Genomic DNA, 230,686 nt, shown 5'->3' on the forward strand with positions numbered 1-230,686 from the left:
TGCCAACGCGTTCTACAGTGTCGAGCATGCGGGCGACGCCACCCTTGGTAGTGGCTGTTGTTGAACTCATATTTACCTCTAGGTTATATTCTAAACTCTTCGGTTCAGTTGATTTTGTTGTGATTGGACCCGATTGACTGGGCATAAAGAAAACTATTGCCGATAAATTAGTTTAATTCACTGTATTCTTCTTTGATTTGAGTTAATAAAACTGTATGTGGTTTAAGTGGTGGTTTAATGTGTCTTATTTAGTTGTTTTTATAATATGCTAAGGCGGTAATACCAATGCAACATTGGATGTTTGCTCTTTCGACCACCGGTCCGATTATTTTAATGCTGTGTTTGGGGTGGTTTTTGCGCCGTCGCGAAGTGTTGAATGAGAATTTCATCAAACAAGGCAATAGTCTGGTGTTTAACATCAGCTTGCCGAGTTTGCTATTTTTGAGCACCGCTTCTAATCCCCTGAGCCACTCTTTAGATTTCTCTCTGGTGATATTGGGGGTGCTATTTACCCTGGCTAGTGTGCTGCTGCTGTTTGTTGTCAGTCGACCCTGGCTGCGCGGTGGACGCCAAGGTGTGTTTATTCAGGGGGCTTTTCGCGGCAATATGGGGATTATTGGCATTGCCATGGTGCTCAACGCTTATGGCATGGATGTCTTACCCAAAGCAGCGTTATTCCTGGCTTTCATGACGATGACCTTTAATGTGGTGTCGGTTGCACTATTGGGTGCCAAGCGAAGCCGTATCATCAGTAGCTTGCTTAAGAATCCACTGATCATTGCTATTTTGGCGGGTCTGCTATGCTCGGCGTTGGGGCTGCAACTGCCAGATGTTGTAGCAAAAACGTGTCAGTATCTTGCCAACATGACCTTACCTTTGGCTTTGATCTGCATCGGTGCCAGTCTGCAATGGCAGAGTTTTAAAAGTAATTTGTCGCCAGTGCTCTGGGCCAGTGCCTGTAAGCTGATTATTATTCCATTGTTGGCGGTGACCCTTGCACTGTATATGCAGTTTAGTGGCAGTGATATTGGCCTGCTGTTCTTAATGATGGGCACCCCTACTGCGGCGGCTAGTTATGTGATGGCCAGCAAGATGACTGAACATGGCCAAGTGGCCGGCGAAATTGTGGCCTTCACCACGATGTTTAGTGCACTTAGTGTGAGCGTAGGTTTGGTGACTCTGGCCTCTTTACAGTTGATTTAAGCGTTCTCTCGGGTGGGCGGGTTCCACCCACCCGAGACCATGGCATGCGGTTTCTCATGTTGCTGTTTTGCACAGCCAAGGTGCCGCTGCCGGGCTTCAGATCTGGCGCTGTGTTATTGCTCAGTCGCAGCAATAAATTGTTGAATGCTGCCGAGCATTTGCTGGAAATAAGGGTTGTAACTCAGCCGTTGCAATTTGGGGTTACGGCTTAAGTTCTGTTCGCTTATTTCGCCCTTCACCACATCATTGTCTTGCTTGCACTGCGCGTAGCGCTTTAGGTCTTTGAGGTAGTGGCTACAGTTTCGATAGTCGCCGTTTTCCCCATAATGGGCATTGCTCGGCGCATTAATGGTTGCGGTATGGGCAATCCCTTGAATTGCTTCGCAAGAGGCGGTGGCACAACGCGGCGTGCTGATGCTTAAGTCCTTGGCCAGAGTAGCTGGAATGCTCGCCGGATCGCCATAATAAATCAGCATGTCCTGAGCGGTGGCACTGCGTTTGGCGGGCTGATGCCATTGCTCTAGAATGGCCAGGGTCGCGCGGGTATCGATGGTTTGATCCTGCTCGCTGGCAACCACCAACAGTGGCACATTGGGTAAGCGTTTATTGCTACGAAGCTGCTTGTTTAGATGGTTCATCAAGTCGTTCACCTGCGCCCCGGCGTTATAGGCAAAGGATTCGTATTTGGCGAAGTCCACATCGCCTTCTTTATCCAGCCAGCGACTAAACCAACTCACATATTTTGCCAGCCAGGCAAGGCCGCTGTGTGCTTTGGATGCAGGAGACCATAACATGACCCCCTGAACCTGTGCCGCGTTTTGTGGGTTGGCCAATAAATGGCTAAGAATTAAGGCTCCACCGGTAGAGAAACCGCCGAGGTAGACCTGTGAGTAGTCTTTGAGACTGCGCTCGATGGCGTAGTCTGCCGCTTGTTGCCACTGTTGATAAGTGACCTTTAGCAAATCGGACGGAGCGGTCGCGTGACCGGGCAATAGCAGCGTTCTTACATCAAAACCCTGCTGGTAAAACTGCCAGGCTAAGTCATGAAAATGAAAGGGCGAGTCGGTTAAGCCGTGGATCAATAACACCAGCTTTTGCTTATTGGGGTGAGTCAGCTGAAATGGTGCCAATAACTGCTGTACGCTGGCTTTACCTTGCCACTGTTGTTGTTTGGCCAGCCAACGATAGGTCGTGGTGCTAAGGGGGCATTGCATGTTGGCGCGTGGATTTCTCTCGGCGATAACCTGACGTGCATAATCCAGGTATTGTGGATAGCTTTGTTGCAGCTGGTAGCTAAAGTGAGCGCTGCCACCTTCTCGTGCCTGACGATAGGGTGCCTGCTCAATGTATTGCTCAATCAGCGCTTGCCGTTGATTAATATTAACGCAGTTTTCTGGCTCACTTTGAGCCAGACTAAGGCCTGAGAGCAACAGTGCGCTACTCAAAAAAAGTTTGCCGAGCCAAATTTGAACATACTTCATGCTGATCCTTCGCGAATGGGAGCGCTGATAGATAGTTAATAGCGCTCTATTGTAATGATAAAAAATTCAGTAGCCTAGTCGCAGTTGATTTTTTTGTAATCGGTGAGTTTGCAACTAAAGTCATTGAATCGCTAAGAGTTATGAAGCGCCTATCCCCTTAGCTTTTGTCGTCGCCACTTATTGGTGGTGGCAGGACAGGGAGTCGATGACTTGTTGGCTGCTTGCCGTTGGCAGTCCGGCGACCCGGTCTCTAAGCAGCGTCATTGTGGAAACAATTTTACTTTGATCCGGCGTACATTGCGCAACCAGCGCGACGATTTTTCGTTCAAGCCGCTGCTGTTCTAATGAATTCAGCTGATATCTTGATTCATTGTGGTTAGCCGGATCAAGCGAAAACCAGAGATTAAGAAAGCTGGCCAGTGCTGCATTATTACTATCAAGGGTATTGTCAGCAGAGCTTAATATTTCTAATTCACTGATAATTTGCTCTGATGTTCGAAGCTCAGATACGCCCTGAACTAAATTGCTCAGTAATGTCTCTGGTAAATCAGTACGGTAAAGTTCGGCCGAAGTGCTCGCCAGATTGCTGACTAAATCCTTATAAACCATTTGCTGAGTATCATTCTTGAGAGAGGAGCTTGCTTTATTAACTTCTATAACAATATAGGTGTTATCAGTATAAAAACATTCAGCAGGCGATTCTTTGCTTGGGTCATTACAATCGATGCTGATGATTTTATTGTCGGCGTCTTTTTTTTCTATGGTTTTATAGACGATTCGGCCATTTTTGGGGTTGATGCTTAGCTCTGCCCAATTTGTAATATTGTGCCGATCATCTTCTCTTATGAAGGCATAATTTCCGGTTAACAAGATACTGGTTTCTAAGTTTGGATCTCCGCCGACTGGTTTCAGCTCGTAAGTGTAATGAAAAACGCGATCTTCTTGTTGGTCGGTCACCAAACTTCCAGCTAACTGAGATAGTGCTCCAGATAAGGGGGATGCTGGTGGATAGAAAGTCGAACCTAACTCACTTAAGTTTTTAATGAGTTGCTTTAATTGTTCGCCAGGCTTATCAAATTCGACGATGTAAAGATCAATGACAAAATTATTACCGTTATATTTCAGTGGCCCGTAGATGGTGCTTAAGTTTGAAAAATTAAGCGTTTGCCCCTCTCTTACATCATCGGAAAAGAAAACGACTCGCGCATTCTCCAATCCCTTGGAGCCAAAGTTTAAGCTTTCAGTGCCTTGTTCAAAGGCATTCACTACGATCGCTATCTCGCCATTCGTAGGTTCTCCACGGAGCACACTGAGTGGCGAACGCCATTCGGTAAACTCTTGAATATACATTTGTTTGATTGAAACAACTAAGCCATCCCCGATGGCGAGCTGCGAGTTCTTGACATCTTTGGGTTTGATGTATTTTCCGGCAGTATTGTCGGTGGGGTTATAATACCGGTAGTCGGTGGCACCTTCATTAGAGATTGCACAACCAGACATTAGTGCCGCAAGCAAACATAGTTTGATTAGCTTCAGAATACTCATTATTTTCCGTCCTTGTGTATGACTTATTGAGCTCAGCTCAAAACCGTTGGCTAGATGTGTTTCACATCGCTTTGTCAGCTTCGATTGACAAACTTGGCGGCCAAGTTTGTGGTGAAGCTCGACAGCTCTTAAGCGAACATGCCTTCCTTCCATCCATGGAATTGCTTGCGGATAGCACTCATGGGCTTGACCGCTCAATTGATGAGCCTAGCCAGCATATATAAATAAACCTATCAAATAAAATGAAGACTTGGCTAGCCATTGTTATATGCTTTGTGAAGCGACGCTTGCTTGTGTTGCCTGGTTCCCCCTTTGGTTAATATGCCAGCTAAAACTGTTGCTGAGAAAGGGCATTTTGGCAGGCATCGCGCGAGCGTCGGTGAGGCCGATTCGACCGGATCTTTGGTTCGGGACCAAATAGCAGCCATGAGGGCACTCGACACAAGCATCGTTGTTGTGGAGCGATTATTTATGACTTCCTCTCCAGTTGATCAAATATCGAGATTTCCCAAGGGCGCATCGCCAGTAGCAGTCCGGTATGGCGTCGTTTATCTAAAGGCAGGCTGGCATCCTGTTGATTGAGCGCCGCTGCTTCCTTGGTGAGTTGATTGAGTTTACGGCGAATGATTTCTATTGAGCTTGGTGAATAGTGACCGCGCAGGTAGAAACGAAAGCTATCATCATCTTCAAACCGAGAATTCATAAATTCGTTCAGCACTTGCTGTTCCATGAAACGCTCCAACGGACCGTTACTGATCCATCTAAAGTCCTGAGCGATTAGCAGTTTATAGGCATTGTTCGGCAGCAGCTGGATCATCTTTAGCTTGTCGAGTCGGGCCATCAGGCGAATACATTGGTGTTGGTCGATCTGATAGCGGCTGATGATTTCGTCAAAGCTCCAACCATCGCGGACACACACCGCCACCAGCAATAATTTGTGGTCATCCATCAACTCTTGTTCTTGCTCTCTGGTGAGCTGACTTAGCTTATCTTTTTCTTGATCGGCCAATAGAAACAAATCGATCAGGTTGAGATCAACGATATGACACATTGCTTCCAGGCGCTCCAGAGAAAAACTATTGGTAGAAAACATGCGCTTAATATTGGCTTCGCTCATATGCAAACGCTGGGCGACATCTTTATAGGTGAACCCTTGCTGCTTAAATACTTGCTTGAGGGTATCGCGGATCTGCTGTAATTGGCTCATGGTATATAAATACTATACTAAATGGTCACTCATACTAAACATATTACGCCGAGGTTTACAGTAAATAGACTAATCCCTATTGTTAATTCGAACTTAACCAAGAGGGAAACATCATGAAATTATGGAAATCACTGCTCATCACCGGTATCGCTTTAAGTAGTTTCAATCTTGCCGCTGCCGACTCAGGACAGCACTTCACTCAATCGGCGAAACACTCCGCCCTTGCCGCTTCAAATGGTTTACAGGGCAGCGGGCAAGTGGTTGCCAGCGTAGTGGCAACCCCGATTGTAGTGGTGGGGGCTTCAACAGTGGTGGCTGGTAGCGCGGTACTGGCATCCGGTATGGCTTTAGCCGAGTCGGCGGATAGCTCGGTGCCTTTGGAGATTGGTAACGCCATCGTCGTGGGTTGTAACTAGTCTGCCGCTCTCAATAACAAGGATGCTCAAAATGAAAATATTAAAACAGTTCGTCATCGTCTCAATGTTGTTCTTTACCGGTTATTGTTTGGCCGGCAGTGCGCCGGCCGATGAAGCGAAGTTTGAACCGGCAGCTATTGCTCAATTCTCCAAGCAGGTCGAGAAATACGCTGCCGCCCATCATGCCAATGTGTTCATCATTGGTCGGGTTGGGCGGCCGCAAAAAGATTTGCCCAAGGGGATCCAGTTTACTCATACCGCTTTGGCCGTTTATTCACAGTTGAAGCTCACTTCGGGAGAAACCACCAAGGGTTATGCTATCTATAATCTCTACCAGAATCAGGGAGACTTGGGTCATAGCAGTTTAGTGACCGACTATCCGGTGGATTTTTTCTGGGGAGTGGATAGTTTAAAAGCTGGCATTGTGATCCCAAAGCCTGAAGTACAAGCGGGCTTGCTGGCCTTAATTGCCAATAATCGCTATCAAACTTTGCATAATCCCAACTACTCGGTACTGGCTAACCCTTATAATGCTCAGTTTCAAAATTGTACTGAATATACTTTGGATATGCTCAACGCGGCAATTTTTGATACCACCAACCGCCAGCAACTGAAAGCACACGCTCAAGCCGAATTTAAACCGCAGGTGCTTAAAATCAATCGCTTTAAGTTGTTGATGGGCGGTTTGTTTCTCGATGAGGTCACGACTAAAGATCATACTGGTAAGTTAAAGACCGCAACCTTTACTTCGATCGCTCGCTACTTACAGCAGAAAGATTTAATTCAGGATGCGGTGGTGCTCTACCCGCACGATGCTTATCAGCCTTTACTTTAGATATATTGATTAAATCTACAATTCGTATAATTTAGGGGACGTTATGACTCAATTCATCAACAGTGAACCGCAAATTCATCAGCCAGAGAGCAACCATGTTCCGGGCCCATTTAATTTCAGGAAGAAAAGCGACATGAAACATCATCACTTGCCAAAACCCAGCGCTGCTTTTATTGCAGCCTCTTGGGCCGCCTTATTACTTGGTGCTGCGGCTTACCTACTTGGCCTATGGAATGCCGAGATGCAGCTCAACGAAAAGGGTTATTACTTTACCCTCTTGTTATTCGGATTATTTTCTTCGGTATCTTTGCAAAAGTCGGTGCGTGATAAGTTAGAGGGTATCAAGGTCACTGCAATTTATTTCTCGCTCAGCTGGTTTTCCTTGGCTGCGGCTATCGCTCTATTGGCCATTGGCTTGTTTAATGCGTCTTTAGCGCTGAGTGAGAAAGGTTTTTATGGCATGGCCTTTTGTTTGAGTTTATTTGCTGCGGTATCGGTGCAAAAAAACACCCGCGACTTAGCTTATTTTAATCAAGAGGATGAGGGCAGCAGCTCAGAGTCGCAGCCTGATGAAGTGGCGTAGTGTGGAGAATTAAACTAGCCAAAGCGGGTGATGTCTGGTTAGCTTAGCAGCTAAGCTCAGATCCGAAGGGGAAGTTTCGGCTTGCCCCTTTGCTTTAAATGAAGGAATGAACATGGCAGTGCAAGTGATCATGGCAGATTTGGCGCAGCTTGAAGCGGTTGCCGAATTGTTTGACCAGTATCGAGTTTTCTATAAACAAAACAGTGATTTAAACTTGGCTCGCGATTTTATCGCCGAACGGATGCGGCTGCAGCAGTCGGTGATTTTTGTAGCTTTATCCGCTGAGGGGCGAGCCTTGGGGTTTACTCAGCTCTATCCTAGCTTTTCGTCGACTAACGCGGCGCGGATCTGGATCCTCAATGATTTGTTTGTCACCCCTGCGGCGCGTGGTCAGGGGATAGCGCCACAATTGATGAATGCGGCAAAACAGCATGCTTTAGCCACCCAGGCGGTGGCACTTGAATTAGCCACTGCCACCGATAACCATCGAGCACAGGCGCTGTATCAATCTTTAGCTTATCAGGTCGATCGTGAGTTTATTCACTACCACTTACCTTTGGAGCCAGTTCAGTGAAGGGCGAATTGTGATGCAGCAGGCCTTTGTTTTAATGGCGAACTACAATCGGCAGCTGAATCGGCAGTGTTATGCTTGCGCTGCTCAATTGAGCCAACACGACGTAAAGCAAGAGCGTGGTGCCTACTTTGGTTCGATCTTTGCCACGCTCAATCATATTTTGGTCGGGGACATCCTGTGGTTGCAGCGCTTTGCCCGACATCCCAGTGCTTTTCGTGCCTTGCAGCCAGTGTTGAGTCTGCCTGCGCCGACCGGTTTGCAGCAAATTCTGTATTCGAATTTGGGGGAATTGCAGCAGGCCCGAGAGTTGATGGATGAACTGATTATTGATTTTATCGGGCAAATTCGCCAGTCGGATTTGCAGCATCATCTGCTTTATCACAATAGCAAAGGACTGCCTTACAAAAAGAATTTTGCCAGTTTGCTCCTGCATTTTTTTAATCATCAAACCCATCATCGTGGTCAAATTAGCACCCTCTTGTCGCAATTTGGTATTGATGTGGGAGTGACCGATCTGCTGAGCTTGATTGTCAATGAAGACTAATGTTGGGAGCGCTGCAGCTCGCTTTCATCGAGTCTTAATATATCTTGCTGCCATTGTTCGGCAACAAAATCGATAAATTGTCGAACCAGTGGAGATTGATAGCTGCGCGACAAATACACCGCCCATAAGGCGTGCTGTGGCAGGTGGTACTCATTGAGTATCGGCTGCAACTTTCCAGCCCTGATCAAGGGATTCGCCTGATCGCAGGGCAGTAAAATTATCCCTCGACCTTTTAGCGCTGCATTCAGGAGCAGGCCCATTTCGTTGGCTTGCAGGGTACCGGAAACCTCCACTTTATAGCTTTGCTGGTGGCGAATAAACTCCCATTGCTTATGTCCGAGGTGGAGCAAACAATTATGCTGTTTCAAGGCATTTAAGTCGCTGGGGCGACCAAACTGTTTCAGATAGGCGGGGGCGGCACAAATGACCGAGTCCACTCGCATCAGGCGGCGCGCGATCAACTGTTCATCGGGGGCTTGGGTATAACGAAAAGCTATGTCTACCCGCTCATCCACCAGTTGGGTGAAGCGATCCGAAGCGACGATGTCGATATTGACTTCAGGGTGGCGCTGGCAGAACTGGGTGACTACATCCAGCAATATATTTTGTGAGAAGGCGACTGGGGCGGTGAGCCGAATGCTGCCCATCAAGCGGCCAATTTGTTGCTGAGCTTGTAGTTGCATCGCCACCGTTTGAGCGATGATCTGCTCACAGTGGCGCAGCGCTGTTTCACCAGCCGAGCTCAGGCTGACCTTGCGGGTGGTGCGGTGTAATAGCCGTTGTTTTAACCAGGCCTCTATCTCCTGCACGTGTCGTGAGACTTGTAAGCGGCTTAAGTTAAGCTGCTCTGCGGCCTTAGTGAAGCTTTGGGTATTGGCCACTTCAATGAAGCTGCGCATGGCATCGAGTTTGTCCATTAGCTTATTAGTGCTCTATTTGGATACAATATGCATCATTATTGGCTATTTATCACGAAAAACCTAGATATTAAACTGCAGCAGTTGTTAATCATTTAGAACAAAACAGAATAGGACTGATTGATATGAAAGTAGCAGTATTAGGTGCAAGTGGTTGGATCGGGAGTCATATTGCAGCAGAAGCCAAGCAGCGTGGTCATCAAGTGCTCGCCTTAGTGCGTGAGCCAGGTAAAATTACTGACCCGGCTTATGAAGTGCGTCAGTTTGACATTCAGCAGTCAGCAGATCAATTGAGCGAGCAGCTTGAAGGGGTGGATGTATTGCTGGCCTCAATTAGTGGCCGAGCCGCTGGCAACCATGAAATTGTTGCCGCTACCGCAGAGCAATTGTTGGCACAGTTACTAAACAGCAGCGTTGAGCGCTTGCTGTGGGTTGGCGGTGCTGGCAGTTTAGAAGTGGCTCCCGGCGTCACTCTCGCTTCGGTCCCTGAGTTTCCCGCCGAATATAAAGCAGAATCCACTGCGCAGGCCGAAGCGCTGCAAGTATTTAAACAAACCACCAGCTCCGTTAACTGGACCTACATCAGCCCTGCGGCTGAAATTTTTCCCGGCGATAAACAAGCGGACTATCGTATCGGTGGCGAGCAGCTGCTTAGTGATGAACAGGGCAATAGCCGGATTTCGGTGAGTGATTATGCGGTTGCAGTGATCGACGAGTTAGAAAGTGGCCGTCATCCCAAACAACGGATTGGTGTGGCTTACTAGACTAGAACTAAGTCTGAGCGCCAGCCAATGCTGGGCGCTCAGGATTGGCTTCAAGAATTAGTCAATGGCCAGTTGGTAAACCGTGGTGGTGCCGGAAACTTCGTTCCCTACCGCGATATAGTGCTGGCCGATCCGTGAGAAGTAAGTGATAGACTCCGGCCCTAAATCTCCCGCCTTCGGATTATAAGTGGCGTTGGCACAATCACCATCCTGATCAACTTGGCTACAAACTGGCTGGTTAAAGTCGCGATTATTCACAAAATCCAACAGCACTGGTGCCGCAGGTTTGGAAATGTCGTAAGCGGCGACGCCCCCTTGACGCTCTAGACCGATAAAGGCAATGGTTGCGCCGTTGATCTTGGCAACGGTGATGGCTTCGGGCTCAACGCCCTTGTCATCCGAGCGGTCATCGTTGCTTTGATTGTCATTGCTGGCGTTCCAGTGCTGTGGACTGTTGGCTAAGTCTGATAATTGGTTGCCACTATCGAAGATCCGGTTTGCGGCTAAGTCAAAAATCGAAAAAGAGCGGGCACCAAAGGTATAGATCAAGTCGTTCGGTCCGATGTTTTTATTGTCGGCGACCACCTTGATTCGACCAATGGATTTTTTGTTGGCGATGGTGCCTTTTTTGCCATATCTTGCCTGATCCATTAGCGGGTGCTTGGGATCGACGTTCAGTTTGTAGCCACGAGTTTCGTCGCTATAGGAAATACAATCATCGATATGATGCTGGTATTGCTCGGCATTCTGATGTTTGCCACCCTCTTTATAGTCATCGCCATCCCATTGGTGTCCCGCTTGTTCACATTGTTGCTGGGTGGTGGGGTAAATATACTCTCGGCCATCGCCTTCGTTGGCGGTAATCAGGTAATCCTGACCATCGATGTTAAAGCTGGCAATGGAGTCTGGCATATAATAGCCCACCAACTGCGGGTAGCTGGCTTGGCTAAATTGTTGGTCTTTGTTGCTGAGATCGAGTTTTGCGCCATCGCCCCCCGCTGCAACACTGGCCCAGCTTTTTACCCCTAGCCCCTTAATCGACTCGATCTGCGCACTGGCGATATCGATGATGGCAATGGCATTGTTCTCCTGCAAGGCCACAAGCGCTTTCCCATGTTCTGTTAAAGCGATGTATTCCGGCTCAAGATCTTGCGCGACACTGGCACCAAAGGGACTCGGCAAGCGGACATCTTTGAGTTCGCCATGCCGTGCCTGACCTTGGTTAAATGCGCTAAAGCGTACTTGATGGATTTGCGCTTGTTGGTCGCCAAACCCGTTCGCTAGATCAACGATGGTTACCGAACCTTCAGGATCTTGAGAATAATCTCCATTGGGCTCGCCTTCGTTGGCGCTAAGCAGATAACGGCTATCGACTGTCATGGTGACCATGTCTGGCAGAGCGCCAGCGGGGTAAGTATTTATCAGGCTTAAATCATCGGAGCGATAGAGCGCGATAATGCCGTTTTGCTGCTTGTTTTGGTTTTGAATGGCGACCGCCACAATGCCGTTTTTTGCCACCACGCTATTGGCATCGCCGATGGCGATCCCGGCTTTTTGGGCGGCGGCTTGTAAGTTAATTTTACCGTCTTTACTGGGCGCACTTTGTTCCGCAGATAAGCGCAATACATCAATACTCTGATCTTTGGCATTCACTACATAGAGCTTATCGCGACAGCTGTCATAGGAGACGATTTCTGCCGACGAGCTGGCAAACTCACTGCCGGAAAAGTGACTGCCGACGCGCTTCATTTTTAAGCTGTTTAGACCTTGTTTTTGGCTCAAAGCTGCTTCTGTGAGGCAGTTTATGTCTAGGTCTTGGATGCTTTGAATGGCACTTGCCTGAGCGGTTTGAATAGAAAAACTTGCACCGACCAGCAAGGCTAAGCTGCTGTAAATCCGTATCGTGTGGTTTGCTTCCATGTTGATCTCGAGTATTTATGAAAACCCTTAGCATAGGACAGCAATGTGGCAGTTTTGTGTCTCTGGCTCAGTGATGATACGGATACCGCTTTAAGCGGAACTCTGGGATCATCAATTTGACAGGCGTCGGGCGGGCTGGCCAGCCAAGGCAGACTCGTTGGCGATGAACTTAGCCACCGAGCGTCCCAGAGTTTGCGGATAGTAAGGCGATGGCATGGGCGTTAACTGGCCTTGAAGGTCGCTGCTATACCCGCGTTAACTTACTGAGATGGTGTTGTGATGCATCCTTCCTTGCTTGAATTACTTGACGCGGGTAATGCTGATTGAATGCTGTTGACAAAACACTTGCAGTATCGCGCCCGGCCTTAGTTGTTCGATTTGAGATTGATGCACAGCATCAAAACCGCGCTGTTGCCAGCTACGTTGCTTCAGTTCGGCTTCGCCCAGTGGATAAATATCTTGCTGGCTGAGGCTATCATGTCGCGAAATGATCCAGACACGTTGTTGCTCCACCATGACACTGGTGAAGGCTTGTTTGAGTTTCCAGCCAAGGCGTTTGAGCATTTGAGGCTCCTTAAAAATGAACGTCAGTTATACCATAGCCGGATCTTGAAAAACCAATGCCTTCTTTGAGTGCGGGTGCGAGCTCTTAGATCGAACACTCACTCGAGGATTGCCTCCACACCTCCGACCAGATACAATTGTTTTTAACAAAATATTAACAAGGCGTATGGTATGCATATTGATAGACTCTTGGCCGAAATTGCCGAGCGAGTCCCGCAGGGCAAGACACTGACGATATCGAGTTGCTGGACTCAAGGGCGAACCGTATTTGGTGGGCTTTCCGCCGCACTATTGTCTGATGCGATGCAAACTCTCGTGAGTGATTCGCAACGACTATTACGCTCTCTCAGCACCAGTTTTGTTGGCCCCTTATTGGCTGATATGCCTTTTTCGATAGAACTTGAATTACTTCGTACAGGAAACAACGCTAGCCACATCAATGCCAGAATCGTTCAAGCAGGGCAGGTGGCGGTGACTCAACAAGCTAGTTTCGCTCTGCCTCGCAACTCTCGACTGGTGGTAAACTCTCAAATGGGTCACCAGTTGTCGTTGCCTGAGCGTTTAGCGATTTTACCAGATGTAGAGGGGCTGAGCCCTCGTTATATGCAGCATATTGATTTGGCGCTTGCCGCGGGTGGCTTACCTTATAGCGCCAGTCAGGATTCCCATTTACATGGTTGGATGCGCTTTAAACAGCCGCCTCGAGCCTTCAGTGACGCCCATCTGATTTGTTTAGTCGATGCCTGGCCACCAGCCGTGATTCAGATGATGAAACAACGCGCTCCCGCCAGTTCCATGACTTGGAATCTGGAGTTTGTTCATCCACAGCGCACGGTTGCCGCAAGTGATTGGTTAGCTTATCAGGCCCAGACTCGCCAAGCTGCCGATGGGTATGCGCATTGTGAAGCCAATATTTGGGATCGAGATGGCGAACTGCTCGCCATTAGCCGCCAAATGGTGACGGTATTTGATTAGTCGACAGGGGCTGCAGGCTACCTCCGGCTACCCAACTATATTTATGCATGAAGGGCGTAAATGGCATGATCAACGATTCGCCCATTTAGATTTTCTGCATTAGAAATAACCCCTTCTAGTTTCAGACCTAAACGTTCACAGACGGCTCTACTCGCCAAATTCTCTGTAGCGGCGGATATTTCAACTTTATGCATTTGTAATTCATCAAATGCAATGTCTATCAGTTTTTTACAAACACGAGTCATAATTCCATTGCCTTGAGCGGATTCTATAAGCCAATAACCAATGTCGACTTTTTTAATTCGTGATTAATCGTGTTGAAGGAGACATTACCAACGAGTATTTCATTGTAAAATACGCCACAGACCATTGATTTCCCATCGGCGTAATCATGAAGAGATTTTTGGATAAACGAAGCAAAGTCCTGCTCCGTTTTACAGTGTGGAGGCCACACTAACCACTGCTCAAGATAGGGTAAATTTTCTTGGGCCAATTGAGCGTATATTGGAGCAAAAGACTTTTGAACCAATGACAACTTAATATCATTATCTACTTTTAAACTGAACAAGAGTCACTCCTTAAATATCAGAGACGGCCTTTTTGATGCGCTAGTGTATGTCTCGCAGCGGCATGAATGCAGTGAAAAACCTTTGCAGGAGGCTCACCGTGTAATGATTAAACGCTAAGAACTCGCGAATGGCAAGGGCATTACCGTGAGGGAATGCCTGAAGAAAGCCAAAGGTTTTTTATCTAAAGAGAGGGCTAGCTAATGAAAAACATCATATGCGGCATAGGCTGGAGGCGAGTTGGCACAAGACAACGAAGCCAAGTGATCTAATGGTCACCGTAAATGATGCAGCAGTGTGCGAGAAAAGAGAAAGTGCATGTTCTACTTCTTATAAACAAAGAGTGGGGAGGTCTGCTTAACCAGCGAACGTTTAACTCACTCGTTTTATATCCGACCGGACTTAGGAACGGTGGCGCCAAAACAGAAGCCATCACTGGGGTACAAAGGGGCTAATCGACCGTTGTATCTTAAACACTTTCAGGAAACGCCCTGTGCGGGGCCGCATACGAGGGCTTGAGGTTACCGGCTACCCGATGAGGCCTTTTTAAAACATTGACCATGCATCTAGGCCAAGACTCTCGATACAGGGAACAAGTACATCAGCTAAGAACTCTTTCTCTTCAGTATCTAAGTCATCCCAAGGTAAATCATCTACCAGATCGTTTACATCCGAAAACCTTTGCTCTGCATCTTCAACTAAAATGCCAACTGATTTCAACTTATCAAGGAAACAGATAGTAGTTTCATTTAATAGCTTAACGACTTCAGGAACTGAAATGTTTAACCCTCGTGATTTCCATGCTTCAAGGGAATAATTGTCAGTCGCTTTAGCTTTAGTAATAATTTGTTCAAAATTGCTCATTAAACATTCCCTTTAGAGCGCCTATACTTGTTAGCACTAAACTCTTTTCAGAGGCAAGTGCGGTGGTTCTGGGAGTTCAACAGTAATTTGGTCTTCAAGTTTGACTATCCCACCTTTTATCACCGTAGCCATAATGCCGGCTTTCCTTATCAAGTTTCCTTCAGCATCTTTATCCAAAACTGCTTTAGTTAATCCTTTTTGATAGTTATCGAGTTGTGCACAAGGGTTTCTTAAACCAGTGACTCGAAGAACAACATTTTCACCTAGCTTGAGTACTGTGTTCGTTGGGAGAGAAAGGAGTTCTAGGCCTTCGGTTAGAACATTTTCTCCAATGGTACCAGCTTCAATTTCAAAACCTTTATCTCTTAGTTCTACAAAAAGTTCAGAATGGAGCAAGTGAACTTGACGAAGGTTTGGTTGTGATGGGTCAGCTTTGACACGCGACCTATGTTTAACAGTCTTGCCGCAATGAGCATCCCCTTCTATTCCCATCCCTTTAAGAAAGCATAATGATTCATATGTTTTCTTGGAGAAATTATGTCCTTCATCTTTTGATAGTGATACTACTTTCATAACATCATCCTTTTGCTGGCACGTATCGTTAGAATTTTGATTACACAAATTTGCACATTCCCAAACCAAGTCGGTTACCATTCTTTACTGAATAACCATATTTTGCATAGAAATTCTTGAGCTGTAGGAGCACTTTCTTTCTTCATATAAATTCCAACATACCACCAAAATAGGTCTGTGAATTTCAATGGATTATTAATTTTTGAGGTTTTTTATTGATAAGCTTTATTTTTTCTAGTTTAATGGATTTTATTTTCAATAAGGTGGAATTTATGAGCGTAGACTCTCTAATCTCAACCAAACTCAAAAGGTTACGTAAGAGACAAAACTTAACGCTAGACTCCTTAGCGGAGCGAAGTGGCATTAGTCGATCAATGATTTCGTTGATTGAACGTGGTCAATCAAGTCCAACCGCAACGGTACTAAACAAATTGGCTGATGCCTTGGGGATCTCTCTTCCAGAACTGTTTTCTGATGACTCAGAAAAGGCCAGCAATGACTCTCTATCGGTGTCTAATTTGGAGACGCAAAAAACCTGGCGAGATCCAGAGTCTGGTTACATTCGCCGTCAACTTACGCCGAAAAATTCCTCTTCACCAGTTGAATTAACCGAAATTATTTTTCCTCCAAAGCAAAGCGTTACTTTCGAAAACATGCTCAGACATATCGAAATACATCAGCAGGTATGGGTGATCTCGGGCGAGATTGAAATATATGATGATGATTCAACATGGCATCTCAAAGAAGGCGATTGTTTAGCATTTCAACAAAAGGAACACACCACATACTTCAACCCTAATAACACAGAAGCCAGGTATTTAATTACACTTACCAGCCTCCCGCTTTCAAGGAGAACAAATGATGGAATATAAGGTTATAACCTGTACATATGAAAAGCATGCACGAAGCATCCTAGATATATTTAATGATGCTATTGAAACATCTACAGCTTTGTATGAGTACGAAAAACTCTCAATGGAAAGTATGATTGGATGGTTTGAAACCAAAATAAACGGTGCATATCCAGTCTTTGGATTGGAATCTCTAAATGGTGAATTGATGGCATTTGCTAGCTACGGTTCTTTTAGAATGCGGCCTGCTTATAAATACTCGATTGAACATTCTATTTATGTTCATAAGGATTTCCGCGGTAATGGCCTAGGCCGAATTCTACTTGAATTGCTCATCAAATCAGCAAAAGAAAATAATTATCACGCCATCATTGGCGGTATAGATGCTGATAACCTCGGCAGTATCGCTTTACATAAAAAACATGGGTTTCAGCATGTAGGAACTCTACCTGAAGTCGGATTCAAGTTTGGCCGTTGGCTGAATTTAGTTTTTTATCAACTCGTATTAGATACCCCAACATCACCAACTGAAAAATAGAGAGTAACTATTACATAGGAGATGCTCCATGCAATCTTATACCACTTTATTTATCTTGATCGCAGCAGGTATCTCTTTGGTGATTCAAAATATCATTATGGTTAGAATTACTGATAAGGTATCTACAGTAACCATTACGTTATTACTGAATTCAATCAGTGGTCTATTTATATTGCTGATTATTCTGTGTATAAAAAATGGAATGGCAGGTATTTATGAAGCAGTACGGCATATCAGCCCAATGTCTTTACTTCCTGGGGTTTTAGGCTCATTTTTCGTATTTTCAAGCATCTTTGGCTACAAACATGTCGGTGTGGCAACAACAATAGCAGTATTAGTTGGCAGTCAATTAATATTCGGCATCATCGCCGATAGCTTCTATACTTCTTTGCCATCAAAGCACAATATAAGCACTATTGTTGGTGCGCTGTTACTTATAGCTGGCGTAGTTTTGATTGTTCAATCCAAAAAATAATCCGCATATAAATTTAGATATATGCGCAATGAATAAAGCCAGCCACCGTAAAACGTTACTAACGGTTAGGCGGCTATTTTGATGCGCTGTGTACGCCCAGCATGGGCGTCAACGAGCTGAAAGTTACCTATAGGAAGTTTAGCGTTTTGTTATTAAACGTTAAGGGCTCGCGAATGACAGGCGCATTATCGAATACTTACCTAGCATCTCAATGTGCTTCGAGATGGATGGATTAAGTTTTGCTACTCGAAGTGAGACGCCTAGTGCGGAACCGTATGCAGGGTATAGTGGGGCTAGAGGCTCGTGAACTCTCGCTGCCCGATTATGCCTCTTCTGACGTGTCGATTAAATCTCTTAGTTCTGCACCCAAAGCTTTACAGCGTTCATTTGACCATCCCCTCGATAAATGACTTACTGGGTAAACTATTGATTGTACGCCGTGTATGATCACTTTATTCGGACGATTTTGCTCTAGAGTACTTTGCGTTAGATTTTCAAAATAAGTCTTCACTTCCTTTCCGTGAACTAGCAGATACTTAGGCTTAATTGTTGAAAGTAGAAAACTAAACGTAGATGGATCCATTGACTCTTTTTTCAACTCATTAGCTCGAGTCGTCGCTGTGATATATAAGTTTGTTTCTAAAGCCTGTTCAGGAAGTAGTGCACCCGTTATAAGCTCAATACAGCTCCTAGTCCGACTAACCTTCAGACGCCTAGTCTTACCTTCCTTCAAAGGTTTTTCTGCACGTTCCTTAACGTAAGTATCGAACCAGACCTTTTTATCAAACCCATAATCCTTACTCCAAAAATTCCAGAACTGGGCCTTCATCTCTGTGGCTGCATTAAACCCTACTATAAACACCTTACACTCCAGTGGATTGCCAGTGCATACAAACGGACGCGGATTCTGTATTTCAGCTAAGCGGACCTTAAGCTGACTATCAAAATCCAGAAGTTTCATAATTTCTCCTTGCTCCTGAGGCATAACGCCCAATTAAGGTGTGACCACGCTATAACATCAAACTAAACCATTGTACTGTAGAAAATTCAAATTGGAGTGAAATCGCCACGCGTTGCGAGTCACTCTCAAATCTTTACAAATATGAATGGCTTCGACATGTGCTGGCTTGTCAGCGAGCACATATTGCGGCGTTTATTAGCCTGAAAGGCAAGCCTTCGAGCTTGCTTGTCTTTATAATGCTGAGCTTGATACATAGATAAGGCCGATTTGCTTGATGCGAGATAACAAGAAAGCTCATCCAAGGGTGAAAAGCCAGCTTCATCCGCGCAATCAACACCGCCAGCGTTATGATTTTGTCGCATTAATTAAAACTTGCCCAGAGCTCAAGGCCTTTGTTGCGCGAAATGCCTACCAAGATCTGTCCATCGATTTCTTTAATCCTCAAGCGGTACGCTGTTTAAACAAGGCCTTGTTAAAGCATTTCTACCATATTGAGGGCTGGCAAATTCCCAAGCACAACCTTTGTCCGCCAATTCCCGGACGCGTTGATTATATCCATTATCTTGCTGATCTGCTCGGGCAGAGTCAGGGGGGAGATATTCCGCGAGGTGCCGGTGTGCGCTGTTTAGATGTTGGCGTGGGGGCGAATTGTGTTTACCCCTTGGTAGGTAGTGCGGAATATGGCTGGTCGTTTGTCGGGAGTGATATCGAAGCCGCCTCATTGCAATCGGCGCGGTTGATTGTGGATGCAAACCCGCATTTAGTGTCGCAAATAGAATTACGTTTGCAGCGCCAACCTGCTGCTATTTTTAAGGGGATGATTCAAGCCGATGAGCGTTTTGCTTTGACCTTATGTAACCCGCCTTTTCATCGTTCGGCGGCAGAGGCTCGCAGTGGTAGCCAGCGTAAGCAAAGCAACCTGAAGGCGCGTGGTAAATATCAACAAAGTTTGAATTTTGGTGGTCAAAGTAACGAGCTTTGGTGTGATGGCGGGGAGCTGAAATTTATTCAAAACATGCTGGTAGAGAGCCAACTTTTTGCAGAGCAATGCTTGTGGTTTACCAGCCTAGTCTCTAAAGAGTCCAACCTAAAAGGCATTTATCAAACGTTAGAACGATTAAAGCCGGCGCAAGTGAAGACCATCAAGATGGGTCAAGGTAATAAAATTAGTCGTTTTGTGGCTTGGAGCTTTATTTCACCCGCACAACACCGCCACTGGTTGAGCAACCCGCGCTGAGTCGATTATTTACTAGCGTAAAACGGTATGGATATTCCATCCTTCGACGAACTAAGGTATAAGGGCGCTATGAAAATACCCAAACGAATACAGCCTTTAGTTGATGATGGTCTGGTCGACGAAGTGCAAAGTCAGTTAATGAGCGGCAAAGAGGCCTCTGTGTACGTAGTACGCTGTGGGAATGAGATCCGCTGTGCCAAAGTTTATAAAGAAGCCAGCCAACGCAGCTTTAAGCAAGCGGTCGCTTATCGTGAAGGACGTAAGGTGCGCAATAGTCGACGTGCCCGGGCGATGGAAAAAGGCTCAGGATTTGGTCGTGAGCAGCAAGAAAAAGTCTGGCAAAGCGCCGAAGTGGATGCGCTTTACAAGCTTGCTGCGGCGGACGTTCGGGTGCCTGAACCCTATGGCTGCTTTGACGGGGTATTGCTGATGGAGTTGGTGACCGATGACGAGGGCTATGTTGCGCCGCGTTTGAATGATGTGATGATGTCGGCGGAGCAAGCCGTAGAAGATCACGAAATGATGATGCGCTATGTGGTGCGCATGTTATGTGTGGGTTTGATCCATGGTGATTTGTCGGAGTTTAATGTGCTGGTGGATCAGTATGGTCCGGTGATTATCGATCTCCCTCAAGCGGTGGATGCCGCCGCCAATAATAATGCAGAGTGGATGCTGGCGCGGGATATCAACAATATGCGTGATTATTATGGTCAATATGCGCCAGAGCTATTAAAGACCGAGTACGCGAAAGAAATCTGGGCACTTTTTGAAAAAGGTGAATTAGCTGCTGAAACCGAGTTGACTGGCCAGTTTACCCAAGAGGATACGGTGGCCGACCTTGCCGCAATTATGCAAGAAATTGACTCGGCTCGAGAAGAAGAGCTGCGTCGCCGCGAACGGATTAACGAAGCCAAGAATGGTGTAGACGAGAGTAAATATAACTGGGCCGACGACGATTAAAGAAGTGGTAATTCATCATCTTTTTAAATTGCTTAGATACTTTCGTGTTAGCTGGATGAAGTTCAGAAATCATCCGGTCACATTATGGGTAAAGCAAAAAGCAACATAGCTAACTGGAAATCATACAACAAAGCATTCACCCAGAGAGGTGCATTCTTATTTAGGCAATAACGCTTCGTCACTCAGCAGTTCGAAAAATAATATAATGAGAAACTGTTAAGTGTCTCGAAACTAGGGGCTTACCAGAGACTTCGGTTTCTTTTGTTAATGAGGTTCAAATGAAAAAATTAATCTTGGTTCTAGCGATGCTCGTCAATGTTGGCGGATGCCAAGCAGAGCAATCTGACTGAATTTGCAAGCAAACATGGTGTTCAAGTGGAGTTCTTGGAAGTTGAAACAAACATGGAGCAATTTAGAGAACTAGGTCTTCGAGCTACACCTTCAATCTTCATTGGAAACGAACTCATCGATTTAGGCAAGTTCAGTTCTTATGAAGAGTTGAACCACTACATTGTGGAAAATGTGAAATAAAAAAGCTTTAGAATAACTATGACATGACACTCAGGGCAATCCCGCTAATAGAAGGGGCTCGGACAGTTTTTTATTTGAATGCTTAAACCAGAAAGGCTTCCTCTTCCACAAATAAGACGAAATTCCTCCGATACTAAGGGACTGGCCGGCAGGGCTCGTGACAGACTCTGGTAAAGGATAATCCTTTTAAAACATACCCCTATAGTAAGAGCGCGATGAAAGATCCCTAACCGTCACTCTTTACTGCAAGCGACTGCCAGCGCTGGATTTCACGCGCTACAAAATCCGCAAAGCAAGTTGGTTTTCGCCCGGTCAGCGTCTCGACATTATCTGTTACTTTATCTTCCGAACCTCGTGCAATAGCCGCATCCATACTCGCCATTATTTGGGCGTAGTTTTGATCCATGCCTTGTTGTTGAAAGCGCTCTACCAGTTGAGCGCTCGTCAAATTAATATGGGACACGGGATAATCAAGCGCCTCATTCAAGGTATTCGCGACATCACCATAGGTCATGGCGTCGGGCCCTGTTAGAATAAAATCGTTGTTCCATGCGGTTTCCGCAACCAATGCCGCTACGGCCACTTCGGCAATGTCTTGTGCATCGATAAAGCCCACTCGTCCCATGCCCGTGGCCGAATAAATCGCCTGTTCATCACAAATGGTTGGCAAATGCTGTTGCTCAGAAAAATTCTGCATAAACCAAGTTGGTCGCAACACTGCCCATTCTGGCGCATGCTTAATCAACCAGGCATGAACCTCGCCCATCATTGGTCCTCCAGCTTGTAAAGACGACGCACTCAGTAATACAAACCGTTGCACGCCCTGCACAATGGCTTGCTCCAGAATAGGCAGCATCAAGGTGCCATGCTCACTGGAGTTGGTTGGCGCAACAATGTAAAGCGCTCGAGTGTCTTTAAAGGTGGCCGTTGCCAACTCAGCTTGCATCCAGTCAAATGCCACCTCATTCGGCTGTTGAGGAGAACGAGTCGCGATGCGATGCGATACACCAAGATTAGTCAGTTTTTCGACGACATAACGGCCTGTTTTTCCTTTACCGCCTAATACCAATACATTAGTTGCCATGGCCACCTCCGCTTAGCATTTTATTTATTTGTGCAGCGCCCCCAAAAGCATTCATCACAACCAGCGGGTTCCAATAATCTCGGTATCGACTAATGAGACCATCTTTAAGGTCAATCACCGACACATAATCTTGGTCATAACGAGCATTTTCATTATCAGCATGTCCTTTACAAGAGAATTCCAATACGGCATTTTGACCATCGGTCGACAGAATAGAACGATGCAGCGACATGGATTCAACAGTTAATAGCCCCGCTACTTTTTGTAGATAAGCCGTAAATGCCGTCTTTCCTTCAACACTGTGGATACCGTCAGGCAGAGCGTAAGGAAACTCAAATAAAATATCTTCGCTCAGCATATCAAGCAGTGTTTCGGCGTTTGGCGCTAACGCCTCCCCCAAGCCTTCTCTTAAAAGAGCTGACAAACTCGAAAAACCGTCGCTACTATTCGCCATATTACTTTACCTTTTTTGGTTGAAACGCTATCGTATCAACCAAAATTATGAGCGATTTAAGAATGGAACGCAAGCGTATCGACGAAAAAAGTGATACCCATAAAAACAATAAACGAAAGCCTTCTGGCGCTGCCGTAATGCGAACAGACTTAACCGAAGCTTTGTTTGTTTCCTTATTTGAAGAATGGGCTCTGAATGGCTACACCGGCACTAGTCTTGAAAAAGTAGCAAAGCGTATCGGTGCAGGTAAAGCGGCGATTTATAGGCGCTGGCCATCGAAGTTTGCCTTCGCTTCTGAGGCCATTAAAACCGCTACCGTTGCGCTGACCGATGTAAAAGATCACGGCTCTTTGGAAGCTGATGTACACGCCTATTTGCTGATGTTCCGTCGCAGTTTACGTCATCGCTTAGTACGAAGAATCTTGCCAGATCTATACGCCGAGCGGCTGCGCTCTGGTGAGCTAGCCCCATTGATTGAAGGGTTATCCGACTTTCGTCGGCAATTGGGTCATCAGTTATTAGACAGGGCCATTACCCGTGGTGAAATCACCGAAAGCATCGACAGGGAAATGGTATTAGACATGCTGCCAGCTGCGCTGTATTGGCGCATGATTATCAGCGGAAAAAACATGACTCGCAAAGACATAGATCGCCAAACTATCGCGTTAATGGCCAGTATAAAAGCGCTGAGCCAGCTCTAACGGTCATTCACTTAAAGAAGGGGCCGGAAACTTAGAACAGTGGCGCTTGGGCTTTCGGTATCGAAGCTAAGCAAGACTATGAGCCGCAAATTTCGATGGGGACAGTCCCGTGTGCTTGCTAAAAGCGGAACTAAAAGCACTGGCAGATTTGTAGCCTATTCGTTCCGCAATATCTGCCATCGTGTGAGAATGACTCCGCAACAGACCTTTGGCAATAGCCATTCGCCATGCAATAACGTATTCCATTGGTGTAAATCCTACCGCATTGTGAAACCGTTTGAAAAAAACCGAACGAGACAATGCGGCTTCTTTTGCTAGCTGAGCAACGGTCCATGATTGGCTCACATCTTGGTGTATTTTTCGGATCGAGACGGCTAGTCGCTCATCGGCCAATCCAACTAATAAACCGGGAACATTCGGCGTATCCATCTTGGTTCGAAATGTTTCAATTAAAAGGACTTCTAATAAACGAGCCAACACATATTCTCTGCCTGGGCGCTGTGCTCGAGATTCCTCTATAACTAGCTCAACCAGTGCCGTTAGTCTTGCTGCTTTACGAATATGGACAAGTTTTGGCAGAAGTGCGAGTAGAATTGTTGAGTCGCGCGTAGCAAACTTACAATGCCCCACTAATACATGTGCATTTAATGAACTGTCTTGTTCTCCAACCCAATACACGTTGGGAGAAATTTCGACTGGTACCGAGTGTTTTTCATTGTGCGGGGGAGAATCGAGACTGCTAAAAGTAAAACTATTCGATTCTGGAATGAGAACAAAATCTCCAGCGACTAAGTTAATCGGTGCTTCGCCATCAGGTGAGAACTCACAGCTTCCATCTAGGACCACACAGTAAAACGGGTCGCTAACATCTTCACGCCTAATTCGCCATAACCCTGCCGCCTGCACCACTTTAGAAAAGCTCGCCTGGGGTTGCAAAAGTGACACGATATTGGAGAGAGGGTCCATCATAAATACCATAGATAATGAATTGTGTACTTTACGTTATGTATCATGCCATCGCCAGCCTATAAAGTTAACAGATTCATCACCTGAGGAATCTTTATGAAAACGATCTTAATCACAGGGGCATCATCTGGCTTTGGCCTTGAAACTGCAAAATACTTTCTTGCAAAAGGTTGGAAAGTTATCGCTACCATGCGTAACCCTGCAGACAACAGTTTGCCAGAGTCTGGGCAACTAAGCATATTGCCGCTGGACGTTACTAACATGGAGAGCATCAAAAGTTTAGTGTATTCGGTAGATTATATTGATGTACTTGTTAACAATGCGGGTGTCGGTATGCTTGCAGCGTTGGAAGGCACCTCAGATGAAGTGATTCAAACTCTGTTTACAACCAATACACTTGGCTATATCAATATGGTTAAGGCCTTCTTGCCTCAGTTTCGGCAACAGAAATCGGGTGTGATTATTAATGTTTCTTCCGCTGTCACGCTAAAAGCGTTGCCTTTACTTTCGGTTTATACAGCGAGTAAAGCGGCGATAAATGCTTTTACTGAGTCCTTAGCTATTGAATTAGAGCCCTTTAATATTCGAATGAACTTGGTGATACCAGGCCAGGCTCCCGCTACACGGTTTGGCGCGAATGCAAAAGCTCGCATGGAAAATGCTTTCCCAGAACCCTACCTGGATTTAGCCAATAAAATGTTTTTGAATAGGCCAAAACAAGCAAAAGTGACCCGTTCACAAGATGTCGCTGAAGCAATCTGGCAAGCTGCCACCGATGACAAAAGTCCGATGTGGATTGTTGCTGGAGAGGATGCGAAAGCAATGGTATTAAGCGACTAATACGTATTTTCTACATGGTTTTGCAACGCATTTAGCTTAGTCACGTTATTTCTTCTAAATACGAATGGCTGAAGTGAGCATCGGCGCGGCTATTCGGGTGGGTGCTTATATCTTTGATGCTATTGGCGTTTGGCTGGCGGTCTAGTTATCTTAAACGTATTAGCTCATTTATCGATTAGGCGACTTAAGCCAGCTAAAAAGCAGACTTAAGTTTTGTCATCGCTACGTAGCAATGTGAACACTGCGTCTTATTTATATAGCCCCAACTTTGATTATGAATTGGGGATATTTTTTCATCTATAAACTATCGGGTTTATTAATCATAACTTAAACATAAATTTATAAGACTGGTAATTTTTGATGCGTAGTTGATTCTTCAAACGCAGCCGCCATACCTAAAAGTTTCCCATCCTTGAAACGCTTACCAAGGAAGCTTAAGCCAACAGGGAAATTATTTGAAAATCCGGCTGGTACACTTATCACGGGTCTTCCGGTAAAGTTCGCCCAACCACAATGAGTACCTAGCTGATTAGGGTCAATCAAAGTTTCTGGATCTTCAACTTCAGCAGGTGGCAAAGAGACGGTAGGGTAAATAAGCGCATCTAGACCATATTCTTTGTAAATTTTATCAACACCTTTCGAAAATTTCACTCGACTCTCGACAGCTTCATTAAAGGTTTTAGGATCAAGCGGTTTGTTATCACTGTAGCTTAACCAGTCTTTAGTAATCGCATTCATTTTCGGGCTTTTCGCAATAAGGTCACCGTAGTTCAATACGTCAAAAGGTTCTGTTTGCTCTTTAAGTCCTTTTGGTATTTTAGCTTCGGTTCTTACGAAATAATCTTCTTTGCCGGTGGCATCCCAGTAAGAACCGGAACCGTATTCTGTCCACCAATCAGATGAAATATGAATTGGTTGTATAATAGCGCCTCGAGCACGAAGTTCATCACGTGCTTTCTGCATTGTCGCAGAGATCTCGGGTGTGATAGCTATCTCTGCTGTCCATCCACCGAAAGGAGCAACAACATAGCCGAGTACTTTCCCTTTCAAAGATTTATTATCGTTTAGACTATGTACCAAAGTCTCTGTCAACGCATGACCGTGAGTTAGGGCATCTTTTTGATCTTCACCAGCCATAACATCAACAACAGTTGCAGCATCAATTACGTTTTTCGCTAGCGGGCCTATGGTATCGCCAAGAGTGTTATAGTCCATTCCTGTGGTAGGAACTATACCGGGAGATGGGCGATATCCAACGAGCGAAGTGAATGATGCTACATCTGTAATCGACCCACACGACTCAGTACCAAGAGCCACTGGTGCATAACCGGCAACAACAGAAGCAGCAGAACCACCGCTTGAACCATTAATATTTTTTGTACGATCTTGAGGATTATATGTTCTTCCACCCGCACTCGATAAGGTATCCCAAAACATAGCAAATTCAGCCATATTTGTTTTACCCATTATCAATGCACCTGCTTTGATAAGCCTATCAACCGCCACCGCGTTATGGGCAGGCTGATACTCTTTTAATGCTTCATTACCATGACTGGTTGGCATGTTAGATGTATTAATATTGTCTTTAACAAAAATTGGGACTCCAGCAAGTGAAAGACTCGATTTATCGTTTAGTTTATCTAGCGCCTTTGCTTCTGCAATCACATCGGGGTTTTGTGTGAGAATAGCATTGAAGCCTTTCTTGGAGCTTTCAATGTTGTCGATCCGAGCCATGTATGCTTGTACTAATTCAACAGCAGTAACTTTTTTATGTTTGATGTCATTAATGATTTCTGTCACGGTATAGTTTTCTACATTTTCGACGGCATAAACATTTCCTCCAAATAGAATTGCAGCTATCGCTATGCCAAGTGCTTGCTTCCTCATGTTCATTACTCCTTAAAATGAAATTGACAAGCTTTAAAGGCATCTTCTATGCCATACAAGACATTAGGATCAAAACAGATTAAATAGCATCCTAAATGATTGTGTTTTATGCAATCATTTGATCTTATTGGTGCATTCGGCCCTTTTTTAGTGCACTGAAAATATTTAATTGATCGATTTCTCATTATTTTTAAGGGCGTGAATAATTGGTGTTATTAAATAATTAGATTGTTGGAATACTATTAAAAATAGAGAGGATAAAATATACGTCAACGTGGTAAAAGCCATGCATACATATTCGATTAATTAAGTCTAAGAGTGGCTTTGGGAATGATTAAAAGTGAATATTATAAATTACTTCGAGGCATGTCCATATTAGCCCTGCGACCCGAATACGACATTGTTTAATGCAATACAGATAAACCCTACAAAATTAATGGCCCCAAATACAAGATCATATTTTAATATGCTTACTATCAGAATATTGCAGAAATAGATTCTTCATTACTGACATGTCGAATCGCTTCAGCGAGCATTGGCTGCGTCACTCAGGTGGCGCTTAATAATAACGGCAAATAACATTTGGACGAGTGAATCGATTTGGGCGGAAAAGGATTTAGCTCAAATCTAAGCTGCCAAAACACCCTAGAAATTGGGACGCTGTCAGCTCAGGTCTGAGCTACTACACCATAGCCTTGACTCGAATATAGGGCTATTTTAGTGAGCCAATTGCTTGAATTACAGCCCCAATCCCATGGTGATTAATCCCCTCATTTACCACTCGATCAAGTGCTTCAAGGTGGTGAAATGAAAAGTTAGGTAATTCTTTTATTAACGTTTCTTTTGAAATCATCATTGAAGCTACTGGAGGCCCCCCCGTTTTATATACTAGCTGCTCAGGTCTATAACCCTCTAGCAAAAAAACACCAGAAGGTTTAATTGCTAATTCTATTCGACTATATAAATCTTGCCTGAGTGTTGGTGGTAGGTGACAGTATATAGAGACAATACCGTCCCATTTACTCTCTCCAAGATCAAATATTGCTAAATCGGCACAAATAGTTTCAATCACTACGTTATTTTCTTTAGCTAGCCTTTCTAATTTTTCGATGGCCACATTAGATATGTCTACCGCTGTTACCGAATATCCTAATTTGGCAAGAAAAACTGCATTTCTTCCTTCACCTTCAGCGAGTAATAACACTTTTCCTTTGGGGATTGCATCGTAATGACTTTTAAGAAAGTCATTCGGCAATTTCCCATAAACATATTCTTCTGTATCGTATATTTTATCCCACATACTAAATTCTCTGTTTATGAAGCAAGTTTCGTTTACTTATATGCTAATAGCTTATCATAAGGAAAATTAAGCTTGTTAGAACAAGATAATCTCCCCCCTTTGTCCCATTGATTGTTCAACACCATATCACTCCTTTTTAGCCATTTCAGCACGATAGACACAACTTGATAATCGAGTCATAAACAAAGGATACGATGGCTGGTGGCAACAAGGAATGGCATGAACACAGTTTGCAATGATCGTTTTTTTAAGCCTTAAACGATGGAAAAACTAGGGGGTGAGTCCTGTTATTCGGCGCACTTTTGGATTTGTTTGATTAACCATTGCAGGCTGTCTTGGCTGTCATACAGTTGATGAGTGAAGATGCTCAGCGACAAATTGGGTAGGTCGGCGGGCAGTTGCACGATTCGAACTGGTAGCATTGTGGCAAGCTCCTGGGCGATTCGCAACGGTACACACATTAGGTAATGGGTGTTGGCAATCACCTTGGCGCCAGCGGCATAACTTTGGATGGTGGTGGCAATCTGGCGAGCCTGATGTTGTTTGAGTAACCAACGGTCGATGGGATCGGCACCGGAATTGATTAAGGGTAAGTGAACTTGAGGTGTTTGCACAAAAGTCTTTAGATTGAACTGTTCGGGGAAGCGGCTTTGCTGCGCCACCAAGCCAACATAGGGGTCGCTCAGCCAAGGGTAACGGCGATAATAACGCGGCATATCTTGCAGCTCGTCGACGCCTAAGATGAGATCGATACGGCCCTGCTCAATACGTTCCATCTGGGTGTTTTCCGAAAGAATATCAATCGCGATCCGGATGTTTGGTGCATTGCGCTCCAGCATTTGAGTGAGTCGTGGTAGCGCAAAAAATTCGAAGTAATCAATGGCACTGATATAAAAAGTTTTGGCATCCAGTTGCGGATCAAATGGCTTCATTTGATCGAAGGCCGTATCAATCGCCCTCAAGCCTTTTTGAATATTGGGCATTAGTGATAAGGCGAGTGGGGTGGGCTCCATGCCGCTTTGGGTTTTAATAAACAGTGGGTTGTTAAAGCGCTTGCGTAATTTTGCCAGCACGTGACTGGCGGCCGATTGGCTCATATACAGTTTCTGGGCGGCTTTGGATAAGTTGCGTTCTCGGTGTAGTACCACCAGTAGGCGAAGTTGATTAATGTCGATATCCATCGTTATCGAACTCTCTCATATAGAAATGAAAAAAATGCATTTTTATTATAACCAAATCAAGTAGACAATGTGTCTCTGTTTTAAGCACTGAGGTTGGATAGTTGATGAGAAAGGTAAGCGTCGCCGCAACACAAATGTCTTGTTCCTGGCAAGTGAACGATAATATTGATAAAGCCGAGCGTTTAGTTCGCCAGGCCGCCGCGCAGGGCGCACAAATTATCTTGTTACAAGAGCTGTTTGAAACCCCTTATTTTTGTATCGAGATCCAAGAATCACATTTGGGTCTGGCCTCCGAGCTTGAAGATAATCTGGCCTTTCAGCGTTTAACCGCGCTCGCTAAAGAGTTACAGGTGGTATTGCCTTTTAGTTGGTTTGAAAGCGCCGGCAACGTGCGTTTTAACTCGGTGGCCATGATCGATGCCGACGGCAGTTTGCTTGGTATTTATCGCAAAACCCATATTCCAGACAGTGATGGATATTTGGAAAAGTACTATTTTAGCCCGGGAGATACAGGCTTTAAGGTCTGGCACACTCGCTACGCAAAAATCGGGGTGGGGATTTGCTGGGATCAGTGGTTTCCAGAAACCGCGAGAAGTTTAGCGCTGCAAGGGGCTGAACTGCTCTTATTTCCTACCGCAATTGGCAGTGAACCCAGCCAACCAGAGATGGATTCGCAAAGCCATTGGCAACGGGTGATGCAGGGCCACGCTGCGGCCAACCAAGTTCCGGTGATTGCATCGAATCGAATTGGTCGCGAGCAAGCGACATCACGCGATTTAGCACTGACTTTCTATGGCTCTTCGTTTATTGCCGACGAGACTGGCGAAATTGTCGTTAAGGCCGATCGTGAAACTGAAACGGTGTTGGTGCATCAGTTTGATCTGGACGCTATTGCATTTCAGCGTAGCGCCTGGGGCTTGTTTAGAGATCGTCGTCCCGAGCAGTATCCACATCTACTTACCCTTGATGGTCGCTTAAACAAATAATTTTAAATGGTGATGCTCCCTTGATTGGCTGTTGGTCAATCTGTGGGGAGATGGCAAGCCAAGCAATTCGGGAGCTATATATGAGTCAACAGCGAAAAACGCTGCCAGCGGAAGATGGTTTTAGCATGCCCGGTGAACACCAGCCACATAGTGAGGTGTGGATGTCATGGCCAATGCGACCAGACAATTGGCGGATGGGCGCAAAGTATGCGCAGCAAGCTTTTGTTGCGGTGGCCAGCGCTATCGCCCGGCGAACGCCAGTGGTGATGTTGGTGAATCACGCCCAATATGCCAATGCGAGAATGCAACTACCAGCGCAGATTAAAGTGGTTGAAATGTCTTATAACGATTGCTGGATGCGTGACATGGGGGCAACCTATTTACTCAATCAAGCGCAGCAGCGTCGCGGAGTGAGTTGGCAATTTAATGCTTGGGGCGGCTTAGTCGATGGGCTGTACTTCCCTTGGGATCTCGACAATGCTGTGGCTGAGAAAATGTTGAACCTCACTGAGGATGATATCTATTGCGCACCTTTTATTTTGGAAGGTGGTTCGATCCACAGTGATGGCGAGGGCACCTTATATACGACCGAAGAGTGCCTACTTCATCCCAGCCGTAATCCGGGATTGTCTAAGCGACAAATCGAAACTCACTTACAGAATTATCTTGGGATTGACAAGGTGATTTGGCTGCCACAAGGTTTATATGACGATGAGACAAATGGCCATGTGGATAACATTATGCATGTGGTTAAGCCGGGAGAAGTGGTGCTTACCTGCTGTGATGACCCCAGTGACCCGCAATATGCCATCAGCAAGAAGGCCTATCAGGTTTTAAGCAGCCAAAGCGATGCCAAGGGACGAGCGATTAAGGTACATCAGCTGCCGATGCCCGGTCCCCTTTATATGAGTGAGCAAGAAGCTGAAGGGATCGAGCCAAGTGCCGGGATGAAACGTCAGGCGGGAGAGCGCTTGGGGGCGTCTTATGCAAACTTTCTGATTAGTAATGGTCAGGTGATCTTTCCGCTGTTGGATGAACGCACCGATGAGCAGGCTCGGGATGTATTGCAACAGGCCTTCCCTGAACATCAGCTGATTGGCGTCGAGGCCCGCGAAATAGTGTTGGGCGGCGGTAATATTCACTGCATTACTCAACAAATTCCGCGCTCAAAGTCGCTTGCAGGGTGAGCGCTTTACCAGGCCACTGTGCTAAGGCAGTGGCTCACGACTCTAACCTCTAGTTTTGCGCTAAAAAGAATTGATAGGCGGCATTGTCGGTTTCATCTTTGTAGTCAAAACCGAGTTGTGCCAGATGCTGGGTAAAGGCTGCGGTATCGCGGTCTTGTAATTCGAAGCCGGCCAATACCCGTCCGTAAGCGGAGCCGTGATTACGGTAGTGGAACAGGGTAATGTTCCAATGGTTGCCCAGCGTTTGTAAAAACTTGAGCAAGGCACCGGGTTGTTCGGGAAACTCAAAGCTAAATAGCCGCTCGTTTAATACCTTGCCGGGTTTGCCTCCCACCATATAACGCACATGCTGTTTAGCAAGTTCATCGTCGCTGAGATTGGTCACCGCATAGCCGCTGGCACTCAGGCTATCGAGCAGTGCCGGCAATTCCTGTTCGCTATTACTAACCCGAATACCAACAAAAATACTGGCTTGTTGCTCATTGGCATAGCGGTAGTTAAATTCGGTAATGGCTCGGCCCCCGAGGTGCTCCACAAACTCGAGGTAAGCGCCCTGGCGTTCGGGAATATTCACCGCCATTACCGCTTCTTTTTTCTCACCCAGCTCGGTGCGCTCCGAGACATAACGCAGGTTATGAAAATTAACGTTTGCCCCAGATAAAATCGCCGCCAAGCGCTGGCCTTGTAAATTGTGTTGCTGGGCATAGGCTTTTAAACCCGCCAGCGCCAGTGCGCCGGAAGGTTCTGAAATGGCCCGGGTATCTTCAAAGATGTCTTTGACTGCCGCACAAATTTCATCGGAATTGACGGTGATCACTTCATCCAGATAGCGCTGGCAGAGCCGGAAGGTTTCTGTGCCAATCAGCTTGACCGCGACCCCATCGGCAAATAGTCCCACGCGTTCCAGCGGGGTCGGTTTGCCTGCGGCCAGTGCGGCGCTTAAACAGGCCGAGTCTTGCGCTTCTACCCCAATAATCTTGATCTGTGGCATCAGCTGTTTGATATATACCGCCACCCCCGCGGCGATGCCGCCGCCGCCTACTGGCACAAATATCGCGTTGAGGTGCATGTCTTGTTCCAGTAGCTCTTTGCCAATAGTGCCTTGTCCGGCGATTACATCCACATCATCGAAGGGCGGGATCAGGGTATAGCCGCGTTCCGCGGCGAGCTGTTTACTGTAGTGGCTGGCTTCGTCGAAACTGTCCCCGATCAAACGTACATCGGCACCCATGGCGCGCACCGAGTCTATTTTGATTTCTGGGGTGGTGGTGGGCATCACGATGATCGCATTAATATTGAGCCGTTGCGCCGACATTGCTACGCCCTGAGCATGGTTACCGGCCGAGGCGGCAATCACCCCGCGCTGGCGCTGAGCCTCGCTTAATTGGGCGATTTTATTGTAGGCGCCGCGTAACTTAAAAGAGTGCACCGATTGGCGGTCTTCGCGTTTCAACAGAATTTGGTTGCCCAGTCGCTTGGATAATTTGGGGAGTTCTTGTAAGGGCGTTACCTGAGCGATTTCATAAACTGGGGAGAGTAAGATCCGGCGAAGGTAATCGTTGGCACTGGGTAAGGTTTGAGACATGGTAGTAACCTACAACTTGCATTAAATTAGCCCGGCGAACCGGGCTGAATATGATATCGAGAAAGGGCTTAGCCGAGTTTGCTCTTATCGCGTACTGCACCCTTGTCGGCGCTGGTGGCGAAGTGAGCGTACATCTTCAGTGAAGTGCTCACTTCACGCACCCGTCCCACTGGGCGCCAGGCGTCACTGCCTTTGGCTTGCATTGCGGCGCGGCGTGTGGCCAATTGCTCTTCGCTCACTTCCAGTACAATGCTGCGCTCAGGAATGTTGATATCGATGATATCACCCTGTTCAACTAAACCAACCACGCCACCACTGGCGGCTTCTGGCGAAATGTGGCCAATTGACAGACCCGAGGTACCACCAGAGAAGCGACCGTCGGTTAGCAGGGCACATTTTTTACCTAAGCCCATGGATTTAAGGTAAGAGGTTGGGTAAAGCATTTCTTGCATGCCGGGGCCACCTTTTGGGCCTTCGTAGCGAATTAACACCACGTCACCCGCTTTGACCGTACCATCCAAGATCCCGGCAACTGCATCATCCTGGCTTTCAAAAATACAAGCCGGGCCGCGGAATACCAAGTTGTCGTCATCGACGCCAGCAGTTTTCACAATACAGCCGTCCAGGGCAACGTTTCCTTTTAAGACTGCCAGGCCACCTTCCAGGCTGAAGGCATTCTCCAAGCTACGAATACAGCCTTCGGCACGGTCGGTATCGAGTTCATCCCAGCGGCAATCCTGGCTAAAGGCTTGGGTGGTGCGAATACCTGCAGGACCCGCGCGATAAAAATCTTTCACGGCCTGATCCTGAGTTTGCATTACATCCCATTTAGCCAGCGTTTCAGCGAGGGTTTCGCCCATGATGTTGGGCACCTCACGGTGAATGAGACCGGCGCGATCCAGTTCACCGAGGATGCCCATAATACCGCCGGCGCGATGCACGTCTTCCATATGGTATTTATTGGTTGAGGGAGCCACTTTACACAGTTGAGGTACTTTACGGGACAATTCGTCCATGTGCTGCATGGTGTAATCCACGCCAGCTTCCTGAGCAATCGCGAGCAGGTGCAATACAGTATTGGTGGAACCACCCATGGCCACATCAAGGGTCATGGCATTTTCGAAGGACTCGAAGGTTGCAATAGAACGGGGTAATACGCTGGCATCATCTTGTTGGTAGTAGCGAGTGCACAAGTCAACGATGCGTTTACCGGCATTTAAGAACAGTTGCTTGCGATCGGCGTGGGTGGCAAGCATTGAGCCGTTGCCCGGCTGGGCTAAACCGAGTGCTTCCGCCAGGCAGTTCATCGAGTTTGCGGTGAACATGCCAGAACAAGAACCACAGGTAGGGCAGGCGCTGCGTTCCACTGCTTCGCTGTCACTATCGGAAACATTTTTGTCGGCACCCATCACCATGGCGTCCACCAAATCGAGTTTAATGATTTGGTCGCTCAGTTTGGTTTTACCGGCTTCCATTGGTCCGCCCGAGACAAAAATCACCGGAATGTTGATCCGCATTGCGGCCATTAACATCCCCGGTGTGATTTTGTCACAGTTAGAAATACAGACCATGGCATCGGCGCAATGCGCATTCACCATGTATTCAACCGAGTCAGCAATCAGATCGCGCGAGGGTAAGCTGTATAACATGCCGCCGTGGCCCATGGCGATGCCATCATCCACCGCGATGGTATTAAACTCTTTGGCAACGCCGCCTGCTTCTTCAATTGCGCCAGCCACCATTTGACCAAGATCTTTTAGGTGAACGTGACCCGGGACAAACTGGGTGAATGAATTCACCACTGCGATAATCGGCTTACCGAAATCTTCTTCTTTGGTTCCCGTTGCACGCCATAGGGCACGGGCTCCGGCCATGTTACGGCCTTCGGTTGTGGTGGCACTTCGCAGTTTAGGCATTGCTGTTTACTCCGTTAATCTGGTTTGCGTTTGCATATTTGGGTTTAGGCCATGACCACTTTGGCAGCGGGCATCACCTGTAATTGTTGTATGGTGACTTGCTCAACGTCGAATAATTTAATCAATTGATTATACAGCTGAGCGACCGGACGCTCACTGCTTACTGTGAGTTCAATTGAGTAAATTTTCGCGTTGAGTTCAATATTCATCGATTGTACTAAAAAACCGCGGTGACGTGTCACCCGTAATACACGTTCCAGTACATCGGCTTGGTTACGGGTTTCGATTGTGAGTGCATGTTCCATTAGCATTCCTCCATCATTTTGTCGTTGGCGACCCCAGGTGGTACTAGCGGCCATACATTCTCTTCGGCATCGATTAAAACGTGCAGTAGGTAGGGCCCTTGACTGTTGAGCATTCTATCTAAGGCAGCTGGGATCTCTATTTTATTGCAAATGGTTTCACCGGGAATATCGAAGGCGGAAGCCAATTTTACAAAATCAGGGTTGTCATCGAGGATGGTTTCACTGAAGCGACCATTAAAAAACAAGTTTTGCCACTGGCGTACCATACCCAAACGATTGTTGTCGATAAGCAGCATCTTGACCGGTAACTGAGCACGTTTAATGGTGGTCAGCTCTTGTACGTTCATCATGAACGAACCATCACCGGAGACATTAATTACGGTATCGTTGGGGCGGGCAAACTGAGCGCCAATGGCTGCTGGCAGGCCAAAGCCCATGGTCCCCAAACCGGCGCTAGACAGGTGGTTTTCGGGGCCGTTAAATTGCATGTGCTGGGCGACCCACATCTGGTGCTGACCCACATCGCAGGCAACCACGGTGTCTTGGTCGATCATTTGGCTGAGTTGATGCAGCATGCTGGGCGCGAAGATATGCTCGCCCGGATGGTCATAGCGCCAGGCAAAATCATGTTTACGTTGGGTGACCAGCTCGCGCCATGGCTGAATATCACACAAGCAGTACAGTGCCGGCAAGGTGAGTTTTAAGTCGCTGCTTAAGGCTACATCGGGTTCTCGGCGTTTACCAAACTCACTAGCATCAATATCGAGGTGGATCACTTTGGCGTGAGGGGCAAATTCATCGAGTTTACCAGTGACCCGATCGTCGAAGCGAGCCCCAATGACTAATAAGACATCGCATTCCTGAACGCTGAGGTTGGCGGCTTTGGTGCCGTGCATGCCTAACATGCCGAGGTAACAAGCTTGCTGCTCGGTGATGGCTCCAATGCCTTTGAGGGTGCTGACACTCGGGATCTGAGTGTAATCTAAAAACGCGCGTAATTCGCTAACCGCGTTCGCCATGCCGACGCCGCCGCCGACATAGACGATGGGCTGTTTGGCTTGACTGAGTAGGCGTTTCGCCTGCTTGAGTGCATCCGTTTCTGGAGGATTGGTCTGCAGGGCTGGGGCGAGGTAGGGCTGGCTCTCTTCAATTTCGGCTAACTGAATGTCTTTAGGCACATCGATTAACACCGGACCCGGGCGACCACTGGTGGCGATGACAAAAGCTTGTTCAATGGTGCGTTTGAGCTCGCTGATGTCGGTAACCATGAAGCTATGTTTGGTCACGGCCAGGGACATGCCTAAAACGTCGACCTCTTGAAAGGCGTCGGTGCCGATCACTGGCTGGGCAACCTGTCCAGTAATGGCCACCAGCGGAATTGAATCGAGCTGAGCTTCGGCAAGGCCGGTGACCAGGTTGGTTGCGCCGGGGCCAGAAGTGGCTATACATACCCCGACTTTGATGCCGCGGTTAGCGCCCGCTCTGGCGTAGCCCACCGCCGCCATTGCTGCGCCCTGCTCATGGCGGGTCAGCATATGTTTAATGCCTCCGTCGTAGAGCGCATCGTAGAGCGGCATAATTGCGCCCCCCGGATAACCAAAGACTTGTTCTACGCCCTGTTCTTTTAGAGCCGCTACAATTTGTTGAGCACCATTCATTCCCATTTCCTTTCCGCCGTTAACAAAAAACCCCCGAGCTTTGCAGCGCGGGGGTTTGGTGTTGTTTGCTTATTTCAGTTACAACAGCGCATCCCCGCGCGGTGATAAAATAATCACCACAAGGACGACGCTAATGACTAGAGCAACTGAAAAAGACATATTTAATAATTTTCCTCGAACAATAGGCTACAAGTATCACAGGATAAAATATGATTCAAGCTTGCTTTTCTTCCGCAAAGTTCCGCTGGCTGTTGGATAAATAAACGAATTGTAGTTTGATTTGCTAATTAAGTGTGATTCATTAGTTCTATATTCCAATTTGTTGTTTTTTACTGGTTATTTATATTGCATTTACAGCATAAAATTAAGTCGATTTTTCTTGGTATTAATTCATTTTTTAGTGGGAGGGGTGGCTGCTGGGGCAATCAGTGAGGGTTTTGGGCATCGCTGATAAACATGCTAATGTGAGACATATCTGTATTGTATTTAAGGATATGCCATGACCGAAAAAGAAAAGATGTTAGCTGGTAAGCTGTATTTGGCCTTTGATGGCGAATTGGTTGAGGAGCGACACGAGGCGAAGTCTTTATGTTACGAGTTAAATCTACTGCATCCAGAAGAAGACCTGCGGTCGGAAGTGCTGGCAGAACTGCTGCCAAACAGCCTTGACCCATGGATTGAGCCCACATTTTTTTGTGATTATGGTTATAACATTACTACCGGAAAGAATTTCTACGCGAATCATGGTTGTGTGATCCTCGATGGCGCTCCGGTAACCATCGGTGATGACGTGATGTTTGCCCCAGCAGTACATATCTCTACGGCGACACATCCTTTAAATAGCCAACAACGCTTAGCGGGATTAGAGCGTGCTTTGCCAGTCATCATTGGAGACCGGGTATGGGTAGGCATGGGAGCGAATATTTTACCGGGGGTGAACATTGGCGACGATGCCGTGATCGCCGCCGGGGCGCTGGTAAATAAAGATGTTGTAGCCAGAACGGTGGTGGCTGGCGTACCTGCCCGGTACGTACGAGACGTTCCCGAGCAAGCAGAAGATTAGCTCGGTGTAGGTAGAGCCTTAGGATTCGCTTTGTTTCACCACATTAAAGTTGTTCCAGGCCTGCGAGCAGGGCATCACTTCTAAGCTGTTAATGTTGATGTGGGCGGGTTGGTTGACGATCCAATAAATAATATTGGCAATATCTTGCGGTTGCAGTGCATTGCTGTTGCCATACAGCTGGTCATATTTTTGTTGGTCGCCGGCAAACCGTACCAAGCTGAATTCACTTTCCGACAGACCCGGCTCGAGGCTGGTGACTCGCACGCCAGTTCCCACTAAATCGCAGCGTAAATTCCGCGAAAACTGCGCCACAAAAGCCTTCGACGCGCCGTAAACATGGCTGCCGGGATAGGGCCAGTTAGCAGCAATCGAGGCCAAGTTAATCACTGAGGCGACTGGTTGCTGGCTTAAGCTTGGCAGTAAGGCGTGAGTCACATTCACCAGCCCGGTGACATTGGTATCGATCATGGTGTGCCAGTCGCTCAATTTGGCCTGTTGGCTTGGGTCGGTGCCCAGAGCTAAACCTGCATTGTTGATCAGCACACTTACTTGCTTGAAGTTTTCTGGTAAGTCGGCGACTAAATCGGCCACTTGCTGGCTGTCGCGTACATCCAGGCTGGCGTAGTGAACCGGGCATTGCGAGCCCAACTCATCGGCTAGCTGGGCTAAGCGCTCCAGCCGTCGTCCGGTGAGGATCAGCGGCCAGCCATGCTGAGCAAATAACTTGGCGCAGGCCAGACCAAAGCCCGAAGTTGCACCGGTAATGAAGACGCAGTTGTTCATAGTTAATTCCTTGTTTTCATGCTGAGCTGCAGAGGGTCGCCCTCGTCACGCTAAAGGGCTTATTTGATGAAGCTCAGCTTAACGAAGTTAGTTCTGCTCGTTATAGAGCCAAAAGGTTGAACCGAAGGGACCAAGGCACCGACCGCATCGTGAGTGAGAAAAAGCTTGAAGATGTCGTACTTTCGCACTGCCAAGGGCGATTCGCGTTACACATTTACATCCCAGGATTCGGTGGGGCAATGGTGCGACGTTAAGCCCAGGGCTATGGCGTTTTGAATCCAGATTGGCAGAGGGGGTGATTCCCTTAGGTTAAACATTACCGAAGTAGACTATTTGGCTGCAGGGGCTCGCGTGCATTTTTACTTTATGCTTCGGATATCTTGGGCTTATCAAAATGCTGCAACACAAAATCTACGAGTAGTCTCACCCGGAGTGGTAAGTTATTTCGGTCACGATATAACATTGATAGGGTACGGGCTTGGCTGCGCCATTCTGGGAGCACTTGCTTTATTTCTCCTCGCTCAATCATCGGCAAAGCAAAATAATCTGGAATATAACCAATACCTAATCCAGCTTTCACGGCATTTGTCATTAGCAATATTTCATTCACCTCTAGGCGCACTGATTGAATCGGATGGTGATTAAACTCTTCCCCACTGGCCTTGTGAACGAGTTGCCAAGGAATCATAGGACGGCAGATCACCGTTGAATGGGCGCATAGTTGCTGGGGCTGGGTGATGTTGTAGCTTGGGTGCTCTGGATGACAGCATAAGATAAAGTGTATCTGTTTTAGGGGGCGGATGATCCAATGTTCAAGGGCCGGATTACCGACCCGAAAAGCCACGTCTACCGCTGCTGCTTCAATATCCGTTAAGGCATTTGAAAAACTTAAATCTAATTTGATATCAGGGTATTGCAATAAGAAATCATAGAAGATTGTTTGTAAAAACTGTGCGCCAGCATTGACGGGTGCGGTGATTCTAATTTTGCCTTTAGGTTGATGCTTTTCTTGATGTAGATCTTCATCGATATCATTCAGTTCCTCAAATAAAGAACTTGAACGTTGAAAATACTGCTCGCCAGTATGAGTTAAGGAGACACGATGTGCATCTCTATTCAATAGTCTTAATTGGAGATTTTGTTCCAATTGGCTAATTCTTCGGCTTAAGGTCGATAGGGGCATCCCTAAGTGGTTTGCGGCTTGTTTGAAGCTGCCAAGTTGAGCTACGGCACAAAAACAACGTAAATCGTCAAGAGAATAAGTAGGTTTCATAAATGGAATTTACCGTCTTAGTTTTGCTTCTTTATCCAGATAATAAAATCAATACACTATGCTTCATGTTTTGACAAGTCGCTAGGAGTGACCATGACTTTTTCTTCCACTACCAAAGCAGTTGTGTTGCTTGTTTTCTGTACCTTTTTTTGGGGGAGTTGCTTTCCTATTGGTAAACATGCATTAAATGAAGTGCATGCTTTAACCTTGGTTTTTTGGCGATTTGTAATTGCAGCAGGGTGTTTACTTATTTATTTGCTGTGGGCTGACATGCAGAAACTGAGTCTATCTTTAAACCAGTGGCTATGGGTGGTTACGGTCAGTGTAATCGGTGTGGGTGGGCTTAACTTAGGTTTATTTACTGGACTAACTTATACCAATGCAGCCAATGGCTCACTGATTATGGCTTTAAGCCCATTAATGACCTCGCTGATTGCTTGTATTGTGTTACGTAAATTACCATCTTTTGCGCAATGCCTTAGCTTGTTGGTTAGCTTATCGGGAGTCTTGTTGGTGGTCACCAATGGGCATCTTGAAACGCTCGTATCAATGAAAATTAACCATGGCGATAAACTGATATTTTTGGGGATGCTGGCTTGGAGCCTGTATACCTACTGTAGCCAAGGGATCAGCCGTTGGATGCCGGTTATTCCATATACCTTGCTTGGGATGCTGAGTGGTGCTTCTGTGATTGGTCTGATGTGCTTGCTTACTCCCAATGTTCATCCGCTCACTGAAGTGCTTGAAGGCTCTTTGCTGAGTGTTCTGGATCTAGTATATATTGGTGTTTTTGGCACCGTTGCCGGGTACTTGCTGTGGCTGAATGGGGTTCGTCATCTCGGTGCATCGAATGCCTCGCTGTTTTTCAACCTGGTTCCGATATTTGCTGTTTTCACTTCGTTCCTGATGGGGCAGGCGGTCACTCAGCTTCAATTACTAGGTATTTTAATTGTGATTGCGGGACTGTTGCTCCCACGCCTGATGTTGTTAAAACGAGCACCTGTCCAGCTATAATGCCGAATCACAAAAGGTGCTTTAAAGATAGTTGGAGGGTGCTCAGCAAAGAGACGTGAATTTTGGATAATCTTTGCAAGCACCCTTGCTGTGCTGTAATTGCTTGAGCACATTGCCGAGTTGCGCCAGGCCAGTTTCAATTTTGCTGTTTTCAATTGCTGAAAATCCTAAACGAATATAATTTTTGGGCGCATGCTCTTCGGCAAATAGGCTATCGCCAGATTCCACTAAAATCCCCTGTTTTGCTGCTTCGATGACCAGTTCTGTACTTGCGACATTGCTTGGTAATGCCAACCAAAAGCAGAAACTTCCTGGGGTGGCGTGCAGTTCGCATTGACCCAGGTGCTGTTGTAAGCCCTGATACATAAATTGCCATTTCTGTTCATAAACATGGCGCATTCGGCGCACATGACTATCGTAATAGCCTTGACCAATAAATAGCGCGGCGGTGCGCTGGTTATTGGCGGGCGGGTGGCGGTACATCAGCCGGCGCAGTGCACGCAATTCTGCGACCAGTTGTTTATTGGCAACAAGGTAGCCAAGCCGTAAGCCCGGAGAGAGTGATTTAGATAGGCTACCGATGTAGATGACTCGACCATGTTGGTCGATACTTTTGAGCGCTGGTAGAGGTTGTGCCTTAAAGTTTACTTCACTCTCATAATCATCTTCAATTAGTACAAAATCGTCCGCATTGGCCTGTGCTAAAAGCGCCTTGCGTCGTTCAATGGGCATGGTGACTGTTGTTGGGTATTGATGGCTGGGTGTAATACAGACATAGTCACACTGACTTAGTTGTGGACCTAATTGCAGGCCTTGTTCATCGAGAGTTAAAGGGATGGGGCGCGAACCACACTGATTAAAAATATGTCGTTGATCGGCATACCCAGGATTCTCGACCCCCACCTTAACGTCCTCTGTGACTAATAATGAGGCGAGCAGGTACAGTGAGTTTTGAGTGCCAAGGGTGATCAGAACTTCTTCGTTGCTGGCGGTAATGCCACGCTTGGATAAGATCTGTTGGCGTATTTGGGTGACTAATTCTTTATCGTCGACGTCTATGTAATCTTCGACCCAGTCTTGTACGCAATTACGGTTTTGCGCGATCCGCGAACATTCACGCCATTGATAGATTGGAAAGTGGCTTGGTTCTATTTGTCCATAAATGAAGGGATAGGGGTAGCGTAGCCAATTTTTATCTTTATTTAAGGTGCTAAAAGATGCTGGGGTGCTGCGTAGCCTTTGTTGCCAATTTACCTGAGTCTGGTCCAATGCTGGGCGAGATTGCACCAATTTGAGAGCGGGTTGTTGCGCTAATTCGGGGTTGACATAAAAGCCGCTCCGCTCATGTGCGATTAAGTAACCTTCATCCACCATGCTCTCGTACACCAAGACTACGGTGTTGCGCGATACCTTGAGTAGCTGAGCGAGCTTACGGCTTGAAGGAAGCGCCTTGGCGCCAAAGTAGTCATGTTGAATTAGCTCGACTAATCGCTCTCTGATTTGCTGTTGTAAACTTCTACCTGGGCGAAGTTCAATGTTCATCATCAAGTCATTCATGCCATACATCCTATGAAACTCGCTAGAGATATTATCGTTCTCTGCGCTTTACAGGTGATTGTCTGCAATTTATTGGCCAAATTGACGGATTATCGTTTGTGATTTCTTGGACCTGCAATTGAAAAAAATTGGCCCTATAGCTGGTTTTTTACAGGCAGTAACTTAAAACAACACGCATCGTGTCAGGTTCAACAAGGAGTTAACAATGAAACAGCTAAAGATAAAAACGGCGATAGCGGCTTTGGCCACTTTGATGCTGGCATCGACGGCAAGCGCTAAAGACGTCACCATTGGTTATCAGGGGATGTTTAATCCATGGAAACACGCGATTAACGAAAAATTGGTGGAAAAAGAGACTGGCTATACCATCAAATGGCGTCGCTTTGACTCGGGCGTGAAAGCAATGACGGCAATGGCTTCGGGTGCTTTGGATATTGCATCCGCGGGCTCCAGCCCCATCGCCAGTGCCGTGAGCCGAGGCGTTGATATAGAACTGATTTGGATTTTAGAAAATATCGCAGATGCGGAAGCCTTAGTGGTTCGCGATGGATCGGGAATTAATGCACCTTCAGATCTAAAAGGTAAACGGATTGCAGTGCCATTTGTATCTACGACTCACTTCCATGCCTTGTTTGCTCTAGAGCAATTTGGCTTAAGCGAAAAAGATGTTCGGCTGATTAATATGCAACCCAACTCGATTGCCGCAGCTTGGCAGCGAGGTGATATTGATGGTGCCTTTATTTGGGATCCAGCTCTGGGAAAAATTAAACAAAGCGGTAAGGTGTTGATTACTTCTGCAACTTTAAGCGCTTGGGGAAAACCGACCTTCGACGGCCTCGTGGCAAATAAAGAGTTCGCCGCGGCAAACCCTGATTTTGTCAGCAAAATGATTAAGGTTGTTGCAGATTTAGATGCCGATTATCGAGAGCATAAAACCAGCTTTGATGCCTCCAACCCAATCGCACAATCGATCGCTAAAATCAGTGGTGGCGATGTGAACACGGTGGCCGAAGTATTAGACCTATACGAGTTTCCAGACATGAAAACCCAGCTTTCTTGCAGTTGGTTAGGTTGTGGTGCCGAGGGTGGTGCCAGTAAGTCGCTCAAATCAACTTCTGAGTTTTTGAAAGAGCAAAAGAAAATTAATGACCTCATGCCAGACTATAGCAAGTTTGTGAATCCCTCATTTGCCGCTGCTGCCGCAAAAATGTAAGCCGAACAGGTGAGTGATACAGGAGACTTAAAATGAATACGCTGGAAATTCACGATGTATCGGTAGTCTATCCTGCAGCCCAAGGCGGTGATCCGGTTACCGCCTTATCTGAGGTGAACTTAAACATTGAGCAAGGTGATTTTGTGGTTGCGCTGGGTGCATCGGGGTGCGGCAAAACCACCTTACTCAATTTGATCGCTGGTTTTATTTCGCCGACAAAGGGCTACTTAACGCTGGGAGACAGTGTGATAGAGGGCTATCCCAGGGTGGCCTGTGGTTTGGATATTGGGGATGAAATTGTCGGGCCTGGGGCTGACCGCGGTGTGGTTTTTCAAAAACACGCACTGTTGCCGTGGTTGAATGTGATTGAAAACACCGAGTTTGGCTTAAAACTGCAAGGTGTAGACAAAAAACAGCGCCGCGAGCGCGCTGCCAGCTATTTAAAATTGGTGGGCCTGGAAGATTTTCATCAGCACAAGGTTTATCAGCTTTCCGGCGGGATGCAGCAACGGGTGGGGATCGCCCGAGCGCTGACCAATAACCCAGAAATGCTGTTACTCGATGAGCCCTTAGGTGCCTTGGACGCCTTAACGCGAGAGTCTTTGCAAGAACTGTTGTTAGACGTATGGCGCGAAACCAACAAAATGATGTTTTTTATTACCCATAGCGTAGATGAGGCCTTGCTGTTGGCGACGCGTTTAATTGTGATGTCGCCTCGTCCCGGGCGAATTACCCATGAGTTTAAAATCGATTTCAATCAACAATTTTTAGCTTGTCGGGATGCCCGCAAGGTGAAATCGAGCGCCGCCTTTATTGCCATGCGAGAACAGGTACTAGCGATTATTCATGGCGATGAAGCAGCCGTTGCCTAAGGAGCAGATTATGACCACAAATACCATTGACGCCAGCCATCTGAACCAAGCTGAGTCGGAACGCCCGTCGGCGGACTATATTGCGGTGCCTGCTCACCAGAAGCAGCTTACCCCGCTGGCCCAAAAAGTACTACATACCACACAGCAAATCGGAGCCAGCAAAGCGGTCCCGAGTGGTGAGTACTTTGGCACCCCTGGTGCTGGAGACAGTAAGCTCATCGCGCTGTGTTCTACTTTATTCTGTCTTAGCTTGTGGGCCTTGGTCACCGAAGCAGGCATGATCAAACCGATGTTTTTACCTTCCCCTTTCGACGTATTAGCGCGCTTATGGGATGTGTTAATTGACGGCTTTGCAGGGGCTACGCTGGCAGAGCATTTAGGGGCGAGCTTAAGTCGGATCTTCGGCGCGTTTTTGTTAGCCAGTTTGATTGGGATCCCACTTGGGGTGGCCATTGGCTGTAGTCGAGTGATTCGTGGCATGTTTGATCCCTTGATTGAGTTTTATCGACCGCTGCCTCCTTTAGCTTACTTACCACTGGTGATCATTTGGTTGGGGATTGATGAAGCGAGTAAAGTCACGCTGATCTTTCTGGCGATGTTGGCACCAATCGTTCTGAGTGCTCGTTCAGGGGTGAGTTCGGTGCGAATCGAACAAATTCAAGTGGCTTATTCAATGGGGGCAAGTCGCTGGCAGGTGGTGACGCAAGTGATCGCCAAAGGCGCTCTGCCAGATATTATGACCGGTATGCGGATCGCGATTGGTTTTGGATGGACGACGCTGGTGGCTGCAGAAATGGTTGCCGCCGAGCGAGGTATCGGCTTTATGGTGCTGAACGCATCTGAGTTTTTAGTGACCGACGTGGTGATTGCTGGCATCGTGGTGATTGGGATCATTGCCTATTGTTTTGATCTGATGATGCGCTTCCTCGAAAGCAAATTGATCCCATGGAAGGGTTATAACTAAATACTGATGTAGCGTAAAGATTTAGCTTTGACATGTTGTTTGCCCGGTTCGCCGGGCTTTTTTATATATGGGACCAATATAAGGGCAAATATTATCAGCCCCAACCAGAGGCTTTTTAGGCGTGATATATCGATTGAGCTGTGAGCGAAAGGCGGTTGCTTGATTAAATGTTCTTGAGTGGGTATTTGAAGTTTGACCATGGGCGTTGGGCGTTGCATCGTAATAAAGTTATATCCGGTTTGTGCTGCGGTGTTTATTCTGAACTCAAGTTAATTTTACAGTTTCATATTAACGACACATTTGTGAGTTAGTACTTTGTTTTTCAAAGAAAAGGTGCATACTGTGCAGCTTGAAAATAAATTGAAGAGGTTAAAAATCGTCATGTCTATCGACTCGACAATTCTAGGCTATTTCGCTGCATTTTGTACTACCTGTGCTTTCATTCCACAGGTGATCCATACTTGGAAGACCAGAGATACCAGTTCGATATCGCTCGGTATGTATGCGCTGTTCGTATTAGGCGTTTTCTTATGGTTGGTTTATGGCATTTTACTCGAAGATTTACCGATTATTATTGCTAATATCATCACTTTCACCCTCGCATCGGCAATTTTGTTGTTGAAAGTGAAAGATTCTTTCGGCAAATAAATCGCAAGTATTGCAGGAAGAGCTTGGTTGTCGATTATTTCCAGTTAAATTCACCATTAAGTGTATTGCATTCCAGCAACGAGTTCTCGGCATCGTCGATATATATTTGTTGCTCAGAGGAAACTGGGTAGCTTAAATAGGCCGAGCATTCGGCACTTTGGCCGTTACCGACCACCACTTTTGTCTGCGGCTTTAAAGTGCAGCGAACCAATTTGTCGAGCGGGGACCATTGGTAACAGATCTCATAGTCGGCGCGGTATTTTGCGATTTCCCCAGAGGGTTGCTGAAACGCCCACCATTGGCCAAATTAACTATTGGGGTTGGTGCTGTTCCATGCTCGATAAACGGTGACTTGAGTGGCAAGCTTACTTCGATAAACTTGTCCCTGACACAGTTTCCCTTGGTTTGGCTTGCCTAAAGCTTGATTTAACAGTTGCTGATCATCAATCACTTCGAATTGGTCTTGCATATCTGCGGGTAGCGCTACACTACCGAGGCATTTGGGCTCTGCTTTGCGAGGCTTGGTGATTTAATGGTTGTGCTGCTGCAGGCCATTAGCAAGCTGATTAGCAGACTGAAGAATAGGTTTTTCATAGGCGCTTCTGATAGAAAACATAACTTACAATGATTGTAGACCTTTAGTGAATATATTCTAAATATCTAAGTTGAATGCTTGAGACAGGCCACACAAGCTTTGCTTTGTCCGCGCACTAAGCGAAATATAGAGGCGAAGGCTTAGATTTTTGAGGGCGGATTAACCGCCATTTTAAGTTATATATTTCAATTAATTACTAAACCAATCAAAAACGGCTGGAAAAATGAAGTGAGAAGGTTTTAACTGGCGATAATGATCCTAGACAATAAACTAGAAGGAAGCACGATGGCAGAGCAGTATACCCCTCCAACAGTTTGGACGATGGACAATGAAAATGGTGGTAAGTGGGCGAGTGTGAATCGACCGGATTCGGGAGCCCGGCATCAACAGGACCTACCGGTAGGGGAGCATCCCTTGCAGTTGTATTCGATGGGAACGCCAAATGGGCAAAAAGTGACCATTATGCTCGAAGAACTATTGGCGCTGGGCGTGACGGAAGCTGAGTATGACGCTTACTTGATTAACATTGGTGAGGGCGATCAGTTCTCATCAGGTTTTGTCGAGGTGAATCCTAATTCGAAGATCCCGGCCTTGGTGGATCGCTCCGGTGAGACCCCCATTTCAGTATTTGAATCGGGCGCCATCTTACTTTATTTAGCCGAAAAATTTGGCTGCTTGCTGCCCAAACAGCCAGCGGCTAAAGCGGAAGTTTTAAACTGGTTATTCTGGCTGCAAGGTAGCGCACCGTATCTAGGTGGTGGATTTGGACACTTTTATGCATATGCGCCAGAGAAGTTTGAATACCCGATCAATCGCTTCTCGATGGAAGCGAAACGTCAGTTAGATGTGCTGGATAAGCGTTTGGCTCACAATAAATTTATAGCGGGTGAAGAATACACTATCGCAGATATCGCGATTTGGACTTGGTACGGCAACTTGGCACTGGGCAAACTTTATGATGCTGCTGAATTTTTAGATGTAGGCTCTTATCCCCATGTTGTTGCTTGGGCGCAAACCATCGCCGCTCGTGAAGCCGTTCAACGTGGACGTATTGTGAATCGTTCGTCTGGTGAAGCTGGTGAATTCCTTGCCGAGCGCCATAGTGCGGCAGACATCGATCAAGCCTTAAGCAAGCGCTAAATAGACGTTGCTGCTCCCTATTGAGGGGGCAGCCGTTGCCGTTTGTTTCGCGACACTTAAGCGACGGCGCGTTCCGGCCTTAATATATCTTCTCTACTGAAGCACCCATGCCGAGTAAGGCGACTAGCACCATCACCGGTAGGGCGATATGTTTAAAGCTGCGTGGCGGCCAACGATTAAACGCCGTTTGGCCGATCTTTACGGCCAGCATGGTCGGTAATAGCAATATGCCTATGTGGCTAAGTACCTGCCAATTAAACACTCCGCTCACGATTAAGCCCAGCACCGATAACAGCTCGCTCACGATAAAAAACAAAATCATGGTGGCGCGTTGTGTTTGTGGTTTGAGTGGACTCGACAGCATATAACACACCACCATTGGTCCCCCGACCGAAGCGCTGGCGGTGCCTGCACCGGATAGAAAACCAAATAGGACTGCAGTTAAGGGTTTATCCATGTGGGGGAAGCGAATGTTGCAGGCAAGGAATAACGAAAATAGCAAAATGAATACACAAATTGACAGTTTGAGCAATTCTGCTGGCAGTAAAATCAGTAGACCTAAGCCCAGCGGGATCCCCAGTAAAGAGCCGAACATTAGTTTTTTTAAACTCGAATAATCCGCCTGTCGTCGCGCCTGAGACCACAGGCTCAAACTGCACAATAAATCCAGCGACAAAATCACAGGTACACTCTGCTGAGGGGTAAAAAACAGATTCATACCAATGATGGCGATCGCAGCAAAACCAAACCCAGTGAAGCCTCGAACGAAGGCTGCCAGCATGACCACCGGTACCATTAAGCCAATACTGTCCATGCTCACTCCCTAGAGCAAAAGCTTGAGTTTGCCTGCTTTGAAGTTCTTACTATAGGGCCAATGAAACTAAGTGTTAGGCCAGTGTGCTCCCAATAATTTGTTCTTTTTGTCTGGCTCCATGGATTCGAATTGCTGGTCCTAAGCATTGCTGTGTTGCCGAGTTAAGGTCTGTTCATGTTTTATGTCAGTCATTCGTCTCAGGGAGTAGCGATATGTCATTAGTTAATGCCGCGGCCATCGAGCAAGATCGTCAACATGTTTGGCATCACCTTAGCCAGCACAGCGTGTTAGCAACTCAAGATCCAATGGTCATGGTGAAGGGGCAAGGTTCGCGCGTATGGGACGCCAAAGGGAATAGCTACTTAGATGCTTCTGCGGGGGGCGTATGGTGCGTGAACGTAGGTTATGGACGTAGTTCCATCGCTGAGGCGATTAGTCAACAGCTCACCCAACTTAATTTTTTTGCCAGCACCGCAGGCACGATCCCAGCAGCTGAATTTGCCGAAAAACTGTTAGCTAAAATGCCCGGTATGAGCCGCGTTTATTACGCCAGTTCAGGTTCTGAGGCTAACGAAAAAGCCTTTAAGATCGTGCGCCAGATAGCCCATCGAAAATATGGCGGTAAGAAGCATAAGATCCTTTATCGTGAACGCGATTACCATGGGTCAACCATTGCAACCTTAAGTGCCACCGGTCAGGAAGAGCGGCGCATGCAATATGGCCCCTTTGTACCTGGTTTTGTCGAATTTCCGCATTGCTGTGAATATCGGAGTCAGTTTGGCGAGGTGAAAGACTACGGGGTGTTGGCCGCCAAAGAGCTTGAAAAAGTTATACTGCGGGAGGGACCGGATACCGTGGGCGCGGTGATTTTAGAGCCGATTACTGCTGGTGGTGGGGTGATTACTCCGCCTGAAGGTTATTGGCCAAGCATCATGGAAATTTGTAAAAAATATGATGTATTACTGCACATTGATGAAGTGGTTTGCGGTTTAGGTCGTACTGGCGAGTGGTTTGGTTATCAGCATTATGGCATCAAACCTGACATCGTTACTCTGGCGAAGGGGGTTGCCTCGAGTTATGCCGCAATTTCCTGCACCGTGACTACCGAACAAGTTTTCAATGAGTTTATTGCCGACAGCAGCGATCGTGATGCTTATTTTCGCGATATTAGTACCTTTGCCGGTTGTACCGCAGGCCCTGCCGCGGCATTAGAAAATATGCGCATTCTTGAGCAAGAAGAATTGGTGCATAACAGTAAGGTGATGGGCGACTATTTGCTGGCTCAACTCAAGCACTTGCAGAGCAAACATGGGATCATTGGCGATGTGCGGGGTAAGGGTTTATTACTGGGTATTGAACTGGTCAGTGATCGCGATTCGAAAACTCCGGTCGACGAGAGCGTGGCGGTAAAAATTGCGGCGATGTGCATGGCAAAAGGTCTGATCATTGGTCGCACCAACCGTAGCTTCACAAGTTTTAATAATACCCTGTGTTTGTGTCCGGTGCTCACTTTGAGCCAACAAGAAGCAGACTTCATCGTGTCGACTCTCGATCAAGTGTTCGCTGAAATTGCCCGATAATTGGGTCGCAAGAACATTTTTGGCCAGAAACCTGTGACTTGATGGAGCCAAAGCACGCTGCTGTTTTATCAGCAGGGTGCTAGTTTGCTTTGTTTATCGCAGTGTGACTGCTCTTTACGCGAAAAACTTGTTTCGATCGCGGCTCTCATATCCTTGAACGACAAACGTTTAATTGCCTCGCACCTATCAATCTAATAGGTATTAGCCATTTCACAGCCTCCTCCCTGCCAACTATAGTTAGAACTAATCGGTCATTTAAATGGCCAAACAAGGAGGTCTTATGCAAAACCTAACTATTAAAAATTATATGAAAACTCAATTCTTGAGTTTAAAGCTGAAACAAAGCATTAGTGATGTGAGTGAAAAACTGATTGTGTCACAACAAATCGGTGCCCCAGTGGTAGATGAACAAAATCATTTATTGGGTTGGGTTTCCGAGCAGGATTGTGTGGCGCAAATGCTGCAAGCAGGCTACTACTGTGAGCAGAGTGCGTTGGTCGAAGACATCATGAATCGAGATGTGTTGAGCGTGAGCCCTGCTGAAAGTGTTTTAGATCTGGCCAAGCAAATGCTGGAGAACAAACCCAAAAATTATCCGGTGGTGGAAGCTGGCAAGTTAATTGGTTTAATCGATCGCAAAGCAGTGTTAGTGGCGCTGCAGCATCACCAACAGCAATGTTTTGTTGATCGGAAATAGTAGACGTGAATGTTATGTGGACATTGGTAAACTCGTTTTTAGCGCTGATTTGAATTGTCTAAACGAATGATTGAATGGCGATGATTGTTATCTATCTGCATGATAAATAGTTATAAAAATCATATAACAGCGAACTGAATAATCACCTTTATGTGGTATTTAGAGGATTGAATTTTACGGTTTGAACAGTGATTTTTGTGAACTTTTTCCGAAATAAAATTTGGATACACGGAGGTTTGAGTTCACTGAAAATTTTAGTTTCAGTGAATAAACAAGTTCAATAAATTGCACTCAAATACAAATGATAATTGATCTCATTTGTATTTGGGTGCAGAATACGGCCACTATTTATGGTTTGCCGTGATTTTGTTGTATGAAATGGATGTCTGTATTTTTGCTTTTGCTCGGTGTCGTAGTGGAGCACTCTAGTTATGCTGCTGATGATTTTTCCTGGTTAAAAGCTGAACCTCATAATGAAGCTTCGGTTAGAGCCTACCTTGAACAACAAAATCGCTCCGCTCAACTAACGCTAAACCCCTTAAAACCTTTGCAGCAATCCTTGATCGCGCAGTGGCAGAATGCTGCATCAGCTAAAGCTGAAAGTCCTTGGTTAATTCGAGGTGATGACGAACTCAATCAAATTTGGTTGAATGGTGAGCGGGTGATTGCTCGGCGTAAGCGAAACAGCCAGTCTCAAAGCATATTATTGAATATCGAACAGCGGGCTGCAAAACATGATTATTATCGCTTAGCCAATTGGTCACTCAGCCCCGATGGAAAACACCTTGCCTTGGCTGAAGACGTCGTGGGCGATGAAAACTACCGTATCGTTGTGATTAATCTAGCTCAATCGACGGCTCTGCAAGTGGCAACCAAGAGTGAAACCGCTTTGTTATGGGGACGCGATAGTCGTCGCTTATATACGATTGAACACCTGAGTACAGAGCCTGCTGGAGTGGCTCTCTACGAGCACTTTCTTGATACTGGACGGTCTCAACTAAAGTTGATGGAGTCCGATCCTCAGTGGATCTTGTCAGCCTATGTGGCAAGTGATCCGGAATATGCGGTCATCCAGCTAAATAATGAGGTGATGTCGGAGCAGCGACTACTCAACCTCGTTACAGGAGCGCTGTTAGAGCCTATTCGGCCACGCCAAAATGGTATTGAGTATTACGCTAATGTGGTGCATGGCAAGCTCTATATTAACAGCAACCATACCGGCAATTTTGGTTTATACCAAAGTGCCTTAGGTGCATCACAATGGCAAGTCGTATATATCCCCAAATCGTCAGCAGAACTGAAGCATTTCTATCTCTTTGCCGCAGGCATCCTGATCCACGAACACGAGCAGGGGCGGGATCAGTTAGTCATTATTGGCTATGACAAAGCGGAGCCTCTGCACTTAGCGATGGCTCCGGAGGGGGCCGTTGGTTGGATTAGTCGCATCGGTGATTTTAACAGCAATATTGTCCATATTCGAAGTATGTCAATGATTCAGCCCGCGAAGTGGGAGCGTCTTCATATTGGTAATGCTCAACGTTCGTTGATTAGTGAAGATGCCTATCCGGGGTTTCAGCAATCAGCCTACCGAACGGAGCAAATTAGTATTCAGTCGGGCTCGGTGCGCGTCCCAGTTACGCTGGCTTACAAAAGCAGCATGCTACATCGGCAATCACCGGTTTTGTTATATGGCTATGGTGCTTATGGTTTTACGATGCGGCCGTATTTTATGTCGCAAATCATCTCGTTATTGGATAAAGGCTTTATTTACGCGATTGCTCACGTACGGGGCGGTGGCTATTACGGAGAGGCATGGCATTCCGCAGGTAAAGGGGTCAATAAACCTGCTGGTATCGCCGACTTTGTTGCGGCGGCTAAGACTTTGCAGAGTTTTAAACAAGGACAACGGAAAATAGCAGCAATGGGATCCAGTGCCGGCGGAACGCTGATCGCGGCGGCAGTTAATCAACATCCTGAGTACTTTTCAGCGGTAAGCCTCAATGTGCCTTTTGTGGATGTGGTGGCGAGTATGTCTGACGCTTCACAGCCTTTGACGGCACAGCAATATCATGAATGGGGTAATCCCAGGCAGGCTAATGAACTGGCGGTTATGGCTGATTATGATCCGGTGAATAACGTTGGGGCGTTGGATTATCCTGCCACGATGGTGCGAGTGGGCTGGCATGACAGCCGAGTACCGTATTGGGAGGGGGCTAAATACCTTTCTTTGTTAGCTGCGCGCAGCCAAGGCCGCGGCCCCTATTTATTATTAACCGACTTTCAAAGCGGACATGCTATGGACCGGCGCCAGGCGTTGGCCCAGCAGGCCATGGACTACGCATTTTTGATCCACTACTTACTACCATCTGAGCAAACGGAGTTGTAAATGAAACCGTCTCGACTAAGCATGATTGTGTTAAGCGCAATTGTTGCTGGCTTTGTGCACGCCGAATCTGACATCGCCCCCTTAGAAACCATCGTTGTGGTTGCCAACAAGTACGAAGAAGATCTTTCAAAAACGGCTGGCAGCGTGGCGGTGATTAACAATGATGATATGCGTAAGGCGGGGGCGACAGAATTATATGATGTGCTAAATCAGGAGCCGGGGATTAGCGTCACGGGAGGCGCTGGTCGGCCCCAGAACATTGCTATCCGAGGCATGGTGGGGAATCGAGTTGCGATTGTGAAAGATGGTATTGCTACATCAGATGGATTTGGGGCAGATGACTTAAATGACAGCGCTGGACGAAATTCTTTCGATGTCGCCACGCTAAAACAAATTCAAGTGGTAAAAGGGGCGAGCTCAACCAGCTATGGTTCCGGTGCAATCGGAGGGGTGGTTATTCTCAAATCTTACAGTCCGGAAGACTATTTAGGAGATGAGGACTTTTATACTGATATAGCAACAACTTATAGTGGGATTAGTCATAAATATCGAGTGGCTTCTAATTTGGCTTTTCGGGTCGGTGATACCAGTAGTCTGATTTCGGGCGCTTATTGGACCGGTGAAGAAACACGAAACTATCAACAAGACTTATATCAGCGAGATCTTGAAGGCGTTAGTTTTGAATATAGCGTGCATCATGATGTAAGCGACCAGTTGTTGTTGAAAGCGAAAGCTGAGATTTACCGTGAGCAAATGAATACCCGCGAGGGCACTGCATCGGTGCAGGCCGATGGGGCTTGGGACATTGTTGATTATACCGAGCAAGATACTACGACCACTTATCTCGCATGGCTAGGTGCTGAGTACCAAGCCTCCAAGGCGTGGATGGATGACCTAGAGACCAAGCTTTATTATCGGGTCAGCGAATTTGATGAAGATACAAATCGCCTGATGGACCGCAACAATAACGGGATTAGAGAACTACGTCGTGAGTTGGATCAACGTGAGTTTAACGACCAATTGTTGGGATGGTCCATTGATCTGAATAAAGAACTGTACAGCGGTAGTCTCAGCCATGTGCTTGTCTACGGTGCCGTCGCAGAAACGGCGTATCATGATCGTCCTACTCATGATGCCCGTTCTGATTGGAATGGTTCGACTTCCACTGCATCGACTCCTTTTGCTCCTGCTCGTAGTTATTCTCTTGGTATGTACCTACAAGACTCTATCTCCTTGAATGCATGGACCAGCATGATTGGACTGCGTTTTGATGCGCATCAGTTGACGGCTGACGATAGTTCAGCGATCCAATTTGATGGCCTTCGAGATAATCGCAGTAGTGAGCTGTCGCCGAGTTTTTCGCTCGCCTATCAATTTACCCCTGAGTTAAATAGTTATATCAGTTATAAGCACGGTTATCGGGCGCCAGAATACGACAAAACCTACGGCTATATCAGTCATGAGTTCGTGCCGATTACACCTTTTGTTGTATTGCCTAACTTTGAGTTGAAAGCGGAAACCAGCGATAGCTTTGAACTTGGAAGTAAGTTCGACAATGGCGTATTACGCGTGTACGCGGCGGTGTTCTATAACCAATTCGAAAATTTCATCAGTGTTGTCGACGCAGGCTTTAATGCGTCTAGCGGATTGTTTGAGAAACGCTATGAAAACCTCAGTGGCGTGAATACATATGGTGCCGAGCTCTCTACTTTATATGCCTTGAATCAAGCTTGGAGCTTGTCAGGCGCAGTTGGATGGGTCAACGGGAAAAACGACGAGGGTGAATATGTTCGTGCCATTACCCCCCTGGAAGGAAATTTATCGCTGAGTTTTGAGCAGGGCATATTTGACGCTTACAGCCGGATTAACTGGGCTGACGCGATGGATCGGACTCCGAGCTGTTCCAATGCGTTCGGCCTCGTAAGCCAGTGTGCAGAAACAACGGCTTGGTATTCTTTGGATCTCGGGCTTGGGATCGCATTGAGTCAAGATCTTTCGCTGAATCTAAATGTGATTAATTTACTCGATCGAGAATATACCCGTTATCAGGATGTTGCTGGTGTAGGCGTTTCGCAGACCAAATATTCCACTCAGCCTGGGCGCTATTTTACCGTCAATGCGCGCTATGTATTTTAAGGAGAGAGTATGAAACGGTTAATATTTCTGGTGTTATTTGGAACGCCTCTTGGTGCTTTGGGCGGCCAGTGGGATTATCCAGCAAGCAATAACGTGGTGCTTGATCAGCAAGAAGCGAAACGTTATGTAGAGTCCCATTATCCAACGATTGGTAAGCTTAGCCTCCGTTATCAGAGCGAAAGTCGCTTGGGCCATCAGTATAATTTTAACATCACGCTGGATGGGGAATATAAACCCCAGCGAACTATCGTGGTGCATAGTGATCATTCAGGCTTAGTCCAGAGAGTTTTTAAAAGTTTAGATGATACGATTTTGCGTGATGGCGTTGCCTCAGTGGCGGGCGAACTGGAGCACGCTCGGCGTTTGAAAGCCGATGCGCCACCGGCTCTGGATTCTGGCGTTATTGTTGAGGCTAATATTGAGGTTGTCGATCCGGATCTACGAACCATGGATCGCTTGCCTGCCCCAGAGCAGGTTTGGCAGCAGGTCTCTGATTACCCTCTGGCACCACATTTGGTCACTCGACAAGTTGAGCTATTAAATAGTGGTGGCAAATATTACTTGTCTAATAGTCGAGTCTCAGAGGTTGATGCCGAGTACTTAGAAGCGCAGGATCCACAAACTTTAGAGTGGTCTCAAAGCGATAGCGCTTCGTTTTTCGCAAAAGAAGAGATCAGCCAATTTTCACAACTCGCTGATATACAGACGCTGCAGTTTGCTAGCCCTCAATTCACCCAGTTGATGGCTTTTTATCAACTTGATCAATCCATACAGTATCTCGAATCCTTGGGTTATAACCTTTTCTCTGGGCCCATTCGTTTTGATGCCAGAGGCTTAGGCGATAACAACTCTAGTTATTTTATGGGGCCCAAAGCGGTGATGTTTGGACTGGGGGGTGGCTCACCAGATGCACTCGATGCTGATGTTGTGGTGCATGAATTGGGTCATGCAATCCATTATCACATTGTTCCAGATTGGGGTTATGGGCACAGTGGTGCGATGGCGGAAGGCTTTGCGGACTATTGGGCGGGTTCTAATAGTTATCGCAAGCTTTACCAGCAAGGAAGTGATTTTGAAATAGATACACTGTTTAACTGGGATGGCTACTTTGGAAATAAAATTTCAACCCGTAGTTTGTGGAATCAACGCGCGCGTTATTTTGAGCAAAGCGAGTACCGTGCTCACGAGAGTGTAGCTGGCGAATTGGGGGATGAACTTTGGTCAAGCCCTTTGTTTCAAACCTTAAAACAAGGGGTGGAACTTTATGGTGAGGTGGCCTTTGAAGAAGTCGACCGTTTAGTTCTGGAATCCATGTATGGCATGGGCCGTGGCATGAAGATGCATGATCTTGTGGAAAGCATGTTGTATGTGGCCAAGCAACTTTATCCAGAACGTGTTTACCACACGCTGCTACAAGATAACTTTGTAGCGCATGGTTTAGTCAAAGAGCCATTTCGCATAGAAATGGATAGTCGCTACGTCACGCCTACTGCTCCTTTGGCGATACGTCTTTTTAGTCAGGGAAGAGAAGCAAGTGTCGCGGGTAGAATTGAAACGTCTACTGGGGTTTCTCAGCGGCTTCAATCAGATAAATTTACCCAACTTTCAACCGAGCTAAGTCTTACTGACTCCGCTACTTGTGGCGAGTCATTCAAACTTAACACTCAATTATCTTATCAGTATGACACGACGCTAAAATCACTTGATTGGTCTCACTCATCTGCTCTGGTTTTTGGGCTCCCCGAACTCAATCAGCCAACGAGGCTGCAACAATCATTGATTCCTGATGCAACGCTTTCTGACTCGGGTGCCTTGAATTACGGTTTTAAGAGTTTCAATTTCATCATTACCGATGACGACGCCTTGGCGGCTGATGAGCTGGGTATTTACCTTAAGTTGCAACACAGTCAGTTCTCTGACTTAGAAATTACACTGGTTGCACCTTCGGGGAAACGTCAAATTCTTATGCAGCCGACTCGTTACTCATCACCATCGCGAACTTTTTATTGGGTTGCGAAACACGATCCGATTATTCAGGCTTTTTCTGCAGAGCGCATGGCTGGCACTTGGCGCTTAGAGTTAACGGACTATGTGCCAGAAAATACAGGGTACTTGCTTGAGTGGGCCGTTGGACGTGTCAAACAATATAACTGTACCACCGAGACCGATTCAACAGGGGCTGGCGATAACGCGACGAATACTTCAAGTGCTGGGGGGGCCGTTTCATGGAGTTCTCTAGTGATTGGATTGGTTTTGCTGTGGCGTCGTCATTTTTTTCAATCTAAATCAAATAAAAGAACTTAAGTCTATGCAAACAAAATTATCTATAGCTGCTGCTGTTCTGCTCATAAGCGGATGTGGTGGCTCGGACGGAGGCTCCGATATCAGTGCTCCCACTTATCAGGTCTCAGGAACGATCACTGCGCTGGCTGCGCAGGGGGACGAAAAGGTCTGTGCCGATCTGAATGGCGATTTTCTTTGTGCCGCGAATGAACCCAGCGCAATCAGCAGTAATGGTAGCTTTTCCATTAGCAGTACTAATAAGGCCATTCTAGACGCGCCTTTGGTTGTTGAACTGGATACAGGGGTGACAGCAACATCACATTCGCTCAAGGTCAATGCACAAAGTGGTGGGGCAAATGCACTGCTGGTCGCGCCTGGACAAAGAAAAGCGAGTGGTAATCAGATTAATGCAATCACCACTCTCGTTGCTGCAAAGGTAGCGAGCGGAGCAGTCTTGTCTGATGCGATCGAGCATGTCAAGCAACAGCTTCATGCGATGGGACTCTCAGCAACGGATGAGTTGCTTAATGAAGGAAGTGATAGCGAGTATGCACAATTAGAGCAAAACTTATTGCTGGTGATTTCTGCCATGGATAAGTCGCAACCTGACACGCAGCTTGGGGTATTGAGTTCCAATTTGTCGGATTATCAAGCCCTGCTATTGGCGGGTGCTCCGTCAGATAATGCGGTATCTCAATTACTTGCAGAGTTGAGTTACGGCACCCGTCAGCAAGATCTTAATGATACCGGGCTGCAGACCTATTTCAGCGATGGTGGTGATACCACAAATGCTCCAGTTGATTATCCCGGTCAAGATGCTGATTTTGGTCATGATAGTCTCAATGACGGATTTCATTTTACTAAGTTAGATGAGAATGGTGCGGCTTTACCATCGACTGCAGTACATTGGTCTTGTGTGAGAGACGAACGCAGCGGCTTGATATGGGAGAACAAAACGGATGAGCCATCCTCACCTCAATTTAAGGATCGACTATTTGTTTACCAAGTGAGAGGTACCTTTGAACCTTACAGTGAAGATTTAGCGGCCATTAGCTGTGAGGATGGTATTTGCTCAACTGAAGATTATGTTGAGTATTTAAATGAGCAGAAGGTTTGTGGCTTAGAGCATTGGCGTTTACCCAAATTTGCTGAATTTTATGACTTAATTGATTTTGGCGAATCAGAGCAGGATGAATTGGGTGATGTTTATGGGCTGACGCGTGCTTACTTTCCGCGACAAAGTATTGCCAGTGACCTCGCTGCGGGGGAAGTTTGGACTTCTGATGAATTCTTTACCGAGTATGAAGATATCAAAATTCCGGGCAGTCGCTATATTTTAGCCGCAATGACTCGCGGTATTTATCGAGGAACGACCTATCCAGTTGCTATTTACAGTGATCAGACCGAACCCGATCTTTGGACGTCTTATCAATTACCTATTCGATTAGTATCAAAAGTGGAGTCAAACTAATGAGATGCTTGCAACTTGGTGTATTACTGCTGTTGGTGCCTATGCTTGGAATGGCGGCTCAAGAATGTTCTTCAACGATGTCGAAAACAGCGCCCAATGTCCGCTATCAATTTAATGCGAATGGAACTGTGAGTGATCGAAGTACCGGTTTAACTTGGATGCGCTGCCCGCTGGGAAAAACCTGGAGCAGCACCGAACAGCGCTGTGAGGGAGAAGGACAAGCAATGTTTTGGCAGGCTGCCTTGAATGATGTACAGGCGATTAATAACAGCCCAAATCATGCCCTATATCATTTCGCTGATAAAGCGAATTGGCGCATGCCCAATATTAAAGAATTGGTTACTTTGGCTGAACGTTCATGCCGGAACCCTGCTTTAAATGGAAAAGCCTTCGCCAACGCTTTTCCTTATTCAACCAATCAGGAAAGCTATGGTGCTGGTGATATTAGAGCCTATGTTTGGAGTAACACTCATGTTCAGCTTTCGAGTGAAATTTTCACATTTGATGTCCGTAATGCCGAGATTATTTCATTCGGCCCGACTGTGATTCAAGGCAGTGTATTGTTGGTGAGCGATAACTGATTTGATCAAGTGCGATGAATCAATCCTCGGCTTTTGCTGGGGATTTTTTATGTGGGAAAGCATATGGTAGCGGCTTTTATCCGCGGCGTATCGCTCCTTCTACGCCTTGTGACAATATCTTTCGAGGCTTAATCATTCAAAGTGGCTATGCCTGTTTTGAGGGCGCACTTTTATCAGGCCGACAACGTACCAAGATCCCCTTCGTTTTTTTAATTATGAGATGCCTCAGGATAGTCTTATCAGGCCGACAACGTACCAAGATCCCCTTCGTTTTTTTAATTATGAGATGCCTCAGGATAGTCTTATCAGGCCGACAACGTACCAAGATCTCCTTCGTTTTTTTAAATTATGAGATGCTTCAAGGACAGTCACCGATAAATACGTCTACTATGTAACTAGTTAATAGCGTTGGGATGTTTATGGGATTAGCGATTGTACGTACTTGTGCCTTATTGGGGATGGAGGCTCTAGATGTCACGGTAGAAGTGCATTTAGCCAACGGCTTACCGGCGTTTAATATTGTTGGTTTACCGGAAACTTCGGTCAAAGAAGCTAAAGATCGAGTGCGTAGTGCGATATTAAATAGCGGCTTTTCATTTCCTGCTAAGAGAATTACCGTTAACTTAGCGCCAGCTGATGTGCCGAAAAGTGGCGGTCGTTTCGACTTGCCGATTGCCATTGGTATTTTAGCCGCCGCGGCCGAAGTTCCTTTAGCCTGCCTCGACGAAATGGCCTTTTGTGGTGAGTTGGCGTTATCGGGGGCGATCCGCCCTGTGAGCGGAGCGATTGCCACCGCGCTATCGATGAGTGAGCAAGGGTTCACGTTGGTGACCGGAGAACAAGACGCGCAAGCGGCAGCGCGAGTGCCGGATTCCAAGGTACATGCCAGTGCCAGTTTGCAAGCCTTGAGTGCCACGCTGAATGGCCAACAGGCCTTTGTGCTGCAAATGGCCAGTTCTGAAGAACCGAGTCAAGCCAATAATTTATTAGACATGAGCGAGGTACAGGGCCAGCATCTGGCCAAGCGCGCACTCGAATTGGCCGCCGCGGGAGCACACAATTTGTTGATGCTGGGTCCCCCAGGGACCGGAAAAACCATGTTAGCCAGTCGCTTGCCGGGTATTTTGCCTCGCTTAACTGAGCAGCAGGCGATTGAAGTGGCGGCGATTGCTTCGGTAAGCTCTCAGCAGCGCGAATTGGGGCAATGGTATGTTCCGCCGTTTCGCAGCCCTCATCATAGTGCCTCGATGGTCGCCTTGGTGGGTGGCGGTTCCAATCCTCGTGACATCTCCATTGCTTTAGCGTAATAATTAATCCAATTAGGCTATATCTACATCTTTGATATGTAATGTAATATATCGCTATGATGTACTGGCTTTATCTCTACAACGTTAATGGCTATTGGATTTGATTATGTCGGTGAGGAATATCCCCAAGAACTATCGTAACCTTACTGGCCTTGCTAGTTCCGACAAAGCTGAGAAGCCTTTCTTTGAATCTACTCTTGAACGTGATTTGCTTACGCTGCTCGATTTTGATTCAAATGTGTTGTCTTACGATGTTCAGCCGGTGACTGTTAATTGGAATGATGCAGATGGCAAGGGCCGAAAGTATGTACCAGATGTTTTTGCTCAATATAGGCCAGGGGGGTGCATGTTTTCGCGTAAGGATGGAGTCTTATTCGAGGTTAAGTACCGAAACGACATAAAGACAAACTGGGTGGAGTATAAACCGAAGTTTTTGGCTGCGGTTGGTCATGCTAAGTCTATGGGGTGGCGCTTTAAGCTTATAACTGAAGTGGAAATCCGTACGATATATATGGAAAATGCACGTTTTCTTCTTCCTTATCTTAGGTCAAGTGCTAGCGAAGAGTATACGGAGCTTTTGTTGCACGGTCTCGTTAAGTTGCGGCAGTGCTCCATTGAGGCGTTGCTGAAGTCGATATTTAACGATCGCTGGGCTCAAGCGGAGTTAGTGCCAACTCTATGGGGCCTAATTGCTTCTCGGCGAATTTGTACAGATCTAAACGTTCCACTCACGATGTCTGCAGATATCTGGTTAAGGAGGTAGTCACGTGAAGCAGCGAAATCGTGGTTACACATACCAACAGGGAAGCTCGGTTTATCATGAGAATCGAGAGTTTATTATCCTACGAATTGTTGACTTGAATTATGTCTTGGGTGAGTGCCCTGCCACAGGTGAAGTGAAACGACTTAGAATTTCAGAATTGAGTTCCGCTCCTCAAAGTTCAACTCCAGTGAAGAATCATGCGGTTGATGCTTTGCCAGATAAAGACTGGCAGATTGCCCAAAAACGTATGGAAATCATTCGGCCACTTGTACACAAGTCACATAGGACTCGCGACGATGTTGAGGCTATAGCTTCAGCTCATAAGTTACATCGCAATACAATCTACAAGTGGCTTAAGCTTTATGAGTCAGAGGGGGTTCTTTCCAGTTTAGCTCCAAAAGCTCGAAGTGATATGGGATCAAAGAAGCTATCAAAAGAAGTTGAAGCAATCGTAATGGATTGTATTGAAAGTGACTACCTGTCAAAGCAGCGTAAATCTATCACGAATCTATATACTGAGATTCGTCGACAATGTAGAAATGCAAATCAGAGCTGTCCTCACGTAAATACCATTCGAAATAGGGTTAATCAACTCTCTGATGAGTTAAAAATCCGCAGGCGTTTTGGCTCTAAGAAAGCACATCAGTTACTGCACATAAATAAGGGAGAATTTCCTCATGCGGAATATCCTCTCTCTGTAATTCAGATAGATCACACCCTTTTGGACATTGTTCTTGTTGATGATGTTCATCGATTGCCACTCCTTCGCCCTTGGATCACCTTAGCAATTGATGTTTACAGCAGAATGGTTGTTGGTTTCTATGTGTCGTTTGATCCGCCTGGGGCAGCCAGTGTTGGTGCATGCCTATCGAATGCAATATTGCCTAAAGACACTTGGCTTGCTGAGAATGACGTTGATGCCACTTGGCCGTGTTGGGGTTTACCTAGAACGGTCCATGCTGACAATGCAAAGGAGTTTCGTGGGAGAATGCTACAACTAGCATGCGACCAGTATGGAGTTGTCTTGGAATGGAGGCCTGTAGCACGCCCGCATTTTGGTGCGCATGTAGAAAGATTGCTGGGTACGTTTGCGAAAAAGATTCATGCTCTTCCTGGTGCAACTTTCTCCAACATCTCTGACCGTGAAGGCTATGATTCTGACAAAGAATCAGCATTGACCTTGAAGGAATTTGAGCAATGGTTGGGGCTTCTTATTGTCCAAACCTACCATAATAGTTTTCATACAGGCATTAACTGTACTCCTTTGGCTAAATATGAAGAAGGAATTCTTGGGAGTAAGACAACTAAAGGTGTTGGCTTACCCGCTCGCATCACCGATGAAGAGACGCTTAGGCTGAACTTTCTCCCATTTGAAGAACGCACTATCCAATCGTACGGTGTTCAAATTGACCACGTATATTACAACCATGATGTGTTGCGTGTTTGGATAAATGCCACTGAAGAGGGAAACAGTAAACGAAAGCGGAAGTTTGTGTTCAGAAGAGATCCCCGCGATATCAGTCAGATCTGGTTTTTTGATCCTCAATTAGAGATGTACTACCCCATCCCATATAGAAATACATCTTTCCCAGTAGTTACTAAATGGGAGTTTAACGCTGCTCGGGAGCAGATAAAAGAAGAAGGCCTTAGTACCGTGGATGAAGATGCCATCTTTGATGCTATCGAGAAAATGCGAATAATAGAGTCTAATGCTGTAGCTACTACTAAAAAAGTACGTCGAGCGGTGCAAAAGCGGAAATCAGCAAAAGCAAAGGCAATTAGCTCGAAGTTAAAAGACAAGTTACCTGTCTCTGAACCCCTAGAAGCAGAACCCTATGAGTCAGATGACGATAAGCCTATTCTTCCTTTTGATGAAATGTTAGATGTGAGCCGATATGAGTAGTACTAATTGTAAACTTTATTTGCATTTAAACGAAGCTGCTCGGGCTTACATGGGGTGTAGTGATGAGGCGCGCATCGAGTACATCTTGTCGCCCAAATGGATTGGTTATCCTAAAGCAAAAAGTCTTATTGGTAAGCTCGAAGATCTGCAAACTTATCCGAAGAGGCATAGGATGCCAAACATGCTGATCGTCGGTGAAAGTAATACCGGAAAGACGATGATTGCAGAGCGCTTCGTAGACATGAACCCTGCGTATGAGCGAGAGGATGGGGAAGGTGTTGTGATTCCAGTTCTCTTTATCCAAGCTCCTCCTGTTCCCAGTGAGTCAAGGCTGTACAGCAATATTCTGGAGAAAATGTTTGCGCCTTATCGACCATCAGACTCAACAGAAAAAAAGCACTTTCAGGTAATTCAATTAATGCGTTACTGCAATGTAAGAATGTTGATGATTGATGAAATTCATTCTCTTTTAGCTGGTAGCTTGGAAAAGCAAAGGGTGTTCTTGAGTGTGATGAGAAACCTTGGAAACGAACTGAAAATCCCAATCGTTGGCCTAGGCACAAAGGATGCACTTAGAGCTATTAAAACAGATCCTCAATTGGATAACCGTTTCAAACCTTCTTTATTGCCACGCTGGGAATACGGTGATGATTATAGGCGATTATTAGCCAGCTTTGAGTGTATGTTTCCACTTAAATTCGCTTCAGGGTTATCGAGTCGACCAATTGCACAAAAACTACTTTTAATGAGCGAGGGATTGCTTGGGGAACTATCTGAACTATTGGCTGCTGCTTCGGTGCAAGCTATTAAGACAGGCAACGAGAAAATAGATCTAGAATTATTATCTTCTATAGATTGGGATGCAGCTTCTAAGAGACGTTTACAAAATGGATAGGAAGCCATGGCCTGCCCATCCCCAGCCACTTTCTGACGAAGTGTTTTCCTCGTGGATGACTAGGGCGGCAAGGTGTAATGGTCGAAAATTATCAGGATTCGTATTGCAGACTTGTCCTCAAATTAAGGCCTTCACTAAGCACATTGACAGTTCAATAAAAATGGAAGCTCTGAAGGATGTTGCTGGTTATATGCATACTCCGCTAGAGCTAGCTTGGAATACTACCCTAGGTAGCTATGCCGGTTGGTTGTTTGAAAGCGCTGAACACAAGTGTAACTTACTCCGGGCAGGAGAAACTCGGCATCACTTGCTTTTTCAACAATATTGTCCTGTCTGCTTAAGAGAAGGTATTCCTTATTATCGCAAGAGTTGGCGTATATCATTTGTGACTGTTTGTTATCAGCATCAATGTCGTTTACTTGATTGCTGCCATAAATGCGGGGCTCCAGTTATGGTTAACGCGAATGATTCTAAGGATAAGTTTAAGGTATACAACGGAGAATTTTCAGCTTGTCACAGTTGTGGAAACGATCTTCGAACAGCTCCTTGTTCTCGTGCAAAGAAGGGCGTCCTAAGTGCAACTAAAGTTTTCCTCGATACTTTAGACAAAGGTTACGTGTCGTTGGATGGCCGCCATTGGGTGTACTCGTTCTCATATTTCATTGTGATAAAGCACTTGATGCGTTTGCTGATTGAAAGACATCAAGAAACCCGAAATCACGGAGTACTAAACGATGTTGATTGCTTACCTATCGATGCGCGCTACTTGGCTCTTGCTGAGATTGGAAACGCTTTTTCATCTTGGCCTGACTTGTTCCTAGAATTTTGTAGGAACAAAGCGCTTAATTATTCGTCGATGACATCAATGGAGAAGACCAATAATGGCAATGTTCCTTACTGGTTTTCCAAGGCCGTAAAACCACAACTTTATAGACCTAATATTGAGCCGTCGAATCAAAGTGTAATTTGCGCGATTAAGGTGATGAGAGCTAGAAGAATCAAAATAAGCATATCTAGAGTGAATCGTTTTATGGGATACAAAGATTCTCAAGCCGTAAAGAAAATAACTAAGGAATATTGGAGCAGCTATGCGAAATGATGATGAAAAAGCACCTAAAGGGCTCGATGATATTCAACCTATTCGTTCGCTCCCAGATTATCTTGATGAATCCATGAATTCTGACTCTTCGGATTACTTCTAGTACTGGAGGCGTACAGCCACCCAAAACGTTCCTGGTTAAATTTTCTTATCAACTACAGGTTAGGGAAACCTGACTCCATATCCTAATGCACTCTGTTCTTTTGACCCACTTATTTGCCTATGTCACTAGACTCAACTAACTTTATTCATGTCCATGGTTAGGTCGAAGCAGGTCATGAGGTCGAAATCACCTGGGTATATAACTGCCGAAGCTCTGCTTGGGAGCGAAAACTAAAAGACAAAGACCTTGCTAAGTTGATAACGAAGAAGAAGCGATTGATTGGCAATCAGGAAGGGCTAGAAGATTTCCCTCACTACGGCACATTCTTTGAAAACCCTAGGGGAGTGGTAGAGCTCACTAAGGTGCAGACAAATCTTTTGACTAATCTTTCTTATTGGGTGGCAAAGAAAGCCCTAGATGAGGTTTAACAAAGAAAAATGAGGCATCTGTCTCCTTGTTTTTTTACTTATCTTCCTCTGGAATAGGAGCAACCAGAATATCAGTAGATGAATGGTCGTTAAGGCTGGTTTTTGGTGCGTAAATCAACATCACTCCTACCCAATTGTAGGAGAGGAATAAAGTTTCATACTAAAAAGATAAGCAACTCTGTTTATCCCGTTATTAGAATCGATGTGAACATAATTTAAGATTCATACTGACTGCTATTACCGAGCCGACATCACGCTAATGATGAGTATTAAAGTGTCATACTGCGTTTTCCCTCAAACTTAACAACACAAGTACTTAGATCACTGATTTCTAAACTATCCACTGTTAGCGTGTGTGTTTTTTCATGTAAAACAGGAAATTACACACATGGCGCTACCAATGCTCATCGAGGACAAAGACAAACTTGGATCTTTAAAGTCATTATACAGACACCAGAGCCAGAGCTTAACGCTTGTTTAATGGGGTTCTTTCTCGGTAGTGGTATGAGTACGCTAGAAATTTGTCGCGTACAGGTTAGAGATATTGTTAAGAAGAACGGACAACTGGCAAAGTGTTTTACTGTCAAAGGCGAAGTGAGCCGAGACTTTTACCTGTCCAACATTAAGTTGCAAAACCTAATCAAAAGCTACATCGAGAAGCGTAAAAAAGATGGTGATCATCCCGACCTATACAACGGTTTTGATGAAGATGAGCCGTTCTTCAAACGAAAAAATGGCGACCACTTTAAAATCAAGCGTAGAACTACAGAAAAAGGTAACACAACTTATCATTGCAATGCTTAAAATGAGCATATCAAACGACTACTATCCGATTCAGGCATTGAGCAGCCTAGTATTCTAAGTGGTAGACGTACGTTTGCTGTAAGGCTTAAACGTCATGGTGTGGATGTCCCTACTATCCATTTGATGCTTGGCAATAAAACTCTTGAAACAACCTTAAGACTAATCGAAACAGATACAGTAAGTATGTTAGCTATTGCGGATCTGGCATTTTGAAGTTGTTGTCAAAATTGAAACTATGGTATTCTCTACTACACTTTGGAGGTGGAAATAGTGAAGATTTATGTCACTGACGAATTTGAAAAACTGATGATTAAAGCCAGATTAGATAATGAAATTATCGTAAAGGTGGCAAATGAGCTTAACAATGGTTTGCATGATGGTGAGCTACAAAGCGGAAAATTATATAAAAAGCGAGTTCCGTCACCAGGTCAAGGTAAACGAGAGTCAAACCGAAGTGTTATAGCTATTCAAAAAGGTAATCGGGTATTCTTTATAGATGGTTGGCGAAAGAAAGACGTCCCAAAAAAAGGTAAAGAAATACCAGATAAGCTATTGGAAACCTACAAGTTACTTGGTGAAAGCTTCCGTAGCTTAACCGATGAACAGATTGAACAAAACATCTTAGATGGTCTGCTAAGAGAGGTTAGAAATGATGGATGATCGTTTAGAAAGAATGCAAGCAATGGCGAAGCGCTTTAATGCCAACGGCTCAATTGATCAGTTAACCATGCGTAAAATTGATGCCTTGGCTATGAGTGCTAAGCGTGAAGAGATGACCGCAGCCAGAATTCAGAAGTTGAGGAAGCGTGAGCATATAAGCCAAGCTGTTTTAGCCACTGTGCTTAATATGAGTAGCGAAAGCGTTCAAAAGTGGGAACAAGGTAAAACTAAACCTCAAGGGGCTGCATTGCGTCTTTTGAATATTATTGATGAGAAAGGTATAGCGGCAGTTATATAGTCGTTATTCACGTATGCCGATAGTTTAAAAACCACTTCACTACGAAGTGGTTTTTTATTAACGGTTGTGTTTATAAGCATGTTTGTTTATATTTAAGACTGGTTTAATTGTAAGTATATAGAGATGACATTAACTGAATACATTGAAACTCGATACGGGACGCACAGAGGCGCACTAGCCGAGTTTATTAAGGACAACCCTCACATACTGCCCCAAGAGCTTACACGCTGGAAGAAAACTCACAGTGTCCACTTAGAAACTGGTGAGATCTATAAAGCCACTTCAAAGAAAGTAATTTTAAAAAACACAAAATAAACATTTGTGCTTATAAGCGCATGTGCTTATAATTTACTTATCGGTTAGGCAAGCAACGGTAAGTAGCTATGACAGACGCAACTATCAACTCAATTACTAGTCAATTAAAAACGGAGGAAGAGCAACTTACTTCCTTGGGCTCTAAGTTAGAGAAAACAGCACAATGGATGATGGATGCATCAGGAACGCCAGAGTTCAGTAATAGACAAGACGTTTATTATCCGCAGCTAAATGAGTGGAGAGAGCAGAAAGCAAAAGTTAACGCTCTTTATGCGAAAAGAGCAAGCCTACCTTGTATTGGTGAACCTACTTTGCTTACAGCAGTGGCGAAAATGATGGAAGAGAAGCGTGCAATAAAAGAAGCCACTGTTACCAGTACCACTTATGAGAGAGCACAAAGACGCTTATTTAAACAGGTTAATGGCTTCCTTTGTGGTAGCTAACTAATTGACTAACATTGGGCGGTTCGCCGCCCTTCTACAGACAGAGGGAAAATTGTCACGATGAAAAACTGGTTTAAAAAACACTATGAAGCGCGGTTGTTATTGCTAGCTGCAAAGATACTGAACCGCAACTTGGAGCGCTCGCCAGTAATTAATCGTCGTGATAATAACTATCTTTTTGAAGTCGAGTTTGAGCTTAAAGCGATAGCTAAACGCATCAAATCTGAATACAACGAAATATAGAGGGAACATAGATGGCTGTATACGGAGAGTTATCACCTTGCTATATAGGTCGTCAATGGACTTCCCAGCATTCACTAGACAGTTTGCTGTTTCAATAAATACGCTTCCTCGAACGTAGCCGGTGAGACCCCTCCGGTATGTGAGTGGCGCTTTATTGGATTGTAAAACATTTCTATAAAGTTAAATATCTCGGCCTTCGCCTCATCTCTTGTTGTATATATCTTCTTGCGTGTCACTGGCTTTTTAAACGTTGCAAAAAAGCTTTCAGCTACAGCATTATCGTGGCAGTTCCCTCGACGGCTCATCGATGGCTTTAGACCATGCGACTTCATAAAGGCTAGGTAATCACTACTTCCGTATTGGCTTCCTTGGTCACTGTGGACTAAAACGGTTTGCTGAGGCCGTCGCGCATACACTGCCATCAATAGGGCTTTGATGACTAAGTGCTTGTCCATATTCTTATTCATCGACCAACCCACCACCCTGCGTGAGAATAAATCAATGACGACCGCCAAATAGAGAAACCCTTGTGCTGTACGAACGTAGGTTATATCGCTCACCCATGAGACATTGGGTGCGTCCGGTGAAAAATCCCGCTCTAACACGTTATCCGCGATTCGAGAGGGCTTACTGCCTTTGATATACCGCCGCATATAGCCGACCTGTGCTTTAAGGCGGTGAAGTCGCATAATTTTGGCAACACGATGCACACTACAGCGTTCACCCGACTCTCTTAGATCGCGATGGATCCAAGGGCTTCCATAGGTGCCACCGCTAGCGACATAGAATGCTTTGATCCGGACCAATAAACGATTGTCTTCAATCGCCCTGGCGCTTAGTGGTTGTTTAAGCCACGCGTAGAACCCGCTGCGGTTTATCTTGAGGACCCGGCACATCGCTAAGATTGAATACTCATGTTGATGATCACGAACAAAGGCGTACTTTACTCTGGGTGGCTTGCAAAGTACCTTGCGGCCTTTTTTAGAATGTCTCGTTCCTCCGTAACCCGTTTGAGTTCAGCTTCCAACTTAGCGATCCTAACGGATTCATCTGATCTTGGAAGGGCTTCTTTTTTACCATCAATTTGACTTCGCCAATGGTAAAGTGACTTCGCTGAGATCCCTAATCGATCGGCCACTTCGTGAACTGAATAGCCGCGCTCGGTGACCTGCTTTACAGCTTCGGATTTAAACTCTTGGGTATAACGTTTGCCTTTGCTCATAAACACCTCTAGTTGAAGTTACATTGTAACTGTTAAAAGTGTCTAGCAAAGTCTGGGAAGTCCAGAGTGCCGCGAACAAGGTATGGATTTCGCAGAATTTTTAGCCGCTTTCAATAAGGCTTATCATCCGAATCAACACGCTATTAATTCAGCAAAAGCTGGTTATTACGGAGAGTAGAGGGAAGTTCAACGTATGGCTACACTCACGAAGCAAGAAAAAGCTTGGTTTAACAAGCTACAAAAGGTGCTCAATGAATGCCCTTTTGATACCAGTGATTTTGATAGTTACACCTTCGGTGATAACGACATTACAGTTTTTAAAAAAGTGGATGAAGTACAAGAACACCACCTGAAAAACCAAACAGATTTGTGCGTTTCAGTAAGTGCATTAGACGCAGAAGTGTTTAATTTAAAATTTCCGTTTGGCGTAGCGTCTTCGTCAGGCTAAGCAACGAGGGAAAATGGTGGAAAATAAGTGATATGATACTAGGTAACGCTGTCAATTTAGTATGACACTTTAATACTTAGTATGAATCTTTATTACTCAGTATGAGACTTTATTCTAATCCCACACCAATCGATAAAATTCAAGACGGGGCATACACGTGTTGGTGATGATCGCGCAGACACGTCTTTGGACAAAAGCTTCTTAGGGCACTTAACCTAATGCAATTGAGTCTGATGAGAAAAAGTATCTTGAAACCTTAACCTTAAACGTTTGTTGAGTGGTTTTACTTTACTCGAACCAACTTGAATTATCGATTTCTATGTCATTAGCATCCAATCCGATGTCGCTTGGGTCTGAAACAGATGCGTCAAGTGTCACTGAGAAAGGGTAACCGTTTGACATAACAACGAAATCCCCTCCTTTTCCGTACTCTTGACTAACGTAAACCGTGCCTTCCACATCGATAACGACCTTAGATTCACTTATGCCAACAAGCTCTAGTTTTTCTGGGTGTACTTGCTCAATAATTACATTACTAGCTAATATTGACAGTTCATCTGGGAAATTATTGACAACTTTATCGAAAATCACCTCTTGAAGGTAATCCTCAACCCGACTAATCACATAGCTTTCTAGCAGAGCTATTTCTTCGATTACTTCTTGAGAAAGCTCAATAATATATTTCATGTCCGAGTAGAACTTCTTTGGACATGGTGTAAAGTGTTTTTCTGTTATGTGAGTATATTTATTAAAGAAATTAAATTTCTTTAGAAACTCTTTGATGCTTGCATTCACTTCATCAAGACCATCAGAATCAAGGTATGTATCAGCTAAATACCCTTGCGCACAAAACTTAAGTTTCTGTCTTCTCGTAACTTCAAACCTATCACTTTCGACTTCATACCAACTAGCTTTCAATGCTTTGTCATTCGGTGCTCGTCTGTCAATAACCAGCAATACTAACTCACGCATAGAAAAAGCAAAATTGTGAAACCGCAAAGGGTTTCCATGCGAGCAATAGTTCCTTAGACTTGCTCGAAATAACTCTTTTTCGAAGTCAGTAACTAAAACACCCTGAAATTCTTTAATAAAGTCATGTTGTAATAATTTTTTTAGTTTCATACCTACCTTATTTAGCCTTGCCACTTATCAGCTTTACATCAAAAAGCTGCGTAAAGCCATAAGGATGTATATGCTAGGGTTAAAAATTCTATTGAATCATTAGCTTAGTTAGGAATAGTTCAAGGCCACCGTTGTTGACGGTAGCCAATTTCACATTTACCCTTCAGCTTTTGGCATCAGGATTGTTTGCCATTTTATTGGCCTATTCTCTAGTTTAAAATCTTGTTCAAACTGTCTCAACGCTTCATTACCAGGATAGTTTTCAACTGCCATAGAAACTAAATCTACTGCTGTTGAAAATTCCTTATTAACACGATAGCTTTCAGCCAAACTCAATATCATTCCTGTTTCGAACAGTACAGGGGCACGGAAACTAAATCTGTTATCTCGTTTTTCGAAATAACGCTCCAGAGCACGGTGATACTCAGTGATGTCCCATAGAGGCGTTATGTTAAAGAGGGTGTGAACAAGTAATGATTCTGAGCTTGGTGACATAAATTCACTGTCAAAACGTTCTTGAAAGCTAGCTGCATTTTCTGTTTTTTGCTCTTCTGCCACATAGCCGTTAAAGATAAAGTAGAGTGCTATATAAGGTAATTTGTCTTCTTTTTTTATTTCAAAGACATTTTTCTCCACTATTGCTAATAACTCTCTTAAGTCCGTTACAACGCCATCCTTGGTTCCAGACATACGTGCGGCTATTTGCGACAGAAAACCTTCAAGTTTCCTGCTACCCGAACCATGATATAACCCAGTCCTTCCCACCCAATATTGTGGTGCCATTTTCATTTGTACGATGCCAGACCTTTCGAGCGAGTAGTCATAAACCTCCTTATCAATTGTTACTTGCCGTTGAACAAACTCAGTTATGATGTGCCTTGCCAGCCTAGACAAACCTTGAATGGTCAACCAAGCTTTATTGTCAATCTGAGTGGATTCCGAATACTCAATAGTATTAGTTAACTGACTTGGAAGTGTTCTCAAATTATGAATATATTGGGATCGAGCTTGATAAGCATTTGCTAATGCTTTGGGTAAATCGTTTTTTGAAATAGGATGAGCAACACCTACTGCTTCTTCTCGAAAGTACGAAGGCTTAAGGTGTTCTATCGAAAAATCCCTAAACCTTCTGCCTAATGATGTATGTTCGATATCAAGAATAGCTTTTCTTACGCTGTCTGAGACTTCATCGCTGGCTCCAGAGAGTGCTTTATCAATTAACCTTCTCTTTCTTTGATCATAACTATTCCAAGAAGACTTATGTCCATCAAAGTCTTGAGCAAGAGATTCTATCGATGCTACAAGTAATGTGTATGCTAGTTCAAAGTCATCAGCTATACGTTGCATACCAGTGACGTATGTTCTTATAGCTCGCATCACACCTAAATATGTTTTCCTTTCAAGTCCAATTAAGTGCTTTACAAACTGACGTAAATGTTCAGCGTCAGCCTTAGCACAATAAACATCTTTATCAAAAAACCTTTTTACAACTTTACTAGGTTCCGTATGTGTCGAAACTCCCTTTTGATTGCTTAACAGCCGATCTGTGAGAGTATAACTTGGTGAAGCAGTGCAATTCAGTGCGAAAGAAATAACTGTTGAGAAGTCTAATATATATGGATCAACAGCATGAGAAACAAGAATACCTTTCCCTTGTCCAGTAGATTCAATTAGCTCCTCTATTTCGTAAACTATGGCATTAGATTGACCCAAGTTTGACGTTGACAACAGAGAGCCAGCTTCGGTATCAAGCTTTTCCTCTCGCCCAAATCCGAACCGTAAGTTGGTATAAATGATCCCTCTTAATTGATTTCTATACTCAACAGTGTTTTGGAATAGTTTTCCTGAACAGATCTGTAACATGGTTCTCCTGAGTTGTAATCAACTGTTTATTGCCATCTTAACTTGGTTACATGTAGGTATCACTAGCATGCATGTGCAAATTAATGACTAGACAAGATGTGCTGTGAGTGGGGAGTTTTATGGTATCGTACCTGCGCATTTAACCATTAGATAAATTACTGTGCCTTCATCAGCAATGACTAAGCTATGAGCAATTATGTTAACCCGAAAAGGTGCAGTTCTTTGCTACAACCCACTCAAACAGCACGAAGCTAAACAGTCCACTTAGGTGTTTAGCTTTATAAGCCACCCTTAAAGCAAGTGGCGGAATTGCAAAATCATTCAGCCATCCACAGTGTTCGTAGTTAATTAGTCATTCTGCTGAAGTTTTCGAAAACGGCTTTTTCATCAGTAGCAAAATCCTCGAACTCTCCAATTTTTATGTGATTACAACCTTCTTTAGTTAATACCAAGGCTATAATCTCCCCCCCGATAAATACTTTCTCACTCTGTGGCTTTCCTGCTTCATTCTTTCTCTGTTCAGCCATCATAACTGGAATGAGATCTAGCAGATTACCTTCTAGCACTGTGCAAGCTGGCTTTACCCCAGTGCCAAATTGTAATGGTTCAGACTTAAAGTTATTTGTTGAGCGATAAGCAAATGAAACGACCTCACCACTTTCTTCACTAATACCAAATTGATAAACAGTAGTTGTACTTTCATCCGTTAGAGAATATTCCTTCTTATAAGTCTCCCAAAGATCCCTAAGCCCTTTTTGTGTGTGGAAATCTAAATTATGAATTCCACGCACAACCATGCGTGTAGAAGCATGCACCAGCCATTGACTTGAAAATCCACCTGCTCCTGTACCTGCAATGATTGTCTTTAAATGTGGAATATAACCCGCTTTTGTGCAGAAACTAAACGGTGAACCATCAGGGGAAACTGCAAGCGTATCTGTTGCTACAACAGCGGCATCAGGTTGGGTATAGAAGATTAACGATGACATAGGAGTTCCTTAGCTACCTCTTTAATAAGCACATTGTAGTGGATTGGTAAATTTGGCCACATAGTTAGATGAGGAAAAGTAAGTCAAATGACACTTTGGTGAAGTGTGTCTTGAATCAGTCGAAACAAACAATGGGGCAAAACCAAGCTACGCTAACTCGTCATTGGACAGAAATGCGTTAGCGCATGCGCTTATTCAAAGGTGATTAGGATTAGCAAAAGTATGGGAAAGTGCTAATTAGCAGTGTTATGAATATTCCTAAAAAGAAAGAGTCAGAAACTGTTTCCTGACTCTTTTATCTGCTTTAAAGCGTGCCAGCGGCATGGCGCTTAGCAATGTCTTTAAACAGCTCTAGCATTCCTTGGTTAAACAAAAAATCATCACTCATCTTAAAGCTTTGGCATAAGTCCATATCTGGGTGACCACAACGACTAAGGTTATCTAAACTGTATCCGGGAATATCTCTACCTATGGAGTTAATGAGCCTTGATATCCCTAAACCTTCGCCGCCACTGCCGGTACGGTCATAATGATGGAAGCCCTTTGATGTTTGTGGCTTAGTGGGGTCACCTGCATTAAAAAAGCGCGGTAGGTTTTCTACAAACCATGCAGCTGCGCCAATAGGGAATTCATATTGCCCTACATAACGAAATGGCTTCCCATTAAACTCATTGATGCTATCACTCCAGTGATGGAAAATTAGCATGGTGCCATCAAAATAAAGCTGCCAATCATCAGCGGTGTCTTTATCTTGAACATCAGTTATTTCAGCAATTTTTTTCCAAGCGCTAGGTAAGTTCTCGGGCTGGTATACCGACCATTCTGGCTTGCGAGGCACTGGCACAAAAGTAGATGCATCAAAGACAGGGGGGGAGTTGTCCATACTATGAATTAACAAGTGCCTCTACCGCCTGTTTAGCAGTAACTTCGTCTACCCAAGTTTCTGGTCTCACACCGTTAAACACGGCATTCTTAAATACTTTAAACAGATTCTTAGCTCTAGGTATGTCATCAATGGTATTCCCTCTAAAGCTTTTAACTTCAGTGTAACCAGGAAATCTAGGTAAGTGGCTTTGGAATGGCAATTCTTGCTTACCGCTATCGATGTCTAACTTGAGTGCTTCTAATTCAGCAAGAAACTTTGTTTCATCTTTCGTCAGTGCACGATGAGACTTTTTAAGGCAACTAATCAGCTGCCCAATCACGGTTGAAATATGTGGGTAATAGTCTGGTTTAATTAATAGATGCCCTTTTTTCAGAACGTTGATGAGCTGTACTAACGGAAGTTCAATTTCTTTAAATATAGAATTTATGTCGTCAGGGTTACTAGCACGAAAGCTTAAGGTTCCATCTGTATAAATATAGCGAAGGGTACTTAATTGCTCAGCAGGTAGGGGTAAACTAAAGTTAGGATCCTTTAGTTTATCCAATACCCAAAGTAACTGCGCTTGCAAACGTCCTTCTGGGCTTGCATCAACCACCGCATATTCTCTAAACCTGTCAAGCAAATAGTTAGAAATTGAGATAACGTCATTTTTTTGTTCTGGTGAAATAGTCACAATTAGATCCAAGTTTATTTAGATTTTATTAAAGTTGTAGGGTCTGCGGCAATCTGAGTGCCGCCACCTGGCATAATTTTACCTAGCAAGCCAGTGTCATACTTATTGGCTTCAGAATACTGAATAAGCTCCGTTGCTTTACCAATTGCAGATTCAACAATGCTCTGGTCTTTAGTCACCATAACTTCTTCAATAGTATTTGCTCGGTTAAAGCATGGCAATGCCATACTGTTTTTCACTCCTTCATGGTCCCAGTTAGTTCCATCATAGTGCTTCGACTTCATTTGTTGTAAACCAGCTTCATCCATCCAATAAGCAGAGGTTTTTAAGTCTTTCTCAAAGCCCTTAGTATTAAAGCCATAGAGCTTATCGCCTGCTCTTATTTCCTTAATTCGGAAATTATCGCCGGAACTAAGCACTTCCTCGATTTTATCTTCTGGCCAACCTTGTTTTTCTAACAGGTTAGCTGCATTAGCATCTGCATCCGATAAGTTATCTAAGTCGACTTGTCTCACAGTCTTAAAGTTTTTCACCTCAACTTGGCTTGACTCAATATTGTGATATTTAATTGAATCAGGTGGAGCTACTACGCTTTTTTGTTTCCCCGCATCAGTAGGCACCTCTGCCCCAGCTGGCTTAGCAATCTGTTGCTCTACTTTGCCACCAGTACGACCAGATTTAGTCTTAAACTGAGCTTTCTTTTTAAGCTGCTTGGCTAGTGTTTTGAATAAGCCGCCTAGCTTATCTAAATGGCGTACTTTGTTAGCGGCTACAGCAGCGGTTCCTGCGCCTCCGGTAAGCGCAACTAGAACTGCGCCCAACACAATATCAAATATGGCTGCGCCACCCATTTCGGTTAGTTCGGTATGATGTTGTGCGTCGGCGAAATCTTTTACAAATTGCAGTAAGGCCGTTTGGGTTTCATCGTCATCGCTAATAAAACTAGCGATTTCGTAGGCTTCGGTGAGGTTTTCTTTGGTAATAGAGGCTGGGTCAAAGCCTAGTGCTTTTACATACGCTTGGTGTTGCTCTGCGCTCCAATTACTGGCAAAGCTCTCTGCCCACCCTTTATCGTCATCTACATTGTAGGCATCCCAGCCCGCAGTAAGGGCCCGCTTAAGCTGCCCTTGCATAGAGCCAAGTTCTATAAGGTTGTAGGTAAATTCAGCTGCATCGCCAAGCGCACCGCCAACCCCGGTTAACAAAGAGCCAATGCTCGACACGCCCTTTTGAAGAGCATTTAACTCGCCATACTCGGCTGCAATTTTAGCTCCCTCTACTCTCTCCGCTGCAATAATGCTGTTAAGCACTCCTGCAATCTCCGCTCTAGTTGCGGCAATAGCGGCATCATCGGGCAGCTCGCCAAACTCTACATCAACGTTATTTGGTTTAAGGTTTGGTAAGTTAGCTTGGCCACTGGCATCTAGCTGTCCTTGTAATACTGTGCCATCCGCTAAGGTCGCTTTGTAAGGTAAGTTTGCAGCAGGTGAGCCATCTGGTAGTGCGCAATACAAATCCAAAGCTTCGCGAATGTCTTCTTTAGATTGACCGCCATGACCTAAGGGTGCTTGAGCGGGTGCTGCGCGAGTCACTTCTTTCTCTGGCAAAGTGGCTACCGGCATGCCTCCTTCCATATTAGAAGGGGGTGGCGGAGCAAAGTTTTTGCCTTTAAGAACCTTTACCTCACCGCTCACAATGCCATTACTAAGCCAAGCAATTTTCTGCTGCTCGCTTTTGTGGCTAGCCATGTAATCGCCAGAAACTTGAAAGTACAGTTTGTTAAGGTCGAATTGATAACCCCACATGGAACTATGGTTTTGAAGCAATGACTGAGCCCAGTAGATGTCTACACTGTGATTAATCAACTCGCCTAGGTTTTCAGCTTGGGTCACATGTCCTTGTAAAAACATATAAGACTGCCCAAAGGCGTCAACTAACAGTGTTTGGTTGAACTTTGATTGCTCGAAAGCGTTAGCGCTTGGATGCATTATTGCCTCCCAAATATGCCAACAATTTTACTGCCTTAAACATGCGATTCCTTGCTTGTTTACCTGATAAAAATTGACTTAAGAGTCAATAAGAACGTGATGCTATCAGGCTAGTAATAAGTGAGTCAATATAGGTGTTGAAATACTCATTAACGCTATCGCTAGAGATAAGAAGAATTTGGCTAAAATACGAAGATTTAGTTTGAGTTTTTTAGGCTTGAAACTTGATGTATGGGATCCACTCCCTCCTTTGCCAATCTAGACTTAGGAGAACGAGAAAATACGAGGATTCCAATATGCTGACCAATAATGTTATCGCTATCGACCTAGCCAAAAATGTTCTTCAAGCTTGCCATATTAGTACTCATGGCGAACTGCTTTCAAACAAGCCTTTAAGCCGACAAAAGATGAAAGAGTTTCTAGCAAAGGCCAAACCATCCATTGTCGCCATGGAAGGTTGCTGTGGTTGTCATTATTGGGGCCAATTAGCCGAAAAGTTTGGCCACGAAGTAAGGATCATTAACCCTAAGAAAGTAAAAGGGTATTTAGAGGGCCATAAAACTGACCATAATGATGCTCTTGCCATTGCTAATGCGGCAATTCAAATTGGAATAAAATACAGTCGGCCAAAATCACTAGAGCAACAATCTATGTATTCATTAGAAAGTAGTCGCCGATTTCTTTCACGCAGTGTGGTCTCTCTAGGACAGCATATTCGAGGGACAATTTTAGGCTATGGTATTGCAAACCCCAAAGGTGAAAAAGGTCTAAAAGCCTCAGTTCAAACGGTGCTGGATGGGGAAACATCAATGCCTGAAAATGTTGTTTCCGTAATGTCTATGCTGTGGGAACAATACAAACAGCTCAAAGCGAAGTTAATTGCATTCGAAAAAGAAAAGAACGCCTTAACTCGTCAAATTGAACCATGCCAACGATTAATGGAAATCGAAGGTGTTGGAGAAACAACGGCTGCGATGCTCTATACAATTCTTGGTGACGGTAAGCAGTTTAAAAATGGTAGGCAAGCTTCAGCTTTCATTGGTCTCACACCTAAACAGCATAGCTCTGGAGGTAAAGTCTTCATGATTGGAATAGATAAGTGCGGTGGAGTGAAAGAGCTGCGTTCCCTTCTTTACCTTGGTGCAATGTCTTATGTAGGCCGGCTGCCCGAAAAACCAAAAACACAAAAAGATGCTTGGTTACACCAAATAATAGAGAGGATTGGTTTTAAGAAAGCCTGTATTGCTCTGGCAAACAAAGTTGTTCGGACTGCATGGGCCATGCTTAGGTATGAAACAGAATACAAACCCATTTTACTGACGGCTTGAAACAAAAAATAATTCCTAGTTTTACAAAATGATGAAGCATAAAAGGTAAGACCAACCTACTGAAAACCTGGCCATTCTGTAATGCTTTTAAAGCTGTTAACTCGATGAGGACGGTAGGTGCGCAAACATCAAAGGCTAGAAGGTAGCGCCTTCAACAAGAAGCCGAATATACGTACGCATCTTAACTTTTATTGAAATTGTCACTTTGTAAAAACGTGGATCCCATATACGTAATGGGGCAAAAACGTTTCACAAACTTGATAGCCAAGACTGTGCTTTCAATCCCATCATCTTCGGCGAGTAGTGCAAATGAACAAGGGAGCAGAGTTGAAGTCTGTTTGAGCGTAGCGAGTTACTTCAACTCCCTTGTGAATGCGCAACGGAGGGCCTAAGAAGATGCAGGGCGAGTTTTCTTTTTGCTTCGTTTTTCTTTGCTCGTCAAAGAAAAATGACGTCGCCGCAGGCGAAAGCTTTTGCTCTATAGCTAACACATAAAAGGGGCATTTTCGAGTTAGGATTTTTGCTCTAATGACAGCATTTCAGATTACGAAAAGTGTGAAAAAGCTCTAAACCTGTGGCCAGTTTTACATGACCACTACAAAATAAGGCTATTTATCATTATATTTGTTTTGGAGGGAGTAGATCTCTTGAAAACCTTCATTTGTAACAATATTTTTAATAAAATTTACTGATTCAAATTTTACATTACCTTTCTGTAATTGATATAAGAATCAATAAAATACAAAAATGCAAGGATCAAAGTAACCTAATTTAGAGCCTTGAACAAATAGGAAATAAAATGAAATTTATTATTGGGTTATTTATAATTTATTTAGTTTATAGATTATTCAAAGGTAAGGGAAATAGTCGTCCTTCAGCACAAAATCCGCTCAAAAAAAGAACTCCCCAGCCTTTTACTGAAAAATCAAAAGTCCGAGAAAGTAGCACGTCATCGCCCAGTATTGCTGTAGGATCTTCCAACATTAGTGTATCCAATACGTCTAATCATGCTGATTTAGACGATGATGATGATTTTGCTACTTTTACTATTCATACAAGCTTTGGCCGAGAGCCAGAAAAAACAACGAACAAGCAAAAAGGTCGATGGATAAGTGAAGATGAACAACTTTCTATAAATGGAAGGCAGTTAACGAAAGGCTTTTTCTACTCTGGTGGAGTAATGAATTCACTAGATGGGTACGGTATAGAGCCGTCCCTAGTGGATGATAAACGCCCGGCTTTAAGTCCTTCGGTAGATTCAGAAATATACACGGATGAATCCTTAGGGTACTGGCCAACTTACGCATCCTTATCAAAAGGCTGTAGAGGCGCTTACCTAGATTGGCTCGCCTCTGATCGCTCAAACCCCAATACGCCAATTGGTTATGTCTTCATCTATTTCTACGGATTTGAGAGAAGAGTCATCGAAAACAAATCCAATAATCAAATATCTGATGAAGAGTATATAGCAATATTTGATGAAGTGCTGCGTCTCAATAGCGTTTTCAACGCAAATCGTTCGTTCAGAGGATACTCCGCTAATTTCCTCGAACTAATAGCACTTCAAAGACCCGCCTTATTTGAAGATAGACTGTCAGATATACCAGAAACTAATAATGCATTGTCATTCAAAGTTAAACTTGCAACAACTATAGCCAATGGAAACCCTGTAACAGCTCCCTTAGCTTTAGAGTGGCTAAAAAATACATTCGAATATTCCCTAAAAACTCCCGCCCGTAGATGTCAAGAAGAGTTTAGCCAGCTTTTCCAAATTAGATTTTCTGACAAGTTTGGCGAAGGAATTTCCATAAAACCCAATAAAACTAAACTGCGCCTTTCATATCATGCAGCAAGTAATGGTGTGCATGGGGTTGATTTGGAGTTGGGTGACTTACCAGATCCAAGTATTCTCAAAGGCCCAGTTAAAAAGCTCATTCCTATTGCCGAACAATGTACAGAAGAGTTGAACAGCTATAGCCGTTACTTAGGAAAAGCAGATACTTCAAGGAGTGATATTGCAGCGTTAATGTTATTACCTAAAGAACTGGCAAACGAAGCAAATTCGCCAGTTATAGAAACATTTAAGTCTTGGGCAAATCAGATAATTAGTTCAAATGATGGACTAACCACAGTCAAGGATTTCTGGACTCATACAGGTACACCTCTCCCTAAGGCGTTTAACAAAAAAGAAAATGAACTAGTCGCTAACTTGGCAGCTAAGGCTGAAATAGGTATTGCGCCAGACCAACGTTTTCACCATGCAAAATTGAAAATCGATGACAACATTGTGCTCTTCTCACCGGGCCATGGAGAGTTTTTTGAGCCAAGCTCGGCATTTAACCAAGTAAGTTTAGCAATTAGGCTAGGGGCAATGGTCGCAACGATAGATGGTACTGTAGATCATCATGAGAAAATCGCCTTAGAAACGTTGATAAACCACGATGACAAACTCTCACTTTCTGAAAAGAACTCGTTAAATGCATATTTAACTTGGCGTCTAAATTCGCCTATAAATAATACCGGCTTGAAAGCTAGGATTGAAAAACTCGGCGTTCCACAGGTAGAATTCTTGAAAAAATTCATGCTTTCCATCGCTCTTGCTGATGGAAAAATCGATGCTTCTGAAATTAAGCAAATTGAAAAGTTATATACCTCGTTAGGCTTAAATAAATCACTCGTTACAAGTGACATTCATGCGTTTGCCTCCAGTAAACAAGCTATCTCAGCCACATCTAAAGACGCTTCAATTGATAAAAGAACCTTTCAGTTGGATGAAGGTATTCTGGCTATGCATGAAAGTGACACCAACGATGCGAAGAGTATGCTGGAGAATATATTTGCCGTTGATGAAGAAGCTGAACTGGAAATGAGCTCCACCGCTGATGTCAATGAAGAAGGCTTAGATAGCCCTTACAAAGAACTTTTTGAAACTTTGATAGCTAAAGAGTCGTGGCCACGTAAAGAAGTTCATGAACTGTGCGGTAAACTAAGCATAATGGTTGATGGCGCATTAGAAATTATTAATGACTGGGCTTATGACAAAGTCGATGCGCCAGTTCTAGATGACGATGGTGATATCTATGTCGATCTAGAAATCGTTGAAGAATTGAAAGGATAAATAATGGTTGCAAAAAGAATACGAGCTAAAGAAAGGGATGCAATTATCCAATCTCTGAAGTCAGGTGTTACTCCTAAGATTGGAATCCAGCATATCCAAGTAGGTCGAGTAAATGAATTAAAAGCTCTGATCCAAGACATTGATCGTATCTCAGATGGAGGTTCAGCTTTCAGGCTCATTATCGGCGATTATGGTTCTGGTAAAACATTCTTTTTAAGTGTTGTACGCGCTATTGCTCTAGAGAATAAGCTTGTCACCGTCAATGCAGACTTATCTCCTGATAGACGTATTCATGCATCGGCTGGTCAAGCTAGAAACCTTTACTCTGAACTAATGCGTAACATGGCTACACGCAACAAACCTGATGGTAATGCTTTAACCAGTGTAGTTGAAAAGTTCATCACAGCAGCAATGAAAGAAGCTGATACTTCAGGAAAAAGTATAAATTCAATTATCCATGAAAAATTAGCATCACTTTCTGAACTCGTTGGCGGTTATGATTTTGCTAAAGTTATTGAGGCTTATTGGATAGGTCATGAGAAAGAAGATGAGATATTAAAAGCTAATGCAATAAAATGGTTACGAGCAGAGTATTCGACTAAAACCGATGCCCGAAATGACCTAGGAGTTCGAACAATTATTTCGGATACATCTTTTTATGATGCGCTGAAATTAATGAGTTTATTTGTCAGACAAGCTGGCTACCAAGGGCTTTTAGTTAACTTAGACGAGATGGTAAATCTGTATAAGTTGAACAACACCACAGCGAGAACGTCTAACTATGAACAAATACTCCGAATTCTAAACGATTGCTTGCAAGGAAGCGCTGAGCATTTGGGCTTCCTTCTCGGCGGAACCCCTGAGTTTCTGCTAGATCCACGTAAAGGCTTGTATAGCTATGAAGCACTGCAATCTAGATTGGCAGATAACAGCTTTGCTAAACAAGCGGGCGTGATTGATTATTCGTCACCGGCCCTTCACCTCGCTAGCCTAACCCCTGAAGAACTATATATTTTGCTTAAAAACTTGCGTCACGTTTATGCTGAAGGTGACGAAGCAAAGTACTTGGTTCCAGACGAATCTCTAAAAGCGTTCTTACAGCATTGCAGCCAAACTATAGGGGATTCGTATTTTAGAACGCCACGTAACACCATTAAAGCATTTTTAGACATGCTTGCGGTAATCGACCAAAACCCGCAAATTGCATGGCATAATCTAATCTCATCAGTAGCAATTAATGAAGATAAGCCTTCCGATGTTGCACTCGAAACAGAGGACAATGAAGACGGATTTGCTGACTTCAAACTATGATTGATGAACATGAAAAATTAGACCATCGGATTCAGCGCTGGATATTCAAACAAGGCTGGACTGGCTTACGAGAAATACAATGCCTTGCTATTGAACCTATATTGTCTGAAAAGACAGATGTGCTGATCAGCGCTTCAACCGCAGCTGGAAAGACAGAGGCATTTTTCTTGCCTGCGCTCAGCGCTATCGCACCACAAGAAACGGGTGTAGGGATCCTTTACGTTAGCCCTCTAAAAGCCCTTATAAATGACCAAGATAGGCGCTTAGAAAGTCTGTCTGACCTGTTAGAAATACCGGTTACTCCCTGGCATGGTGATAGCTCACAGGGCCGAAAGAAGAAATTAAAAGCATCGCCGTCTGGTGTCGTGTTAATAACACCTGAGTCATTGGAGTCATTACTCATCAGAGACTCAGGCTGGATCAAAGCTGCATTCTCTAATTTGAAATATATCGTTATTGACGAGTTTCATGCCTTTATTGGTTCTGAGCGCGGTCATCACTTACTCTCTTTACTTCATAGACTTGAACACCTTCTCGAAAGACTAGAAACACCAATCCCGAGAGTAGCTTTGAGTGCTACGCTTGGTGAGTTAGAGAAAGTACCTCTAACACTTCGCCCTAATAGCTCTTTACCTTGCAAGATCATAAAAGATACACATTCGACTTCCAACCTGAAGGTTCAGGTAAAAGGGTATGTAAACCCTGCTAACTTAGAAGCTGAGTCTTCCAATGATGCCGAATATACGATCTGCCAAGATTTATTTAAATTTTGTCGAGGCGGAAGTCACCTTGTGTTTGCAAATAGTAGGAGCCGAACAGAAAGCATTGCGGCTACATTATCTGACTTCTGTGAAGAAAAAATTGTGCCGAATGAATTTTTTCCTCACCATGGTTCGCTATCTAAAGATCTTCGAGAAAGCTTAGAAAAGCGATTGCAACAGGAGCATTATCCTACCACAGCGATTTGCACAATGACTCTTGAACTAGGCATTGATATCGGCAAGGTAAACTCAGTAATTCAAGTAACCCCCCCCCACTCTATTTCAAGTTTACGTCAAAGAATGGGACGCTCAGGAAGACGCGGTGGAGCCTCAATATTGCGAATGCTCATCGCTGAAGCTGAATTGACAAAGGACTCTAGCGTCATCGACAAGCTGAGACTGGAGGTTATTCAGTCTCTGGCCATGATCAGACTTCTTATCGGCAGTAAATGGTATGAACCAGCTGATACATCACTTTATCACTTCTCAACACTCCTTCATCAAGTACTTGCGGTTACTGCACAATGGGGAGGAATTAGAGCAGAGCAATTATTTAGTTTGCTCTGTAAAGATGGCCCTTTTCAAAACGTTAATGTTGAAAACTTCAAAGCACTACTTATCCACATGGGTAAAACAGAACTAATAACTCAGTTAGGAAGTGGTGAATTGGTGCTTGGCCTTTTGGGAGAGAAGCTGACAAGCCATTACTCGTTCTATGCTGTTTTTAAAACACCTGAAGAGTTCCGGATTGTATGTGGAACCAAATCACTCGGAACGCTGCCTGTAGATTCATTGGTATTAGAAGGGCAGCATATTGTTTTCGGTGGAAAACGTTGGAAAGTAAACGACATAGATAGCGAAAAGAAAGTCATTTATGTGGAGCATGCAAAAGGTGGCAAGCCGCCTAAATTTGGTGGTGCTGGCTTGAACATACATGATGTTGTTCGGCAAGAGATGTTCCAAATATTAAAAGACGGTGACTACAGAATTTCTGTGGGAGATAGGAAAGTCGACTTCGCTGATTCAGCTGCACGAGAACTGTTTGGTGAGAGCGTACGATATTTCGAAGATGCAAAGCTCTCTAGAGAACCACTGCTCCAGGTTGGCAATACTACTTATATATTCCCATGGCTTGGCGACAAAGTGGTAAATACAATTGTCGCCTTGTTAATCCAACATGGGTTTGAAGCAGGCGCATATGCAGGAGTCATAGAAGTAGAAAAAGCGTCATTAGAAAGTGTTCGCTCGATATTGCTCAAACTTGCGTCAACAGAACTCCCAACAGAAACAGAACTAGCACAACAAGTACAGGAAAAACGTATCGAGAAGTTCGATGAGTTCTTGCCGGAAAGTATTCTATCCGTAGGGTATGGAGCAAAAGCGTTTGACATCCAAACAACGGAGAAATGGTTGTTAAGAAAAAACTAGCCTAAATTGGAATGTTCAGACCTGTTACGAGTAACCTCTCTAAGTAACTTTGGGGCAAAAGTAAGCTTGTTCCGTTCGGTTCATGGCTGTACCTGTACACTAACAACTGAGTACCTCAGGTATCTCTGCTTTTTCATTGAACTGCTATCTGCCGTCTGGGCAGAAGCAATAGCATCAATCTGAACTCAGCGTAATTGCAAAGCAGCCCACCGAGGACATACGATAAGTCTAGGTGCTTTTCCCTCCCATATTTTTTGGTGATAAAACACTCGGCACTGCACACAGAATGCGCTCCCTCTTCAATTTGAATGACAAACATTCTGTAGCTGTTTACAAAGCCATAGGCATTGCCTGTGGCTTTGTCGTATCTGGGACTAAAAACAATTATGCAGCGACCTGCTGCTTAATTAGGAAATGAGTGCGAAACAGGTTGTTTCGTAATTTGGCAACAAGCTGTTGCCAAATTTATCGCATGAGTGGGATTAGTTTTTGGGACGGGTTACACATTAGCCCATTTTATCAAGCACTAGCTGGCTCTAAAAAGGTTTGGGGCAAAGGTGAGTTAGGTCACTAACGCAGAATGGTTCATTTAAAGTAAAAAATGATCAAACTATATTGTAAACGATCAAACTTTAATGTTATGAATCCCTAAATGTGTAACACCCATTATAACGCTTAATATCTAAGATTATGTGGGTGAACTGAAAGAAAGCGTGGTTCTTATAGGAACTGTGTTTTCTTTGCTGATTAGGAACGGATAGAGGCGATATTGGAAAACTCATTTCTGCCCCAAAGTTTGTTACGTTTCTAAATACGTTACAGATACTAAGCTAGTTTTGATGTACAAAAAGTAATGCGTGGCAAAACGCAAGACTTGTCCCATTGCTTTTTCACGCACTATTTGACCCCGCCCCAAAATTACCACTTACATAGCCAATCACGTTAGTAGCCTTTCAATCAACATGTGACTGACATCAAGCGTAGCTTTGTATGTTATGTGATAAATTTCATAAAATTCTTTGGGTTGTTGAAAATTAATGCGCTTGTACGAACACGGTTCAGAATGGAGACGATGGGATCTTCATGTACACACTCCCGATTCAGTATTAGAGACACAATTTAAAGGTGATTGGGATGGTTACATTGCAGCCATCGAGCAATCTGACTCTGGTGTTGCTGTAATTGGTATAACAGATTATTGCTCTATATCTGGTTATGAAAAGGTTGTTGAGTACCGCCTAAATGGGCGAATGAAAAACATCGAGACAGTTATCCCAAATATAGAGTTTAGGATTACCCCTAATACCGAAAAAAATAAAGGGATAAACATCCACATTCTCGTTAATCCCGATTCCACACATCATATAACAGAAATTAAAAATGCTCTCAGTCGTTTGGTAATTGATCATCAAGGTCAAAACTATGCCTGTTCTGAAGACCAGCTAATGAGCTACGGACGGGCATTGTATCCAAAGACAGCCCACTGCAATAGAACTTCATTAAGAGAAGGTATAAATAACTTCAAACCGTCTTACGATGTACTCAAGAAATGGTACACCGGGGAAAAGTGGTTAAAAGAAAACTCCATAGTTGTTGCGGCTAATGGCTCTAAAGATGGGATATCAGGTCTTAAAGACGGTGGTTTTACTGGCGTAAAAAAAGACATCTACCAGTTTATCGACATGGTGTTTTCAGCTACACCAAGCGACATCAATTATTTTACTGGTCAAGGAAGTAAGAGCAGAGAAGATATTGTAGGAGAGCTTGGTCGTCTAGTTCCTTGTGTTCATGGTTCAGATGCACATGCTATCGGCAAGCTGTTTGAACCAGACCATAAGAGATATTGCTGGATTAAAGCAGACCCTACATTCAATGGTCTAAAGCAGGTTGTCTTTGAACCTGACCGAGCATTCATTGATGAACTTTCTCCTGAAACTAAAGCTGAATATCAAACAATCAAACGGGTGAAATACATTGATAATTCAGGTACGAATATGTTTTCGAAAAAGTGGATACCACTCAACAAAGACCTAAACACAATCATTGGTGGTAAGTCTTCCGGTAAATCTATGCTTCTGTACCATATAGCGAAGACTATAAACCCTAACGAAGTAGCAACCAGAGTAGAGCTATCAAAGTCATCTACCTACGGCGATATACCTAATTTAGATTTCGAGGTTGAATGGTCAAATAATGAAGTGTCTAAGCTATCTGATGCTGACGACCAAGCAAAGGCGATCACCTATATACCTCAACTTTACATCAACCAATTGGCTGACATAGATGGTCGAGAAGATTTAAACGAGTTGGTATCTAAAACTCTTCTTCAAGATGAGCAATACAAAGACTTCGTTAATGCCCTTGAGAATAAAGTTCGTACAGTCAACTCATCTATTAATGACAAAATTGATACTCGATTCCTACTGATTAGTGAGTACCAAAAGCTACTCAATGAACTTAATGAAATTGGTAACGATAAGTCTGTTAAAAATGAAATTGCAGCACTTGAAGTAAGAGCAAAGGAGATTCGAGACAAATCTAAATGGACAGAAGAACAAGAGAAGCATTACGCCTACCTAGTTCATAAAAGACAGTGCGTTATCAGGGCAAAAGATAGGCTCACGTATATTCAATCTGGCTTACGAAAATTCATAGAGAGTATTGATAATCGACAAGAACAATGGATTGACACGTTTCGAGGTCAGCTACAACAAGACTCAGGGCTAATTGCACAATCAACGGTTCTCAAAGGCTTACTAGATTCGATGCAACAAGACTTGGCAGCAGGCTTTACTTCAACCAAGGACAAGGCGAATCGAAAACTAGACTCGATCCCCGATAGATTGACAGCATTAAGCGACAAGCTTGAGGGGATAGAGCAAGAACTGAAACCTCTTGCAGAAAGCGTGAAAGACAAAGCTGCCCTTGAACAACTGAATAAGCAACTCAAGGTTGAGCGAGAGAAACTTGCAAAAATCAATGTCAAACTAAAAGAGCTTGAGGCAATTACCAAGAAAGGTGAAGAATGTATCAAGGAACTAAATGAGCAGTTCAGTTCGTTGATAAATCTATACAAATCTCACTGTACCAAAGTCAGTGAGCACCAAATGGATGACGACATAAAGATTGAGGCAAAGGTTGTTGTCGATGCTAGCAAGTTTGATTCGTTTGTTAGTTGCTACCACAAGTCTGGGGCAATTCGTACGGTAGTCGATGATGTTCAGGATGAAAATGGTGACTACCATTTTGATATTGATACTCACGCTGCGTTTGTAGAGAAGACCGCCAATACAATCAGGGGCAGTCAATCCCCCACCTTGCGCAAGAACCAGAGCCTTAATGATGCTTACAAGCTCCTATACGCTGACTACTTCGGTATCGATTTCCTTGTTACCTATAAGAACGACAGCATTGTACATATGTCACCGGGCAAACGTGGCTTGGTCTTACTCAGTTTGATGCTTGAGCTTAGTAACTCAACGCACCCAATATTGATTGACCAGCCAGAGGATAACTTGGACAACAGAACGATTTACTCAGAACTAAAAGACTTCGTTCGTAAGTGTAAGAGTAATCGACAGATTATCATGGTGACACACAACGCAAACCTAGTGGTTGCAGCAGATGCAGAGTGTGTTGTTGTTGCAGACCAACGAGGGCAGTCAGGCACAGCAAGCACACACCAATTTGAATATCTTGGCGGCAGCTTAGAGCATAGCTTGAAGTCTGATAACAGCTACGACTACCAATCACTTGATGAGCTAGGCATTCGACAGCATGTTTGTCATATCCTTGAGGGAGGCATTAGTGCCTTCAAAGAACGGGAGCAGAAATATAATCTTCTTTGATTCGAAGGCGCTCCTGTTCACCTTCGAGTCAGCAACCACAGGATTGGTTTTGATATTTGCCACAAACAAAAATTGAGAACTTAATGATCAACTATATAAAGCAAAAGCGGAAGAGAATGGCAAAGGTACAAAGGCGTACTTATGCGGTTATACCTCAAAGTAAAAGAACGGCTATCTATAAGCATCTTAAGGCTAACCTCTGTTCCGATAAGATTTTATCCCACCTTGATGATGGATTTGAGAAGAGCCTTTTTTTGGCGTCTCTAAGAAACCTGTCTGATCACGGTAACCCGCTGAGGCTAAACAACTTTGCATACTGTATGCGGGAAGTCATAGGGTTAATACTTAGCAAGTACTCCAGTGACGAAGATATCAAAAGATGCCGTTGGTTTGTCCAAGATCCAAATACAGATGTAACTAGGGCTCAACGAGTTGTATATGCAATATGTGGAGGAATGTCTCCCGAATATGTTCGAGATACTATATTGGAGGAAGAAGAAGAGGAGGATGACCTATTAGCCGAAACCTTAAAAAGCTTCAGTAAAAAGTTTAACGCTCTAAGTAAGTACACTCATGTTAGGTCTGATAAATATTTTAATGCGAGTGAGAAAGACTGTGAAGAACAGTCAAAGAATATCTTAGTTCTGACCAGTGATATCTTGACTCTTATTGAAGATTGTAGACGCGAGATACTTTGGAAGATAGAAGAACACCTGAATGATGCGGTAATCAACGCCTCAATAGAAAGAACAATGGAAGGCTTAGACATATTGTCCTCACACGGAATGGTCAACTACATTGAGTTAGAAGACTACTCAGTTGAAAAAATTACTAGCCAATCAATTGAGATAAACGGCGGCGGCACTGCATATTGTACTCTAGAGTGGGGTTCCAGATCTGATTGGAGAAATGGTGATGGGTCTTCTTTAGATACTGACTTTCCCTTCTACTTCAAAGCATTCGCTTCCATTGCCAACTTTGAAGATGTTGATATACCAGAAAATCACATAGATATTGATAACCGATCTTGGTACGAGTAGCTGTTTTATTAGACTAATACTAATTACTATCAAATATTCTTATTATTGACTAATGCCCTGTTGAGTTACAGCTCATTTTTGTAGTGGTCACATACTTGGTGGTTTAGCTATACATAAACTAATCCGTATTTTTCTAATTCAGCAAAATCACAGACACGTTTCTGTCCCAGGGCGGGAGCATACTTTGATGGATTTATAACCCAAAGAAGACTCGTGCCCGATAATCGTCGCTCCATCCCGCTTTCTTCAACTTCACTTTGTGACTTGGCGCTCCACAATCGCATTGTTTGAGCATGTTCATCACAAAACGTCTAAATAGAGCTATGTTTTCCACCGCTCCGTCTAAAGTAATGCGAGAGTTATCCTCTTTAAAAACAACATCTAATACGTAATGCTGGCTGTTTTCAATTCGCCAATGCTGACGAATATAGTGGCCTAACAATTTGTGATTCGGTGACATTGAGCTTATGTAATACGAGGTATCTACAGTGCCTTTCCCATTTATCACGCGGTGGCGTTCCACTGCTATGATGCTTCTTACCGTTGGCCATTTCTTTGCTAACTCTTCGGGCAACTTGGCCTTTAGTTGAAAGACGTATCGCTCTTCGCTACGACCATGGTGTTTTTCTTTAATTTCAGTGACGACCTTCTCTTTACCAGCATCAAAGACGGCTTGAAACTGCTCAACAACAGCCGCTCTCAACTTTGGTTGGTTGTTTTTTACTTGAACGACAACATGAGCCTTCTTTTCTGCGATTTTCTCTAGTGTATCGCGCTGACAATGTAGAGCATCAACGGTGACAACACTGCCTTTTACGTTAATAACATCAAGCATTTGGCGCACAACGCTAATCTCGCCGTTCTTGTTCGCTGTCGGTTTCTGACTCAGAACGAGACCTCGTTCAGTATCATAGGCTGTAACCAATTGTAATGCTGTTTTCTTGTTATTTCGGTACGAGCCACGCAGTACTTTTCCGTCAAATGCGATGATGGCTCTGTTTTGACTCGTTCGCTGCTCGTTAATCCACAGAGCTAATGCCTCAAGCAAAGACTCCGCGACAACAGAACGCAAAATGCGTGCTATCGTGTGTCGTCGTGGGATCCCGTGTTCAAATGGTCTATATTTCCTCAGCCAACCCAACTTCTCTTCTCCATAATATTCAATGTCTTGCCAGCCTTCACATCCTGATGCGATAGCACTGATAACAAGGAAAATCACGTCAATAAGGTCATGCTTTTGATTGATGTCAGATCGAGTATCCTCGACGACTGATAAATGTTCAATTATGTTCAAAATAACTATGTATCTTAGGGTTTAGAGGTATTAGATCATATCTGTTAACAAAGTGCGATCCCGCCCTGGTTTCTGTCCAGAGGCGTTTCAGCGAATGTCGTAACTCGCCTTTTGCACCAAAGTAAGTTTAGTGTATTCATTTAATGATGGCAGGAGTGGGAGGCATTTTTCTGTCTGATAGCTGGAATGGAGGGTTTTGTTTCTTATTGCCTCATTAAGTCCAGTATTTGGCAACTTCTCCAAATCAGCATAACTGCGTACATATACAGTTATCATTCAACTTCCTAAATTGCCGTCGGTTACCATAGCCGTAAACGACAGTTGTAGGCACAGATAAATTTGAAACTAGTATTTAATTTCATGTATATCAGCTATTTATAGTTTCTGGAAAAACTATCGATGGGAATCGATAAATGTTCCCGCTCAATTTTGCGCGACGCTAGAGCGGATAAAATGTGTATCAAGTGAATTTTGTTTACATCAATAGCTTACGTTGATAACTTTAATGATTATGAATTTTAGGCAGGGATTTATCTGAGAGTCTGGATAAGAAGTTGTTATAACTCAATCGGAAGTCGAAATGGATTTGAAAAGACAATATGAGCAGTTGATGCGGACCAAGTTGAAGTTACTTGGTTGTAATAAGCAGTTTACTGATGAGCAGCTTAAAAAAAAGATAGGAGAGATAATTCCATTACCTCAAATATCCAGAATTATGAGCTGTCACTTCTATCCAATCTATTTTATTCCATTGTTCATCGCCTTTTTGTTCAAAAACCTAGGCAAGTAGTTAAGTATCAAGGTTTTGATGAGAAAGGAAATTCGACAGGTATAGCCAATCTAGAAAGAAAAATCACCAACGGTGATTCTTTAATTCCACACTTGAGTAAGTTAATTTTCGATGCTGATCAAGCCAGAAATAATGATCCAATGCTAAATGAGTGGTCTATTTATCATTTTCATATCCCACCAAGTGATGGTATTGGATCATTTGTGATTAGAAGCAATGATTTGCTTTTCGCAATCTTAACAGAAGATCACTTTATATTTTTAGATATTCAGCCTCATAGTGATAAAACAGGCACCTATGAACCCTGGGTTGATGTTGGGATTATCGAAAAGATTGAAGAACATTACCCTGAATTACTAGAGCAGTATTATGTTGGGGATGGAAGGACTCCGCTTACACCTGAGCAACGAAAGAACTTAAGATCTAGAAATGCCAATACCAACATTATTACAACTAATGGCAAAGAGTATCGTATTCCTGGTTGCGGAACTGTTGCAGCCGGACTTCCAGTAAATGCAATCATTAAGGGTGATATGGCTAGAAAATTTATAGAAAGCCTTTCTGGAGACTCTTCTTTGAAGCTTGCTTTCGATGCAGATTTCAATTTAGTGATAGAGAGTTAATTGTTATAAAAAGGCGCTGCTACGGAACATTTACTCGCTGGAGCTCCCAAATTTCCGCAGAGTGCGGCGTTAAATGTAAAGGATAGTATGAGTAATAAAGCCAAAAACCCATGGTAATCCTCCCATTATTAACCGCATTTATTCGTAGAATTCATGCTGCCATTTTTAGTGGTGGGAACCCTCCATTTGCAAGGTGTGGTCGTTGATGATTGTAGAACCATAACCATTGGGTCGCCCGATCTTGAACATCTTCAAGTGTGTCAAACAAATACTTACTCACTAAGCCAAACCTCATAGTACGGTTGAACCTTTCTATATACGCGTTTTGTTGTGGGTTTCCTGGCTGAATATAATCGATTCGAATGTCGTGGTTGTTGGCCCATTTAATAAACGCATGGCTAATGAACTCAGGACCATTGTCGCAGCGGATCGCAACAGGTTTGGTTCGTTGTTCGATGAGCTGCTCTAAGATCCGAGTGACTCGTACTGTGGGCATTGAAAAATCAGGTTCTGACGCCAGACCTTCACGTTTGTAATCATCTATCACATTGAATAAACGGTACTTCCGGCCATCAGATAGCTGATCATGCATAAAGTCCACGGACCAAACTTGGTTTGTTTTAATCGGCTCTTTAAGAGGCTCTGGCGTATGGCGATTCAGGCGTCGTTTTGGCCTAATACGTAAGTTTAGAGCCAATTCGCAGTAGATCCGATAAACCCGCTTATGGTTCCATGTATACCCTTTAACGTTCCGCAAATGGTGAAAACACAGGCCAAAGCCCCAGTCAGAGCAGTCTTCACTGTTGCACAGCGTTACTAACTCCTGAGCTATCAACTCATTCTCAGGTTGAAGCTTCGATTTATAGCGATAGCAGGTCTCGCTGATCCCAAACCAATAGCATGCACTTTTAATGCTGATGTGATAGTTCGCCACCGAACGCTGAGCCATCAATCGACGCTCACAGGGCTTCACCACTTTTTTGCCATCGCCTCTGAGATCACCTCTGCTTTAAGGCGTTCTTCCGCATACATCTTTTTAAGCCGTCGATTTTCATCTTCGAGTTCTTTCATCCGCGCCATAAGGGATGCGTCCATACCGCCGTATTTCGAACGCCACTTGTAAAAGGTTGCGTTGCTCATTCCATGCTCACGACAGAGCTCAGGAACAGGTGTACCAGCCTCAGCCTGCTTGAGAATAGATAAGATCTGACTGTCCGTGTAACGTGACTTTTTCATGTTGAATCTCCTGTATTTACTATACGAGAAAATTCTACTTTTGCATGGGATTAATTTTCGGGGGGATTACCCCATATACTGAAAATGAAAATAGACTTGCTGATGTAATTGCAGCAATACAGGTTATGAGTACCTATAAGTTCTATAAGTTAGATTTCTCTGGGTGGGCAGATCGAATATCTGGTGATTCATCTCAAGGAGCATATTGGCAAGCAATCTTTGAGCAGCACCCCGAATTTTTCAGGCTTGATCAGGGAAGAGCGAAAGCCTCTCTTGTTTGGAGACGAAATTACCAGAAATTATACAACGTAGATACTGAAGAGAAGATTTCAAGAGAAGACTATAGCTCCCTTAGCGATGAAAAGAAGCAGCGCATATCAAGAAACCCACTAAGCAATTCTGATATATCGACGCTAGTAACTACAGCTATCAATTTACACTCAGGAGAAATTGATCATAAAAGAGATTCTAGGTGGTGGATAAGTGGTTTTATTGGTTTAGCTGGCGTTGTTGTTGGCGCAGTTGTTAAAGCCATGGCAGAGTAATACATTTAACAAGGCGCTAATTCTGATTCGTGAACGCGTGCCCATTTAGCTTCGCTAAAATTATGGCAGACCCTGTAAATAATTCTGTGTAACTGCTTTGGGTTACAAGTAATCAGTAAGTCGGTCTTCAAACATAATCATAAAGCGATTGAGAGCCTGTCGCCAGTTTCTTATTGGCATCGACCAGCGTTTCGGTTTCTGCTTTACCACCAGTCACTTGCATAACATTGCGAACTGAAAGTTTAGAACCTTGGGTTAGCATTGCTGTTGCTACCTTTGATCTCTGCTCAAAATTCACGCCTGAGTATTCTGCCATTGTTCAAAACTCCAAATAAAAAACTTAACAGCATAAATTGTAACCCAAAGGGTGACGGGTAACGAGTAACAATAATTTCCATTATAAATCATAAATAATACCTGTTCGGTGGTTAGTTCTAATGGATAACTGAAAAGCTTATTAGACATTATCACACACCATGATTCACAAGGAATAGCCGACTGGAAAGACTGGCTAGTTCGGAATTGTATCTTTGAACACGAAGTTGCGTTCATACAACGGCCTTTTATTAATATAGATGTACGCAAGGTTATCAATTACGCACATCAGCTTAATTTACTAGCACCGCTAGCATGTGATTAACCCCACAAACTTGCCGAGCATACCATTTGGTATATGGCTAGACATTTACGATTTAGAGGGTGATTAGGTGAGACCCTGCTGGTTATATTGCTGCTCAATAGCATATTTAATGACGGTCTGTTCGGTTGCTTCATCGACTCTATTTTTAAGGTTAGGCGTTCGCCGAGTCCTGTTGATGAGGGCATCTAAGCCACCTTCCTCTGCAAGCTCTTGGTAGCGATAAAACGTATCCCTAGATACGCCCATGACTTTACAAGCTTTAGACACATAGCCAAGTTCTTCGGCAAGATTGAGTAAACCAGCTTTGTGTTTGATGATCGGGTTGTTAGTATGCAACATAGAGAGTTACCTTCCTTTTTGGATATTTTGATTAAAGATTCAACACCTTTATCAAAACGGGTAACTCTCTACTTTTCAAGAAGTAGTGTCAGATCTAGTCGGAACTAATACACTTCAGGGCATGTTGGAACAACGTCATCTTTTTGTCATTAGGCTTTTTCGATGTCAAAGTTTATCTCCGCAATATTTGCAATGGACTTGGCGAGCTGAGCGACATGTTGAAAAGGAATAGCTATGCTTTCATTACTGGGGTGCTTAAATGTCTGTGTGCTAAATGGCTTATTGGCTGTTATCGATTGTGAACTTTTTCTATTAAGCCAAGTGCCGGAGTTTTCTGCACATCGCTCAAATAAGACTTCAAGCTCGGTTGAGCTCAGTTGTTCGTTCTTCTCGGTTCGTATGAATAATAAGGCAATATCGTCAAGCTCAACCCATCCGGTTTGGCATTTTGATTTAGTGACTCTACGTTCGGTTTCAATGACATAAAAACAATTACTCTCTGTAAATAACTGCACAGTCAATGCTCGCCTGATTTTCGGCACAAGGGTGTCGTTTCCTTTGATGTAATTGGTATACCGCCACTTCCTTCGGCGCCCCGAGGTGGTGAATGTTTCGGGAAAGTACGAGTAGCTTGTGTTCCCATTTCCAAGAGACTCATTTACCGGAATATAACGAACACTCTTAACATGATGACTCTGGCTGAGTTTTCGAATTGCCAACTGAAATAGCTTCAAACGACATATTTGATGGTCAAAAACATGTGTGGGGCTATCTTTTGAAGTACTGTCGTTATCTTTGAAACCAATCGGTACTCCTTCGCCACTTCCTGTACCATCACCTGCATTCCCAGAATTCACTTCGTGGGACTTTACGTGGGGAGGTTGATTAGAGGCCACAGAAGTATCACGATAGATTTTTGTTACTGGTTTGGCATCTCTATCACACAGTCTAGTTCTTGCCCCGACAGTTAGCACTAGCTTATCCAAGTCGTTTCTAGGCTCATTTTTGGGCTCGAGAGATATTTCAGATTCAACTCTCGGTTTATTTTTGGTAGGTTTTGAAGCTGGAATATATTTGGTTTGATAACCTTTATCATGCTCTGTTTTACCGGGGTTATCTCGAACTAAGGACAGTTGGTTATAGGGGTACTTAGCACTACAACTGAGGATACCGAATACAATAAATGGGTCATCCTCGCTTCCAGTATCTTGCAGGTGTTTACCTTTTACCGTCATCTCAGTATGGTCAGAAAATGGAAACTTAGTCTTGGGAGTTAGAGGTTTATTATTGGATTTATTAATAGCGAGGTTTGCGCTAACCATTGTGTATGCATTTCTAGCACTTTTATCCCACGCTATTCTTGCCAGTTCTGGTGCTCCAAGATCATGTACCCATTTTTTTAGTTGGATCTTTCCGTTTCCTTCTTCTAAGGAGGATTTATTTGGATCGTATAACGTGTTTAATTGCAAACCGAACTGAAATAGTTGTCTAAAAACGAAAGAGCAACTTGAGAAGTATGCTTGAAGGATAACCCAGTGTGGAAAAATCAACCGCTTCCCGAAATTAAGACTGACAACCTCACAAAATGTATAGGGTGCTTTATTATGATATGGGTGGCGTTCAAAAGAAACGTAGTAGTCCCCACTTTTATCTTTGGAAGATGCAAGAATTGTTGAAGTATTTTGGGGAGTGATTATTGATGCATAGTTGTATTCTTCATACTTAGGCGACATAACCAGTTTGCCATGATGCCAGATATCCCCAATATAAAGGACCTTTAAGTATTCAATAGGCACGGACACTACGTGCGGGTTCCAATAGTCTGTAGAAGATTTGTAGTTTATGTTTGACTTCCAAGGTGAGTAGTAGAGCTTTGAAAGGTAGACCGTGACCAGTGGCTCACTGCGCCTTTGTCCTCGCCCATCAAAGTAAGACAGAGTTCCAAACCAATCAATACGCCAGTAATTATCATCATTGTTTGTTAGATCTAAAATTTTAAATTCAACCACGCGTTCAACTACCACCTTAGAGATGTTGCATCGTCGCAGCCACTTTATCAGCATTTGATTTATTACACACTAACGATGTGGGTTTTTAGTATTTTTATGTGATGAAACTGATTAACACCGACTAATTATTCTATCTATACTTCAAATCTAGTCGCTTTATTATTTAAGAATCAGGATCAGCCAAGGAAGGCAGAAATGTGTAACTTGAAGTCGATTATTAGCTTGCTATCTTTTGTATTGGTTTGTTTTCAAACATTGGGGCACTCTGGGGGGCTAGATGATAACGGTGGTCACTATAGTAGGCAGACGGCCACTTACCATTGTCATCAACCGAGTTGTGAAACGTCTAGCGATAATAGTTCTGAGATTTCAATTGTTTCATTTAATATTCAGTTCTTGGGGCACTTCAAACGCCGAGATAATAAGGCTTTAGCAGCGTTTCTTTCACCCTATGACATGGTCATTATCCAAGAGCTTGTTTCAGCCCCTTATGAAGGCCAATATCCAAACGATGAGCTTTATGGTTCAGATAAAGAGGCGGGAGAGTTTTTTGATGAAATGCTCGGACAAGGGTTTGAATACTGGCTGTCAGAGGAAGACACCGGTACAAATGATGTTATTCATACGCGGACTACGTCAACAGAATGGTTTGTAACTTTTTATCGTCCAGAGGTCGTCGAACCCGTCAAACACATTCCTCATGGTTATGTTGCTGAAGACCGCTCAAATCATGATGATTATGAAAGAGTACCTTATGCGTCAGCATATAGAACTATCGAGGGAGGTAATGACTTTGTACTTGTCTCTGTGCATCTAGAACAAGGAGGAAGCCGAAAAGACGCAAGCAGACGTAAACATGAGTTGAGCTCTGTCGCTAACTGGATAGAAGCGCGAACATCTGTTGAAACAGATTATTTTATCGTTGGTGACATGAACTTTGAGGATTGTGATGAGATTTCAAAGGCATTGCCTGACGGCTTTTCTGCACTAAATCAAGGCTCTGGATGTTTGGCAACAAATACTAATCTAAACGGCCCCAAACCCTATGACAATTTACTCTATCATGCTGGAGCTAAGGACTCTCTTGCAACTACTGAGTTAGAAGTAATTGATTTGATTGAAGCAATGAGAGTGTCTTGGTATGAAGATTTTTCTACACCTTATCCAGGTGATTCTCCATACAATCACGATGCATTTAGGCAACGGTACTCCGATCATCATCCGGTTTTGTTCAAAGTAGTAGTCTTCAGTGATACAGATTAGGCCGATTTTATATTGAGACTTAGTCAGAGAGTCTGAACAGCTCTCTCACTACTTGAATTGGTATACACCATGCTCTTTTTATATACTTTAATAGCTTAAAAAGGCTTCAATTTCACCATTTTCATTCGTTAGCTCCTATAAAGCTTTGGGTCTGCTTAATATGCGCTAAATCTCCTAGAAACGCTGCCCAGTCAATATTCCCTGAGCTGTCGAACATATCACTTCCTTCAGTTAATAGTAGTTCAGTTGTATGAATTAGTGTTTTATATCCGGAATACAGGTTTACTTCGATAGAAGCATTTTTCCCATATAGTTCTTCGATATATAGGTTCAAATGGTCAACCAAACCAATGTATGAAACACTTCTTACAACAGACCTATCACCGTCAATAGGATAATATGCTTGCCTCTCTAGATTCATCGGTTTTAAATACGAATGTATGCCTTTAAATAAAAAGCCAATTTTGATATCTATCTTTGCTTTCTCACCTGGCTTTAATAGGACTGGATCGTTATCTTCAGGTTTATAGGATAATGCTGGTCCCTGTGCCCCTTTTCTATCCAGTTTCCCGTTGGTCCCATTTAAAGACACGTCTGCAGAGGTGATAAGCACCGTTTCTGTGTTTAAGTTCATTACTTCAAGACTTAGAAAAGCTAGAGGCTCATCATTATAAAACCCCCACCAAGGTTTCATATATGCTTTGGTGATAAGCAGTTCAGCTACTTTTTTTTTTCTTGATGGGATTCAATACACTTTAAGTACATTTCCATAAGTTTCACTTTGTCTGCGCTATCCATTCCTTCCTGGTTGATGACCAAACCTTTTGAAGAGGTTGTAGCTTTTCCGCCAATGCTACCCATGTGTTCTTTATAATTAGCCTCTAAGAAAGCACTTTGCTCCTTGGAAAAATGACTAGAGCAGAGAGCAATGGCATTTTCGGTTTCCGGTGTTAACTTTGCATCATGTTTAGATGTTGAGGTACTACATCCTAGAACTGTAAAAACCAATAATAGATATATTTTTCTCATTTAGAATACCCTTTCCTAATTTATATGACGTATACATTGACTAATTATTTTATTCTTATCAACCGTTTCACCATCAATGAGGTCGTAATGGCTAAATCGCTGAATTGGCGTGGTCTACCACGCTTGCCTTGCTTACTTTGCTTCCACTCGGCTATCGCTTCCTCATCAACCCCAAAGGTCAGTGAACCACGATTTATTAAGGCTTTATTGTACAGCTTCTAGTTGGTTGTTTTGTAACGAGGTTTAGGTATTAGGCTACGACGATTAATGGGTGTAGCCAGATCAGCTCATAGCTTTTTGATTTAGTCCATCGATTTAAGCAACAAAGCTTCGTTAACACAGAAAGGGGCAAAAGTAAGCTTGTTCCGTTCGGTTCATAGCTGCACACTGACGCTGAGTGCCTCGGGTATCTCTGCTTTTTCATTGAGCTGCTATTTGCTGTTTGACCAGAAGTAATAGCATCAATCTGAACTCGGCGTAATCGCAAAGCAGCCCACCGAGGACATACGATAAGCCTAGGTGCTTTTCCCTCCCATATTTTTTTGTGATAAAACACCCGGCACTACACACAGAATGCGTTCCCTCTTCAATTTGAATGACAAACATTCTGTAGCTGTTTACAAAGCCATAGGCATTGCCTGTGACTTTGTCGTATCTGGGACTAAATACAATTATGCAGCGACCTGCTGCATAATTAGGAAATGAGTGCGAAACAAGCTGTTTCGCATTTTTGCAAGAGCCTCTTGCAAAACTGGGGACTAGAATTTGTCCAACAGGCTGTTGGACATTTGTTAAATCAGACTACTTCCTAATTGTGCAACAGCTAATAATCCAATGTATGCACAATTTCGCTTAAACTAAACAGGATTAGAAAACTTGTCTCCTAACATGATTATTGTTAAATTCTTGTCATGAAAAATATTTCAATGCCTACATTATCCATTCTTTGGTGGCGCTCTCATTAGAGCGGCACAGAATTCTTACATTCTTATGCTGCTGGTAGGTAGCTAAGATTGTCATCTCTTTTGTATCTCCAGTGGCCAATTTATTTGACGAGGAGATATACCAATGAATACACAACCGAAAACTGATAAATCAGAGGTTATTTTAACCGGTGATAGAGCGACGGGCCCATTGCATTTAGGCCATTACGTTGGATCTTTAAAGCAGCGGGTCGCGTTACAGGCTCACCATGAACAAACCATTCTTGTTGCTGATATGCAAGGCCTGACAGACAACGCCCTTCATCCACAAAAAGTTTCATCGAATATTTTAAATGTGGTGGCGGACTACCTCGCTGTAGGGATAGACCCATCAGCAACGACTATATGCCTTCAGTCACAATTACCAGCGCTTGCCGAACTCACTATGTATTACAGTAACCTAGTTACTATTAGTCGACTAGAGCGTAATCCCACAGTTAAAAGTGAAATTCAAAACAAAGGATTTGAGCGCTCCATCCCCGCAGGTTTCTTAACGTATCCCATCTCTCAGGCCGCGGATATCACTGGGTTTAACGCAACATTAGTCCCCGTTGGTGATGACCAATTACCAATGCTTGAACAAACCAATGAAATCGTGCGGAAGATAAACGCGTTAGCCGGGCGCAATGTTCTCAATGAATGTCAACCATTGTTAAGTAAAGCGCCACGCTTACCTAGCACCGATGGAAAAAATAAGATGTCTAAATCTATGGGGAACACTATTAATCTAGGAGCTAGTGAAAAGGAAATCACTGCAGCGGTTAAGTCTATGTATACCGACCCTCACCATGTAAGGGTTGAAGACCCCGGCAAGATAGAGGGGAATGTGGTGTTTACTTATTTAGATGCTTTTCATCCAGATGAAAGCTATGTCCAACAATTAAAGCAACACTATCAACGAGGGGGACTGGGTGACGGCGTGACGAAACGAATATTAGAAGAATGCTTACAAGAAATGCTCCGGCCCATTCGAGAGAGAAGAGCTATGTATTTAAATGACAAGGCACAACTAATCGACATTTTGAAGGCTGGAAGTCAGCTTTCTCGAGAAAAGACAGATAAAGTGCTCTTTGATATCAAAGACATATTTGGCCTAAATCTATTTTAGTCACAGGCGTAATGAGTAACGATGTAAAGGTTGGTTTTCTCTACTTTGTAGCCGGCGACGTTTTTCGTGATTTAGAGTTATATACAGCAGCAAAAGCCAGCTTGTGATTTGCATAATTTTTTACTGTAAGACACTGAAAATTTAGATAAACATCTACATTAATTAGTGTTACTTATGAGAGCATCTAGGCAGCTCATTACAAAATAACTATGTTCAGTACACATTATCTTTGTAACTTTCACCTCGGCCCGGTGAGATCACCCTGGCGCACCAAGGCGTTTTATTTTTAGATGAACTACCGGAGTTTTCTCGGGCCACCCTCGATGCCCTGCGCCAGCCGCTGGAGTCCGGTGAAGTGCACATTTCGCGTGCTGCTTTGCAGGTGCGTTTTCCTGCTCAGTTTCAATTGATCGCAGCGATGAATCCCTCGCCCTGTGGTTATTATCAGGGACAGCAGTTGCGCAGTAACCCCGATCAGATCTTGAAATACCTTGGTAAGTTGTCGGGGCCATTTTTAGATCGTTTTGATTTGAGTGTGGAAGTCACGGCACTACCGCAGGGCACCCTTTCCAAACATGCAACTGGCGAGTCCAGTGAGCAGATCAAACAGCGGGTGAGTAGGGCAAGGCAGCTGCAAATGTGTCGAGCGGGTAAACTCAACAGCCAACTAAGCGGTAAAGAGCTGCATCGTGATGCTGAGTTAAATCCAGCCAATAGCGAGTTTTTGGAACAGAGCATTAGCCAACTAGGCTTGTCGGCACGGGCCTTCCATCGAGTATGGCGTTTAGCCAGAACCATTGCTGATCTGAAACAGCAAGCTGATATTCAGCGTCAAGATTTAGTAGAGGCCTTGAGTTATCGGGCCATGGATCGTTTGCTGCATCGTTTGTCTAACTAAGCGGATTTTGCTTTGAGCCAAGTGCGGCCTAACTCTCATTTTTACTGACGGACTGATGATTTACTGTTGGTCGAGATAAAATAGCAATGATTTGGCTGGTAATTGTATTGTAACTCGCGTTCAATTTGTTGATGTTCAAGGAAATTAGCTGCATGTGTAATCGTAGCTGTGATTGTTTTTATGTGACGATTGCTTGAGCTTACTTGTTCATCGGTGCGGGTCAATAAGCGAATATCAAAATGCTGCTAATTAAGAATTTCTGCGGTTCAGTATGACCTCTAGTATTGATGGCGCTTTCAATGAGGAAGATGAGTAGATGATGAAATGGATGCTGATAGGCATTTCTCTATTATTTGGCAGTGCTAATGCAGAAGGCCTTCGGGTGTGGTTGCAAACCGGCAATGACTCTCAGTGGATGGAAATGAGTGATTTACAAGTTCAAAGCTCCGACGGCAGCCTCAAGCAGCGCATGCTGGCACTTGATGTTGACGGTAAACCCATCTATTTATCGTTGAGTGAACTGGCTTTTATTCAAGCTGCCAATCGTTACTACTATGTGTCAAATCAATATGTTGCCATTACGCATAGCGGCCTGAGCTTTAAGCTGCCAGCTCCTGAGCAAGCCAAGGGATTATTTGTCGCCAGAAATAGCTACGGTGGTTATACCAGCTTCGATTATTCGGCGCTGCGCAGAATTATTTTTTCCCAGTAGCTTTCTTTCAAGAGAGACCGAGCGGGTTTAGCTAACAATTGCCAAAGCCATTCTTCTCTCGTAGTATTTTTCTGGCACAATACAGGCTGCCTAGCTCAAGGGAGTCGCCTTCTTGTTATATCTATATCAAAGTAATCATTTAGACACACTGCAAATACTGCTAAGCAAAGTGATGGCCTTACAGGCTCCCGCTAACCCATTTACTCAGCAACAAATATTGGTGCAAAGCCCGGGCATGGCACAGTGGTTGAAATTGCAACTGGCTGAGCAGCAAGGCATTGTGGCAAACGTGGCTTTTCCGCTACCTGCGAGCTTTATTTGGCAAATGTTCCATTTGGTACTGCAAGATGTGCCCGAACAAAGCCCTTTTAACAAAGAAGCCATGAGTTGGCGCTTAATGCGTTTACTGCCACAACGACTTCGTGAAGCTGAATTTACGCCGCTGCGCCATTATTTACTCGGTGACGATGAAAGTGCCGCCATTGAAGGCCGTAAGCTGTGGCAATTGGCGCAAAAGGTGGCCGATATTTATGACCAATACTTGGTCTATCGTAGCGAGTGGATCAGTGCTTGGGAAGATGGCGATGATTTAAGCGAAGTGAGCCAAAGTCAACCCTGGCAACCGATTTTATGGCGTGATTTGGTGGACGACACCGTAGGCTCGATGGACGCCCCCTATCACCGTGGCAATATGTATATCGATTTTGTTGAGCAGCTGCGTTTCAGTAGTGCAGCACCTGAAGGCCTGCCCGAGCAGGTGTTTATTTTTGGTATCTCGGCGCTGCCACCCGCCTATATCGAGGCCCTAGATGCTCTGGCGCGACACACCAATATCCACCTATTTTTAACTAACCCTTCGGAGCACTATTGGGGCGATGTGCGTGATGTGATGACGCTGCTGAAGCAACAAGCAGAGATTGAGCGAGTGGGGAATCCCTTACTGGCGTCAATGGGCAAACTGGGGCGTGACTACATCGAGTTGCTGCACCCACTCAATAAACAAGAAACCGACATTTTTGCCAGTAATGTCGCTGAGCAAGCAAGCCCTCGTTTATTGTCTTTGTTGCAAGACGATATCCTCAAGTTGCACGATCCGATTGATTATCAGCAAGTTGACAGCAGTCAACATAAACGGCTGATTCAGCCCGGTGATCATAGTATTCAGCTACATCTTTGTCATAGCCCACGTCGTGAGCTCGAAGTCTTACATGATCAGTTGCTGGCGATGTTTGAGCAAGATCCCGAGTTAAGCCCGCGAGATGTGATTGTGATGGTGCCAGATGTAAACCGTTATGGGCCGATGATTCAGGCGGTATTTGGCAGCGCCAGCGCCGAAACCCGTTTGCCTTTCGCCATTTCTGATCGCAGTGCCACCCAAGAAAATCCGGTGTTATTAAGCTTTTTAGAGCTGCTGGCCCTACCGCAAAAGCGTAAATCGGCCGCCGAGCTGTTAGCGCTATTAGAAGTGCCGGCGATTATGCGCCGTTTTGAGCTGACTCAGGATGAGTTAAAACCCTTGCGTCAATGGGTCAAAGAAGCCGGAGTGCGTTGGGGTTTAGATGGCAGTGATCGCAGTCGCTGGCAAGCCCCGGAAGATGAAACCCATTCTTGGTTATTTGGTCTAAAACGGATGTTACTCGGTTATGCCATGCCCAGCGAGGTGGGTTTGTATCAGGGCATATTGGCTTATGATGAGGTGCAGGGGCAGCGTGCCTTAGCCGTGGGCAAGTTGGCCGATTTTATTGATCAGCTGATGCAACTGGAACAGCAACTATTAGCCGCAGTTCCGGCCGAGCAGTGGCGAGTGCGCTTGCAAGTTTTGCTGCAACATATCTATCGTTTTGATAGTGATGATGAAGCTGAGCAGCTGCGTTTATTGAAGCTGTTTGAAACGCTGGCGGAGCAATGCACGGCAAGTGATTATAAAGACGATATCAGCCCAGAGCTGATCCTTGATTATTGCCGTAATCAACTCAATTCACAGCGAGGCAGTCAGCGTTTTCTGGCGGGTCAAATCAATTTTTGCACGCTGCTGCCAATGCGCGCCATTCCCTTTAAAGTCGTGTGTTTGCTGGGGATGAACGACAGCGAGTACCCACGCAGTGTACCGAGTTTGGGGTTTGACTTAATGGCGGATAATCCGCCAAAGCGTGGCGACCGGAGCCGCCGAGACGATGACCGTTATTTATTCCTGGAAGCGCTGTTAGCGGCGCAGCAGCGTTTATATATCTCTTATATCGCACATAGCGCCAAAGATAATAGCGAACAAACGCCCTCGGTACTGGTGGCAGAGCTGTGTGACTACCTTAGCCAAAGTTGTGCGCTGGTGGGAGATGAAAAGCTGAATGTGGATCAGTCAGGCGAGAAACTGTTGGCACAGCTGCGTTGCAAACATCCTTTGCAGCCTTTTTCAGCGGAGTATTATCAAGCTGCCTTCGCGAGCGGTTCGCCCGGTGAAGATTCACCTAAAATTTTTAGTTATGCGCAGCGCTGGCTACCGGCGGTGGCGGCACAGCAGCAGGTTAAAATATCCTCCGTGGAAGCCGCGCCGTTGATTTCGGAGGGGGGGGGAGCCGATCTGGAAATGGATGAGCTACTGGCTTTTAGTCGCTCGCCAATTGCTTATTTTTATCAGCGGCGTTTAAAAGTAAGTTTTCCACGAATATCGGAACAGTTAGAAGAAACCGAACCCTTTGTGGTGGAAGGCTTATCCGCTTACAGCATGAAGTTACACCTACTCGAGCAACAATTGGAGAATGCCGATAAACAGCAACAGTTTGACTATTTACATGCCGCAGGCGCGCTACCCCACGGCGGTTTTGCAGAGGTCTCATTTGAGCAACAATGGCAAGAGATGCAGCCCTTGGCCGACACGCTGTTTCCCTTATTAGCGGGCGGTGTCTTAGAGCCTCAGCAGCTGTTCATCGATATCGACTACGTCGCTGAAGATAGTATTTTGCAAACCCGCTTATCGGCCTGGCTGAAACATCGCTACGGGCAAGGCCTGGTGACTTATCGGCCCGGAAGTATTCGCGGAAAAGATTTAGTGGCAGCCTGGTTATGGCATCTGGTGTTTCATGCGGTGCAACCCGAGCAAGCCATCAGCAGCTATATCATGGGTCGCAAAAATGGCTGGCAATTTGCTCCGATAGAGGCCGGGCTGGCTGTGCAATGTTTGGGTGACTGGTTGACTTGTTTGCATGCTGGCTTGCAGCAACCGCTGTTATTACCGATAGAAAGCGCCTGGCAGTGGATCAGCCAATGCAAAGATAAAAAAACCGGCAGCATCGAATTCAGTGACGTCAATCTAGAGAAAGCCCGCCGCGCCGCGCGCACTCAGTTTACGGGAGGGGCTTTTGCTCAAGCCGAAGGCGATGATCCGTATATTCAGGCCCAGCTTAGTGACTTAGAAGATATCTGGCCACAGTTCGAAGCCAATACTCGGCGTTTACTCGAACCCTTAATGGCACATCTGGAGGCGTTTGCTAATGTCTGATTCAAATACCCAAGCTCACACTGAGTCACCTTTAGCTAGCCAGAATTTAGATGCCTTTAGCTTTCCGCTGAATGGTGCGCGGCTGATCGAGGCCAGTGCCGGCACCGGTAAAACTTATACCATTGGCGCTTTAGTGCTACGTTTGTTGCTAGGGCATGCACGAGATGTTGCACAGGGGTTTAGTCAGCACGGCCAGTTGACCCCACTGAATATAGAACAAATTTTGGTGGTGACCTTTACCGAAGCGGCCACTCAAGAATTACGTGGGCGAATTCGTGAAAAAATTCATGAGGCTCGCCTCGCTTTTTTACGAGGGGAAAGTAGCGACTTCTTTATCACGCAATTATTAGATGAGGTGAGCGATCACTCTCTTGCGGCGCAACGTCTGTTGTTGGCTGAGCAAAATATGGATCAGGCGGCGGTATTCACCATTCATGGTTTTTGCCAGCGAATGCTGAAACAACACGCCTTTGAGAGCGGCTTGCCCTTTGAAATGGAGTTTTTAACTAACGAAATTCATTTGCGTTTGCAGGCGGTGCAAGATTGCTGGCGGTTGCGATTTTACCCGCTACCGGTGCCACTGATTAGCCGAATTGTTCAATGTTGGGCCAGCCCACAGCAGCTGCATCAGGAAATTGGCAGCTTGCTCAATCAAAGTCACTTTGAGTTGCAAGGGGTGCCAGATGAACAAGACTTGACCGCCTTTTTTGCCCAGCAAATTGCCCGTATCGAGGCCTTTAAACAGTTGTGGAAACCAGCGGCTCAGGATATTGCCGAGTTGCTTGCCAGTGCGCCACTGAATGGGAATAAGTTTCGCAAAGCCTCGCTGGAAAAATGGTTAAACTTGATTAATCAATTTGTCGATGCGCCAACCGACAGCGACTTTCTTGGCAAGCCTCTGCGTGAGGCTTTGCAAAAATTCACACCCGAGAATTTAGCCAATGGAGTGAAAGCCAAGGGGCAGCCGCCGGAGCATCCGGCCTTTGTGGCTATCGAGCGTTTATTTAGCCAGGAGCAGAGCATCAAAAGCTTGTTGTTGGCCCAGTTATTACCGCAAATTCGCCAGCGCTTTAGCGAGCTAAAACAGCAGCAACAGCTGCTGAGTTTTGATGATTTGCTGGCAGGCTTAGCCACTGCACTGAATGCGCCGCAGGGCGAGGTGCTGGCCAGGCAGATTGCCGAGTTATATCCGGTGGCGATGATTGATGAGTTTCAGGATACCGATCCCCAGCAATATCAAATCTTCAGCAAGCTATACATGGACCGAGCCGACTGCGCCTTAATGCTAATTGGTGACCCCAAGCAGGCGATTTATGGTTTTCGTGGTGCCGATATTTTCACCTACATGCAGGCGCGCAACAATGTGGTCGCGCGTTACAACTTGCCCACCAATTGGCGCTCTACGGGGGCCATGGTGAATGCCTGTAATCAACTGTTTGAATGGCATCAGCGGCCTTTTATTTATGATGATGCGATTCAGTTTATGGCGGTTGATGCCGCCAAAAAGCAGTTGAGTGGCTTGCAGATCAACGGTGAAAGCCAGGCCGCGATGCAGTTCTTGTATCAGCAAAACCCGGCCTTTGTGCGTAGTGAAGATTATATTAATGGCCAAGCATTGGTCTGCGCTCAACAGATCCAAGCTTTGCTGGAAGCTGGCCAAACTGGCGCGGCCACCTTAGGTGATAGCGGCAAAACCGTTTCCGCGGGTGATATCGCCGTGTTGGTGAGAACTCGCCGCGAAGGTGACAAAGTGGCCGCCGCTTTAGCCAAACAAAATATTGCCAGCGTGAGTTTATCCAATCGCGATAGCGTGTTTGAAAGCCCCGAGGCCTACCAGTTTTATTTGCAGCTCTTAGCCTGTCAGGAGCCTCATAACGACCGTAAGTTGCGCGCCGCCTTAGCCTGTAAAATGCTCGGTTTGAGTTTGCAAGAACTGGATGATTTAAATACTGACGAGCGCTGTTGGCAGCGTTATTCCCAAGAGTTTTCAGATTATCAGCAGCTGTGGCAACAGCGTGGCGTACTGGCAATGTTTTATGCGTGGATGAGCCAGCGAGGCATTAGTGAACGTTGGGTAAGCCAGAATGACAATTATGGTGAGCGCTTACTCACTAATCTAATGCATTTAGCTGAATTACTGCAAAATCAAAGTGCTGAGCTCGATGGTGATGCTGCCTTAATGCGCTGGTTTGCCGAGCAAGTGCTTGAGCCCGATGGCAATGCCGATGAGCAACAGCTGCGCTTAGAGAGTGATGCCAACTTGGTACAGATTGTTACCATTCATAAGAGTAAGGGTTTGGAATATCCGATTGTGATGTTGCCATTTATTCTCGGCTTTCGCGAAGCCAGTGAAGCCTTGTATCACCAAGGGGAGCGCTTTATTTACGACTTAGATGCGAGTGAACCGGCCATGGAAGCGGCTTGTCAGGAGCGCTTAGCCGAAGACTTACGCTTGTTGTATGTGGCGGTTACGCGCGCCGTATATTGCTGTTATTTAGGTGTGGCCGATCTGAAAAAAGGCAATGCTCAGAAGGGCGATAGCGATGTACACCAAAGTGCCTTGGGTTATTTACTGCAAAAAAATCAGCCGCTGCCAGCGGGCGCCTTAGTCGCCATTTTGGATGAGCTCGGCCAGCATCCAGATATTGGCTGGCAAATGGTCAGTGAGCAAACACTCACGCCCTACCAAGGACTCAGCGATGCGCAGCCCAGTTATGCCGCACGAGCATTCACCAGCCAAATTAACCGTAATTGGTGGCTCACCAGTTATTCCGCCTTAAGCCGTCAGCAAGGGCATCATGCCGGTTTTGATGCCAGTAGCGATATGGCGTGGTTAGACGTTGGCGAAGAACTGAGTATGGTCGAGGTGGATAATCAGGCCGAGCAACAGCTCAGCATTTTTGACTTCCCGCGCGGCGCCGAGGCGGGTACTTTCTTGCACTTGCTGTTTGAAGAACTGGATTTTCAGGCCAACATCGTACAAATTCGCCAGCGTTTGCCGGCCTTACTGCAAGCCTCCAGCTACAACGAGTTAAACTCGCAAGGCGAACTGAAATGGTTAGCGCCCTTGGCGCAGATGTTTATACAGGTGTGCGCTACCCCTCTGGATGATGGCGGCAGGCTTAGCCCCTATCGGCTGAATCAACTTGCTTTGGAACAGCGTTTGGTGGAAATGGAGTTTTTGCTGCCGATTGCCAATCTTCAGGCCAGCCAAGTCAATCGTTTGATCCGCCATTTTGATCCTTTGAGCCGCGGAGCCAGTGGGTTGGATTTTGCTACGGTGCAGGGCATGTTAAAAGGTTTTATCGATTTGGTGTATCAGCACGATGGCCGCTACTACGTGCTGGATTATAAGTCGAATTATTTAGGCGACAAGGTGGAAGATTATAGTCAAACGGCGATGGTGACGGCGATGGTCGAGCATCGTTATGATTTTCAATATCAACTTTACAGCTTGGCTTTGCATCGCTGGTTGGGCCAGCGTTTACCTGATTACGACTATCAGCAACATTTTGGTGGGGTGTATTACTTGTTTTTACGTGGCATGAGTGGCGAGCAAGTCTCTGACCCTATGGCTGAGCCGTTACAGGCTGTAACTGCAAGCCGCAACGGGGTTTATTTTAGCCGACCGGAGGCGCGTTTTATTCATTATCTCGACCAGCTCTTTGCCGGGCAGACTCTGCCCACCGAGTTGCCCCTTTCAGAACCTGCCGAGGGCCTGGCTGATGAGTGATTTAGCGGCAATCCAATCATCGCCGGCAAGCGCATGGTTACAACAACTGAAACAAACGGGGGCCATCAGCGCCCTAGATTTTCACTTTGCTCAATCCTTTGCCCACAGCGAGCATCGAGAGGCCTTAATGATTGCGGCGGCCATTGTTAGCAACGAACTCAGTGCGGGCCACGTTTGTGTTGATATGGCGAGTTTGGCCAGGCGCTGTGAGTTGCTGGGGGCTTGTCCGATAGAGCACCATCAAGAGAGTCGTTTTTGGCTGGCCTTGTTGAGCCAGTCGGAGGCAGTGCAGCAAGCCGACTGTGTCGTGGAAGCCAATGACCCTCAGCAGCAAGCTAAACCTCTGGTCTTACAGTATCAGCGTTTGTATTTGCATCGTTACTGGCACTACGAACAGCAGGTAGCCGAGTATTTTTCCGACATCGGGGCGGCTTGCGCCTTTTCCCCTGTGGACATTAGCACTCGGATCCAAGCCTTGTTTGGCAGTGACTGGGCGATGTTGCTTCAAGCAAAATCGAGTTATCCGGCCGAGCAAATGGCGGTGTACGCGGAGCAGTTTTTAGATGTGAATGACCCGGTTTTACTGAGTAATCGCGGCTGGCTTAATCGGCTGGCAGCTATCACTGAAGCGCAAGATTTACATGCGTTCGTCAATGGCATTGCTGCCAGCAGTCAAATCAACTGGCAGCAGCTGGCTGCGCTACAGGCCTGTTATCAGACTCGATTAGTGATCAGTGGAGGGCCGGGTACCGGCAAAACCACCACCGTGACACGGCTGCTGGCATTACTGCAAGACTTACAGCTGAGCGCTGGTAAGCCGCCCCTGAGTATTCAGCTGGTGGCGCCAACCGGTAAAGCGGCGGCACGCTTAAGTGAATCGATTATTGGCGCGAAGCATCAGTTGAATGCCAGTGAGCAAACCATTGCCACCATTCCGGAGCAAGCATCGACCATTCATCGTTTGTTAGGGGTGATCCCGGGCAGGGCCGAGTTTCGTCATCATGCCAATAATCCTTTGGCTTTAGACATGCTGGTGGTGGACGAAGCCTCGATGATCGATCTGCCATTGATGGTGAAGTTATTGGCGGCGATGCCAAAACAGGCGCGGCTGATCTTACTGGGTGATAAGGATCAGCTCGCCTCGGTAGAAGCCGGTGCGGTACTTGGCGATCTATGTGCCTTTATCAGCCACGGTTATAGCGCAAAGTTAGTGGCATTTTTGCAAGCCTGTAGTGGTTTTAATTTAGCGCAACAGCAAGCTTCTAGTCCGTTAGCTATTGCCGATAAGCTCTGTTTGTTGCGCAAAAGCTACCGCTTTGATGCCCGCTCGGGGATTGGCTTATTAGCTGGCGCAGTCAATCAGGGCCGTGCCGCTCAGGCGCTGGAACTGTTAATGTCACAGCGCCCCGATTTACCCTATCAAGCACTCAATCAAGCGACTTATCAGGATTTGCTGGGGCGAGTGGTGCAGGGTTATCAGCCGTATTTGAGCGCGCTGCAACAGGGCGAGGCGATGCAGCAGGTATTTACTCTGTTTCATCGCTTCCAGCTATTGGTGGCTTTACGCAAGGGTGAACTCGGAGTCAGCGGGCTGAATCAGCGGCTGGAAAGCTTGTTGCAGAGACAGGGTTTGATCGCGCTACCGGCAAGCTCCGACAGCGTCTGGTATGTGGGCCGTCCGGTGATGATTGAGCAAAACGATCACGAGCAGCAACTGTATAACGGGGATATCGGTATTTGTGCCGCCGATGATTCAGGCCAGCTGATGGTGGCATTTGAGTCGGCCAATGGTTTGCGTTGGTTATTACCTAGCCGCTTGCCTGCCCACCAGAGTGTTTACGCGATGACGGTGCACAAGAGCCAAGGCAGTGAATTTGACCAAGTGGTGATGTTACTGCCGCCTGCTAAACAAGCGCTGGTGAATAGAGAACTGTTGTATACCGCGATTACCCGCGCCAAAAGTGAATTCAGTTTGTATGCCGAACCCGACAGCATTCGCGCCGCTTGTCGCAATAAAACCCAACGCCGCTCTGGTTTAGTCGAGCGTCTGACGGCTGAGTCATCATGAGTTTTTGAAGCTTTGCTAGATAATGAATGAGCAGCGTTGCTCATTCGGGCTTCGCTTGAACCTTAAAAAAGTTCAGGCGCTTAATTTTGTCAGCGAAGCCTGACTCAGATTGCAATGATTGGTACTTATTCGGGCTTAGGATGAAATATAGGTAATTTAGTCGCTAATTCCTGTAGCACTTTCAATTATTTAGCGATGGTCCCTTACTCAAAACCTCAAAACCTCAAAACCTCAAAACCTCAAAACCTCAAAACCTCAATCTCTCAATCTCTTGATATTGATAGGGGCGTCGGTGAAGTGGACTGCTTTTTACTTTAACTGTTTTTGTTGAGATGTTTGTGAAGGTTGCGACCGCCCTAAGCCGTCAATGGCCTGCACTTAAAATGAGTTGACCGCTACTTACTCGCGAGGCCGGACCATAGCGATAAAACCCAGTAGCAACGTGTCGTATATGTTTCAGGCTTTGAATTCGGTTAGCCTTCCGATAATCGCCTGGTGGCTGGGCGTGAGTTTACTCAGCGCTTTGCTGATGGACGCAGCAATGGTTGTTTACGATTTGTTTTTTGCCTATTTCTATAATTTGGCTTACGACAAGTTGTTTCCTCTGGCCAGTCAAAACAAGCGGAACAAAAAGGCTGCGCTTCCTTAAATTAATAAACCGCTGAGCTTGGCTCGCGTGTAGCAGGCAATGCTTTTGGCATCGTTAATGGTGCCATCGACGATGGCTTGTTCAAACTCGGCGCAGCTCATGCTAAAAATTTCGATAAATTCATCTTCATCACATTGGCCTGCCTGGGCACTCAGTTGTTTGGCCACAAACAGGTATTGGATTTCATCGCAGAAGCCGGGTACTGGGTAGAGCTTACCCAAAGCCTGCCATTCGGCGGCCTGTAAATTGGTTTCTTCCTGTAATTCGCGCTGAGCGCAGGCGAGGATCCCTTGTGGGCCTTGTTCATGTTTTTCCAGAGTGCCAGCGGGTAATTCAATTAACCACTGCTGAATTGCACTACGATACTGGCGTTCCATGATGATCTGTCCTTGCGAATCTAGCGCCAGAATAACCACCGCGCCGGGGTGATGTAAGGTGGTGATGTTACGTTCTCGTTGATCGGGCAGTCGCTGGGTTTGACTGGCCAATTCGAAACAATGCCATTGGGCTAAAATTTGCTTATCCATGTTTTCTTCCTTGTATTAGGTTTTTTTATTTAACGCTATTACGAAGCGTTTGTATTTAATAAGAGTGATACTTTTGTATATAAATTTAATTGTTAATTAGCGTTATTGCTGAGTCTGCCCCATAGTTTTATTGAGCTAAGGAGGACAAATTATGTCGCGTTTAACACTCTACCTAGCTATTAGTACCTTATGTGTCGCCGCAGTGATGAGCTTAAGTAGTCTTTTTTTGCTGAATCAACATAAGCAAACGGTGATGCAGCTGTCTAGTGATATCAGCAAACAGGCCAGTGTGATGGCCGCCACCCTTGAGTATTATGAAGCCGAAAATCGTCGAGAGCTTGAATATTTTGCGAGTTTGGATGTGGTGCAGCGAGCCTTGAATGATGCAGATTATTCGTTGTTGCAAGAATTGCTGATGAAGTTAATGAATTCTAAAGCCAGTATCGTTCAGGCCCGCTTGTTGGATCCTCAGGGTAAAGAAGTATTTAAAATTATTAATCGCGGTGGTCAGGCGGTACGCCTCAGTGAGTTGGAGTTACAGGATAAGTCGAAGCGTTATTATGTGCGCGAGTTGCTGCAATTACCGGTGAATCGAACCTATCTTTCGGCTGTGGATCTAAATGTCGATTACGGGGTGCTTGAACTTCCTTATCGTCCAGTATTGCGGATCGCCAAGCAGGTAAGTGCCGACTCTTACCCACTGCTTGGAGCACTGATGTTTAATTACGACATGAAAACTGTATATCAGCAGTTAAGCCGTATACTGCCTCGCGGGGTGTCTCTGTTTGTGGTCGCTCAAAACCATCAATTTCTTGTCCACCCATTAGCTAAAGCACTGTATTGTGCCGAGCTATCTTGTCAGCAGCTGTTTAATGATTCCGATTTGGTTCAATCGCAGCAAGGCTTGAGCTATTTTAGTGATTCGCTAGCCGCAGTGGCTCCTTTAGGGCTTGGCTCTGAGCCGCTGATGAGTGGTACGAATTTGATCATGGCTTATAAACCGAGTTATCTGCCTCAATTTACTCAACGATTGAGCCCGATGAAGGTGCTGATTCGCAGTTATCAATGGTGGCTGACACTGTGGTTGTCGTTAGCGCTGGTGAGTTGTGGGGTTTATGTTTATTGGCGATTTCAAAAGCAAATTGATGAACGGATCCAACGGGCGAAGATGCATAAGGTATTGCAAGGTGTTACTGAAATGCTTGAACGCCTCCATGAAAGTGACGATCCGGTGACTGGCAGCCATGTGCAACGGGTCGCTGATTATTCGCGATTGATGGCCGAAAGGCTGGGCTTGGCGAAACCTTTAGTAGAAGATATTCATCTGTTCGCTTCTTTGCATGATATTGGCAAGATATCGATCCCCGATGCCATTTTAGGTAAGCCTGGTAAATTGGATCCGCTTGAGTGGGAGATCATGCAACAGCATGTGGTGAACGGCTACCAATTATTATGTGATTTTAGATTAAGCCCAGTGGCGGAAAATATAGTGCATTGCCATCATGAACGCTGGGACGGTACCGGTTATCCACTGCAAATTGTAGGGGAAGATATCCCTATCGAAGCACGTATTGTGAGTTTAGTGGATTGTTTTGATGCGTTGATGTCGGCGCGCCCTTATAAACCTGCTTATAGTTTTGAAAAATCACAGGCGATCATTAATCAGCTGAGTGGTAAAGCTTTTGATCCTAGTTTGGTTCAATTATTTAATACTTTAGAAACGGAATTTCGTTGCAGCCGTAGCTCTACCCAAGATGCGCTTTACGCCAAGGGGGAGCCGCACTTGTCTACATGAACGGGCTCAATACCGCGTTTTAGCTTGGTTTAGACAAGCGCATTTAATGGTATACTCAATAGCCAATTTGGGACCATCGAGCTCTGCAGTGGACGATTTGGCGTTCAGTTTATTTAATTTGGTAGCCAAATGGGTCGTTTAGGCTTGGGCTAGGTTGGGTAAACCAAACAGGCCCATTGGCGCTCATGTAAAAGTGATCTTCCAGCCTCACCCCAAACTGCTCAGGAATGACCAGCATCGGTTCATTACTAAACACCATGCCCTCGGCGAGGGGAGTATTATCGCCAGCCACTAAATAGGGGCTTTCGTGAATGTCTAAACCGCAGCCATGACCTGTGCGATGTGGCAGGCCGGGAAGCGCATAGTTTGGCCCATAGCCATCGGCTTCGAGTGAGCGTCGTGCGGCCGCATCAACCGCGGCGCAGGGCGCACCGATTTTAGCCGCGTTGAAGGCGGCTAATTGGGCTTTTTGCTCGCTTAACCACGCTTGCTGTTGTTGTTGGCTAGCTTCACCAAATGCATAGCTGCGGGTGATGTCAGAGTTGTAGCCTTCTAATAAGCAGCCAGTATCGATGAGTACCCAATCATTATCTTGTAAAATTTGCGGCTGTTTCACTCCATGGGGATAGGAGCTGGCGATACCAAATAGCACAATGCAGAAGGAAGATCCGCTGGCTCCGACCCTTTGATGTGCTTGATTGATGAAATCCACCACCTCACTGCTGCAGATCCCTGGACGCAGGATTTTAGCCGCCGCTTTTTGCACTGCCATGGTCATGTCTTTGGCGCGTTGCATTAGGGCTATCTCATTTGCTGATTTCTGAGATCGGCAAGCTTGGGTAATCGTGTCGCCATTCACAAAGTGAATGTTGTTATTGGCTTTGGTTAAGCCATCTACCAGAAAAAATGGGGCACTTGGGTCAATGCCAATCGCACCGTTTAATTGCTGCTGTTGGACAAGTTTAGCAAACAATTGATAGGGACTTTGGTGTTCATGCCAGCTATGCAAGGGCGCTTCGATGAGCCAAAAATCTTTCAAGGAGTTTTGTTCAAAATGAGGCGCGATATAGTGTAATTCTCCGTTTGCGCATAGTAGTGCGCCAACCATACGCTCGCTGGCACTCCATTTTAAACCCGTAAAATAATATAGGTTGGTACCCGCATTGAGATATAAGGCACTGATCGCTTGTTGTTTCATTAATTCACAGGCTTTTGCTTGACGCTGCAGGTATTCACTTTTTGGAATACTTGGCATATCACCACACATGGAATGAAGTAAGGCGAGTTGTTCGCTGGCATGACTGCCGCCGATACCGATGGTCATGGAGACTCCTAAAACATGATTGATTGGGATAGTGTGACTATCCAATTAAGGCTAAAGATTAAGAGCAGAGAGTAAGGAGGTAAAGTAGAATTTAATTAAAAATCAGATGATTATGCGATGCTCGCTAAACGACTTCTAGATTGTCATATAGATTGACTCGATTTCCCCCCTGATTTTTTGCATGATACATCGCTTGGTCTGCGTGGTTGATTAAATCGCTAAGCTCGCTGCTGGATTTGCTTGTGGCAATCCCGAAACTAGCACTCATGAATATTTTCCCTTTATTGCTTGCGAGGGCTTGTTGATGAAGCTGGCAGCGGATCCGATTGGCGAGAGCATAAGCTTGTTCGCTAGTGGTGTGATTGAGTGCGATGATAAATTCTTCGCCACCGAAGCGACCAAACAAATCTCCAGCCCTTAGGTTACGACTTGCTATTTGGGAAAAGTGCATCAAAGCTTGGTCGCCGTAGTCATGTCCATAGTCATCATTTATGGATTTAAACCGGTCTAAATCGATAAAAATGACGCAGACTTGATCACCGGAAAATTCGGCGCGTTGGGTGAGTTTTGTGAGTTGTTGAATGAAGTAACTACGGCGCATTGCGCCAGTAATATCATAGTTGGCGAATTGCTCTAGTTGGACAACTTGGCGCCAGTGCAATAAAAAGTAAAATACATAGGTTTGTAGGGCATTTCCAACAAATAGCGCCAGTGATAGTAATCCAGGAACCCCTAGTAGTAGGTGCTGATTGTAGGCTTCAGCCTGTAATGTAATCCACCCCCGTATGGCAAAGCAGCTCCCAAAAAATAGATATAACACGATCACTATCCAAAGAGCATTGCTGGGTTTTTGCCGCCAGTGGTTCAGGTATAAGTAAGCATTATAGAAACAACACAAGGCGGCGCTGCTTGAAAAAACAATAGCACGGTTTTGTAGTGATGGTTCAATTGAAGAAAAGTACCAAATAATTGAGCAGTAAAGCACCAATGTTGTAGCGAGTCGGCCTACTTTTAACGGAAGGCGTAAATAAAAGTGATGACCTGCGGTTACAAATAGGAAGGCTCCAGCAAATAAGGCGTTTTGAAACAATAAGCTGAGCGCAGAGGGGGCGCTGACAGCAATATGTATCGCCAAACTTAAGACTTGAGCATAGGAGGCTATGATCCAACAGTCGAGAGCCGCTTGTTTTCCGTGAAAATAGCGGATAAGTGTCAGTACAGTGGCCGATACCACGGTGACGAGGGTGGTTAATATGAAAAACGTTAAAACATCTACAATCATCTATTCAGTGTAGCTTTTTGTTATTTGAAAACTTAATAATGTGTTTGATATAGATCGCTATTTTGTATTAATTCATTAAATGTTGATGTTTATGTTCGTTATCCTAAAACAAACCCCACCTTTCACTCAATGTCTATAGCTTGGAACATGAGTGACTGTTAAGCGAGGACTGTGGCATTAAATTTACAAATTCAGCTCGATTGCCAGCAGTAGAGGTATCTCCTTTTTGATATCGGTGACTAATCCGCTTGAAGCTATGTTAAAAGTGCTTATATTAAAGTAAATTAAGGCTCTTTGACTTGACGGTGAAATTCTGTCTAGGGTAATTCATGTTTAACTTATCACGTTTACTTAGTCCCAAAACTGAACAACTCGCGGCACTTGATTTAGGCAGTAATAGTTTTCACTTAATCATTGCTGATTGGCAAGATGGTGAATTAAAGGTTCGCGATAAGGTTAAAGAAATGGTTCGTTTAGGCTGGGGTTTGCAAGATGATGGTAGCCTTGATGCAGCCGCTTGGAATCGCGCATTGGCCTGTTTAGAACGTTTTGGTGAGCGTTTACGAGAGTTTAAACCGGGTAGTGTACGGGTTGTTGGCACCAAAACTTTGCGTAGTATCATTGACGCCGATGTTTTTCTACAAGCTGCCGAACAGCGTCTAGGTCATCCGGTCGAAGTGATTTCGGGAGAAGAAGAGGCTCGCCTCATTTATTTGGGCGTCGCGCATTATAAAGCCCCGACGAATGGCCCTCGAATGGTTATTGATATTGGTGGAGGAAGTACCGAAGTGACCGTCGGTGAGGGCATGGAATTGAAGCTCAAAGACAGCTTAGATATGGGTTGTGTGTCAATTACCAAACGCTTTTTTAAGAGTGGCCGAGTGACCAAAAATCGCCTGCTTAAAGCCAGTGTTTATTGCTCTCAGGAGCTACTTGCAGTGGCCGATGACTATTTAGATCATACCTGGAATGAGTGTTTAGGTGCTTCTGGTTCGATTAAGGCTGTGGCCAAGGTTTGTGCAGAGAATAAATTCTGTGATGGAGATATTACCCTCAGCGGCTTAGAGGCCATTCTTGAGTGTTACTTGGAAGCGGGTCAATCAGACTTGGCGTTTAAAGGTTTATCGGAAGAGCGTCAGCCGGTATTTTTAGGCGGGGTGATTGTATTGCAAGCGCTATTTCAAGCGCTTCATATCTCTAGAATGCACGCCGCCGAGTGGGCTTTACGTGAAGGTCTCTTATATGAACTCAAAGGGCGTTTAGAGCACACTGATATTCGTCCGACGAGTGTGCAACGTTTGGCCGAACGTTATCATGTAGATATGACCTACAGCAGCCGTGTTGATGAGACCTGTCAATTATTGCTGAATCAGGTTGCAGAAATGTGGGCGCTTGATGAAATTGAAACAGCTAAGCTATTGAAGTGGGCATCAATGCTATTTTTAGTTGGACTTGATGTTGCTCATAGCGACTACCATAAACATGGCGCATATATTGTTGAGCATGTTGACTTAGCTGGTTTTTCCCGAATAGAGCAGCAGCAGTTGGCGGCTTTAGTCTTAGCCCATAGACGTAGTTTCCCAGTGAAACAGTTTCCGCTACGCAATAGCGATTTGCTTAAAGCGTGCTTGATCTTGCGTTTATCCGTTATCTTTAGTCGTGGTAAGCGCGCTCAGAGCTTACCAGATATTCAGTTTAGGGCTGCTGAACAACAAATGAGTTTGCTTATCGAACAGCAGTGGTTACAGAATAACCCCCTGACCAGAGCCGATTTAGAAAATGAACAGCAATACTTAAGCGTGATCAACTATAAGTTGGATGTGATTGAGTTATAGCTTCATTAACCGCCTCAATCGAGTGAGGCGGTTAATCTGAGTTGTGTTTAGCGGTCTTTATTAGTCGCGCTAATTTTGTGTATGGCCAAGTCGGCACCGTGGTACTCGTCTTCCTCCGACAGTCGTAATCCGGCAATTTTGTCAACTAAACTATAAACGATGAACCCACCCACCAGAGCCACAACGATCCCCGTTAGGCTACCAATGATTTGACTACTCAAGGAGATACCGCCTAATCCGCCCAGTGCTTTACTACCAAAGATCCCTGCGGCAACGCCTCCCCAAACACCACATAAACCATGTAATGGCCATACACCGAGAACGTCATCTAAGCGAGAATGTTGTTGCAGCCAAGTGAATACCCAAACAAACAGTGCCCCTGCAATACCACCTGTCATTAATGCGCCAACCGGATGCATTAAATCAGAGCCTGCACAAACGGCAACCAAACCAGCCAAAGGACCGTTGTGCACGAAGCCTGGGTCATTTTTACCAAGTAATAAAGCGACGATTGTACCGCCTACCATCGCCATCAGTGTATTTACCGCCACTAAGCCGCTAATGCCATCCATGGTTTGGGCAGACATTACGTTAAAGCCAAACCAACCGACGGTGAGCACCCAAGCGCCAAGTGCTAAAAAAGGAATGTTGGAAGGCGCAAAGGCGACACCTGGTTTTCGGCCCTTACGTGCGCCGAGGATCTTAATTGCGACCAGAGCTATCCAGCCGCCCATCGCATGTACCACGACCGAGCCAGCAAAATCATGGAAGGCGGCGCCAAATTGTGCTTCTAACCAGCCTTGAAAACCAAAGTTGCCATTCCAAATAATGCCTTCGAAGAAGGGGTAGACAAAGCCAACAATTAACGAAGAAGAAATGAGGAAAGGATAAAATTTACCACGTTCGGCGATCCCACCGGAGACAATTGCCGGAATGGCTGCGGCAAAGGTGAGTAAGAAGAAGAATTTGACTAATTCATAACCGTTTCCTTGCACGAGCATTTCTGCGCTATTAAAGAAGTGGTTACCATAGGCAATGTAGTAACCCACAATAAAGTAGGCTACGCCAGAAAATGCAAAATCGGTGATGATTTTCACTAAGGCATTGACCTGATTTTTATGACGAACGGTACCGACTTCTAAAAAGGCAAATCCTGCATGCATGGCGAGCACCATGATGGCGCCTAACAAAATGAATAAAGTGTTTGCGCTCTGCGACAGAGTGTCGATGGCTGCACTAATATTATCCACTTAAAATACTCCTAATCTTTTTAATATATTCAATTGCGCCAAAAAGAAGCAATAATTAGGCCTGAGCGTGTGGTTTTTCGAATATTTAGCACTAAGTTGATGCAATTAAAGCGATTTAACTGCTTGATAACAAATGTTTCGTAAGATTGAGCGCCTGTTTGGTGCATAATTTATATTAAATATTGATAGCCGTTGACCTTTTTTGGTGCACTCTTGATTTAACTTGGTGCTTCAAGTCCATGCTTGCGAGCGGCTCACTGGATTTTTGCTTGCTTAGGTGCTTATTCGTCGTTCTGGTTTAATTAGGTCTAGACTTAAAAATGCAATCCAATGAAATGGTTAACTCCATTTTTAAGCCACTGAAGCGAGCAATGGAGATAGCATGGAGCAATGGCATGTGTTTTATTCTGCAGCAAATCTATTAGAAGCGAAGCTGTTGCAAGGCATGTTGATCAAGCAAGGAATTGATACACGCTTAGATGGGGAATTCGCGATGGCGGCAGCTGGAGAGCTGCCAGTTGATGTATTTCAGGTGACTATTCGAGTGGCGCTAACTAATTGGGATAGGGCAAAACAGGCGGTTTTCGATTATGAACAACAGAATGGATATGATTGGGCTTGTGACCAGTGTGGCGAGCGTAACCCCAGTAGCTTCGATTTTTGTTGGTCTTGCCAGTGTGACAAGCAATAAAATATAGATAATTTCGCAATGCATTTTTGACTAAACGGTGATAAGCTTAAAATATATACAGCTAGGATGGCTATCGTACAAGTCGTTTGTTGAGGTTATGCTATGTCTATTAATCAAGTATCCAGTTCAAATCCATCGAGCTTTTATCTCGATCAGGTTAAGAAGCGTCAAGAAGAGCAAGATGAAAAGCTGGCCTCTGGTAAGCGGATTAACTCGGCCGCCGACGATCCTGCAGGTCTGCAGATTTCAAATCGTTTAACCAGCGGTATTAATGAGCAAGAAGCGTACGCGAATATTTATCAAAACAAGGTTAGCTTAAATAATATTGCGTCTGCGCAGTTGCAGTCGACAACCGATTTGTTACAGCAAAATCAGGCTTTAACGGTGCAAAGTGGTAATGGCATTTATAATGCTGATGATATTGCGGCGTTACAGGCTCAGGTGGATGCCAATACCGCGGCGATCCCTAATGCCAATGAGCTAGGCGTTGATAGTGTTGATTTATCTGATCCAGCCAGTGCTCAGGCTACTTTGCAAGCTGCGCAACAGACCACCGATGCTAGTCAAGCCCAATTGGGAGCACAAAGTAATGCTGCTGAATCTTCTTATCGTTCGACGCAAGCGGCACTTGAAGCGCAAACCGCGGCACGCTCTCGCATCCTCGATACCAATTATGCGCAGTCGACATCTCAGCAAGCGCAAAATGAATCTCTATTGCAAAGTAATATTCAGTCGTATCAGCAACAGTTATCTTCAAGGAATATAGAGAAACTTCTATAAGTTGTTTTTCCTCAAACATATGACGACGCGACACTGCTACAGTGAGCGTCGTTTTTTGTGGGGGTCAAAATGAGTCAGTCAATTCATGGGCATCAAGTGATGCAATTAATGTTAGAAACGGGCGGTAGCTTTAGTTCGGAGTCTCTAGAGGTTCTATTGCATCAAACATTTGGTGAAAACAGCGTTTATCACACTTGTAGCAAACAAGGGATGAATGCTCAGCAATTAATCGTGTTGCTGGCAGAAAGGGGTAAGTTTGTAGAATCTAAGCAAGGTTTTACCACTAGCCAATCGAAGATCTGTTCACATCATTGAGGCTGCTTGAAATATCAAGGCTTATATCAAAACGTGTTATTTCACCAACATGGCTTTTTAGCTGAGTTCTGCGAGTTTAACTTGGCTGATTGTTGTTGCTGATTGAATCACTGCTCGCTTCGATTTCTAGCTTGTTCGCTCCGCCGCGATATACGCAACGCTTGGACTCTTCAGTTATTCGGATAAGTATAAAAATTCGTTCATCCGGTATTTTTATAGTTTTTTAGGTAACTAGCAAACCAGAGAACAATTAGGGTCAGGGTGTTATGCTTTGGCTCTTTTTCTATGCGTAGACAATATTGTCGTGAATAAGAGAGTGATGAATGGATATGTTATCAGCAGCGGTGATGCTGTTTTTGATTATGGATCCTCTGGGTAATCTTCCGGTATTTCTTAGTATGATTAAGCATCTTGATCCCAAGCGTCGGCGCATTGTATTGATGCGTGAATTGATGTTTGCATTGACGGTGATGTTTGCTTTCTTATTTGCTGGAGAACAGATCCTCGGTTTTCTCAACCTTCGTCAAGAGGCGGTGAGTATTGCTGGAGGAATTATCCTATTTTTGATCGCTCTAAAGATGATTTTTCCTCAACCTGGCGGTGTGGCGGGACTTGCCGCGGGAGAAGAACCATTTTTGGTGCCGATGGCGATCCCGATGATTGCTGGCCCCTCAATTTTGGCGTCGTTGATGCTTCTGGCTAATCAAGATGGCAGTAGGATGCTTGATTGGTCTCTGGCTTTGCTGATGGCGTGGGGAACGAGCGTGATTATCTTCATGTTTAGCGGGGTTTTATTACGTTTATTAGGTGAAAAAGGTCTAACTGCGATGGAGCGTTTGATGGGAATGTTATTGGTCATGTTGTCCGTTCAGATGTTTCTTGATGGCATTGCTGATTATTGGCAATCGCTATAATTGAGCTTCCAATAACCATAAATCTTAGGCGTATTACTCCTTCGGCGAGTTAATCCGCCCATCGCTTTATATCGCCTATATTCGTCTAGGAGTAAGGTCTAATTAATAGGGATGGTTGATCCCTAAACGAAACACCTTATCCTCTCCACTGCTGGCAAAATCGGCGCGCAATACCACTCCTTCGAGCATGACCCGAAGACTACCGCCAATACTGTATTTCATATCTTGGTGTAAGGTGGTTAAGCTATATTCATCGGCAACTCGCCCCAGCTCCGCAAATGCCACCCAATACCAAGCTGGAACGTTGAACCAGTTCACCACTGGGATTTTAGGTAGGGGATTCCAATGGGGGGTAAATCGATATTCTGCAGAGTAGTAAAGCATCGAGCGACTATGATAACGTGCTGTTTCATAACCTTTTAAGCGGTTCATCCCACCAAGGGTAGCGCCGGCAAACCATGCCGGTCGATGAAAGCGCGATTCGCCCTTGATCTCGGAGCTTTTATTCCAGCTTGGGGTATCCGCAGTTGCAACATTCAGGGCCAATACATGGTTTTGCAACCAAGGCATCTTCGGTAGGCTGATGTATTTAGCGGCAGAAAACTCCCACATGCTCCATGACGTTTGAGCGCTGCTGCCCCAATCGTGAGTGATACTCATCCGTTGGTGACTACCTGCGGTGGGGTTTTGGTTATAGTTGCGATTGTCGTATTCTAATTCGAACTTTAACCCCATAGAGCGGGTGGATGCTTGAAATTGATTATATTCACCAACATCTTGCTGCCAGTAATAGGGCTCTAGTTGGATGATCGTTCGGCCGCTGGTGAGTGGATCCCACCGTTTCGCACCAGCTTCATAGCCTGATAAAACTTGACCTTGGCGGATCTTAAAGGTGTGTATGGGAGAGTTTTTGCCATCACCGATTGGCAGTAAATAGCGAAAGCGAGCGCGGTATTCTTGACCTTGGGTATGTGTATAGATGCGATTGTTCTTGTTAGAGTCGTTACTGCCAGCAGTTTCGCCATTAAACTCGCTGTTTCCATCGATATATTGTGGGTCTCGGGTGTAGTTTGTTTGATAAATGCTGGTATCTAAAAACACTCGGTCAGCGAAGGGTAATTGGTAATCGCCGCTATATAGATATCCCATCCAACTATCGTTGCTGGTCACCATTGCCGTTGCAATGAGGCTTGCATTTGCTTGGATTTGGCCAGCGGAGCCGACTCCGACCCCGACTCCCCATTCTAGGTTTTCAGTATAAAAGCCATAGGGGATCACTTGTGTCCAAGGGCCAGAGCGCTGATGTTGGGCATCATCAATGAGAGTGACGTTCATGGCGAGACAGGGGAAGCTTAGCCAACCGAAAAGGGGTAAAGCGGGTCTCCCATGGTTCAAGCGCTTTTACTCGAAGTACGTTTATGAATTTGCCACATCGCAAATACCCCAAATAATAATAGTTGTAGACTGTCGCCTTTTTGTAGTGCGCCGCTTTGCTGCAAGCTATCGCGTATGGCAAATAATTGCAGGGCGTGCAGCAGCAATAGTAGCGCACCAACGATTGGTAATAGCCAATTAAAAGGCGCGCTGAACATGAAGATGCCGATTAAAATGGTTAACCACATCAAGGCCATTAAGGTTTTACCCAAGGTAATAAACATAGTTTTAAGCTCTTAGCTGAGTTGATAGAGACGAAAATTAACTTGACCGGCTTGTTTGCTTTTAATGCAGTTCCAATTTGCGGGAAGCTTGGGTTCTACGGCTTCGTTCTCATACTCGAGATACATTAAAGCATTGGTGTTTAACCAGCCATTTTCATTGAGTAGTTGACAGCTGACTTCCAGTAGGTCACAGCGAAAAGGGGGATCGATAAATACAATATCGTAGCCCTCTGCGGGTGTTTGTTTTAACCATTGCAAGGCATCTTGATTGATTAATTTTGCTTGCTGGCTAGAAACATCTAATAGCTGCAAGTTGACTTTCAGTTGATGAGCCGCTTGAGGGTCTTTTTCTACAAAGCTTGTAAAAGCAGCGAAGCGTGATAGAGCCTCAAAACCGAGACTACCGCTGCCAGAAAAAAGGTCTAAACAATGGCTATTGGGCAAATAGGGGCTTAACCAATTAAATACGGTTTCTTTGACCCTATCAGTGGTAGGGCGTAAGCCTTGGCTATTGAGAACTTTTAGTTTTCTACCGCGCCACTGGCCAGCAATGATGCGTACTTGTCCGCTGCCCTTGCTAGCTGGTTTCGTTTGATTTGAATGTTTTCTTGAGGAAAGCCGTGTCATTTACTTAGACCATTGAGAAACTGTGATAAAATCCGAACAATATTGACTGGACGTTGGCATTGTAACAGCCAACTTCGTTTACTGGTAAAAAGGTTTTGCAGTAATGGCAAAAAAGAAGGGCCTATTTTCTTGGTTTGGCCGAAAAAAAGATGATCAGCAACAAATTTCAACAGATTCGTCGACAGAATCACAGCTAACAGAACAAACTGCCGAACGGGAAGCCCAAGCCGAACGCGAAGCCCAAGCCGAACGCGAAGCCCAAGCTGAACGCGAAGCCCAAGCTGAACGGGAAGCACAAGCCGAACGCGAAGCCCAAGCCGAACGCGAAGCCCAAGCCCAAGCCGAACGCGAAGCCCAAGCTGAACGGGAAGCACAAGCCGAACGCGAAGCCCAAGCCGAACGCGAAGCCCAAGCCGAACGCGAAGCCCAAGCCGAACGGGAAGCCCGAGCCGAACGGGAAGCCCAAGCCGAACGCGAAGCCCAAGCTGAACGGGAAGCCCAAGCCGAACGCGAAGCCCAAGCCGAACGAGAAGCCCAAGCCGAACGCGAAGCACAAGATGAAGCAACTCAACCGGGAAAAAAAATAGGCTTGTTTGCGCGCTTAAAAGCGGGCTTAAAGCGGACTCGGCAGAACTTAGGCTGGGGTTTCTTCTCTTTATTTAAGGGGAGAAAAATTGATGATGAGCTATTCGAGGAGTTAGAAGAACAGCTGTTGGTTGCAGATATCGGGGTTGATACTACCTTGAAGATCATCAATCAATTGACTGCACATGCTAAGCGTAGTGCGCTGCAAGATGGCGAAGCCCTTTATGAGCAGTTGAAGTTAGACATGGCTGAGATGCTTAATCAAGTTGAGGCGCCACTGGATTTCAACCAAAGCGAAGGCCCGTTTGTTATTTTAATGGTTGGAGTCAACGGTGTGGGGAAAACCACCACCATTGGTAAATTAGCCAAACAATATCAGAGTCAGGGTAAGTCGGTGATGTTGGCTGCTGGAGATACTTTCCGCGCTGCCGCAGTGGAGCAACTACAAGTTTGGGGTGAGCGAAATAAGATCCAGGTGATCGCCCAGCATACTGGTGCAGATAGTGCCTCGGTTATTTTTGATGCCTTTCAAGCTGCGAAGTCACGAAAAGTTGACGTATTGATTGCTGATACGGCGGGTCGCTTGCAAAATAAAGCACATTTAATGGAAGAGCTGAAAAAGATCGTTCGTGTTATGCGTAAACTCGACGATGCAGCCCCTCACGAAGTTATGTTAACTATTGATGCAAGTACTGGTCAAAATGCCATTAGCCAGACCAATTTGTTTAATCAGGCGGTTGGTTTGACGGGATTGACTTTGACTAAGTTAGATGGCACTGCCAAGGGTGGCGTTATCTTTGCCTTAGCAGACAAATTTGCCTTGCCGATCCGTTACATTGGGGTTGGTGAAGGGATTGATGATCTTCGAGAGTTCTCTGCGCAACCCTTTGTGGATGCCTTGTTTAGTCGCGAAGAAAGCGAGTAGCCTTAGCGACAGATGATTAAGGAAAGGTTTGACTATTTATGATCCGTTTTGAGCAAGTGAGTAAGGTATATCCCGGCAGTCAACGAGCCTTGCAAAAAGTGTCGTTTCATTTAGAGCAAGGACAAATGGCCTTTTTAACGGGTCACTCGGGCGCGGGTAAAAGTACTTTGCTCAAGCTCATTACGGCGATGGAGCGACCCAGTGATGGTAAAGTATGGGTCAACGGTGATGATATTAGCCGTTTAGCTCATCGCAAGATCCCTTATCTACGTCGCCAAATGGGAGTTATCTTTCAGGATCATAAATTACTGATGGATCGAAGCGTATTTGATAATGTCGCGCTGCCTTTGGTGATTGAAGGTTATAGTATGAATGATATTAAGCGTCGTGTTGCCGCGGCCTTAGATAAGGTGGGGTTACTGGATAAAGCTCATTGCGTACCGGTCGCACTATCGGGTGGAGAACAACAGCGGGTCGGGATTGCCCGTGCTGTGGTCAATAAGCCGATGATTTTAATTGCCGATGAACCGACAGGTAATCTAGATCCCGCTTTATCCTTAGAAATCTTCCGCTTATTTGAAGAGTTTAATCGGGTCGGCGTGGCGGTGTTAATTGCCAGCCACGATTTAAGCTTGATTGCAAAATTGCATTACCAACGGCTGGTGTTGCAACATGGTCAATTACTGACCTCGTCGAGTGCTGGTGCGGAGCAAACCTTATGAGAGGCGCGAAACCAACAGTAAAAGTGGCATTGCCGCAGCGTATACTTATGTTTGTGGTTCGTCATTTACAGCAGTGCGTTGCAAGCTTAGGTGAACTATGGCGAACCCCCGCCAGTTCCATGCTAACCCTTGCGGTGATCGGTGTATGTTTGGCCTTGCCAGCAAGTTTTTACCTGGCAACAAAGAACATCCAGCAACTCACAGGTTATTGGCAAAGTGATACGCAAATTAGTTTGTTTTTACAACAGAATATCACTGAACAACAGCGTGATGAGCTGCAGCAAAATATTGCGGATATGCCACAGGTCGCGCGGGTCGATTTAGTCAGTAAGCAACAAGGCCTAGCTGAATTTCAGCAGACCAGCGGATTTGACGATGTATTGGCCTTACTTCCCGAAAACCCCCTACCTGATGTATTGCTGGTGCAACCTAGCCTAGATTTTAGTCATGCAAGTGCAGCTCAAGCTCTGCTTGACAGTCTGCAACAACATAGCTTGGTTCAACAAGCCAGCTTAGATGTGCAGTGGTTGCAGCGTCTGGATACGATTATTAGTATGTTACAGCAGTCGGCATGGTTGCTAATTCTGCTGTTAGTGAGTGCCGTCGCCCTGATTGTGATTAATACCCTACGTTTGAATATTCTAAACCGTCGTAGCGAAATTGAAGTGATGAAGCTAGTGGGGGCCACTGATGCCTTTATTCGTCGTCCATTCCTTTATACTGGCTTTTGGTTCGGCTTAATTGGTGGCTTATTAACTTGGGTATTATGCAATATTTTACTGATTTGGACCGAGTATGCACTGCAACAGATCGGTCTGCTCTACCAGCAAGAGATTTATTTAGCGGGTTTGTCCTTTCGAGAATTTAGCAGTTTAATTGGTTTTTCTATGCTGCTTGCTTTAGCCGCTTCTTGGTTGTCTGTGAGTCGACATATTCGAGAAATAGAACCGAGTTAGTGCTTGTGATTTTTGCGGACAGTCCTGATTTCCTACCCAGCTTTTAGTGAGTGGTGATGTTTATTTTTGACGTAAGCAGAATCTCTATCCAATGAATCATTTATGGCCGCTGTGGTACTCAAGCCCATTTTGCTTTCCAAGAAGCAAGCAATCAAATTGAAGGTGTCGAGGGTTGTGCCTTGTCCCCTTGTGGTAAAACAGCCATATTTATCTTTAATTATTAAATCTTTTGCTATTCATCATGTTAGCGGTTTTATTGTTATAGCTTAATCAGCATTAGATGTGCTTGATTAGATGAATCCATTTAAACAGTGGCTTAACGTACTTTAAATAAATTATAAATTGTGAACTATATTCAATGTGTGGCATCTTATTTATCATGCTGAGATACTTGAATAGGCAGGTTCCAGTGGAAGTTTTAGGGGTTAGATCTTGCTGAATGGCTATGATAGACTCATTGACCGAGTAAATTATTGAGGTTGATATGGATCAAAAGATTGCATCTATGGCGTTAGTCCCGCAAGGGAGTATCGAGGCCTATATCCAATCAGTAAATCGGATTGAGATGCTGAGTGCTGAGCGAGAGAAAGAACTCGCGACTCGTTTGTTTGAAGATGGTGATTTAAGCGCCGCTCGTGAATTAGTTATGTCGCATCTGCGATTTGTTGCTCATGTCGCGAAAAACTATGGGGGTTATGGCCTCCCTCAAGCAGATTTGATTCAAGAGGGCAACGTAGGCTTAATGAAAGCCGTAAAACGATTTGACCCGAGTGTTGGTGTTCGTTTGGTATCTTTTGCAGTGCACTGGATTAAAGCGGAAATCCACGAATACGTATTACGTAATTGGCGAATGGTAAAAATTGCGACCACCAAAGCGCAGCGTAAATTGTTTTTCAATCTACGCAAGTCAAAAAAACGCTTGGGTTGGTTTAGTCGCGATGAAGTGAATATGGTGGCCGAAAATCTCGGTGTGACGACCAAAGATGTGTTGGAAATGGAATCTCGGATGAGTGCTCAAGATCAGGCTTTTGATCTGGCTTCTGATGATGACGAGCGTGAAGGCAGTTTTGCGCCGATCCAGTATTTAGAAGATAAATCTTCTGATGTTGCGCAGTTTGTCGAAAAAGAAAATTGGGAAATTGCCGCCGCAAATCGCTTGCGTGCCGCGTTGGCTACTTTAGATGAACGGAATGCTTTTATCGTACAACGTCGTTGGTTGGATGATAATAAAGCTACTTTGCAAGAGTTGGCCGACCACTATCAAGTATCGGCAGAACGGATCCGCCAGCTAGAAAAAAATGCCATGAAAAAGCTGAAAGCTGCGATGGAATAACAACTTTATAAAAAACCTCGCTTAGCGAGGTTTTTTATATTCAAATCTGCCCCACCGCTGTGTTAAATTTGCACAAACTTCTCAATATGGCCCTGACATGGACAGTCCTTTCGAATTATCAAAAGTAAACTTTGTGATTGATGGGGATGGCCGGAAAACTGCGGCGATCATACCGATAGAGCTCTATCAGCAACTTCTTTCTTTACGCGAGTTAGTGGCACAGAGCAATACCAAAGAACTGAGTGCCGATTATTCCTTTAGTGTAAAGCAGGCGGTTGCCTATGGTTATCCGGTTGGTGCTAAGAATAAACCTGGTTTTATGGTGATCAAAGGTTCTACCGCTAACGGCGGGGGGGCTGAGTCGCTGCGCCCTGCAGTGTTGGCCTTGCGTGAGCAGCTCCTGGAAGAACACGTATTATGCCGTCAGGGTGAGGGTTATGAGTTTATGCGTGATCATCAGTTTTCTAGTCCGAGTTCGGCGGCTTGTTTAATTGCCGGGAACGCCCGTAGCGGACTGGATGCTTGGCTAGATAAGTGGGGACGTAGCCTGAAAGATCGCGGCTATGGCAAGAAACGCTAAACGAGAAAGAAAAAGAGCGCTTAATCGCGCTCTTGGTATTTGCTAAGAGTATTCACTTAACACTTAAGCTAATAAACTTAAGGGGTCGATGCTTTCTAGTTGAAGCGCTTCTCCAACCTCTGCGCAGGTTAGTTTTCCATGCATCACATTTAAGCCGTTTCGTAGATGCTCGTCATCTAATAAGGCTTGCTTGTAACCTTTGTTGGCTAAAGTAATGATGTAGGGCAGGGTGGCATTATTGAGTGCCATGGTTGAGGTTCTGGCTACGCCACCTGGCATATTGGCAACACAGTAGTGTACGACTTCATCAACAATGTAAATCGGATCTTGGTGAGTCGTTGCTTTAGAAGTTTCAGCACAGCCGCCTTGGTCAATTGCAACATCAACAATCGCACTGCCCGCTTTCATGCGTTTAACCAAGTCTTTGGTGATTAATTTGGGCGCTGCAGCACCTGGTAGAAGAACACCGCCAATCACTAAATCTGCTTCTAGTACATGTTGTTCAATACTGCTAGTGGTTGAATAAACGGTTTTCACTTTACCGTGATATTCGGCGTCAATCGCTCGTAGTACATCGATGTTGCGGTCTAAAATTGCAACATCAGCCCCCATTCCAACGGCCATTTGTGCCGCATTGCGTCCCACCATGCCACCACCAATAATCGCGACTTTAGCGGGTTCTACCCCTGGGACGCCACCCAATAGTAGACCGCGACCACCTTTTGACTTTTCTAGCGCAAGAGCACCAGCTTGAATGGCCATCCGTCCCGCGACTTCAGACATTGGGGCAAGTAGTGGTAGACCGCCTTTCGCACTGGTGACGGTTTCATAGGCAATACATACGGCACCAGATTTCACAAGGTCTTTGGTTTGTTCTGGGTCGGGTGCTAAATGTAGGTAGGTGAAGAGTAATTGATCTTCGCGTAGCATTGCCCGCTCGCTTGCTTGTGGTTCTTTAACTTTGACAATCATGTCAGCAGCGGCAAAAACTTCGGCAGCATCATTGGCGATGTTTGCACCCACCGCTTGATAATCTTTATCGGCAAAACCAATACCAGCTCCTGCGTTAGTTTCAACAAGCACTTGGTGGCCATGTTGAATCAGTTCGTTTACGCTGGCTGGGGTCATTCCAACACGATATTCGTGATTTTTTATTTCTTTAGGTACGCCAATAAGCATAGTTTTTAACTCCTTTTAAATATAATATATTGGTCATATATGCCGCTCTTTTTTTTAAAATATAGTGAATAACACCAGTAATGCAACACATTTTTAGTCTAAGGTTCTGTCTTGAGTTCTGCCTTTCGGTAGGATATGTTGAGAGTATGTTAAAGACTAAAACAAAGTCATGAGAATGGGGCAAAGTATGCAGCAAAATATTCTAAATAAGGTCTTAGACGATATTGATCTATTTAACCTCAATGATCCAAACCTGCAGTTAGATGAACTAGGTTATGAACATCCTAAAGAACTTTTATATGGGCAAAGAATGTCAAAAGTTTTGTTTGAGTTTATGCCATCCCCTTCTCCTGAATTACAGATCGCTGCTCGAGCCCAGCATATCGGTCGTTGGTTGTCGCCACGAGGTGATTATCCTGAGGGTAGAACAGGTTATTTAAAATGGCGAACCGATTTGTCTAAAAAACATGCACAGTTATGTAGTGATATTATGCGCCGACATCAGTTTGAGGAAGCCAGCATCGAGCAGGTCTGTGGCCTATTACGTAAAGAAAAGCTAAAACGCAACCCACTAACGCAAGCTTTGGAAGATGTGATTTGTTTGGTCTTTCTAGAGTATTACTTTATCGATTTTGCGGCTAAACATGAACAAGATAAGGTACTCAGTATCGTTAAAAAAACTTGGGGGAAAATGTCGGAGCAAGGGCACGAGGCGGCCTTAGCGTTAAAGCTGCCAAGTGAGGCGAGTGACCTGATTAAGCTGGCGTTGGCTTCGTGAAGTCAGCTGATTAAATACTAATCTTATGCTAGTATTCGCCCGTTTTTAGTTGATTAGGCATTTCTGATGAGAAGAGATCTGGCATTTCGTTTTTCCCGTGTTACTGAGTCTGCAGCATTGGCTGGTTATAAATGGTTGGGGCGAGGCGATAAAAACCTTGCCGATAATGCAGCGGTAGAGGCGATGCGTATCATGCTTAATGATATGGACATTGAAGGCGAAGTCGTTATTGGTGAAGGCGAAATCGATGAAGCGCCAATGTTATACATTGGTGAGAAGGTGGGAACTGGCGGTGAAGCGGTCGATATTGCGGTTGACCCGATTGAAGGGACTCGCATGACCGCGATGGGTCAAAATAATGCAGTGGCTGTATTAGCTGTGGGTGAAAAGGGAGCATTTTTACGTGCGCCTGACATGTACATGGAAAAGCTGGTGGTAGGACCAAATGCTAAGGGCACCATCGATCTTGAACAGTCTATTGAACACAATATTAAAATGGTTGCCTCGGTGTTGGGCAAAAATATTAGTGATATGACGGTGATTACTTTGGCGAAGCCCCGTCATGATCAAGTGATTGTAGAGATGCAAAAGCTTGGTGTGAGAGTGTTTGCTATTCCTGATGGGGATGTGGCCGCTTCGGTATTGGCCTGTATGCCGCTGAGTGAAGTTGACATGATGTATTGTGTTGGTGGTGCTCCTGAAGGCGTGATTTCTGCCGCTGTGATCCGGGCCTTGGGCGGTGATATGCAGGGCCGTTTAATTCCTCGTAATCAAGTAAAAGAAGACAATGCTGAAAATAGAGTCATTGCGGCTGAAGAAATTCGTCGTTGTGAAGAGCAAGGTATTCAAGTGAATCGTGTATTGCAGCTGAACGATTTGGTGAAAAACGATAATGTTATCTTTTCAGCAACGGGCATTACTAAAGGTGATTTACTGGAAGGGATCAACCGTCAAGGGAATATTGCGGTCACCGAAACGCTATTGGTTCGTGGTAAAACACGGACCATTCGCAAGATCCAATCAACGCATTACCTTGACCGCAAAAATGAAGACCTTAAAGCTGTTATCTTATAGGCGATGATTGTTTGAGTGAATAGCAAAAACCAGAGTAGTGCTCTGGTTTTTTTATAATTGAAACTCTAACTGGTTATTGAGTCCGAGATGCTGATAGAAAGCGAGAGCTGGTGAATCATTACTGTTTGGAAATATCAGCTTATTTAATTGTTTATGCTGAGCCAGTTGCAGTAATTGCTGAAACATAAATAAGCCGATGCCGCGTCGTCGGGTGATGTCTCGCACAATAAAACGATTCACTTGAAGTCCGCTGCCCGCAGTGCTTAGTAGGCAATAAGCAACTATTTTTTGATTAAATACGCAGTAATAGAGTCGCTCCGCTTGTTGCCAATGGCTCCATTGCTGTTCGCTCACATGCGGTGAAATTTTAGTTAAATCCTTGGAAAAGCTTGGCAAGATTGTAGCTGTCTGAAAAGATAAACGCATGATTTCGGTAACGATTGCTTAGGAAACTTTGGAAAGCGGTGATTTAGACATTTGTTCGATATCTAAATTGTGCCAGTCTTTAAGAAAATACTGTGATTCCTGGCAAATCATCAATAGCGATTTCTTTAAATTATCGTCTAAATACTCAAGATCGAGCTTCGCCAACTGGTCAATGGTGTGGCTCAGATCGAAAACCAAAGGACTCAAATCAAACAAATTGTTTGGTTCGATATTACGTTTATGGTTCGGTTGAGTTTGTCGTTTTCGCCAAGTACTAAAAGTGACGAGTAAAAGATTGATGAGTTGCTTTGATTCTCGGCAATTCAAACTCGACTGCTGAATCCACCAGGGGGCGGTACCTTTCATAAAACTGATACAATCGCTCACAACATTATTGACATAAGCTTCATCAACGTAGGAGGGGAGGGGCATTAGTTTCATAAATATGGTGCTGAGAAAATGATGGAATTAGATTACACATTCTCTGCCCACAAACCAATAGCTTGAACTCGATTAGCTATATTTAATATCGATTTTGTGTTTGCCAGCGCTTAATTAAGCTTTTTAAAGCTTGTATCTGGTGATGTAAAGCAAGCAGGGCAGGATCCGCTAGTTGGAACTATGACTGCTGTCTATTATTATTTGTTTGCTTATTGTACAAAGTTTTGATGTTTGTCAGAATACCGTTTCTAATATGTTGTTTTTTTGGAATATTGCCGACTTTAATCAACATTCTTGATTAAATAGGATGTTCTCTCCAAGGTTGTGGCTAGAAGAGAACGCTGTTACGGATGATAAGCAATGCCCAGTATAAGCAAACGAACCTTGAGGCATAGAGGATTTACCCTGATTGAATTGTTGATCGCCGTCGCTATCTTAGTGATTATTATGGTGGTCGCCGTTCCCTCGATGCAAAGTTTTATTGAAGATAGTAAGCAGCGTGTCACTCGGGATCTATTGGCCAGTAGTCTCAATGTTGCACAGCAAGAAGCGATTCGTAATAATTTGTCTACCTATGTTTGTCCCACATCGAGTGGCACCAGTTGTGCTTCGGCTTGGGGAGGTAATACTGGTTGGCTGGTTTATTTAGATGAACATCGCGATGGCAGCTTAAGTGACGCTAATCAAATCATCGTTAGCTATCCCAGCCCAAAGTCGGCAAAACTTCAATATACCCCCACTTCTTCAAATAGCGTATTACTGCGTTTTTTCCCTTCCGGCCACGCGTTAGCTGGGATATTTACAATTTGTAGCCCATCGGCTGCGTTTGAAGATCAAAGGATCGAGCTGACACGCATGGGGAGGATCGAGTATGCGTCGCCATCAACCAGTTATTGCCCCTAAGGTTCAGGGCTTCACTCTAATCGAATTGCTGATTGCTTTGGTAGTGGTTTCGATTGGTTTACTGGGTCACGCGGCTTTGCAAATTCAGTCGGTGAATACCGCGCAACAAGCGCGTTTTGCGCAAACCGCAAATACCGCTATGTTGGATATGATACAGCGTGTCTTGGCTTTGCCTGAGGCGGCGCGCAATAATGAGTTTAATGCCGAAAACTTGACTAGTGGTGTCGCGCCTAGTTTTGTTAACTGTGATTCTGGGAGCGTGAGCTGTACTCGCGCACAATTTGCTGCGTTTGAGGTTGGTAACTGGTATGACAGAGTGAGCCCTTCCATTCCCCAGCTTCGATTCTCTTTACAACATGTCAATAATTTGGTGACTCTGAGAATGACTTGGGATGCTCACTTGACCGGTTCTGGGGTGGCCAATTGCGATGCGGACCGATCGGGAAATGCGCATCAATGCAGCGAGGTTGCCGTGTGGGTAAGATGATGGGCCAACAGCGAGGCTTTAGTTTAGTTGAAATGATGATTGCTTTAATGCTGTCCTTATTGGTGGTGGGAGGGCTGTACGCCGCATTGATTGGTGATAAAAAAAGTTACCAGGCGACTCGGGCAAATCATTTATTAGTTAGTAAAAATAGAATGAGTATGCAAACACTGCAGATTTATTTACAACAAGCGGGTTTTCGTGATTTTCAGCAGCTCTACCAGAATACCCTTTTACCTCAGGTGAATAGCGAAGATAGCGCGGGTTTTACTTGGGATGAAGGCCAGTTTATTCAAGGACTCGAGAATCAAAATAGTTATCTTGGCGCCAAACCCAATACCGATGTCGTGAGTTTGCGTTTTTATGGTGCCGCACTACCTAACAGTAGTATTTTTAGCTGCAACGGCGACGAACTGGCCGCCAATAGTAGTACCAGCCTGAGCTTTTTCGTATCCACGACCAATCAACTGATATGTCGTGATAGCGGCGGTGACACCGTGTTCGATCAGGATATCGATAGTTTACAGTTACTCTATGGTAGTCGGGACGAACATGAGTATAAGTATTATAAAGCCAGTGAAGTGAGTGACTGGCGGCAAATAAATCGAGTTAAAGTTGCATTGTTGGTCGCTCAAGAAGTCCCGATGGGCAACCTCAGCAATCAGAATCGTTATTCTGTGCTTGATGAAGATATCGCGATCTCAGATAAAAAACTTCGGCAAGTGGTCAACGAAACCATTTTGCTAATAAACGTAGGATCTTAGCGATGCCACAATTCCAACGACAATACGGTATGGCGCTAATTATGTCGCTGATTATGGTGCTTATTATCGCGATGATAGGGGTCTCTATTGCCCAGCAGGTGAGTAGTGGTCGTAAAAACTCGGCAATCTATCAGGACCATACTGTCAGTTATGCTCGAGCCAATTCAGGCATTTGGGAAGCGGAGCAGGTGGTGAAAGAGCAGGCTTACTCGGTGGATGCCTTACTCAAACCGACAACTGCAAATTCGTTGGTAGCTGCAAAATTTGGCTCAGCAGATTGGTGGCAAACCAACAGTAATTGGGATATCGCGCATAAGATGGTTGTGGTTAAAGATGCCAATGGCCAAGCGTTAGCGGGTGAGCCCCGTTATATTATCGAAGATGCGGGGGTTGATTCAGGTTTGGTATTGGGGGTGAATATCCCGAAACGACGCTTTTTAAGAATTACTGCTCGTGCTCAAGGAGAGGGTGGTGCCGTTACTTATTTACAATCCTATGTTGCATTTATGGAGTAGTCGCAGTGAAGCAGATTAAAGGTTTTACCCTGATAGAGGTGATGATTACTGTGGCGATAGTAGCGATCTTGGCGGCTGTCGCATATCCCAGTTATTTAAGTCATGTGCAAACCACTCGACGTGAGGAAGCAAAACGAACGCTGGTAGAGGCTGCGCAACATATGGAAAGTTATTACTCGATGAATTTGACTTATAGTGGTGCCGCGAGCTCTGGTAGCCTCACTATTTATACACCCACTCATAATTTTAGTGATTATTACACGCTTAGTACGAGCGGTATGAGTGCTTCAGCTTACACCTTATCAGCGACGCCAAAATCAACGGCCGCTCAGGCCAGCGATCATTGTGGCACCATGAGCATTAATAGTACTGGTTTAACGACACCCTCTAGTGGCGGGTGTTGGTAATGAGTACCTTTCACAAGCTATCAAAGCTGGTTTTAGGCCTATTACTATTGCCTTTTAGTGTGGCTTCACTTTCGCTGAATGCGGCGAATTTAAACCTTGCTGATGTCCCTTTATATGTCGCAACTGTACCTGCACCAATGGTGATGTTAGTGATGGGGCGTGATCATACTTTGTACTATGAGGCCTATAACGATGCTTCTGATTTAGATGGCGATGGGGTATTAGATACGACTTATCAGCCAACGCAAATTGACTATTACGGCTATTTCGATAGCCAGCGTTGTTATGCTTATAACGAGCAGCAACAACAATTTGAGCCCGGCGAAGCGGCTACTTCAGGTTCAAAAACCTGTGGCGGTGCAGCGCAGTGGAGTGGCGATTTTCTAAATTACCTCACCATGTCTCGTATGGATGTACTGCGCTCGGTATTGTATGGTGGTCTTCGAGACGTCGATAGTTCTAGTCAAACGGTCTTAGAGCGAGCTTATATTCCACAGGATGCCCATTCTTGGGGGAAAAGCTATACCTCTGAGGCGGTCAATCATTATGACCTGAGTGCTTACACTCCTTTCGATAATCCGCTATCGGGCAATAAGCATTTTTTTGGTACCGCCACTTTTTCCAGTAATGGCAACGCTCAGCCAAAGCTGGTAATGCTTAAAAATATTAATAAGAACAATGCACAGTGGAATAACTTTGGAATTGATGTGACCGCTGTTGAAGATGAATTCGATATTTGGTACTGGGCGAGTAAGGAAGCTCCGGTCCTGACTGGCAGTGTTGATGAATCTTATGTGGTGCGAGTTCAAGTTTGTGTGAGTGGTAAGCTTGAGAGTAATTGTAAGCATTATCCCAATGGCAACGATAAGCCGACTGGGTTATTACATCAGTACGGTGAGGATGGCAGTATTGATTTTGGCTTAATCACTGGCAGTTACCAAAAAAACTTATCCGGAGGGGTATTACGTAAACGGGTAGGCTCTTTTAGCGACGAACTTAATACCAATAATGGGATCTTTAATAGTGGCGTGAACGGTATCGTTCGCAGCATCGACAAGTTGAAAATATATGGTTATAACGGGAGCTCTTACGATCATTGTGGTTGGGTGTCGACTCGGGCGATCGTTGATGGAGAATGTTCATCGTGGGGGAACCCGCTGGGCGAAATGCTCTATGAGAGTTTAAGGTATTTTCATGGTGAAAAACTGGCGAGCCCGTCATATAGCATTGCTAATGGGAGCATCGACAACGGCCTCGGTTTGCCAATTGCAAGCTGGGATGATCCCTTTGAAGGTCGTGAGTACTGTGCGGCCCCATATAATCTGGTGATTAGTGACATTAACCCTTCCTATGACTCCGATGAACTTCCTGGCGGCCAATTCACCAATGCCTACCAAGGCTCTACCTTGGATGGTTTTTCTCTTTCGACCTTACTGAATACCATTTCTACCACAGAGGGCATTACCGGTAATTATTTTATTGGTGAGTCGATTGATGATAGCACCGATACTAGGGGGGCTCCTACGGCCAAAGCGGTGACTTCACTCGCCAAAATTCGAGGTTTATCACCTCAAGAGCCGACTAAAGAGGGGAGTTATTCCGCCGCTGGAGTGGCTTATTACGGACATAAAACAGATTTGTTCCCAGCAAAATCAGGTAAGCAGAATATTCAAACCAGCGTGGTAGCGATTTCTTCACCTTTGCCAGAGGTGAGGGTGAAAGTTGATGACAAGGTGGTTACGGTTGTGCCTTTTGCCAAGTCAGTGGGTGGAAATAGCATCAATAAGAATAAAGGGGCGTTTCAACCGACTAATACCATCGTTGATTATTATGTTGAATCCTTTAGTGATACTTCTGGGGTTTTTCGAATTGCCTTCGAAGACGTTGAGCAAGGGGCCGATCATGATATGGATATGGTGGTTAAATATAGCTATGAGGTCAAAGATTTATGTCCTCATGTTGGCGATAACGAAGCCACTTGTAATAAGACCAAGGGGGTCGCGCTGACCCTTGATTCGACCTACGCTAGAGGCGATATTCACCAACATGCCGGATATGTGATTTCGGGCACAACCAAAGACGGTATTTATTTGGATGTTAAAGATCAAGATGGTGGTCATGTGAACTACTATCTTGATACGCCTAGTGAGAGAGAAGCGCCCTTCCCCAATAATACTCGAAAGCTTGAAGCGAGTACTGCCGATTTACCTTGGACTCGCACGCGCTACTTTTTTCCAAATGGGAATACAGCAGGCCAGTTAAAGTCACCACTTTGGTATGCGGCAAAGTGGGGTGGTTTTAACGATGAGAATGGCAGCGAATTCCCCGATACGAATGAATGGGATGCAGAAACGAGCGGTCAACCCGATGGCTATTTCCCTGTGACTAATGCAGGACAATTGGGGGCTCAAATCACCAAAGCCTTAGATAAAACCTTAGCAGGAGATCGCTCCGCGAGCTCGCCTGTGTTTAATTCCAATTTTCTACAAAGTGATACGCTGCTCTATCAGTCATCTTTTAATAGTGAACATTGGAATGGAGATGTGAAAGCCTATTCGGTTGATGTTGACGGCGAGTTAAGCTCCTCAGCTATCTGGAGTGTGGCTGAGCAAATTGACTCGATGGCATTCTCTTCACGCAGTATTTATACCCGTAATCCAGAGAGTGATGAAATTGTTAAGTTTTCTCCCCCTAGTAGTTTGCTTGGTGATAGTCATGGTTTAAGCGAAGCGCAGATTGATGACTTACTGGCAGGGCAACAGGGTAGCGATGAAAGCAAGCTCGCTTATCTCGCAGCGGTGGTTAATTATTTACGGGGAGAGCGAACTTATGAAGCTTCTGATTTGAGCTACAGTATGCGAGCTCGGGAGGCGGTGCTAGGAGATGTGATTCATTCGATCCCCTATTATGTCGCGCCTGTGAATGGTCATCGAGTGACTACCCCTGTGTTGGTATTTGGTGCTAATGATGGCATGGTGCATGTGATAAATGCTTCCAACGGCGAAGAGGCGATGGCCTATGTCCCGAGTCAAGTATATGGCAAGCTAAATAGCCTCACGCGCAGTACTTACAGTCATCAGTATTTTGTTGATGGTGGAGTGACGGCTTATACCGATGGCGTTGGCTCCTCGGCACGGACAACGGCGGTCGGTCGTTTAGGTACTGGCGCGAAGGGCTTCTATGCCATCGATGTTAGCGACATGAGTCGCGTGAATAAAGATAAGATAAAATGGGAAATTAGTGCCACTGGCGATTTTTCGGGCTTGGGTTTGAGCGCGGCAGCGCCAACTATCGCGAAATTGGCCAATGGTAAAGTTGGGGTTATTTTTGCCAATGGTTATAACGCCGATGACTCGGAAGCTAAGCTTTATATTGCGGATCTGGATGACGGTAGTCTGATCGCGACGCTGCATACACATGTCGATAGTGCCGATGATCCCACGGGTGAACAGCGACCGAATGCTTTAGCCAGCCCTGCGGTAGTCGATATCAATAGCGATGGGGTTGCGGATCGTATTTATGCGGGCGATTTGTTTGGAAATATGTGGGCTTTTGATGTGTCAGCGACCAGTTCCAGTCGTTGGGGGATCGCGATTGCGGGTGATAAACCCTTATTTAAGGCCGTTAGTCCAGACAAGCCAGATGTAAATTACACTGCGCAGGCGATTACCTCTAGACCTTCGGTGGGCGCTCATCCTAAAGGCATTACCGCTGGAGTTTTGGTGGCCTTTGGTACCGGTAAATATATCGAGACCACCGACAATAATGCGATTGGCGAAGCGACTCAGAGTGTTTATGCAATTTGGGATAAATTAGATGACGTTGCTTTTAGTTCGAGCCGCTCTAAGGTTGATGGCTTAGATGTTTATAACAACTTATTACGGCAAACCATCGAGAAAGAAGATTTTAATTCTGCCACGCGGATCGGCAATCGACTGTTGAGCGAAAATGTTATCGATTGGAGTCAACATCGGGGGTGGTATTTAGACCTGATAAATACCGCAGATGGTAATACCAATAATTATGGTGAGCGCCAAGTGAGTAATACTTTATTGTTGGCCAATAAATTGAGTTTTACTAGTTTATTGCCCAGCGCGGATGCTTGTGCGGGTGGGGGGAGTGGTTGGTACATGGAAATGAACCTACATTCTGGTTTAACTTGGAACACTGGTACCGAGGGGAACACCGACGCAGATGATCAAGGCGACACCATTAATAATGATAGCTCTCATCAGCTTGTGGAAGGCGGGATCCCATCCTCTCCAACGGTGATTATTAATCCCAATCTCGATCAAGATAATGCTGTTAAAGAAGAAGGCATTATTGAGAAAAATTGTATTACTTTGAGTGATGGAACGGTGAAGTGCTTTGATGATTACCAATCCCCAACTGGCCGCTTAAGTTTGCGCACTTTATATTAGCGTCTACTAGAATAAGTCAAGGGCCATCATGTTAGGTATTTAATTTATTCAAGGCCTATTGTTTACCGATTTGCGCTAGCTTATTTATCCCAATTTGCTTCATTATATGATCAACTTATTACGCAGCATAAATCTGCCGATAAGGAGGGATAAAATGAGCTAGCTAGTGGCTCCAATTACAAGAGACATAACGCAGTTAGTGGTGATTTGCGCTAGCAAGAATGAACAGATAATTAGTTCGATAATTATTAGTTGCGAGTCTAATATACGGTTCTGCTACACTAGCCTCTTTTGGCTACCGAGAACCATAGTATGCAATGCCGGATGGGTTGTGGTGCTTGTTGTATCGCACCTTCAATTAGCTCTTTAAATAAAGCCGCTGGTGAGCGTTGTATCCACTTGAACATCGACAATTTGTGTCAAATATTTGAGCAACCAGAACGGCCGCAAGTGTGTCGTGATTTTAAAGCGGCGCATTGGTTGTGTGGTGATACCCGCCAGCAAGCCTTAGACAATCTCATTCATTTAGAAATACAAACACAGAGCTAGCGCTTCACAGCTTATTTATCCCCGTCTTGGATTGATGGGCGCTGTTGATTGATGTTTGTATTGGCGATGCGTAAGTTGGGATCGCTGGATGATTGCTGCTTTTGCCATGCTAAACGTTGCGCTAAACCTACCAATTGAATATCTGTAGGTAACGTAAGTTGGCGCAATAGGGCTAGCGAATTAGGCCGCGGGTGGGCGATTAATATCGCATGACCATATTTACGACTCAGCTTGAGTGCCAGTTGCCATTGTTGGTAAATACTCACCGGGTTATCGATATGATCTAAAAAGACATGTCGACGTAAAACGGGGACTTGATACATTAAAGCGGTTTTTTCTGCGACGCTGCCCAAGTGGGTTCGGCTATCAACAAAAAACAGCTGTTGCTCGTTCAATACTTGCATCAACCAGCCCATTTCTTGAGGCTGTTGGGTGAGCTGACTCCCCATGTGGTTATTGAGACCAGTGGCTTCAGGGTAATCTTGAATGGCAGCATATACCCGTCGTTTGAATTCATATTCATCGAGTTGTGTACTCAGCCCGTAGGGGCCTAAATTCAGATCGCGACTTCCCTGCATGGGCAGGTGTAGCATCACCTCTCGCGCCTGTTGTTGAGCTTGTACTGCGATGTTTTTGGCGTAGGGACTTGCCGGTAGGACCGATAGGGTGATTGCTGGGTTTAACTGGAGTAGTTGATAGTCTTGATAGCCGTTACCCACGTCATCAACAATGATACTGAGCAGACCCGCGCTCGCGGTATTGCAGCCACATAGGCTAAGCCAAATCAGGATTACTCTAACCATTTTTGTGGATCTTGGGTTTGACCCTGGTAGCGGATTTGGAAAAATAAGGCGTTAGTGCTCTGGCCCCCACTATTCCCTGCATAGGCGATGGTTTCTCCGGTATTGACCCGTTGGCCAATGGTCGCGTTGAGGCTTTGGTTATATCCGTATAAGCTTAAATATTGTTTGCCATGGTCGATGGCAACAACTAATCCGTAACCGCGTAGCCAATCGGCAAAAACCACATTTCCCGGCGCAATGGCTTTGATTTCGGTGCCAGGATGAGAGTCGATGACCATACCTTGCCAACGAGTTTGCCCTTGGTTTTGGCTATTATAGCGATGTAATACTTTACCCTTCAGTGGCCATGGTAGCTTGCCCTTGGTCTTACTTAGGCCTAGCAATGGTGCTTTGTCGAGATGCTGTTTGAGGGCTAGCTGTTGTTGCTGTTCGATTTGTTGACTGATCAGCTGTTGTAAATGTTGCTCGTTAATTTGCAACTGTTCTAAGCGACTTTTTTCGCTGCTTTGAAGTTGGTTGAGTTGTTGTAATTGTTGTTTGCGTTGGCGCTGTTGTTTTTGATATTGCTGTTGCTGTTGTTGTTGTTGGGCAAGTAATTGAGCTAACTGCTGTCGATTTTCATTGAGCTGCAGTTGCGCTTGACTCAGTTCAAGCTGTTTATCCGCGACAGCCACCAACGCTTCACGGCGAGCTTTGGCTAAATAGTGATAGTACTGCAACATTCGTTCTAATCGCGCAGGATCTTGTTGGTTGAGTAGCATCTTCAGATAGTCACTGTGGCCTGCTTGATAGGCACTCTTGAGCTGTGCTTTTAGGGCTTGTTGTTGCTGCTGAAGTTGTTGTTCCAAACCCTGCATATTGGCTTGGATGTGTTGTTGTTGGGCTTTGGATTCTGCTAACTGTAGATTGAGGCTGCGTAGCTGTTGATTGGAATCAGCTAAAGCAAGTTCTTGTTGTCGCAGTTGCTGTTGTGCTTTGGTTATCTGAGTTTTACGCTGCGTCAGTTGTTGCTGTTGCTGCTTGAGTTGCTGCTGTACATCGATTAATTGCTGCTGTTGATTCGCGGCAAGTTGAGGGCTTAGCAATAGCAAAGCGCCAGCAATAAGGCTGGCGCGATTCAAGCTAACAACGTGCCTTACGACACGCTGAAACAAGTGTGAAATAGGCTCATTCATCAAACCATTATTTCAAATTCATCAATACCTTGCCAGTCATTTCTGCAGGGGTCTCTAAACCCATTAAACTAAGCATGGTTGGTGCGATATCGCTTAGGCGACCTCCTTCAACGGGGGTGGCTGCACGACCATGGTAGATCAGCGGTACAGGTAAGTTAGTGTGTGCAGTGTGGATCCCGCCAGTTTTTGGGTCTACCATTTGTTCTGCGTTACCATGGTCTGCGGTAATCAGGCATTCACCGCCGACTTTGTCTAGTGCTTCAACTAAACGGCCAATACATTTATCGACGGCTTCACAGGCTTTTACTGCGGCTTCGTAAACACCTGTATGGCCAACCATATCGCCATTCGGGTAGTTACAGATGATCACGTCGTATTTACCACTTTCGATGGCAGCCACAAACTTATCCGTTAACATTTCAGAATTCATTTCTGGTTGCAGGTCGTAAGTTGCAACTTTAGGCGATGGGATCAGCTCTCGATCTTCACCAACAAACGCATCTTCTTTGCCGCCATTAAAGAAGAAAGTCACGTGCGCGTATTTTTCAGTTTCTGAAATACGTAGCTGTGTTTTGTCATTTTTTTCTAGCCATTCGCCCAAGGTGTTTACCAAGTCACTAGGGCCGAAGGCGCAAGGCGCTTTAATATCAGCTGCGTACTGAGTTAAAGTTACAAACTCACAAGCTGGTACTTTAGCGCGTTCAAAACCGTTGAAGTCCTGCTCTACAAAACAACGCGCAATTTCGCGCGCGCGGTCGGCACGGAAGTTCATAAATAAAACCGCATCGCCGTCATTCATGCTGGCGGCAGTTTCTCCGACCACCGAAGCTTTCACAAATTCGTCGTTTTCTTCACGCGCGTAAGCAGCCGCTAAAGCTTCAGTTGCGTTAGCGTAGCTGTAGTCAGCCTTGCCTTCGCTCAGCAATTGGTAGGCTTCTTCTACACGTTCCCAGCGGTTATCACGATCCATGGCGTAGTAGCGACCAACCAATGAAGCAATTCGGCCAGTGCCAATTTCGGCAAATTTAGCATCGAACTTTTCAATTGAACCTTGCGCGCTGCGAGGTGGTGTATCACGGCCATCAAGGAAAGCGTGTAAGTAGATGTTTTTTGCACCTTGTTTGGCGGCCAATTCGATGGCAGCAAGCATGTGGTCTTCATGACTATGAACACCACCTGGAGACAATAGACCCATAATATGAACGGCTTTACCAGCGGCAACCGCTTTATTGACTGCACCAAGTAATACTTCGTTGCTAAAGAAGTCACCGTCTGTAATTGCTTTACCGACACGGGTCAGTTCTTGATAAACCACGCGACCGGCGCCAATGTTGGTGTGTCCTACTTCGGAGTTACCCATCTGTCCATCCGGCAGGCCTACATCCAGACCAGAGCCTGAAATTAAGGTGCTGGCATTGGTGTTCCAAAGGTTGTCTAGTACTGGAGTGTTGGCGTTTGCCACAGCGTTATTGGCGCTGTCTTGGCGGTGGCCCCAGCCATCCATAATGATTAATGCTAAAGGCTTTTTGCTTGCAGACATTGCAATTTCCTCAATCGGTAAATGTAAAAATAGAAACGAATTCCTGAAATATTACTACATTTTTTGGCTGAGTCACCTGATTGAACGCAATTCAGCCGAGATTAGTTGTTTTATCTCTGATTTTTAGTTGCTTACTCTTTTGTTGGTGAATTTACACGCTTCTGCGTTGCGGATAGCTGCTATTTTTTACACTCGGGTGTATACTCTCGCCCCAATATCACTAACTATTTGCTTAACTGGGAATACGCTTACTATGCAGCAAGTTGTCGAATTTTTTGGAAATAACCCCATCCTTTCATTGGCTTGGGTGGGTTTATTTGGGGCCGTTATCTACAGTTTTATTCAACCACTATTGTCAAAAGTGACTTCGGTGGGTAATCATGAAGCGACTTTGCTGATCAATAAAGAAGATGCGGTTGTGGTAGATGTCAGAACCAATGATGAGTATAAAAAAGGCTTTATTGCGGGCGCTCGTCACATTCCTTTGACTCAAATCCAGGCTAATAACTTCAAGCCCATTGAAAACTTAAAGACTAGCCCCATTATCGTGGTATGTGAAACAGGGATGCGTTCTGGCTCAGCGGCTAACGCACTGATTAAAGGCGGCTTTACCAAAGTGTATAACTTACGTGGCGGTATGACCGAGTGGAAATCAGCAAATCTACCGATCACTAAGAAGTAAGATCGCGTTTTAAATCGCAATTTGAGTTGCGATGAAACAATTTTAAATACATATTTCTAAGGTAATTATTATGGCTGAAGCAGCAACCACCGAAGCGCCACAAGTAGAATTTGCAATTCAACGCATCTACACTAAAGACATTTCTTTTGAAACTCCAAATTCACCAGAAGTATTTCAGAAAGAATGGAAACCAGAAATTAAAGTTGACCTCGACACCTCTAGCAATAAGTTAGCGGATAACGTATTCGAGGTTGTATTAACGCTGACTGTGACTGCAAACGTTGAAGATAAAACAGCGTTTTTATGCGAAGTTCATCAGGGGGGGATCTTTACTCTTGGTAACATGCCTGAGCCTCAATTGGCGCACGCGATTAATGCCTACTGTCCAAACATTTTGTTCCCTTATGCACGTGAAACCGTATCGAACCTAGTGAACCGCGGTTCATTCCCACAAATCAACCTAGCACCAGTTAACTTTGATGCTTTGTTTGCTAACTATGTGCAACAGCAAGCAGAACAACAACAAGCGGCGACAGCAGACGCTTAATGAGCACTATGAAAGCCACCATGACCGTATTGGGTGCAGGCTCCTATGGGACTGCATTAGCTATCGCCATTGCGCGCAATGGACAACGTACGGTGTTATGGGGTCATGAGCCTGAGCACGTAGCGGCCTTGAATGCCGATCGAGAGAATCGAGACTTTCTACCCGGTGTCCGTTTTCCCGATAGCTTGGAGTTAGAGGCCGATTTGGCTACAGCTGTCGCTCAAAGCGATAACTTGTTAGTGGTGGTGCCAAGCTTTGCGTTTGCCGATGTGATGCGGCAAATTAAACCGATGCTGAACCAAGATTCGCGGGTTGCTTGGGCGACTAAGGGGCTCGAGGCAAATACTGGTCATTTGCTCTCTGAAGTTGCAATGGAAGTTCTGGGAGAACAGCGTTCAATTGCTGTGATTTCAGGACCTACTTTTGCCAAAGAGTTAGCTGCCGGTTTACCGACCGCTATTTCAGCATCTTCTTCAGATGCTGATTTTGTTCGTTACTTAGCGAAGGTCATGCATTGTGAGCGTAGCTTTAGGGTATATACCAATAACGATATCGTTGGGGTACAGCTTGGCGGCGCAGTGAAGAATGTGATTGCCATTGGTGCGGGTCTGGCAGATGGATTGGGTTTTGGCGCAAATGCGCGTACAGCACTGATTACTCGGGGTTTACGTGAAATGGCTCGCTTGGGGAAAGCCTTAGGCGCGGATCCGGAAACCTTTAAGGGAATGGCAGGGCTTGGTGATTTAGTTCTGACCTGTACCGACAATCAAAGTCGTAATCGTCGCTTTGGTTTAGCTTTAGGTCAGGGGAAATCATTTGCGCAAGCCGAAACCGAAATTGGTCAAGTGGTTGAGGGATATCGCAATACTAAAGAAGTCTACATGCTGGCACAACGTATGGGCGTAGAAATGCCGATTGTTGAGCAAGTTTATCAGGTCTTGTATCAAGCGAAATCAGCCCAACAAGCGGCCATTGATTTACTGGCTCGCGATCAGCGAGAAGAATAGTGAGTGCTACCAGAGTTAAAAAAGCCTACGCTAGTGTAGGCTTTTTTGTTTGCGCTCTAATAATAAGAATGCTCACCCGCTTGGTGCTCGGTGACATCTTTCACACCCGTGAGTTCGCCGGGGAAGGCTTCAAGTAACTGTTTTTCGATCCCTTCTTTGAGCGTAACATCAACCATGCTACAACCATTACAGCCCCCACCAAATTGTAAAATCACCACGCCTTCTTCGGTGAGTTCAATAATGCTTACTTTTCCGCCATGAGAGGCAAGATTTGGATTCACTTGGGTTTCAATGACGTATTCAACACGCTCAATCAATGACGCGTCATCATCCACTTTACGCATTTTTGCATTCGGTGCTTTTAGTGTGAGCTGAGAGCCTACTTTGTCTGTCACAAAATCAATTTCGGCATCTTCCAAAAAGGGTGCACTGGCTGTGTCTACCATTGCGTTAAAGCCGTTAAAGGGGAGTTGCACATCATCATCTTCAACTGACTCTGGTGGGCAGTAAGATACACCACATTCGGCGCTAGGCGTGCCGGGGTTGACGACGAATACACGGATGTTAGTGCCTTCAGGCTGTTGTTCTAACAGCTTAACAAAATGTTGTTGTGCTGTTTCTGAGATCGATACCATCTGCTTCCTCGATACCTGAGTAAATTGCTAGGTTATATTGTACGGCTTTTTTATTCGCACGACTAGGGTCTATTGATAGCTAGCGATGGTTTTTCAATCCCGACGATAGCAACTAGGGTAAATTTTATCATGAAGGTTAGCAAGAATAGTCTGTGACTTAGCTTATGCTTGGCTGGATGAGTTGGGCTTCGGGGTGCGCGCCAGTGCCCAGATATCTACTTGTTGAGCGCCAGCTTGTTTAAGTAACTTAGCCAGTACATTGGCGGTACTCCCTGTCGTGACAACATCATCAATCAACGCCCAGTGGGGCTGTATATTTCTGACTTTGCAGCTAAAACTGCTTGTCAATGAACGCTGGCGTTGGGTGCGATTCAGGGTGGCTTGATTGCTTCCTGCGTGTTGGCGGCTTAACACGGCTTGATAGGGGAGGCCCGATAGCGCTGCGACTTGCTGACAGAGTAATTCACTTTGGTTAAAGCCGCGTCGCCAGCGTTTCAGCCAATGCATGGGGACCGAACATAGTGCATCGGGTCGGGCCATGGGCTGGCGTTCGATTTGTTGCCAAAGTAGCTGACTTAAGGGTTTGGCTAGATGAGCTTGTTTGGCGTATTTATAAGTTTTTATCACTGGGCTTAAGGGCCACTGGTAATCGCCGAGACAAAATATATGATCAAAATAGAGTTCTTGTTGTTGGCACTCACCGCATATTCCGGGTTCTGCGAGGGCTAAGAAACAGCGTTCACAACGGGGATGCGCTTGGCCGAGTAATAAGCGGGCACAATGCTCACAGCATGCCAAGTTGACTGCTTTGCTTTGTAAGCAAAAGTCACATTGGCTGGATTGCTTGAGAGTTCGGTTTAAAGTGGCTGCGAAACTCGATAACATTCATTCTTTCCTAATGATCAATAAGTAAGTGTAGATGAGTCAGTTGTATTGTGAGAGTCAAGGAGCAGGGCCTGCTTTAGTATTACTTCACGGGTGGGGCTTGAATAGTGCGGTTTGGCAGCCGCTAAGCGAACTGCTCAGTCCCCATTTTTGTTTATATATGGTGGATTTACCTGGTTTTGGTTATTCGACCGCTTTGCCACAGTTAAGCTTACAAAACATAGCTGAGGCTATTGCTGAGCAGGTGCCGGAGCAGTCTATTTGGTTGGGGTGGTCTTTGGGCGGCTTGGTGGCGATGCAAGCTGCCTTAAGTTTTCCAGAGCGTTTATCGTCATTAGTGAGTGTGGCTAGCTCCGCACATTTTGTCGCACAGGATGATTGGCCCGGGATCCCAAGTAAAGTGCTACAAGGGTTTGCTCAGGGCTTAGAGCTCGATTTTGTCAAAACCCTGCAGCAATTTCTGGCAATTCAAGCAATGGGAAGTCCTCATGCGAAGCAGGATATTAAACAACTGCGTCATTTGTTAGCAGAGCGACCTTTGCCTTGCTTAGACGCTTTGAGGCAGGGCTTGAGTTTGTTACAAAGTGAAGATTTGCGTCCCCAAGTGGGTCAAATCGATTTGCCTTGGTTACAACTGTATGGTCGTAATGACTCGCTGGTGCCAAAGGCTGCTATCGCCGAGCATGCGCAGCTGAATCTCGACGCACAGCAATATTGCTTTGCGAGCTCTTCACACGCTCCTTTTATTTCAGAGAAGCAGTTATTTGCTGAGCGCCTGATCGACTTTTCCCGGTCATTAGTGGTTTAAAAGTGAGCAGTTTGCTACAATTTGTTTAGTGATCGCTTAAGTTTTAGTGATCGCTTAAGTTTTGGCAAATATTGGGAGGGGGAAATGCAGATTGGTGCTGCGAGCAATGGCTTTCAAATTATTGCCAATGCTAATCAAAAAGTTAGCCAAAGTGCTCAATCTCTCGCTGAGGTCGCCGCGGGGCGTGAGCCACGACAGAATGAAGTTGTAGATGCTGTGGTGAGTTTGAATCAGGCTGAGTTATACGTTAAGGCGGGTGCCAAAGTGATTGATACCGAATCAAAAATGCTCGGCTCAATCTTGGATATTGAGGCTTAACATGAACATTAGCGTGAGCCTTCCCAATGTTTTTCCTAATACGCTGAGTCCGCCGACCGATTCAGCCAAACGGGATAATATGCGGCGTGAAGTGATTGCTCAGCCTAAAGAGGTTGGCAGCTTTGCGAAAGAGCCAGAGGTAGGGGCCGAGAAGGACCGCGGCAAACCTTCGCTTCCGGTGCAGTACCCCAGTGTTCAAGAGCAGCAATTCACTAAAGTGACAGAGCGTGATGCGCAAGGTCGTGAACAGCAGCAACAGCAAGAACAACAAGACTCACAGCAGCAGTCAGAGCAAAAATCTGGTGGAGATCAAGCCAGTAGCAAGCAAACCAACCAAAATCAATTTAGTGAAAGTGAACAGAAGGCGCTGGATGAGCTCGTCGCGCGTGATCGTGAAGTTCGTTTACATGAATCTCAGCATCAAGCGGTTGGTGGACAATACACCAGTGGTGCTAATTTTGAGCTTGAACGCGGTGCCGACGGTAAGCAGTATGCGGTTGGCGGAGAGGTATCTATTGATACCAGTGAAGTCGCTGGCGATCCTCAGGCGACTATCGCAAAGATGGATCAAGTGCAACGTGCTGCGTTAGCGCCAGCCGAGCCCTCAGCACAAGATCGTCAGGTTGCTGCGCAGGCACAACAAAAAGCGGCAGCGGCTCAAGCACAGCTTAGCCAAACTCAGATGCCAGGCTTGTTGGCTTCCGATGAGCAAGAATCTGCTTTTGAATCGGCAGTCAATGATGTAGCTGCACCGAGCGATTATCAGCAACTTCAGCAGCAACAAGCGAAAGATTTACAACAACGTTATCCTGATATTGCCGAACAAATGGCTCAGAGAAATCAGCAGATTCAGCAGCGCTATGCCAGTGCCAGTCATTTTAGGCAGAGCGCACAACTCAGTTTAATGGCTTAACTATTTCAAAGCTCTTCTGTCAGTGGTAGACGCTGTCGTTACCAGTTCATCAAATTACACTCCAATTAAGCGAAACAAGTCTCTGCTCATTGCTGTAGGTTTTATCGAGTCGATTATTTGATGGTCTACTTATTCAGTCTTAACTGAGGCACTAGCCTTGTGGGTCGAATAGCTATCAAGGACTATTCGACAGCTAAGTTGTGAATCTCTTAAAGCAACTTTCAACTCAGGCATCGGCTGCGATTGTAGGCCCATTTAAGCGGGGATAAAACTGGTATTGGTTGATGTTGCTGATTTGGACTCAGCCTAATTTGCTGGGTTCTATATTCGAGGAAGGGGCCGAGTCTTTGAGTGAAGATGCAGCCCCATTTGTTACCCGTTATTTTTTAGCTTTAGCAAAAGCATCGGCAAAGGCACTATTCACTGGCGTCGTGCTTGGTTTGGTATTTTTCGCTGGGCGAGCCTTGTAGGCTGGTTTTTTATCAGAGCGGTCTGCAGATTTAGGGCCGCTGTGCACCTCATCATCTAAGCGCATGCTTAAGGCGATTCGTTTGCGTTGAACTTCGACTTCTAGCACTTTAACTTTCACGATATCGCCCGCCTTCACCACTTGATGAGGATCTTTGACAAAGTGATCGGCCAAGCAAGAAATGTGGACCAAGCCATCTTGGTGAACTCCGATATCAACAAAGGCACCAAAATTGGTGACATTGGTCACAACCCCTTCGAGTTGCATCGCTGGTTTCAGATCGCTAATGCTATCGATGCCTTCTTTAAAATTGGCGGTCGCAAACTCTGGACGAGGGTCTCGACCTGGTTTGTTCAATTCAGCGATGATATCGGTTACCGTGGGTAAACCAAATTGTTGATTGGTAAATTGCTTGGGGTCGAGTTTAGCCAAGCGCTCGGAATTGGCAATCAGCTGACTCACTTGGCATTGACTATGATTCGCGATGGCCTCGACTAGAGGGTAAGCCTCGGGATGCACTGCTGAGCTATCCAGAGCGTTGGCAGCTTGAGGGATCCTTAAGAAACCAGCGGCTTGTTCAAAGGCTTTAGGACCTAAGCGGGCGACCTTTTTAATTTGTTTACGTGACTGAAAGGCACCATGTTCATCGCGATAACTAACAATGTTGTGTGCAATCGTCGGGTTAAGCCCGGCGACAAAACTCAGTAGTGGAGCCGAAGCCATATTGATGTCGACTCCGACCGCATTCACACAATCTTCCACCACGGTTTCGAGCTGGTGTGACAGTTTACTTTGGCTCACGTCATGTTGGTATTGGCCTACCCCGATGGCCTTCGGTTCAATTTTTACCAGCTCGGCTAATGGATCTTGTAGACGGCGAGCAATGGACACCGCTCCACGGATTGATACATCTAAGTCGGGGAATTCGTGAGCAGCCAATTCTGAGGCCGAATACACCGAGGCACCAGCTTCGCTCACCATGACTTTTTGCAAATTCTGTTTAGGAAGCATCTTGAGCAAATCGGCGGCAAGTTTATCGGTTTCTCGGGAGGCGGTACCGTTGCCGATGCTCAGTAATTTAACTTGATGTTGTTGGACTAGCTTGGCGAGAGTATTTAAAGATTGCTGCCATTGATTGCGTGGCGCATGGGGATAGATGGTGTCGTAAGCGAGTAATTTTCCAGTGGCATCCACAACTGCAACCTTTACACCAGTGCGCAAACCTGGGTCGAGACCGAGGGTTGCTTTGGGGCCTGCTGGCGCCGCCATTAATAAATCATTGAGATTACGGGAAAAGACACTAATGGCTTCTTCTTCGGCGCGTTCTCGAAGCTGGTTGAGTAATTCAGTTTCTAACTGGAGCTTAAGCTTGACTCGCCAAGTCCATTGCACCACTGTATTCAGCCAAGTGTCACTGGCGTAGCCTTTAGGTGCAAGCTGAAAGTAATCTCGGATGAGCTGCTCTGCTGGGTGACTCTGCTGCTGATCTTGCTGAGCTATAACCAGATTAAGCATCAATATGCCTTCGTTGCGGCCGCGTAAAATCGCTAAGGCGCGGTGGGAAGGAACTTTACTGAGCGCTTCTTGGTAATCGAAGTAGTCTTGGAATTTTTGGCCTGTTTGCTGCTGTCCTTCAATGACCGTTGTACTCACTAAGCCTTGTGCTTGTAATAATTGGCGGAGTGATGCAAGCAGTGGTGCTTGAACAGCAAAACGTTCCATGAGAATAAACTTGGCACCATCGAGGACGGTTTTACTGTCGTGAAAGCCTGCTTGTGGATTGAAGTAGGCCGTGGCAAGTTGCTCGGGGGCGGTATCGGGTTGAGCTAATAGTTGCTCTGCCAGTGGCTCTAAACCCGCTTCAATGGCAATTTGTCCTTTGGTTCGGCGCTTTGGCTTGTAAGGCAGATAAAGATCTTCGAGCTCAGTTTTGGTGTTGGCTCCCATAATTAGCTGTTCGAGTTGCGGGGTTAATTTTTCTTGTTCATGAATCGATTTTAGAATGCTGCTGCGTCGTTGTTGCAAGTCGCGCAGGTAAGTTAAACGCTGTTCCAATAATCGCAGTTGACCATCGTCTAAACCTCCGGTGGCTTCTTTTCGGTAGCGGGCAATGAAAGGAACGGTGGAGCCTTCGTCTAGTAATTGAATCGCAGCACTGACCTGCGCTGGCTTGGCCTGAATATCGGCGGCAATTTGTTGTTCTAGTGTTGACATATGCTTGCTTACATTGAGAGAGCCGCAAGGCGGCAGATAATGGCCACTATCATATGGCGTTCTGTTTTTGCTTCAAGTATAAATTGGTCTCGGCTAGTAATTGGCATAAGCTCTGCTCGCAAGGTCGAACCGCCTAGCAAGTTCGGTGCTTGATTTATAGGGCGCGCATTCGATCGGCTTTCAGTCTAAACCAATAACCAACAGCTATAAATTTAATCACCAAAGACAAACTGCGCTTAGAGGCCTGGATGTTATGAAAAGTAATTTAATAACTCGTGCCGGTTGGCATAAACTCGACCAAGAGTTGAAATACTTGTGGAAGATAAAACGTCCGGAGGTGACTCAGGCCGTCTCTGAGGCCGCCGCCTTGGGTGACCGCTCGGAGAATGCTGAATATAAAGAAGGGAAGCGAGAGTTACGCCGTATCGACTCTCGTTTGCGTTTCCTAAATAAACGTTTAGATGTACTGCAAATTATTGATCATTCTCCGCAACAAAACGGCAAGGTCTATTTTGGGGCTTGGGTCGCCTTAGAAAATGAGGATGGGGATAAGGTACGTTATCGAATTGTTGGCACTGACGAGATTGATCCAAAGCTGGGTTATATCACCATCGATTCACCGATGGCGCGTGCTTTAATTGGCAAACAAGTGGATGACGATGTATTTGTGAATACTCCTGCAGGCATCAAGGAATGGTGGGTGACGGCGATTCAATATCAAGCATTTGAAGAGTACGAGGATGGATCTTGAGCACTGAGCCTAATTTGCTGATGTTGAATTATTTTCATTTAAAGCAAGTAATAACATGAGCTGATTGACTATATAGAAACTCTTCTTCATATTTAGCGGTATAGACGTCCAAATGTCTTTTATGGAGAAGGTTAATGGGATTTCATCACGCACAACAAATTGAATCACTCAATCAAAGCTTAAGCGAACTTAATCGTGATATTAACGTGTCCTTTGAGTTTTTCCCGCCAACCACCGAAACCATGGAGCAAACGCTTTGGGCTTCTATCGAGCGTTTACACACTCTAAAACCGAAGTTTGTCTCGGTCACTTATGGCGCGAATTCAGGGACTCGTGATCGCACCCATAAGGTGATTAAGGCGATTAAAGACAGAACTGGTTTAGCTGCCGCGCCTCATCTTACCTGTGTTGATTCTACCCCTGAAGAATTACGGCAAATTGCTCGCGATTATTGGCAAAGTGGGATCCGGGATATTGTTGCGCTGCGTGGTGATTTACCGGTCGGAGCGGCCAAACCCGAGATGTATGCGAGTGACTTGGTCAGTTTATTGAGGGAAGAGGCTGAGTTTGATATTTCGGTAGCGGCTTATCCTGAAATGCATCCTGAGGCAAAGAGTGCGCAGGCAGACTTGTTGGCTTTAAAGCGAAAAATGGATGCGGGTGCTAATCGGGCTATTACGCAATTTTTCTTTGATGTTGAAAGTTATTTGCGCTTTCGTGACCGTTGTGCAGCGATAGGTATTGAGGGCGAAATTGTCCCGGGAATTTTACCTGTCTCTAATTATAATACTTTGAAGAAGTTTGCTTCTTTTGCCAACGTGAAGGTGCCACAGTGGTTACATAAACAGTTTGCAGGTTTAGAGCATGATCAGATGACTCGTAATCTGGTGGGGGCGAGCGTGGCTATCGAAATGGTGAAAGTCTTGTCGCGTGAAGGGGTCAAGGATTTCCACTTTTATACCCTTAATCGCTCCGAACTTTCTTATGCGATTTGTCATACTTTGGGGGTCAGGCCTGAGCTTCAGGCGGTGGCTTGCTAGTCTAGCGGCTACCAACAGCAGTCCCCAGCGGCGCGAGCAGACTACTTGAGCTTGACCAAGCTTTCCGCGTGGATGATTGTTAAATGGGCTGAGGGGCATGGAGAATCATCAGACCTTTATCATCCCGCTCGGAGAAATAATGCGGACTGTGTTTATAATAGGGTGCTCATCGCCACGCTGAGTAACCACATCACCAGTGCATAGTACCAGTTATTTTGCAAAATTCGCCGGCTCGAACAATGATAACGGCCGGTCATGGTGAGGCCTACTCCCGATAGAGGGCTGCTACCAGTTGAAATGGCCCAAGAGCTTAGGAACAAAAAACCCAGTTGGCTGGGGCTTGGCTCCAACGGCAGTAATAAGGGACTGGCCAGCGAAATGCTAATCACCGGATGAATACCGAGGATGCCAGCAATAATCATCAGCGCCAATACTGTCGCAAATACGGGGGTTGTAAAGCTAAAATTTGCGAGGTTGATTGTGTCTGGATAGGCTAACAGGATCCCTTTGATGCCTGCCGAAAATACCCCTGCAGCAAGAAACAGCAGAAACTGACCGCCGACATTGGGCAGTTTGTGATTAATGAACTGACGAACGCTAGTGCGCGATGTACCTTGATTAAAGGCGAGTGCTGCTAAAGGGGCAAGACAGGTGATGATTAAAATAATGCTTAAGTCTGGTAAACCAAAGTGCAAGCCAATTACCAATAGCGCTAAGCAGAGCGGGATCATTAAGCTATCCGGTTTGATTGGGTAGCCTTCGAAGTTATCTCGGTGTTTTAAATATACTTCTGTACTCGTGAAGCCGAGAGCAATCAATGACATCACCAGACCCGGTAACAAGGTATCACTCCACTGCAGACCCGGCACATAAGTGATCGAGACCGCGGTTGCGATGAAGAAGGGAGACCACCATGCGGCAGCGCAAAAACTGCGGGTGAGCACTTTTTGCTGCGCATCACTTAAGGGGCTCTTTTCTGAGAGACGATCTCCGGCTATAAACACGATCGAAAGATTGATGATCGCACCTAAAAGGTTAATGCCAAGCGCGCTAGATAAAATACTCGCGGTTCCTTTGGGTAATGGTGTTTGATTGTCGGTTTTATTGGTGAGCGCTAAAAAAGACACCGCACTAAACATGGCTAACAGCGGGAGATTGGCCGACAACACATCCTTTAGGCTTAACAGAGTACCTTGACTCGCAGCAACCGCCAATAACCCCAGACCTAAGGCAAATAACGTGGCGGCTTGCAATTGGATCGGGCGATTCAGTTGTGGCCAATACACTGCGACGGCAAACCAGGCAAGTAGCGTGGGGAAGAACAGGCCAATTTGACCAAAGGCTGAAAGTAAATAAAGCAGTAAGAATCCGAGGAATAACCAGCCGGAGAACTTTTGCATTGATGACATCCTAACTATCAATTGCCATGGTGCGGATAAACATCGTCCGCTCGGTGACGCTAAGTGGTTGAAATTGGGCATTGAGTGACAAATGCCAAAGAGAACCCGAGAGTTTTCCTATTCCCCACCATGATTACCGCTTCACTCTCAATTATCTCGGTTCCGAACGACGATGTTAGCGGTGTATCACTCGTTCATCAAACCAAGCGCTGAGCTGGTGGCTCATCAGCTTCGTCAATAAAACAAACCCCGCAGCAAGTGCGAGGTTCGTTTTATGAAGTGACTTAACCAGTATTACGCATACCTGCGGCAATACCAGCAATGCTCACCATGAGTGCTTGATCGACCACCGGACAGAGCTGCTCGCTAGCTCGCGAGCGGTTTAAGAGCTCGACCTGCAGCACATGTAAGGGATCGATATAGGGGTTACGTAAGTTTATTGACTCCACTACCCAGGCTTGGTTGGCTAATAAGCGATGTTCAGGTGATAGCGATAAGATAGCCGCTTTTGCTGAATCCAACTGAGCGCGTAGTTTTTCTCCTAGACCTTTGAGTTCTGGTTCTACTAAGCGGTCATCGTAAACCTGTGATAGCCAAGTATCCGCTTTCATGAATACCATCTCTAACATTGCTAAACGATTTTCGAAGAAGGGCCATTCACGCATTTCTTGTAGTAGCTCGGCTTTACCTTGCTCAATTAGCTGATTAAAGGCGGCGCCACTGCCTAGCCAAGCGGGTAACAATAGTCGATTTTGACTCCAAGAGAAAATCCATGGAATCGCCCGTAAGCTTTCTACGCCGCCATCTTGACGACGTTTCGCTGGACGGCTCCCTAAGGGAAGCTTGGCTAACTCTTGTTCAGGAGTCGCTGAACGGAAATAAGCAACAAAATCTTCTTCTCCCCAGACCACGCCACGATAATTGTCACAAGAGGTTTCGGCAATTTGATCCATCACTAATCGCCATTCGTCTTTCGGCTCCATTGGTGGGACTAAGTTTGCCTCTAGAACAGCACTGGCATAGAGGTTCAAGCTATCTAAAGCGACTTTAGGTAAACCAAACTTAAAGCGGATCATTTCGCCTTGTTCGGTCACTCTAAGCCCACCTTTTAAAGATCCTGGTGGTTGGGATAGCAGTGCTGCATGGGCTGGAGCACCACCACGACCAATCGTACCACCCCGACCATGGAATAAGGTCAGATTGACACCGTGACCTTCGCAAATGGAGACTAATGCTTCTTGAGCGCGATATTGAGCCCAAGAGGCTGCCAGCACCCCAGCATCTTTCGCTGAGTCGGAATAACCAATCATCACATGTTGTTGGCCCGAGATATAGCCGCGATACCAATCGACGGACAACAGTTTGCTCATGGTTGCTGGCGCATTATTTAAATCATCCAATGTTTCAAATAATGGTGCGACAGGTAGGCGGAATGGGCAACCAGCTTCTTGTAATAGCAGCTGTACGGCTAATACATCGGAGGGCTCACTAGCCATAGAAATAATGTATATACCTAAGGCTTCACGCTCTTGTTTGGCGATGATGGCACAGGTATCCAGCACTTCTTGCACCGACTCACTGGGTTCCCAATTTCGTGGGAACAATGGCCGCTTGGAGTTTAACTCTTGTAATAAAAAGTGTTGTTTGTCGGTTTCATTCCAATGCGCATAATCGCCCAAGCCCAAATAACGGCTCAGTTCTGAAAAAACTTCTTCGTGACGACCACTGTCTTGGCGAATATCCAAGCGCAATAAGTTGATGCCAAAGCAGGCGATACGACGTAATAGGTCGAGTAGAGTCCCATCGGCGATGATGCTCATGCCACAATCTTGTAGTGAGTAGTAACATAGCTCGAGCGGTTCCCGCAGCTGTTCGGTATTCACTACGATGTCGCGGGCTTCTGTATACTGACCTTTCAACTTCGCGGTAAGGTAGTCGTGGGTTTCTTGTAGTTCACTGCGCAATACTTTAAGTAGCGCACGATAAGGTTCGCTCTGAGTGCCAGTTTGCTCAAGCAAGGCTTGATTTGCATCGCTCATCGACAATTCACTGACTAGCTTCTGAATTTCCTTCAGGTATAAATCTACAGCGACCCAACGGCTTGAAAGTAATACTTCTTCAGTCACTTTTGCGGTGACAAAGGGGTTACCATCTCGGTCTCCGCCCATCCATGATGAAAACACCACAGGAGCGCTATCTAAAGCAAGACGCATGTCGAAGTGATTACTGAGTTTCTTATCTAATTGTCGAACAAATTCAGGAACAGCATGCCACAATGAGTTTTCAATTACGGCAAAGCCCCATTTGGCTTCGTCAACTGGGGTTGGGCGTAGCTTACGGATTTCGTCGGTGTGCCAAGCTTGATTAATCAGTTGCTCTAGGCGACCCATCAAATTATCCCGCTCTCGTTGCGGTAAGTCTAATTCTAACCAGTCGAGACAATCATTAATACTCACGTATTTATTGATTAGTGTTCGGCGAGTCACTTCGGTGGGGTGGGCCGTTAAGACTAATTCGATATTGAGTTGGGCAACTGCGTGATGAATTTCTGCTTCGCTAAGTTGCTCTTGTTTTAATTTTTGAAATACCAAATCGATGGGATCGGTGGTGCAGGTACTGCCTTCACAATTGCGAGAAATGGTATGGAATTGTTCAGCGATATTAGCCAGATTTAAAAATTGGCTAAAGGCGCGAGTTACAGGTAATAACTCATCGTCGCTTAAATTTCGTAATAGTTCTAATAGCTGCTCACGCGCTTGTTCATCATTGCTGCGTGACGCTTTTGCTAGCTGACGGATCGTTTCTACTTTCTCGAGGAAAGCCTCGCCCATATGGCTTTTGATCGTATTACCAAGTAGCTGTCCGAGTAAATTTACATTTCCTCGTAATGACGCATTGGTTTCCTGAGGCAAATTCTGGCTCATTCTTTTTCCTTTACTGTTGGCGTATGCTAGCGATTATTGAAATTAATTTACTAAATTACCCTATTCCTAGCCCAAAAACATACCTAAGACTGCGCTTATAGTCAAAGCACCTGTAATAAAATTACAGGTAACCTGAGTTCCTTTGAGGTGGATCAAGCGCTCAGGCCTATTGTGTATCTCATGGTCATCGGTAAATTTAGAGGATTAGCCACGATTTTAGTATTTTTTACAAACATTACAATAAATAAAAATGCATTATTATTGCATAACGAATTACTTGTGGTATGCTCCGCAATAATTGAAGCATAGCTTGGTTTAGCTTGTTTAAAATAATGATTTTTTATTAAACTTGTCAGCGGCGCTAAGCTTTGTCACAAATGAAAATATTACCAATGTGAAGGGAACGAAGACACGATGTTACAGGCTGCGATTATTGGAGCGAGTGGTTATACCGGAGCGGAGTTGGCAGGCTATGTGAGTCGCCATCCGCAGTTACAACTTGCAGGCTTATTTGTCTCCGAGCGAAGTCTCGATGCGGGTAAGTCTTTATCCAGTTTACATGGTCGATTACGCGGTATTGTTGATGCACCAGTTCAGCCTCTAATTGTGGCTGATATCGCCAGTACTTTTGCCAATGTTGACATTGTGTTGTTGGCAACCGCACATGAAGTTAGTCATGATTTGGCGCCGGCCTTTTTAGCTGCTGGTTGTCAGGTATTTGATCTCTCGGGTGCTTTTCGGGTGCAAGATGCCGAGTTTTATGAAACCTACTATGGTTTTACTCACCAATATCCCGAATTACTGGATAAAGCGGTCTATGGTTTAGCTGAATGGAATGCCGAGCAGATTAAACAAACTGATTTAGTCGCGGTGGCGGGGTGTTATCCTACGGCTTCTTTAACGGCCTTAAAACCTTTGGCGGCGGCGGGTTTGATTGCTGATAATAGTAAAGCGGTAATTAACGCAACCAGTGGTGTGAGTGGCGCTGGGCGCAAAGCGTCTTTAAATAGTAGCTTCTGCGAGGTGAGCCTAAGTCCTTATGGTGTATTTAAGCATCGTCACCAACCGGAAATCGCCACGCATCTCGGTCATCCGGTGATCTTCACGCCACATCTTGGCAATTTTAAGCGCGGTATCTTAGCGACGATTAATGTCATTTTAAAACCGGGAACTACACCAGAGCAGGTGAATGAAGCTTATCAACAAGCTTATGCGGGGCAACAAATTGTGCGTTTATTAGCAGACGAATGGCCATCGATTACTAAAGTAGAATATACGCCATTTATCGATTTGGCTTGGCAACAGCAGGGCGATGATCTGATTGTGGTTTCTGCGGAAGATAACTTGTTGAAGGGGGCCGCTAGTCAGGCTATTCAGTGCCTCAATATTCGCAATGGCTTTGCCGCCACAACGGCATTAGTTTAAGGTTCTGTATGAAAACTTTAGTGATTAAATTAGGTGGTGCGGTATTGAATAATTCCCACGCCTTAGATAATTTATTTGCCGCTTTAGAGGCAGTTTCTCAGCCTATTGTTTTAGTACACGGTGGTGGCGTAGTTGTCGAAGACGTATTGGCGAAAACCGGCTTTGTCTCAGAAAAACTTGATGGTTTGCGGATTACGCCTAAAGAGCAAATCCCCTATGTGGTGGGTGCTTTAGCGGGTACTAGTAATAAATTGCTATTAGCGCGAGCACTTAAGTCTGGACTGTCAGCGGTTGGTTTGTGTTTAAGTGATGCAGGCTCTTGTCGGGTGACAGCAATGGATCCGCGTTTAGGGCATGTAGGCGAAGCCTCAGCTGCGAACCCGGCGTTACTGAACAGTTTAATTGAGCTGGGCCATGTCCCTGTGATTAGTTCGATAGGGATTGGAAGTGATGGTGAATTATATAATGTCAATGCAGATCAAGCGGCCTTAGCGGTGTGTCAATTACTTCAAGGGCAGTTGGTGTTATTGTCTGATGTTGCAGGTGTATTAGACCAAAATAAGCAGTTAATTGCTAAGCTTGACGGTCAATTGGCGCAACAGTTGATTGACGATGGGGTGATTACCGACGGCATGACGGTCAAGGTTAAAGCGGCGCTTGATGCGGCAGCCTTTTTACAAGCACCAGTTGCTTTGGCTTCTTGGAAAGATGCTGAGCAATTAGCAAGTTTGCTCGCGGGTCAATTATATAACGGTGAGTCAGTCGGGACTCAGGTACAAATTTAAGGATAGATGATGAGCGATATGAAACACCTACTGAGCTTGCAGGAGCTAAGTCAAGAGCAGATTTTAGGTCTACTCGAGTTGGCCGCAAAAATTAAAAAAACGCCGACCGATTATGCGCAAAGCCTTGCTGGAAAAAGTGTGGTCACCCTGTTTGAAAAACCTTCTTTGCGTACTCGTGTGACCTTCGATATTGGGATTAATCGCCTTGGTGGACATGCAGTTTACCTCGACCAGCAAAATGGCGCCATGGGTGAGCGTGAAAGTGTTAAAGACTTCGCTTCAAATATTACCCGTTGGGCCGATGCCATCGTAGCACGAGTATTCTCACACCAAACCTTGCAAACCTTGCGAGCTCATTCCTCGGTACCCATCGTTAACTCTTTGTGTGACCTGTACCATCCCTGCCAAGGGCTCGCCGATTTTTTAACGATTAGTGAACACTATACGGACTTGAGTAAAGTGAAGTTAGCTTACTTGGGCGATGGCAATAATGTCACTCACTCGTTGTTACTGGGTGGTGCTATTTTGGGGATGGAAGTGGCCGCGGTTTGTCCCTTGGGTTCTAGTCCCGACGCTCAAATTGTACAAACGGCACGCCAATTAGCCAAGGCTCATGGTGGTAAAATCGTGGTGACCGATAAGCTTGATGATATCAAGGGCTATGATGTGGTTTATGGCGATACTTGGGTGTCGATGGGGGATGATACGCCGTTACAGTCAGTCAAAGATCGTTTTATGGCTTATCAAATTAATCGCCAGTTAATGCAAAATTGTGGTATTAAGCATGTATTGCATTGCCAACCAGCACATCGTGAATTGGAAATCACCTCCGAGATTATGGATGGTCCTCAGTCGCTGATTTTCGATCAGGCTGAAAACCGGATGCACGCGCAAAACGCAGTCTTAGTTTCTTTATTAAATTAGTGGATTTTCAGCAATAATTGCTGGACAGAACAAGGAATACCTCAACATGACCGATATTAAAAAAGTTGTTTTAGCCTACTCTGGCGGTTTGGATACTTCAGCCATTATTCCTTGGTTGAAAGAAACCTATAATAATTGTGAGATCGTCGCTTTTTGTGCTGATGTAGGCCAAGGTGAGGAAGAACTCATCGGCTTAGAAGAAAAAGCCTTAGCCTCTGGTGCTTCTGAGTGTCACATCATTGATCTTAAAGAAGAGTTTGTTGCTGACTATATTTATCCAACGATTGCCACGGGGGCCGTGTACGAAGGAACTTATTTACTTGGTACTTCTATGGCTCGGCCAATTATTGCCAAAGCACAAGTAGAAGTCGCTCGTAAAGTTGGTGCCGATGCGGTCTGTCATGGCTGTACGGGTAAAGGCAACGACCAAATTCGTTTCGAAAGCTGTTTTGCTGCTTTAGCGCCTGATTTAACGGTGATTGCACCGTGGCGCGAATGGAGCATGGAAAGTCGTGAAGATTTGCTTGAATATCTTGCCGAAAGAAATATCGCAACCACTGCTTCAGCGACAAAAATTTATAGCCGTGATGCCAATGCCTGGCATATTTCTCACGAGGGTGGTGAGCTGGAAGACCCATGGAACGAGCCAAGCAAAGGCGTTTGGACCTTAACGGTTGATCCGATTGATGCGCCTAACCAGCCAGAGTATGTGAGTCTAAAAGTTGAACAAGGCCGAGTCGTTGCGGTCAACGATGAAGCACTTAGTCCTTACCAAGTGGTCTCGAAACTGAATGAGATTGCTGCTGCTCATGGCGTTGGTCGTATCGACATTACTGAGAACCGTACCGTGGGCATGAAGTCGCGTGGTTGTTATGAAACACCGGGTGGTACGGTGATTGTTGCTGCGCTTCGAGGTATTGAAGAGTTAGTACACGATAAAACCTCGCGCATCTGGCGTGAAACCGTCGGCCAACAAATGGCTCACTTAGTATACGATGGTCGTTGGTTCACACCTTTATGCCAGTCTGTATTAGCGGCGTCGGAGTCTTTAGCGGCAGACGTGAATGGCGAAGTGGTTGTGAAGTTGTACAAAGGGCAAGCACAAGTTGTACAAAAACGCTCGCCAAATAGTTTGTACTCGGAAGCATTTGCAACCTTTGGAGAAGATCAAGTCTACGATCAGAAGCACGCTGAAGGCTTTATTCGTTTATACTCTCTAGCTAGCCGGATCCGCGCTTTAAATAGCAAATAAGTTTGGCCGAAGTATAAGCAAGAAATACCTAGACCTCAGAGGCTAATGGCACTGAGGTCTTTGCAATAATAAATGGAGAGTAAAATGGCATTGTGGGGTGGGCGTTTTAGCCAAGCTGCAGATTCCAGATTTAAGCAGTTTAATGACTCGTTGCGTTTCGATTATCGATTGGCCGAGCAAGATATAACCGGTTCAATTGCATGGTCGAAGGCCTTGCTCAGTGTTGGTGTTCTGAATGCCGATGAGCAAGCGCGTTTGGAAGAGGCTTTACTGGAGTTAGGTAAGCAAGTCGCCGAAAACCCACAACAGATTTTGGGGAGTGATGCCGAAGATATTCACTCTTGGGTTGAAACCCAACTAATTCAACGAGTGGGTGATCTTGGTAAGAAATTGCACACTGGACGTAGCCGTAACGACCAAGTGGCCACCGATTTAAAACTTTGGTGTAAAAGCCAAGGTATTGAATTGTTGGAGCATCTCGATAAGCTGCAACAAAAGCTGGTTAAATTTGCTCGTCAACAACAGCATACTGTTTTACCTGGTTATACTCATCTGCAGCGTGCCCAACCGGTTACTTTCTCTCACTGGGCGATGGCCTATGTTGAGATGTTTGAGCGTGATTATTCGCGTCTGCAAGATGCCTTAAGTCGTTTGGATGTTTGTCCTCTGGGCTGTGGCGCTCTAGCGGGCACCGCCTATCCGATGGACCGCCAGCAAATTGCTAAAGACCTTGGTTTTCGCCGGGCAACCCGTAATAGCTTGGATTCGGTCTCAGATCGTGACCATGTGGTGGAACTGATTTCAACCGCCTCGATTAGTATGATCCACCTATCGCGGATGGCAGAAGATCTCATTTTCTATAACTCTGGCGAATCGGCTTTCTTAGATTTATCCGATCAAGTGACTTCTGGCTCATCGCTGATGCCACAGAAGAAAAATCCAGATGCCTTGGAGCTGATCCGTGGTAAAGCGGGCCGAGTATACGGTTCGCTGTCGGGCATCATGATGACCTTAAAAGCCTTGCCTTTAGCTTATAACAAAGACATGCAAGAAGATAAAGAAGGTTTATTTGATGCTTTAGACACTTGGGGTGACTGTTTAGCGATGGCTGAATTGGTGCTCGATGATATGGATGTGCACGAAGAAACCACCATTGAAGCGGCCAAAGGTGGTTACTCTAATGCCACCGAACTGGCAGATTATCTGGTTGCCAAAGGGATCCCGTTCCGTGAAGCCCACCATATTGTGGGCATTGCTGTGGTGACCGCGATTGAGAAAGGCGTGCCTTTAGAAGAGCTGAGCTTAGCCGAATTTAAAGAGCTCGCACCGGAAATTGAAAACGATGTTTATCCAAACTTGTCTCTTGAGTCCACTTTAGGCAAGCGTCAAGCTTTAGGTGGCGTGGCTCCGGAGCAGGTCGAGCATGCGCTAACTGAAGCTGAAACTCGTTTATCGAAACGCAATGTGAAAGGTCTATACGTTCGCTCTGCACGCATGACCGATTTAGATACCATCGAAGAGATGGTGAATTACTGGTCGCAAGCGGGTGAAAACCTGCCGCGCCCTCGCCCCGAGTTAGTGCAGGCAATCGGTGATTTTACGGTGAGTGAGCAAGCGGGTAAGGTGACCGGTTGTGCTTCACTTTATTTATACGACACTGGCTTAGCGGAAGTCCGCTCTTTAGGGGTGAACCCTAGTGCACAGCGCACGGGGCAGGGGCGAGCAATGGTTCAGCATCTGATGAAAAAAGCCAAGAAAATGGAAATCGAGAAGGTATTTGTATTAACTCGAGTGCCAGAATTTTTCATGAAGCTTGGCTTTAGCCCCACTTCGAAGAGCATGTTGCCAGAGAAGGTGATGAAAGATTGCGATATTTGTCCCCGTCAGCATGCTTGTGATGAAGTGGCTTTAGAGTTTATCCTTGATAACAAGACGCTGATCCATAAGCAAAATGTTGCTTAGATTGAGTCTATATTGAGTACTGCATAGAAGCCTCATCAGTTGATGGGGCTTTTTTTGGGGAAATGATTGGTGAGGTTAGCTAGCAAATTAGAGATTTTTATGGCCAAGTTGGTCAAGCGATTTGCTTGGGGGATTCACGGAAATCTACTCGTCAGCTAAACCAATGAGCAGGGTTTGAACATTCCTACTCATCCCTCTGACAACTAACTCATAGGAGTTATCAATAAGCCTGAATACCTCATGTTCTGCGTCACCACCATCAAAGTACAAACTAATCCAATGGCGCTTATTCATGTGATAACCTCGAGTAATCGAAGGATAAATATCCAATAATGCGTCAATTTGCTCGGGTTGGCACTTTAGGTTGATGCTCATCAATTCATTTTTCCATCCGACCAAGGCAAACATTTTCTTCCTTACCTTGAAGACAGGAACATCAGGTGCAAATGGCAAATCGAGCTCGGCTTCAGGCTTAGATAGCAGGTACTCTCTTAGTTCTTTGTAATCCAAGGTATCCCCCTTATATTGATAAACCAGCAAAATAACCCAAATACTGAGCGCTACATGTTATATCTAGCAGTGTATCTCAACTTGCTTCTCAAGTACTAAGAGATAAGTCTTCTTCCAAAACTACCAAATCTATAGCCGCCTGCCTAATTCAGACGCTTTAAGTAAACAAATGCAAACCAAAGTTTCTAAGATCTTACAGAGTGTAAAATACAAGGTCAGCGCTCAGGTGAGCGTTGTAATTAAATAAGTCTCGCGAGTACTTGATCGAGCAGATATGCATCACAGATGGAGATGTTTAAAGAACCATCGCGGTAAATGTTGTTGCGATAGAAGTGATATTGCTTAGGGCTTGGTTTCGACGGTTCTGAGTATGAGCCCGAGGTCTGATCGATAAGACTTAGCACCTGATGATTTGCGGGTGAATGAACGCCAGTTAGCCACCTGTTGGCAAATTAAGCCAGACCCTTGGTTTGCATTGCGCATGTTGTCAGTTGCTTCACCCTGACAATCGGTGTGTCTCGGTAAGCGCTTAAGCTTCGTCAATGCCAGCGCTATCCATTACTGCTTTAGTACCACTCTAATTTTTTATATCCATCCGGTGTTGCCCAACATGACTAAAAATTCTGGCGCCATCGAGTACCTGAGCATAGGGCATCGGATTATCACAATGTTCTAAGACGTAGTCGGTGAGTTTTTCAATGACGATGTTGAGTAGTAACTCCTGAGTCCATGGCTTGGCTAGGTAGTAGTTCAACCCTCCACGATTAATTGCTTCAATGGTATCGTGAAGTCCCGCTTGACCGGTTAATAGTATTTTTTTTGCTGCCTCGGTATTGGCTGTGTGGTTGAGATCAATGAGAAAGTCGATGCCAAGTTCGTCGGGCATGATATGGTCGGCTAAGATCAGCGCAAGCTTGCCCCCCTGTTGTTCAAAGTCGGTAATTGCCTCGCGTGCTTCGGCGACACTTTGAGCACCATCAATCACGAAAGGTGGACTTAAAGACATGATGTCGTGTAGTACACTGTCAAGTACTTCACGTTCATCATCAACACATAAAATCAGTAGTTGCTGCATGGTGAGACTCCTTAAGTCTTAATTCGGTTTTAGTGGTAAGCTAACAATGAATCGAGTGAATTGTCCGGGTTCAGATTCAACCTCTATCCTGCCATCATGTTGTCCGACAATTTGCTGGCAAACGGTAAGGCCGATCCCTAAACCAAAATTTCCTTCACGCTTGGTGGTAAAGTTCAACTCGAAAATTCTGTCGATAAGTTCTTGCTGCACTCCATCCCCATTGTCTTCAACGGTTACTTTGATAAGGGGCGGTGAGCCTTCAATATATTGGCTTGTTATTAATAGTTTGCCATTGGTGCCCATAGCATCGAGTGCGTTGGCAATCAAATTTGTCCATACCTGTTGTAAAGCGATTGGGTAACAACGATAGATAGGCAACAGGCCATAGTTACATTCCACCTCGAAATGACGTAGCCGATTTTCCAAAATAACTAAGGTTTCAGCTAAGCCTTCATTTAAGTCGGCTAAGACGGGTTGTTCTGGATCTTGACCTGCATAGTGCTTGAGACCTTTCACTAGGCCGGAAATTCGAGATGCGCAAACTTGAATATTACGCAGAAAATTACCGATCTGATGATAGCGTTCGAGCGCACCGATTAGCTCGTTATGGCTGCAGTTGGCTCGACATTCTAAATATTGCTGGCGCGTTTCTGGGTGGTCTAAGCCAATACTCACTGCTTTACGAGCATTGATGGCATCGCCAAACAGCTTGATACAATTTTTACTCCGCTGGCGGATATCGCTGGTGGACATTGGCGTCAGTGTTAAAGCCATTTTCAATAGCCGCTGCCCAAGCATTGTTTGTGAGTGGCTTAAGTTGCCTTCCAATATTTGCGGGAGTTGAGTCGCAATCGTGTCACTCCCTCTAATGATTGCCGCGACCGGGTTGTTAAGTTCGTGGGCGACACCGGAAATTAGTTGGCCTAGTACCGCCATCTTTTCTTTTTCGATCAGCTGTTCATGGGCAGAATCTAGTGAGTCCAAGGTGTTTTGCAAGGTTAGTTTGGTTTGAATACTTTTTTGTAAGCGCCGATTAAAATGCCGCAATAATAAATTGGTGAATAGGGGGAGTAATTGATTACTAGAATCTAGCACTTTGGCAAAGGTGGGTCGGTCGAGTTTGATGACATCGGTCTGCATTGAGGTGATACCACTGGTAAAACCAGGTTCACCAGTAACGAATGACATTCCGCCGACTAAGGAACCCGCTCTCATGCGAGCAACTTCTAATACTTTTCCTTCTTGCTGCTTATTAAGTACGACTTCTCCTTTGGCAATAAACCAAAGAAATTGATTGGCTTTCCCTTCTTGGGTAAGAATATGATTGGCACTATAAGTTCGACATAGGTGATCTTCGTCATTATCTTGAAAGAAAGTATATAGGGCGCTAATTACTTTATCGGATAACTGCTCATCACTCAGCTCAGTGTAATCAAAAAACGTGGCCCGAAATTGAGCCACTTTGGCGGCTAATTGCTTGGCGAGCCATTGTTGCTGAGGGGTGATTAGCGCTGCGACAGGCCAATGTTGCTCGATAGCTTGCAGCAATGTTGTCGAATTAACTTCGGGACCTAAGATTCCGCGTGGCTGAAAACTATTGACCCATTGACATAGTTGTTTTGCATCCGGGAGCTGATTGGCATACAGCAAAATTTGAAAAGTCGATTTATGCTGAGTGATTAAGACTTCTAATTGAGCAATATGGCTGGTTTGCTCGGTCAATAAGGCTAAGTCAATGACGACTAGCCGAAGTCGCTGATCGTTGAATAAAGTTTGTAAAGCTTTAGGGTCACTTATCGTATCTAATTGAGAAAACAGCCAAGGTCTTGTCGGCGCAGCAAATACAGCGGACCAATCTTGTTTGCTTAGTACCAATAAGCGGTATTTTTCGGTCATGGTGATCCACAACTATGTTAGTAGTTAATGATTATAGCCCTGTAAAAACTATGGTTTTGCGAGCTGCTTAATGGTTCGTCATCGTGATTTGGAATAATTGTTCAGCATTTACACAAAATTTGTGGTTTCGCTTGTTTTTTTACTTTGCCTGAGTATAATGGCGCGGCTCACTAAGTTAGTGGCTGAGTTGTTCTCGAACGGCTCATGCAGATAACTCAATTAAGTTGTCTGATAACAGTGCTTCCGATTTGGAAGCAAACGTTACTCGTCGCGCGCACTACCATCCCCAAATATTGGAATTGGATGTTGTTGGTGTGTGTTAGGTTCTTTAATTTTTAATTTGGAGCTCTGTAATGCAGAACCAAAGAATTCGAATCCGCTTGAAAGCATTTGATCACCGTCTGATCGATCAATCTACTGCGGAAATCGTAGAAACTGCCAAACGCACTGGCGCTCAGGTTCGTGGTCCTATTCCACTACCTACTCGTAAAGAGCGTTACACCATTCTTGTATCACCGCACGTGAATAAAGACGCGCGTGATCAGTATGAAATTCGCACCCACAAACGTCTTGTAGACATCGTTGAGCCAACTGATAAAACAGTTGACGCTTTGATGCGCCTTGACCTTGCTGCTGGTGTAGATGTGCAAATCAGCTTGGGCTAAACCTAAGTCTGACTAATAAGAGGTTTTTACAATGATTGGTCTAATCGGTCGTAAAGTTGGAATGACTCGCATCTTCACTGAAGAAGGCGTTTCAATTCCAGTTACCGTAATCGAATGTGAGCCAAACCGCGTTACTCGTGTTATCACTGAGGAAAGCGACGGTTATCGTGCTCTGCAAGTGACCACCGGCGCTAAAAAAGCAAGTCGCGTGAACAAACCAGAAGCAGGTCAATTTGCTAAAGCTGGTGTTGATGCGGGTCGTGGCCTGTGGGAATTCCGTCTAGCTGACGGTGAAGGTGAAGAAGTTGCTGTAGGCGGTGAGCTGAAAGTTGACTTGTTCAATGAAGTTAAAAAAGTAGACGTTACTGGTACATCTAAAGGTAAAGGGTTCCAAGGCGGTGTTAAACGCTGGAACTTTGCAACTCAAGATTTTACTCACGGTAACTCTTTGAGCCACCGTGCTCCTGGTTCTATTGGTCAAAACCAAAGCCCAGGTAAAGTATTTAAGGGCAAGAAGATGGCCGGTCATATGGGTGCAGAGCGTGTTACTACGCAAAACCTAGATGTCGTACGTGTTGATGTTGAACGTAACCTAATTTTGGTAAAAGGTGCTGTACCCGGCGCTACCAATGGTGACGTGATCGTTAAACCTGCTGTTAAAGCGTAACGTTAGGAGATAGTAATGGAATTGGTATTGAAAGACGCCCAAAGCGCTCTTGAAGTTTCCGAAACTACCTTCGGACGTGACTTTAACGAAGCGTTGATTCACCAGGTAGTGACTGCATATGCTGCAGGCTCACGCCAGGGGTCTCGTGCTCAGAAAACACGTTCTGAAGTATCAGGTGGTGGTAAGAAACCATGGCGTCAGAAAGGTACAGGCCGCGCGCGTGCCGGTACAATTCGTAGCCCAATTTGGCGTAGTGGCGGAGTAACCTTCGCAGCTAAGCCTCAAGATCACAGCCAAAAAGTTAACAAGAAAATGTACCGCGGCGCAATCCGCAGCATCTTGTCTGAACTTGTTCGTCAAGAACGTTTGATTGTGGTTGAAAAATTCAGCGTTGAAGCGCCTAAAACTAAAGAATTAGTTGCTAAGTTGAAAGAATTTGACTTGAACGATGTATTAATCGTGACTGGTGAAATTGATGAAAACTTATTCTTGGCCGCACGTAACCTCTACAAAGTAGACGTTCGTGATGTAGCTGGTATTGATCCAGTTAGCTTGATTGCTTTTGATAAAGTGTTGGTAACTGCTGATGCAGTGAAACAAATTGAGGAGTGGTTAGCATGATCAGCGAAGAACGTTTGTTGAAAGTACTAGTAGCTCCACATATCTCTGAAAAGAGCACTATGTCTGCTGAAGCCGATAATACTATCGTATTCAAAGTTGTGAACACCGCAACTAAAGCAGAAATCAAAGCTGCAGTTGAAAAATTATTCGAAGTTGAAGTGACAGGCGTTACTACCTTGAACCTTAAAGGTAAAACTAAACGTCACGGAGCACGTTTCGGCCGCCGTAACGACGTGAAGAAAGCGTATGTCACCTTAGCTGAAGGTTCTGACATCGACTTCACCGGTGCCGCAGAGTAAGAGGAGTTATCTTAAATGGCTATTGTAAAATGTAAGCCTACATCTGCTGGTCGTCGCCACGTTGTTAAAGTGGTAAACACTGACCTGCACAAAGGCAAGCCTTACGCTCCTTTGTTGGAGAGTAAGTCGAAGTCTGGTGGTCGTAACAACCGCGGTGTAATTACCGTTCGTCACATCGGTGGTGGTCATAAACAACACTACCGTTTGATTGACTTCAAACGAAATGATAAAGATGGCATTCCTGCGAAAGTAGAACGTCTTGAATATGATCCAAACCGCAGTGCTCACATTGCTTTGGTATTGTACGCAGATGGTGAACGCCGTTACATTTTGGCACCTAAGGGTGTAAAAGCAGAAGCTAAACTGATGTCTGGTGTTGACGCACCGATTGAAGCTGGTAACTGTTTACCAATGCGCAACATCCCAGTAGGTTCTACTGTTCATGCAGTTGAATTGAAGCCTGGTAAAGGTGCTCAATTAGCACGTTCTGCTGGTGCTTACGCTCAAATTATTGCGCGTGATGGTGCGTATGTAACTCTACGTTTGCGTAGCGGTGAAATGCGAAAAGTATTATCTGATTGTCGTGCTACTTTAGGCGAAGTGGGTAATGGTGAGCATATGTTACGTAAACTTGGTAAAGCTGGTGCAACGCGCTGGCGTGGTGTTCGTCCTACCGTTCGCGGTGTGGTCATGAACCCAGTTGATCACCCACACGGTGGTGGTGAAGGTCGTACATCTGGTGGCCGTCATCCAGTTACTCCATGGGGTGTACCTACCAAAGGTTACAAAACTCGTAAAAATAAGAGTACGGATCAATATATCGTACGCCGTCGTTCTAAGAAATAAGGGGAATCGCCATGCCACGTTCTCTCAAGAAGGGTCCATTCATTGACCTACACTTGTTGAAGAAGGTAGAGAAAGCGGTGGAAAGCGGGGACAAGAAACCATTGAAAACTTGGTCTCGTCGCTCAATGATCATTCCACAAATGATCGGTTTGACCATCGCTGTCCATAATGGTCGTCAGCACGTTCCAGTATTTGTTACCGATGAAATGATCGGTCATAAACTGGGTGAATTCGCGCCAACTCGCACTTATCGCGGCCATGCTGCTGATAAGAAAGCGAAGAAGAAGTAGGAGTTAGATGATGGAAGCTTTAGCTAAACACCGTTTTGCTCGTGGTTCTGCGCAGAAAGCACGCCTGGTTGCAGATCAAGTACGTGGTCTACCAGTTGAAAAAGCACTTGTTACGTTGCAATTCAGCAGCAAGAAAGCAGCAGGACTTGTTAAAAAAGTTCTAGAATCTGCGATTGCTAATGCTGAGCACAACGAAGGTGCAGATATCGACGAGTTAAGAGTTGCCAAAATCTTTGTTGATGATGGTCCAACTTTAAAGCGTATTCGTCCTCGTGCTAAAGGCCGAGCCGACCGTATTATCAAGCGTACCAGCCACATCACTGTGGTTGTATCTGATAACTAGGAGATAAGCAATGGGTCAGAAAGTACATCCTAATGGTATTCGCCTAGGTATCGTAAAGCCATGGAATTCAACCTGGTATGCCGATAAAGGTGAATACGCAGACAATCTTTTTAGCGACCACAAAGTACGTCAATTCTTAACTAAAGAATTGAAAAGTGCTTCTGTTTCTCGCATTACTATTGAACGCCCTGCCAAGAGCATCCGTGTGACTATTCACACTGCTCGTCCAGGTGTTGTGATTGGTAAAAAAGGTGAAGACGTTGAAAAACTTCGCAAGAACGTCGCTAAATTAGCGGGCGTACCTGCGCAAATCAACATCTCAGAAGTTCGTAAGCCTGAGTTAGATGCGAAATTAGTAGCAGATTCTATCTCTAGTCAACTAGAACGTCGTGTTATGTTCCGTCGCGCTATGAAGCGTGCCGTGCAAAATGCAATGCGTCTAGGCGCTAAAGGTATCAAGGTTCAAGTTAGTGGTCGTTTAGGCGGAGCAGAAATTGCTCGTGCTGAATGGTATCGTGAAGGTCGTGTGCCATTGCATACACTTCGTGCTGATATTGATTACTCAACTTCAGAAGCGTTGACTACCTACGGTATCATCGGCGTTAAAGTTTGGATCTTTAAAGGTGAAGTTCTTGGCGGTATGCCAGTGGCTGCAGCTCCTGAAGCTCCTTCTAAGCCGAAGCGCGGTAACAAGCGCAACGCTAAATAGGAGAACCGGGAATGTTACAACCAAAACGAACTAAATTCCGTAAGCAATTTACAGGTCGTAACCGTGGTCTAGGCAAAGGACAAGACGTGTCTTTTGGCGACTTCGGTTTAAAAGCGACTGGTCGTGGCCGTCTTACTGCTCGTCAAATCGAAGCAGCACGTCGTGCAATGACTCGTCACATTAAACGTCAAGGTAAAATCTGGATCCGTGTATTCCCAGACAAACCGATTACCAAAAAGCCACTCGAAGTTCGGATGGGTAAAGGTAAAGGTAACGTAGAATACTGGGTAGCCCAAATTCAGCCAGGCAAAGTCCTGTATGAAATGGACGGCGTAGCAGAAACACTTGCTCGTGAAGCTTTCGAGCTTGCCGCGCGTAAGTTACCTATTAGCACTACATTTGTAACGCGGACGGTGATGTGATGTTAGCTAACGAACTTAAAGATAAAAGTGTTGAAGAGCTTAAAGCTGAGCTACTTAACCTGCTTCGTGAGCAATTTAACTTGCGTATGCAAGCAAGTACTGGCCAATTAGCTCAAACACATTTGCTTAAAAACGTACGTCGCGATATCGCGCGTGTGAAAACTATTCTGAATCAGAAGGCAGGTGCGTAATGAGCGATATCCGTACATTGCAAGGTAAAGTAGTTAGCAACAAAATGGAGAAATCTATTATTGTTGCTATTGAACGCCAGGTTAAACACCCTATCTATGGGAAATATACCAAGCGTACTACTAAGCTACACGTTCATGATGAAGCCAATGTTGCCGCAGAAGGCGATGTAGTGAGCATCAAAGAATGTGCGCCAATCTCTAAGACTAAGTCTTGGACTTTGGTAGACGTAATAGTTAAAGCCTAAATTTAGGTCTTAAACTATAAAAAAGGCTCCTATTTGGGAGCCTTTTTACATTTAACTATATGATTAAAGCGGTAATTATTGTCTTTGCTGCATCAATAACTCATCCCTCCTCAATTTCTGGTGTTGGTTAACTGCAAGTTGTCATCCTCACCGGCACTATCTGTCACAATCTGATTTGTTGTTTAGGGTTATTCGGTTCGATTCATGGGTAAACAAAAGCTAGCCAATCTTCGGAAAGCTAAAACCGGGAGTGTGCGACCGCTGCTGGTAAGTTTATGTTGCATAAACTGCGCATTGCCGCGGTTGTAGGGGTCACGCTACTACTAACGATACTGTATTTGAAAGCAAAGCCCGAACTATACCAGGCGACTTCTACCGTGAAACTGGGCTACTGGCCCGAGGAAATGCTGCTGGTTAAGCATGACCTTGCGTCGCAAGCTACGGGCTCTTTTAATACAGAGCTCGAAATTCTTCGTTCTAAGTTAATCGCTTCTCGGGTCATTGAACAATTGGATTTATTGCATTATTCAGCATTTTTACATCAAGCGATTCAACCCTGGTTTTATTGATGGGAACGACTAAGCCAAGGTCATAGTAATCAGTTGGTTAACACTGGCTTATTGACAAAAGCACAGCTATTGAAGCAATTTACACAGGGTTTAACGATCACTCCTATCGTGACCACTCAAATGGTTAAAATCAGCTTTAGCAGCTGGGATCCTCAACTAGCTCAACAAGTATCTGTGGCAGTGGCAAAAGCCTACATTGATTATCGCCATGCGGTGAGTGAAACAGCTAGCAAGCGTTCTATGGTATGGCTTATAGAGGAATGGAGCCGTGTACCAACGGCAGGGCAGGTTTTGGATCCGCCGTTGCTATTCTCTGGACGGGATCACATGGTATTGATGCGGTGTCTGGGATATATATTAGATCGCTTGAAATACGCAGAGAGCTTGAAGCGCTCGCGGCCACGCATACGGAGAAGCCCAACTTATCGATTGCGCTGTATTATCCGAACCGGTGAGTGGCAGCTAGCAAATTCTTAGCCTGCTTATTGCGGTTTTTACGGCTTTTATTATCAGTTCCCTTGTGGTTTTGTTTAAGCAAACCTTGGCCCAGGGTTTTGCGTGTCGCGAGCCATTGGAGGGAGTGCTGGATGTTGAGGTTATTGCCGAAGTACCTAAACTGAAAGGACGCAATCAGCAGTGGTTTGTGCAAGGTATTAATCCTTGGTTGAATGAGCCCTTAAGGGCATTGCCTGGGAGCTTACAGATGCGTCCCAATGGTGGACAACTGGTATTGTTTTATTCTGCTTTAGAGGGGGAAGGCAAGACGAGTTTAGTGATACAAACTGCTACTGCATGTAGTGAAGTTGAAAAAGTATTGCTGATTGATGCTGATCTACATCGAGCTTCGGCTTCTGTTTGTTTAAACTATTCTTTCGCTTAGCCCAGCTTAACTTATTTATTGGCCAGAACCCATTCAGTTGCACAATCTATTCATCGGGATCCACAACTTGGATTTGATGTATTAAACGCTGGTTTGATTGGGCCAGATTCCGCATCTTTACTAGCATCGAAAAAATTTAGATTACTGCTCACTGGCCTGCGTCAACATTATGATCGCGTTTTGCTTGACACCGGAGCCGTTGCAGGTGTCCGATGCGATGCTCATAGGGGGTCGGTTGATGCGATTTCTTTGGTAATTGAAGCAGAGCGAACCGATATTCAGTCGCTGAAACGAACGCTAAATAAATTTACTCAGGCTGGACTCGAACCTGCAGGAGTGACTTTAAATAAGGTTGCTACTCGGCATCGGACTGACAGTGTTTCACCCTCGCCATACCGTTGATTAAATGTAGTTTAGTTGCATCTATTGACGCTAAAACCTGATCACCAGAGAGGCTAATTTGGTCAGTTGAGGTGGAGTGTTTATAGCTTTTGTTATATGGTTGTGCCGCATTATATAGGAAGGGCCCATGCCAGCTATCCACAACACTACGCAGCCTGCTTTCAGTTACCTCGATTTTGAACGTGAAGCTTGGGCAACACTCCGCCAATCGGTTCCGCTTACCCTTAATGAAACCGATTTAGAAAACATTCGCGGGATTAATGAAGCTTTATCATTACAACAGGTATGTGATATTTATTTGCCCTTATCGCGTTTGCTCAATCTCTACGTGAAGGCCCGACAAAATCGCCGTGAAGTTCTTGCAGACTTTTTAGGCAGTGCTAAACATGTACCATACATTATTGGTGTTTCCGGCAGTGTAGCTGGAGGTAAAAGCACCACTTCAAGGATTTTGCAGGCGCTATTGCAACGTTGGCCGGAACATCCAAAGGTCGATATTGTTACGACTGATGGATTTCTTTACCCCAATGAAGAGCTAGAAGCCAAGGGCTTAATGCAACGCAAAGGATTTCCTGAAAGCTATGATAAAAAAGCACTTTTGGCTTTTGTCGCGGCCTTGAAAGCGGGACAGCCGAAGGTGAGCGCCCCGATCTATTCCCATTCATCATATAACATTGTGAAAGGTCGGCGGGTTGAGGTAGAGCAGCCTGACATCGTCATTTTGGAAGGCTTGAATGTGCTGCAATCGGCAGAAGGGCAGCCAGGACAACAGCGGCCACTATACGTATCCGATTACCTCGACTTCTCCATCTTTGTAGACGCAGAGCCTAGCCTATTGGAAGTGTGGTATGTGGACCGCTTTAAAAAATTACGCGGTAGTGCTTTCACCAACCCCGATAACTACTTCCATCATTATGCAAAATTAGATGAAACGCATGCCGCTAAGATTGCGGCACAAATTTGGACCAGTATCAACTACGTTAATTTAGTTGAAAATATTTTGCCGACTCGTGAGCGCGCCGATCTGATTTTGGAAAAGGGGCCAAATCACGAGGTGAGTCGAGTACGGTTGAGAAAATGAGTGTTGAGCAATCTTTTATTCGTAACGCTAGCCTTAAGCATTTAAATAGTTTTGGGCTTGAGCTAAAAGCAGATTACCTGTTTGAATTAGAACAGGTACAACAGTTACCAGCCTTGTTTGAGTGGGTGAAGGCCAAGCAATTAAGTTGGCTGATTATTGGGGGCGGCTCAAATCTATTATTAACAGAAGACTTTAAGGGTTTAGTTATCCTTAATCGGCTGCGAGGGCTCCAAGTCGAGGATAACGCGCAAGCGATTCAGTTAACTGTTGCGGCTGGGGAAGACTGGCAGCACCTTGTGCAGTGGACGATTTCGCATGGCCTACCCGGTTTAGAAAATTTGGCCTTGATCCCAGGAACTGCTGGTGCGGCACCGGTGCAAAACATTGGTGCCTATGGTTTAGAGTTTGCCGATTGTTGTCATGCCGTGAGCTATTTTTCGTTTGACGATTTTAGTGTTCAACGGTTAACTGCAGCGGAGTGCGAGTTTGGTTATCGGGATAGTATTTTCAAACAGCGCCTAAAAAATCAGGGCTTAATTACCGAGGTAGAGTTATCGCTTGCAAAAGCATGGCGAGCCTCGATTCATTACGCTGGACTCGATCGATTAGCCCCAAGTGCCAGTGCACAGCAGGTATTTGATACCGTTTGTCAGCTTAGAAAGGCTAAGCTCCCCAATCCAACTTTACTGGGTAACGCGGGGAGTTTTTTCAAGAACCCAGTCATTGCTCAGGAGCAAGTCGATAGTTTAGTGAACCAGTACCCTAAATTAGTACATTATCCAGCCGCCGGCGGACAGAGAAAGTTGGCAGCTGGTTGGTTAATCGACCATTTAGGCTTGAAAGGCTATCGTATTGGAGACGCAGCGGTGCATCAAGAGCAAGCATTAGTATTAGTCAATCACGGGCATGCTAGTGCTGCGCAATTATTGAGCTTATGCCAATACATTCGAAACCAAGTTTGGCAGGCATTTGGCATTGTGCTTGAGCCGGAAGTGCGGTTTATTGGGGCCGATGGTGAAGTGGCACCGGATTCGGTGTTGGGGCGACCCAATGAATGAAGATAAGGCCTATCGCCTCATTCAATACTTAGCAAATGGTGAGTTTTGCTCAGGTGAGCGCTTAGCGCAACTGTTGGCCGTATCAAGAACCACCGTAGCGACTTATGTTAAACAATTTGGTCAGCTGGGTTTGGATATCTTTAGCGTGAAAGGTAAAGGCTATCGTTTAGTTCAGCCCTTATCTTTACTTGATATCGACCGTCTGCAAGCCGAGCTTTCCGTTCATTCACCTAAATTACTACATCAAGTGGATTCAACCAATGCCTGGTTGAATCGCCATCAGGCTGAGCTGAGCCATGGTCAGTTAGTGATGACCGAATATCAAAGTGCAGGACGCGGGCGTCGCGGCCGGGCCTGGCAAACCCCTTATGCGGGACAGCTTTGTATGTCTTTATTGTGGTGCTTGCAAGATGGTATTGAAGCCGCAATGGGGCTGAGCCTTGCCGTTGGTTTAGCTATCGTCGAGGCGTTAGAAGCAGAGGGTTATCGAGATCTCGGCTTAAAATGGCCGAATGACATCTATCTTGGTTCGGCAAAATTGGGTGGCGTGCTTATTGAAATGCAAGGGCAGGCGAATAGCACGGTGAATCTAGTGATTGGTTTGGGGGTCAATGTCCGCGTTACGGAGTCGAAGGGGCAGTTGATAGACCAAGCTTTTGCGCAACTCGAAGTCGCGGGCGAACCGACGGTTGATCGAACTGCATTAACAATTGCTATCGTCCACTCGCTCAATCAGATGTTTGACATATTTAAAGAGCAGGGTTTTGTTGCCTTGCAACAACGTTGGAATCGCTACGATATTTTTCGCGATAAAAATGTAACGTTGCACTTTTCCGAACACAAACAAGTCTCTGGGATAGCAAAAGGCGTTGACCGACAAGGTCAATTATTAGTTGAACAAGAGAGTGGTTTACAAGCCTATATGGCCGGAGAAGTGTCACTTCGTGGCCAATAAATGAGCCTAATGGCTGATTTTTGCGCGTTTGCACCTTTCCTGCAGTTTTTTTTGTATTTGCTTGTTGCATTTAATAAAGGCATTACATAGAATGCGCAGCACTTAAGCGATGCCGATTTAGCTCAGTTGGTAGAGCAACTGACTTGTAATCAGTAGGTCGCCAGTTCGACTCCGGCAATCGGCACCATCTCTTAAGTAGGCTTCACCTTGTATTTATAGGTGATTGTGTGGGGGGGTTCCCGAGTGGCCAAAGGGAGCAGATTGTAAATCTGCCGCGAAAGCTTCGATGGTTCGAATCCGTCCCCCCCCACCATTATTTTTGGTAGTAGGTCGTCTTCCAAAAGGTTTGATGCGGGCATCGTATAATGGCTATTACCTCAGCCTTCCAAGCTGATGATGCGGGTTCGATTCCCGCTGCCCGCTCCAATGCTGATATAGCTCAGTTGGTAGAGCGCACCCTTGGTAAGGGTGAGGTCGGCAGTTCGAATCTGCCTATCAGCACCACTCCTTTTCAAGTCTCCCTATTACTTTTTACCGTTCGGTAAACGCAAACCAATGGTGCTTTGGTGCCAATGACCTTTATCCAGAGGGACTATTATGTCTAAAGAAAAATTTGAACGTAATAAACCGCATGTAAACGTTGGTACTATTGGCCACGTTGACCACGGTAAAACAACTTTAACAGCGGCTATTACTAACGTATTGGCAAAAGTATACGGCGGTGAAGCAAAAGATTTCGCAGCAATCGATAACGCTCCAGAAGAGCGCGAGCGTGGTATTACAATCTCAACTTCACACGTTGAGTACGATACACCGACTCGTCACTATGCACACGTTGACTGTCCTGGACACGCCGACTATGTGAAAAACATGATTACCGGTGCTGCACAAATGGACGGCGCTATCTTAGTAGTTGCTTCTACCGATGGCCCAATGCCACAAACGCGTGAGCACATTCTGCTTTCTCGTCAGGTAGGTGTACCTTACATCATCGTATTCATGAACAAATGTGACATGGTAGATGATGAAGAGCTTCTAGAATTAGTAGAAATGGAAGTACGTGAACTTCTATCAGAATACGAATTCCCTGGTGATGACTTACCAGTGATTCAAGGTTCAGCTTTGAAAGCCCTAGAAGGCGAAGAAGCATGGGAAGCAAAAATCATTGAGCTTGCAGAAGCTTTAGATTCTTACATTCCAGAGCCAGAGCGTGACATCGACAAGCCATTCCTACTACCAATTGAAGATGTATTCTCAATTTCAGGTCGTGGTACCGTGGTAACCGGTCGTGTTGAGCGTGGTATCATCAAAGTTTCAGAAGAAATTGAAATTGTTGGTATCAAAGAAACCACCAAAACAACTTGTACTGGTGTTGAAATGTTCCGCAAATTGCTTGACGAAGGTCGTGCAGGTGAGAACTGTGGTATTTTGTTACGTGGTACCAAGCGTGATGACGTCCAACGTGGTCAAGTATTGGCGAAACCAGGTTCAATTACTCCACACACCAAGTTCGAAGCTGAAGTATACGTACTAAGCAAAGATGAAGGTGGTCGTCACACACCATTCTTCAAAGGTTACCGTCCACAGTTTTACTTCCGTACAACTGACGTAACTGGTGCGGTAGAGCTTCCAGAAGGCGTAGAAATGGTTATGCCTGGCGACAACTTGAAATTTGTTGTTGAGCTAATCTGCCCAATCGCGATGGACGAAGGTTTACGCTTCGCAATCCGTGAAGGTGGCCGTACAGTAGGTGCGGGTGTTGTAGCTAAAATCTTCGAATAAGAAGTTAGCACAAGCAAGAAAGGTCGCTTAGGCGGCCTTTTTTATTGCCTCAAGAAAAGTAAGCGTGATTATTCTGCTTGTTAGAATAGCTCCAAGTTGATTGTGCGCACGCCAAGGCGTTTCAGCGTACCTCGCTTAGGGTGTCGTCCTGAGACAGCGGAGCAGCTGCAGGTCACTAATACCAAGCTAACTCATCATCGGTTGATTTTTGCTCGCTAAATCACCACTAACAGCTTGATTTATCTCGTATTAGAGCCACGAGTGACTGTGCTCCATGGCTGCTTATCGGCAGATTTATTCTGCGCAATAAGTTGATCCCAGATTGGTAGAAGTCGGTTCGGTAAATGCCGCTAAGCAGGCGCGGAAGAGTTTATCCGGAAAAATTGGCTGAAGCGGGTGTTGACTATTCTTTTCTGACAATGAAAATGCTAGATTGATGCTTAATCTGCGCCGCAACTTAGAGCTTTAAGCTAAGCCACTAAGGTAAGAGATCCTAGTAAAGTTTAAGAGGTAAGCCTAGTTTTTATATGACCCTATTGCTGATTTATCTTGTTATTGCTATCGGTGTTTCATTTGTATGTTCGATTCTTGAGGCGGTGCTGTTATCGATCACACCAAGTTATGTTGCCACCCTGCATAAACAAGACCCTGTAAAAGGACAAGCTCTGACAAAGGTAAAAGATAATCTAGAGCATTCCATTGCCTGTATTTTGATCCTGAATACCTTTGCCCATACCATGGGAGCCGCTGGCGTGGGTTCTCAGGCCCTGCAAGTATTTGGCCCCAAGTGGGAAAGCCTGATTGCAGTGTTACTGACTCTGGCCATCTTGTATTTTTCTGAAATCATCCCAAAAACATTAGGCGCGAATTACTGGCGGGTGTTAGCGTATCCATCGGCAAAACTGATTTCCTTGTTAACAAAACTGGTGTACCCACTGGTATGGCTGTCGGGTTATATCACCTGCATATTCCGACGCGATGAAACGGATAGTATCAGCCGAGAAGAGATCCAGGCCTTTACCACATTGGGTTATGAAGGCGGTGCGCTGGCAAAACAAGAGAGTATGCTATTAGCTAATATTCTTGGCTTGAGGGAGCGCATTACTCAGCAAATTCTGACCCCGCGCACCGTTGTGCATGCCTTTGAGCAAGACGACTCGGTGAATCAGGCGCTGGATAATGAAATGACTCCGCGCTTTAGTCGCTTTCCGGTTTACAAAGATAACATCGACAGTATTGTTGGTGTGATCAGTCACCGCAGTCTTGCCGAGCTGGCTCGCCGTGGGAAGGGGGACCAAACGCTGCGAAGTATACTGCAACCGATCCATCGTGTGTCTGAGAAGCTACCCTGTTTGCAATTATTGGATTTGTTTATTTCACGTAAAGAACACCTTTTTGTTGTGGAAGATCAATATGGTCAGACCGCTGGGATAGTGAGTTTGGAAGATGTGATCGAGACTTTACTGGGCCGAGAAATTGTTGACGAGACCGATGTGGTGGAAGATATGCAGCAGTTTGCCAAGGCTCAGTTCCGTGATCGTTTAAGGCGGAACGGTAAGCGAGTTAAATGAAACCCCAAGAAACCCGCTCCGTCCCACAATCTTGGCACTATTTTGCCAATTTAAGGGTTACAATCTTTAAACAAAGTGCCTATAATGTCGGGCTTCGTACTATAGGGGTGTAGTTCCAATGGCAGAACGTCGGATTCCAAATCCGAATGTTGGGAGTTCGAATCTCTCCACCCCTGCCACTATCCCTTTATAGAAGGGATTTTTGATTTTGTGGGATTATTTGCAGGTTGTTTGATGAGTACCAGTACTGAAAACCAAAGTGGGTCGTTAGATGGCCTAAAATGGGCCTTAGCGGCTCTAATTTTAATCGCCGCTGTGGTAGGTAACTACCTATACACAGATATCTCGGTATTAGTTCGTGTGCTTGGCGTAGTCATCGCAGCCGTTGCTGCACTCGCTATTGCTTCACAAACTAATAAAGGCAAGCAAGCTTTTGTCTTTGCTAAAGAATCGCGTATGGAAGTGCGTAAGGTTATCTGGCCAACTCGTCAAGAAGCCATTCAAACTACCATGATTGTATTAGCTGCTACTGCATTCATGTCGCTAATTTTATGGGGATTAGACGCCATCTTAGTTCGTCTGGTTGCCTTTGTTACAGGGGTGAGTATCTAATGACTGAAGAGCGCAAATTACGTTGGTACGTGGTCCAAGCATTCTCTGGCTATGAAGGGCGCGTATCTAAGTCGTTAAAAGAATATATTCAAATCCATGCGATGGAAGATTCTTTTGGTGAAATCTTGGTCCCGACTGAAGAAGTCGTAGAGATGCGCGCGGGTCAAAAACGTAAGAGCGAGCGTAAATTCTTTCCCGGTTATGTTCTGGTGCAAATGGAGCTTAACGATGAAAGTTGGCACCTTGTGAAAAGTGTGCCGCGGGTATTAGGTTTCATTGGTGGTACTGCTGAGCGTCCGGCACCCATTTCTGATAAAGAAGCTCAGGCCATTCTTGATCGTTTGGATGAAACCAGCGATAAGCCAAGACCTAAGACATTATTCGAACCAGGCGAAGTGGTTCGGGTTACCGACGGTCCTTTTGCCGACTTCAATGGTACCATCGAAGAAGTGGATTACGAAAAGAGCCGGGTGAAAGTATCAGTATTGATCTTTGGTCGGGCAACTCCTGTCGAGTTGGAATTTGGCCAGATCGAGAAAGGTTGATAAAAACTAAACAATTGGTTGTTTTTAGGGCAGAGGATCGCTTATAATCCGCTGCCCTTTGTTCCATCGGGAAGCCAACTGCACTTGCAGGAGGCGTTTGAACCCAAAATAAGGTAAATCTAAAATGGCTAAAAAAGTCCAAGCTTATATTAAGCTTCAAGTTGCTGCGGGTGCCGCAAACCCGTCACCACCAGTTGGTCCTGCTCTAGGTCAACACGGTGTAAACATCATGGAATTCTGTAAAGCGTTTAACGCAAAAACAGATTCAATTGAGAAAGGCGCGCCAGTACCAGTTGTTATTACTGTGTATGCTGATCGCTCTTTCACTTTTGAAACTAAAACTCCACCTGCTTCGTACTTGCTGAAAAAAGCTGCAGGTATTAAGTCTGGTTCTAGTGTTCCAAATAAAACTAAAGTTGGTACTGTAACGCGTGCTCAACTTGAAGAGATTGCTAACACTAAAGCTGTCGACATGACCGGTGCTGATTTAGACGCAATGGTTCGTTCAATTGAAGGATCTGCCCGCGCGATGGGCTTGGTTGTAGAGGGCTAATACGATGGCGAAAATTTCTAAGCGCATGCGTGCGATCAACGAAAAAGTTGATTCAACAAAAGAATACTCAATCAACGAAGCGGTAGCGCTTCTTCAAGAACTGGCTTCTGCTAAATTTCTTGAAAGTGTTGATGCCTCAGTAAACTTGGGTGTAGATCCTCGTAAATCAGACCAAAACGTACGTGGTGCAACTGTACTACCTCACGGTACTGGTCGTAACGTTCGCGTTGCAGTATTTACTCAAGGTGCAAACGCTGAAGCTGCTACAGAAGCCGGTGCCGATATCGTTGGTATGGATGACTTAGCGGCAAAAGTTAAAGCCGGTGAAATGGACTTCGACGTTGTGATTGCATCTCCAGATGCAATGCGCGTTGTGGGTCAACTAGGTCAAATCCTAGGTCCACGCGGTTTGATGCCTAACCCTAAAGTGGGTACGGTTACACCAAATGTTGCTGATGCGGTTAAATTAGCGAAAGCGGGTCAAATTCGTTACCGCAACGACAAAAACGGCATTATCCATACTACTATTGGTAAAGTTGATTTTGAAGCTGACAAGTTAAAAGAAAACTTGGAAGCGTTGGTTGTTGCTCTTCGCAAAGCGAAACCAGCTCAGTCTAAAGGTCAGTTCATCAAGAAAGTTAGCTTGTCTACCACCATGGGTGCTGGTTTAGCTATTGATGTTGCGACTTTAGATATTCAAGCTTAATATTTACAGAGCGTGATATTTATACTATAATTTCGCGCTTTGTAATTATGGGTCAGGGCTTCGGCCCTCATCCAAGACCGTAGGTGCTTATTATGAGCTTAATTTCCTACGTAGATGGTGAGGAAACCCAAGAATAATTATTTATTCTGGAACACCAAGCCGTAAAGGTCTCTAATTCTTAGGATTAGAGGAAAGTAAACACCAGATTTATCTGGTATTGGAATCCAGGAGTAAAGCCAATGGCATTAAGACTCGAAGACAAGAAGCAAATTGTCGCTGACGTCAACGAAGCTGCCAAAGGTGCACTTTCTGCAGTAGTTGCTGATTCACGTGGCGTAACTGTAGGTGCGATGACTTCATTGCGTGCTAAAGCGCGTGAAGCTGGCGTATCTATGCAAGTGGTACGTAATACCCTTGCCCGCCGTGCAGTAGCTGGCACAGACCTAGAATGTCTCTCTGAGTCATTCATCGGTCCTACTTTGATTGCCTTCTCTAACGAGCACCCCGGTGCCGCAGCGCGTCTGTTAACAGACTTCGCTAAAGAGCAAGAAAAATTCGAAGTGCGTGCAGCAGCATTTGAAGGTGCATTAGCAGACGTAAACGTTCTTGCAAAACTACCAACTTACGACGAAGCAATTGCCAAGTTAATGGCAACTATGAAAGAAGCTTCAGCTGGCAAGTTGGTTCGCACTCTGGCCGCATTACGCGACCAAAAAGAGGCAGAAGCAGCATAATTTGCTTGTTGCTACATTATCTTATAAATTTAATTGAATTTAGGAATTTGAGTCATGTCTATCACTAAAGACCAAATTATCGAAGCTGTTGCTGAAATGTCAGTAATGGACGTTGTTGAACTAATCGAAGCTATGGAAGAGAAGTTCGGCGTATCTGCTGCTGCAGCTGTTGCTGTTGCTGGTGACGCTGGTGCGGCTGCTGAAGAGCAAACCGAATTTGACGTAATCTTAACTGCTGCTGGCGCAAACAAAGTATCTGCTATTAAAGCGGTACGTGCTGCTACCGGTCTTGGCTTGAAAGAAGCGAAAGGTTTAGTTGATTCAGCTCCTGCTGCTGTTAAAGAAGCAGTATCTAAAGAAGAAGCTGAAGCGCTTAAAGCTGCTCTTGAAGAAGCTGGTGCTTCTGTTGAAGTTAAGTAATCTGCTTATAAGTAGATTGCAGCCTTTATAGGCTATGGCTGGTGGTTATTTAACCACCGGCCTTTTTGCGCTGTAGGACGTCGTCTTTTTTATCACCGTTTTAGATGGTGCGTCTAGCAAAAAATTTAGGTGGGAAACATCTAAATACAAGACAAACGGTACGTAAGAACTGTCCCAGATTTTTTGCGGACAGAGTGGGTCACTTATCAGCGAGCTGAGGAACCATATGGTTTACTCTTATACAGAGAAAAAACGCATTCGTAAGGACTTTGGAAAACGTCCTCAAGTAGTGGACACGCCTTACCTGCTTTCAATACAGCTTGACTCTTTTGAGAAATTCATAGAGATCGATCCTGAAGGCGAGTATGGGCTGGAAGCTGCATTCCGCAGTGTATTCCCGATTGCCAGTTATTCAGGATATTCAGAGCTACAGTACGTTAGCTATCGTCTTGGCGAGCCGGTGTTTGACGTTAAAGAATGTCAAATTCGTGGAGTCACCTACTCTGCTCCCTTGCGCGTTAAATTGCGTTTAGTGTTGTTTGACCGTGAAGCTCCGGCTGGCACGGTGAAAGACATCAAAGAGCAAGAAGTTTACATGGGTGAAATTCCCTTGATGACAGGTAACGGTACTTTTGTAATTAACGGTACCGAGCGTGTTATCGTATCCCAACTACACCGTAGCCCGGGTGTGTTTTACGACCACGATCGTGGTAAAACGCATTCATCAGGTAAGGTCTTATATAACGCTCGCGTTATTCCTTACCGCGGTTCGTGGTTAGATTTCGAATTCGATCCGAAAGATAATTTATTTGTTCGTATTGACCGTCGTCGCAAACTACCGGCCTCGATCATTTTGCGTGCTTTAGAAATGACCACCCAAGAAATCTTGGCAACTTTCTTCGATACCACCACCTTTGAATTGAAGGATGGCAAGGTGTTGATGGAGTTAGTGCCATCTCGCTTACGCGGTGATACGGTTTCTTTTGATGTGATCTTGAATGGCGAAGTTTTAATTGAAACTGGTCGCCGGGTGACAGCTCGTCACATTCGTCAATTGGAAAAATCTGGTATTGAGCAGATTGAAGTCCCAGTCGAGTACCTTGCCGATAAAGTGCTTGCGGAAGACTACGTTGATGAAGCCACTGGTGAAATCATTGCAGAAGCAAACAGCGAATTAAACTTAGAGTTGATCGCAGCTTTAGCGCAAGCGGGTTATTCGATGTTGAAAACCATCTATACCAATGACTTGGATAATGGTTCATTCATCTCGGATACTTTACGTGTAGATTCATCGACTAATCGTCTTGAGGCCTTAGTTGAAATTTACCGCATGATGCGCCCAGGTGAGCCACCAACAAAAGATGCTGCCGAAGCACTATTCGAGAACTTGTTCTTTAATGGTGACCGTTATGACTTATCTACTGTTGGCCGTATGAAGTTCAACAGTCGTGTTGGTCGTGACGACGGACGAGTTGCTGGTGTGCTCGACAAAGACGACATCATTAAAGTGATGCAAATGCTGATCGAGATCCGCAATGGTCGTGGTGAAGTCGATGATATCGATCACCTCGGTAATCGTCGTATCCGTAGCGTTGGTGAAATGGCCGAAAACCAATTCCGTGTTGGTTTAGTTCGTGTAGAGCGTGCAGTTAAAGAGCGTTTGAGTCTCGGTGATCTTGACGCCTTGATGCCACAAGACTTAATTAACGCCAAGCCGATTTCGGCTGCGGTAAAAGAGTTCTTTGGTTCCAGCCAATTGTCGCAATTTATGGACCAAAACAACCCGCTTTCTGAAGTAACACACAAACGTCGTGTTTCTGCCTTAGGCCCGGGTGGTTTGACTCGCGAACGTGCTGGCTTTGAAGTACGTGACGTACACCCAACGCACTATGGTCGTTTATGTCCGATTGAAACGCCAGAAGGTCCAAACATTGGTTTGATTAACTCATTAGCAGTTTATTCACGCACCAATGAGTTTGGCTTCTTGGAGACGCCATACCGTAAAGTGATCAACAGTGTTATTACTGATGAAGTTGATTACTTGTCGGCCATTGATGAAGGCACCTACGTGATCGCTCAGGCGAACGCAGAGGTAGATGCCGATGGTAAGTTACTAGAAACCGATTTAGTGCCTTGTCGCCATAAAGGCGAATCGACTTACATGCCGACTGATCAAATTCAGTATATGGATGTGAGCCCGCAGCAAATTATTTCTGTTGCTGCTTCGTTGATTCCGTTCTTAGAACACGATGATGCGAACCGGGCATTGATGGGTTCAAACATGCAACGTCAGGCAGTTCCAACGCTGCGTGCTGATAAACCATTGGTTGGTACTGGTATTGAACGTGCGGTTGCCGTTGATTCCGGTGTGACCGTGGTATCTAAGCGTGGTGGTACTGTTGATTATGCTGACGCAAGTCGTATTGTTGTTAAAGTAAATGAAGACGAAATGAGTCCTGGTGAAGCAGGTATCGACATTTACAGTTTAACCAAATACACCCGTTCTAACCAAAATACCTGTATTAACCAACGTCCAGTGGTAAAAGCTGGTGAGTTTGTTTCTAAAGGCGATGTACTCGCAGATGGCCCTTCAACTGACTTAGGTGAGTTGGCGTTAGGTCAAAATATGCGCGTCGCGTTTATGCCTTGGAATGGTTATAACTTCGAAGATTCGATCGGTATTTCTGAAAACGTGGTGAAAGAAGATCGCTTCACTACGATTCACATTCAAGAATTAAGCTGTATTGCTCGTGATACCAAATTGGGAAGCGAAGAGATTTCAGCAGATATTCCTAACGTGGGTGAATCCGCACTGAGCAAACTTGATGAGTCAGGTATTGTGTATGTGGGGGCAGAAGTTAAGCCTGGTGATATTCTGGTCGGTAAGGTTACGCCGAAGGGTGAAACTCAGTTAACACCTGAGGAGAAACTTTTACGAGCTATCTTCGGTGAGAAAGCGTCGGATGTGAAAGATACATCCCTACGAGTACCTAATTCAGTATTTGGTACCGTAATTGACGTTCAGGTGTTCACTCGTGATGGCGTAGAAAAAGACAAGCGAGCTCAAGAAATTGAGTCAATGCAGCTGAAAGAAGCGAAGAAAGATCTTACCGAGGAATTCAAAATCCTTGAAGAGGGTATCTTTGCTCGTGCTAAATCAGTATTGATGAACGCTGGTAAGTCAGAATCAGACCTAAATCGCCAAGCGCCTACAGAATGGTTGCAAGCGGCATTAAGTGATGAAGCAGCACAAACCCAGTTAGAACAAATTGCTGAGCAATACGACGAAATCAAAGCCGAGTTTGACAAGCAATTCGACATTAAGCGCCGTAAGATCACTCAAGGTGATGATTTAGCGCCTGGTGTATTGAAAATTGTGAAAGTTTACTTAGCTGTTAAACGTCGTATTCAGCCTGGTGACAAGATGGCGGGTCGTCACGGTAACAAAGGTGTAATTTCTACCATTGTTCCTCGTGAAGATATGCCTTATGACGAAACTGGCCGTCCAGTAGACATCTGCTTGAACCCGCTAGGTGTACCATCGCGGATGAACATTGGTCAGATCCTAGAAACCCACTTAGGCCTCGCGGCTAAAGGTGTGGGTGAGAAAATCGACGAAATGCTGAAAGTTCAGCGTGAAATCGAAATGGATAAACTGCGTGATTTCATTCAGAAAGTGTACAACGTCGGTGATGATACACTGAAAGTTGACATTGCTAGCTTCACCGATGAAGAAGTAATGACACTGGCGAAGAACCTACGTGGTGGTGTGCCAATGGCAACCCCAGCATTTGATGGTGCTAAAGAAGCTGAAATCAAAGAGCTATTGCGCTTAGCCGATTTGCCTGATTCAGGCCAAATTGTGTTATGTGATGGTCGTACCGGTCAAGAATTTGAGCGCCCTGTAACCGTGGGTTACATGTACATGTTGAAATTGAACCACTTGGTTGATGACAAGATGCATGCTCGTTCTACTGGTTCTTACAGCTTAGTTACACAGCAACCGCTTGGTGGTAAAGCCCAGTTTGGTGGTCAGCGTTTCGGTGAGATGGAAGTATGGGCACTTGAAGCTTATGGTGCCGCTTACACCTTACAGGAAATGCTCACGGTTAAATCCGATGATGTGAACGGTCGTACTAAAATGTACAAAAATATCGTTGACGGTAATCATCAGATGGAACCCGGCATGCCAGAGTCGTTCAATGTACTACTTAAAGAAATTCGCTCTTTGGGTATTAATATTGAGTTAGACGAGCTGTAAGCACAGGACTTCACCTGATTTAAAAGCAAGGCGGGCGTTTCATGAGAAACGCCCCAGGTTTAACTCCGACTGGAGAGAAACGTGAAAGATTTACTTAAGTTTCTTAAGCAACAAAGCAAGACCGAAGAGTTTGAAGGCATTAAAATTGGCCTAGCTTCACCCGATCAGATCCGTAGTTGGTCTTTTGGTGAAGTTAAAAAACCAGAAACGATTAACTATCGTACCTTTAAGCCTGAGCGCGACGGTCTATTCTGTGCCCGTATTTTCGGTCCAGTAAAAGATTACGAATGTTTGTGTGGAAAATACAAGCGTTTGAAACACCGTGGCGTAATTTGTGAGAAGTGTGGCGTTGAAGTTACACAATCTAAAGTGCGTCGTGATCGGATGGGCCACATCGAGCTTGCGTCTCCTGTAGCGCACATCTGGTTCCTTAAATCGTTACCATCACGTATCGGTTTGTTACTTGATATGACGCTACGTGATATTGAACGAGTACTTTACTTCGAATCATTTGTTGTGACTGAGCCTGGTATGACTAGCTTAGAGCGCGGCCAAATGTTAACCGAAGAAACTTACTTAGATTCTCTTGAAGAATACGGTGACGAGTTCGAAGCCAAAATGGGTGCCGAAGCTGTATTAGCTCTGCTACGTCATTTAGAGCTTGATCGAGAAATCGAAGTGATGCGCGAAGAGTTGCAAACTACCAACTCAGAAACCAAGCGTAAGAAGACTACCAAGCGTCTGAAACTGATGGAAGCGTTCCGCGATTCAGGGAATAAACCTGAGTGGATGATTATGACCGTATTACCGGTTCTTCCACCTGATTTACGCCCATTAGTACCACTTGATGGCGGCCGTTTTGCGACTTCTGATTTGAACGACTTATATCGTCGTGTGATCAACCGTAATAACCGCTTGAAGCGTCTATTAGACTTGGCTGCCCCAGACATTATTGTGCGTAACGAGAAGCGGATGCTGCAAGAAGCGGTTGATGCCTTGTTGGATAATGGTCGTCGTGGTCGTGCGATTACTGGTTCTAATAAACGTCCGCTTAAATCTTTGGCTGATATGATCAAAGGTAAGCAAGGTCGTTTCCGCCAGAACTTGCTGGGTAAACGTGTTGATTACTCTGGTCGTTCAGTAATTACCGTGGGTCCAACACTGCGTTTACACCAGTGTGGTCTACCGAAGAAAATGGCTCTTGAGCTGTTTAAACCGTTCATCTATGGCAAGCTTGAATTGCGTGGTTTAGCGACCACCATTAAAGCAGCCAAGAAGATGGTTGAACGCGAAGGTGGTGAGGTTTGGGATATTCTTGAAGAAGTTATCCGCGAACACCCGGTATTACTTAACCGTGCACCAACCTTGCACCGTTTGGGTATTCAAGCCTTTGAACCAGTGTTAATTGAAGGTAAAGCGATTCAGTTACACCCATTGGTATGTGCGGCATATAACGCCGATTTCGATGGTGACCAAATGGCGGTACACGTACCGTTAACTATTGAAGCGCAGTTAGAAGCACGTTCGTTGATGATGTCCACCAACAACGTACTATCGCCAGCTAACGGTGAACCGATTATCGTGCCTTCGCAAGACGTTGTCTTGGGTTTGTATTACATGACTCGGGAACGAGTGAATGCGCAAGCCGAAGGTATGTATCTGTCAGGTCCGAAAGAAGCTGAGAAGCTTTATCGTTCTAAACAGGCCAGCATACACGCACGAGTTAATGTGCGAATCACCGAAGTGATTGTTGCTGAAGACGGCTCTAAGATCGAAAAGACCGAAATCAAAAAAACCACGATTGGTCGTGCTATCTTGTGGTTAATCGTACCGAAAGGTTTACCTTTTGAATTGGTTAACCGAGCAATGGGTAAGAAGCAGATCTCTGGTTTACTGAACACCTGTTACCGTAAACTAGGTTTGAAGTATTCAGTTATTTTCGCTGACCAATTGATGTACACCGGCTTCCATTACGCAACTTTGTCTGGTGCCTCTGTAGGTATTAATGACATGGTTATTCCTGCCGCGAAGAAAGATATCGTGGATGAAGCCAGTGAAGAAGTGAGTGAAATTCAAGAGCAATTCCTAGCGGGTCTGGTAACTGCCGGTGAACGCTACAACAAAGTTATTGATATTTGGGCGTCAGCTAACGAAAAAGTTTCCAAAGCGATGATGGACAACTTGTCGACTGAGGTCGTGATCAATAGAGATGGTGAAGAAGAAGCGCAAGCGTCTTTCAACAGTATCTTTATGATGGCTGACTCCGGTGCGCGTGGTAGTGCTGCTCAGATCCGTCAGTTGGCGGGGATGCGTGGTTTGATGGCAAAACCGGATGGTTCGATTATCGAAACGCCGATTGTGGCTAACTTCCGCGAAGGCCTTAACGTACTTCAGTACTTCATCTCAACGCACGGTGCACGTAAAGGTTTGGCTGATACCGCACTGAAAACAGCAAACTCGGGTTATCTAACGCGCCGTTTGGTTGACGTTGCTCAAGATTTAGTGGTAACCGACACCGATTGTGGTACCGAAGAAGGTATCTTGATGACGCCTCATATCGAAGGCGGTGACGTTGTTGAGCCATTGCGTGAGCGTGTTCTTGGTCGGGTATTGGTTGGCGACGTCATCAAGCCAGGTACCGAAAATGAAGTGTTAATTAAATCTAAGACCTTGCTTGATGAAAAACTGTGTGACCTTCTTGAAGAGAATTCAGTTGATACCGTTAAGGTTCGCTCTGTAATTAGCTGTGAAAATGACTTTGGTGTTTGTGCACTTTGTTATGGTCGTGATCTTGCTCGAGGCCATTTGGTCGGTCGCGGTGAAGCGGTCGGTGTCGTTGCAGCACAATCGATTGGTGAGCCGGGAACCCAGCTTACCATGCGTACTTTCCACATTGGTGGTGCAGCGTCACGAGCGGCAGCAGAAAACAGTATCCAAGTGAAGAACGTGGGTACTATTAAGTTACATAACGCCAAGGTTGTGACGAATAACGAAGGTAAATTGGTTGTAACTTCGCGCTCTACCGAATTAACGATTATTGATGATTTGGGTCAGACCAAAGAAAGTCATAAATTGCAATATGGTAGTGTTTTGGAAGTTGCTGACGGTGGTGCGGTTAACTCTGGCGATACTATCGCTAATTGGGACCCACACACTCACCCGATTATCACTGAAGTACCTGGTCGCGTTAAATTCGTTGATATGGTTGAAGGTGTCACCATTAGTCGTCAAACCGATGAGCTAACCGGTCTTTCAAGCATTAACGTATTAGATCCGAACGAGCGCCCTAGTGCTGGTAAAGAAATGCGCCCAATGGTGAAATTGGTTGACGGTTCAGGCAATGATGTATTGATTGCTGGTACCGACATTCCTGCTCAGTACTTCCTACCAAGTAAATCAATCGTAAACTTGGAAGATAATGCTGAAGTAGGTGTGGGGGATGCGATTGCACGTATTCCGCAAGAATCAAGCGGTACTAAAGATATTACCGGTGGTCTACCTCGGGTTGCAGATCTATTCGAAGCTCGTCAACCGAAAGAACCTGCTATTCTTGCTGAGATCAGCGGTACCATTAGTTACGGTAAAGAAACTAAAGGTAAGCGTCGTTTAGTGATTACTCCAACGGATGCTGCTCCTTACGAGGAAATGATACCGAAGTGGCGTAACCTGAACGTGTTCGAAGGTGAGAAGGTTCAAAAAGGTGAGGTTATCGCCGATGGACCAGAGTCTCCACACGATATTTTACGCTTACGTGGTATCAGCCCTGTTGCGAACTACATTGTGAACGAAGTTCAAGATGTATATCGTTTACAAGGGGTGAAAATTAACGATAAGCATATCGAAACCATCGTGCGTCAAATGCTACGTAAGTGTTTGATTCTTGATGCGGGTGATTCTAGCTTCTTGCTCGGTGAACAGGCAGAAGTGGCACGGGTGAATATCGAAAACCGTGTGTTGGTTGCTGAAGGTAAGCGGCCAGCGGTTTACCGCCGTGAGCTACTGGGTATCACCAAGGCTTCACTATCTACGGAATCGTTTATTTCAGCGGCATCGTTCCAAGAAACCACACGCGTGCTTACCGAAGCGGCTGTGGGTGGAAAACAGGATGAGTTACGCGGTCTGAAAGAAAACGTGATTGTAGGTCGTTTGATCCCTGCGGGTACTGGTTATGCGTATCATGAAAAACGTCGTAATCAATCGGTTGCTCCAGCACCGATAACGGCGGATGAAGCTGCCGATAATTTGGCTGCTTTATTGAATGCTGCACCAAGTAGTGATGCTGAATAAGCTTTAGTACTTGATAAAAAGGCGGCCATTGGCCGCCTTTTTTTATGCAAATAAATCGATGGTTAGCGCAAAATATTTGACAAGCGTATCCCCAAGTCACAGACTCCGGTTTTTAATATTAGTATTGAAGAGCATATTATGAGCAAACAAATTGTATCAAGCGATGCAGCACCTGCTGCGATAGGTCCATATTCTCAGGCAACAAAAATCGATGAATTGGTGTTTACTTCAGGACAGATCCCTTTAGTTCCAAGTAGCATGGAAATTGTCGATGGCGGTATTTCTGAGCAAACTCGTCAAGTGATGGAAAACTTAATGGCGGTATTAGCGGCTGCTGGTGCAGACCGGACCACGGTATTTAAGACTACTTGTTTTTTGAGCGATATGGCTAACTTTACTGCATTCAATGCTGTGTATGCTGAATATTTTCCGGAAAATGCGCCGGCGCGTTCTTGTGTTGAAGTTGCGCGTTTACCCAAAGATGTTCTGGTTGAAGTTGAAGCTATCGCTCACATTAAGTAAACATGCTAAAAAATCTAAATTATGCCTTGGTTGTTACCAGTCCCTTATATGGTCGACAGGGCAGTGCGACTGCTCTAAATCTGGCAAATGCGATTGTTCAACAGGGGCATGCATTGAATACCGTATTCTTCTATTTAGAAGGGGTTTCCAATGCCATCGTGAGTGCTCTTCCTGCGAGTGATGAAGTTGACTTTCATCAAGCTTGGCTGGATCTGAAGGTCCGTGCCAATTGTGAGTTGTTAGTATGCAGTGCTGCAGCGTATCGACGTGGGGTTGTGACCCAGCAGGATGCGCAAAACCATGGTCTTGAGAGTTGGTCGATGAGTGAGCATTTTAGTATGTCCGGATTAGCCGAGATGTCGATGGCCATGCTTGCTGCCGACCGGGTGGTTCAACTGTGAATAAGGCATTAGTGTTCATTTTTGCGACTCCGCCTCATGGAACTTCTCTCGCCCGTGAGTCGCTCGATGCTTGTTTAGCGGCTTCAGCCGTGACCGAGGATGTGGTGGCTTACTTTGACGGTGAGGGTGTATGGCAGTTGTTGGTGAACCAACAGCCAGCAGGCATTTTGCAGCGGAATATTTTACCGACCTATGGTTTACTTGAGTTATACGATGTAGAGCAAGTTTTTGTTAATCCTTTGGCGTTAGCCGAGCGAGGACTGACACTGGAGCAATTGGCTATCCCTACAAAGGCATTGGCAAGTCAGGATTTTTGGACGCGTTATGGGCATGCCCATGCGATATTAAGGTTTTAAAATGCTTCATATTATGCGTCACAGTTATGCAAGTTCAGAGTTTCAAGCCTGTATCCAACAAATGGACGTTGACAGCCATTTGGTGTTGATTGAAGATGCTGTGTATGCCTTAGTCAAAGCTGATGCAAAGTTAGTGGCGTTAAGCGCACAGGGCCGTTTATCGGTGTTGTTGGATGATATGCAGGCTCGCGGACTTAAGATTAGCTCCTTTAATGCTATCGATTATCAACAATTTGTTCAGCTCACGGTAAGCCATACCCCCTGTCTCACTTGGTAAGCTATCCCTCAAGACTAAAAAATATTAGATTTAGGTGATTCGCAAGTCTTGACTCTTATCCGCGCAACGCATAAAATTTCGCCTCCCCAAAATAGGGGATAGATTTTTTTCACATGTTTAAATGTAATTTCAGGAGCTATTTCGAATGGCAACGATTAACCAGTTGGTTCGTAAGCCACGTGCAAGCAAAGCTGTAAAAAGCAATGTACCTGCACTTGCTGCGTGTCCACAACGTCGTGGTGTATGTACTCGTGTATATACCACTACTCCAAAAAAACCTAACTCAGCATTACGTAAGGTCGCTCGTGTTCGTTTAACTAACGGATTCGAAGTAACTTCTTACATCGGTGGTGAGGGTCATAACTTACAAGAGCACTCAGTGATCTTGATCCGTGGTGGTCGTGTTAAAGACTTACCAGGTGTTCGCTACCACACCGTACGCGGCGCATTAGACTGTGCTGGCGTAAGTGATCGTCGTCAAGGACGTTCAAAATACGGCGCTAAACGTCCTAAGTCATAACGGCTCTCCGTTAAGTAAGGCCAAACATTTAGTTATAGCGAAATTTTTTTAAAATTCGTTTTGGGGAAACCTGAAGCATACCGGAGATATTCAAATGCCTAGACGTCGAGTGATCGGTCAACGCAAAATCTTGCCAGATCCTAAGTTCGGATCAGAACTTCTGGCTAAGTTCATCAACGTAGTAATGGTTGATGGTAAGAAATCTATTTCAGAAAAAATTGTTTATGGTGCATTAGACGGTGCAGCTGAGAAATCAGGCAAGTCTCACCAAGAAATTTTTGAAATTGCTCTTGAAAACGTGCGCCCATCGGTAGAGGTTAAATCTCGCCGTGTTGGTGGTTCTACTTACCAAGTACCTGTAGAAGTACGCCCTGTGCGTCGTAACACTCTAGGTATGCGTTGGATGGTAGATGCAGCACGTAAACGTGGTGAAAAATCTATGGCTTTACGTCTAGCGGGTGAAATCCTAGACGCGAGCGAAAACAAAGGTTCTGCGGTTAAGAAACGTGAAGACGTTCACCGTATGGCCGATGCAAACAAAGCGTTTGCTCATTACCGCTGGTAATTGCTTGCACAGCTGCTTAAAACAGCTGTGCTGCTTTCTATGTGAGACTAAGGATATTTCCTTAGCAAGAGGATAACAATGGCTCGTACAACTCCAATTGAGCGCTACCGCAATATCGGTATCTGTGCTCATGTTGACGCTGGCAAAACAACAACTACAGAGCGAGTCCTTTTCTATACCGGTCTATCTCATAAAATTGGTGAGGTACATGATGGCGCAGCTACCATGGACTGGATGGAACAAGAACAAGAACGCGGGATTACGATTACTTCTGCGGCGACGACCACTTTTTGGCGTGGTATGAATGCCCAATTTGAAGAACATCGTGTCAATATCATCGATACTCCTGGGCACGTTGACTTCACCATTGAAGTTGAACGTTCGTTGCGGGTATTAGATGGTGCTGTAGTTGTATTTTGTGGTTCATCAGGTGTTGAACCTCAATCTGAAACAGTGTGGCGTCAAGCCGATAAATATTCAGTGCCACGATTAGTATTCGTGAACAAAATGGATAGGGCTGGTGCAGATTTTGAACGGGTAATTGAGCAAATCCGTGATCGTTTAGGTGCTAATTGTGTACCTATTCAACTTAACATTGGTGCTGAAGAAGGATTCGTTGGAGTTATCGACCTAATTAAAATGAAGGCGATTAACTGGAGCGAAGCGGACCAAGGGACCACCTTTAACTATGAAGACATTCCAGCTGAATTAGTCGCCCGAGCTGAACAGCTTCACGAAGAACTCGTGGAAGCTGCTGCAGAGGCTAGCGATGAGCTTATGGATAAGTACTTGGAAGAAGGCGAGTTAAGTGAAAGCGAAATCAAGTTTGGCTTGCGTAAACGCACGCTAAACAACGAGATCGTGCTAGCGACATGTGGCTCGGCATTTAAGAACAAAGGTGTACAAGCTGTGCTTGACGCTGTTGTTGAATATTTGCCGGCGCCAAATCACGTTGCCGCTATTAAAGGTTTGGACGAGAAAGACAACGAAGTTGACTGTCCAGCAGATGACGATGCACCTTTTGCTGCGTTGGCGTTTAAAATTGCGACCGACCCATTTGTGGGAACGTTAACCTTTATGCGTGTTTATTCGGGAACGGTTGAAACCGGCACTGCGGTGTATAACTCGGTTAAACAAAAACGTGAGCGTCTTGGTCGTATGGTGCAGATGCATTCAAACGACCGGAAAGAGATCAAAGAAGTTCGTGCTGGTGATATTGCCGCTGCGATTGGTCTCAAAGACGTCACCACGGGTGACACTTTATGTGATATGAACAATAAAGTGGTTCTTGAGCGAATGGAATTCCCGGAGCCGGTGATTCAAATTGCGGTTGAGCCTAGAACTAAAGCAGACCAAGAAAGAATGGGTGTTGCTTTGGGGAAATTGGCCGCTGAGGATCCGTCGTTCCGCGTAGAAACTAATGAAGAATCTGGACAAACCCTTATCTCAGGTATGGGTGAGTTGCACTTAGATATCATCGTAGATCGCATGAAGCGTGAATTCAACGTGGATTGTAATGTAGGTAAACCTCAAGTTGCTTATCGCGAAGCGATTCGCAAGCAAGTTGAAGTGGAAGGAAAGTTTGTGCGTCAATCAGGTGGTCGTGGTCAATATGGTCATGTTTGGTTGCGTATGGAACCTCTAGAGCCAGGTGCTGGTTACGAATTTGTCAATGAGATTGTTGGTGGTACTGTTCCTAAGGAATACATCCCAGCGGTAGACAAAGGCTGTAAAGAGCAAATGGATCAGGGTGTGCTGGCGGGTTACCCAATGCTTGACGTTAAAGTCACTTTATTCGATGGTTCGTACCACGATGTTGACTCTAACGAAATGGCGTTTAAAATTGCCGGTGCAATGGGCTTCAGAAAAGGCGCATTGGATGCTGATCCAGTATTGCTTGAGCCGATGATGAAAGTAGAAGTTACAACTCCTGAAGATTGGATGGGAGATGTAGTGGGTGACTTGAATCGTCGTCGTGGCATAATTGAAGGCATGGACGATGGACCTGCGGGCTTAAAGATTATTAAGTCTAAAGTGCCGCTGTCTGCAATGTTCGGCTATGCTACAGATCTACGTTCGGCAACTCAAGGGCGTGCGTCGTACTCGATGGAGTTCACCGAGTACAGTGAAGCGCCCAAGAATGTTGCTGATGCTATTATTGAAGCAAAATAAACTAATTCAACTATGATTGATTTGTCTCTGGTTGAGGCAGGTCGGAATGGAAAAGAAGGTACATATCGTGTCTAAAGAAAAATTTGAACGTAATAAACCGCATGTAAACGTTGGTACTATTGGCCACGTTGACCACGGTAAAACAACTTTAACAGCGGCTATTACTAACGTATTGGCAAAAGTATACGGCGGTGAAGCAAAAGATTTCGCAGCAATCGATAACGCTCCAGAAGAGCGCGAGCGTGGTATTACAATCTCAACTTCACACGTTGAGTACGATACACCGACTCGTCACTATGCACACGTTGACTGTCCTGGACACGCCGACTATGTGAAAAACATGATTACCGGTGCTGCACAAATGGACGGCGCTATCTTAGTAGTTGCTTCTACCGATGGCCCAATGCCACAAACGCGTGAGCACATTCTGCTTTCTCGTCAGGTAGGTGTACCTTACATCATCGTATTCATGAACAAATGTGACATGGTAGATGATGAAGAGCTTCTAGAATTAGTAGAAATGGAAGTACGTGAACTTCTATCAGAATACGAATTCCCTGGTGATGACTTACCAGTGATTCAAGGTTCAGCTTTGAAAGCCCTAGAAGGCGAAGAAGCATGGGAAGCAAAAATCATTGAGCTTGCAGAAGCTTTAGATTCTTACATTCCAGAGCCAGAGCGTGACATCGACAAGCCATTCCTACTACCAATTGAAGATGTATTCTCAATTTCAGGTCGTGGTACCGTGGTAACCGGTCGTGTTGAGCGTGGTATCATCAAAGTTTCAGAAGAAATTGAAATTGTTGGTATCAAAGAAACCACCAAAACAACTTGTACTGGTGTTGAAATGTTCCGCAAATTGCTTGACGAAGGTCGTGCAGGTGAGAACTGTGGTATTTTGTTACGTGGTACCAAGCGTGATGACGTCCAACGTGGTCAAGTATTGGCGAAACCAGGTTCAATTACTCCACACACCAAGTTCGAAGCTGAAGTATACGTACTAAGCAAAGATGAAGGTGGTCGTCACACACCATTCTTCAAAGGTTACCGTCCACAGTTTTACTTCCGTACAACTGACGTAACTGGTGCGGTAGAGCTTCCAGAAGGCGTAGAAATGGTTATGCCTGGCGACAACTTGAAATTTGTTGTTGAGCTAATCTGCCCAATCGCGATGGACGAAGGTTTACGCTTCGCAATCCGTGAAGGTGGCCGTACAGTAGGTGCGGGTGTTGTAGCTAAAATCTTCGAATAAGAACTTAGCACAAGCAAGAAAGGTCGCTTAGGCGGCCTTTTTTATTGCCTCAAGAAAAGTAAATAGCATCATCCTGCTTAGCAGGTCTTAGCAGGTCTTAGCAGGTCTTAGCAGGTCTTAGCAGGTCTTAGCAGGTCTTAGCAGGTCTTAGCAGGTCTTAGCAGGTCTTAGCAGGTCTTAGCAGGTCTTAGCAGGTCTTAGCAGGTCTTAGCAGGTCTTAGCAGGTCTTAGCAGGTCTTAGCAGGTCTTAGCAGGTCTTAGCAGTAGTCCATAAAAAAGCCAGTCATTGACTGGCTTTTTATTACGAGAGGTGGCTAGCCGGCATCAATAATGGCGATGGAACGAGAGCTCTCTACTCCCCCAGGGCTAGTTACAGTGACCGTCATCGTGCCTTCAGTGCGGTTGTTCGGACTACTTTCCTGTATCACGCTAAGGCCAATTAAATCACATAGCCGCACACCGTCAGGCACTGTGAAGGAGGTTTGTCCGGATAGTTCACCATTATTAGAGCCGATAGATACGGTGGTACCAGCTGGCATTTGGTTACCATTAAGATCTTGAACTGTAATCACTAAACCCTGAGATGAAACTGCGGTTAAATCAACACTGCTGACTGGACTGGTGTTAGTGGTATCAGAAATCAGAATGTTAGCGCCAGAGGTGGCCATAATGAGTACCACAGAATCGCGCACTTCGACCAAGTCACGGGTACATAAACCGTTAGTGTCCGAATCTACAATACAAGATAAGCCATTAAACAGTTCTACGATGGAACTAGCTGGTACCGTAGAGTCCTTGATACCAGTCGCGCTGTCGTACTCATTGTTTTCGTTGTAATCTCGGAATCGCTCCTCAACATTGACACTATCATGGTTAATGATGCCAGCTACATCGTAGCTACCATTTTCATTACTATCCACAAAGGCTTCACCAAGAGCGGTGAATGTTTCGCCAGTATCATATATGCGATTACCATTGACGTCAGAGTAGTACTCTTGGCCGACGGTTACCGCTAATACTGAGGCTCGCCCCACGCCATAGCGGTTGTTGCCTTGAGTGTTTACTAGGTCTCCAGGAATGTAACCAGGTGCATTACAGCTGCCTGCCGGAAGATCGTAGAGGTGACCTTTCGGGCGGGGGTTTTGGCTTGCCCAGCTAACCGAGCAGCTACTGTTGGTATCTTCGCCACTAGTTTTACAATTGCCTGAAATTTGGCCGCCATCGCTTTCAAATACGATGGTCGTATCATTAGGGATGGGATTGTTGTTTTCATCACTGACCCTCAGAGTTAGGGTGCTATTTACGCCATCGATCCCCCAAGCCTCTAAGGCTAAAGTGCTCGCCGATAACGACATACTTTGCTGTGAAGGCACGCCAGTATGAATCGCAAGCGCGTTGGAAGTGCTGGAGATGATGCTGCCAGTGTCGGGGTCACTAAAGCTTGCATTGACCACGACCGTTCCTGACATGTTTCCGCTCGTGACACGGGTCAGTACTTCACCAGATGCATTGGATTGAGCTATTAGCGGGCTGATTTTTACGCCGTGTAGTTTTGAATCGAGTGCAAAAGTGACCTCTTGACCAGATTTGGGCTTGCCTGTTGGATCGGTGACAACATAAACCAGCTCGGCGATGGTTTCACCCACCGATTCTTTCAAATAAATGGTTTGTGGCGTTGCTGACTGGAAGGTAATTCCGCTGGCTTTGGTTGTGGCAATATCGATAACATAGTTTTCAGGGTCAATCACGCTGATACTCGGCGTCACAGTAATCGTATCACTGCCGCTACAACCATCAGCCTGATAAATGGCAGTTGCAACGCCGTTTACAGTGGTCACTGAATCTGAAATCTTGGCAAGATCTTGGGCGCTGCAACTAGAAGCAAAGCCTATCGCCACAGGGGTTGTATATAGGTCACCTTGACTATCGGTAATTGTGGCACTAATACTAGCCGTTGCGTCAGAGCCCAAAGTTGCGCCATCAGTGAGGCTGGAACTTAGGGTCATCATTAGGTTGGCTTGACCTACTTGATAGTTGGCGCTAGTAGTGACGCCTAGTTCGCTATTGCTTGCGACTAAGCTATCTGCACCAGTTGTTTCCAATTGAGCGAACAAAGTAGCAATCCCCAAGCCACTCTGGTCCGTCAAGATCGTTTCTGCGCTCAGGTCTGCGTTGGTCGTTGATAATGAAATCAGTTCGTTACTTGCGGGAGCTCCGCCTGTATAGCTTAAGCGAGCGACTGCTGTAATGGGCGATTCGATAGAAAGGCTATTGGTTACGTTACATCCGGTGGGGATTTGATCTCGTGCTACACCATTGCAGTCGTACAGAGCAAGTTGAAGCTCATTTAAGCCGCCGGAACCACCAGAGTTGATTTGCACTTGGTAGTTCTCTGTGGCCGTAACAGTGGCGGTTTCTCCATTGCTCTGATAGCTATAAGTAGCGATAACTGAGTCTGCATTGGTGGCATCGGTACGTGCGCTCATTGTTGTATGACCGATGCCATTATCACCAATCAGAATGGTGGTTGCTTTAAGTTCAGCACTACTGGTACTCAGACTGACCAGTTCATTCGCGATAGCGCTCGCATTTGAGAGTGTGACTACAACGTAGGTATCAGTATCACTGGGAACGGTATTAGTTTTCACACACCCCTGCGGAATTAATGCAGTATTAATCCCATCCGCACAGGTATAAAGGGCAATACCGATTGAAGCGGTGGTGCTTGAGCTGGTCCCACCATCGCCACCACTGCTGCCCCCACCGCTGAGGTCGACACTGCCGTCTCCCCCACACGCGAATAGTATTGAACTAACGAAAATTAATAAGCTGTGTTTGAACCACACCATGGTTATTCCTCCGTGAACCGATACGACCTGTATTCGGAAATCCTGATAGTTTACTTATATATCATATCTAAGCGTTTCTTGGCATTACCGTGTTTGTGAATGCGAGCTTTATAGCAAAGTTTCTTAGATCGCGACTTAGCCTACACGAGTTACTCGCTTACAGTATGGTTGATTGAGACGAAGCAGCGTATTATTAGCTGTAATTAAAGGAGAATGCATGAACCTTCGTGATTTAGAGTATTTAGTGGCTTTACAAGAGCTGAAGCATTTTCGCAAAGCTGCGGAAAAATGTTTTGTCAGTCAGCCGACTTTGAGTGGTCAGGTTGCCAAGTTAGAAGAAGAGTTGGGCTTGTTGTTGATCGAGCGAACTTCTCGCAAGGTGATTTTTACGCATGCTGGCGATGAGTTGGCTGCTAAGGCCCGACAGATCCTGCTCGAGGTAAAGGGCCTTAAAGATATGGCGAAGAGCTTTCAGGCACCAATGGCTGGCCCCTTACATATGGGCTTAATTCCTACTTTGGCGCCGTATTTATTGCCGCAAATAGTGCCACATATTCGTTCTGAATTTACCGATATGGCCCTGTTTCTTTATGAGGAACAAACACATATCTTGTTGCAACGCTTAGAGGATGGTGATTTAGATTGCCTGTTGTTGGCTTATCTTCCTGAAATGGAACGTTTTGGTTCGATCGATTTATTTGATGAAGCGTTAGTGCTCGCCATGCCTTCTCAGCATAAGTGGCAGCATCAGGCTCACATTGAATTGACTGAATTAAGAGGCGAGCAATTGTTGATGCTGGAGGATGGCCATTGTTTGCGTGATCAGGCCATGGGTTACTGTTTTGCGGCTGGGGCGAAAGAAGATAACAGTTTTAAGGCGACCAGTCTTGAGACTCTAAGACATATGGTGGCTGCGGGCATGGGGATCACTTTATTGCCACAGCTGGCTATCCCTCTGGAAACTGAGCAAAATGGCATTTGTTATCGCCATTTTAGCGCTCCTGAGCCGAGCCGACGGATTAGCCTGTTATATCGTAATAACTCGGTACGTCGACCCTGCTTTAATCAATTAGCCGCCCTGATTAAGCGGCATACTCACTTTGATTAAAATAGTTCGTCTTCAGCATCAAAGACTGAACCACTGCTCGGTTTAACATACTCGCTAGGTTCAGTTCCTTTTTCAAAGTATTCGAATCGAGTCGTGTAATCGCTGGCGGTAGTTAACAAGCCGCTGGCGCGGTCTATCCGCACCGTACTTATATTTTTAGGGATTGACCAAGGTTGTTCAGGGATCCCTTCTAAGCCTACTTTCATGAAGTCAATCCAAGCGGGTTGCGCAGTTCTGGCTCCAAACTCTTTCCCTGTGACTTGATCTTTGCCTAAATTAGCATTGTATGAGGCTTCACCTAATTCGCGATTGAAATCGTCAAATCCTATCCAAGATGTGACCACTAAGCCGGGGCCGAAGCCCGAAAACCAAGCGTCTTTGGCATCATTGGTGGTACCTGTTTTACCGGCAATATCGTGTCGTTTTAGCTCTCTTGCTGCACGCCAACCTGTGCCATTCCAACCTGTTTTATGTGCCCAACTTCCTCCGCCCCAAATGACGCTATTCATCGCTTGTGAAACCAAAAAAGCATTTTGTGAACTAATAATTCGTGGCGCCAAGTCTTCTGTTTCAGCAAATGAAATCGCACATTGTTTTAGTGGATCGCCAGTTTGTTCAAGTAGCTCATCTAAGTCTGGCGCATGATTAATAATCTCATGGCAATCATCACAGGCGACTTTCGGTAACTGCTGGAAGATCACATGGCCTTCGCCATCTTCTATTCGGTCAATAAAATAAGGACTGACTAAATAGCCGCCATTGGCAAAAGAGCCGTAAGCACTCGCCACTTGCATCGGAGTTAATGACGCTGAGCCTAGAGAAAGTGATTCGTTGCGGGGGAGCTCATTCGCAGGAAAGCCAAATTTGGCTAAGTGCGAAATCATCGTATTGATGCCTAAGTCGCGCATTAAACGCACCGAAATAACATTTTTAGATTTTGCCAATCCCACTCTCAAACGGATCGGACCATCGTAAACTGGCGGTGAATTTTTGGGACGCCATGCGACGCCCATCGCCTGATCCCAGCGATTAATTGGGGCATCATTTTCTAAGCTCGCTAAGGTCATACCATGTTCAAATGCGGCGGAGTAGAGGAAAGGTTTAATATTGGAACCCACTTGCCGGCTGGCTTGAGTCACGCGGTTAAATTTACTCTGATTAAAGCTAAAACCGCCAACCAGTGCTTCTATTGCACCATCCAGCGGAGAAATCGCAATCAGTGCTGCGCCAGCATCTGGAAGTTGTGATAGTTGATAATGAGTCAACTCTGATTTTTGGGCTTCGCTGTTGTTTGGCGCAGTTGAATCACTACTTGAGTCTGGACCCGTTTCAGCGCTTACTTGGTTGAGGGCGACAACCCAAATAATATCTCCAGCAGTGAGCACTTCAGTGGCTGTTTTAGGCGCCGGCCCTTGCCGGGTATCACTAATAAAACGGCGAGCCCACTGCATATTATCCCAGTCGATCACCCCCACTTCCCCTTGTTTGGTCACGATGGTCGCTTGCTGTTCGGTGACCGATATCACCGCTGCAGCGACAAGTTCTCCATAGTTAGGAAAGTTGGCTAATTGTTCACTGATTTGTTGAGGCTCCAAGGCGGGCTGTCCGGGTTTCCATAGCTGGTCTATTGCTCCGCGATACCCATGTCGTTGGTCATAATTTAATAGGTTTTTGCGCAATGCTGAGGTGGCCGCATTTTGCCGTTTAGCTGTAATGGTGGTGTATACATCCATGCCGGATATGTAGGCGTCTTCACCAAATTGTTCAAGGATCTGCTGGCGGACCATTTCTGCAAGATAGGGAGCCGGTAACGTAATTTCTGCACCATGGTAGGATGCAGTAATTGGGGCTTGATTGGCTTCATCGAAGCGAGCCTGGTCAATATAACCGGTCTCTAGCATTCTTCCTAAGACGACTCTTCGGCGATCACGAGCGCGTTCTGGTGAACGAATTGGATTGAGTGCAGAAGGGGCTTTCGGCAGCCCTGCAATGATCGCGATTTGGGCGAGAGTTAATTGGTCTACCGTTTTGCCGTAATAGACTTGCGCAGCGGCTCCAACGCCGAAGGAACGGTAGCCTAAAGAAATCTTATTAAGATATAGCGATAAAATTTCATCTTTTGATAGCTGTTGCTCAATCTTAAGGGCTAAGAAAATTTCTTTAATTTTTCGAATATAGGTTTTTTCACGACTTAAAAAGAAATTTCGGGCAACTTGCTGGGTGATGGTACTTGCTCCTTGGCTTTTCTCGCCAGTTGCAAGTAGATTAACCGCTGCTCGGGTGATACCGATCGGGTCAATGCCTGGGTGAGAATAAAAACGCGCGTCTTCGGTGGCAAGGAAGGCATGAATCATCTCATCAGGGATATCTTCAATGGCTAAGGGGATCCTTCTTTTTTCTCCAAATTGCGAGATTAACTCGCCGTCGGCACTGAATACTCGCATCGGCGTTTGCAGCTGGATGTCGCGCAGAGTGCTTACGTCTGGTAACTGCGGCGCGACATAAAAATACAGTGCGGTGACTGCGACTAAGCCGAGGCTAGAACCTAAGAAAATTAAAAATAACAGTCTTTTAAGCCATTTCATTACTAAAGTTGTACTCTGTATCGAAAGAACCGTCGATTATATCGTCAAATTGTGACCTGTTTCGACAACTTTCTTAAGATCTATTAGCGTATAGATCAATTACTAGTTATTCTTTATCTACAGGTAACTGTTTAATTTAAAAAGATAGTTGGCGGGTCATGATACTAGGGATAGGTAAAAAGACATCGGCTGCGTTGTTAGGGATAGATTTCGGCTCTGCTACCATCAAAGGTCTGCTACTCTCAAAATCTGCTCAGGGGTTTAAAGTAGAGGCGGTTGCGGAGGTCGTTACACCAACTGGCGCACTGGTCGATAATCAAGTCGTTTCTCCAGAAGAGATTACGGCGTCTTTACGCGAATTAAAAAGAAAATTTCCTTCCCGTAATCGTCAAGTGGCGACTGCTGTCGCAGGTAGTCACGTGATTACCAAAATCATATACATGGACAATAGTTTGTCCGATTTGGAGCTAGAGACTCAAGTTGAGCTTGAGGCCGAAAACTCAATCCCCTTTCCTATTGATGAGATCAGCCTTGATTTTGAAGTCCTCGGTAGTAACGAAAGTGATGCGAATCGTAACAATGTATTATTAAGTGCGGCACGTACCGAAGCGGTTAGCATTCGCGCCGAAGTATTGGCAAATGCTGATTTCGAAGCCAAAATTGTTGATGTTGAGTCGCATGCCTTAGGCCGAGCTTGGCATTATTTATTGCATCATCAAGAAGATGAATTTGACGATAGCAAAATCATTGGCTTGGTCGATATAGGTGAATCCACGCTCAATTTTGCTATCCTCAATAAAGGTGAAGTGGTTTACAACCGCGCCCAAAACTTTGGCGGTGCCCAATATACACAGCAAATCGCTAGTTTTTACAGCTTAAGCCTGGAAGAGGCGAAAGAGATGAAAATTAGTGGCCGTCTACCCGAGAACTATGAAATTGATGTTTTCGCTCAGTTTGTTAGCGGGGTCATTCAAAACGTTCGTCGGCAAGTGTCGCTATTTTTGAGTTCTAGCGGATATAAGTCTTTGGATGCGCTTGGCGTGAGCGGCGGTAGTGCTTTGTCTGACGAATTAGTCTTACAGATGCAGAATGATTTAGAACTGCCAGTTATCAAGGCTGAGCCTTTCAATCATTGCCAGTTTGATCGTTCTGTTGATCCCGACGGATTACGCCGCGATGGAGGGAAGTATATGGTGGCTTTGGGTCTTGCTTTGAGGGGTTTTGATAATGTCTAACATTAACTTGCTTCCATGGCGGGAAGAGCTCAAGGCAAAACAAAGGCGTGATTTTTGGCTGAGTTTGGGGGTCGCCGCTGGCCTTACCTTATTCGCTTCATTTGGGGTGCAAAACTATTATACGAGTCTGCAAAATAAGCAACTTGCGCGTAATCAGTATTTAGAAACTGAAATAGCGGTCCTCGACCAGCAAATTGGTGAAATACGTAAAATAAAAGAGCAGAAAAAAAGCTTAAATGAACGAATCAGCTTGATTCAGAAGTTGCAAGAAAGTCGTAATGTTCCAACCAAAATATTCAACATCCTACCATTGATTTCGCCAGCCGGAGTTTATCTGGATAGCTTAACTTTTCAAAATTCCTTGATTAGCCTCGATGGGAAGAGCGAAGCCAACTATCGAGTCGCGAGTTTAATGCGCAATATTGAGCAAAAAACTTGGTTAGGTAGCCCCAAGATTAGTTCCATCGTCGCTTTATCGAACAAACAAGCGGATATGGAGCTGAGTAAGTTTCAACTTGAATTCGTCGTTAAGTTGGGTCTGCCAAGTGAAAAAGTCGGAGCTAAGTAATGGATTTACAACAGCTTAATGAATTAGATTTAGAAAGCATCGGCACTTGGCCTCGGCCTGCAAAAATAATATTCATTGGTCTCATTTGTGGCTTGATTGCGGCAGGATTTTATTACGTTCAAGTATCAGATGAACAAACCAAGTTGGCTCAATTTGAAGCACAAGAACAAGAGTTACGTAGCAAATTCGAAATTAAAGCTGCTTTAGCAAGTAACTTGCCTGCTTATCAGGCGCAAATACAGCAGATGCGAGATGCCTTTTCCTCTTTGCTCAAACAGCTGCCCGAAAAACATGAGATCCCAGGTTTGCTAGACGAGTTGAGTTTTATCGGTATCGATAATGGCTTAGAGTTTCACCGTATTAACTGGGAGCCAGAAGTTGAACGTGAGTTTTCAACTGAGTTACCGATAAAATTAGAAGTGAGTGGAACTTACCATCAGTTAGGTGGTTTTGTGAGTGCCGTTGCCGCTTTACCGCGAATTGTGATTCTCGATGATATTTCGCTGAAAAAACAAAAAGACGGCGCAGTTTTAACGATGGCGATGTTAGCGAAGACCTACCGTTATAAAGAGAAAATAGAGCCTAAGGATAAGTAATGAGAGCAATCATATTAGGGCTAAGCTTGCTTACATTATTTGCTTGTGGGGGCTCCAAAGATGATTTACAGCAATATGTCATGCAAGTGAAAGCGCGTAAGGTTTCGGTGAAACAAGATGTGCCAGAAATTAAGCCTTTTGAGCATCTTGCTTACCAGGCCGATAACCTAAGAAACCCTTTTACGAGCCCTGTTCCTGAAGCGGAAGCGATTGCTCTAGCCTCTGAAAAGGAATGCTCTTTAGCACCGAATTTTGACCGTGAGAAACAACCACTCGAACAGTATTCTTTGGCGAGTCTAACGATGCGCGGGATCATGGGGGATGGTGCAAACCTATGGGCCTTAATTGATGTTCCTAGTGGTGAATTGTATCGAGTGAGAGAAGGTAATTTTCTAGGCTTGCATAACGGTATTATCATAAAAGTTAGTCAGCTCGGTTTAGATATTAAAGAAGTCGTTTCTGATGGTGAAGGCTGTTGGAATGAGCGAAATACTCAGCTTTTGCTTTCGAAAGTGGAACAATAGGATAAATGGCATGAAGGGAAGAATGCTGCAAGGTATCTGCAACAGTAGCTTAATATTCGCGGGGCTTTTCTGTTATGCAGCTCAAGCTTGGGCTAACGCCCAGTTAATTCAGCTGAATACCAACCCGATGATTAAAGGCGCGGTAGAAATTGAATTACTATTTGATGCGCCTATCGAGCAGGTAAATGATCACCTCGAATACTCTCCTAATCAGTTAGTGATTGACGTTGCAAATGCCAGCTCCGCACTGAAGGTTAATCCTTTGATTATTGGCCGAGGAGGGGTGAAACAAGTACAAAGCTTACAGACAGAGTCTGGTTTACAACTCGTTTTGGCCTTGGAAAGCTTAGTTCCATATCAAGTACAACAAGACTCTAAACGGCTGCTGATTAAGTTAGGTGCGCTGCCTACTACTGCCACCGCAAGCAATTCTAAGTCTACAACGGTTAACAATGCTTTTGAAACCGCCAGTCGTGTTGAGCATGCTACGATCAATCATATTGAAGGCATCGATTTTCGGCGGGGCAAAGGTGGAACCGGCCAGCTGATGATTGATCTGAATAATCGCTCTATCGCTGCCGATATTAAACGACGCGATAATAGTTTGATTGTCGATTTTTATAATACCGATATTGCCGACGAAAATGTTTATGTGATGGATGTGAATGACTTCGCAACCCCAGTCGATAATGTTGAAGTCTTTAAAGATGAGGCGAAGGTGCGTTTAGTCGTGACGATTAACGGGGCTTTTGATTATCGTTATGATCAATCAGGAGAACTGTTTCTGGTTGAAGTTAAACCTTTGCAAGCGGAAGAAGTCGCGAAAGTTGCGTATCAGGGCAAGCCCATTTCTCTAAATTTTCAAGATATTCCAGTACGTACCGTGCTGCAATTAATTGCTGATTTTAATCAATTAAATCTAGTCACAACGGATTCCGTGGTTGGTAATATCACCTTGCGTATGGATGATGTTCCCTGGGAGCAAGCTCTCGATATAATTTTGAAAGTAAAAGGTTTGGATAAACGCCTTGATAATAATGTGTTGTTAATTGCGCCTGCGGCAGAGTTGGCTGAGCAGGAACGACAACAATTAGAAAGCGCTAAGCAAGTTGCCGATTTAGCCCCTCTGTATTCAGAATATATCCAAGTGAATTACGCGAAGGCTTCTGACTTATCGGCCTTGCTTAAAAATGAGCAGGCGTCGATGTTATCCGAGCATGGTTCGGTGAGTGTGGACGAGCGAACCAATACCTTGTTGGTAAAAGATACCGAAGACTCGCTAAGCGATATTAAGGCGATGATTAAGAAATTGGATGTCGCGGTTCAACAAGTTGTGATTGAAGCGCGCATGGTTACGGTACTTGATAGTGTCAGTGAAGAGCTCGGTGTACGCTGGGGGGTGACTAATTCGGGGTCAGTCGGTGGTAGCACTGGGATTACAAGCGGAAGCTTAGAAGGTGTTGATAGCGTCGTCTCTGGCGACATTCCAGCCTTGGACGATCGCCTAAATGTTAACCTTCCGGTCACTGATGCCGCAGGCTCGATTGCTTTTCAAGTGGCTAAGCTCGCGAATGGACAAATTCTCGATCTAGAATTGTCTGCCTTGGAGCAAGAGAATAAAGGCGAAGTGATCGCCAGCCCAAGAATTACTACCGCCAATCAAAAGGCGGCCTACATTGAGCAAGGTCGAGAGATTCCTTACGTAGAAAGCTCGTCTAGCGGGGCAACGGCGGTGACCTTTAAAAAGGCGGTGCTAAGTCTTAAGGTGACTCCGCAGATTACCCCAGATGGGAATGTTATTTTGGACTTAGTCATTACCCAAGATTCCGAAGGTGAAGCCGTTGCTACCTCTACCGGGACAGCGATTGCCATCAATAAACAGGAGATTGGAACTCAGGTCTTGGTGAAAAACGGCGAAACGATAGTCTTGGGGGGGATCTTTCAGCAGCAAACAACTGACTATGTGAAAAAAGTTCCGATATTGGGCGATATTCCGGGTTTAGGTGTATTGTTTAGAACCACGACTCAAAGCGTAGAAAAAAATGAATTATTGATTTTTGTTACCCCAAGGATCCTGGTTGATAGTCTCTAGGAAAATCAGAGTATCGGGTTTAATCTGAGTCAATCGTGGTTGAAGGTGATTTTGCGGTTGCCAAAGTCCCCTTCATGCTGAGATAATCGCGCCCTGATCTTTTTACTAAGGTTGGTACATTAGGTGCCCGCATTGCGGGGAGAAAATAGACAAAGATAAATTTGAAGAAGCATGGCTGAGAAACGAAATATCTTCCTTATAGGACCGATGGGTGCTGGGAAAAGCACCATTGGTCGTCATTTAGCACAGCAATTACATTTGCAGTTTTACGATACAGATCAAGAGATTGAACGCCGTACTGGCGCGGATATCGCTTGGGTATTTGACGTAGAAGGCGAAGCTGGTTTTAGAGTCCGAGAAGAAGGGGTTATTGATGATCTGACCCAACTTCAAGGCATCGTATTGGCCACCGGAGGTGGTTCAGTCATTAGTAAAGAAAACCGTAATCATCTTTCTGCTCGCGGCATAGTGGTTTATCTAGAAACGACCATTGATAAGCAGTTTGCTAGAACACAACGCGATAAACGTCGTCCTTTATTACAAAGTGATGAGCCAAGAGAGGTCTTGGAAAATCTAGCTGAAGAACGTAATCCGATGTATGCAGACGTAGCTGACTATACGGTTAAAACAGATGATCAAAGTGCCAAAGCAGTGGCTAACCAAATTATTGAACTTTTAGGATTCTAAGCTAATCATGGAATGTTTAACAGTTGCTCTCGGTGAGCGTAGTTATCCCATCACTATCGGGCAAGGACTAATTAGTCAGCCCGATTTTTTTACTTCTGCTATTGCTAGTAAAAAAGTAATGGTTGTTACAAATACTACGGTCGCGGAACTCTATTTAGAGCCTCTGTTGAAGGGTTTGAGTGCTTTTCAAGTGGATGTAGTTAGTTTGCCCGATGGCGAGCAGTACAAAAACTTGCAGACACTTGATCTTATTTTTTCTGGATTATTGGAAAAACAACATAGCCGTGATACCACCATTGTTGCCTTAGGCGGCGGCGTGATTGGGGACATGGCTGGATTTGCTGCCGCTTGTTATCAACGGGCGGTTCCTTTCGTACAGGTACCAACCACTTTATTATCGCAAGTTGACTCATCGGTTGGTGGTAAAACCGCAGTGAATCACCCTCTCGGTAAAAATATGATCGGTGCTTTCTACCAACCAAAGGCGGTACTGATCGATATTGATTGTTTAGCGACCTTGGATAAACGTGAGTTATCAGCGGGCATGGCCGAAGTAATCAAGTATGGCATTATTTATGATGCTGACTTTTTCACTTGGTTGGAGAATAATCTTGATCCGTTGATGCAATTAGATGCAGTATTAATGACTCAAGCAATTGCTCGTTGTTGCGAAATTAAAGCCGAAGTTGTGGCTAAAGATGAAACCGAGCAGGGGATTAGAGCTTTGTTAAATCTAGGTCATACCTATGGTCATGCGATCGAAGCAGAGCAAGGTTATGGCGTTTGGCTACATGGCGAAGCAGTTGGGGCGGGAATGGTGATGGCTGCCGAAACCGCTGAGTTAGTTGGAATGCTCTCTCAACAGCAAGTACAACAGATCCGAACTTTGATTAAACGTGCCCAGTTACCGATTGCTCCACCGGCAGATATGGGGGTTGCGCAATTCCTACCTCACATGTTGCGCGATAAAAAAGTACTAAATGGGAAACTTCGTTTAGTATTACCGAATGCTATCGGTTCAGCAGAAGTTGTTGATACGATTACTGAAAATAATATAGAAACAGTTATTCATCGATTTCAATAAGGCTATTTGAATGGTGAGAGTGCGGCCTGATGCCGAGTTTGCGCAACTGCAAAGCCAATTACGTTTGCGCGATAGACTGATCACCCAAATTCGTTTTAGTGCCAAGCTAATTTGTATTACTGGCAGTGTGGGCTCGGGTAAATCCTTTATCGCCAGTGGGATACTCGAACGTGCTCAGTTCGCGAATCATGCCTTAGTGACTGCCAGCGATAAAGACGATGGCTCTCGCTTGCGTCGAGAACTGCTACAACAGTTATTACATGATCCATTGTTTAACCAAGATGATCCTTTATTTGATAGCTTTAAACGCAATGTACAAGAAACCAATGCTCCGTTAGTGATTATGATCGATGATGCCCATCGATTAACGACAGAATTACTAAGAGAGTTGTTGGAGTTTTATCAACATTACAATCAGCTATACCAATATTCCTTATCGTTACTGTTATTCGCAGAAGCTAGCAATAGCTTTAGTGCTCAGTTGGATGTGTTGAGCGCTGATATTCTGTATTTTGAGGTTCCCTCACTGAGCGACAATGAGTCTTTTGAATTGGCTTCATTGTTATTTAATCGAGCCGAGTATGTTGCGGAGTTTGAAAATCAGCAAGCAATCGAACAACATATAGCATCGGCGAAAGGAAACCCTCGTCTTATTTATCAATTTGTCGATCAAATCGTTACTGGAGATATCCCCATGTCGGAAGCTAGTGCTCCTAATAGAAAAAAACTTTATATCGCCATTGTTGTCGTATTGTGCGCAGCAGTCGCTGGTTTACTGGTTCAGTTGGTCAACGACTGGGGTAAAGAGGATAAGGGAAATGATAGCCGTATTGCCTTGGCTCTTATGGAGGAGCCGACTTTAGCCAATGGCTCTACTCCAGCCGAAGAATTCGCATCGGCGCAAGCGAATTCCAGTTCTAGCACTCAAGTCGATACCGCTAAACTACCTTCGTTAGATGTTGCGACAGAAGTTGATTTAACCGCACAAAGTCAAGCCAAGCAATTACGAGTGGTGGTTGAGGATGATGTCGTGAGTAAGTTGTTAGCGGATCAGGGAAAAGCCGAAAACCAAGCTAAGCCTGACTTGACGAGCAACATTAATGATAGTGAAAACTTGTTGGTTGAGCCACAACCATCAACAATATCGACCGATAAAATTGAGCCAGCCGATGTGACGAAAGAAGTTCCAATTCAGTTGACCGATGTGAAGTCTTTGCTTCAAGCTAAACCAGCGAAACATTATACTTTACAGTTAATGGCGTTGAAAAATCGAGAAAAAGCCGAGCAATTTGTTTCTTCTCGCAAATGGTATCATGAGGTATGGGTCTACCATTCATCGGCTAATCCAAATGTGCCTTATAAAATCATTTATGGTGATTTTACGACGCGGGAGCAGGCTCAAGCTGCACGTCTCAATTTGAAAAAGCAGAATCTGGATTCTTTGATCAAGCAATTTAGCCAAGTTCAGTTCGAATTAACGGAATCGTGATGACGCATCTTCGAGCCTTTTTTCAGTGGGTAGATCATTTTGGCGAAACAAGGCAGAAGACTGATTTGTTGGTGTGTCAATTATATTTAGCTGAAGGTCATCTGTGAGTCGTAATATATCTTCAGTTAATCGTAAGTCTCCGTTGAAGTGGGCTGGTGGCAAGAAGCGCATTGTTGATGAAATCAAAGTGAATCTTCCATCTACTGGAAAGAAGCGTTTGATTGAGCCATTTGTAGGTGGCGGTTCGGTGTTTCTTAATTTTGAGTTTGATGAATACCTATTGGTGGATACTAACCAAGATCTCATTAATCTGTTTGGGTTCATTAAAACGCAGCCGGATAGATTTATTAAGGAAGCAGAAAACTTCTTTATTGGTAACCATAATCATCCCGATTTTTACTATCAGCTGCGCGAGCAATTTAATCAATCCACAGATCCATATGAACGCTCATTACTCTTCGTCTACTTAAATCGACACGGTTATAACGGGCTATGTCGTTATAATAAAAGTGGGGGATTTAATGTACCTTTTGGACGCTATAAGCGGCCTTACTTTCCTCGAGAAGAGTTTATCGAATTCTCTAAGGTCGCTCAGCGTGCATCATTTGTATGTGGTGATTTTGAACAGGCATTTCTCGCCGCGGGTGAACATGATGTTGTTTATTGTGATCCGCCTTACTCGCCAATTAATCGAACCTCGAACTTTACTGCTTATGCTGGAAATAAGTTTACCGATGATGACCAACGTCGTTTAGTTGAATGCGCGCTGCAAGCGAAGCAGCGTGGTGTATCTACACTTATATCAAACCACTTTACCGACTTCACTCAGGAGCTATATGCTGGCGCTGATACACTTAGCTTGTTGAGTGTTCAACGTAATATTAGCTGTAAGGGAAGTGTGCGAGGCAAGTCTAAAGAGGTTATGGCGCTTTATTCGGGAAGCTAGGCGGCGCATTAAAGCGCCTTGTTTGTTAGTTTATTTCTGCAACTCGATTTCGAAAGTGTTGGTGAGCGGATTCCGAAATATCGCATCCGAGATATTCTCGGCCTAAGTTTTTAGCGGCGATTAAGACCGAACCAGATCCAAAAAATGGATCGACGACCAGCTGATTTTTCGTGCTGCTTTGAGAAATTAGTGTTTCAAGCAATGGCACTGGCTTTTCTGTGGGATATCCGCGATAAACTCGTTTACATTCAAGAATATCTGGTATGCCTAAATTATTGAGTTTCTTTTTTCCTTTTTCAAAGAAAAGGATGTACTCGTGACGAGCTCTGTAATGGTATCCCATGCCGATTGTGACTTTATCCCAAATAATAGGTTTCCAAAATTTGAATCCTATTTTTTCTGCAATTGGTTTTACGACAAACATTGTTTCTTGATCGCAGAATAAGTAAAAATGCGAATTGTTCTTCAGAACCCGATATATCTGCTTGAGAAGCGTTTCAAAACGCGCATTCGGGAAAATTTCAAACCACTGATTACTGGACGATTTACTTACTTTTAGTCTGGTGGTTGTCCCGATATTTCGGTGCTTTTCCAGGGACTCGTAGGGTGGATCTGTGATTAAAAGATCGACGCTTGCATCGGCAAGTGTCGCAAGCCAACTGACCGCATCATCTCGATAAATTTGCATTGAACCTCTAGACTAAACTGCTACATACGCGCCCATTTTCTGAGACATGAGAAGGTACACCTTTCTTCAATTTACGGCAATCGATACAATAACTTTGATCGCCATCTGGATTTTTAGCCGTTTTTCTCGCAGGTGTCTTTCCAAAGGATAATGGGTAGGGATGAAATACATGTTCACCGCCGTTTGCAGCTGAACAATGTGGGCAAGATTTATAGTTTCTAGTGGTTTGAGGGTCTTTTTTATAGATCATTCCATTCTTTAATGCTCTGTTACAACAGTTACAAGCCATATTATTCATCCTAAGTGATTTAGTGATAAATAATATAAGGCGAATCACCAACTGATTTTGAGATTGACCCGAGATTTACGAGTTCAAGATGTGGTCGTTCTCAAGCCAATGAAGGGAACTCGAATCATCCGCTTAGATTGACTCGAGTTGGTGAGTCGAGAGGATATCTCAAATCATTAAGTGATCGCGGTGACTAGTAATACCAGACTCATTACGAGGGCCAATACCATCACGATCCCAAGGCCGATAAATTGCCAAGCTTTACCCTGACTAAAATCCTGCTGGCGTTGTTTGTCTGATTGAACACCTAATAATGCGGCGAAGACACTTTTCAGTATACTTGAAGGCTTTTCGGCCATTATTTAGTCCCTATATTGAGGCGGTTTAAGTCAAGCATAAAACAATCTTGGTAGAGTGATTGGATCATGCCTCAAGCTGCGCTAAAATTGCGCACTTTCAAACCCAATGGTTATTCCAATGAGCACACCTTTTTTAATTGCCCCTTCTATTCTAGCTGCTGATTTTGCCCGTTTGGGCGAAGAGGTGGAAAATGTACTTGCCGCAGGCGCAGACGTGATCCACTTTGATGTGATGGACAATCACTATGTGCCAAATTTAACCTTTGGGCCAGCCGTATGTCAGGCCTTGCGTAATTACGGCATTGAAGCGCCTATCGACGTGCATTTAATGGTTAAGCCAGTGGATAGTCTGATCCCCGAGTTTGCGAAAGCGGGGGCAAGCATGATTACTTTTCATGCCGAAGCTTCAGAGCATATTGATCGTAGCTTACAACTGATCAAAGAGCAGGGCTGTCAAGCGGGCCTAGTATTGAATCCCGCGACGCCACTACACTACTTGGATTATGTGATGGATAAGTTGGATATGATCTTGTTGATGTCAGTCAATCCCGGTTTTGGTGGTCAAAAATTCATTCCTGGTAGCCTTGATAAATTACGTCAAATTCGCGATAAAATTGATGCCAGTGGTTATCCGATTCGTTTAGAAGTGGATGGCGGTGTCACGCCGGATAATATTGCCGAAATCGCCGCCGCAGGCGCTGATATGTTTGTTGCTGGCTCGGCTATTTTTAGCAAACCAGATTACCGAGCAGTGATTGAGCAAATGCGTGCCGAATTAGCCAGTTTAAGTAAATAATAAGTAGTGAGCCTATATGACAACGTTAAACAAAATTAAGCTCATCGCTTTTGATTTAGATGGCACATTAGTCGATAGTGCGCCCGATTTGGCCTTAGCCATTAATGCGATGTTAGTTGATTTAGGTCGTGATGTGTTTAGTGAAGCGACGATCCGCCATTGGGTAGGCAATGGTGCCGAAGTTTTGATTAAGCGAGCACTCTCTGGTTGTTCAGAGATTGCGGCAGATCTAGATGAAGCGCTTTACTTAAGTGCAAAACCTTTATTTAACCGACATTATGCTGAAAAGCTGTGTGTAGCGAGTCGCTTATATGCAGGGGTTCGTTTAAGCTTAGCGGCGTTAGCCGAGATGAACCTTCCAATGGCGATTGTGACGAATAAACCAAGCTTGTTTACCCAACCACTATTAGAACAGCTTGATCTTGCGCAATACTTTGATGTGGTATTATCTGGTGATAGCTTAGCGCGTAAGAAGCCAGACCCTCTACCTTTAACTCACTTAGTTGGTCAGTATCAACTGGGTATTGAACAGTTGCTGATGGTCGGTGATTCAAAAAATGATATTCAAGCAGCAAAAGCTGCAGGATGTCGCTCACTAGGCTTGACCTATGGTTATAACTACGGTGAAGATATTGCCTTAAGTGACCCCGATTTTGTGGCGGATAGCCTCGAGACCCTGGTTGAATTAATGTCGGGTTCAGTCACGGCTTAAGTCCCATTTGTATTGTTTAAGTAGGAAAATCATGAGTAAACCCGTTGTATTAAGTGGCATTCAGCCATCCGGTTCGTTAACCATTGGTAATTATATTGGGGCGATTAACCAGTGGATCCACATGCAAAATGAATATAACTGTCATTTCATGCTGGCAGATTTGCATGCGATAACAGTTCGTCAAGAACCTAAGCAATTTAAAAACCAAGTCTTAGATGGTTTAGCCATGTACATAGCTTGTGGTTTAGATCCCGACAAGAGCACCATCTTTGTCCAATCACAGGTACCAGAGCATGCTCAACTCGCTTGGGTACTTAATTGTTATACCCAAATGGGCGAATTGAATCGGATGACTCAGTTCAAAGATAAGTCGACCAAGTATGCGAATAACACCAATGCGGGTTTATATACTTATCCGGCTTTAATGGCGGCGGATATATTACTTTATCAGGCAAATGCGGTGCCGGTAGGGGAAGATCAAAAGCAACATTTAGAACTCACGCGTGATATTGCTAATCGTTTCAATAATCTTTACGGCGAAGTGTTCACGGTACCCGAACCATTTATTCCTCAGTTTGGTGCGCGAGTGATGTCGCTGCAAGAGCCAACCAAGAAGATGTCTAAGTCCGACGATAATGTTAAAGCTTTCATCTTGCTTAGCGATACACCCAAACAAATTGCTAAGAAAATTAAAGCTTCGGTGACCGACTCTGATGAACAGGCGCGGATCTATTTCGATCGAGAAGAAAAACCCGGTGTGTCTAATTTGCTCACGTTACAGTCGGTGGCAACTGGCCAGTCAATTGATGACTTGGTCGCGGGATATGCTGGTAAAATGTATGGTCACTTGAAAGTGGATACCGCCGATGCGGTGGTGGCAATGATGGAACCTATCCAAGCGCGCTATCATGCGCTGCGTGAAGATGAGTCAGCCCTGCAAGCAATCATGGCTAAAGGCGCGGCGCGAGCTAGTGAGCAAGCTCGCCAAACACTACATTCGGTCTATGAGGTACTCGGTTTTATCGGCTTAAAATAGCCTTTACAGCTTGCGGTTCGAAGAAAGCCCAGTGAATGCTGGGCTTTCGTGTTTGTAAGACGTTTGCTTAAGCGAACACGGGTTTTTAGCTTAACGAAAGATCAACCGACCTTCAGCAAAATCGTATAAGATAGTCCTCTTTTATGGCTTTGCATTATGAGTGAGACGATAAGGCTGCATGTTACTCATTATCGATAATTACGATTCGTTTACTTATAACCTTTACCAATATTTTTCGCAGTTAAAGGTTGAGGTTAAGGTGGTGCGTAACGATCAGCTCAGTATTACGCAGATCGAACAAATGGCGCCGACTCACCTGGTTATATCACCAGGACCTTGCTCGCCCAACGAGGCGGGGATATCTTTACAGGTGATCGCTGAATTTGCCGATCAATTGCCTATATTGGGGGTGTGTCTGGGCCATCAGTGTATCGCTCAGCATTTTGGGGCGAGAGTGGTCAGAGCGGACATGCCGATGCATGGTAAGGTCAGGCCAATCCATCATCAGCAGCAATCAGTATTTATGGGTTTGGTCAGTCCAATGGCGGTCACCCGTTATCACTCTTTATTAGTAGAGGCTGATAGCCTGCCAGATTGTTTGGAAGTCACGGCTTGGAGCCATGATCAGCAAGGGCAAGCTTATGAAATCATGGGGCTGCAGCATCGTTCTTTGCCGATCCACTCGGTGCAGTTTCACCCGGAAAGCATTCTTACTGAACAAGGTTTAGGCTTACTCGATAACTTTATTCGTTCGACTATATAGAATGCTAATGTTTAATAACGGTTTAATTTTATAATTAAATCGAATGAATAATTTATGCATATTTATGCGAAAGTTTATGTGTTTTAGAGTAAAATGGCTTATTTGGCAGGACGCTTATTTAGAGCTATGCACTGAACTTGCGTAAAAATGGTTATATTTTGTATGGTGCTTTTGCAGTATGCTCAGACATCATGCTCGATATTTGTCATAATCCCAAGAATATTTACAAACTGTTAACTTCTCTGGCTATCGTTATAGGAATCGCCAGATTGATAAGGAGAACGCTACATGTCACATGCTGTAACTCGTGCGCTTTTTGACCAAGTCATGGTTCCCAATTACGCCCCCGCGGCGATTATTCCGGTGAAGGGCGAGGGCTCTCGTTTATGGGATCAAGAAGGGCGGGAGTATGTCGACTTTGCTGGTGGAATCGCGGTCAACTGTTTGGGGCATTGTCACCCCGCCTTAGTGAAAACCTTGACAGAACAGGGCCAAACACTATGGCACCTGAGTAATGTGCTGACCAACGAACCAGCTTTACGTTTGGCTGAAAAATTGGTGAATAGTACCTTTGCCGAGAAAGTATTTTTCTGTAATTCAGGCGCGGAAGCCAACGAAGCGGCCCTAAAGTTGGCTCGTCGCTATGCGATTGAACATGGAAGCCAAGAGAAAACAAAAATCATTGCCTTCGAACAAGGGTTCCATGGACGTACTTTCTTTACCGTGACGGTGGGTGGACAAGCGAGTTATTCCGACGGTTTTGGTCCTAAACCCGCAGGTGTTGAGCACATTCCCTACAATGATACCGCCGCGCTGGAAGCGTTGATTGATGATCAAACCTGTGCAGTGATGATGGAACCTCTCCAAGGAGAGGGGGGGATCATTAGCGCCGATCTAGAATTTGCAAAAAAAGTTCGCGAGCTGTGTGATAAACACCAAGCATTACTTATTTTTGATGAAGTACAAACTGGCGTCGGCCGCACAGGGGAACTCTACGCTTACATGGGTCTAGGGATCACGCCGGATATACTCACCTCGGCGAAAGCTTTAGGTGGGGGGTTTCCTATTGCGGCTATGCTGACGACAACTGAGATTGCCGCCTCAATGAAGGTCGGCACTCATGGCAGTACTTATGGTGGAAACCCCTTGGCCTGCGCTGTGGCAGCAACTGCCTTCGATATTGTTAATAGTGAATCAGTATTAGCGGGTGTGAAACAACGGGAGCAGTGGTTCAGAGAAGCTTTAATGGCGATTAATGATAAATATCAGGTTTTTTCTGAGGTGCGCGGTAAGGGACTACTGTTGGGTGCGGTGCTGAATGAGCAATATAAGGGGCGTGCGCGCGACTTCTTAGTGGCTGCGGCGGCGGAAGGGCTTATGGTTCTGGTGGCTGGGGCGAACGTGATCCGTTTTACCCCTTCTTTAATTATTCCTCAGCTTGATATAGAGCTGGGTATGCAGCGTTTCGAACAAGCAATTGCCAAAGTGGTAAACGGCTAGTCTTATGGGCTTAGTCTCCTTGTGATACTAGGCCACTTCAATGCTTTATTATCATTCGGCGTGACTCTAAAGGGTCGCGGTGGTTTGTTATTTGATGAATGGAGACTTCGCTATGTTAGTTATCCGCCCTATTAAGGAAACGGACTATCCTGCGTTATTACAAATGGCGGTGGCTTCAGGGGTTGGCTTCACCTCTTTACCGGTTGATGAGCCTCTTTTAAAAGAAAAGCTCGCCCATTCGATACGTTCTTTTACCGCAGATGCTGACAGCCCAGGCAATCAACATTATTTAATGGTTGCTGAAGATAGCGACACCGGAGAAGTGGTTGGGACCACCGCTATTGATGCGGCTGTGGGGATGAGTAACCCCTTCTATACTTACCATCTCGGAAAAGTGGTTCATGCTTCGCGTAGCCTCAATGTTTATAACGTGGTTGAGACTCTTACCCTGACTAATGATTATACCGGGGTGACTGAGTTATGTACGCTGTTTTTGCAAGAATCGCATCGTCGTGGAAACAATGGACGCTTATTATCCAAATGTCGTTTCTTATTGATGGCTGAACATTCGCATTGTTTTAATGATTCAGTGATCGCCGAAATGCGGGGGGTCTCTGATGAACACGGGCGTTCACCTTTTTGGCAGTGGTTACAGGATCATTTCTTTAGTGTTGATTTCCCGACGGCAGACTACTTAACTGGGGTTGGTAAGAAAGAATTTATTGCCGAGTTAATGCCGAAATATCCGATATACGTCAACTTATTGAGTAAAGAAGCACAGGCGGTGATTGGTGAGGTGCATGAAAAAACTCGTCCAGCTTTACGCCTGCTCGAATCTGAAGGTTTTTGTAAACACGGTTATGTGGATATTTTTGATGCTGGGCCGACCGTCGAGTGCCCATTAAAGTTGATCGAAAGTGTCAAACATTCCCTCAAGGTGAGCATCAGTATTGCGGAGCCCGCCGCCTCTGCTGAAGAAATGTTACTAAGTAATGCTCGCTTAGTTGATTTTAGAGCTTGTGTGGCGGCGATCCAGTTAGATTCCGACTCATTGCGAGCGGTTATATCGGCTAGTACTGCAGCAGCCTTAGAGGTACAAGAGGGTGATCTGATTCGTATTGGTGCGCTACGTTTAGAATAGTCATAGGCTCGCCCATGGGGCCGCTATAAAGGATGTGAGGTTGTAGATGGAACATTTAAATCAGTTTATTAATGGTCAATGGCTAGCGGGTCAAGGTGCCTCGTTTCAGTCTATCGATCCAGCCAAAAATGTTTGCGTTTGGCAGGGCAATGCTGCGTTATCAGCGCAAGTCGATCAAGCGGTTAAGGCGGCACGATCGAGCCAGTTTGACTGGTATATGCTTGGGCTAGAATCAAGAATTGCAGTGATTAAACAATTCGCGGCCTTGTTGGAGCAAAATAAAGAGCGCCTAGCCTTAGTGATTGCCCAAGAGACCGGTAAACCCTTGTGGGAAACTCGCACCGAAGTTGTCGCGATGATCGGCAAGGTGGCTATTTCCGAGAAAGCCTATGCCGAGCGAACTGGCGAGTCATCTTCTGAGTTACCGATTGCAAAAGCGGTATTACGTCACAAGCCGCATGGTGTGGTGGCGGTATTTGGTCCCTATAATTTCCCAGGACATTTACCTAATGGCCATATTGTTCCCGCTTTAATTGCCGGTAATAGTGTGGTGCTGAAACCTTCAGAACTCACGCCTTATACTTCGGAATGTATCGTTAAATTATGGCAACAAGCGGGTTTGCCTGAGGGGGTACTTAACTTACTGCAAGGGGAGGTGGTTACAGGTAAGGCGCTGGCTGCTCATCCTGATATCGATGGGTTATTTTTTACTGGTAGTTCTAACACGGGTCACTTATTGCATCAGCAGTTTGCCAGTCAGCCGGATAAAATACTCGCTTTAGAAATGGGCGGCAATAATCCCTTGGTGGTTGACCAAGTCGCCGATGTTGACGCTGCGGTACACGATATTGTTCAATCCGCCTTTATTTCGGCAGGACAGCGCTGTACTTGCGCACGCCGTTTGTTTTTGCCTCGTAGTGAACAAGGTGAGCAGATCTTAGCCCGTCTATTAGAAGTCACTCAAGCCATTCAAGTGGGTCTCTATGATGCCGAGCAGCAGCCCTTTATGGGCGCAATGATTAGTGCGAAAGCTGCCGCAGGAATGGTTGAGGCCCAACGGCAGTTGCAACAGCTCGGTGGGCAGTCCTTGCTTGAGCTACAGCAGCTAGAGCAAAACAAGGGCTTGGTTACACCTGGTATTATCGATGTGACGTCTGTTGCTGCGCTGCCCGATGAAGAGTACTTTGGCCCGTTATTGCAGGTGCTCCGTTATCATGACTGGGATGACGCGATTGCTCAGGCAAATCATACTCGATTCGGTTTATCGGCAGGCTTGCTGAGCCATGATCCGCTAAAATGGGAAAACTTCCGTCATCGGATCCGCGCCGGTATTGTCAATTGGAACCGTTCGATTACCGGCGCTTCGAGTGCTGCACCTTTTGGTGGCGTGGGCGCTTCTGGAAATCATCGGGCTAGTGCTAAGTATGCGGCGGACTACTGTGCTTATCCTGTCGCCTCTATGGAAGGTGAAGCCAGCGTGATGCCAGCGGTACTCAGCCCAGGCTTACACTTTTAGGGAGAATATGATGACCTTAGATTTGTTTTTTGAACGTTTATGGCAACAATATTTGGCGGTGACACCTAGCGCCGAAGCGATCCATCAGCTGTTGGGCGATGGTCATCAGATCGTCAATGATCATATTGCCATTCGCAGCTTTAATTTACCGAATACCGGTGTGGAAGCTTTTGCGAAACACTTATTGGCGATGGGCTATCATCGAGGAGGAGAATACCATTTTGCGAATAAGCACTTAGACGCGGCTCACTTTGAGCATTCCGACCCGAGTATTCCCAAAGTCTTTATTAGTGAATTACAGGTTGAGAGCTTGTCTGATAAGGCGCAGATGATTGTTCAAGGTTTGGCTAAGCAGGTGCCATTAGCGCTTTATCAACAGCCAGAAGTTTTTTTCTGTGGCCGTCCATGGCAATTGAGCTACGCTGATTATCAGCAGCTACTTGAAGAAAGTGAATATGCCGCTTGGTTGGCTGCTTATGGTTATCGAGCGAATCATTTTACGGTGTCAGTCAACCAGCTACCGCATTTCGACAGCTTACAACAGGTGAATCAATGTTTGAGTGAGGCGGGTTATGTGCTCAATAAGCTTGGTGGTGAGATCAAAGGTTCGCCGGAAGTGTTATTAGAGCAATCTTCAACTATGGCAGATTTATCTGAAGTAGTATTTAGTGATTCTAGTCAACGCATTCCCAGTTGCTTCTATGAGTTTGCACTGCGTTATCCATTACCGAACGGTGAGTTATATTCCGGCTTTGTTGAAGCTTCGGCGGATAAAATATTTAGTAGTACTAATCGTTAGTTGGCACAATAAAAAAGCCGCATAAGCGGCTTTTTTTATAGGTAAACAGAGAGTTGCTTAGCGGGTACCGTAAACCACAATTGTTTTACCGTGGGCGGTGATAAGCTCTTGCTCTTCTAGCATCTTAAGAATACGACCAACCGTTTCACGAGAACAGCCAACAATTTGGCCGATCTCTTGGCGGGTAATCTTAATTTGCATACCATCTGGATGAGTCATCGCATCTGGCTGTTTCGCTAGGTTTAGTAAAGTCTGAGCAATTCGACCAGTCACGTCTAAGAAGGCTAAATCACCCACTTTTTGGCTGGTGATCTGCAGGCGGGTTGCCATTTGCCCTGACAAACGCATCAGGATCTCAGGATTCACTTGAATCAGTTGACGGAATTTCTTATAAGAAATTTCGGCAACCTCACAAGGGCTTTTAGCCCTGATCCAAGCGGTCCGGATCGGGTTTTCAGTGTCTTCGAAAAGGCCTAGTTCGCCCATGAAGTCACCTTGATTCAGATAAGACAAGATCATTTCCTTGCCTTCTTCATCTTTAATTAAAACCGCGACTGAGCCCTTGACTATGTAGTATAGGGTTTCGGCTTTTTCGCCGGCATGAATTAGGGTGCTTTTTGAAGGGTACTTATGTATGTGACAGTGAGAAAGAAACCACTC

The 230,686-nt window shown here is 45.1% G+C and carries 209 protein-coding genes, 5 tRNA genes and 3 pseudogenes (2 of these 217 cut by a window edge); 149 read left to right on the forward strand and 68 right to left on the reverse strand.

What is annotated here, in order from left to right; translation table 11 throughout:
- A protein-coding gene (locus tag ACRRS0_RS01815) for an AbgT family transporter (RefSeq protein ID WP_432454913.1) crosses the window boundary here: on the reverse strand, nucleotides 1-70 show its 5' portion. The gene continues 1,475 nt to the left of window position 1, outside the view; 70 of the gene's 1,545 nt are visible here — the first part of the coding sequence; its start codon is at nucleotides 68-70; its stop codon lies beyond the left edge, outside the window.
- 215 nt (nucleotides 71-285) lie between these two features.
- On the opposite strand from ACRRS0_RS01815, the gene ACRRS0_RS01820 reads away from it, so the two are divergent.
- A complete protein-coding gene (locus ACRRS0_RS01820) occupies nucleotides 286-1,203 on the forward strand; it encodes an AEC family transporter (RefSeq protein WP_432454912.1) in 918 nt (305 codons plus the stop codon).
- 113 nt (nucleotides 1,204-1,316) lie between these two features.
- Here the strand turns inward: ACRRS0_RS01820 and ACRRS0_RS01825 are convergent, their stop codons facing one another.
- The 3 genes from ACRRS0_RS01825 to ACRRS0_RS01835 form a co-directional block, all read right to left on the reverse strand.
- The gene (locus ACRRS0_RS01825) at nucleotides 1,317-2,684 is read right to left on the reverse strand and encodes an alpha/beta hydrolase (RefSeq protein WP_432454911.1); all 1,368 of its coding nucleotides are present in this window, start codon (nucleotides 2,682-2,684) and stop codon (nucleotides 1,317-1,319) included.
- 177 nt (nucleotides 2,685-2,861) lie between these two features.
- A complete protein-coding gene (locus ACRRS0_RS01830; RefSeq protein WP_432454910.1) occupies nucleotides 2,862-4,229 on the reverse strand; it encodes a hypothetical protein in 1,368 nt (455 codons plus the stop codon).
- A 469-nt stretch (nucleotides 4,230-4,698) separates the two neighbouring features.
- The gene (locus tag ACRRS0_RS01835) at nucleotides 4,699-5,436 is read right to left on the reverse strand and encodes a helix-turn-helix domain-containing protein (protein ID WP_432454909.1); all 738 of its coding nucleotides are present in this window, start codon (nucleotides 5,434-5,436) and stop codon (nucleotides 4,699-4,701) included.
- Nucleotides 5,437-5,549: 113 nt separating this feature from the next.
- Here ACRRS0_RS01835 and ACRRS0_RS01840 point away from each other — a divergent pair, with 113 nt between their 5' ends.
- The 5 genes from ACRRS0_RS01840 (at nucleotide 5,550) to ACRRS0_RS01860 (ending at nucleotide 8,388) form a co-directional block, all read left to right on the forward strand.
- Nucleotides 5,550-5,852: a hypothetical protein gene (locus tag ACRRS0_RS01840; RefSeq protein ID WP_432454908.1), complete on the forward strand. Its 303-nt coding sequence runs from the start codon at nucleotides 5,550-5,552 to the stop codon at nucleotides 5,850-5,852.
- Nucleotides 5,853-5,883: 31 nt separating this feature from the next.
- On the forward strand, nucleotides 5,884-6,687 hold the full coding sequence (locus ACRRS0_RS01845; protein WP_432454907.1) for a DUF2145 domain-containing protein: 804 nt from the start codon (nucleotides 5,884-5,886) through the stop codon (nucleotides 6,685-6,687).
- 133 nt (nucleotides 6,688-6,820) lie between these two features.
- Nucleotides 6,821-7,270, forward strand: a complete 450-nt coding sequence (gene yiaA / locus ACRRS0_RS01850) for an inner membrane protein YiaA (protein WP_432456113.1) — start codon at nucleotides 6,821-6,823, stop codon at nucleotides 7,268-7,270.
- A 112-nt stretch (nucleotides 7,271-7,382) separates the two neighbouring features.
- The gene (locus ACRRS0_RS01855; RefSeq protein WP_432454906.1) at nucleotides 7,383-7,844 is read left to right on the forward strand and encodes a GNAT family N-acetyltransferase; all 462 of its coding nucleotides are present in this window, start codon (nucleotides 7,383-7,385) and stop codon (nucleotides 7,842-7,844) included.
- Complete coding sequence (locus ACRRS0_RS01860) at nucleotides 7,801-8,388, forward strand: DinB family protein (protein WP_432454905.1); 588 nt, start codon at nucleotides 7,801-7,803, stop codon at nucleotides 8,386-8,388. Before ACRRS0_RS01855 ends, ACRRS0_RS01860 begins: the two co-directional genes overlap by 44 nt.
- On the opposite strand, the gene ACRRS0_RS01865 is transcribed toward ACRRS0_RS01860, so the two are convergent.
- Complete coding sequence (locus ACRRS0_RS01865; RefSeq protein WP_432454904.1) at nucleotides 8,385-9,305, reverse strand: LysR family transcriptional regulator; 921 nt, start codon at nucleotides 9,303-9,305, stop codon at nucleotides 8,385-8,387. The genes ACRRS0_RS01860 and ACRRS0_RS01865 overlap by 4 nt on opposite strands.
- Nucleotides 9,306-9,430: 125 nt before the next feature.
- Here ACRRS0_RS01865 and ACRRS0_RS01870 point away from each other — a divergent pair, with 125 nt between their 5' ends.
- Nucleotides 9,431-10,069, forward strand: a complete 639-nt coding sequence (locus ACRRS0_RS01870) for an NAD(P)-dependent oxidoreductase (RefSeq protein ID WP_432454903.1) — start codon at nucleotides 9,431-9,433, stop codon at nucleotides 10,067-10,069.
- Between the two features lie 57 nt (nucleotides 10,070-10,126).
- Here the strand turns inward: ACRRS0_RS01870 and ACRRS0_RS01875 are convergent, their stop codons facing one another.
- Together ACRRS0_RS01875 and ACRRS0_RS01880 are read right to left on the reverse strand one after the other, a co-directional pair.
- On the reverse strand, nucleotides 10,127-11,989 hold the full coding sequence (locus ACRRS0_RS01875; RefSeq protein ID WP_432454902.1) for a choice-of-anchor I family protein: 1,863 nt from the start codon (nucleotides 11,987-11,989) through the stop codon (nucleotides 10,127-10,129).
- Between the two features lie 300 nt (nucleotides 11,990-12,289).
- Nucleotides 12,290-12,553, reverse strand: coding sequence for a hypothetical protein (locus ACRRS0_RS01880; RefSeq protein ID WP_432454900.1), 264 nt, complete (start codon nucleotides 12,551-12,553; stop codon nucleotides 12,290-12,292).
- 171 nt (nucleotides 12,554-12,724) lie between these two features.
- Between ACRRS0_RS01880 and ACRRS0_RS01885 the strand changes: the two genes are divergently transcribed.
- The gene (locus ACRRS0_RS01885; protein WP_432454899.1) at nucleotides 12,725-13,528 is read left to right on the forward strand and encodes an acyl-CoA thioesterase; all 804 of its coding nucleotides are present in this window, start codon (nucleotides 12,725-12,727) and stop codon (nucleotides 13,526-13,528) included.
- 41 nt (nucleotides 13,529-13,569) lie between these two features.
- On the opposite strand, the gene ACRRS0_RS01890 is transcribed toward ACRRS0_RS01885, so the two are convergent.
- From ACRRS0_RS01890 to ACRRS0_RS01905, 4 genes are all read right to left on the reverse strand, one after another.
- The gene (locus ACRRS0_RS01890) at nucleotides 13,570-13,773 is read right to left on the reverse strand and encodes a GNAT family N-acetyltransferase (RefSeq protein ID WP_432454898.1); all 204 of its coding nucleotides are present in this window, start codon (nucleotides 13,771-13,773) and stop codon (nucleotides 13,570-13,572) included.
- Nucleotides 13,774-13,796: 23 nt separating this feature from the next.
- On the reverse strand, nucleotides 13,797-14,096 hold the full coding sequence (locus tag ACRRS0_RS01895; protein WP_432454897.1) for a hypothetical protein: 300 nt from the start codon (nucleotides 14,094-14,096) through the stop codon (nucleotides 13,797-13,799).
- Nucleotides 14,097-14,640: 544 nt separating this feature from the next.
- Nucleotides 14,641-14,958: a hypothetical protein gene (locus ACRRS0_RS01900; protein WP_432454896.1), complete on the reverse strand. Its 318-nt coding sequence runs from the start codon at nucleotides 14,956-14,958 to the stop codon at nucleotides 14,641-14,643.
- Nucleotides 14,959-14,994: 36 nt separating this feature from the next.
- Complete coding sequence (locus ACRRS0_RS01905; RefSeq protein ID WP_432454894.1) at nucleotides 14,995-15,531, reverse strand: MOSC domain-containing protein; 537 nt, start codon at nucleotides 15,529-15,531, stop codon at nucleotides 14,995-14,997.
- A 272-nt stretch (nucleotides 15,532-15,803) separates the two neighbouring features.
- Between ACRRS0_RS01905 and ACRRS0_RS01910 the strand changes: the two genes are divergently transcribed.
- From ACRRS0_RS01910 to ACRRS0_RS01920, 3 genes are read left to right on the forward strand one after another with little or no spacing between them, the layout of a single operon-like run.
- Entirely contained in the window at nucleotides 15,804-16,403 is a 600-nt protein-coding gene (locus tag ACRRS0_RS01910) for a helix-turn-helix domain-containing protein (protein ID WP_432454893.1), read from the forward strand.
- Nucleotides 16,390-16,920, forward strand: coding sequence for a GNAT family N-acetyltransferase (locus ACRRS0_RS01915; RefSeq protein WP_432454892.1), 531 nt, complete (start codon nucleotides 16,390-16,392; stop codon nucleotides 16,918-16,920). The genes ACRRS0_RS01910 and ACRRS0_RS01915 overlap by 14 nt, the downstream gene beginning before the upstream one ends.
- Nucleotides 16,921-16,948: 28 nt before the next feature.
- Nucleotides 16,949-17,395 (forward strand): DMT family transporter, encoded by a 447-nt coding sequence (locus tag ACRRS0_RS01920; protein WP_432454890.1) that lies wholly within the window; start codon nucleotides 16,949-16,951, stop codon nucleotides 17,393-17,395.
- 322 nt (nucleotides 17,396-17,717) lie between these two features.
- On the opposite strand, the gene ACRRS0_RS01925 is transcribed toward ACRRS0_RS01920, so the two are convergent.
- On the reverse strand, nucleotides 17,718-18,356 hold the full coding sequence (locus ACRRS0_RS01925; protein WP_432454888.1) for a hypothetical protein: 639 nt from the start codon (nucleotides 18,354-18,356) through the stop codon (nucleotides 17,718-17,720).
- Between the two features lie 274 nt (nucleotides 18,357-18,630).
- On the opposite strand from ACRRS0_RS01925, the gene rlmF reads away from it, so the two are divergent.
- From rlmF to ACRRS0_RS01940, 3 genes are all read left to right on the forward strand, one after another.
- A complete protein-coding gene (gene rlmF / locus ACRRS0_RS01930) occupies nucleotides 18,631-19,593 on the forward strand; it encodes a 23S rRNA (adenine(1618)-N(6))-methyltransferase RlmF (protein WP_432454887.1) in 963 nt (320 codons plus the stop codon).
- A gap of 69 nt (nucleotides 19,594-19,662) precedes the next feature.
- Complete coding sequence (locus ACRRS0_RS01935; RefSeq protein ID WP_432454886.1) at nucleotides 19,663-20,553, forward strand: PA4780 family RIO1-like protein kinase; 891 nt, start codon at nucleotides 19,663-19,665, stop codon at nucleotides 20,551-20,553.
- A gap of 315 nt (nucleotides 20,554-20,868) precedes the next feature.
- The gene (locus ACRRS0_RS01940) at nucleotides 20,869-21,084 is read left to right on the forward strand and encodes a DsbA family protein (RefSeq protein ID WP_432454885.1); all 216 of its coding nucleotides are present in this window, start codon (nucleotides 20,869-20,871) and stop codon (nucleotides 21,082-21,084) included.
- A gap of 226 nt (nucleotides 21,085-21,310) precedes the next feature.
- Here ACRRS0_RS01940 and ACRRS0_RS01945 read toward each other — a convergent pair whose 3' ends face one another.
- Both ACRRS0_RS01945 and ACRRS0_RS01950 read right to left on the reverse strand, forming a co-directional pair.
- The gene (locus ACRRS0_RS01945) at nucleotides 21,311-22,168 is read right to left on the reverse strand and encodes an ergot alkaloid biosynthesis protein (RefSeq protein WP_432454884.1); all 858 of its coding nucleotides are present in this window, start codon (nucleotides 22,166-22,168) and stop codon (nucleotides 21,311-21,313) included.
- Nucleotides 22,158-22,622, reverse strand: a complete 465-nt coding sequence (locus ACRRS0_RS01950; RefSeq protein ID WP_432454883.1) for a nuclear transport factor 2 family protein — start codon at nucleotides 22,620-22,622, stop codon at nucleotides 22,158-22,160. The genes ACRRS0_RS01945 and ACRRS0_RS01950 overlap by 11 nt, the downstream gene beginning before the upstream one ends.
- A 62-nt stretch (nucleotides 22,623-22,684) precedes the next feature.
- Between ACRRS0_RS01950 and ACRRS0_RS01955 the strand changes: the two genes are divergently transcribed.
- A complete protein-coding gene (locus ACRRS0_RS01955; protein ID WP_432454882.1) occupies nucleotides 22,685-23,323 on the forward strand; it encodes a TetR/AcrR family transcriptional regulator in 639 nt (212 codons plus the stop codon).
- A gap of 66 nt (nucleotides 23,324-23,389) precedes the next feature.
- On the opposite strand, the gene ACRRS0_RS01960 is transcribed toward ACRRS0_RS01955, so the two are convergent.
- A complete protein-coding gene (locus ACRRS0_RS01960) occupies nucleotides 23,390-24,292 on the reverse strand; it encodes an AraC family transcriptional regulator (RefSeq protein WP_432454881.1) in 903 nt (300 codons plus the stop codon).
- 93 nt (nucleotides 24,293-24,385) lie between these two features.
- Between ACRRS0_RS01960 and ACRRS0_RS01965 the strand changes: the two genes are divergently transcribed.
- Complete coding sequence (locus ACRRS0_RS01965) at nucleotides 24,386-25,129, forward strand: SDR family oxidoreductase (protein WP_432454880.1); 744 nt, start codon at nucleotides 24,386-24,388, stop codon at nucleotides 25,127-25,129.
- A 339-nt stretch (nucleotides 25,130-25,468) separates the two neighbouring features.
- Here the strand turns inward: ACRRS0_RS01965 and ACRRS0_RS01970 are convergent, their stop codons facing one another.
- The 3 genes from ACRRS0_RS01970 to ACRRS0_RS01980 all read right to left on the reverse strand — a co-directional run bounded on the left by ACRRS0_RS01970 (nucleotide 25,469) and on the right by ACRRS0_RS01980 (nucleotide 29,497).
- Nucleotides 25,469-27,016, reverse strand: coding sequence for an amidase (locus ACRRS0_RS01970; protein ID WP_432454879.1), 1,548 nt, complete (start codon nucleotides 27,014-27,016; stop codon nucleotides 25,469-25,471).
- Between the two features lie 712 nt (nucleotides 27,017-27,728).
- The gene (locus ACRRS0_RS01975; protein ID WP_432454878.1) at nucleotides 27,729-28,316 is read right to left on the reverse strand and encodes a class I SAM-dependent methyltransferase; all 588 of its coding nucleotides are present in this window, start codon (nucleotides 28,314-28,316) and stop codon (nucleotides 27,729-27,731) included.
- Between the two features lie 287 nt (nucleotides 28,317-28,603).
- Nucleotides 28,604-29,497, reverse strand: coding sequence for a LysR family transcriptional regulator (locus ACRRS0_RS01980; RefSeq protein WP_432454877.1), 894 nt, complete (start codon nucleotides 29,495-29,497; stop codon nucleotides 28,604-28,606).
- A 104-nt stretch (nucleotides 29,498-29,601) separates the two neighbouring features.
- On the opposite strand from ACRRS0_RS01980, the gene aguB reads away from it, so the two are divergent.
- Both aguB and aguA read left to right on the forward strand, forming a co-directional pair.
- Nucleotides 29,602-30,483, forward strand: coding sequence for an N-carbamoylputrescine amidase (gene aguB, locus ACRRS0_RS01985; protein WP_432454876.1), 882 nt, complete (start codon nucleotides 29,602-29,604; stop codon nucleotides 30,481-30,483).
- Nucleotides 30,484-30,563: 80 nt separating this feature from the next.
- Nucleotides 30,564-31,670, forward strand: a complete 1,107-nt coding sequence (aguA, locus tag ACRRS0_RS01990; RefSeq protein WP_432454875.1) for an agmatine deiminase — start codon at nucleotides 30,564-30,566, stop codon at nucleotides 31,668-31,670.
- A gap of 49 nt (nucleotides 31,671-31,719) precedes the next feature.
- Here the strand turns inward: aguA and ilvA are convergent, their stop codons facing one another.
- The 4 genes from ilvA to ilvG form a co-directional block, all read right to left on the reverse strand.
- The gene (ilvA, locus tag ACRRS0_RS01995) at nucleotides 31,720-33,255 is read right to left on the reverse strand and encodes a threonine ammonia-lyase, biosynthetic (RefSeq protein ID WP_432454874.1); all 1,536 of its coding nucleotides are present in this window, start codon (nucleotides 33,253-33,255) and stop codon (nucleotides 31,720-31,722) included.
- A gap of 68 nt (nucleotides 33,256-33,323) precedes the next feature.
- Complete coding sequence (gene ilvD / locus ACRRS0_RS02000) at nucleotides 33,324-35,171, reverse strand: dihydroxy-acid dehydratase (protein WP_432454873.1); 1,848 nt, start codon at nucleotides 35,169-35,171, stop codon at nucleotides 33,324-33,326.
- Between the two features lie 44 nt (nucleotides 35,172-35,215).
- Nucleotides 35,216-35,476, reverse strand: coding sequence for an acetolactate synthase 2 small subunit (gene ilvM, locus ACRRS0_RS02005; RefSeq protein ID WP_432454872.1), 261 nt, complete (start codon nucleotides 35,474-35,476; stop codon nucleotides 35,216-35,218).
- Nucleotides 35,476-37,134, reverse strand: a complete 1,659-nt coding sequence (ilvG, locus tag ACRRS0_RS02010) for an acetolactate synthase 2 catalytic subunit (protein ID WP_432454871.1) — start codon at nucleotides 37,132-37,134, stop codon at nucleotides 35,476-35,478. The genes ilvM and ilvG overlap by 1 nt, the downstream gene beginning before the upstream one ends.
- Before the next feature lie 499 nt (nucleotides 37,135-37,633).
- Here ilvG and ACRRS0_RS02015 point away from each other — a divergent pair, with 499 nt between their 5' ends.
- Nucleotides 37,634-38,197, forward strand: coding sequence for a sugar O-acetyltransferase (locus ACRRS0_RS02015; RefSeq protein ID WP_432454870.1), 564 nt, complete (start codon nucleotides 37,634-37,636; stop codon nucleotides 38,195-38,197).
- 18 nt (nucleotides 38,198-38,215) lie between these two features.
- On the opposite strand, the gene ACRRS0_RS02020 is transcribed toward ACRRS0_RS02015, so the two are convergent.
- Both ACRRS0_RS02020 and ACRRS0_RS02025 read right to left on the reverse strand, forming a co-directional pair.
- Nucleotides 38,216-38,980, reverse strand: coding sequence for an SDR family oxidoreductase (locus tag ACRRS0_RS02020; RefSeq protein WP_432454869.1), 765 nt, complete (start codon nucleotides 38,978-38,980; stop codon nucleotides 38,216-38,218).
- A 364-nt stretch (nucleotides 38,981-39,344) separates the two neighbouring features.
- Nucleotides 39,345-40,253 carry a LysR family transcriptional regulator gene (locus ACRRS0_RS02025; protein WP_432454868.1) on the reverse strand — a complete coding sequence of 303 codons (909 nt, stop codon included), beginning with the start codon at nucleotides 40,251-40,253 and terminating at the stop codon, nucleotides 39,345-39,347.
- Nucleotides 40,254-40,346: 93 nt separating this feature from the next.
- Here ACRRS0_RS02025 and ACRRS0_RS02030 point away from each other — a divergent pair, with 93 nt between their 5' ends.
- Nucleotides 40,347-41,267 carry a DMT family transporter gene (locus tag ACRRS0_RS02030; protein WP_432454867.1) on the forward strand — a complete coding sequence of 307 codons (921 nt, stop codon included), beginning with the start codon at nucleotides 40,347-40,349 and terminating at the stop codon, nucleotides 41,265-41,267.
- 42 nt (nucleotides 41,268-41,309) lie between these two features.
- On the opposite strand, the gene ACRRS0_RS02035 is transcribed toward ACRRS0_RS02030, so the two are convergent.
- The gene (locus ACRRS0_RS02035; RefSeq protein WP_432454866.1) at nucleotides 41,310-42,824 is read right to left on the reverse strand and encodes a PLP-dependent aminotransferase family protein; all 1,515 of its coding nucleotides are present in this window, start codon (nucleotides 42,822-42,824) and stop codon (nucleotides 41,310-41,312) included.
- 205 nt (nucleotides 42,825-43,029) lie between these two features.
- Between ACRRS0_RS02035 and tauA the strand changes: the two genes are divergently transcribed.
- From tauA to ACRRS0_RS02055, 4 genes are all read left to right on the forward strand, one after another.
- The gene (tauA, locus tag ACRRS0_RS02040) at nucleotides 43,030-44,037 is read left to right on the forward strand and encodes a taurine ABC transporter substrate-binding protein (RefSeq protein WP_432454865.1); all 1,008 of its coding nucleotides are present in this window, start codon (nucleotides 43,030-43,032) and stop codon (nucleotides 44,035-44,037) included.
- Between the two features lie 32 nt (nucleotides 44,038-44,069).
- A complete protein-coding gene (locus ACRRS0_RS02045) occupies nucleotides 44,070-44,909 on the forward strand; it encodes a taurine ABC transporter ATP-binding protein (protein WP_432454864.1) in 840 nt (279 codons plus the stop codon).
- 10 nt (nucleotides 44,910-44,919) lie between these two features.
- A complete protein-coding gene (locus ACRRS0_RS02050) occupies nucleotides 44,920-45,873 on the forward strand; it encodes an ABC transporter permease subunit (RefSeq protein WP_432454863.1) in 954 nt (317 codons plus the stop codon).
- A 381-nt stretch (nucleotides 45,874-46,254) separates the two neighbouring features.
- Complete coding sequence (locus ACRRS0_RS02055) at nucleotides 46,255-46,521, forward strand: SemiSWEET transporter (protein ID WP_432454862.1); 267 nt, start codon at nucleotides 46,255-46,257, stop codon at nucleotides 46,519-46,521.
- A gap of 307 nt (nucleotides 46,522-46,828) precedes the next feature.
- Here the strand turns inward: ACRRS0_RS02055 and ACRRS0_RS02060 are convergent, their stop codons facing one another.
- On the reverse strand, nucleotides 46,829-46,990 hold the full coding sequence (locus ACRRS0_RS02060; protein ID WP_432454861.1) for a hypothetical protein: 162 nt from the start codon (nucleotides 46,988-46,990) through the stop codon (nucleotides 46,829-46,831).
- A 411-nt stretch (nucleotides 46,991-47,401) separates the two neighbouring features.
- Between ACRRS0_RS02060 and yghU the strand changes: the two genes are divergently transcribed.
- On the forward strand, nucleotides 47,402-48,256 hold the full coding sequence (gene yghU / locus ACRRS0_RS02065; protein ID WP_432454860.1) for a glutathione-dependent disulfide-bond oxidoreductase: 855 nt from the start codon (nucleotides 47,402-47,404) through the stop codon (nucleotides 48,254-48,256).
- A gap of 79 nt (nucleotides 48,257-48,335) precedes the next feature.
- Here the strand turns inward: yghU and ACRRS0_RS02070 are convergent, their stop codons facing one another.
- Nucleotides 48,336-49,070 carry a sulfite exporter TauE/SafE family protein gene (locus ACRRS0_RS02070; protein ID WP_432454859.1) on the reverse strand — a complete coding sequence of 245 codons (735 nt, stop codon included), beginning with the start codon at nucleotides 49,068-49,070 and terminating at the stop codon, nucleotides 48,336-48,338.
- 212 nt (nucleotides 49,071-49,282) lie between these two features.
- Here ACRRS0_RS02070 and ACRRS0_RS02075 point away from each other — a divergent pair, with 212 nt between their 5' ends.
- The 17 genes from ACRRS0_RS02075 (at nucleotide 49,283) to ACRRS0_RS02155 (ending at nucleotide 69,465) form a co-directional block, all read left to right on the forward strand.
- Nucleotides 49,283-50,650 carry an aspartate aminotransferase family protein gene (locus ACRRS0_RS02075; protein ID WP_432454858.1) on the forward strand — a complete coding sequence of 456 codons (1,368 nt, stop codon included), beginning with the start codon at nucleotides 49,283-49,285 and terminating at the stop codon, nucleotides 50,648-50,650.
- 280 nt (nucleotides 50,651-50,930) lie between these two features.
- Nucleotides 50,931-51,347: a CBS domain-containing protein gene (locus tag ACRRS0_RS02080; protein ID WP_432454857.1), complete on the forward strand. Its 417-nt coding sequence runs from the start codon at nucleotides 50,931-50,933 to the stop codon at nucleotides 51,345-51,347.
- 382 nt (nucleotides 51,348-51,729) lie between these two features.
- Nucleotides 51,730-53,733 carry a prolyl oligopeptidase family serine peptidase gene (locus ACRRS0_RS02085; protein WP_432454856.1) on the forward strand — a complete coding sequence of 668 codons (2,004 nt, stop codon included), beginning with the start codon at nucleotides 51,730-51,732 and terminating at the stop codon, nucleotides 53,731-53,733.
- Nucleotides 53,734-55,869, forward strand: coding sequence for a TonB-dependent hemoglobin/transferrin/lactoferrin family receptor (locus ACRRS0_RS02090; RefSeq protein ID WP_432454855.1), 2,136 nt, complete (start codon nucleotides 53,734-53,736; stop codon nucleotides 55,867-55,869).
- A gap of 9 nt (nucleotides 55,870-55,878) precedes the next feature.
- A complete protein-coding gene (locus ACRRS0_RS02095; protein WP_432454854.1) occupies nucleotides 55,879-58,173 on the forward strand; it encodes a proprotein convertase P-domain-containing protein in 2,295 nt (764 codons plus the stop codon).
- A 4-nt stretch (nucleotides 58,174-58,177) separates the two neighbouring features.
- On the forward strand, nucleotides 58,178-59,623 hold the full coding sequence (locus tag ACRRS0_RS02100; RefSeq protein ID WP_432454853.1) for an Lcl domain-containing protein: 1,446 nt from the start codon (nucleotides 58,178-58,180) through the stop codon (nucleotides 59,621-59,623).
- Nucleotides 59,623-60,204: a DUF1566 domain-containing protein gene (locus ACRRS0_RS02105; protein WP_432454852.1), complete on the forward strand. Its 582-nt coding sequence runs from the start codon at nucleotides 59,623-59,625 to the stop codon at nucleotides 60,202-60,204. The genes ACRRS0_RS02100 and ACRRS0_RS02105 overlap by 1 nt, the downstream gene beginning before the upstream one ends.
- A 419-nt stretch (nucleotides 60,205-60,623) precedes the next feature.
- Nucleotides 60,624-61,511: a YifB family Mg chelatase-like AAA ATPase gene (locus ACRRS0_RS02110; protein ID WP_432454851.1), complete on the forward strand. Its 888-nt coding sequence runs from the start codon at nucleotides 60,624-60,626 to the stop codon at nucleotides 61,509-61,511.
- Between the two features lie 106 nt (nucleotides 61,512-61,617).
- Nucleotides 61,618-62,274, forward strand: coding sequence for a heteromeric transposase endonuclease subunit TnsA (locus ACRRS0_RS02115; protein ID WP_432454850.1), 657 nt, complete (start codon nucleotides 61,618-61,620; stop codon nucleotides 62,272-62,274).
- A gap of 4 nt (nucleotides 62,275-62,278) precedes the next feature.
- Nucleotides 62,279-64,177: a Mu transposase C-terminal domain-containing protein gene (locus tag ACRRS0_RS02120; RefSeq protein WP_432454849.1), complete on the forward strand. Its 1,899-nt coding sequence runs from the start codon at nucleotides 62,279-62,281 to the stop codon at nucleotides 64,175-64,177.
- Nucleotides 64,170-65,072, forward strand: coding sequence for a TniB family NTP-binding protein (locus tag ACRRS0_RS02125; protein ID WP_432454848.1), 903 nt, complete (start codon nucleotides 64,170-64,172; stop codon nucleotides 65,070-65,072). The genes ACRRS0_RS02120 and ACRRS0_RS02125 overlap by 8 nt, the downstream gene beginning before the upstream one ends.
- 55 nt (nucleotides 65,073-65,127) lie before the next feature.
- On the forward strand, nucleotides 65,128-66,171 hold the full coding sequence (locus tag ACRRS0_RS02130) for a TniQ family protein (protein ID WP_439022897.1): 1,044 nt from the start codon (nucleotides 65,128-65,130) through the stop codon (nucleotides 66,169-66,171).
- A gap of 1,035 nt (nucleotides 66,172-67,206) precedes the next feature.
- Nucleotides 67,207-67,506 (forward strand): hypothetical protein, encoded by a 300-nt coding sequence (locus ACRRS0_RS02135; protein ID WP_432454846.1) that lies wholly within the window; start codon nucleotides 67,207-67,209, stop codon nucleotides 67,504-67,506.
- 270 nt (nucleotides 67,507-67,776) lie between these two features.
- Nucleotides 67,777-68,166: a type II toxin-antitoxin system RelE/ParE family toxin gene (locus ACRRS0_RS02140; RefSeq protein WP_102559024.1), complete on the forward strand. Its 390-nt coding sequence runs from the start codon at nucleotides 67,777-67,779 to the stop codon at nucleotides 68,164-68,166.
- Nucleotides 68,156-68,464 carry a helix-turn-helix domain-containing protein gene (locus ACRRS0_RS02145; protein WP_050922162.1) on the forward strand — a complete coding sequence of 103 codons (309 nt, stop codon included), beginning with the start codon at nucleotides 68,156-68,158 and terminating at the stop codon, nucleotides 68,462-68,464. The genes ACRRS0_RS02140 and ACRRS0_RS02145 overlap by 11 nt, the downstream gene beginning before the upstream one ends.
- Before the next feature lie 383 nt (nucleotides 68,465-68,847).
- The gene (locus ACRRS0_RS02150) at nucleotides 68,848-69,222 is read left to right on the forward strand and encodes a hypothetical protein (protein WP_432454845.1); all 375 of its coding nucleotides are present in this window, start codon (nucleotides 68,848-68,850) and stop codon (nucleotides 69,220-69,222) included.
- A gap of 60 nt (nucleotides 69,223-69,282) precedes the next feature.
- A complete protein-coding gene (locus ACRRS0_RS02155; RefSeq protein WP_432454844.1) occupies nucleotides 69,283-69,465 on the forward strand; it encodes a hypothetical protein in 183 nt (60 codons plus the stop codon).
- Nucleotides 69,466-69,539: 74 nt separating this feature from the next.
- Here the strand turns inward: ACRRS0_RS02155 and ACRRS0_RS02160 are convergent.
- Nucleotides 69,540-70,687, reverse strand: a protein-coding gene (locus ACRRS0_RS02160) for an IS3 family transposase (protein ID WP_432454843.1) whose coding sequence is annotated in 2 segments (ribosomal slippage) — nucleotides 69,540-70,450 and nucleotides 70,450-70,687 — 1,149 coding nt in all. Because the reading frame shifts where the segments join, the coding sequence is not laid out codon by codon here.
- Nucleotides 70,688-70,880: 193 nt separating this feature from the next.
- Between ACRRS0_RS02160 and ACRRS0_RS02165 the strand changes: the two genes are divergently transcribed.
- A complete protein-coding gene (locus ACRRS0_RS02165; RefSeq protein WP_432454842.1) occupies nucleotides 70,881-71,135 on the forward strand; it encodes a hypothetical protein in 255 nt (84 codons plus the stop codon).
- 288 nt (nucleotides 71,136-71,423) lie between these two features.
- Here the strand turns inward: ACRRS0_RS02165 and ACRRS0_RS02170 are convergent, their stop codons facing one another.
- The 6 genes from ACRRS0_RS02170 to ACRRS0_RS02195 form a co-directional block, all read right to left on the reverse strand.
- Nucleotides 71,424-72,257 (reverse strand): hypothetical protein, encoded by an 834-nt coding sequence (locus ACRRS0_RS02170; RefSeq protein ID WP_432454841.1) that lies wholly within the window; start codon nucleotides 72,255-72,257, stop codon nucleotides 71,424-71,426.
- 156 nt (nucleotides 72,258-72,413) lie between these two features.
- Complete coding sequence (locus ACRRS0_RS02175; RefSeq protein WP_432454840.1) at nucleotides 72,414-74,120, reverse strand: hypothetical protein; 1,707 nt, start codon at nucleotides 74,118-74,120, stop codon at nucleotides 72,414-72,416.
- A gap of 344 nt (nucleotides 74,121-74,464) precedes the next feature.
- Nucleotides 74,465-75,109, reverse strand: coding sequence for a hypothetical protein (locus tag ACRRS0_RS02180; RefSeq protein WP_432454839.1), 645 nt, complete (start codon nucleotides 75,107-75,109; stop codon nucleotides 74,465-74,467).
- Nucleotides 75,110-75,413: 304 nt separating this feature from the next.
- Nucleotides 75,414-76,007, reverse strand: coding sequence for a hypothetical protein (locus tag ACRRS0_RS02185; protein WP_432454838.1), 594 nt, complete (start codon nucleotides 76,005-76,007; stop codon nucleotides 75,414-75,416).
- Entirely contained in the window at nucleotides 75,994-76,668 is a 675-nt protein-coding gene (locus ACRRS0_RS02190; protein ID WP_432454837.1) for a hypothetical protein, read from the reverse strand. The genes ACRRS0_RS02185 and ACRRS0_RS02190 overlap by 14 nt, the downstream gene beginning before the upstream one ends.
- 14 nt (nucleotides 76,669-76,682) lie before the next feature.
- A complete protein-coding gene (locus ACRRS0_RS02195) occupies nucleotides 76,683-78,656 on the reverse strand; it encodes a hypothetical protein (RefSeq protein WP_432454836.1) in 1,974 nt (657 codons plus the stop codon).
- Nucleotides 78,657-78,952: 296 nt separating this feature from the next.
- Here ACRRS0_RS02195 and ACRRS0_RS02200 point away from each other — a divergent pair, with 296 nt between their 5' ends.
- The 6 genes from ACRRS0_RS02200 to ACRRS0_RS02225 all read left to right on the forward strand — a co-directional run bounded on the left by ACRRS0_RS02200 (nucleotide 78,953) and on the right by ACRRS0_RS02225 (nucleotide 91,490).
- A complete protein-coding gene (locus ACRRS0_RS02200; RefSeq protein WP_432454835.1) occupies nucleotides 78,953-79,984 on the forward strand; it encodes an IS110 family transposase in 1,032 nt (343 codons plus the stop codon).
- A 799-nt stretch (nucleotides 79,985-80,783) separates the two neighbouring features.
- A complete protein-coding gene (locus ACRRS0_RS02205; protein ID WP_432454834.1) occupies nucleotides 80,784-83,102 on the forward strand; it encodes a TerB N-terminal domain-containing protein in 2,319 nt (772 codons plus the stop codon).
- Between the two features lie 3 nt (nucleotides 83,103-83,105).
- On the forward strand, nucleotides 83,106-84,413 hold the full coding sequence (locus ACRRS0_RS02210; protein ID WP_432454833.1) for an ATP-binding protein: 1,308 nt from the start codon (nucleotides 83,106-83,108) through the stop codon (nucleotides 84,411-84,413).
- Complete coding sequence (locus tag ACRRS0_RS02215) at nucleotides 84,410-86,602, forward strand: DEAD/DEAH box helicase (RefSeq protein ID WP_432454832.1); 2,193 nt, start codon at nucleotides 84,410-84,412, stop codon at nucleotides 86,600-86,602. The genes ACRRS0_RS02210 and ACRRS0_RS02215 overlap by 4 nt, the downstream gene beginning before the upstream one ends.
- Nucleotides 86,603-87,639: 1,037 nt before the next feature.
- Nucleotides 87,640-90,450, forward strand: coding sequence for a TrlF family AAA-like ATPase (locus tag ACRRS0_RS02220; protein ID WP_432454831.1), 2,811 nt, complete (start codon nucleotides 87,640-87,642; stop codon nucleotides 90,448-90,450).
- Nucleotides 90,451-90,566: 116 nt separating this feature from the next.
- Complete coding sequence (locus ACRRS0_RS02225; protein WP_432454830.1) at nucleotides 90,567-91,490, forward strand: hypothetical protein; 924 nt, start codon at nucleotides 90,567-90,569, stop codon at nucleotides 91,488-91,490.
- Nucleotides 91,491-91,683: 193 nt separating this feature from the next.
- Here the strand turns inward: ACRRS0_RS02225 and ACRRS0_RS02230 are convergent, their stop codons facing one another.
- The gene (locus tag ACRRS0_RS02230; RefSeq protein WP_432452595.1) at nucleotides 91,684-92,784 is read right to left on the reverse strand and encodes an ISAs1 family transposase; all 1,101 of its coding nucleotides are present in this window, start codon (nucleotides 92,782-92,784) and stop codon (nucleotides 91,684-91,686) included.
- 882 nt (nucleotides 92,785-93,666) lie between these two features.
- On the opposite strand from ACRRS0_RS02230, the gene ACRRS0_RS02235 reads away from it, so the two are divergent.
- Nucleotides 93,667-94,197 carry a hypothetical protein gene (locus ACRRS0_RS02235; RefSeq protein ID WP_432454829.1) on the forward strand — a complete coding sequence of 177 codons (531 nt, stop codon included), beginning with the start codon at nucleotides 93,667-93,669 and terminating at the stop codon, nucleotides 94,195-94,197.
- A gap of 151 nt (nucleotides 94,198-94,348) precedes the next feature.
- On the opposite strand, the gene ACRRS0_RS02240 is transcribed toward ACRRS0_RS02235, so the two are convergent.
- Nucleotides 94,349-95,433, reverse strand: a protein-coding gene (locus ACRRS0_RS02240) for an IS3 family transposase (RefSeq protein ID WP_432454828.1) whose coding sequence is annotated in 2 segments (ribosomal slippage) — nucleotides 94,349-95,172 and nucleotides 95,172-95,433 — 1,086 coding nt in all. Because the reading frame shifts where the segments join, the coding sequence is not laid out codon by codon here.
- Nucleotides 95,434-95,477: 44 nt separating this feature from the next.
- Here ACRRS0_RS02240 and ACRRS0_RS02245 point away from each other — a divergent pair.
- The gene (locus ACRRS0_RS02245; RefSeq protein WP_432454827.1) at nucleotides 95,478-95,978 is read left to right on the forward strand and encodes an N-carbamoyl-L-amino acid amidohydrolase; all 501 of its coding nucleotides are present in this window, start codon (nucleotides 95,478-95,480) and stop codon (nucleotides 95,976-95,978) included.
- A gap of 127 nt (nucleotides 95,979-96,105) precedes the next feature.
- On the opposite strand, the gene ACRRS0_RS02250 is transcribed toward ACRRS0_RS02245, so the two are convergent.
- The 3 genes and pseudogenes from ACRRS0_RS02250 to ACRRS0_RS02260 form a co-directional block, all read right to left on the reverse strand.
- The gene (locus ACRRS0_RS02250) at nucleotides 96,106-96,294 is read right to left on the reverse strand and encodes a hypothetical protein (RefSeq protein ID WP_432454826.1); all 189 of its coding nucleotides are present in this window, start codon (nucleotides 96,292-96,294) and stop codon (nucleotides 96,106-96,108) included.
- A gap of 417 nt (nucleotides 96,295-96,711) precedes the next feature.
- Nucleotides 96,712-96,957 (reverse strand): annotated as a pseudogene (locus tag ACRRS0_RS02255) (helix-turn-helix domain-containing protein); the annotation flags it as partial.
- A gap of 149 nt (nucleotides 96,958-97,106) precedes the next feature.
- Nucleotides 97,107-98,966, reverse strand: coding sequence for a hypothetical protein (locus tag ACRRS0_RS02260; RefSeq protein WP_432454825.1), 1,860 nt, complete (start codon nucleotides 98,964-98,966; stop codon nucleotides 97,107-97,109).
- Nucleotides 98,967-99,161: 195 nt separating this feature from the next.
- Between ACRRS0_RS02260 and ACRRS0_RS02265 the strand changes: the two genes are divergently transcribed.
- Complete coding sequence (locus ACRRS0_RS02265) at nucleotides 99,162-100,229, forward strand: hypothetical protein (protein WP_432454824.1); 1,068 nt, start codon at nucleotides 99,162-99,164, stop codon at nucleotides 100,227-100,229.
- Nucleotides 100,230-100,350: 121 nt separating this feature from the next.
- On the opposite strand, the gene ACRRS0_RS02270 is transcribed toward ACRRS0_RS02265, so the two are convergent.
- From ACRRS0_RS02270 to ACRRS0_RS02280, 3 genes and pseudogenes are all read right to left on the reverse strand, one after another.
- On the reverse strand, nucleotides 100,351-100,923 hold the full coding sequence (locus tag ACRRS0_RS02270; RefSeq protein ID WP_432454823.1) for a hypothetical protein: 573 nt from the start codon (nucleotides 100,921-100,923) through the stop codon (nucleotides 100,351-100,353).
- Nucleotides 100,924-100,949: 26 nt separating this feature from the next.
- Nucleotides 100,950-101,258, reverse strand: coding sequence for a hypothetical protein (locus ACRRS0_RS02275; RefSeq protein ID WP_432454822.1), 309 nt, complete (start codon nucleotides 101,256-101,258; stop codon nucleotides 100,950-100,952).
- Between the two features lie 59 nt (nucleotides 101,259-101,317).
- Nucleotides 101,318-101,473 (reverse strand): annotated as a pseudogene (locus ACRRS0_RS02280) (transposase); the annotation flags it as partial.
- Between the two features lie 853 nt (nucleotides 101,474-102,326).
- On the opposite strand from ACRRS0_RS02280, the gene trpS (ACRRS0_RS02285) reads away from it, so the two are divergent.
- The 7 genes and pseudogenes from trpS (ACRRS0_RS02285) (at nucleotide 102,327) to ACRRS0_RS02315 (ending at nucleotide 114,905) form a co-directional block, all read left to right on the forward strand.
- Nucleotides 102,327-103,349, forward strand: coding sequence for a tryptophan--tRNA ligase (gene trpS / locus ACRRS0_RS02285; protein WP_432454821.1), 1,023 nt, complete (start codon nucleotides 102,327-102,329; stop codon nucleotides 103,347-103,349).
- Between the two features lie 241 nt (nucleotides 103,350-103,590).
- A pseudogene (locus ACRRS0_RS02290) lies at nucleotides 103,591-104,247 on the forward strand (ATP-binding protein); the annotation flags it as partial.
- Nucleotides 104,248-104,563: 316 nt separating this feature from the next.
- The gene (locus tag ACRRS0_RS02295) at nucleotides 104,564-104,959 is read left to right on the forward strand and encodes a hypothetical protein (protein WP_432454820.1); all 396 of its coding nucleotides are present in this window, start codon (nucleotides 104,564-104,566) and stop codon (nucleotides 104,957-104,959) included.
- 112 nt (nucleotides 104,960-105,071) lie between these two features.
- A complete protein-coding gene (gene recC, locus ACRRS0_RS02300; RefSeq protein WP_432454819.1) occupies nucleotides 105,072-108,455 on the forward strand; it encodes an exodeoxyribonuclease V subunit gamma in 3,384 nt (1,127 codons plus the stop codon).
- Nucleotides 108,448-112,188: an exodeoxyribonuclease V subunit beta gene (recB, locus tag ACRRS0_RS02305; protein WP_432454818.1), complete on the forward strand. Its 3,741-nt coding sequence runs from the start codon at nucleotides 108,448-108,450 to the stop codon at nucleotides 112,186-112,188. Before recC ends, recB begins: the two co-directional genes overlap by 8 nt.
- Nucleotides 112,181-114,256 carry an exodeoxyribonuclease V subunit alpha gene (gene recD, locus ACRRS0_RS02310; protein ID WP_432454817.1) on the forward strand — a complete coding sequence of 692 codons (2,076 nt, stop codon included), beginning with the start codon at nucleotides 112,181-112,183 and terminating at the stop codon, nucleotides 114,254-114,256. The genes recB and recD overlap by 8 nt, the downstream gene beginning before the upstream one ends.
- Nucleotides 114,257-114,707: 451 nt before the next feature.
- Nucleotides 114,708-114,905 carry a chlorhexidine efflux transporter gene (locus tag ACRRS0_RS02315; RefSeq protein ID WP_432454816.1) on the forward strand — a complete coding sequence of 66 codons (198 nt, stop codon included), beginning with the start codon at nucleotides 114,708-114,710 and terminating at the stop codon, nucleotides 114,903-114,905.
- On the opposite strand, the gene ACRRS0_RS02320 is transcribed toward ACRRS0_RS02315, so the two are convergent.
- Nucleotides 114,902-115,432: an NUDIX hydrolase gene (locus ACRRS0_RS02320; RefSeq protein WP_432454815.1), complete on the reverse strand. Its 531-nt coding sequence runs from the start codon at nucleotides 115,430-115,432 to the stop codon at nucleotides 114,902-114,904. The two genes, ACRRS0_RS02315 and ACRRS0_RS02320, sit on opposite strands and share 4 nt — an antisense overlap.
- Before the next feature lie 151 nt (nucleotides 115,433-115,583).
- On the opposite strand from ACRRS0_RS02320, the gene ACRRS0_RS02325 reads away from it, so the two are divergent.
- Entirely contained in the window at nucleotides 115,584-117,227 is a 1,644-nt protein-coding gene (locus ACRRS0_RS02325) for an HD domain-containing phosphohydrolase (RefSeq protein WP_432454814.1), read from the forward strand.
- A gap of 109 nt (nucleotides 117,228-117,336) precedes the next feature.
- Here ACRRS0_RS02325 and ACRRS0_RS02330 read toward each other — a convergent pair whose 3' ends face one another.
- Both ACRRS0_RS02330 and ACRRS0_RS02335 read right to left on the reverse strand, forming a co-directional pair.
- Nucleotides 117,337-118,551 (reverse strand): M24 family metallopeptidase, encoded by a 1,215-nt coding sequence (locus ACRRS0_RS02330; RefSeq protein ID WP_432454813.1) that lies wholly within the window; start codon nucleotides 118,549-118,551, stop codon nucleotides 117,337-117,339.
- A 124-nt stretch (nucleotides 118,552-118,675) separates the two neighbouring features.
- The gene (locus ACRRS0_RS02335; protein ID WP_432454812.1) at nucleotides 118,676-119,833 is read right to left on the reverse strand and encodes a GGDEF domain-containing protein; all 1,158 of its coding nucleotides are present in this window, start codon (nucleotides 119,831-119,833) and stop codon (nucleotides 118,676-118,678) included.
- A 329-nt stretch (nucleotides 119,834-120,162) separates the two neighbouring features.
- Here ACRRS0_RS02335 and ACRRS0_RS02340 point away from each other — a divergent pair, with 329 nt between their 5' ends.
- Nucleotides 120,163-121,668, forward strand: coding sequence for a Ppx/GppA phosphatase family protein (locus ACRRS0_RS02340; protein ID WP_432454811.1), 1,506 nt, complete (start codon nucleotides 120,163-120,165; stop codon nucleotides 121,666-121,668).
- Nucleotides 121,669-121,715: 47 nt separating this feature from the next.
- On the opposite strand, the gene ACRRS0_RS02345 is transcribed toward ACRRS0_RS02340, so the two are convergent.
- The gene (locus ACRRS0_RS02345) at nucleotides 121,716-122,918 is read right to left on the reverse strand and encodes an ammonium transporter (RefSeq protein WP_432454810.1); all 1,203 of its coding nucleotides are present in this window, start codon (nucleotides 122,916-122,918) and stop codon (nucleotides 121,716-121,718) included.
- Between the two features lie 382 nt (nucleotides 122,919-123,300).
- On the opposite strand from ACRRS0_RS02345, the gene ACRRS0_RS02350 reads away from it, so the two are divergent.
- The 4 genes from ACRRS0_RS02350 to ACRRS0_RS02365 all read left to right on the forward strand — a co-directional run bounded on the left by ACRRS0_RS02350 (nucleotide 123,301) and on the right by ACRRS0_RS02365 (nucleotide 125,618).
- Nucleotides 123,301-123,609 carry a putative signal transducing protein gene (locus tag ACRRS0_RS02350; protein ID WP_432454809.1) on the forward strand — a complete coding sequence of 103 codons (309 nt, stop codon included), beginning with the start codon at nucleotides 123,301-123,303 and terminating at the stop codon, nucleotides 123,607-123,609.
- A 102-nt stretch (nucleotides 123,610-123,711) separates the two neighbouring features.
- On the forward strand, nucleotides 123,712-124,389 hold the full coding sequence (locus ACRRS0_RS02355) for a flagellin (RefSeq protein WP_432454808.1): 678 nt from the start codon (nucleotides 123,712-123,714) through the stop codon (nucleotides 124,387-124,389).
- Nucleotides 124,390-124,458: 69 nt separating this feature from the next.
- Entirely contained in the window at nucleotides 124,459-124,704 is a 246-nt protein-coding gene (locus ACRRS0_RS02360) for a YecH family metal-binding protein (RefSeq protein ID WP_432454807.1), read from the forward strand.
- Between the two features lie 323 nt (nucleotides 124,705-125,027).
- Nucleotides 125,028-125,618 carry a YhgN family NAAT transporter gene (locus ACRRS0_RS02365; protein WP_432454806.1) on the forward strand — a complete coding sequence of 197 codons (591 nt, stop codon included), beginning with the start codon at nucleotides 125,028-125,030 and terminating at the stop codon, nucleotides 125,616-125,618.
- 102 nt (nucleotides 125,619-125,720) lie between these two features.
- On the opposite strand, the gene ACRRS0_RS02370 is transcribed toward ACRRS0_RS02365, so the two are convergent.
- Genes ACRRS0_RS02370 through rsmD form a run of 3 tightly spaced genes read right to left on the reverse strand, consistent with a single transcriptional unit; the run spans nucleotide 125,721 to nucleotide 127,903 of the window.
- Nucleotides 125,721-126,953 (reverse strand): BamA/TamA family outer membrane protein, encoded by a 1,233-nt coding sequence (locus tag ACRRS0_RS02370; RefSeq protein ID WP_432454805.1) that lies wholly within the window; start codon nucleotides 126,951-126,953, stop codon nucleotides 125,721-125,723.
- Nucleotides 126,954-127,009: 56 nt separating this feature from the next.
- Nucleotides 127,010-127,276 (reverse strand): DUF1145 domain-containing protein, encoded by a 267-nt coding sequence (locus tag ACRRS0_RS02375; RefSeq protein WP_432454804.1) that lies wholly within the window; start codon nucleotides 127,274-127,276, stop codon nucleotides 127,010-127,012.
- 12 nt (nucleotides 127,277-127,288) lie between these two features.
- Nucleotides 127,289-127,903, reverse strand: coding sequence for a 16S rRNA (guanine(966)-N(2))-methyltransferase RsmD (gene rsmD / locus ACRRS0_RS02380; protein WP_432454803.1), 615 nt, complete (start codon nucleotides 127,901-127,903; stop codon nucleotides 127,289-127,291).
- A 103-nt stretch (nucleotides 127,904-128,006) separates the two neighbouring features.
- On the opposite strand from rsmD, the gene ftsY reads away from it, so the two are divergent.
- The 5 genes from ftsY (at nucleotide 128,007) to ACRRS0_RS02405 (ending at nucleotide 133,004) form a co-directional block, all read left to right on the forward strand.
- Entirely contained in the window at nucleotides 128,007-129,413 is a 1,407-nt protein-coding gene (gene ftsY / locus ACRRS0_RS02385; RefSeq protein WP_432454802.1) for a signal recognition particle-docking protein FtsY, read from the forward strand.
- A gap of 38 nt (nucleotides 129,414-129,451) precedes the next feature.
- Complete coding sequence (gene ftsE / locus ACRRS0_RS02390; protein WP_432454801.1) at nucleotides 129,452-130,135, forward strand: cell division ATP-binding protein FtsE; 684 nt, start codon at nucleotides 129,452-129,454, stop codon at nucleotides 130,133-130,135.
- Nucleotides 130,132-131,091: a permease-like cell division protein FtsX gene (gene ftsX / locus ACRRS0_RS02395; RefSeq protein ID WP_432454800.1), complete on the forward strand. Its 960-nt coding sequence runs from the start codon at nucleotides 130,132-130,134 to the stop codon at nucleotides 131,089-131,091. Before ftsE ends, ftsX begins: the two co-directional genes overlap by 4 nt.
- Before the next feature lie 484 nt (nucleotides 131,092-131,575).
- Nucleotides 131,576-132,424 carry an RNA polymerase sigma factor RpoH gene (gene rpoH, locus ACRRS0_RS02400; RefSeq protein WP_432454799.1) on the forward strand — a complete coding sequence of 283 codons (849 nt, stop codon included), beginning with the start codon at nucleotides 131,576-131,578 and terminating at the stop codon, nucleotides 132,422-132,424.
- A 97-nt stretch (nucleotides 132,425-132,521) separates the two neighbouring features.
- Complete coding sequence (locus ACRRS0_RS02405) at nucleotides 132,522-133,004, forward strand: DUF4357 domain-containing protein (protein WP_432454798.1); 483 nt, start codon at nucleotides 132,522-132,524, stop codon at nucleotides 133,002-133,004.
- A 63-nt stretch (nucleotides 133,005-133,067) separates the two neighbouring features.
- Here the strand turns inward: ACRRS0_RS02405 and ald are convergent, their stop codons facing one another.
- The gene (gene ald / locus ACRRS0_RS02410) at nucleotides 133,068-134,183 is read right to left on the reverse strand and encodes an alanine dehydrogenase (RefSeq protein ID WP_432454797.1); all 1,116 of its coding nucleotides are present in this window, start codon (nucleotides 134,181-134,183) and stop codon (nucleotides 133,068-133,070) included.
- Between the two features lie 187 nt (nucleotides 134,184-134,370).
- Between ald and ACRRS0_RS02415 the strand changes: the two genes are divergently transcribed.
- Together ACRRS0_RS02415 and glpX are read left to right on the forward strand one after the other, a co-directional pair.
- Entirely contained in the window at nucleotides 134,371-134,961 is a 591-nt protein-coding gene (locus tag ACRRS0_RS02415; protein ID WP_432454796.1) for a DUF4202 domain-containing protein, read from the forward strand.
- 66 nt (nucleotides 134,962-135,027) lie between these two features.
- The gene (gene glpX, locus ACRRS0_RS02420) at nucleotides 135,028-136,035 is read left to right on the forward strand and encodes a class II fructose-bisphosphatase (protein ID WP_432454795.1); all 1,008 of its coding nucleotides are present in this window, start codon (nucleotides 135,028-135,030) and stop codon (nucleotides 136,033-136,035) included.
- Nucleotides 136,036-136,086: 51 nt separating this feature from the next.
- Here glpX and ACRRS0_RS02425 read toward each other — a convergent pair whose 3' ends face one another.
- Together ACRRS0_RS02425 and ACRRS0_RS02430 are read right to left on the reverse strand one after the other, a co-directional pair.
- The gene (locus tag ACRRS0_RS02425) at nucleotides 136,087-136,461 is read right to left on the reverse strand and encodes an acetyl-CoA sensor PanZ family protein (protein ID WP_432454794.1); all 375 of its coding nucleotides are present in this window, start codon (nucleotides 136,459-136,461) and stop codon (nucleotides 136,087-136,089) included.
- Between the two features lie 18 nt (nucleotides 136,462-136,479).
- Nucleotides 136,480-136,902 (reverse strand): hypothetical protein, encoded by a 423-nt coding sequence (locus tag ACRRS0_RS02430; RefSeq protein WP_432454793.1) that lies wholly within the window; start codon nucleotides 136,900-136,902, stop codon nucleotides 136,480-136,482.
- 360 nt (nucleotides 136,903-137,262) lie between these two features.
- On the opposite strand from ACRRS0_RS02430, the gene ACRRS0_RS02435 reads away from it, so the two are divergent.
- The 7 genes from ACRRS0_RS02435 (at nucleotide 137,263) to ACRRS0_RS02465 (ending at nucleotide 144,945) form a co-directional block, all read left to right on the forward strand.
- Complete coding sequence (locus tag ACRRS0_RS02435; RefSeq protein WP_432454792.1) at nucleotides 137,263-137,805, forward strand: GspH/FimT family pseudopilin; 543 nt, start codon at nucleotides 137,263-137,265, stop codon at nucleotides 137,803-137,805.
- Entirely contained in the window at nucleotides 137,774-138,292 is a 519-nt protein-coding gene (gene pilV / locus ACRRS0_RS02440; RefSeq protein WP_432454791.1) for a type IV pilus modification protein PilV, read from the forward strand. The genes ACRRS0_RS02435 and pilV overlap by 32 nt, the downstream gene beginning before the upstream one ends.
- Nucleotides 138,262-139,053, forward strand: a complete 792-nt coding sequence (locus ACRRS0_RS02445) for a PilW family protein (protein ID WP_432454790.1) — start codon at nucleotides 138,262-138,264, stop codon at nucleotides 139,051-139,053. The genes pilV and ACRRS0_RS02445 overlap by 31 nt, the downstream gene beginning before the upstream one ends.
- A gap of 2 nt (nucleotides 139,054-139,055) precedes the next feature.
- On the forward strand, nucleotides 139,056-139,568 hold the full coding sequence (locus ACRRS0_RS02450) for a pilus assembly PilX family protein (RefSeq protein ID WP_432454789.1): 513 nt from the start codon (nucleotides 139,056-139,058) through the stop codon (nucleotides 139,566-139,568).
- Between the two features lie 5 nt (nucleotides 139,569-139,573).
- Nucleotides 139,574-139,975: a type IV pilin protein gene (locus ACRRS0_RS02455; protein WP_432454788.1), complete on the forward strand. Its 402-nt coding sequence runs from the start codon at nucleotides 139,574-139,576 to the stop codon at nucleotides 139,973-139,975.
- On the forward strand, nucleotides 139,975-144,396 hold the full coding sequence (locus ACRRS0_RS02460) for a pilus assembly protein (RefSeq protein ID WP_432454787.1): 4,422 nt from the start codon (nucleotides 139,975-139,977) through the stop codon (nucleotides 144,394-144,396). The genes ACRRS0_RS02455 and ACRRS0_RS02460 overlap by 1 nt, the downstream gene beginning before the upstream one ends.
- 312 nt (nucleotides 144,397-144,708) lie before the next feature.
- On the forward strand, nucleotides 144,709-144,945 hold the full coding sequence (locus tag ACRRS0_RS02465; protein WP_432454786.1) for a YkgJ family cysteine cluster protein: 237 nt from the start codon (nucleotides 144,709-144,711) through the stop codon (nucleotides 144,943-144,945).
- An 11-nt stretch (nucleotides 144,946-144,956) separates the two neighbouring features.
- Here the strand turns inward: ACRRS0_RS02465 and ACRRS0_RS02470 are convergent, their stop codons facing one another.
- From ACRRS0_RS02470 to gpmM, 3 genes are all read right to left on the reverse strand, one after another.
- Nucleotides 144,957-145,748 carry a divergent polysaccharide deacetylase family protein gene (locus ACRRS0_RS02470; RefSeq protein ID WP_432454785.1) on the reverse strand — a complete coding sequence of 264 codons (792 nt, stop codon included), beginning with the start codon at nucleotides 145,746-145,748 and terminating at the stop codon, nucleotides 144,957-144,959.
- Nucleotides 145,736-146,869 (reverse strand): murein hydrolase activator EnvC family protein, encoded by a 1,134-nt coding sequence (locus ACRRS0_RS02475; RefSeq protein ID WP_432454784.1) that lies wholly within the window; start codon nucleotides 146,867-146,869, stop codon nucleotides 145,736-145,738. Before ACRRS0_RS02475 ends, ACRRS0_RS02470 begins: the two co-directional genes overlap by 13 nt.
- Before the next feature lie 61 nt (nucleotides 146,870-146,930).
- Entirely contained in the window at nucleotides 146,931-148,463 is a 1,533-nt protein-coding gene (gene gpmM, locus ACRRS0_RS02480; RefSeq protein ID WP_432454783.1) for a 2,3-bisphosphoglycerate-independent phosphoglycerate mutase, read from the reverse strand.
- Nucleotides 148,464-148,716: 253 nt separating this feature from the next.
- Here gpmM and ACRRS0_RS02485 point away from each other — a divergent pair, with 253 nt between their 5' ends.
- From ACRRS0_RS02485 to gpsA, 3 genes are all read left to right on the forward strand, one after another.
- Entirely contained in the window at nucleotides 148,717-149,145 is a 429-nt protein-coding gene (locus ACRRS0_RS02485; RefSeq protein WP_432454782.1) for a rhodanese-like domain-containing protein, read from the forward strand.
- Nucleotides 149,146-149,215: 70 nt separating this feature from the next.
- Nucleotides 149,216-149,692, forward strand: coding sequence for a protein-export chaperone SecB (gene secB / locus ACRRS0_RS02490; protein WP_432454781.1), 477 nt, complete (start codon nucleotides 149,216-149,218; stop codon nucleotides 149,690-149,692).
- Nucleotides 149,692-150,699, forward strand: a complete 1,008-nt coding sequence (gene gpsA, locus ACRRS0_RS02495) for an NAD(P)H-dependent glycerol-3-phosphate dehydrogenase (RefSeq protein WP_432454780.1) — start codon at nucleotides 149,692-149,694, stop codon at nucleotides 150,697-150,699. The genes secB and gpsA overlap by 1 nt, the downstream gene beginning before the upstream one ends.
- A gap of 56 nt (nucleotides 150,700-150,755) precedes the next feature.
- Here the strand turns inward: gpsA and nfuA are convergent, their stop codons facing one another.
- Nucleotides 150,756-151,334 (reverse strand): Fe-S biogenesis protein NfuA, encoded by a 579-nt coding sequence (gene nfuA, locus ACRRS0_RS02500; RefSeq protein WP_432454779.1) that lies wholly within the window; start codon nucleotides 151,332-151,334, stop codon nucleotides 150,756-150,758.
- Between the two features lie 162 nt (nucleotides 151,335-151,496).
- Nucleotides 151,497-152,219: a ComF family protein gene (locus ACRRS0_RS02505; RefSeq protein WP_432454778.1), complete on the reverse strand. Its 723-nt coding sequence runs from the start codon at nucleotides 152,217-152,219 to the stop codon at nucleotides 151,497-151,499.
- Nucleotides 152,220-152,253: 34 nt separating this feature from the next.
- Here ACRRS0_RS02505 and bioH point away from each other — a divergent pair, with 34 nt between their 5' ends.
- From bioH to ACRRS0_RS02520, 3 genes are all read left to right on the forward strand, one after another.
- Nucleotides 152,254-153,027, forward strand: a complete 774-nt coding sequence (gene bioH, locus ACRRS0_RS02510) for a pimeloyl-ACP methyl ester esterase BioH (RefSeq protein WP_432454777.1) — start codon at nucleotides 152,254-152,256, stop codon at nucleotides 153,025-153,027.
- Nucleotides 153,028-153,111: 84 nt separating this feature from the next.
- Nucleotides 153,112-153,345 carry a hypothetical protein gene (locus tag ACRRS0_RS02515; RefSeq protein ID WP_432454776.1) on the forward strand — a complete coding sequence of 78 codons (234 nt, stop codon included), beginning with the start codon at nucleotides 153,112-153,114 and terminating at the stop codon, nucleotides 153,343-153,345.
- A 1-nt stretch (nucleotide 153,346) separates the two neighbouring features.
- Nucleotides 153,347-154,258, forward strand: coding sequence for a putative metalloprotease CJM1_0395 family protein (locus ACRRS0_RS02520; protein WP_432454775.1), 912 nt, complete (start codon nucleotides 153,347-153,349; stop codon nucleotides 154,256-154,258).
- A gap of 379 nt (nucleotides 154,259-154,637) precedes the next feature.
- Here ACRRS0_RS02520 and ACRRS0_RS02525 read toward each other — a convergent pair whose 3' ends face one another.
- The gene (locus ACRRS0_RS02525; RefSeq protein WP_432454774.1) at nucleotides 154,638-156,941 is read right to left on the reverse strand and encodes a Tex family protein; all 2,304 of its coding nucleotides are present in this window, start codon (nucleotides 156,939-156,941) and stop codon (nucleotides 154,638-154,640) included.
- 253 nt (nucleotides 156,942-157,194) lie between these two features.
- On the opposite strand from ACRRS0_RS02525, the gene greB reads away from it, so the two are divergent.
- Together greB and metF are read left to right on the forward strand one after the other, a co-directional pair.
- Nucleotides 157,195-157,692, forward strand: coding sequence for a transcription elongation factor GreB (greB, locus tag ACRRS0_RS02530; RefSeq protein WP_432454773.1), 498 nt, complete (start codon nucleotides 157,195-157,197; stop codon nucleotides 157,690-157,692).
- Nucleotides 157,693-157,826: 134 nt separating this feature from the next.
- A complete protein-coding gene (gene metF / locus ACRRS0_RS02535; RefSeq protein ID WP_432454772.1) occupies nucleotides 157,827-158,732 on the forward strand; it encodes a methylenetetrahydrofolate reductase in 906 nt (301 codons plus the stop codon).
- Nucleotides 158,733-158,884: 152 nt separating this feature from the next.
- Here metF and ACRRS0_RS02540 read toward each other — a convergent pair whose 3' ends face one another.
- Entirely contained in the window at nucleotides 158,885-160,132 is a 1,248-nt protein-coding gene (locus ACRRS0_RS02540; RefSeq protein WP_432454771.1) for a hypothetical protein, read from the reverse strand.
- 284 nt (nucleotides 160,133-160,416) lie between these two features.
- On the reverse strand, nucleotides 160,417-163,056 hold the full coding sequence (gene ppc, locus ACRRS0_RS02545) for a phosphoenolpyruvate carboxylase (protein WP_432454770.1): 2,640 nt from the start codon (nucleotides 163,054-163,056) through the stop codon (nucleotides 160,417-160,419).
- A 414-nt stretch (nucleotides 163,057-163,470) separates the two neighbouring features.
- Between ppc and argC the strand changes: the two genes are divergently transcribed.
- From argC to argH, 5 genes are all read left to right on the forward strand, one after another.
- A complete protein-coding gene (gene argC / locus ACRRS0_RS02550; protein WP_432454769.1) occupies nucleotides 163,471-164,481 on the forward strand; it encodes an N-acetyl-gamma-glutamyl-phosphate reductase in 1,011 nt (336 codons plus the stop codon).
- 8 nt (nucleotides 164,482-164,489) lie between these two features.
- Nucleotides 164,490-165,266 (forward strand): acetylglutamate kinase, encoded by a 777-nt coding sequence (gene argB, locus ACRRS0_RS02555; RefSeq protein ID WP_432454768.1) that lies wholly within the window; start codon nucleotides 164,490-164,492, stop codon nucleotides 165,264-165,266.
- An 18-nt stretch (nucleotides 165,267-165,284) separates the two neighbouring features.
- The gene (locus tag ACRRS0_RS02560; RefSeq protein ID WP_432456111.1) at nucleotides 165,285-166,190 is read left to right on the forward strand and encodes an ornithine carbamoyltransferase; all 906 of its coding nucleotides are present in this window, start codon (nucleotides 165,285-165,287) and stop codon (nucleotides 166,188-166,190) included.
- 46 nt (nucleotides 166,191-166,236) lie between these two features.
- A complete protein-coding gene (locus ACRRS0_RS02565; RefSeq protein ID WP_432454767.1) occupies nucleotides 166,237-167,442 on the forward strand; it encodes an argininosuccinate synthase in 1,206 nt (401 codons plus the stop codon).
- Between the two features lie 84 nt (nucleotides 167,443-167,526).
- The gene (gene argH / locus ACRRS0_RS02570; protein ID WP_432454766.1) at nucleotides 167,527-169,404 is read left to right on the forward strand and encodes an argininosuccinate lyase; all 1,878 of its coding nucleotides are present in this window, start codon (nucleotides 167,527-167,529) and stop codon (nucleotides 169,402-169,404) included.
- 144 nt (nucleotides 169,405-169,548) lie between these two features.
- Here the strand turns inward: argH and ACRRS0_RS02575 are convergent, their stop codons facing one another.
- The 3 genes from ACRRS0_RS02575 to ACRRS0_RS02585 all read right to left on the reverse strand — a co-directional run bounded on the left by ACRRS0_RS02575 (nucleotide 169,549) and on the right by ACRRS0_RS02585 (nucleotide 172,885).
- A complete protein-coding gene (locus ACRRS0_RS02575) occupies nucleotides 169,549-169,914 on the reverse strand; it encodes an MmcQ/YjbR family DNA-binding protein (RefSeq protein WP_432454765.1) in 366 nt (121 codons plus the stop codon).
- Nucleotides 169,915-170,491: 577 nt separating this feature from the next.
- Nucleotides 170,492-170,989 carry a response regulator gene (locus ACRRS0_RS02580; RefSeq protein ID WP_432454764.1) on the reverse strand — a complete coding sequence of 166 codons (498 nt, stop codon included), beginning with the start codon at nucleotides 170,987-170,989 and terminating at the stop codon, nucleotides 170,492-170,494.
- 18 nt (nucleotides 170,990-171,007) lie between these two features.
- Entirely contained in the window at nucleotides 171,008-172,885 is a 1,878-nt protein-coding gene (locus ACRRS0_RS02585; protein ID WP_432454763.1) for an ATP-binding protein, read from the reverse strand.
- A gap of 353 nt (nucleotides 172,886-173,238) precedes the next feature.
- Between ACRRS0_RS02585 and rpsJ the strand changes: the two genes are divergently transcribed.
- The 39 genes from rpsJ (at nucleotide 173,239) to tuf (ACRRS0_RS02780) (ending at nucleotide 204,664) form a co-directional block, all read left to right on the forward strand.
- Nucleotides 173,239-173,550, forward strand: coding sequence for a 30S ribosomal protein S10 (rpsJ, locus tag ACRRS0_RS02590; protein ID WP_137674375.1), 312 nt, complete (start codon nucleotides 173,239-173,241; stop codon nucleotides 173,548-173,550).
- Between the two features lie 31 nt (nucleotides 173,551-173,581).
- The gene (gene rplC, locus ACRRS0_RS02595) at nucleotides 173,582-174,217 is read left to right on the forward strand and encodes a 50S ribosomal protein L3 (RefSeq protein ID WP_432454762.1); all 636 of its coding nucleotides are present in this window, start codon (nucleotides 173,582-173,584) and stop codon (nucleotides 174,215-174,217) included.
- A gap of 15 nt (nucleotides 174,218-174,232) precedes the next feature.
- On the forward strand, nucleotides 174,233-174,838 hold the full coding sequence (gene rplD, locus ACRRS0_RS02600; RefSeq protein ID WP_432454761.1) for a 50S ribosomal protein L4: 606 nt from the start codon (nucleotides 174,233-174,235) through the stop codon (nucleotides 174,836-174,838).
- Complete coding sequence (gene rplW / locus ACRRS0_RS02605; RefSeq protein ID WP_432454760.1) at nucleotides 174,835-175,137, forward strand: 50S ribosomal protein L23; 303 nt, start codon at nucleotides 174,835-174,837, stop codon at nucleotides 175,135-175,137. Before rplD ends, rplW begins: the two co-directional genes overlap by 4 nt.
- A gap of 15 nt (nucleotides 175,138-175,152) precedes the next feature.
- On the forward strand, nucleotides 175,153-175,983 hold the full coding sequence (gene rplB, locus ACRRS0_RS02610; RefSeq protein WP_432454759.1) for a 50S ribosomal protein L2: 831 nt from the start codon (nucleotides 175,153-175,155) through the stop codon (nucleotides 175,981-175,983).
- 11 nt (nucleotides 175,984-175,994) lie between these two features.
- Nucleotides 175,995-176,273: a 30S ribosomal protein S19 gene (gene rpsS, locus ACRRS0_RS02615; RefSeq protein WP_026959667.1), complete on the forward strand. Its 279-nt coding sequence runs from the start codon at nucleotides 175,995-175,997 to the stop codon at nucleotides 176,271-176,273.
- Nucleotides 176,274-176,283: 10 nt separating this feature from the next.
- Nucleotides 176,284-176,616, forward strand: a complete 333-nt coding sequence (gene rplV, locus ACRRS0_RS02620; RefSeq protein ID WP_432456110.1) for a 50S ribosomal protein L22 — start codon at nucleotides 176,284-176,286, stop codon at nucleotides 176,614-176,616.
- Nucleotides 176,617-176,626: 10 nt separating this feature from the next.
- Nucleotides 176,627-177,325 (forward strand): 30S ribosomal protein S3, encoded by a 699-nt coding sequence (gene rpsC, locus ACRRS0_RS02625; protein ID WP_329775581.1) that lies wholly within the window; start codon nucleotides 176,627-176,629, stop codon nucleotides 177,323-177,325.
- An 11-nt stretch (nucleotides 177,326-177,336) separates the two neighbouring features.
- Nucleotides 177,337-177,747 carry a 50S ribosomal protein L16 gene (rplP, locus tag ACRRS0_RS02630; protein WP_432454758.1) on the forward strand — a complete coding sequence of 137 codons (411 nt, stop codon included), beginning with the start codon at nucleotides 177,337-177,339 and terminating at the stop codon, nucleotides 177,745-177,747.
- The gene (rpmC, locus tag ACRRS0_RS02635) at nucleotides 177,747-177,938 is read left to right on the forward strand and encodes a 50S ribosomal protein L29 (RefSeq protein ID WP_163134083.1); all 192 of its coding nucleotides are present in this window, start codon (nucleotides 177,747-177,749) and stop codon (nucleotides 177,936-177,938) included. Before rplP ends, rpmC begins: the two co-directional genes overlap by 1 nt.
- Nucleotides 177,938-178,183: a 30S ribosomal protein S17 gene (gene rpsQ, locus ACRRS0_RS02640; RefSeq protein WP_432454757.1), complete on the forward strand. Its 246-nt coding sequence runs from the start codon at nucleotides 177,938-177,940 to the stop codon at nucleotides 178,181-178,183. Before rpmC ends, rpsQ begins: the two co-directional genes overlap by 1 nt.
- A 275-nt stretch (nucleotides 178,184-178,458) precedes the next feature.
- Nucleotides 178,459-178,752, forward strand: a complete 294-nt coding sequence (locus tag ACRRS0_RS02645) for a hypothetical protein (protein WP_432454756.1) — start codon at nucleotides 178,459-178,461, stop codon at nucleotides 178,750-178,752.
- A 580-nt stretch (nucleotides 178,753-179,332) separates the two neighbouring features.
- Nucleotides 179,333-179,632, forward strand: coding sequence for a hypothetical protein (locus ACRRS0_RS02650; protein WP_432454755.1), 300 nt, complete (start codon nucleotides 179,333-179,335; stop codon nucleotides 179,630-179,632).
- A 529-nt stretch (nucleotides 179,633-180,161) separates the two neighbouring features.
- On the forward strand, nucleotides 180,162-181,115 hold the full coding sequence (gene coaA / locus ACRRS0_RS02655; protein ID WP_432454754.1) for a type I pantothenate kinase: 954 nt from the start codon (nucleotides 180,162-180,164) through the stop codon (nucleotides 181,113-181,115).
- Nucleotides 181,112-182,173, forward strand: coding sequence for a UDP-N-acetylmuramate dehydrogenase (gene murB / locus ACRRS0_RS02660; protein ID WP_432454753.1), 1,062 nt, complete (start codon nucleotides 181,112-181,114; stop codon nucleotides 182,171-182,173). Before coaA ends, murB begins: the two co-directional genes overlap by 4 nt.
- On the forward strand, nucleotides 182,166-183,128 hold the full coding sequence (gene birA, locus ACRRS0_RS02665; RefSeq protein ID WP_432454752.1) for a bifunctional biotin--[acetyl-CoA-carboxylase] ligase/biotin operon repressor BirA: 963 nt from the start codon (nucleotides 182,166-182,168) through the stop codon (nucleotides 183,126-183,128). The genes murB and birA overlap by 8 nt, the downstream gene beginning before the upstream one ends.
- Before the next feature lie 111 nt (nucleotides 183,129-183,239).
- A tRNA-Thr gene (locus ACRRS0_RS02670) sits at nucleotides 183,240-183,315 on the forward strand.
- 42 nt (nucleotides 183,316-183,357) lie between these two features.
- Nucleotides 183,358-183,441 (forward strand) — tRNA-Tyr (locus ACRRS0_RS02675).
- A 38-nt stretch (nucleotides 183,442-183,479) separates the two neighbouring features.
- Nucleotides 183,480-183,554 (forward strand) — tRNA-Gly (locus tag ACRRS0_RS02680).
- Nucleotides 183,555-183,556: 2 nt separating this feature from the next.
- A tRNA-Thr gene (locus ACRRS0_RS02685) sits at nucleotides 183,557-183,632 on the forward strand.
- A gap of 93 nt (nucleotides 183,633-183,725) precedes the next feature.
- Complete coding sequence (gene tuf, locus ACRRS0_RS02690) at nucleotides 183,726-184,910, forward strand: elongation factor Tu (protein ID WP_432454751.1); 1,185 nt, start codon at nucleotides 183,726-183,728, stop codon at nucleotides 184,908-184,910.
- Nucleotides 184,911-185,437: 527 nt separating this feature from the next.
- Nucleotides 185,438-186,481, forward strand: coding sequence for a CNNM domain-containing protein (locus tag ACRRS0_RS02695; protein ID WP_432454750.1), 1,044 nt, complete (start codon nucleotides 185,438-185,440; stop codon nucleotides 186,479-186,481).
- Nucleotides 186,482-186,584: 103 nt separating this feature from the next.
- Nucleotides 186,585-186,660: transfer RNA gene (locus ACRRS0_RS02700), tRNA-Trp, on the forward strand.
- Between the two features lie 55 nt (nucleotides 186,661-186,715).
- The gene (secE, locus tag ACRRS0_RS02705; protein WP_432454749.1) at nucleotides 186,716-187,093 is read left to right on the forward strand and encodes a preprotein translocase subunit SecE; all 378 of its coding nucleotides are present in this window, start codon (nucleotides 186,716-186,718) and stop codon (nucleotides 187,091-187,093) included.
- Entirely contained in the window at nucleotides 187,093-187,638 is a 546-nt protein-coding gene (gene nusG, locus ACRRS0_RS02710) for a transcription termination/antitermination protein NusG (protein ID WP_432454748.1), read from the forward strand. The genes secE and nusG overlap by 1 nt, the downstream gene beginning before the upstream one ends.
- 124 nt (nucleotides 187,639-187,762) lie before the next feature.
- Nucleotides 187,763-188,191, forward strand: a complete 429-nt coding sequence (rplK, locus tag ACRRS0_RS02715) for a 50S ribosomal protein L11 (RefSeq protein WP_432454747.1) — start codon at nucleotides 187,763-187,765, stop codon at nucleotides 188,189-188,191.
- A gap of 4 nt (nucleotides 188,192-188,195) precedes the next feature.
- Nucleotides 188,196-188,897: a 50S ribosomal protein L1 gene (gene rplA, locus ACRRS0_RS02720; protein ID WP_432454746.1), complete on the forward strand. Its 702-nt coding sequence runs from the start codon at nucleotides 188,196-188,198 to the stop codon at nucleotides 188,895-188,897.
- A gap of 239 nt (nucleotides 188,898-189,136) precedes the next feature.
- Nucleotides 189,137-189,631, forward strand: a complete 495-nt coding sequence (rplJ, locus tag ACRRS0_RS02725) for a 50S ribosomal protein L10 (protein WP_432454745.1) — start codon at nucleotides 189,137-189,139, stop codon at nucleotides 189,629-189,631.
- A 54-nt stretch (nucleotides 189,632-189,685) separates the two neighbouring features.
- Nucleotides 189,686-190,051 carry a 50S ribosomal protein L7/L12 gene (gene rplL / locus ACRRS0_RS02730; protein ID WP_432454744.1) on the forward strand — a complete coding sequence of 122 codons (366 nt, stop codon included), beginning with the start codon at nucleotides 189,686-189,688 and terminating at the stop codon, nucleotides 190,049-190,051.
- Nucleotides 190,052-190,277: 226 nt separating this feature from the next.
- Nucleotides 190,278-194,312 (forward strand): DNA-directed RNA polymerase subunit beta, encoded by a 4,035-nt coding sequence (gene rpoB / locus ACRRS0_RS02735; protein WP_432454743.1) that lies wholly within the window; start codon nucleotides 190,278-190,280, stop codon nucleotides 194,310-194,312.
- Nucleotides 194,313-194,393: 81 nt separating this feature from the next.
- Nucleotides 194,394-198,599: a DNA-directed RNA polymerase subunit beta' gene (gene rpoC, locus ACRRS0_RS02740; RefSeq protein WP_432454742.1), complete on the forward strand. Its 4,206-nt coding sequence runs from the start codon at nucleotides 194,394-194,396 to the stop codon at nucleotides 198,597-198,599.
- 138 nt (nucleotides 198,600-198,737) lie between these two features.
- Nucleotides 198,738-199,121, forward strand: a complete 384-nt coding sequence (locus tag ACRRS0_RS02745) for a RidA family protein (RefSeq protein WP_432454741.1) — start codon at nucleotides 198,738-198,740, stop codon at nucleotides 199,119-199,121.
- A gap of 2 nt (nucleotides 199,122-199,123) precedes the next feature.
- On the forward strand, nucleotides 199,124-199,522 hold the full coding sequence (gene tusD / locus ACRRS0_RS02750; protein ID WP_432454740.1) for a sulfurtransferase complex subunit TusD: 399 nt from the start codon (nucleotides 199,124-199,126) through the stop codon (nucleotides 199,520-199,522).
- Nucleotides 199,519-199,878, forward strand: a complete 360-nt coding sequence (tusC, locus tag ACRRS0_RS02755; protein WP_432454739.1) for a sulfurtransferase complex subunit TusC — start codon at nucleotides 199,519-199,521, stop codon at nucleotides 199,876-199,878. Before tusD ends, tusC begins: the two co-directional genes overlap by 4 nt.
- Nucleotide 199,879: 1 nt before the next feature.
- Complete coding sequence (tusB, locus tag ACRRS0_RS02760) at nucleotides 199,880-200,155, forward strand: sulfurtransferase complex subunit TusB (protein ID WP_432454738.1); 276 nt, start codon at nucleotides 199,880-199,882, stop codon at nucleotides 200,153-200,155.
- Between the two features lie 145 nt (nucleotides 200,156-200,300).
- The gene (gene rpsL, locus ACRRS0_RS02765) at nucleotides 200,301-200,675 is read left to right on the forward strand and encodes a 30S ribosomal protein S12 (protein ID WP_248714063.1); all 375 of its coding nucleotides are present in this window, start codon (nucleotides 200,301-200,303) and stop codon (nucleotides 200,673-200,675) included.
- A gap of 94 nt (nucleotides 200,676-200,769) precedes the next feature.
- Nucleotides 200,770-201,240: a 30S ribosomal protein S7 gene (gene rpsG / locus ACRRS0_RS02770; RefSeq protein ID WP_432454737.1), complete on the forward strand. Its 471-nt coding sequence runs from the start codon at nucleotides 200,770-200,772 to the stop codon at nucleotides 201,238-201,240.
- A 78-nt stretch (nucleotides 201,241-201,318) separates the two neighbouring features.
- Nucleotides 201,319-203,412, forward strand: coding sequence for an elongation factor G (gene fusA / locus ACRRS0_RS02775; RefSeq protein ID WP_432454736.1), 2,094 nt, complete (start codon nucleotides 201,319-201,321; stop codon nucleotides 203,410-203,412).
- A gap of 67 nt (nucleotides 203,413-203,479) precedes the next feature.
- Complete coding sequence (gene tuf / locus ACRRS0_RS02780) at nucleotides 203,480-204,664, forward strand: elongation factor Tu (protein WP_432454751.1); 1,185 nt, start codon at nucleotides 203,480-203,482, stop codon at nucleotides 204,662-204,664.
- A gap of 314 nt (nucleotides 204,665-204,978) precedes the next feature.
- Here the strand turns inward: tuf (ACRRS0_RS02780) and ACRRS0_RS02785 are convergent, their stop codons facing one another.
- Nucleotides 204,979-207,513: a hypothetical protein gene (locus ACRRS0_RS02785; RefSeq protein ID WP_432454735.1), complete on the reverse strand. Its 2,535-nt coding sequence runs from the start codon at nucleotides 207,511-207,513 to the stop codon at nucleotides 204,979-204,981.
- Nucleotides 207,514-207,730: 217 nt separating this feature from the next.
- On the opposite strand from ACRRS0_RS02785, the gene oxyR reads away from it, so the two are divergent.
- Nucleotides 207,731-208,621, forward strand: coding sequence for a DNA-binding transcriptional regulator OxyR (oxyR, locus tag ACRRS0_RS02790; RefSeq protein ID WP_432454734.1), 891 nt, complete (start codon nucleotides 207,731-207,733; stop codon nucleotides 208,619-208,621).
- On the opposite strand, the gene ACRRS0_RS02795 is transcribed toward oxyR, so the two are convergent.
- Nucleotides 208,618-211,206 carry a penicillin-binding protein 1A gene (locus ACRRS0_RS02795; RefSeq protein WP_432454733.1) on the reverse strand — a complete coding sequence of 863 codons (2,589 nt, stop codon included), beginning with the start codon at nucleotides 211,204-211,206 and terminating at the stop codon, nucleotides 208,618-208,620. The two genes, oxyR and ACRRS0_RS02795, sit on opposite strands and share 4 nt — an antisense overlap.
- A gap of 158 nt (nucleotides 211,207-211,364) precedes the next feature.
- Between ACRRS0_RS02795 and pilM the strand changes: the two genes are divergently transcribed.
- The 9 genes from pilM (at nucleotide 211,365) to ACRRS0_RS02840 (ending at nucleotide 220,427) form a co-directional block, all read left to right on the forward strand.
- The gene (pilM, locus tag ACRRS0_RS02800; protein WP_432454732.1) at nucleotides 211,365-212,441 is read left to right on the forward strand and encodes a type IV pilus assembly protein PilM; all 1,077 of its coding nucleotides are present in this window, start codon (nucleotides 211,365-211,367) and stop codon (nucleotides 212,439-212,441) included.
- On the forward strand, nucleotides 212,434-213,009 hold the full coding sequence (locus tag ACRRS0_RS02805) for a PilN domain-containing protein (protein ID WP_432454731.1): 576 nt from the start codon (nucleotides 212,434-212,436) through the stop codon (nucleotides 213,007-213,009). The genes pilM and ACRRS0_RS02805 overlap by 8 nt, the downstream gene beginning before the upstream one ends.
- A complete protein-coding gene (locus ACRRS0_RS02810) occupies nucleotides 213,009-213,605 on the forward strand; it encodes a type 4a pilus biogenesis protein PilO (protein WP_432454730.1) in 597 nt (198 codons plus the stop codon). The genes ACRRS0_RS02805 and ACRRS0_RS02810 overlap by 1 nt, the downstream gene beginning before the upstream one ends.
- Nucleotides 213,605-214,129 carry a pilus assembly protein PilP gene (locus tag ACRRS0_RS02815; protein WP_432454729.1) on the forward strand — a complete coding sequence of 175 codons (525 nt, stop codon included), beginning with the start codon at nucleotides 213,605-213,607 and terminating at the stop codon, nucleotides 214,127-214,129. Before ACRRS0_RS02810 ends, ACRRS0_RS02815 begins: the two co-directional genes overlap by 1 nt.
- 10 nt (nucleotides 214,130-214,139) lie before the next feature.
- A complete protein-coding gene (gene pilQ, locus ACRRS0_RS02820) occupies nucleotides 214,140-216,221 on the forward strand; it encodes a type IV pilus secretin PilQ (RefSeq protein ID WP_432454728.1) in 2,082 nt (693 codons plus the stop codon).
- A gap of 171 nt (nucleotides 216,222-216,392) precedes the next feature.
- On the forward strand, nucleotides 216,393-216,908 hold the full coding sequence (aroK, locus tag ACRRS0_RS02825) for a shikimate kinase AroK (RefSeq protein WP_432454727.1): 516 nt from the start codon (nucleotides 216,393-216,395) through the stop codon (nucleotides 216,906-216,908).
- Between the two features lie 7 nt (nucleotides 216,909-216,915).
- Nucleotides 216,916-217,992: a 3-dehydroquinate synthase gene (gene aroB / locus ACRRS0_RS02830; RefSeq protein WP_432454726.1), complete on the forward strand. Its 1,077-nt coding sequence runs from the start codon at nucleotides 216,916-216,918 to the stop codon at nucleotides 217,990-217,992.
- Nucleotides 217,993-218,002: 10 nt separating this feature from the next.
- Nucleotides 218,003-219,481 carry an AAA family ATPase gene (locus tag ACRRS0_RS02835; protein ID WP_432454725.1) on the forward strand — a complete coding sequence of 493 codons (1,479 nt, stop codon included), beginning with the start codon at nucleotides 218,003-218,005 and terminating at the stop codon, nucleotides 219,479-219,481.
- Nucleotides 219,482-219,584: 103 nt separating this feature from the next.
- On the forward strand, nucleotides 219,585-220,427 hold the full coding sequence (locus tag ACRRS0_RS02840; RefSeq protein WP_432454724.1) for a Dam family site-specific DNA-(adenine-N6)-methyltransferase: 843 nt from the start codon (nucleotides 219,585-219,587) through the stop codon (nucleotides 220,425-220,427).
- A gap of 25 nt (nucleotides 220,428-220,452) precedes the next feature.
- Here ACRRS0_RS02840 and ACRRS0_RS02845 read toward each other — a convergent pair whose 3' ends face one another.
- Nucleotides 220,453-221,115, reverse strand: coding sequence for a DNA-methyltransferase (locus tag ACRRS0_RS02845; protein ID WP_432454723.1), 663 nt, complete (start codon nucleotides 221,113-221,115; stop codon nucleotides 220,453-220,455).
- Between the two features lie 465 nt (nucleotides 221,116-221,580).
- Nucleotides 221,581-221,763, reverse strand: coding sequence for a DUF2970 domain-containing protein (locus tag ACRRS0_RS02850; protein WP_432454722.1), 183 nt, complete (start codon nucleotides 221,761-221,763; stop codon nucleotides 221,581-221,583).
- 118 nt (nucleotides 221,764-221,881) lie between these two features.
- On the opposite strand from ACRRS0_RS02850, the gene rpe reads away from it, so the two are divergent.
- From rpe to ACRRS0_RS02890, 8 genes are all read left to right on the forward strand, one after another.
- Complete coding sequence (gene rpe, locus ACRRS0_RS02855) at nucleotides 221,882-222,559, forward strand: ribulose-phosphate 3-epimerase (RefSeq protein WP_432454721.1); 678 nt, start codon at nucleotides 221,882-221,884, stop codon at nucleotides 222,557-222,559.
- A 16-nt stretch (nucleotides 222,560-222,575) separates the two neighbouring features.
- Nucleotides 222,576-223,271 (forward strand): phosphoglycolate phosphatase, encoded by a 696-nt coding sequence (locus ACRRS0_RS02860; RefSeq protein WP_432454720.1) that lies wholly within the window; start codon nucleotides 222,576-222,578, stop codon nucleotides 223,269-223,271.
- 31 nt (nucleotides 223,272-223,302) lie between these two features.
- Nucleotides 223,303-224,307: a tryptophan--tRNA ligase gene (gene trpS / locus ACRRS0_RS02865; RefSeq protein ID WP_432454719.1), complete on the forward strand. Its 1,005-nt coding sequence runs from the start codon at nucleotides 223,303-223,305 to the stop codon at nucleotides 224,305-224,307.
- 178 nt (nucleotides 224,308-224,485) lie between these two features.
- Nucleotides 224,486-225,070 (forward strand): anthranilate synthase component II, encoded by a 585-nt coding sequence (locus ACRRS0_RS02870; protein WP_432454718.1) that lies wholly within the window; start codon nucleotides 224,486-224,488, stop codon nucleotides 225,068-225,070.
- Nucleotides 225,071-225,358: 288 nt separating this feature from the next.
- A complete protein-coding gene (locus tag ACRRS0_RS02875) occupies nucleotides 225,359-226,570 on the forward strand; it encodes an aspartate aminotransferase family protein (protein ID WP_432454717.1) in 1,212 nt (403 codons plus the stop codon).
- Between the two features lie 112 nt (nucleotides 226,571-226,682).
- Nucleotides 226,683-227,711: an arginine N-succinyltransferase gene (gene astA, locus ACRRS0_RS02880; protein ID WP_432454716.1), complete on the forward strand. Its 1,029-nt coding sequence runs from the start codon at nucleotides 226,683-226,685 to the stop codon at nucleotides 227,709-227,711.
- Nucleotides 227,712-227,757: 46 nt separating this feature from the next.
- Nucleotides 227,758-229,227 carry a succinylglutamate-semialdehyde dehydrogenase gene (astD, locus tag ACRRS0_RS02885; RefSeq protein ID WP_432454715.1) on the forward strand — a complete coding sequence of 490 codons (1,470 nt, stop codon included), beginning with the start codon at nucleotides 227,758-227,760 and terminating at the stop codon, nucleotides 229,225-229,227.
- 10 nt (nucleotides 229,228-229,237) lie between these two features.
- A complete protein-coding gene (locus ACRRS0_RS02890) occupies nucleotides 229,238-230,026 on the forward strand; it encodes a DUF1338 domain-containing protein (protein WP_432456109.1) in 789 nt (262 codons plus the stop codon).
- Nucleotides 230,027-230,083: 57 nt separating this feature from the next.
- Here the strand turns inward: ACRRS0_RS02890 and crp are convergent, their stop codons facing one another.
- Nucleotides 230,084-230,686: the 3' portion of a cAMP-activated global transcriptional regulator CRP gene (crp, locus tag ACRRS0_RS02895; protein ID WP_432454714.1), read on the reverse strand. Its footprint extends 36 nt past the window's final position; only the last 603 of its 639 coding nucleotides appear in the window; its start codon lies off the right edge, out of view; the stop codon is at nucleotides 230,084-230,086.

Origin of the sequence: Agarivorans sp. QJM3NY_29 (assembly GCF_050870835.2) — a bacterium.
Lineage (GTDB): Bacteria > Pseudomonadota > Gammaproteobacteria > Enterobacterales > Celerinatantimonadaceae > Agarivorans.

Bases quoted from the DNA above. Each gene is read 5' to 3' on its own strand.
- ACRRS0_RS02795 (WP_432454733.1), bottom strand. From the start codon at position 211,206: ATGAAATGGCTTAAAAGACTGTTATTTTTAATTTTCTTAGGTTCTAGC.
- rpsS (WP_026959667.1), top strand. From the start codon at position 175,995: ATGCCACGTTCTCTCAAGAAGGGTCCATTCATTGACCTACACTTGTTG.
- tusD (WP_432454740.1), top strand. From the start codon at position 199,124: ATGCTAAAAAATCTAAATTATGCCTTGGTTGTTACCAGTCCCTTATAT.
- ACRRS0_RS02845 (WP_432454723.1), bottom strand. From the start codon at position 221,115: ATGCAAATTTATCGAGATGATGCGGTCAGTTGGCTTGCGACACTTGCC.
- ACRRS0_RS01970 (WP_432454879.1), bottom strand. From the start codon at position 27,016: ATGAGGAAGCAAGCACTTGGCATAGCGATAGCTGCAATTCTATTTGGA.
- ACRRS0_RS02015 (WP_432454870.1), top strand. From the start codon at position 37,634: ATGACCGAAAAAGAAAAGATGTTAGCTGGTAAGCTGTATTTGGCCTTT.
- rplB (WP_432454759.1), top strand. From the start codon at position 175,153: ATGGCTATTGTAAAATGTAAGCCTACATCTGCTGGTCGTCGCCACGTT.
- ACRRS0_RS01825 (WP_432454911.1), bottom strand. From the start codon at position 2,684: ATGAAGTATGTTCAAATTTGGCTCGGCAAACTTTTTTTGAGTAGCGCA.
- rpsL (WP_248714063.1), top strand. From the start codon at position 200,301: ATGGCAACGATTAACCAGTTGGTTCGTAAGCCACGTGCAAGCAAAGCT.
- ftsX (WP_432454800.1), top strand. From the start codon at position 130,132: ATGAGAGGCGCGAAACCAACAGTAAAAGTGGCATTGCCGCAGCGTATA.
- ACRRS0_RS02875 (WP_432454717.1), top strand. From the start codon at position 225,359: ATGTCACATGCTGTAACTCGTGCGCTTTTTGACCAAGTCATGGTTCCC.
- ACRRS0_RS02135 (WP_432454846.1), top strand. From the start codon at position 67,207: ATGAGTACGCTAGAAATTTGTCGCGTACAGGTTAGAGATATTGTTAAG.
- ACRRS0_RS02560 (WP_432456111.1), top strand. From the start codon at position 165,285: ATGAAACACCTACTGAGCTTGCAGGAGCTAAGTCAAGAGCAGATTTTA.
- ACRRS0_RS01910 (WP_432454893.1), top strand. From the start codon at position 15,804: ATGAGCGTAGACTCTCTAATCTCAACCAAACTCAAAAGGTTACGTAAG.
- ACRRS0_RS02195 (WP_432454836.1), bottom strand. From the start codon at position 78,656: ATGCATCCAAGCGCTAACGCTTTCGAGCAATCAAAGTTCAACCAAACA.
- ACRRS0_RS01960 (WP_432454881.1), bottom strand. From the start codon at position 24,292: ATGATGGACCCTCTCTCCAATATCGTGTCACTTTTGCAACCCCAGGCG.
- ACRRS0_RS02045 (WP_432454864.1), top strand. From the start codon at position 44,070: ATGAATACGCTGGAAATTCACGATGTATCGGTAGTCTATCCTGCAGCC.
- ACRRS0_RS01925 (WP_432454888.1), bottom strand. From the start codon at position 18,356: ATGAAACTTCTGGATTTTGATAGTCAGCTTAAGGTCCGCTTAGCTGAA.
- tuf (WP_432454751.1), top strand. From the start codon at position 183,726: ATGTCTAAAGAAAAATTTGAACGTAATAAACCGCATGTAAACGTTGGT.
- ald (WP_432454797.1), bottom strand. From the start codon at position 134,183: ATGCTTATTGGCGTACCTAAAGAAATAAAAAATCACGAATATCGTGTT.
- ACRRS0_RS02375 (WP_432454804.1), bottom strand. From the start codon at position 127,276: ATGTTTATTACCTTGGGTAAAACCTTAATGGCCTTGATGTGGTTAACC.
- trpS (WP_432454719.1), top strand. From the start codon at position 223,303: ATGAGTAAACCCGTTGTATTAAGTGGCATTCAGCCATCCGGTTCGTTA.
- recD (WP_432454817.1), top strand. From the start codon at position 112,181: ATGAGTGATTTAGCGGCAATCCAATCATCGCCGGCAAGCGCATGGTTA.
- ACRRS0_RS01905 (WP_432454894.1), bottom strand. From the start codon at position 15,531: ATGAAAGTAGTATCACTATCAAAAGATGAAGGACATAATTTCTCCAAG.
- rplV (WP_432456110.1), top strand. From the start codon at position 176,284: ATGGAAGCTTTAGCTAAACACCGTTTTGCTCGTGGTTCTGCGCAGAAA.
- rpmC (WP_163134083.1), top strand. From the start codon at position 177,747: ATGTTAGCTAACGAACTTAAAGATAAAAGTGTTGAAGAGCTTAAAGCT.
- aguB (WP_432454876.1), top strand. From the start codon at position 29,602: ATGAGAAAGGTAAGCGTCGCCGCAACACAAATGTCTTGTTCCTGGCAA.
- ACRRS0_RS02350 (WP_432454809.1), top strand. From the start codon at position 123,301: ATGGAGCAATGGCATGTGTTTTATTCTGCAGCAAATCTATTAGAAGCG.
- astA (WP_432454716.1), top strand. From the start codon at position 226,683: ATGTTAGTTATCCGCCCTATTAAGGAAACGGACTATCCTGCGTTATTA.
- ACRRS0_RS01915 (WP_432454892.1), top strand. From the start codon at position 16,390: ATGATGGAATATAAGGTTATAACCTGTACATATGAAAAGCATGCACGA.
- ACRRS0_RS02695 (WP_432454750.1), top strand. From the start codon at position 185,438: ATGACCCTATTGCTGATTTATCTTGTTATTGCTATCGGTGTTTCATTT.
- rpoB (WP_432454743.1), top strand. From the start codon at position 190,278: ATGGTTTACTCTTATACAGAGAAAAAACGCATTCGTAAGGACTTTGGA.
- ilvA (WP_432454874.1), bottom strand. From the start codon at position 33,255: ATGTCTCAAACCTTACCCAGTGCCAACGATTACCTTCGCCGGATCTTA.
- ACRRS0_RS01975 (WP_432454878.1), bottom strand. From the start codon at position 28,316: ATGTGGGATAAAATATACGATACAGAAGAATATGTTTATGGGAAATTG.
- ACRRS0_RS01890 (WP_432454898.1), bottom strand. From the start codon at position 13,773: ATGACTCGTGTTTGTAAAAAACTGATAGACATTGCATTTGATGAATTA.
- ACRRS0_RS01940 (WP_432454885.1), top strand. From the start codon at position 20,869: ATGTTGGCGGATGCCAAGCAGAGCAATCTGACTGAATTTGCAAGCAAA.
- ACRRS0_RS02515 (WP_432454776.1), top strand. From the start codon at position 153,112: ATGCAGATTGGTGCTGCGAGCAATGGCTTTCAAATTATTGCCAATGCT.
- fusA (WP_432454736.1), top strand. From the start codon at position 201,319: ATGGCTCGTACAACTCCAATTGAGCGCTACCGCAATATCGGTATCTGT.
- rplL (WP_432454744.1), top strand. From the start codon at position 189,686: ATGTCTATCACTAAAGACCAAATTATCGAAGCTGTTGCTGAAATGTCA.
- ACRRS0_RS01950 (WP_432454883.1), bottom strand. From the start codon at position 22,622: ATGGCGAATAGTAGCGACGGTTTTTCGAGTTTGTCAGCTCTTTTAAGA.
- ACRRS0_RS02220 (WP_432454831.1), top strand. From the start codon at position 87,640: ATGCGCTTGTACGAACACGGTTCAGAATGGAGACGATGGGATCTTCAT.
- trpS (WP_432454821.1), top strand. From the start codon at position 102,327: ATGAATACACAACCGAAAACTGATAAATCAGAGGTTATTTTAACCGGT.
- ACRRS0_RS02145 (WP_050922162.1), top strand. From the start codon at position 68,156: ATGATGGATGATCGTTTAGAAAGAATGCAAGCAATGGCGAAGCGCTTT.
- ACRRS0_RS01855 (WP_432454906.1), top strand. From the start codon at position 7,383: ATGGCAGTGCAAGTGATCATGGCAGATTTGGCGCAGCTTGAAGCGGTT.
- aguA (WP_432454875.1), top strand. From the start codon at position 30,564: ATGAGTCAACAGCGAAAAACGCTGCCAGCGGAAGATGGTTTTAGCATG.
- rplC (WP_432454762.1), top strand. From the start codon at position 173,582: ATGATTGGTCTAATCGGTCGTAAAGTTGGAATGACTCGCATCTTCACT.
- ACRRS0_RS01840 (WP_432454908.1), top strand. From the start codon at position 5,550: ATGAAATTATGGAAATCACTGCTCATCACCGGTATCGCTTTAAGTAGT.
- bioH (WP_432454777.1), top strand. From the start codon at position 152,254: ATGAGTCAGTTGTATTGTGAGAGTCAAGGAGCAGGGCCTGCTTTAGTA.
- ACRRS0_RS02525 (WP_432454774.1), bottom strand. From the start codon at position 156,941: ATGTCAACACTAGAACAACAAATTGCCGCCGATATTCAGGCCAAGCCA.
- ACRRS0_RS02215 (WP_432454832.1), top strand. From the start codon at position 84,410: ATGATTGATGAACATGAAAAATTAGACCATCGGATTCAGCGCTGGATA.
- ACRRS0_RS01835 (WP_432454909.1), bottom strand. From the start codon at position 5,436: ATGAGCCAATTACAGCAGATCCGCGATACCCTCAAGCAAGTATTTAAG.
- ACRRS0_RS02370 (WP_432454805.1), bottom strand. From the start codon at position 126,953: ATGAACGTCACTCTCATTGATGATGCCCAACATCAGCGCTCTGGCCCT.
- greB (WP_432454773.1), top strand. From the start codon at position 157,195: ATGAAAAGTAATTTAATAACTCGTGCCGGTTGGCATAAACTCGACCAA.
- ACRRS0_RS01880 (WP_432454900.1), bottom strand. From the start codon at position 12,553: ATGCTCAAACGCCTTGGCTGGAAACTCAAACAAGCCTTCACCAGTGTC.
- ACRRS0_RS02745 (WP_432454741.1), top strand. From the start codon at position 198,738: ATGAGCAAACAAATTGTATCAAGCGATGCAGCACCTGCTGCGATAGGT.
- ACRRS0_RS02330 (WP_432454813.1), bottom strand. From the start codon at position 118,551: ATGACCATCGGTATCGGCGGCAGTCATGCCAGCGAACAACTCGCCTTA.
- ACRRS0_RS01875 (WP_432454902.1), bottom strand. From the start codon at position 11,989: ATGGAAGCAAACCACACGATACGGATTTACAGCAGCTTAGCCTTGCTG.
- rplP (WP_432454758.1), top strand. From the start codon at position 177,337: ATGTTACAACCAAAACGAACTAAATTCCGTAAGCAATTTACAGGTCGT.
- ACRRS0_RS02340 (WP_432454811.1), top strand. From the start codon at position 120,163: ATGTTTAACTTATCACGTTTACTTAGTCCCAAAACTGAACAACTCGCG.
- rsmD (WP_432454803.1), bottom strand. From the start codon at position 127,903: ATGACACGGCTTTCCTCAAGAAAACATTCAAATCAAACGAAACCAGCT.
- ilvM (WP_432454872.1), bottom strand. From the start codon at position 35,476: ATGGAACATGCACTCACAATCGAAACCCGTAACCAAGCCGATGTACTG.
- ACRRS0_RS02130 (WP_439022897.1), top strand. From the start codon at position 65,128: ATGACTAGGGCGGCAAGGTGTAATGGTCGAAAATTATCAGGATTCGTA.
- ACRRS0_RS02105 (WP_432454852.1), top strand. From the start codon at position 59,623: ATGAGATGCTTGCAACTTGGTGTATTACTGCTGTTGGTGCCTATGCTT.
- rplD (WP_432454761.1), top strand. From the start codon at position 174,233: ATGGAATTGGTATTGAAAGACGCCCAAAGCGCTCTTGAAGTTTCCGAA.
- ACRRS0_RS02860 (WP_432454720.1), top strand. From the start codon at position 222,576: ATGACAACGTTAAACAAAATTAAGCTCATCGCTTTTGATTTAGATGGC.
- ACRRS0_RS02470 (WP_432454785.1), bottom strand. From the start codon at position 145,748: ATGGTTAGAGTAATCCTGATTTGGCTTAGCCTATGTGGCTGCAATACC.
- ACRRS0_RS01955 (WP_432454882.1), top strand. From the start codon at position 22,685: ATGGAACGCAAGCGTATCGACGAAAAAAGTGATACCCATAAAAACAAT.
- rlmF (WP_432454887.1), top strand. From the start codon at position 18,631: ATGCGAGATAACAAGAAAGCTCATCCAAGGGTGAAAAGCCAGCTTCAT.
- ACRRS0_RS01845 (WP_432454907.1), top strand. From the start codon at position 5,884: ATGAAAATATTAAAACAGTTCGTCATCGTCTCAATGTTGTTCTTTACC.
- ACRRS0_RS02325 (WP_432454814.1), top strand. From the start codon at position 115,584: ATGTCGCGTTTAACACTCTACCTAGCTATTAGTACCTTATGTGTCGCC.
- rpe (WP_432454721.1), top strand. From the start codon at position 221,882: ATGAGCACACCTTTTTTAATTGCCCCTTCTATTCTAGCTGCTGATTTT.
- ACRRS0_RS02505 (WP_432454778.1), bottom strand. From the start codon at position 152,219: ATGTTATCGAGTTTCGCAGCCACTTTAAACCGAACTCTCAAGCAATCC.
- ACRRS0_RS02815 (WP_432454729.1), top strand. From the start codon at position 213,605: ATGAGAGCAATCATATTAGGGCTAAGCTTGCTTACATTATTTGCTTGT.
- argH (WP_432454766.1), top strand. From the start codon at position 167,527: ATGGCATTGTGGGGTGGGCGTTTTAGCCAAGCTGCAGATTCCAGATTT.
- ACRRS0_RS02355 (WP_432454808.1), top strand. From the start codon at position 123,712: ATGTCTATTAATCAAGTATCCAGTTCAAATCCATCGAGCTTTTATCTC.
- rpsQ (WP_432454757.1), top strand. From the start codon at position 177,938: ATGAGCGATATCCGTACATTGCAAGGTAAAGTAGTTAGCAACAAAATG.
- ACRRS0_RS02585 (WP_432454763.1), bottom strand. From the start codon at position 172,885: ATGACCGAAAAATACCGCTTATTGGTACTAAGCAAACAAGATTGGTCC.
- ACRRS0_RS01865 (WP_432454904.1), bottom strand. From the start codon at position 9,305: ATGGACAAACTCGATGCCATGCGCAGCTTCATTGAAGTGGCCAATACC.
- ACRRS0_RS02405 (WP_432454798.1), top strand. From the start codon at position 132,522: ATGGACAGTCCTTTCGAATTATCAAAAGTAAACTTTGTGATTGATGGG.
- ACRRS0_RS02060 (WP_432454861.1), bottom strand. From the start codon at position 46,990: ATGCAAGACCAATTCGAAGTGATTGATGATCAGCAACTGTTAAATCAA.
- ACRRS0_RS02450 (WP_432454789.1), top strand. From the start codon at position 139,056: ATGCCACAATTCCAACGACAATACGGTATGGCGCTAATTATGTCGCTG.
- ACRRS0_RS02070 (WP_432454859.1), bottom strand. From the start codon at position 49,070: ATGGACAGTATTGGCTTAATGGTACCGGTGGTCATGCTGGCAGCCTTC.
- metF (WP_432454772.1), top strand. From the start codon at position 157,827: ATGGGATTTCATCACGCACAACAAATTGAATCACTCAATCAAAGCTTA.
- ppc (WP_432454770.1), bottom strand. From the start codon at position 163,056: ATGAGCCAGAATTTGCCTCAGGAAACCAATGCGTCATTACGAGGAAAT.
- ACRRS0_RS01920 (WP_432454890.1), top strand. From the start codon at position 16,949: ATGCAATCTTATACCACTTTATTTATCTTGATCGCAGCAGGTATCTCT.
- secE (WP_432454749.1), top strand. From the start codon at position 186,716: ATGAGTACCAGTACTGAAAACCAAAGTGGGTCGTTAGATGGCCTAAAA.
- gpsA (WP_432454780.1), top strand. From the start codon at position 149,692: ATGAGCACTATGAAAGCCACCATGACCGTATTGGGTGCAGGCTCCTAT.
- coaA (WP_432454754.1), top strand. From the start codon at position 180,162: ATGCCAGCTATCCACAACACTACGCAGCCTGCTTTCAGTTACCTCGAT.
- rpoH (WP_432454799.1), top strand. From the start codon at position 131,576: ATGGATCAAAAGATTGCATCTATGGCGTTAGTCCCGCAAGGGAGTATC.
- ACRRS0_RS01935 (WP_432454886.1), top strand. From the start codon at position 19,663: ATGAAAATACCCAAACGAATACAGCCTTTAGTTGATGATGGTCTGGTC.
- ftsY (WP_432454802.1), top strand. From the start codon at position 128,007: ATGGCAAAAAAGAAGGGCCTATTTTCTTGGTTTGGCCGAAAAAAAGAT.
- yghU (WP_432454860.1), top strand. From the start codon at position 47,402: ATGGCAGAGCAGTATACCCCTCCAACAGTTTGGACGATGGACAATGAA.
- ACRRS0_RS02050 (WP_432454863.1), top strand. From the start codon at position 44,920: ATGACCACAAATACCATTGACGCCAGCCATCTGAACCAAGCTGAGTCG.
- rpsJ (WP_137674375.1), top strand. From the start codon at position 173,239: ATGCAGAACCAAAGAATTCGAATCCGCTTGAAAGCATTTGATCACCGT.
- ilvD (WP_432454873.1), bottom strand. From the start codon at position 35,171: ATGCCTAAACTGCGAAGTGCCACCACAACCGAAGGCCGTAACATGGCC.
- yiaA (WP_432456113.1), top strand. From the start codon at position 6,821: ATGAAACATCATCACTTGCCAAAACCCAGCGCTGCTTTTATTGCAGCC.
- secB (WP_432454781.1), top strand. From the start codon at position 149,216: ATGGCTGAAGCAGCAACCACCGAAGCGCCACAAGTAGAATTTGCAATT.
- ACRRS0_RS02320 (WP_432454815.1), bottom strand. From the start codon at position 115,432: ATGGATAAGCAAATTTTAGCCCAATGGCATTGTTTCGAATTGGCCAGT.
- ACRRS0_RS02095 (WP_432454854.1), top strand. From the start codon at position 55,879: ATGAAACGGTTAATATTTCTGGTGTTATTTGGAACGCCTCTTGGTGCT.
- ilvG (WP_432454871.1), bottom strand. From the start codon at position 37,134: ATGAATGGTGCTCAACAAATTGTAGCGGCTCTAAAAGAACAGGGCGTA.
- ACRRS0_RS02465 (WP_432454786.1), top strand. From the start codon at position 144,709: ATGCAATGCCGGATGGGTTGTGGTGCTTGTTGTATCGCACCTTCAATT.
- ACRRS0_RS02225 (WP_432454830.1), top strand. From the start codon at position 90,567: ATGGCAAAGGTACAAAGGCGTACTTATGCGGTTATACCTCAAAGTAAA.
- ACRRS0_RS02265 (WP_432454824.1), top strand. From the start codon at position 99,162: ATGTGTAACTTGAAGTCGATTATTAGCTTGCTATCTTTTGTATTGGTT.
- ACRRS0_RS01870 (WP_432454903.1), top strand. From the start codon at position 9,431: ATGAAAGTAGCAGTATTAGGTGCAAGTGGTTGGATCGGGAGTCATATT.
- ACRRS0_RS01885 (WP_432454899.1), top strand. From the start codon at position 12,725: ATGCATATTGATAGACTCTTGGCCGAAATTGCCGAGCGAGTCCCGCAG.
- ACRRS0_RS01900 (WP_432454896.1), bottom strand. From the start codon at position 14,958: ATGAGCAATTTTGAACAAATTATTACTAAAGCTAAAGCGACTGACAAT.
- argB (WP_432454768.1), top strand. From the start codon at position 164,490: ATGAAAACTTTAGTGATTAAATTAGGTGGTGCGGTATTGAATAATTCC.
- ACRRS0_RS02080 (WP_432454857.1), top strand. From the start codon at position 50,931: ATGCAAAACCTAACTATTAAAAATTATATGAAAACTCAATTCTTGAGT.
- gpmM (WP_432454783.1), bottom strand. From the start codon at position 148,463: ATGTCTGCAAGCAAAAAGCCTTTAGCATTAATCATTATGGATGGCTGG.
- aroB (WP_432454726.1), top strand. From the start codon at position 216,916: ATGGAATGTTTAACAGTTGCTCTCGGTGAGCGTAGTTATCCCATCACT.
- ACRRS0_RS02645 (WP_432454756.1), top strand. From the start codon at position 178,459: ATGTTGCATAAACTGCGCATTGCCGCGGTTGTAGGGGTCACGCTACTA.
- ACRRS0_RS01980 (WP_432454877.1), bottom strand. From the start codon at position 29,497: ATGGATATCGACATTAATCAACTTCGCCTACTGGTGGTACTACACCGA.
- ACRRS0_RS02055 (WP_432454862.1), top strand. From the start codon at position 46,255: ATGTCTATCGACTCGACAATTCTAGGCTATTTCGCTGCATTTTGTACT.
- pilM (WP_432454732.1), top strand. From the start codon at position 211,365: ATGATACTAGGGATAGGTAAAAAGACATCGGCTGCGTTGTTAGGGATA.
- ACRRS0_RS02200 (WP_432454835.1), top strand. From the start codon at position 78,953: ATGCTGACCAATAATGTTATCGCTATCGACCTAGCCAAAAATGTTCTT.
- ACRRS0_RS02275 (WP_432454822.1), bottom strand. From the start codon at position 101,258: ATGAGAAAAATATATCTATTATTGGTTTTTACAGTTCTAGGATGTAGT.
- ACRRS0_RS02425 (WP_432454794.1), bottom strand. From the start codon at position 136,461: ATGCGTTTATCTTTTCAGACAGCTACAATCTTGCCAAGCTTTTCCAAG.
- ACRRS0_RS02075 (WP_432454858.1), top strand. From the start codon at position 49,283: ATGTCATTAGTTAATGCCGCGGCCATCGAGCAAGATCGTCAACATGTT.
- ACRRS0_RS02360 (WP_432454807.1), top strand. From the start codon at position 124,459: ATGAGTCAGTCAATTCATGGGCATCAAGTGATGCAATTAATGTTAGAA.
- ACRRS0_RS02090 (WP_432454855.1), top strand. From the start codon at position 53,734: ATGAAACCGTCTCGACTAAGCATGATTGTGTTAAGCGCAATTGTTGCT.
- ACRRS0_RS02165 (WP_432454842.1), top strand. From the start codon at position 70,881: ATGGCTACACTCACGAAGCAAGAAAAAGCTTGGTTTAACAAGCTACAA.
- nfuA (WP_432454779.1), bottom strand. From the start codon at position 151,334: ATGGTATCGATCTCAGAAACAGCACAACAACATTTTGTTAAGCTGTTA.
- ACRRS0_RS01945 (WP_432454884.1), bottom strand. From the start codon at position 22,168: ATGGCAACTAATGTATTGGTATTAGGCGGTAAAGGAAAAACAGGCCGT.
- ACRRS0_RS02115 (WP_432454850.1), top strand. From the start codon at position 61,618: ATGTCGGTGAGGAATATCCCCAAGAACTATCGTAACCTTACTGGCCTT.
- recB (WP_432454818.1), top strand. From the start codon at position 108,448: ATGTCTGATTCAAATACCCAAGCTCACACTGAGTCACCTTTAGCTAGC.
- ACRRS0_RS02460 (WP_432454787.1), top strand. From the start codon at position 139,975: ATGAGTACCTTTCACAAGCTATCAAAGCTGGTTTTAGGCCTATTACTA.
- ACRRS0_RS02485 (WP_432454782.1), top strand. From the start codon at position 148,717: ATGCAGCAAGTTGTCGAATTTTTTGGAAATAACCCCATCCTTTCATTG.
- ACRRS0_RS02540 (WP_432454771.1), bottom strand. From the start codon at position 160,132: ATGCAAAAGTTCTCCGGCTGGTTATTCCTCGGATTCTTACTGCTTTAT.
- ACRRS0_RS02805 (WP_432454731.1), top strand. From the start codon at position 212,434: ATGTCTAACATTAACTTGCTTCCATGGCGGGAAGAGCTCAAGGCAAAA.
- ACRRS0_RS02035 (WP_432454866.1), bottom strand. From the start codon at position 42,824: ATGAATGACTTGATGATGAACATTGAACTTCGCCCAGGTAGAAGTTTA.
- tauA (WP_432454865.1), top strand. From the start codon at position 43,030: ATGAAACAGCTAAAGATAAAAACGGCGATAGCGGCTTTGGCCACTTTG.
- tusB (WP_432454738.1), top strand. From the start codon at position 199,880: ATGCTTCATATTATGCGTCACAGTTATGCAAGTTCAGAGTTTCAAGCC.
- ACRRS0_RS02835 (WP_432454725.1), top strand. From the start codon at position 218,003: ATGGTGAGAGTGCGGCCTGATGCCGAGTTTGCGCAACTGCAAAGCCAA.
- ACRRS0_RS02155 (WP_432454844.1), top strand. From the start codon at position 69,283: ATGAAAAACTGGTTTAAAAAACACTATGAAGCGCGGTTGTTATTGCTA.
- pilV (WP_432454791.1), top strand. From the start codon at position 137,774: ATGCGTCGCCATCAACCAGTTATTGCCCCTAAGGTTCAGGGCTTCACT.
- rpsC (WP_329775581.1), top strand. From the start codon at position 176,627: ATGGGTCAGAAAGTACATCCTAATGGTATTCGCCTAGGTATCGTAAAG.
- ftsE (WP_432454801.1), top strand. From the start codon at position 129,452: ATGATCCGTTTTGAGCAAGTGAGTAAGGTATATCCCGGCAGTCAACGA.
- nusG (WP_432454748.1), top strand. From the start codon at position 187,093: ATGACTGAAGAGCGCAAATTACGTTGGTACGTGGTCCAAGCATTCTCT.
- rplJ (WP_432454745.1), top strand. From the start codon at position 189,137: ATGGCATTAAGACTCGAAGACAAGAAGCAAATTGTCGCTGACGTCAAC.
- ACRRS0_RS02870 (WP_432454718.1), top strand. From the start codon at position 224,486: ATGTTACTCATTATCGATAATTACGATTCGTTTACTTATAACCTTTAC.
- rplA (WP_432454746.1), top strand. From the start codon at position 188,196: ATGGCGAAAATTTCTAAGCGCATGCGTGCGATCAACGAAAAAGTTGAT.
- ACRRS0_RS02810 (WP_432454730.1), top strand. From the start codon at position 213,009: ATGGATTTACAACAGCTTAATGAATTAGATTTAGAAAGCATCGGCACT.
- pilQ (WP_432454728.1), top strand. From the start codon at position 214,140: ATGAAGGGAAGAATGCTGCAAGGTATCTGCAACAGTAGCTTAATATTC.
- oxyR (WP_432454734.1), top strand. From the start codon at position 207,731: ATGAACCTTCGTGATTTAGAGTATTTAGTGGCTTTACAAGAGCTGAAG.
- ACRRS0_RS02125 (WP_432454848.1), top strand. From the start codon at position 64,170: ATGAGTAGTACTAATTGTAAACTTTATTTGCATTTAAACGAAGCTGCT.
- ACRRS0_RS02270 (WP_432454823.1), bottom strand. From the start codon at position 100,923: ATGAAACCTTGGTGGGGGTTTTATAATGATGAGCCTCTAGCTTTTCTA.
- astD (WP_432454715.1), top strand. From the start codon at position 227,758: ATGGAACATTTAAATCAGTTTATTAATGGTCAATGGCTAGCGGGTCAA.
- ACRRS0_RS02205 (WP_432454834.1), top strand. From the start codon at position 80,784: ATGAAATTTATTATTGGGTTATTTATAATTTATTTAGTTTATAGATTA.
- ACRRS0_RS02365 (WP_432454806.1), top strand. From the start codon at position 125,028: ATGGATATGTTATCAGCAGCGGTGATGCTGTTTTTGATTATGGATCCT.
- ACRRS0_RS02580 (WP_432454764.1), bottom strand. From the start codon at position 170,989: ATGCAGCAACTACTGATTTTATGTGTTGATGATGAACGTGAAGTACTT.
- ACRRS0_RS02210 (WP_432454833.1), top strand. From the start codon at position 83,106: ATGGTTGCAAAAAGAATACGAGCTAAAGAAAGGGATGCAATTATCCAA.
- ACRRS0_RS02150 (WP_432454845.1), top strand. From the start codon at position 68,848: ATGACAGACGCAACTATCAACTCAATTACTAGTCAATTAAAAACGGAG.
- ACRRS0_RS02415 (WP_432454796.1), top strand. From the start codon at position 134,371: ATGCAGCAAAATATTCTAAATAAGGTCTTAGACGATATTGATCTATTT.
- ACRRS0_RS02180 (WP_432454839.1), bottom strand. From the start codon at position 75,109: ATGTCATCGTTAATCTTCTATACCCAACCTGATGCCGCTGTTGTAGCA.
- ACRRS0_RS02250 (WP_432454826.1), bottom strand. From the start codon at position 96,294: ATGGCAGAATACTCAGGCGTGAATTTTGAGCAGAGATCAAAGGTAGCA.
- birA (WP_432454752.1), top strand. From the start codon at position 182,166: ATGAATGAAGATAAGGCCTATCGCCTCATTCAATACTTAGCAAATGGT.
- ACRRS0_RS02030 (WP_432454867.1), top strand. From the start codon at position 40,347: ATGACTTTTTCTTCCACTACCAAAGCAGTTGTGTTGCTTGTTTTCTGT.
- ACRRS0_RS02020 (WP_432454869.1), bottom strand. From the start codon at position 38,980: ATGAACAACTGCGTCTTCATTACCGGTGCAACTTCGGGCTTTGGTCTG.
- ACRRS0_RS02335 (WP_432454812.1), bottom strand. From the start codon at position 119,833: ATGATTGTAGATGTTTTAACGTTTTTCATATTAACCACCCTCGTCACC.
- ACRRS0_RS02245 (WP_432454827.1), top strand. From the start codon at position 95,478: ATGGGATTAATTTTCGGGGGGATTACCCCATATACTGAAAATGAAAAT.
- ACRRS0_RS02565 (WP_432454767.1), top strand. From the start codon at position 166,237: ATGACCGATATTAAAAAAGTTGTTTTAGCCTACTCTGGCGGTTTGGAT.
- ACRRS0_RS02170 (WP_432454841.1), bottom strand. From the start codon at position 72,257: ATGAAACTAAAAAAATTATTACAACATGACTTTATTAAAGAATTTCAG.
- ACRRS0_RS02445 (WP_432454790.1), top strand. From the start codon at position 138,262: ATGCAGCGAGGTTGCCGTGTGGGTAAGATGATGGGCCAACAGCGAGGC.
- ACRRS0_RS02435 (WP_432454792.1), top strand. From the start codon at position 137,263: ATGCCCAGTATAAGCAAACGAACCTTGAGGCATAGAGGATTTACCCTG.
- murB (WP_432454753.1), top strand. From the start codon at position 181,112: ATGAGTGTTGAGCAATCTTTTATTCGTAACGCTAGCCTTAAGCATTTA.
- glpX (WP_432454795.1), top strand. From the start codon at position 135,028: ATGAGAAGAGATCTGGCATTTCGTTTTTCCCGTGTTACTGAGTCTGCA.
- ACRRS0_RS01965 (WP_432454880.1), top strand. From the start codon at position 24,386: ATGAAAACGATCTTAATCACAGGGGCATCATCTGGCTTTGGCCTTGAA.
- ACRRS0_RS02025 (WP_432454868.1), bottom strand. From the start codon at position 40,253: ATGAAACCTACTTATTCTCTTGACGATTTACGTTGTTTTTGTGCCGTA.
- ACRRS0_RS02100 (WP_432454853.1), top strand. From the start codon at position 58,178: ATGCAAACAAAATTATCTATAGCTGCTGCTGTTCTGCTCATAAGCGGA.
- argC (WP_432454769.1), top strand. From the start codon at position 163,471: ATGTTACAGGCTGCGATTATTGGAGCGAGTGGTTATACCGGAGCGGAG.
- ACRRS0_RS02785 (WP_432454735.1), bottom strand. From the start codon at position 207,513: ATGGTGTGGTTCAAACACAGCTTATTAATTTTCGTTAGTTCAATACTA.
- rpsG (WP_432454737.1), top strand. From the start codon at position 200,770: ATGCCTAGACGTCGAGTGATCGGTCAACGCAAAATCTTGCCAGATCCT.
- ACRRS0_RS02175 (WP_432454840.1), bottom strand. From the start codon at position 74,120: ATGTTACAGATCTGTTCAGGAAAACTATTCCAAAACACTGTTGAGTAT.
- ACRRS0_RS01830 (WP_432454910.1), bottom strand. From the start codon at position 4,229: ATGAGTATTCTGAAGCTAATCAAACTATGTTTGCTTGCGGCACTAATG.
- ACRRS0_RS02315 (WP_432454816.1), top strand. From the start codon at position 114,708: ATGTTTCAGGCTTTGAATTCGGTTAGCCTTCCGATAATCGCCTGGTGG.
- ACRRS0_RS02085 (WP_432454856.1), top strand. From the start codon at position 51,730: ATGTCTGTATTTTTGCTTTTGCTCGGTGTCGTAGTGGAGCACTCTAGT.
- ACRRS0_RS01820 (WP_432454912.1), top strand. From the start codon at position 286: ATGCAACATTGGATGTTTGCTCTTTCGACCACCGGTCCGATTATTTTA.
- ACRRS0_RS02890 (WP_432456109.1), top strand. From the start codon at position 229,238: ATGACCTTAGATTTGTTTTTTGAACGTTTATGGCAACAATATTTGGCG.
- ACRRS0_RS02430 (WP_432454793.1), bottom strand. From the start codon at position 136,902: ATGAAACTAATGCCCCTCCCCTCCTACGTTGATGAAGCTTATGTCAAT.
- ACRRS0_RS02520 (WP_432454775.1), top strand. From the start codon at position 153,347: ATGAACATTAGCGTGAGCCTTCCCAATGTTTTTCCTAATACGCTGAGT.
- rplK (WP_432454747.1), top strand. From the start codon at position 187,763: ATGGCTAAAAAAGTCCAAGCTTATATTAAGCTTCAAGTTGCTGCGGGT.
- rplW (WP_432454760.1), top strand. From the start codon at position 174,835: ATGATCAGCGAAGAACGTTTGTTGAAAGTACTAGTAGCTCCACATATC.
- aroK (WP_432454727.1), top strand. From the start codon at position 216,393: ATGGCTGAGAAACGAAATATCTTCCTTATAGGACCGATGGGTGCTGGG.
- ACRRS0_RS02850 (WP_432454722.1), bottom strand. From the start codon at position 221,763: ATGGCCGAAAAGCCTTCAAGTATACTGAAAAGTGTCTTCGCCGCATTA.
- ACRRS0_RS02110 (WP_432454851.1), top strand. From the start codon at position 60,624: ATGGGATTAGCGATTGTACGTACTTGTGCCTTATTGGGGATGGAGGCT.
- ACRRS0_RS02295 (WP_432454820.1), top strand. From the start codon at position 104,564: ATGATGAAATGGATGCTGATAGGCATTTCTCTATTATTTGGCAGTGCT.